Source organism: Paraburkholderia sp. RL17-368-BIF-A (assembly GCF_046054045.1).
Lineage (GTDB): Bacteria > Pseudomonadota > Gammaproteobacteria > Burkholderiales > Burkholderiaceae > Paraburkholderia > Paraburkholderia graminis.
Map to the genome: position 1 here is coordinate 1 of NZ_JARESN010000002.1, position 225,714 is coordinate 225,714.

The following is a 225,714-nucleotide window of genomic DNA, read 5'->3' on the forward strand; positions in this document are numbered from 1 at the left end:
CGGCCGATCACTGAACTTCGGCCGCGCGCATACGGCCGGCTCTTACTTCAGCCCGCCCAGATAGTCGAGCTTGCCGAGCTCCACACCGTTATGGCGCAAGATGTCGTACGCGGTCGTCACGTGGAAGAAAAAGTTCGGCAGCACAAATCCCAGCAGATACGACTGACCGGTGAACTCGATCGGTCCGCTGCGCATTTTCAATGTGATCGCGCGCTCTTCCGAGCCGTCGATCTGCTGAGGGGTGAATTCCTTCAGATAGTCGATCGTCTTTTGAAGGCGAGCGTGCAGTTCGTCGAAAGTCTGTTCGACGTCTTCGTACTTGGGCGCTTCGACATCCGCAAGCCGCGCGGCGCAGCCCTTCGCGGTATCGCTTGCGATGTACACCTGACGCGTGAGCGGCAACATGTCCGGCGCGAGGCGCGCGTTCGTGAACACCGCGGGTTCGATCTGCTTTTGCGCGGCGTGCGCCTGAGCTTTGCCGAGGATGCCTTGCAGATTGGTGAGGCCGCGAATCAGCACGGGCAGTGATGCTTGATACATCGAGATTGACATGAGGTTCCTCTGATTCTTCGATCTTGCGCGCGGACGCGCGAGGCAATGCAATGTAACGGCTAAACGGCCGCTGCAGCATCATAGCCGAGCGCCGCGGACCACGCATCGGACGCCGCGGCGCCTGGCCATTCGGCCGACTGCCGCTCGGACTGGAACTGTGTTCGAATGCATTGGTCCGAAGGTTTGCGAAGTCCCGCATGCCGCGCTTCGCATGCAGCACCTTCCAATAGCTGTCGTCGGGCGTTGAGTGGATGGGCGCGTGCGCCGGTCCGTCTCGCATCCGGCGCCGTCATGCCAAGAGGAGAGTCGCACATGGCCACCAAGCATCCGCTGCCCGGAAGCGAGCGCAACGTAGAACGAGGTTCCAAACTCATCGGCGACTGCGATCCATCGGAGAAGATCGAGGTCTTCGTGATGCTGCGCCGTCAGCAGCAGGCGCAGTTCGACGCGCTGATGAGCCGGATCGAAGCCGGCGACCCCAACGTGAAGCCGCTGTCGCGCGAGGCGATGGCCAAAGACTACGGCGCAGCCCCCGACGACGTCGCCAAAGTCAAGGCATTTGCCGCCGCGCATGGGCTGACGGTGGTGCGCGAGGATCTGGCCGCGCGCTCGGTGCTGCTGTCGGGCACTGTCGCGCAGTTCCAGAGCGCGTTCGAAGTCAAGCTCGAAAAGTATCAGCACCATACGTCCGGCGAATTCCGCGGACGGACCGGCGCGGTCAACGTGCCGGACGATCTGCACGACGTCGTCGAGGCGGTGCTCGGGCTCGACAACCGCCCGCAGGCGCGGCCGCACTTTCGCATTCGTCCGCCGTTCAGGCCGGCTAAAACACATCAGGCTTCGTTCACGCCGCTGCAGTTGGCGTCGCTCTACAAGTTTCCGCAGGGCGACGGCAACGGCCAGTGTGTCGGCATCATCGAGCTGGGCGGCGGTTACGATCCGGCGGATCTGAAGTCGTACTTCGCGAGCCTCGGCGTGCCTTCGCCCACGGTGAAATCGGTCAGCGTCGACCAGGCGCGCAACGAGCCGACCGGCGATCCGAACGGCCCGGACGGCGAGGTCACGCTCGACATCGAGATTGTCGGCGCCATCGTGCCGGGCGCGACGATCGCGGTGTACTTCGCGCCGAACAGCGACGCCGGGTTTATCGATGCAGTGAGCCGCGCGGTGCACGACACGGTCAACAAGCCGTCGGTGATTTCGATCAGTTGGGGCGGCCCGGAGTCGATCTGGACGAGCCAGTCGCTGAAGGCGTTCAACAGCGTGCTGCAAACCGCGGCGGCGCTCGGCGTGACGGTGTGCGCGGCGTCCGGCGACAGCGGCTCGAGCGACGGCGCCAATGGCGGCGATAACGTCGACTTTCCGGCGGCGAGCCCGTATGTGCTCGCGTGCGGCGGCACGAGCCTCACCGCGTCCGGCACGTCGATTACGCACGAGGTGGTGTGGAACGACGGACCGCAAGGCGGCGCGGGCGGCGGTGGCGTGAGCGGCGCGTTTGCGTTGCCGGCGTGGCAGGAGGGGCTTTCGGTGGCGTTGTCGGCGGGCGGCAAGAAGCCGCTTGCGAAGCGCGGCGTGCCCGATGTCGCCGGCGATGCCTCGCCGCTTACCGGCTACACGGTGCTGGTCGGCGGCACGCAAACGGTGGTAGGCGGAACGAGCGCGGTCGCGCCGCTGTGGGCCGCGCTGATTGCGCGCATCAACGCGGCGAAGGGCGCGCCGGCGGGCTTCGTGAATCCGAAGCTGTACAAGGCGGCGGGCGTGTGCAACGACATCACGCAGGGCAATAACGGCAGCTTCGCGGCGTCCAAGGGCTGGGACGCCTGCACGGGACTCGGCAGTCCCAATGGTCAGAAAGTGGCTGCCGCACTATAGTCAGCAGGTTGATCGGCGAGTTGTCTAGCGAGTCGATCGGCACGAGTCCCGCAGCACCTGCACAAGACGTGAACGTACCCATGGAGCGATCATGACAAGCACAGAGCCAGCGTCCGTTAGTCCGCAGTCGCCGCACAATTCCGAAGCGTCAGCCAGGCCGGCAGCGGCGGGCAAGCACAAGGCGGGCGACCAGCCCTTCTTCGATCCGGTCGCCTACGGCAACGGCCCCGACGATTCCGTCACCGCGACCGACGAGAACGCTGCGATCACGCATCACTCGGTCACGATAGACGGCAAAAAGATCGACTACACGGCGACGGTCGGCCATCTGGTGATCGTCGACCCGAGCAGTTCGCAGCCCGCCGCGCGGATGTTCTACGTGGCGTTCACGCAGGACAACCAGAAAGAGGAAACCCGGCCGCTCACGTTCTTCTATAACGGCGGGCCCGGTTCTTCCGCGGTGTTCGTGCTGCTCGGCTCGTTCGGGCCGCGCCGCATCAGGACGTCGATGCCGAACTTCACGCCGCCCGCGCCGTACACGATCGAAGACAACCCCGACAGCCTGCTCGACAAGAGCGACCTGATTTTCGTCAACCCGGTCGGAACCGGCTATTCCGCGGCCGTCGCGCCGAAAAAGAACCGCGACTTCTGGGGCGTCGACCAGGACGCCGATTCGATCGCGCAGTTCATCAAGCGCTTTCTGACGAAGAACAATCGCTGGAATTCGCCGAAGTATCTGTTCGGCGAGTCGTACGGCACCGCGCGCAGTTGCGTGGTCGCTTACCGGTTGCACGAAGGCGGCGTCGATCTGAACGGCATCACGCTGCAATCGTCGATACTCGATTACACGCAGGCCGGCAATCCGGTCGGCGCGCTGCCCACGGCCGCCGCCGACGCGTGGTATCACAAGAAGCTCGGCATCGCGCCGCGGCCGACGGATCTCGGCGCGTTCGCCGAGGAAGTCGCGCAGTTCGCCCGCACCGATTACCTCGCGGCGTTGCGCAAATTCCCGACCACCGACGCAGCGACGGTCGAGAAGCTCGCCGAATACACCGGCATCGACAAGACGACCTTGCTTGCGTGGAGCCTCGACATAGCGTCGTACGACAGCCGCGGCAATTCGCTGTTCCTGACCACGCTGCTCAAGTCCAAGGGTCTCGTGCTGGGCGCCTACGACGGCCGCGTCACCGCCATCGGCACCGGCATTGCGGGCAAGATCGATCCGAACTCGGGCGGCAACGATCCGACCATGACGGCCGTGTCCGGCGTCTATACGACGATGTGGAACGTCTATCTGAACGAGCAGTTGAAGTACACGTCGAACTCGGCCTTCACGGATCTCAACGATCAGGCGTTCCAGTTCTGGGACTTCAGCCACATCGACCCGACCGGCGCGCAGAAGGGCGTGGACGACAAGGGCAACGTGATTCTCTACACGGCCGGCGACCTCGCGGCGGTCATGGCGCTCAATCCCGATCTGAAGGTGCTGTCGGCAAACGGCTTTTATGATTTCGTCACACCGTTCTATCAGACGGTGCTCGATTTGCAGCAAATGCCGCTGCTCAGTCAGCAGGTGCGGCAGAACCTGTCGGCGCGCTTTTATCCGTCGGGCCACATGATTTATCTCGACGGCGGCTCGCGCACCGCGCTGAAGGCGGACCTCGCGCACATGTACGACTCGACGGTGGCCAACACTGAGGCACTTAGCCGCATCCGGGCGTTGCAGGCGCGCACGGCGCAATAGCGAAAGGGCGGGGTTCCACGGCGGCTGTCGCGGTCGCCGTGGAAAGTTTGTAGCGCTCCCGCGCACCGCTCAGAGTCGGCGGTTTTTTCCGTATGCGGATCGAATGTGTTTTAATTGCCTTGCGAATTGAACTACCGCGTGCCTCGACAGGCGCGCCGACGAATGAAGGCAGGCATTGCAGACAGGCGTCGCGGCGAGGCTTCCGGCGACCACATAGGCAGTACTTTTCGACCGCGCGCAGTTGCGTTCGCGCGGCGGCGCGCGTGGCGCGCGCGTTTCACGCTGACGCTGGGCCTTGCCGCGCTGCTCGCAGTGCGCGTCGGCGCAGTGTATGCGCAGGACGCGGCCATGCTCGACGAACGCGTGACGCAGCAATCCATCCGCGAGACGATTTGCCGCCCTGGCTATGCGAGCGCGGTCTCGCCGCCGTTCGATGAACTGATGGCGCACAAGGACCGGATGCTCGCGGAGCGCGGCATCGACGCAGACGACGGCGCCGAGTTCGCGCTCGATCGGCGCGTGCCCGTGGTGCTCGGCGGCTCGCCGGACGCGCCGTCCAATCTCGGCCTTCTGCCTTGGGCGGGACGGCAGGGCGAGCGGCGCAAGGCGCGCGCGGCGGTCATGCTCAAGCGTTGCGTCTGCGAGGGCAAGCTGAGTCTCGCGGAAGCGCAGGCGGCGATCGTCGGTGATTGGTCGGTGGTCTATTCTGGCTTTAGCCAGGAGTCTTGCGACATCAGCCGGCTGGATGTCGCGACGAGCGCCGACAGCGGGCGCGCAGCGGGGCGCGGCACGCAGCCGTAACGGTTGGTGTCGGCGCGGATCGCGCCGCGCTTGCGAAAAAGGTTGAATGCGCCGGAACGCTCGATCCTGTCTCCAGCTTTGCGGGCGTGACCCACAAACGCTTTTTGTCAGCGCGTGCCGCCAGCCCGCATTACTTACTTGTCGTCGCCGCTCGCCGTCTTTCAGCACGCGGCTTTCGCATCGAACTCGCCGAATCAACTCATTCCTGGAGAATTACCATGACTTATTCACGTCTTGCCGCAGCGACGCTTGCCGTGCTGAGCGTTGCATGCGCCGTCGGCGCCGCGCCCGTGTTCGCCGCCGAGCCGGCGCATTGCGGCAAAGCCGACGCGCTGCAAATTCGCGGCGATGTGCCCGCGGCCATCAGCTTCGATGTCTATCGTCAACTGCGTCCGCTGAACGCGCAGCGCATCGCGCTCTTTCAGTCGGCCGGAGAAGTGAAGCATTTGCCCGACGGACTCGCCGTGTGCGAAGTGGCGGACGACGGCGTGGACGATCCGTCCGCGGTGCTGGTCGCATTGCCGCAAGGCAAGAACGCGTGGTGGGTGAGCGCGGCCAACGTGCAGGACGCGGACTGACGCTCGCGCGGCGAGCAGCAGCTTCCGTTCGCCGATCGGCGCAACGAACTCCGGCATGCGTGCCGCGGTCCGCTTCTTGCAACCCGCGTCTGCACGCGCAATGTTCAGCACAATTTCCAGGCGCCGCGGCGCAGTTAGTCAAAACAGTGTTGCTGCCGAACGGAAAGGGCGCGGTTCAGGTACAGTGCACATTGATCGTGCTACCGGTGCGAGCTTGTCATGGTGACGCCGCGTCGCATCGCGTGTCCGATCGTAAGTGGCTATCCTTAAACAGGACCCGGCGGGCTCATCGGAATACCGCGCGGAATATCGGAGATTCAAATGATCGCTTTCTACCTGTCATTGGCCGCGCTCGGCGCGGCGGGCACCGCACTCATCCGCGAACTGGCCGCCGCGCAGGCGAGACAACGCGCGGCATTGCGCCCGGCGCGCGTGCGCGTCGACAGGTCCGGCGGCAGCCGCCAGGAGTAGGCAGCATGAACCTGATCGTGCGCAACATCGCGCCGTCGTGCACCGAGCAGGAAGTGCGCGAATTCCTCAAGCACGAGCTGGGGCATTACGCGCGCAACGTCGAGGTCGTCGACGCGGGCACGCCTGGCGCCTACGCCACGGTCGAACTCGATGCGCAAGTGCCGTATGTCGGCGAAGTCATCGCGCGGCAGATTCATGGCAAGCACCTGGGCGGAATGGCGCTCGAGGCGAGCGCCGATCTTTTCACCGACGACTCGCCGCCCGCCCAGCCGCCCGCGCACTAAGCGCTGAGCGGCGGTTCGCGTTGCGGCTCACGCTTCGCTCGTGGGCGCGGGCCAATCGAACGGCGTGTACGGCAGCGCGCGCTTGTGCTGCGTCACATCGTAGAAACGCAAGATGATGTTGCGTGCTTCGTCGCTGACCGGTTTGCCTTCCAGGAAGTCGTCGATCGTCTCGTACGGTACGCCGTAGGCATCTTCGTCGGGCCGTTGCGGGCGCAACGCTTCGAGGTCCGCGGTCGGCACCTTGTGCGCGAGCGCGTCCGAGGCACCGAGCGCCTTCGCGACCGCACGCACGCGGCGCTTGTTGAGGCCCGCGAGCGGCAGCACATCGGCGCCGCCGTCGCCGAACTTCGTAAAAAATCCCATTAGCGATTCCGCCGCGTGATCCGTGCCGATCACGACGCCCGTGCGCGTGCTCGCCACCGCGTACTGGGCAATCATTCTTTGCCGCGCCTTGATGTTGCCGTGCACGAAGTCTTCCTGCGCTTCGTCCGCGAACGGCAGGCCGCTTTGATGCAGCGACGCGAGCATCGCGTCGGCGGCGGGCTTGATGTCGATGGTCAGCGTCTCGTCCGCACGAATGAAGGCGAGCGCCTGCTGCGCGTCGGCCTCGTCTTTCTGCTCGCCGTGCGGCAGGCGTATCGCGACGAAACGCGCGTCGTAATTTTCCGCGCGCAAGCGCTCGACGGCCAGTTGCGCGAGGCGCCCGGCCGTCGTCGAATCCACGCCGCCGCTGATGCCGAGCACGTACGTCTTCAGGCCGTTGCTGCGCAGATAGTTCGCGAGAAAAGAGATGCGGCGCTCGATTTCCTCGTTGGCGTCGAAGCCGGCGCTAACGTGCATTTCCGCCGCGATGTTGGTCTGAACAGTGGCTGGATCGGTCTGCTTCATGGTTGTCTTGCTCCTTGCTGGTGGCGCAGTGCTTTCTGATGAAGAACGGCTTCCGCGATCGTACGAGCATGTAGCGGACCCGCGAAGTTTTGATCGGCAGAACGCGACGGGCCGCGCAAGCACATCAACACATCAACGCGTCACGCCAACATCACCACATCAACAACACGGTGCCCGCGCCGAGGACGCCGCCGCACAACACACATGCCCACAACAGCGCGCGCGTGCGCCGATATTCGCGGCCGATCTCGGCAAGCAGTCGAGCGTTTTGTCCCGGCGAGCGCGCGCGATCGTGCTCGTGCTGCAGATAGCGCACGGCCAGTTGCGGCACGCGCGGCAGCATGTGCGCGAGATGCGGCAGTTCGCGTGAAATGCGCTTGAACCAGCCGCGGTGATCGATGTCGCGCCGCGCAATATCCGCGAGCACACCGCGCGCGATATTCCATGTATCGACGCCCGGATGCAGCGCCCGCGCCAGCATTTCGGCCTGCTGGAACGAGCGTTGCGCGGTGGCGAGGCGGCTCGATACCGTACCGTCGAACGGATGCACCGCGTGGAGCAGATGATGAAACAGCGAGCCCGCCGAACGGTCCTCTGGCGCCGCCGCGAAATGCGCTTCGGCACGCGTGCGCAACTCCGCTTCGAGCAGCTCGGCGCGCGTGTCGTGCGGCACGTGTCCCGCGTCGCGATGCAGTTCCGCGAGCCGTCCATAGTCCTGCTCGAACAGCGCAGTCGCGCCGTGCACGAAGAACTCGCGCTCGCCGGTCGACAGGCTCGACATGATCGAAAACTCGGCCAGCACGAGACGGCCCAGCGAATCCGGTTCGATGCTCACGCGAACCCGCCGCGCGTCGAGCGTCGCGTGAAAGAAGCCGTGTTCGAAAGCCTGCTCGGTCACGACTTCGACAATATGCGCGGCGAGCGGCGCGAGTTTCACATGATGCGCGTGCAGGCCGCTCAGGTCGCTCGCCGGCAATGTGTCGATGCGCTGCATGGTGAGCGTGAGGGGCGTGCACAGGTCCCAGATCACGTTGGGCACGACGATGCGCGTGTCGCCGTCGAAATGATGGCCGGTCTGACTCAGATTGGCGGCTTCGGCGCGCAGATCGAAGCGGCGCAGGATGTCGTCGGTGAAGGTTTGCGCGAGCGCCCGCAGCCGCAGGCGGCGCGCCGTGCCGGACACTTTTTCCAGCCAGCGCGCGACCCAGCGCAACAGCGCGAGTTCGTCGCCGATCTGCTGCAACTGGCCGGCGCGCAGCAGCTTGATCGCCACCTCGCGATGACCGTTGACCGGCATGATGAGCCGAGCGAAATGCGTCTGTTCGGCAAAACCGCTGCGCACCGGAACCAGGTCCACCGCGCTGAAAAGCGTGGCAAGCGGGCGGCCGAACGCGCGCGCCAGCGCCTCCTCGGATTCGCGCGGCGGCAGCGGCGTTTCCAGATGATCGACGGCGTCGATGGCGTCGTGCAATGTCGCGTTCGCCAGTTCGGGACGCTCGACTAGCGTCTTCGCGAAACGGCCGGCAAGCGGGCCGAGCGCCGGCAGCAGGCCGTGCACGCTGCGCGCGCTGTCCGCCGACGCATGCACGCGGCCGACGAGTTCGATCATCCAGTGGAGCTTGCGATCGGACGGCGCGGCGAGCCAGAGCAGGCGCGCGCCATATCGCAGCGCGTGGTAAAGCAGTAGTAAGCGGCGAAACAGTGGCGGCATCGGAGTTCGATCGACGGCAATGCGGCGCGCGTCCAACTGCCGCGCCGCGGGGCCAGGACGCTCAGATTATCAGGGATGCGCGGTGTGCGGCGTGCGGTCGCATTCAACGACGTGTTGCCGAATGCGCACGACCTTCATCTTCAATTCGATAGCGGCGCCATCAGCAAGCAAACAGGCTTCCGGTTGCCGCCTGAACGGCCCGCGCATGCCGAGGGTAAAATGAGTCCGGTAAGTACATTTTTTTACCGATTTGGAACAACCCTTATGAGTCAGAGTGACGACAGGCAGGATGTGACGCGCGAAACAGAGGAGCAGTTCCGGATTCTCGTTCAGGGCGTCACTGACTACGCGATATTCATGCTTTCGCCTGCCGGAGTTGTCACGAGTTGGAACGTCGGCGCCGAGCGGATCAAGGGGTATCGGCAGTCGGAGATCATCGGCGAGCATTTCTCGCGTTTCTACACGGACGAGGACAAAGCGGCCGGCGCGCCCGCGCAGATACTCGCGATCGCGGCGAGAGAAGGCCGTGCCGAACGCGAAGGATGGCGGGTTCGCAAAGGCGGCAGCCGCTTCTGGGCGCATGTCGTGGTCGACGCGATCCGCGACGAAGCGGGTGCTCTCGTCGGATTTGCAAAGGTGACGCGCGACATCACCGAGCGCAAGGAAGCCGCGGCCGCGCTCGAGAAGGCCAACGCCGCGCTGTTCCAGGCGCAGAAGATGGAAGCGATCGGGCGGCTGACGGGCGGCGTCGCGCACGACTTCAACAATCTGCTGGCCGTGCTTTCGAACGGTCTCGAGGTGCTCGCGCTGCAGGCGCGCACGCCGCTCGACAAGAAAATGATCGACGGGATGCGGCGGGCGATCGACCGCGGCGCGTCGCTGACGCAGCAGTTGCTGTCGTTCGCGCGGCAACAGCCGTTGCAGGCGCAGGTACACGACCTCAACGGATTGATTCGCGAGTTCACGCCCATGCTCTCGCGGGCCGGCAACCGCAACACGCATGTCGAGCTTGGCCTGCATGCCACGCACGCTTTCGCATCCGTCGATGCCGCGCGTTTCGAGGCCGCTCTGCTCAATCTGGTTGTCAACGCGGTCGACGCCATGCCGACCGGCGGCGCGGTCACGATTACCACCGACACGGTCCAGTCGGAGACGGAAGTGACCCCGGCGCTGCCTGCCGGGCACTACGTCCGCATTTCGGTTGCGGATACCGGTAGCGGCATGTCGGAGGACGTGCTCGCGCAGGCGTTCGAACCGTTTTTCACGACCAAGCAGCCAGGCAAGGGCACGGGACTGGGCTTGAGTCAGGTGTACGGGTTTATCGCCCAGTCGGGCGGCGACGTGCATCTATCGAGCGAATTGGGCAAGGGCACGACGGTCGATCTTTATCTGCCCGTCGCGGAGCCGCCGGCAGCCGTCGGTCTGCCGTCGACGGCAAGGCATGAGACCGTTTTGCTGGTCGAGGACGAGCCCGACGTGCTCGGCGTTGCGTCCGAACTGTTGATGAACATCGGCTACGAAGTGGTGCCCGCGAGCAGCGCGTCGGAGGCGGCGCTGATTCTCGAGGAGCGGGCTGACATCGATGTTGTTTTCACCGACATCTCGATGGCCCACGGCATGAGCGGACTCGAACTGGCGCAACTCGTGCGCGCGCACTATCCGGCGATCAGGGTGGTGCTCACGTCGGGCTATTCGCCGGCTCCGCTGCACGACGAGAAGAGTGAACTGCGGGATCTGATATTCGTGCAAAAGCCGTATCGGTTGGCCGATCTTGCGAAGGCGCTGCGGGCGTGAGCGTGAGCGTGAGCGGGAATTGCGGGAGCTCGCTTATGGTCCGCTTTGTCCGCTTTGTCCGCTTTGGCTGATCAACGAGTCGCTTGCGAAGACGCGATACGGCGACTCATCGAGGTTCAGATGATCGGGCATAGGGAACGCATTTACGCAGTAGTCGTGCGCTAACGCAATATGCCGACACCATTGGAGTAAGCGATGACAGGCGCAACCGTGTTTAACGAGCGGACCGATCACTGGCTCGTCGCGCGGCGCGATCCCGAGACGGGCATTGAAGGGCTGCGTGCGCATTTCAGAGGCCACGCCTACGATCCGCACGATCACGACGACATGTTGATCGGCTACACAGAGCAAGGCGTCCAACGTTTTCAGTGCCACCGGTCTTTGCACACGAGCACACCGGGTCGGGCGATCCTGATCGAGCCCGGCGCGCTGCATGACGGTCACGCGCCGGAGGCGAGCGGCTTCACGTATGCCGCGTTGTACCTGCCGCAAGGCTGGGTCGAGCACGCGGCGCGTCAACTGAATCTTCCGGGGTTGCGCGGGGTTGAGGCGGCCTTTAGCCATACGCTGGTGGACGACCAATATCTCGTCGATGCGATTCGGGCGGCTTTTTTCGCCATTTATCACGACGAGGGCAGGCTCGCGCGCGACCAGGCGCTCGACCGCATGCTGACGCAACTCAGCGGTCACGTGCTCGATGCGCCGTCGACGAATGGCTCCGCGATACCGCTCGCCGCGCTTCGCGTGCGCGATCTTTTGCACGAGCAGATGGCCGGCAATATCGGACTCGATGAACTGGCGACGGCTGCGGGCATCGACCGCTTCCGGTTGACGCGCCTCTTCAAGCGCGCGTTCGGCACGTCGCCGCATGCGTATCTGGTGCGTTTGCGTCTGCGCGCCGCGCGTCAAATGCTGGCGAGCGGTCATCAGCCTGCGCAGGTTGCGGCGGCTGTCGGGTTCTCGGATCAGAGTCATCTTGGCCGCTGGTTTCATCGCGCGTACCGGATGACGCCGGCGGCCTATCGGCGCATGTGCACAAACGTTCCAGACTGATCGCCGCGGATCGTGGACCATGAGCGTTCCAAGGAGGGACGTTCATGTTCGAAACAAAAGTGGCGCTGATCGTGCGCGACGATCTGGCTGTGTGGCAAAAACTCAACGTCGTCGCATTTCTCGCGACGGGCGTGGCGGCTGCGATACCCGATGCGCTAGGCGAGCCTTATGAGGACGCTGCGGGACGTCGGTATGGCCGCATGCTCGGGCAACCGATGCTGGTGTTCGCCGCCGATTTGCCGGGTTTGCAGGCTGCGCATCGGCAGGCAGTTAACCGCGAGCTCGAGATTGTGCCGTATGTCCATGCGATGTTTTCGACTGGGCACGATGCGGCGAATCGTGAGGTGTTTCGTGCTCAGGATGCGGGTAATCTGGATTTAGTGGGGCTCGCGGTGCATGGGGCGAGGAAGGCGGTGGATAAGGCGGTGAAGGGGTTGGGGTTGCATGGGTGAGGGGAGAGCGTGAAACGGGACGCGCTGAAATGAGCTCCCGGTGCCACCTAAGGTCGCCGCTGTGGTTGCCTGTCGTGGGCTCGATTCTTCATGCAATCGTCGCCAAGGCTTCCAGTTCTTCCGCCCAAACAGCGCCTTGCAACTGACCCTGATCCCCCTCACCCCACCTCCACCCCCACCGCCGTAGCCTCCCCCCCACCGATACAAAGACTAGCCACCCCACGCTTCCCCCCGCGTTGCCGAAGCGCATCCAGCAGCGTCACGATAACCCGCGCGCCCGTCGCGCCGATCGGATGACCGAGCGCGCAAGCACCGCCATGCACGTTCACGCGCTCATGCGAAAGCGCCAGCTCGCGCATCGCGGCCATGACCACCACGGCGAATGCCTCGTTGATCTCCCAAACGTCGACATCGCTCGCCCGCCATCCCACCTTGGCGAGCAACTTCTGAATCGCACCGACGGGCGCAGTCGTGAACCAGGCCGGTTCCTGCGAATGCGTGGCGTGTCCGCGGATAACGGCGAGCGGCGCCAAGCCATGCTCGCGTGCGGTCGACTGGCGCATCAGAACGAGGGCCGCCGCACCGTCGGCGATGGAACTCGAGTTCGCGGCCGTCACCGTGCCGTCCTTCGCAAACGCGGGTTTGAGCTTCGGGATCTTGTCCAGTTGCGCCTTCGCCGGCGCTTCATCCTCGTCGATGAGTATCTCGCCGTTACGACCCGGCACGGTCATCGGCGCAAGCTCCCAGCGGAACAGGCCGTCGCGCTGCGCCTGCTGCGCCCGCAGCGTGGAGGTCGAAGCGAACGCGTCTTGCGCCTCGCGTGTGAAATCGAAATGGCGCGCGCAGTCCTCGGCGAAGGTGCCCATGAGGCGGCCATCGGAGGCGAGGCCGTAGTGATCCTCCAAGCCGTCGAAGAACATATGGTCGAGTACCTGGCCGTGTCCCAGACGCTGACCCGAGCGTGCCTTGGGCAACAGGTACGGCGCGTTGCTCATGGATTCCATGCCGCCCGCAACGATCACTCGTTGACTGCCGCTGAGCAGCAGATCGTGCGCGAGCATCGCCGCCTTCATCCCCGAGCCGCAGACCTTGTTGATCGTGGTGCAGCCCGCCGATAGCGGCAAACCCGCGCCAAGCGACGCCTGGCGCGCGGGCGCCTGGCCGAGGCCCGCGGGCAGCACGCAGCCCATCAGCACTTCATCGACGGCGTCGGGTTGCAGTCCGGCACGTTGCACCGCGGCCCGGATCGCGTGCGCGCCCAGTACAGGCGCCGTCAGCGAAGCGAAGTTGCCCTGGAAACCACCCAGCGGCGTGCGGGCAGCAGCGACGATCACAACGGGATCATCGGAAGTCGAAGAGGCAGTCATGCGAGTCTCCATTCGCCGCTTCATGGCGGCGTTGCAAAGGGTGAGGAAGGTGTCGTCGTCGATGAATCATTGCCACTCGAACCCGGCGGCGGCGATGACTGAGTTCACTTCGCCGCCATACGAATGGCGCCATCAAGACGAATCACCTCGCCGTTGAGGTAAGTGTTTTCGACGATATGCAGCACAAGTGCCGCGAATTCTTCCGGCCGGCCCAGGCGCGGGGGAAAGGGCACCATCTTCCCAAGCGCGTCCTGTACTTCTGTGGGCATGCCTTTGAGCATCGGCGTCTCCATGATTCCGGGCGCGACGGCGAGCACTCGAATGCCGTGGCGGGCCAATTCGCGCGCGACAGGCAGCGTCATCGCCACGACACCGCCTTTCGATGCAGCGTAGCCCGCTTGCCCGATCTGACCGTCAAAGGCAGCGACCGAAGCGGTATTGACGATGACCCCGCGCTCGCCATCGGCCTCGGGCGTGTTCCCGGCCATGCACGCCGCGGCCAGCCGCACCATGTTGAAGGCGCCGATCAGGTTGATCTGAACGGTGCGCGCAAAACTTTCCAGCCGATGCGGGCCTTCGCGTCCGAGCACTTTCTCGGCGGGCGCAACGCCTGCGCAATTGATCAGGCCATGCAGCGCGCCGAAGGTCTCGCAATACGCGGCCAACGCACGCTCGGCGCTCGCGGAGTCGGATACGTCGGCCCTCGCGAAGTGGGCATTAGCGCCGAGTTCCGCCGGGAGTGAGGCACCGGCGTCCTCGTCGAGATCGATCAGCAGCACGCGGGCGCCGCCCGCTACCAGACGGCGCGCCGTGGCTGCGCCGAGCCCTGAGCCGCCGCCTGTGACGACGAAACCTTCCCCTTGAATCTGCAATGCTGTCTCCTCAAAGTGACCGGCCGGCAAAGCATATTCGCGACGACCAACTGGGTGATCATCGTAAGCGGCACGCGAAACCACGCCCATGTCCATCGACCTCTTCCTGCGTGCGCCTTTCGGACATATCGTGCGGCTCATGCTCAGTGATACCAGGTTTCGCTTACGCCCGGCAGCGATTAACATCAGTGCACTTTCTGTAGGTAGACCCTGACCATGAATGACGCTCAAGACAAGGGCACAACTTCTATCGGCCTCGTGCGCGAAGCAATTCTCGTTGCCACGCAGCGCAATCTCGACGTCTCGGCGGTTCTCCAGCACGCGGGCATCGCGGCGGAATTGCTGAATGCGCCGAGAGCCCGAGTGCCGGCATTAGCCTTTTCGCGTTTGTGGGCGGCTCTCGCCGACTTGATGGACGACGAGTTCTTTGGTCTCGATAGCCACGCATTGCGGCGAGGCAGTTATGCGCTGATGTGTCACGCCGTGCTGCATGCCGACAATCTCGAGCACGCGCTGCGTCGCATGCTGAAGTTCCTGCGCGCGGTTCTCGACGACATTCATGGCGAGTTGCGCTGCGAAGGCGAGCATGCACTGATCGTCCTGCATGACGATGGCCGAACGCGCCGCCTCTTTGCCTACGGGACCTGGTTTATCCTCGTGCACGGTCTCGCGTGCTGGCTCGCACGCAGACGCATTCCGCTGATCGAGATGAGGTTCCGCGCTTCGGCGCCAACGGATGACAGCGACTACCGTATGCGCTTTTGCGAGGATGTGACGTTCTCCGCGGAAGAAACGCTGATCCGGTTCGATCGCAGTTTTCTCGACCTCAAACTGTCCGAGACGGAAGCGAGCCTGCGTGCTTTTCTGCAAAATGCACCCGCCAATATCCTGGTCAAGTATCGCAACGAATCGAGTACTACGGCCCTCGTCAGACGCCGGCTAAGAAACCAGATCCCCGACGACTGGCCTGACCTCGACGAGCTATCGCGATTAATGAATCTATCCGCGGCCACGCTGCAACGCCGCCTGTTGGCTGAAGGCACGAACTATCGGCAACTGAAAGACGAATTGCGGCGTGACATCGCAATCGAGTTGTTTTCGAACAGTACTCTCACGGTCGCAGAAGTCGCTGCACGCACTGGATTTCAGGAAACGAGTGCTTTTCACCGGGCCTTCAGAAAGTGGACGGGGGCGAGTCCGGGAATGTACCGTCAGGGCAAGGCGAGTTCTTAACCGTTAGAACACATAGCATCGTCATCACACCATTCACGCGTTCAGATGTGCTTGCACGTCTGAATGGTCGAAAGATTCAATCCTCTTCTCCCAATCACGCCTCGCGCGAACGCTCATTCGATTAAGCGGAGCGTGTCCGCACGCCTCATGAAAACTGAGGTCGGCGGACATGGATCGGTGCGCCGAGCAGGCTGACACTGCACTCGCGTTCGGCAGATCAAAGGACGCGTCGCGCCCGGTTGCGCAAAGCAACCGAGCCACTCATTGCGGTATAAAAAATAGACGGAGACGAGAATGAGAACCCGGTTGAGAAGCCGCCGAAGCTCGGCAATGGTGAGTGCTTTATTCGCCGCATCGGCGATTGCCGTATCCGGCTGCGGCGGCAGTGATTCCGCGCCGGCCAACGTCGCGGTCGCGACGCCCGCCGCGAAATGTAGTGCGTTGGCGGGTACGACCGTTCCCGCCGGCTCGATCGGATTGCCGACAACGGGTGCCACTATCGTATCCGCGACGCTCGTTGCAGCTACCGATTCCGGCAACGGCAACGGCGAATACTGCAAGGTTCTCGGAGCTATTCATCCGGTGGATTTCAATGCGCCGGATATTCGAGTGGAGGCGGATCTACCGACTAACTTCAACGGCAAAGTCGTTCACTTTGGCGGCGGGGGATTCGACGGCACCATCCCCGATACTGAAGGCTTTCCCGCGGACGGGTTCTTATCCGGAGCAGAGCCCGCAGGCGTCAGTACACCATTGCGCAGAGGTTATGTGACTGTCGGCAGCGACGCTGGGCATGAGGGAAACTTTATGGACGGTTCGTTCGCGGCAAACGATGAGGCACTCGCCAACTACTCAGGCGACCACATCAAGAAGACGCGTGACTTCGCAGCGTACATCGCAAAGGCAAGATACGGCTCGGACTTCACGCACAGTTATTTTATTGGCGGTTCAGGCGGAGGCCGGCAAGGTCTGATTGCGGCACAACGATTCCCGCATGACTACGACGGCATCATTTCCACATATCCCGCTTCAGGAATAACAGGACTGTGGCTTCAGATGGGCAGGATCTCGCGATCGCTGCTGGCGCCCGGAGGATACGTCACGCCTGCCAAAGGCAAGGTTCTTCTCGAAGCAGTCATCAAGCAATGCGATGCTCTGGATGGCGTGGCTGACGGCATTATCAGTAACCCCGCGGCATGCGTATTCGATCCAGCAACGATTCGTTGCCCGAGCGGCGTCGACACTGGCGATAGCTGCTTGTCGGACGCGCAAATCAATACGATGACCACCGCCGGCACGCCGCTTAACCTTAGCTTCAACCTGGTAAACGGAGTCCAGACTTTCCCCGCATTTAACGCGTTCACGGGAGCAGACTTCTGGTCCGTCGCCTTTGCATGGGGCGCGTCAGCCACCGATGCGGTAGTCGAGCCTGGCGTGATCGGCAAAAGCGCGTTCTTCTATACGTTTTCAAATGACATGCTTCGATTCGCGGTTGCTCGCGATCCTGGCTTGAGCACGCTGAACTTTAATCCGGCCAACCCCGGATCATTAACCTCGCGCGTGCAAGCGGTGAGCGCGCTCATGGACAGCACGAGTACCGACCTGAGTCAATTCCAGGCGCGCGGCGGCAAGATCATTCTGCAGCACGGACAATCGGATCAGTTCATTCCGGCGCAATTGTCGATTGATTACTACGACCGGCTGGTATCCCGGTTCGGGCAGGGACCACTGGGTCAATTTCTAAAGTTCTATGTGGTGCCGGGCGCGGCGCACAGTGCCGGCGGGCAATTCAATGGTTCATATGACGGTCTGACGGCATTGGACAACTGGGTGACGAAAGGCGTCGAACCCAAAAATCTGATTATCACCGACCTCGCTCCGCCGGCAGTCGGACGCACGCGGCCAATCTGCGAATACCCGCAGTGGCCCAAATACGTCGGCGGCGATCAGAACCTTGCGGCCAGCTTCGTGTGCTCTAACTAATCGCGTTGGCAGCGCGCGCCATGTCCGGTTCCGGGCGTTAGCGTTACACCGGAACCGCCAGTGTCACAACACCGCAAACGCAGGTGTTCGGCGACCTCACTCATCTTGAAGTTAATGGGCATCGACTGTCCGCAGCCTTCGCCCGACACTGCTTGTAACACAGCGGCCTGCGCGGACTTCGGCCACGACATTAAACCAAAGGAGACAAGCATGAACCAGATCGATGTTCATTCACTCGCGGGCCAGGCCAGGTTCAACGGCTTGCACAGGCTGGTCCTGTTCTGGTGCGTGTTGATGCTGATAGTCGACGGCTACGATCTCGCCATCGTCGGTGCAGCGTTGCCGTCGATCATGAAGGGCATGCACATCGACGCGACCAGTGCCGGCATCATGGCCGCATCGGCACTGTTTGGCGTGATGCTCGGGGCTATTTTCCTCGGCACGCTGGCTGACCGTTTCGGCCGGCCCACGATGATCTGCGTGTGTGTGGCGCTGTTCAGTCTCTTTACCGCCGCCGCCGGACTGACGAACGATCCCGTCAGTTTCAGCGTGACCCGATTCATCGCGGGCCTCGGCATCGGCGGCGTCTTGCCGATCGTCACCGCGCAAATGGCGGAGTTCTCGCCCAATGCGTTGCGCACGCGATTGGTCACACTCGTATTCGCGGGATATTCGGTTGGCGGCATTCTGGTGGCGCTCACTGCAAAGGAGCTTATCGGCAGTTATGGCTGGCAATCCGTCTTCTTTGCCGCGGGCCTGCCTGTTCTGCTAATTCCGTTCATCATTAAAACGATGCCTCATTCGATGACCTTTCTGGTCAAGAACGGCCGACATAAAGAACTGCGCGCGCTCGTGAAGCGCCTCGTGCCCGACTATTCGTTGAGTGACGACGAGCAGTTTTCAGGACCGTCGTCGGACAAAAACAGGGACGTCTCGGTGCGACGACTCTTTCAGGACGGCCGCGGTTTCAGTACTACGATGATGTGGGTCGCATTCATGACCGGCCTTTTCATGGTGTACGCACTGAGTTCGTGGTTGACCAAGCTCATGGCGATGGCGGGATACAGCCTCGGTTCGGCTTTGAACTTCGTGATCGTGTTTAACGTCGGCGCGATTGCGGGTGCGATTCTCGGCGGCTGGCTGGGCGACAGGGTCAATATCAAGCGGGTGCTGATCGCGTTCTACGTCGTGGGAGCCGTCGCACTCTCGCTGATGGGTTACACGAAATCGACAGCGTCATTGTTTGTCGTTGTATTCGTTGTAGGCGCATCGACGCTCGGTACTCAATTGCTCGCCTATGCTTATGCGGGCGGCTTCTATCCCCATGCAATCCGCTCTACGGGTGTCGGTTTTGCTTCTGGCGTGGGCCGCATCGGCGCGATCGTGGCGCCCGTGCTAATCGGCTGGCTGGTGTCGCTGAAGCTGCCGCTGGAACAGAACTTCATGGCAATCGGCGTGGCAGGTTTGATTGGTGCAATGGCCGTGACGCTGATCGATCACGCGCGCGCCGATTCCTATCGCGGACGCAGTGCGGCTATTCCCGCAGTTCAGCACAGTGCAGGGCGCTAAGAGCGCCTATTGCAGGTTATTCACTCGAGAAAAGCCACGTTTACGCGGCAGTACATTTTCAAACATGCAGAAAGAAATGGATCGTCTATCTCCGCCTCCTTTCACCTCGTTTATCGACGTCAGTCGAGCCGTCGACTGGGCGCTCGTCACCCGGCGCAGCGTTCGCGCTTTCTTGCCGACACCGGTTGCGCGCGAGGACATCGAGTCCATCCTGGAGGTCGCGCGCTTCAGTGCTACCGGCGTCAACATTCAGCCGTGGCATGTGCACGTCGTGACAGGCGCGAAGAAGTCGCGGCTGTCTGCCGCCATCAACGAGATCAATGACGATCCCGCCCGCAGCTCGGACCTCGACGAGCCCTACGACTACTACCCACGCGAATGGATCGCGCCGTATGTGGACCGTCGCCGCAAGGTCGGCTGGAACCTGTATGGATTGCTCGGCATCGAGAAGGGCGACAAGGAACGAATGCACGTCCAGCACGGCCGCAACTATCGTTTCTTCGATGCACCCGTCGGCCTGTTTTTTACAGTGGACCGCGTCATGCGCGAAGGCAGTCTGCTGGATACGGGCATGTTCCTGCAAAGCGTGATGCTCGCCGCTCGCGCGCGCGGCCTCGACACTTGCCCGCAAGCGGCTTTCAACAAATTCCACCGCGTGATCGCCGACGAACTGTCGATTCCCGACAACCAGATGCTGGTCTGCGGAATGAGCCTCGGTTATGCCGATCACGACTGTATCGAGAATTCGCTAGTGACGGACCGTGTCCCAGTGAGCGATTTCACTACTTTCTATAATGAATGAACGGAGACAAAGTCATGAGTGCAAAGGCCTACTCGCGAGGGCTCGAGAAGAATCCGGCAAACCACGTTCCATTGACGCCATTAACCTTCCTCGACCGAACCGCCGACGTCTATCCGCAACGCACCGCGATCATTCATGGCGAATTCCGCCAGACGTGGGCGACGACTCGCGAGCGTTGCTATCGCCTCGCGTCGGCGCTCGTTCAATTGGGAATCGAGCCGGGCGATACCGTGTCGATCATCGCACCGAATACGCCGGCGATGCTCGAAGCGCACTTCGGCGTGCCGCTCTCGGGGGCCGTGCTTAATGCCATCAATTGCCGTCTCGATGCTGACGGCATCGCGTTCATTCTGCGCCACGGCGAATGCAAGCTTCTGCTGGTGGATCGCGAGTTTGCCGCGTTGGTCGAAAAAGCGTTGCAGTCGGTTCCGAATCCACCGCGTCTCATCGACATCAACGATCACGAAGCGCCCGACGGCGCCGCCATCGGCGAAACCGATTATGAATCGCTGCTCGCGAGTGGCGACCCGGCATTTGCCGGCCGTGGCCCCGTCGATGAGTGGACGCCGATCGCGTTGAACTACACATCGGGCACGACAGGCGATCCGAAGGGAGTCGTTCCGAGCCATCGCGGCACGTATCTGATGAGCCTGCTGCAGATGACGAATTGGCCGCTTCCACGTGCGCCAATTTATCTGTGGACGCTCCCCATGTTCCATGCGAACGGCTGGTGCTTCACATGGGCGATTACTGCCGCGGCGGGAACGCATGTATGCCTGCGCAAAGTCAACGCGGCGAATATCCTTTCCGCGATCCAGAAACATGGCGTCGATCATTTCTGTGCAGCACCGATTGTTCTCGCAGGCATCGCGAGCATGCCGCAGTCGGAACGGCAGCCGTTGCCGCGTCGGGTGCGCGTTCTCACCGCCGGCTCGCCGGCGCCCGCTGCGGTGCTCGAAGCCGTCGGCGCAATGGGCTTCGACGTCGATCACGTGTTTGGAATCACCGAGATCTCCGGCACGCCGATTAGCTGTGCATGGCACGACGAGTGGGATACGTTGCCGCCGGAGCAGCAAGGCAAATTGAAAGCGCGGCAAGGCGTACGTGCGGCGGCGTTCGAGAAAATGTCGGTCGCCGATCTCGCGACGCTCGAACCGGTGCCGGCCGATAGCCAGTCGTGCGGCGAAGTTCTCGTCCGCGGCAATACGGTGATGATGGGATATCTCAAGAATGCCGACGCAACCGAAAAAGCTTTCGCCGGCGGCTGGTTTCATACCGGAGATCTTGCGGTCGTTCATCCGGACGGCTATATCCAGATCACGGACCGCTCGAAGGACGTCATCATTTCTGGTGGAGAAAACATTTCATCTGTGGAAGTGGAAGAGGTGATCTATCGCATGTCGGGTGTACTCAATGCAGCCGTGGTCGCGCAGCCGGACGACACATGGGGCGAGACGCCTTGCGCTTTTATCGAACTGAAGCCGGATGCTCTCGACATAACCGAGCAGGACGTCATCTCGTTCTGCCGTGAAAGACTGGCTCATTTCAAATGCCCGCGCCGCGTCGTTTTCGGCGAATTGCCGAAAACCGCTACAGGGAAGATCCAGAAGTTTCGTTTGCGCGAGCAGGCGGGCAGTCGGATAGCAATTACCCGCCTGGCCGGATGACGCACGTTGTCTTGCGAAGCCGCCATTCGCTGCGCAGTCAAGCGCGGCTGCAATCACACGCATTAGTAGGTATGCTGATGATTGTGCAAGAGAGACGGAGATAGAGCGTGAAAAGCTTCGTTGGAACAAGCTTCGGCATCGGCTCCTATGCGTTAGTCGATGAACCGATGCCGGATCCCGGTCACGGACAACTGCGCATCCGCATCGAAGCAACGGCTCTGGGTTTCGTCGACGGGCTGATGATGCAAGGCCGCTATCAGATCAAGCCGCGCTTGCCTTACGTGCCCGGCGGAGAGATTGCCGGCGTCGTCGACGCTGTGGGTCCGGGCGTGACGCGGCCGCTTGTCGGTGAACGTGTCGTCACCTGGCAGCTTGGCGGCGGCCTCGCGGAATACGTGGTGGTCGATGCCGCTGACGTTGACATCGTGCCGAGCGGGCTACCCATGCCCATTGCCGCAGCCATGCTGGTGGACTATCAGACGGCACACTATGCGTTGTTCGATCAGGGACGTTTGACAGCCGCCGATACGCTGCTGGTGCTCGGAGCGGGCGGCGCGGTGTCGTCCGCCGCCATTCAGCTTGCGGTGCATGCGGGCGCTCGTGTGATTGCGGCGGCATCGAGCGAGTCCAAGCGCAAAGCCTCATGCGAACTCGGCGCCGTGGCCGCGATCGACTACAGCCTTCCCGACTGGCGCGAGGCGCTCAAACGTGTGGCGCCCGAAGGCGTCGACGTCGTGCTCGACCCCGTCGGCGCAAACATGCTGGAGCCTGCGTTCCGCTCGCTTGCGAAAGGCGGCCGCTATCTCGTGATCGGATTTGCGGGCGGCGCGATTCCGTCGCTGCCGGTCAATCTCGCGCTTCTCAAGAACGCCACGCTGCATGGCGTCGATGTGCGCTATTTCCTCGCAACCCGGCCGGAACAGGCGCGGCGTGTACGCGCCGCGCTGTTTTCGATGGTCGCGCGCGGTCATCTTCGACCGCCTGCGACCATCGCTTTCCCACTCGCCAACGCAAGCGACGCTGTGCTCGCAACCTTCGACCGCGAAAGACGCGGGAAAATCGTCGTGCTTCCCGAAGCGGTCATCGGTTCGAGCGACGCGGGCTAACGCCTGCGCTCCGCTCAGCCGAAGCGGGTCAGGCCGTTGCCCGATAACGCTCCGCAGCTTGCGCTTGCCGGATATCGGAGAGCAAACCCTGGCGCGCGGCGTCGAGTGCATCCCAGCGTTCGGCGACGTGAAGCGGCGGTATGGTCACCAACTCGCGGCGGTCGTAGCCGATCAACGCGGCATCCACCAGTTCACCCACTTCCATCACTTCGGGCAGCGTATCGATATCGATGCCGGCGCGCTCCCAAATTTCGGTGCGCGTGGCCGCCGGCAGCACGGCTTGCACATACACGCCTTTGGGCGTCAGCTCCAGGCTCAAGCCCTGCGACAGGAACAGCACGTACGCCTTCGTTGCACCGTACACGGTCATGCCGAACTCGGGCGCGAGACCGACGACCGAGCCGATGTTGACGATCGACCCTTCGCCGGCTTGCGCGAGGCGCGGCGCGATGGCGGCCGCGAGCCGTGTCAGCGCGGTGATGTTGAGCGTCACCAGACGATTGATGGCGTCGGCGCTTTGCTCGACAAAGCCGCCCGATTGCGCAAGGCCGGCATTGTTGATCAGCACGCGAATGTTCGCGTCTTCGCGCAGGCGCGCTTCGACTGCGGCGAGATCGGCGGGCTCCGTCAGATCGGCCTGCAACACGTCCACATCGATCTTCGTTTCGTCGCGCAAGCGGCCGGCCAGCGCTTCGAGCCGCGCCTTGTCGCGCGCGACCAGAACGAGAGGATGGCCGCGGCGCGCAAAACGCTCCGCATAAACGGCGCCGATGCCCGAAGAGGCGCCGGTAATGAGGACAGTGGGCAGGGCTTTCATCTTGGTGTTCCTTGGCTTGAGTGGGGACCGCTGCCGCCCATCAGCGAGGGCGGCGGTGCAGGCTGGCGTTAATAATGATGGTCGTCATCAAAAAAGTCAACGACTTTGATGATGATCGACATCAATGTATAGTTAAAACTTTAGCGTGGCGTTAGTCGAAGAGAGGCACCGAACATGAAGGTCACTAAAGCGCAAGCGCAGGCGAACCGGGCGCGCATCGTCGAGACGGCAGCGACGCTGTTTCGCGAGCGAGGCTACGACGGTGTGGGCGTCGCGGACCTGATGGCGGCCGCCGGTTTCACGCACGGCGGCTTTTATAAGCACTTTGGCTCGAAGGCCGATCTGATGGCGGAGGCGGCGGCCTGTGGCTTTTCGGAGTCGGCGGCCGGCAGTGAAGGGATCGACATTGCCGCGTTCATCAAGCAGTACTTGTCCCGCGAGCACCGCGATACGCCCGGCACCGGCTGCACGATGGCGGCGTTGTCCGTGGATGCCGGGCGTCAGCCGGAACAGGTCAAGCAAGCCTTTGCCGACGGCATTGAACGGCTGCTGACCAGCATGGTGAGCAAGCACGGCGCGGCTAATGCGACTAATGCGACTAACGCGACAAGCGCAGCGGCCAAGCGTGAAGCGCGAGCCCGCTCGATCGATGCCATCGCGCAACTGGTGGGCGCGGTCGTGCTCTCGCGCGCCTGTCCCGATGACTCGCCGCTCGCGGATGAAATCCTCCAAGCCTGCGAGTCGGGCGCGCTTTCACGCCTGTCTGCACCGAAGAAGAAGCCGTAGCACTCGTCGGCGCCAAGGCGCGAACGCTTCGTCAATTTTCATCGACATTCACGATGCGTATCGGACGCGTCCCGATCTTTGCGCCGGTGACTTCGTCGATCGCAATCGCCTTGATCTCCGTTCCCGTTTCCGCGTCCAGGAAGCGAACCAGCTTGCTATCCCCGCGGTGTTGCCGCCCCCATGCGCCGATGATGAACAGCACCGGCAGGAAGTCCATGCCCGCAGCCGTCAGCACGTATTCGTCGCGCGGCGGGCGCTCCGAATAGCGGCGTTTCTCCAATAGACCTTGTTCCGCCAGCGCGGCCAGACGCCGCGTCAGCATGGTCGGCGCAATGCCCAGACTTTTGCGGAACTGGTCGAAGCGCGTCAGACCCGCGTGGGCGTCGCGCAAGATCAGGATGCTCCACGCGTCGCCCGCGACAGCCAGGCTGCGCGCGATCGGACACGGGTCATCGCATGAATTGATGTCGTCCATACTATTTTGATAGTGACATGGATTTGATTTCCCAGTATAGTCGATTTCAATTTGATAGTGACGCGGGCGTTCCGCACATGGAGCTTGAAATGACTGACAAAAAGCCGTTGGGTGTCGCCCTTGTCACAGGCGCGTCTTCGGGTATCGGACAGGCCGCCGCGCAGCGATTGAGCGAAGCGGGCTACAAGGTTTTCGGCACAAGCCGGCGGCCAGTGCCTGCGGGCGAGCATTCGTTCGACATGCTGACGCTCGACGTCACCAGCGACGAATCCGTCGACGCCGCGGTCGCCCAGGTTATGCGGCGAGCCGGCCGCATCGATCTGCTCGTGAACAACGCGGGCTTCGGCGTCGCGCCCGCCGGCGCCGAGGAAAGCTCGATTGCGCAGGCGCAGTCGATCTTCGACACGAACTTCTTCGGCGTTGTCCGGATGACCCGCGCGGTCGTGCCTTATATGCGGCGGCAGGGCAGCGGCCGCATCGTCAACATCGGCTCAGTCCTAGGTTTTGTGCCGATGCCGTACGGCGCGCTCTACGCGGCAACGAAGCATGCAATCGAGGGCTATTCCGAATCGCTCGATCATGAATTGCGCGGCTGGGGCATTCGCGTGTCGGTCATCGAACCGGCTTATACGAAGACGCCGTTCGACGCGAACTTCCTCGCACCCGATTCCACGCTCGATGCGTATCGCGAAGCGCGTGCTGTCGTCAGCAAGCGAGTCAATGAAGTGATGGCGACCGCGACTGAGCCTTCGGTTGTCGCTGAAGTCGTGTTGAAGGCGGCAATAGCCGCGAAGCCGAAGCTGCGCTACCCAGCCGGCGCGCTTGCGAGCCGTCTGCAAATGCTGCGCAGATTCGCGCCGGCCGCGCTCGTGGATGCCGGGCTTCGTAAAGACCTTCGACTCGACACGATACCGGCGTCGCAGTCGGTAAGCCCTCTCTTGCAAGAATGAAAAACATGCAGCGCCAGATCACACCGGGGGACCCGAAAGCATCATGAGAGCATTCATTCTCGAGCGATACGGACGCAAGCATGGCGCGCATATCGCCGACGTGCCGGAGCCGCAACTACGCGACGACGACGTCCTGATCCAGGTCCACGCCGCCAGCCTTAATGTTCTCGATTCGAAAATACGCGACGGCGAATTCAAGCTGATTTTGCCGTATCGTTTGCCGCTGATTCTCGGCAACGATGTAGCCGGCGTGATCGTGCGCGTCGGATCGCGCGTGCAGCGATTCAAGGTCGGCGACGAAGTTTACGCGCGGCCGGATAAAGACCGGATCGGCACGTTCGCCGAACTGATTGCAGTGAAAGAAGCAGACGTGTCCATCAAGCCCAAAGCACTCAGCATGGAAGAGGCCGCCTCGATTCCGCTCGTGGGTCTCACTGCGTGGCAAGCGTTGATCGAAAACGCGCAGTTGCGGAAAGGACAAAAGGTCCTGATTCATGCAGGTTCCGGCGGCGTCGGAACGTTCGCGATCCAACTGGCGAAGCACCTGGGTGCATTCGTCGCGACGACAACGAGTACGGCGAACGTGGAATGGGTGAAGGGCCTCGGGGCCGATGTCGTCATCGATTACAAGAAGGATCACTTCGAGAAGACGCTCGCCGGCTATGACGTGGTGATAAACAGTCTGGACGCGGCGACGTTGCACAAATCGCTTCGCGTGCTGCGACCCGGCGGTCGGCTCATCTCGATCTCGGGGCCGCCGGACCCCGACTTCGCAAAAGAGCTTGGTTTGCCGGGCTTCCTGACGCTGGCGACGCGTCTACTCAGTTACCGGATCAGGAAGGCGGCCAAACGCCTGAAAATCAGCTATTCCTTCCTGTTCATGCGCGCAAGCGGCGACCAGCTCGCGCAGATCACATCGCTTATCGAAGGCGGCGTGATACGCCCGGTTGTCGATCGCATCTTTGCATTCGATTCAATCGGAGAGGCGATGGCCTATGTCGATAGCGGACGCGCCAAAGGGAAAGTGGTTGTCAAAATGCGGTGATGGGCGCGCGCATCATTGTTCTTCCACGGTCGCTGCCAGGACAGGTGCCTCCTGGCGGCGGCCGTACCACGAAGCCGCAAGACGTTTTCCCAGATTATTGCCTGCATCTTCGACGAACTTGTTGCTGAGCATCGAGAGCGGCAGAGTGATAATCAAAGTCGACACGCCCAGTAATGAAGCCATGAGCAACGGCTGCTGTTGAACGGCGGACGTTCCGAGAGCTTTTACCACGCAGGCACCGAGACCGAACACGATCGGAAAATGCAGCACGTACACGCTGTATGAGATTGTGCCCATGTACTCGAATATCGGCCGATCCAGAAGCGGCATCCTTCTCTTATTGTGAAACAGGCAATAGACGATGCCGAAGGCAATCAGAATCTCCATCGTTTCTATATTCTTCACATCAAAGATACCTTCCAGCAGGATGCGCGAATACATTAAGACCGGGATGAGGCCGAGGCCGATCAGGCGGTAACGGAAATGACTGATTCCGCGCGTGAGCGGAATCAGCGCGCCGAGACCAAAGGCCAATGCATAGTGCAGCGACAGCGTACGCGGAATCGGAGCGAGCGCGACCAGTGCCAGGAAAACGAGAAACGGCTTGCGCGTGCGCGGGTTTTGCACGAGCAGATAGATTGCCGGGAACAGAACCGAATAAAACAGCTCCACGCGAAGTGTCCACATCGGCCAATTCAAATGGACGTATATAGATGCGAGCGAGAGGCCGACCAGCGGAGCCGAGATCTTTGCCGGGAAGGCGCTCGTCGCCCAGGCGCTATAGGCCGGAGAGGACAGTCCCGTCTTGATGAGCGGCCACAGCGCGAGGGCAAGCGCGATCGACAACCACAACGCGGGATAAATGCGGAAAAATCTTTTTACATAAAACGTCTTGACCCACGACGGCTTATTCGCGGCTGAGCCGCTCATCAACGACAAAGCGAGTACACATCCGCTGAGAACAAAGAAGACTTCGACGGCAGCTTGTCCGTTGAAGGTTCTGTCAACGAATATGGCTATCTTGTTCTGAAACGAATCCACGCCGTATCGCGCGGTGATCAGGCGCTGAAGGTCGAATAGGGTCCAGACATGAGTTCCTACGACAGCCAGACAGGCCAAACCACGGAGTGAAGTAAAACTCTTGATATTCATTGGCCACTTCCTCCCCGAAGAAGACAAACGCATCCGAGGTCGGGAGACATCGGACAGGATTTAGTGCTTTCTGAAAACTTTCGATGCCGAGGCGGACCCGGCAAGCGGCATGTAGATAGCGGACTAGCGTGGCACTCTTGAGTGCCGTCACGCAGCGGGGGAGTATAGGTTCAATCGATGCGCGCGATGGCTTGTGAGTCTCCATATCGCGAACTGTTGGCGCATTTCGATTAGTGAATACGGCTTTTTCGGCGGTTGTCGTTTAGCGCGGGCGCGTATCGCGTATAAGTAAAACGCGCCATGTGATTAAGCGCAGTGGCCTTCTGCGCTTAAATCTTGCGACTTCGTTGTTTGCGATAGTTCGCAGTACGCGGATTTTTTTGCTTTGTGACAGCACTGCGTTCCGTTTGACCCGACGGACTTAAATCAGCACTCCACCAGCGCCTTGACGACGGTCTGTCCTGGCTCCATCAGCTTCGGGAACTCGGTGGGTACATCCGACAAGCTCATTCGGTGCGTATTGAGTGCCTTGTCGGGAATGCGGCCCGCGCGCATCGCTTCGAGAACTGTCTCGAAGTCTTCGGCGGTCGCATTGCGGCTGCCGAGCAGCGTCGCTTCACGCTTGTGAAACTCGGGATCGGAGAAGGTGACCTCGCCGGGTACGATCGAGATCAGCACGTATTTGCCACCGTGAGCAATGAACTGGAAGCCGCGATTCATCGCGTTGATGTTTCCGGTTGCATCGAATACGACGTCGAAGAACTCGCCGCCTGTCATCGCCGCGAGTTCGTCGACGTCGTTCGGTCCGATCTGAACCGCTGACACTCCAACATGCTCGCGGCAGAATGCGAGACGATCCTCGCGCGTGTCGAGACAGGTGACCTGTGCGCCACGCAGGTTCGCGAACAGCATGGCCGCCATGCCGATCGGGCCCGCGCCCACGACAAGAACGCGCTGGCCGGCCGACACATCGGCACGGCGAACCGCGTGCGCGCCGATCGCGAGAAATTCGAGCATGGCCGCCTGATCGAGCGTGACGCCTTCGGCCTTATGCACGAACTGCGCGGGCACCGAGAGAAACTCCGTGAGCGCGCCGTCGCGATGCACGCCGAGCACTTTGATATTGACGCAGCAGTTGGTCTTGCCCTGCCTGCACGCGATGCAGCTTCCGCACGACAGATACGGCATCACATAAACGGCGTCGCCGGGCACGACGTGCGCATTTGCATCGGCCTCGGCGACGATGGCCGACAGTTCGTGGCCCATCACACGCGGATATTGCAAGTAAGGCTGGTTGCCGGAATAGATGTGCATATCGGTCCCGCAAATACCCACGCGGCTGACGCGCAAAAGCACTTCGCCTTCGGCACGGTGAGGTGGTTCGCGGTCTTCACGGCGCAGCACGCCAGGCGATTCGCAAATGACGCTAAGCATTTCGGCATCCTCTTGATTGGTCTTGTCGATCACCGGACGGCGGATCGATTCTGTAAAAAAACGGCATACGTTGCCGATAAAACGTTGGCGTGGTCACGAAGGTCGTCCGCATGGTCACATGCCGGCGCGCAGCTATAAAGCGCCGCGCCAGCGAACGCTCATCAATAGAGAACGTTCTTTGCCTCGGACGAATCGAGGTTCTGTTTCTCGACCATCATCACTCCAGTGTCGACCTGCTTCGACACAGGCTTGCGCTCGATCACCTTCACGATCGTCTCGATTCCCTTGTAGCCCATCTGATACGAGCTTTGAACCGCAATGGCCTGGATCGTGCCGTCGCGAACAAAGCCCTGCAAATCCTGATTGCCGTCGAAGCCGATGGCGATCACCTTGCCGCTTTTCCCAGACTGTTGAAGGGCGCGTCCCATTCCCACGGCGGTCGGCTCATTCGCGCCGAACACACCCTTGAGGTCGGGATTGGCCGACAGTACATCGGTGGTCTGATTGAGCGCATTCGCCATCTGCGACTGCGAGTAGAACGGGCCGACCAGTTGCAGCTTCGAATGCGCGGCAATGTACTTGCGGAATCCACCGACGCGGCCCACTTCCGATCCGGCGCCCGGCACATACGACATGACCGCCACTTTGCCGGTCTGTCCGACGCGGTCGATCATCGCCTTTGCGCAGAGTTCGCCGGCCTTCGCGTTATCGGTCGACAGGAACGACTGGTAGTACTGCTTGCCGGCATCGGACACGGACGAGTCGATCAGCACAACGGGAATATGGGCTTCCCACGCTTTCTTCATCGCGGGCACGAGCGCATCCGGGTCCGACGGCGCGAGGACGATGCCCGCCACATGCCGGTTCACAGCGTTCTCGACCATGTTGACTTCGTCCGCGATAGCCGACTCCGTCGCGGGACCCTGGAAGGTCATCGTGTAGCCCTTCGCATCGGCCATTGCAGCGGTCGCGCCTTTCTGGACGTTCTGCCAGTAGTTAGAGTTGGCCGTCTTCACGATTACGGCAATCTCGCCGCCTGCCGCTTGCGCATACGCGCTGAACATTGCACACATCGCCGCGGCCGCAGCCAGTACGGATACCTTTTTCATGTCTCGCTCCTTGATTTGTGGTTTCAACTGCGTCTTCTGATTACGACTTTATGACTTCCGGTTTCGGAGTTGATCGATCCATACGGTGCCGAGAATCACCACACCGATGATGATCTGCTGGATAAAGCTCGATACGCCGTTCATGTTCAGCCCGTTGCGCAGCACGCCGATCACGAATGCGCCGATGGCCGTGCCGGAAATCGTGCCGACGCCGCCCATCAGCGACGTGCCGCCGATCACCGCGCTCGCAATCGCATCGAGCTCGTACATCACGCCCTCGTTCGGCTGCGCGGTGACGAGGCGCGACATCAGCACGCAACCGGTCGCGCCGGCCAATACGCCGGACAGCACATAAGTGAAGAGCTTGACGCCCTGCACGTTGACGCCGGAAAGCCGCGCTGCTTCCGCGTTCGATCCGACCGCATAGATATGACGGCCAAGCGAGGTGCGCGAAAGCAGGACGGACACCGCGACGAACAGCACGACCATGATCACGACCGGATACGGAATGCCCGGAAAAACCGTGTCGGGAAAGCCGTCGGCGCCGATGTGAGAGACTTTGAAAAGCGCGCCATTGCCGAGTTCGCCGAAGGCGTCGCCGAGACCGGAGACAGGTCTTGCGCCCGTGATCTGCAACGCGACGCCGCGGGCGACGAGCATCATGCCGAGCGTTGCGATGAACGGCGGCAAGCCCATGCGCGTGACGCAAATGCCGTTGACCCATCCGCAGGCCGCGCCGACCAGCATGCCGCCCAGCATCGCGACGGGCACCGGTACGCCCGCCTTGACGAGCAGCGCGGCCGCGACACCGGCCAGCGCCAGCACCGATCCCACCGACAGGTCGATGCCGCCCGTGATGATCACGCACGTCGCGGCCACGCCGAGATACGCGATCGACGTGACCTGAAGCGCAACGGTCAGCAGATTGCCCACCGAGAAAAACGCGGCACTGGTCAGCGAAAACGCGACAACCAGAACTGCGAGACTCCCAAGCGCTGCGAATTTCTGGATCAGGTCGCGGCGTCGCTGCCGCGCCTGCTTCTCGATGGCCTGCTCGCGGCCCGATGTGATCTCAAGCATGACTTCTCCCTGATGCATGGTGCAAGATCTCCTCCTGATTCGTTTGTCTTGTCTCGAGGACCGCGGTAATGCGCCCTTCGTGAAATACGGCAATGCGATCGGTCATGCCGAGCAGTTCCGGCAACTCCGAACTGATCAGCACGACGCCGACGCCTTTGGCGGCGAGTTGGTCCATCAGCGTATAGATCGCGTACTTCGCGCCGACGTCGATGCCCCGCGTCGGCTCGTCGAAAAACAGGATGCGCGAGCCGCGGTACAACCATTTGCCGATCACGATCTTCTGCTGATTGCCGCCGGACAGGTTCCGCGTAATCTGCCTGACCGTCGGCGTGCGGATCGCGAGTTCGCGAACGTAGCGTTCCGCGATTGCCGTCTCTTCGGCGAAACGCAAAAAGCCGCGCGACGAGATGGCGCGAACGTTGGTAAGCGTGATGTTTGCCGACACCGGCATCGACAGCGCGAGGCCGTCTTTCTTGCGGTCCTCGGACAGATACGCGATGCCGTGACGAATCGCTTCGCGCGGTGAGCGGATCTCGACCGGCGTATCGCCGAGCAGAATCGAGCCCGAGTCGGGCCGCTCGGCGCCGAAGATCGCGCGGGCGACTTCGGTGCGTCCCGCGCCCATCAAGCCGGCGAAGCCGAGAATTTCGCCCTTGCGCAACTCGAACGAGACCGGGCCGAAGGTGCCCGCTCGCTGCAGATCGCGCACCCTGAGCAGAATGTCGTTCGTCGGAGTGGACTGACGCGCGGGATAGGCGTCGTCGAGCGCGCGGCCCACCATCCGCGCGACGATTTCATTCACGTTGGTCGCCGCGAGATCGGTCGTTGCGATATGACGGCCATCGCGCAACACCGTGACGCGATCGACGATCTCGGCCATTTCGTCGAGCCGATGCGAGATATAAAGAATCGCGACACCGTCGGCGCGCAGTTCCTTGATGATGCGAAACAACTGGACCGTTTCCGATTCAGTCAGCGACGACGTCGGCTCGTCCATGATGAGCACGCGCGCATTCAGCGACAGCGCCTTCGCGATTTCCACCATCTGCTGCTGCGCAATCGACAGCGCGCCGACCAGGGTAGTGGGCGACACGTTCAGCGCGATGCGTTGCAGCAGGCGCTGCGCGTTGGCGTTCATCGTCCGGTAGTCGACGAACGGGCCGCGCTTCGGTTCGCGCGCAAGGAAGATGTTTTCCGCGACGGACAGATGAGGCACCAGGTTCAGTTCCTGGTGGATGATCGCGATGCCGGCCGCCTGCGCCTCCGAGGTGGAAGAGAACTGCACGGGCGCGCCGTCGTAGCACATCACGCCATCGTCCGCGTGATATTGACCGCTGATGATTTTCATCAACGTCGACTTGCCCGCGCCGTTCTCGCCGCAGATCGCGTGCACTTCGCCGGAGCGCAGATCGAGATCGACGCCGTCGAGCGCCACGACGCCGGGGAAACGCTTGCCCACTCCCTTGAGTTGCAAGACCTCCCGGGGAACTGGCGGCTCAGGCGCCTGGCCTGGCCGCGGCTGCGCGGTCGTTTGTGTCAATCCCGTCTCCATTTGTTCAGGAATCTGCGAGTCGGCACACAGGAACGGAATCCCGCCGACTGGTCAGTCCAATTTGAGCAAATTAGAGCGCATAACCGCTTATCTGGTCAAGCCAATTTAGCGTTGCACAACTGGTCATTCCAATAAGGGAAACCCTGAGTTCGCAACTGCACGCGTGGCCGGGCCTCGTGACCGCGTGCTAGACTTTGCCGCGGCCGCGCTTTGCGGCCCTCCGACGGACCCTGCGGACAATGAAGCAAACTGAGCCAAAGCGGCTTTACCAATCTGTGGCGACGCAGATTCTCGCGCTAATCCAACAGGCCGGGCTGCAGCCGGGCGCGCGTCTGCCCGCCGAGCGCGAGCTTGCCAATACGCTCGCCGTATCGCGTCCTTCGTTGCGTGAAGCGTTGATCGCGCTGGAAATAGGCGGGCAGATCGAGATACGGATGGGCTCGGGCGTCTATGTCCGCGATTCGAAGACCGGCGGCGACAATGCGGTGCCGGCCCTCGGCGAGAGTCCTTCCGAACTGATGCAGGCGAGGGCGGCAATAGAGGGGACTGTGATCGTCCTGGCAGCAGGCAAGCTGTCGGCGGCCACGCTCGACAGATTGCGCCGCACGGTGCTGCGAATGAAGCGCCTCGCGGCTGCGGGCAAATCGCCGGTCGATGCCGACCGGCAATTTCATATGCTGATCGCGGAGATTGCCGGCAACTCGGTGCTGAGCCGCTTCGTTGCCGAGATGTTCGATAGCCGCCATGACCCAATTGCGGCGGCGATTCGCGATCACTCCGAAAGCACCGAAACCTGGTCGGCCGCGGTACGGGAGCACGAGGAAATTCTCAAGGCGCTGCAGAGCGGCGATCCGATTGCCGCGCAGACGGCCATGCGGACGCACCTCAAAGCGTCGGAGGAACGCTGGATAGCAGGTGTATTGCGGCAGGGCGACGTTTAAGTTTATCTTGCGTCGCTCGCCTACAAGTGCCGGCCATGTCGGAACATGGCGGCCAATGCGCGACTAATTAGTTAGGATGGCGAACATCGAAGTACGTTGCCGATACGCCGGGCAATTCCATCAGCGTAGGCCGCGCGCGTTGTACCACTCGACAGCGTCTTCTCCTGCGGGAATATTGAACGGGCTCGAAGAATCGGTGGCCGCGAGCCAGACGGCTTCCGCGACATCCGCTGCGTGCGTGACGGTCGTCTCTTTCTCCCAGTTTGCGAATATCTGCTCGACGAGCGCGCCGTATGCCTCGGGAAAGCCGCTTTGCATCCGCGACCGTGCGTTCTCGCCGAAGCGCGTGGAAGGCGCGCGTCCCGGCAGCACGACACGTACGCGCACATTGAACTGCTCGAGTTCGAGAGCCAGCGATTCGCTGAACGCATTGACCGCCGACTTGCTCGCGGTATAGACCGAGAGCAGATGCAACGGCCTGCACGTCACCGTCGACGTGACATTGACGACCACGCCTTCGCGGCGCTCGCGAAACTGCGGCAATACAGCCTGTGTCATTGCGATGGTGCCGAGCGTGTTGGTCTCGAAGATCTCGCGCGCGGTGTCCATCGGCGTACCTTCGACGGCGTTCAGAAAGCCGATGCCGGCGTTGTTGACGAGCACGTCGATCGGACCGGCCGCATCGACGGCGGCGCGAATGCTTTGCGCGTCCGTTACGTCGAGCGGAAGAATCAAAAGACGGTCGGAAGCTGCGAACACATCGTCGCGTGGCGTGCGCATGGTGGCGATCACGCGCCAGTCGCGAGCCAGAAAATAGCGCGCGATTTCCACGCCAAAACCGGACGAGCAGCCGGTAATCAAAACGGTCTTCATGTCGACTCCTGGGGTCGGTGACAGTCCCCAGACGATACGTCGTGAAGGGTCGGACTTGCTACAATCGAACGTCCATGTTTCATTCGAAATCGTCCATCCATGACCGATCCGCTCGCTGAAGTCGTCACCTTGCTTCAGCCGACTCCGACCTTCTCGAAGGTGCTGAGCGGCGCCGGGCGCTGGCGCGCGAGCCGCACGGAAATCGGACAGCCGTTTTATTGCGTGGTGCTCGACGGGTCGCTGCGTCTGTCCGTCAACGGCTGCGAGCCGCTCGTTCTTCAGGCCGATGACTTCGTGCTCGTCCCGGAGGTTTTCGGCTTTTCGGTAACGAGCATGGAGCCGCCCGACGACGACGCGTTGCCTCAGAGCGCGCCTACCGCGCTGCCCGACGGCACCTTTCGTTTCGGCGATCCCTCCGCCGCGCCGGAAGCGCAGTGGCTTGCCGGCCTCTGCGCGTTCGGTTCGCCGGATGCCGCGTTGCTGGTCTCGCTTCTACCCAGGCTCGTGCTGGTGCGCGGCGATCGCCGGCTCGCGACGCTCGTCAAACTCGTGCGGGACGAATCGCGCGCGCAGCGGCCCGCGCGCGAAGTCGTGCTCGCGCGCCTGCTCGAAGTGCTCTTCATTGAAGCATTGCGATCGACGCAAACCGGCGCATCGCCTGGACTCATCCGCGGTCTCGCTGACGCGCGTCTCGCGCCTGCCATTCGCCAGATGCACGAGAGCCCGGAAAAGCTTTGGACCGTCGCAGAACTCGCGAAGGCCGCTGCGCTCTCACGCTCGTCTTTTTTCGACCGATTTAGCCGCGCAGTCGGCGTCGCGCCGATGGAATACCTGTTGTCGTGGCGCATGGCGATCGCGAGAAACCTGCTGCGCCGGGCCGAGGTCGGCGTCGCGACCATCGCGATGCGCGTAGGTTATAGCTCGGCGAGCGCATTCAGCGTCGCGTTCACACGTCACGTCGGCATGCCGCCGACGCAGTACGCCCGCGAGGCTTCAGGCGCCGCGCTTCGAGAGGAATAGGCAATGCAGCGTGCTTGCACGTTGCCTGGCATGCTCAGCCATCCGTCGAGACAGTGACGCTTTCCCACGCGCTGATTTCATCTTCGAGCGACGACAACTTGCCTCGCACCAGCGCGAGTGCATCGCTGCCGAGCAAGAGATGAACGGGCGGATTGGCTGCGTCGATTGCGGCAAGCATCGCGCGCGCGGCTTTTCGCGGGTCGCCCAGTTGCTTGCCGCTTTTTTCCTCGCGAGCCTGGCGCACGGGATCGAACGTCTGGTCGTAGTCCGCGATCGAGCGTGGTGTCCGTTTCATCGAGCGTCCGGCCCAGTCGGTGCGGAACGAGCCGGGCGCCACGGCTGTGACCGCGATACCGAATGGCTTGACCTCTTTCGCAAGCGCTTCGGACATGCCTTCAAGCGCGAACTTGCTGCCGCAATAGTAAGCGATGCCAGGCATGGTGATGTAGCCGCCCATCGACGTGATGTTCAGAATGTGGCCGCGCCGGCGCGTTCGCATGAAGGGCAACACGGCTTTGATCATGGCGACCGCGCCGAACACATTCACATCGAACTGTCGACGCATCTCCGATAAAGGCGATTCCTCGAGAATGCCTTCATGACCGTAGCCGGCATTGTTCACGAGTACATCGATCGGGCCCACGCTGGTTTCGATTTCGGCCACGACGCCGTCGATGGCATCGAAATCGGTCACATCCAGAATGCGTCCAATAGCGCCGCTCGCGCTGAGCGACTCGAAATCGCGCCTGGCTTCCGCGCTTCTTACCGTACCGACGACCAGGTGGCCCATCGCAAGCGCTTCTTGCGCGAGCGCCCGGCCAAAGCCGCTGCTGACGCCCGTGATAAGCAGAGTTTTGCTGGATGACATTGAAGCACGCTCCGTCGTGTTGAGTGAAAAGTGCATGCTAATCTTGCGAGCGGAGCACCGAAAGCCCGGTTCCGCTAATTTTCTTGCCTAAAGCTATGAACGCAAACTATGAACGCAAAACGCGTCTTCGCCGAGCAGCCTGAACTGTTGCGCGCCAACCAGAAGCGCATCGTTGCGCTGCTGCGCAAGCTCGCGCCCGACGAGGGCTACAACCTGACCGCGTTGCCGGGCGTGCGCATCCTGCGCTCGAACCGGGCGCTGTCGCGTACGCCGGTGCTCTACGATCCCGGCATTGTGATCGTTTGCCAGGGCCGCAAGCGTGGTTACTTCGGCGATCAGCTCTATCTGTATGACGAGCGCCATTACCTCGCCGTGTCCGTGCCCGTACCGTTCACGATGGAAACCGACGCGAGCCCGGCGCGTCCGCTGCTTGCGCTGTATCTGCATCTCGATCTCGCGATGGCCGCGGAACTCGCCGCGCAGATCGATCGCGAAGGCGTGACGGAAGCCGCGACGGAAGCCATCGAGGCGCCCCAGAGCATGATGTCGACGCCGATGGATGCGGCCATGCAGTCGTCGGTATTGCGCTTGCTCGAAGCGTTGCATCGGCCGCTCGAAGCCGCTGTCCTGGGGCCGGGGCTGCTGCGCGAACTGTACTTCCGCGTGCTCACCGGCGCGCAGGGACGCTCGATGAGAGAGGCGCTGGCGATGCGCGGACAGTTCGGCCGGATCGGCAGATCGCTGCGCCTCATCCATGCCGCTTTTGCAGAGCCGCTCGACGTGATGCAGCTTGCCGACGAGGCGGGCATGAGCGTGCCGAGCTTCCATAGCCACTTTAAGGCCGTCACGCAGGTGTCGCCGATGCAGTACGTGAAGTCGACGCGTCTGCACCAGGCTCGTCTATTGATGGTTCGCCAGGACCTGACGGCGGAAGCCGCCGGTCACGCCGTGGGCTACACGAGTCCTTCGCAGTTCAGCCGCGAGTTCAAGCGCCTGTTCGGCTTGACGCCGGCGGCGGAGGCGAAGCGCATGCGCGAAAGTTTCGCGCTGCCGGCCTTCGCGGATGCGACGTATGTGTCGTCGCATTGAGCGTTGCCGAGTTGGCCATCTTCGCCGACGTCCGCACTGTGAGCCAGGAACACGGCATGCGCCGCCGTGATCGTTGGATCAAGTTTGGCTAAGTTGGATTAAAGGAGACACCACATGAAGATCGCGACGAAGTTCGAGCCGCTGCTTGCGGCGTTGGTGCTCTCGCTCGCCGGTTGCGCGACGGGCGGCATGCAGCAGACCGCGCAACGGCATCTGAGCGCCGCGCAATGCCGCGATCTCACCGATCTGCGCAACAAGGCGCCCGCCACGCACGAGCGCAGCATGAGCGAGCTGACGGCGCTGCGCAGCGCGGGCTATCACCCGGAATGGCGCTTCGATCCTTATTACCCGGCCGATCTCGAAGCGGCGCAGCGCCAGGTGAACATCTGGTACGAGACCGAATGCACGCAAGCTCAACCGGGCTGATTGCAAGGCGCGCCAGGCATAGCCCATGCTCGGTACGTCGTGCCAGATGGACATGGACCCAGGCATCCGCGTATCGCGAGCGGATGAACGAGGCCGCCATCGCCTTCGACGAGCAACGACCGCTGCCCACGCATCGCAGGCGGTGGCATACGGGAGAGCCGACAATGAATCGCATCGACAGCACTAGCGGCGCGTCAACCCAGGCGCGCAACACCTCGCGCCACGCGCAGCAACGCTGGCTCTTTGCCGCGCTGTGTTGCGCCACGATGCTCGCCGCAGCGGGATGCCGTTTAATGCAGTCGGGCGCCGAAGTCACGCCCAACGATCAGCAATTCATGCTGACGGCGGCGAGCGTCGGAACCGCTGAAATCGACCTCGGCCAATTGGCGGCGACGCGAGGCAGTTCGCCGGAGGTCCGCTCGTTCGGCGAGCACATGGTCGCCGAACATACGCGGATCAACGCCGAGCTCACGCAGCTCGCGGACACGAAACATGTCCGGCTCCTGAAGGCGATGGACCCCGCGAATCACACGCTATATTCGGAACTCTCGCATATGTCCGGAGCGCAATTCGATCGCGAATATGTGATCTCGCAACTGCACATTCATCGAATGGGTAACTCGCTCTATGCCAGCGAGGCCGCGCAGGGCGAAGACCCGGACGTCAAGGCATTCGCGGCGCGAGGTGTACCCGTCGGCAAAGAACATCTGCAACATGCAGCCGAGCTGGCGCAAGCGCTTGGGGTGTCTTCGTCGAAGTGACCTATCGAAGCGCCGCTCGCGAAGCAGCGCTTGTTTTTTGGACCGGCGACGTGTGCGGCTCGCGCGTCGCTGGATCGTTACCGCGCCATGCGCAAATGGAGGATCAATCGTGAAGACCGCTCCCCCCGATAATCGCACCGAGCAGGATGCCAAGGCCGAAGCAAATTCCGGCAAGCCCGCAACGACGCCCAGCGGCAAGCCGGGCAGCGGACAACACGCGGCGAATCACACCAAGGCCGGCAAGGACCACGGCGCCGGCGGCGGCGCAAAGCAACGGCACGGGCCGCGTTAGCGCTTGTTGCCGGTATGCGCCGCGTGGCACGCGGCTAGCTGTATTCAGCAAATGCATACGCGCACGCGCGGTTCGGCGTGCGCCTTCAATGTGGACGATGTGAGAGAGTGAAATGAAGCTATTCGGCCGCTCGTCAAATAACGCTTCGGATGCGACAAAAGGGCTATACGTGTCGCCCTTCGAGCAGTTTCTCAACCAGTACAAGGCGACGCATCCCGAGGTGGACAGACAGCAGATGGAGGGCAGGGCGTTGCTGTGGGACAAGTTTCCAATGCAAGGCAATACGACCGATGAACCGTACGGACAGGTTCGTCTGCGTCAGCCGGGCTACGTGTACTACAGTGGAGACGAATAGGCGCTGTTCCAACATTCGCGTGTAACGGTCGTAAATTCGACATGCAGTACTTTTTCGGAGCGCAACCGGTATGAGCACACGGCAAACATTTCGGCCGGCACGGTGGGCACTGCCGGCAGTGTGGGCATCGTCGGCTTTCGCGCTTCTGCTCTCCGGTTGCGTGGTCGGCGGCGCGCCATACGCGGGACCGCATCTCAGCCCGACGGAATGCCGCGACCTCGCGGCGCTAAAAACCAACGCGCCGCCGACGATGGGCCAGCATCAAAGCGAACTCGCGGCTCTCAGGAAAGCCGGCTACGACCCGTCGCCCTGGTATGACGATCCCTACTATCCCGACGATCTGCAAGCCGCGCAGCGCCTCGTCGACTACTGGTTTCAGACGGAGTGCCCGCAATCGCAGACCGGTTGAGCCGCGCCGCGATTGATAACCACCGTGCATCGATCATTCAGAAAATAGCACTTATCGTTTCCCGCGCGCCGGGCGAAGATTCGACAAACAACAAACCGCCCGCACCCCCGCGAGTTCGAAATTTCTGGAGACACCCTCGATGCATGCTTCCTCAACGCCTGTGGCTCCCGGGCAATCGAAGACATCCGCCGTGCTGCGCGTGACGGCAGGCAACTTCCTCGAGCAGTTCGACTTCTTCCTGTTCGGCTTTTACGCCACGCAGATCGCCGCCGTGTTTTTCCCGGCGGGCAGCGAATTCGCTTCGCTGATGATGACGTTCGCCGTGTTCGGCGCGGGCTTTCTGATGCGGCCGCTCGGCGCGATCATCCTCGGCGCGTATATCGACGATGTCGGCCGGCGTAAAGGCCTCATCGTCACGCTGTCGATCATGGCGAGCGGCACAATCCTGATCGCATTCGTACCCGGCTACGCGACGCTCGGACTTGTTGCGCCGGCGCTCGTGCTGATTGGACGCCTGCTGCAAGGTTTCTCGGCGGGCGCGGAACTGGGCGGCGTCTCGGTCTATCTCGCCGAAATGGCGACGCCGGGCCGCAAGGGTTTCTTTACCAGTTGGCAGTCGGCGAGCCAGCAAGTGGCGATCGTGATCGCGGCGGCGCTCGGCTTCGGGCTCAATCAGTGGCTCGATACGGCGGCGATCGCTGCGTGGGGATGGCGCGTGCCGTTCTTCGTCGGCTGCATGATCGTGCCTTTCATCTTCATCTTGCGACGCAATCTCGAAGAGACGCGGGAATTCAAGCAGCGTCAGCATCGCCCGAGCATGAAAGAAGTCTTCGCGACGCTCGTGCAGAACTGGAATGTCGTGGTCGCGGGCATGCTGCTGGTCTCGATGACCACCACGAGCTTCTATCTGATCACGGTGTATGCGCCGACCTTCGGCAAGACGGTCCTGCATCTGAGCACCGCCGACAGTCTGCTCGTCACACTGTGCGTGGGAATCTCCAACTTCATCTGGTTGCCCATCGGCGGCGCGCTGTCCGATCGCATCGGGCGCCGTCCGCTGCTGCTCGGCATGACGCTGCTGGCGATCGCGACGGCCTATCCCGCGCTGTCGCTGCTGGCTCACGCGCCGAGCTTCGTCAACATGCTGCTGGTGCTGTTGTGGCTCTCGTTCATGTACGGCATGTACAACGGCGCGATGGTCGTCGCGCTCACCGAAGTGATGCCGGTCGAAGTGCGCGTGGCGGGCTTCTCGCTGGCCTACAGTCTCGCGACGGCGGTGTTCGGCGGCTTCACGCCCGTCATCTCGACCGCGCTGATTCACATGACAGGCGACAAGGCCGCGCCCGGTTACTGGATGAGCTTCGCCGCGATGTGCGGCCTCGGCGCGACCATCGCACTGTATCGGCGGCGTGCCGCGCCGCTGCGTGCAGCTTAGTGATGCATCGCTGCGTCGCTCGTTCGGACTTCACACTGACATTCTTCCGACCATGAAATCCTTCTTCCTGAAGTTGTGTACCGTGGCGTTGCTCGGCAGCGCCGCCGCTGTGACGAATGTGCAGGCCGCCGATCTGCGCGTGATGAGCTCGGGCGGCTTCACGGCCGCCTACAAAGTGCTCGGACCGCAATTCGCGGCGTCGACGGGCAATACACTCGATACCGCGTTCGGCCCGTCGATGGGCAAGTCGCCCGAAGCCATTCCGAACCGGCTCGAGCGCGGCGAGCCGGCCGACGTGGTGATCATGGTCGGCTATGCACTCGACGACCTCATCAAGCAGCGCAAGGTGATCCCCGATTCGCGCGTCGAACTCGCGGATTCGCGCATCGGCATGGTGGTGCGCGACGGCGCGCCGAAGCCCGACATCGGCTCCGAGGCGGCGCTTAAGCAAACCTTGCTGCATGCCCGGTCGATCGCTTACTCGGACAGCGCGAGCGGCGTGTATGTCGAGCGCGAACTGTTCAAGCGGCTCGGCATTGAGGAACAGATGAAGGGCAAGGCGAAGATGATCCCGAAGATCCCGGTGGCGTCGGTCGTTGCAAGCGGCGATTACGAATTGGGATTTCAGCAGGTGAGCGAGTTGCTGCCCGTGAAGGGCGCGGCGTACGTCGGCAAGATTCCGGAATCGCTGCAGTCTGTCACGCGCTTCGCGGCCGGCATTCCGGTCGGCGCGCAGCATCCGAAGGAGGCCAAAGCGCTGCTTGAGTATCTTGCGTCGCCCGCCGCGCAGCCGGAAGTGCGATCGACCGGGCTCGATTCCGTCGCCTCGCACTGACGAAGGCAACCATTCAACGCAATCATTGAAGGCAAGCACTCAGCCCGGCAGGTCGGCGGGTTGATCGAATGCTTCTTCCGGCGCGTGCGCGAGGCTCAATGCTTCTCTGAGACGCGTCCGGTCGCAGGCACGCTCCCACATTGATACGAAAATGACCGCGCACGCGTTGCTGATCACACTCGTCAGCGCGCGCGCTTCGGACATGAAGCGATCGATTCCGACCAGCAGCGCGACGCCCGCAAGCGGCAAGTCGGGAATCACGGCGAGCGTCGCGACGAGCGCGACGAGCCCGCTGCCCGATACGCCCGCCGCGCCCTTCGACGTCAGCAGCATGACGGCAAGCATCGTCGCGATCTGGCCGCCGGAGAGCGGGACATCGCAGGCTTGAGCGATGAACATCGAGGCAAGCGTCAGGTAGATCGCCGTGCCGTCCAGGTTGAACGAGTAGCCCGCCGGCAGCACGAGACCCACGATGCCCTTGTCGCAGCCGAGCGCTTCGAGCTTGACGATAAGGCGCGGCAACACCGGTTCCGTCGACGACGTCGCGAGCACGATCACGAGTTCCTCGCGAATGTAGCGCAGCAGCCTCCACAGCGAGAAGCCATGCAGCCGCGCGAGCGGACCGAGCACGCAGATCACGAACAGCAGACACGCCACGTAGAACGACAGCATCAGCATGCCGAGCGAGCCGATCGAACGAATGCCGAAGCGGCCGACCGTGAACGCCATCGCGCCGAACGCGCCGGCGGGCGCAAGCCGCATGATCATCGCGAGGATGCGGAAGAGCACGTCCGCGACACTGTCGATCATTTCCTGCACCCGCCGCCCGGCTGTTGGGCTCGCGTTCAATGCAAAGCCGAACAGAAGGGCGAGCAGCAAAACCGGCAGCACTTCGCCTTTCTCGAACGCGCCGACGAGCGTCTGCGGAATCACATGCAGCGCGAATTCGACGAGTCCGTGCGACTCGGTGCGCGCCGAATAGTGCGCGAGGATGGCCGTATCCAGATGATGCGCGTCGATGTGCATTCCCGCGCCCGGATGCAGCGCGAACGCGGTGCCGAGCCCGAGAACGAGCGCGACGATGGTCAGACAGTAGAAGAGCGCCAGCGCCTTCAGGATGGTCCGGCCGATCTTCGAGCCGCTCGCGAGCGAAGTAATGCCGGTGACGATCGTGCAGAACACGATCGGCGCGATCATCATGCGTACCAGCGCGACGAACGCATCGCTGAGCGGTTTGAGCGATGCGCCGATCTGCGGCCACACATGGCCGACGGTCATGCCGAGCGCCATGCCGAGCAGCACCTGCACGTAAAGCAGCCGCAATGGCCTGGCCAATGTCATTTCGAAGTCTTCTTGGCCGCGCGCGCCGTGCTGCTGCGTCTGGCCTCGAGAATCATCTGATGGAACTGTTGCGCGGCCGGCGCAAGCGGGCGGCCGCGGCGTTTGAGAATGCCGACGCGCCTCGTCACGACCGGATCGACGAGCGGCACGCCGGTCAAGATTGGATGATCGCGCATCGGCATCGCCATCGAAGGCACCGCGGCCACACCGAGTCCCGCTTCGATCAGGCCGAGCAGGGTGGTCACATGGCGCGTCTCGCAGACGCTCGGCACGGGCGGCGCCACGCTGGTCAACGCCTGATCTAGCAGCAGGCGGTTGCCGGATGTCTTGTCGACGGAAACGTATTCGTGTTCGTAAAGCTCGCTCCATGACACGCGCGTCTTGCGGGCCAGTGGATGATCGCGCCGGCATGCCGCGACAAACCTTTCCTGCAGCAGAACCTTGAACTCCACCTCGGGCTCCTGGCTGCCCATGAAGCTGACGCCGAAGTCGGCTTCGCCGCTGATGACCGAGCCGAGCACTTCGTTGGCGCTCGAATCGAGCAGCTTGACGCGGATGCGCGGATAGCGGGCGTGATAGGCGGCAACGACGCTCGGCAGGAAATAGTACGCAACTGACGGCACGCACGCGATGGTCACATGACCGAGGCGGCTGCTGGAAACGTCGCGGATGCCGAGCAAGGCGACGTCGAGATCGTCGAGAAGCTGTTCCGCGCTCGGCGCGAACACGCGGCCGACGGTGGTCAGCGTCACGCTGCGCGTGGTCCGCTCGAACAGCCGCACGCCGAGCGCCGCTTCGAGTTTCTCGATGCGCCGGCTCAGCGCCGGCTGCGAGATATTGACCGCCTCCGCTGCCTTGCGGAAACTGCCCAACTCCACGACGGCTCGAAACGCCTGCAAATCGTTCAGGTCGAAGTTGACGCCCAAGAGCCATCCCCCGTATTTGATTCGACGCTCGCCGTCACCAGCTCGCGCAATCCTCGATAAGCCTGCTTCAACGTCTTGCCGCTGGTGTCGTAAGCAACGTCCGCGCGTGCATAGAGTTCGGAGCGGCCGGCGAGGATGCGGCGCAGGTCGTCCATTGCTTCGCTTCGGCCTGCCATCGGCCGCAGATCGCCCTGATCGATAACACGCTGCATGTGGTCCTCGGGCGTCGCGCGCAACCAGACGGTGAAGCAGCGCGACAGAAGCAGATTGAATGTGCGCGTCTCCGATACCAGTCCACCCGGCGACGCGATGACCGCTTCCGCTTCGCGCTTCAGGACTTCTTCGAGGGCTCTGAACTCATAACGCCGATAGGCGGTCGCGCCATACAGCGCATGAACCTCGGACGGCTTGCAGCCCGCAATCCGCTCGATCTCGCGCGTGAGTTCGATAAACGGCAAACCCATTGCATCCGCGAGCATTTTGCCGAGCGTCGATTTGCCGGCGCCTCGCAAGCCGATCAATGCAATGCGCCGATAGCGGCCAGGGTCCGCGGAACGGGCGGCGAGCGACTGCCTGAGTGTTTCGAGCGCGTGCTGCAACGCAGCCGGTGGCTGATCGCGCAACAACTCCAGGATCTGCTCGCCTTCGGCCGAGCAGCTCAACGGATCGCCGACGAGCGCCGCGACTGAGCAGCCCAGCGTCTGCGCGAGTTGCGCGAGCACGAGCAGGGACACGTTGCCGCTGCCCATCTCCAGATTGGCCAGATGACGTTCGGACACGTTCGACTGATGAGCCAGATCGCGCCGCGTCATGCCTCGCCGCGCGCGCAAAAGACGGACGCGCTCACCCAGTGCGACGAGCACGGGCTCTTTGGGCGCTGCGTCGGCGGCCGCGTCGGTCGGCGATGAATTCATTCGATTCCCACGAAGGCGGACGGCTGAAGTAGCCGAGTATATCGCCGCCCGGCGGCCGTCGACGGAGCGGCCCTCCGCGAGCCCTTGCCGACCCGATGTAACGCGCTGCGCTAGTGTTAACGAGCATTATGGTGCATGTTAAATGTGCTCTATAGTGCATTCACTCGGGGGCGAGCGGGTTTGGCGATGCGGCTAACGCTGCCGCCGCGTGCATCGAACTAACGAACGGCATTACAGCCGCGCCGAAATCCCGCCAAGGGCACTTACACGAGCGGCAATCCCAATCAGGCCGCCAGCTACACCTGTTCCTGGCACGCCGTGCGCGTGCGCCTCGTTCAAGCCGGTTCAAGGAGAACCAACATGCGGCACATCGATATTCACAAGCTTGGCGACGACGCGCGCTTTACGCGTCTACATGCAATCGTGCTCGCCATGTGCACGCTGGTGATCATCTTCGACGGCTACGATCTGGCGGTCGCGGGCATCGCGTTGCCGTCGATCATGAAGGAGATGGGCATCAAGGCGACCAGCGCCGGCTTCATGGTCAGCACCGCGTTGTTCGGGATGATGTTCGGCGCGGTGATCTTCGGCACAATCGCGGATCGTATCGGCCGGCGCTGGACAATCGCTGCTTGCGTCTTGCTGTTCAGCGTCTTTACCGCGGCGGCCGGCTTCGCCAGGGACCCGGTGACGTTCGGCGCGTTTCGCTTCGTCGCCGGATTGGGTATCGGCGGCGTGATGCCCAACGTGGTCGCGCAAATGTCCGAGTACTCGCCGCGCAAAATCCGCAGCACGATGGTGACGTTGATGTTCAGCGGCTATTCGGTCGGCGGCATGCTGGCGGCGCTGCTGGGCAAAGGCTTGATCGAGCGCTTCGGCTGGCAGTCCGTGTTCATCGCCGCGGGTCTGCCGGTTCTACTGATTCCGTTCGTATTGCGAATGATGCCGGAGTCGATGGCGTTCCTGCTTCGCACGGGCCGCACCGACGCGTTGCGCTCCATCGCCGCGCGTCTCGTGCCGGATTACGTTCCGCAGGAAGGCGACCGCTTCGTTTTGTCCGATGGCGGCACGGCGCGCGCGACGCCGATCGGCAAGCTGTTCCAGGATGGACGCGCGTTCGGCACCGTCATGCTGTGGATCGCCTTCTTCATGTGCCTCTTCATGGTCTACGCGCTGAGTTCGTGGCTCGCGAAATTGATGGCGAGCGCCGGCTACACGCTCGGCTCGGCATTGACGTTCGTGCTGGTGCTGAACCTCGGCGCGATGATCGGCGCGATCGGCGGCGGGTGGCTCGCGGATCGCTTCAACATCAAGCATGTGCTGGCTTGCATGTATGCGCTCGCCGCCGTGTCGATCACGTTGCTCGGCTTCAAGATGCCGACGCCGGTACTGTTCTTCGTGGTCGGACTCGCCGGTGCGTCGACGATCGGTACGCAGATTCTCACTTACGCATATGCGGGGCAGTTTTATCCGCTGGCGATCCGATCGACGGGAATCGGCTGGGCGTCGGGGTTTGGCCGAAGCGGGGCAATTCTCGCGCCGATCATCATCGGCATTCTGATGGAAATGGCGTTGCCGCTGAAGCTGAATTTCGTCGCCATTGCCGCGCCCGCGGTGATTGCCACGATAGCCGTTCTGTTCATGGATAAAAACAGACAGAGTGTGGCCGCAGTAGAGCAAGCGACGGCGTGAGTGGCTCAGGGCGCTAGGCACGTGGCAATCATTTGCGCGCGTTTCGTTTATTCCGTTCGCGCGGTTGAACGCCTGTTTCGACCGGCGTGAACGGCGCCTGAAACCGGCTGACCAAAAAGTCGATGAAGGCGCGCGCGCGAACCGTCTGGTTCTTCTGCCGCGGGTAATAGACAAACAGATCGGCCGATGGAAGCACCGTGTTGGGCAACACGAGATTGAGTCGTCCGCTCTGCACGTACTTGGCCAGATCCCATTCGGAGCGGATCAGGATTCCGTGTCCGTCCAATGCCCAGCGAAGCACGATGTCGCCGTCGTTGCTGGACAGCGCGCCTTTTACCTTGATCGCCTCGATGTGGTCGTTGACGATATAGCGCCAGACGCCGTACGCATCGTCGTTTTGCCGATGGATGATGCAGCGGTGTTCGGCGAGATCGTCAACGCGCTCGGGCGTGCCGTACTTCTCCAGGTACTTCGGCGACGCGCAGAGAAAGCGGCGGTTGCTCATGATGCGCCGCGCGCTGAGCCGGCTGTCCGGTAGTTCGCCGAATCGTATTGCCATATCGAACGCGCCTTCGACCAGATCGACGGGACGGTCCGTTACTTCGAACTGAACTTCGACGGCCGGAAAGCGCTTCGCGAACTCCGAGACGAGCGGCGCAATCGTCGTGCGGCCAAAACCGAGCGTCGCGTTGATGCGCAAAAGACCTTGCGGGTCGCGCTTCGCTCCTGAAATCGCCTCTTCCATCTCGCGCACTTGCCCGACGATTTGCGACGCATATCGCAGATACGTTTCGCCTTCGGGCGTGAGACTCACGCTTCGTGTGGTTCGATTCACGAGGCGCACGCCGAGGCGCTGCTCGATCACGCCGAGTCGCTTCGTTGCCGCGGGCGGCGACAGATCGAGCGCTCGCGCCGCACCGGACAAGCTCCGCAGTTTCGCAAGCAGAATGAAAAACTCGAAGTCGGTGGCGGGTTGGGTGGCAGTATTCACCGAATGTGAAAAATGAAATGAATGGAAGTGCAGTTTAGCAGCGTTTCCGGCGATTAAGCTACGTCACATATTGCAATCGACGTATCCCAATCCTCTGCCAAAACTCTGGAGACTGTGCCGTGAGAATCGTTGAAATCCGCGAAAAGACCGTTCCGATCAGTTCCCCGATCCGCAACGCGTATATCGACTTCAGCAAGATGACGCTGAGTCTGGTCGCCGTCATCACCGATGTGATCCGCGACGGCAAGCCGGTGGTGGGCTACGGCTTCAATTCGAACGGCCGCTACGGCCAGGGCAAGCTGATGCGCGAGCGCTTCATTCCGCGCATTCTCGAAGCGGACCCTGCCTCTCTCGTCAACGATGCAGGCGACAACCTCGATCCGCACAAGATCTGGGCGACCATGTTCACCAACGAAAAGCCCGGCGGTCACGGCGAGCGCTCGGTTGCAATCGGCACGATCGACATGGCGATCTGGGATGCAGTGGCGAAGATCGAAGGCAAGCCGCTGTTCCAGTTGCTCGCGGACCGTTATGGCAATGGCCAGCCGGATCGCAAGATCTTCGTGTATGCGGCGGGCGGCTATTACTACCCCGGTCAGGATCACGAGAAGCTGAAAGACGAGATGCGCAGCTATATCGACCGCGGGTATACGGTCGTGAAGAAGAAGATTGGCGGCGCGTCGCTCGATGAAGACCTGCGCCGCATCGACTCGATTCTCAGCGTGCTGCAAGACGGCCAGAAACTCGCCGTCGACGCGAATGGCCGCTTCGATCTCGATACCGCGATTCAGTACGCGAAGGCGCTCTCGCAATACGACCTGTTCTGGTACGAGGAACCGGGCGATCCGCTCGACTTCGAATTGCAAGCCACGCTGCGCAACTATTACGACAACCCGATGGCAACCGGCGAAGACCTGTTCTCGATGCAGGATGCCCGCAACCTGATCCGCTACGGCGGCATGCGTCCCGACCGCGACTGGCTGCAGTTCGACTGCGCGTTGAGCTATGGCCTCGTCGAATACCTGCGCACGCTCGACATGCTGCGTCAGCACGGCTGGTCGCCGAGCCGCTGCATTCCCCACGGCGGCCATCAGATGTCGCTGAACATCGCGGCTGGACTCGGCCTCGGCGGAAACGAGTCGTATCCGGACCTGTTCCAGCCGTATGGCGGCTTCCCCGATGGCGTCAAGGTCGATAACGGCTACATCACGATGCCGGATCTGCCGGGCATTGGCTTCGAAGGTAAGTCCGATCTGATCGTCGAAATGCGCAAGCTGTCCGTATAAAACCTCGCAGTAAAAATGCACCGGCGGCGCCCGTCGGTGCACACATAAAAAATACAACGAAGGCGAAAGCGAGCCGTGGTCGCCAGGGCGGATTGCTCCGCTGTGGCCGCACGTTCTCTTTCCAGAAGACGCCAGTCACAGGAGACAGACATGCTGGTATCGAAAGGCAGGAAAATCGTCTCGAAGCTCTACGTGCAGGTTCTCATCGGCATCGTCGCCGGTATCCTCGTCGGGCACTTCTATCCGGACATTGGCTCGCAACTCAAGCCATTGGGCGATCTCTTTATCAAGCTGATCCGGATGCTGCTTGCACCGATCATCTTTGCCTCTGTCGTGGTCGGCATTGCGCGCATGAACGATCTTCATGAAGCGGGGCGAGTCGGCGTGAAGGCCGTTGTTTACTTTGAAGTTGCATCGACGATTGCGCTCTTGATTGGAATGGTGGTCGTCAATGTCATCAAGCCGGGTAGCGGAATGAACGTCGATCCGTCGCATATCGACGGCGCGGCAATCGCGACTTACACGCACGCGGCGAAGCAACACGGCATGCTCGAATTCTTCATGAGCATTGTTCCGAACAGCATTGTCGGGGCATTCGCAAACGGCGAAATGCTGCCGATCATTTTCTTCTCTGTCCTGCTCGCCATCTCGCTTGCCAAGCTCGGTCCACGGACCGCGCCGTTTGTCGACATGCTCGACATGTTCTTGCAGGGCATGTTCGGGGTGGTGCGGATCGTCATGTACGTTGCACCGATCGGTGCGTTCGGCGGCATGGCGTTCACGATCGCGAAGTACGGTATCGGCACGCTGGCGTCGTTCGGCGAACTGATGCTTTGCCTGTATCTGACGTCGATTTTCTTTGTCGTCGTCGTGCTTGGCTTCGTGATGCGGCTGTGCGGACTTTCGCTCTGGAAGTTCCTTCGCTATATCAAGGACGAAATCCTGATTACGCTTGGCACGGCGTCGACGGAAGCCGTATTGCCGCAAATGCTCATCAAGATGGAGAAGATGGGATGCTCGCGTCCGGTAGTCGGCATGGTGCTGCCGACCGGCTACACGTTCAATGCGGATGGCACTGCGATTTACCTGACGATGGCGGCGTTGTTCATCGCGCAGGCCATGAACATTCATCTGTCGATCTGGGACCAGTTGCTCGTACTCGCCGTGCTTTTGCTGACGTCAAAAGGATCGGCGGGCGTCGCCGGAGCGGGATTCGTTGCGTTGGCGGCTACGCTTGCGTCGATGCACAAGATTCCCGTCGAAGGGCTCGTATTACTGCTCGGTGTCGACCGCTTTCTCAACGAGGCGCGTGCGGTTACGAACCTGATCGGCAATGGCGTTGCTACTGTCGTGGTCGCGCGTTGGGAAGGGCAGCTCGATATGGACAGGGCGCGTGTGGTGCTGAATCGGGAGAACATCGACGAGATCGAAGACTTGCGGCCGGCCGGGCATCCGGCCGCGGAACCAGCGTCTGCGAGCGAAGCGCCGGTTGGTTCGAACGCGCATTGAGTTAGTGGAGGCGAGCGCGGATAGATAGCGAGTATGTCAATATCAGCATGACGGCATCCGGTTGTTCAACACCGGATGCCGTCATTTCTATTTCATCCACGGAAAAGGAAAATTGCTGATGGACCTGAACCTGAAAGGCAAACTCGCGCTGGTTAGCGGAAGCACGGCCGGCATCGGCCTCGCTATCGCCAGCACATTGGCGCAGGAAGGCGCTCGTGTGATCGTCAATGGCCGCTCGCAGTCGTCGGTGGATGAAGTGGTCGCTCAACTGAAAGCGGACACCGGCGGCGACGTGGTCGGATTCGCTGGCGACCTCAGCACGGCCGCCGCAGCCGACGAACTCGCGCGCCGCTATCCCGCTGTCGAAATTCTGGTCAATAACCTGGGCATCTTCGAGCCGAAGCCGTTTGAAGAGATTCCCGACGCGGACTGGCAACGTTTCTTCGACGTCAACGTGCTGAGCGGCGTACGCCTTGCCCGCCTGTATCTGCCCGCGATGAAGCAGGCGAACTGGGGGCGCATTATTTTCATTTCGAGCGAAAGCGGCGTGCAGATTCCCGCCGAAATGATCCACTACGGCGTAACGAAAACCGCGCAGCTCGCGGTCTCGCGCGGGCTGGCCGAAGCCGTCGCGGGCACCGGCATTACGGTCAATAGCGTGCTGCCGGGGCCGACCAAGTCGCGCGGCGTGGGCGAATTCGTGGAGACGCTCGCGAAGGCCGACGGCAAATCGTTCGAAGCATTCGAGAAAGAGTTCTTCGAGAAGGTGCGTCCCACATCGCTCATCAAGCGATTCGGTTCGCCGCAGGAAATCGCGTCCCTCGTCGCGTATATCGCCAGTCCGCTTGCGTCGGCCACGACCGGCGCTTCGTTGCGCGCCGATGGGGGCGTCATCAAGAGCGCGTTCTAGACGACAGATGGCCGGCACTGCGCCGGCCTCTGCGCACTTCGACTTCGCGATTCGCGGCGGAACATGTCACGCGCTGTGGACGGCATCGACCGCATCGAGCACCAGTCCAAAGAACTCGTTGGCGGCGGCCGGATTCAACCAGCGGACCACAACGGTCATGCGTCGCTCGGGTTCGATCCACGTAAAAGAACTGCCCGCGCCGACGCCGAAATAGCTCGATGCCGGCACGCTCGGAAACACGTTCCGGTCCGTATTGAGCCACACGAGATAGCCGTAGAACGGCGCGATCGCGCAAGGCGTGCGCATGCGCGCGATCCATTCTTGCGACAGAACACGGCGGCCGTTCGCCACACCTTCGTCGAGCAGCATCTGCGCGACCTTGAGCTGATCGTTCGCGCTCACCGACATGCCGCCGCCCCAATGCGTGCCGCCCGGCACCGATTGCATGCGCCGTCCGTCTATCTCGACCCATGCGTTGTCATAGCCGACCCATTGCCAGTTTTCGCTTGCGCCGGCAGGGCGCATGATGGCTTCGCGAAAGACCTCGGGCAACGGTCGACGAAACAGATGAAGCAGCGCAAGCGACAACTGGTTGATCCGCACATCGTTGTATTCCCAGTACGTGCCGGGACGCTGCAACGGACGCAAGTCGCCCTTCTTGCCATTCGGCGGCGCGGCGAAGTTAACGGCGCGATAGTGATCGGCCTGGTCGGACAAACCGAAATAGGTGCCTTGCCACTCGCTGGTTTGTTGAAGCAAATGCGCCCATGTGACGGCTGCGTTGTGCTCGTCGTCGAAACCGATGTTGGGCACGCGCAGACGCACGGGCTCGTCCACATCGGGCAGCAAGCCGCGATCGTGCGCGACGCCTGCGAGCAACGCGAGGTACATCTTCGCGACGCTGAAGGTCAGGTCCGCGCGATCGGGTTCGCCCCAGGTGGTCAGCACGCGGCCGTCGACGGCGATCGCGCCCGACACCGGCCCGCGATCGTGCACGGGTCCGAGCAAGCGATTCCACGGCGGCGGATCGTTCACATGCACACCCCACGCACCGTCGACGTGACGATCCCACAGCGACTCATGTTCAACTGCAAACTGCACGGCTCGTTGCAAATCTTCTTGCATTCCAGATTTCCTGCTATTAACGGGTTCAGCGTGATTGGACGATCAGCGCGCGTTCAGCCGCGCACGCGCCCAGACGAGTGTGCCGAGGCTGATGACAGCCGCGAGCATCAGATAAAGACCCGGCGCGAGATTGTTGCCGGTTGCCGCGATCAGCGCCGCCACGGCGAGCGGCGTGAAGCCGCCGAACACGGTAGTGCCGATGTTGTAGCCGAGCGCCATGCCGGTCGTGCGCGTGCGGGTCGGGAACAGCTCCGACATCAGCGCGGGAATCGGCGCGAAGTAAGTCGCCTTGAGCAGCGCGACCCATACGACGGCGGCGAGCAGCGTCACGAGCGACGGATGCGCGTTCATCAGCATGAAGGCCGGATAGACGGTGACGAGGAACAGCACGCCGGCGCCGAGCATGATGCGCGTGCGGCCCACTTTGTCGGACCAGTGACCGACTATCGGCGTGAGCACCATCATGATGAAGCCGGCCAGCAAGGTCGCGACGAAACCCGCCCACGGCGCGAGGCCCAGTTGACGCGACGCATACGTCGGCATGTAAAGCAGCATGTAGTTGGCCGTGGTGGTCAGCACGAGCGCGCCGATCGACACGAGCACGCGCGACTTCTGCGTGGCCAGCAGTTCACGCACGGGCGAGGCGGCTTTTTCGGCGCGCTCGAATTCGGGCGTTTCGTCGATGCGTCGACGGATATAAAGCCCGACCGGACCGATTAGCATCCCGAATAAAAACGGAATGCGCCAACCCCAGCCTTCGAGTTGATCCTGTGTCAGCGTACTTGTCAGCACGGCGCCGAACGCGGACGCGAGCAGCGTGCTTGCGCCCTGGCTTGAGAACTGCCAGCTTGCCATGAAGCCTTTGCGCTGAGGCGCATGCTCGATCAGAAACGCCGTCGAACTGCCGAACTCGCCGCCGGCCGAAAAGCCTTGCAGAAGCCGTGACGCGAAGATGCCGATCGGCGCGAGCACGCCGATCGCCGCATACGGCGGCATCAGCGCGACGAGCCCGGTGCCGAGCGTCATCAACGCGATGGAGAGCGTCAGCGATGCCTTGCGGCCCTTGCGGTCGCTGAACGAGCCGAGCACGAGCGCGCCGACAGGCCGCGCCAGATACGACAGCGCGAAGGTGCCGAGCGTCAGCAGAAGCGACACGGTTTTGTCGTGAGCCGGAAAGAACAGGCGCGATAGAACCGTGGCGAAATAGCCGTACACGACGAGGTCGTAAAACTCGAGCGCGTTGCCGATGGACGTCGCGAGAATCAGACGCGACAGGTGCGCGTTCGATGCAGGCGCCGCGATCGTGCCGGCTGCGGTGGCGGTATCGGTGCTCATGACGGTTGTCCTTGTGCAACGTTTCGTGGAAGTTGCGATGCACCGGCTTTCGCGCGATGAGGCGCGTCGGCATCCCGCGCGCCGAGGTCCCAGAAAAGGCCGGCCATCATGCCGAGTCCTTCGCGCACCACCGGACCGAGCAGATGCTCGTCGGGCGCATGTTGCGAGCAGCCCGGATACGAATGCGGAATCCACAGCGTGGGCATGCCGAGTACGTCGGCGAACGCGTCGTTGGGCAAGGTGCCGCCGAGATTCGGCAGCAGCACGGGCTCGACGCCGGTCGTTTGCCGCAGCGAGCGCAACGCCCACTGCACCCACGGATCGAGAGGATCGACGCGCGTTGCGGGCATGCCGCGTTCGACATCGATATCCACCATGCTGAAGCCGTTCTCGTCGAGATGCCGCCGCAGGATTTGTTCGAGGTTTTCCCAATCGGTGCCGACCACGAAGCGGATCTGCATGTATGCGAACGCGTGCGGCGGAATCGCATTGACCGGCTTCTCGGGATTACCCGTACGGAATGCGAGCACCTCGAGATTGTTCCAGCCGAACACGCGCTCAGTCGGCGTGAGGCCAGGCTCGCCGTAGTCGGCATCGACTTCCGGCTCGCCCGGATTGCCGCCTACAGCGATGTCGGCGAGCGCCTGGCGAACCGCGTCGGGCACGGGCGGCGGGCGCAAGCCTTCAACGAGGATGCGGCCGTTCGCGTCGACCATCGACGCAATCGCGTTCGAGAGCACGACCGCGGGATTGCGCAGCAAGCCGCCCCAGTTGCCCGAATGATGGCCGCCGTCGCGCAGCTTCACGTCGAGGCGGAAGTTCACGAGGCCGCGCGAGCCGAGGAAAATCGTCGGACGTTGTGCGGCGAGGCGAGGGCCGTCCGAGGCGATCAGCACGTCGGCGGCCAGTTCGTCGCGCAACTGCGCGCAAACCGCGTGCAGTCCCGGCGAACCCACTTCCTCGCCGGTTTCGAACAGCACTTTCAGATTGAAGCCGGGCTTGCCGCCGCGCGCGCGGAGCACCGCTTGCAGCGCCGCCAGGTTGATGCTGTGCTGGCCCTTGTTGTCAGCGGTGCCGCGGCCGTACCAGCGTTCGCCTTCGATCGTCACGCGCCACGGTCCCAGGCCCTCGCGCCACTGCGCGTCGTAGCCGCGCACCACGTCGCCGTGGCCGTAGGTCAGCACGGTCGGCAAGCCGTCGCCCTCGTGGCGGTGCCCCACCAGAAACGGCCCGGCGCCCGCAGCGGGATTGTCGACGATGCGGCAGGTGAAGCCCATTTGCGTCAGCGTCGGCGTGATTTCGTCGCGCAGATAAGCGTGCAGGCGCGCGCCGCTGTCGGCTTCCTGGCTTTCCGTGCGAAGCGCGACGCGGCGCTGCAGGTCGTCGAGAAAACGGCCGGAGTCGTACTGATCCGTGGCCTCGTGGATTGCGGTGTCGCGTGTCAACATGGTTCTCCAATGGCGCAATGGCGCGCCGCGGCGCTAACGGTTGATAAGGCGTTATCTGCAATCCTGGCGTGGACGATATTTGTGGACAATTACAATATTTGGCACCGATCGTTGCCGAAACGGCAAAGGGCAGCTCGACCGATATGGACAACACCGCACTGCGTTATTTTCTGGAGGTGGCTCGCAGCGGTTCGCTCAGCCAGGCATCGACGCGGCTGTATGTGGCCGTGTCCGCGCTGAGCCGGCAGATCGCGAAGCTTGAGGAAGAGGTGGGCGCGGCGCTTTTCGAGCGGCGTCCGCGCGGCATGGTATTGAGCGATGCCGGGCGTTTGCTGGCCGAACACGCGCAGCGCAGCCTGCTCGACGCCGAGCGCGTGACCGAAGAAATTCGCGGGCTGACCAACGGCGGACGCGCGACGATTCGCGTCGCCAGTTCCGAAGGCGTCGCGCCGCATTTCTTGCCGCAGGTGTTCGCGCGCTTTCTGAAGACGCATCCCGCGACGCATTTCCAGCTCGACGTGGCGGCGCCGTCGGCCGCGACGCAGCGTGTGCGCGAAGGCACCGCCGACATCGCCGTGTGCTTCAGCATCGCGCCCGAGAAGGACATCAACGTGGTGTACTCGCAGCGCGCGCCGATCTTTGCGCTTCTGCGGCGCGATCATCCTCTTTGCAAGCACGACTCGGTGACGCTCGCGGATCTTCTGCAGTGGCCGTTCGCGATCAACAATACGGGCGTGACGATCCGTCAGCTATTCGACATTGCATGCAGCCTCGAAGGGCTCGTGTTCGATCCCGTGTTCGTGAGCAACTATCACCCGGCGCTGCAAAGCTTCGTGCGCCAAACGGATGCGGTGACGTTGACCGGGCTGCTGACGGTACGCAGCCGGCTCGCCGCGGACGGCCTCGCCGCGCTGCCGATTCGCAACCCTGCATTGCATCAACGCACGCTTCAGATTCAGACGATGGCAGGCCGATCGTTGCCGGTCGCGATGCAGGCGTTTCTTCAGTTGCTGACGGGAGCGATTGACGACCCGCAACTGGTCGACTGACTTGCGCCGTTCGATGCCTCGTCGAGTTGACGTGACGTTCCTTCGGACACTTCAACGCAACACGGCTTCACGCCCGGCCGTCATCTGTGTGCGCGTGCTTCCTGAGTTGAGCTTCGTCGCAAATCAGCCGCGGATGTCGCGGATCACTAAGGTCCATCTGGTCCCACGCAAGCCGATGGCGGCGCGACTGATTCCTGCGATGGACCACTTCACGCAGCCACTGCGGCAATAATCCCACCGCGAGACGCTCAAGCAACGCATCGGGGCCGATGTGGAATTCGCTGATGAATAGCGAGTCTCCGTTGCGTGCGAGATGGATTGCTTCTATATGTCCGAGTCGCTTGCCATCGCGAGAGCGCACTTCGCGACCGAGCACAAGCTCGATGTTGAGTTGTGTCATCGCCGAGCCCCCGGAATGCGCCCGACAATATGTTCGCGCAACCAGTTCTGCCGCCTGCCAAGCGGCGTATCGGCCACGTCGGCGTCCACGCCGATATCGATCTCGATGCGGCGCACGCGATTCCATGGAATGCGGTACGGCTCGCCGTTCTGTGGGCCGCCGATACGGATCATGAGACGCGTGACCCAGGCCGCGGCACTCTTGCCGATGCGTCGCCCTATGGTTATCGGGCCGGTCTCGAGCGCAATCACCTCGGGCGGCCGGCCGTGGCGCAGCTCAACGACGATTCCATCGACGCGGCCCATCTTCGCGCCGTGCCGATCCACCAGTTGTTTGTCGAGTATGTCTCGCACGAGATCCATCATGTGCCTCCGGCTATCTGCAGCGGCAGCGTGACGATTGCCAGCACGAAGCTCAGCGCGACGATCGCCGTGACTACCGCATTGGAGAACGCGCCGTTGCGATGACGTCCGACATAACTCTCGTCGTTCATCAGCACGAGAAACGGAACGACCGTGAGCGGCAGGCTAAACGCGCTCAGCGCCATCGAGAATACCGTCAGTTTCAGCGGATCGGCGCCCGCGGCAATCGGGATCGCGCTGATTGCGAGCGCGCAGGTGTACACGAGGCTAAACCCTGGGTCGTCGCGCGGCTTGCGATTTTTGCCCCAGTTCCAGCCGAAACCTTGCGCGACGAAGTACGCCTGCTCGAGCGCCATTTCCAGCGTCGCGCCGAAGCACGCGAAAGCGAGCGACGCGATGAACAGCACGAAGCCCCAGAAGCCGAACACCGCGACGAGCGTCAGCGGCAACTGCTGATAATCGTCGACGCGCGTGATGCCGTGCGCCGGAAAAACGACGGCGGCCGCAATCAGAACAGCCAGTGAAATCCCGCCGCCGAAGGCCATGCCCAAACCGGCAATCGCCCGATTCGCGCCGAGATAGCCGCGGTCCCAGTGATCCTCGATAGCGCCTGACGAATAGAACAGGTACAGCGAAGGCGTGATCGACGCACCGAGAATGCTGACCACCGTGAACCAGTAGTTCGCGGGATCGTGATGCGGCGCGCTGGGCACGAGACCGCGTGCCACCTGATGCCAGTCGGGCTTGAGCACAATAGCCGCGGCGACAAAGCTTAATGTGACGAGGCCGAGCAGCGAGGTTCCTTTTTCGATCACGCCGAATGTGCTGCGCCACAAGACACACCACGCAAGCAATGCAACGGGAAACGCCCACCACGGATGCTTGATGCCGGTCGCCATCTCGAGCGCGACGCTGACGCCGCCGATTTCCGCCGACATAACCAGCGCGTTGACGAGGACGACCGCGATGAGCGGCAACAGGAAGAACTTCACGCCGAAGCGGTCGCGAATGCCGTCGGCGATCGTATGCCGGCTCACCGCGGAGAAACGGCCCGCCATCTCGGTGAGAAAGACGAGGCACACGGTGCCGACGAGGATGGCCCAGCCGGGCTGAAAGCGAAACGCGGCACCGCCTTGTACGGCTGTCGCCAGCGAGCCCATCTCCAGAAAGCCGCCGACGCCGGTCACGACGCCGAGGCAGATTTCGAGCAGTTTTTTCATCACCCGGCCCGGCAGGAACTCAGCCGTCGTGCAGCATGATTTGTTCCCGGCGTGATGACTTTACGTAGGCGAAAGCATCGGCCGATCAGTTGTTTGCCGACACGGTCGCGACTGCGTCATGCACATCCCAGCCGCCGCCAAGCGACCGATACAACGAGACGGCCGAAAGCGCATGCTCGCGTTTGGCCTGGTTCAACGACTCCGCGTCACGCAGATACGCCTCCTGCGCGGCGAGCACATCCAGGAAGCTCGACGCGCCGCCCTTATAGAGTTCGCTCGATAAACGCAGCGCCTGGTTCGACGCATCCAGCGCACCGCCAAGGCGTTGCACCTGCACTGCGCCGTTGACGAGATCGCTGCGGTTGTCCTCGATCTCCTTCAGCGCTTGCAGCATGGTCTGCTGCAATGCGAGCTGCGATTCGCGCATGCGGCTTTCGCTCGCATCGATATTCGCGGTGATGCGGCCCGCGTTGAAGATCGGACTCGTCGCGTTCAACGCGGCACTGAACAGGTTGTCGGTGAGCGTCGGCAAGCCGAGGTAAGAGGAGGCCAGCAGGCCGTCGGCGAGATTGAGGCGGAACTGCGGATAGCGCTGCGCTTTCGACACGCCGACTTCCGCGGCGCGCTGTTCGACCGTCGCGTAGGCGGTGCGTACGTCCGGCCGCTGCAACAACGCTTCCGAAGGCAAGGTCTGCGGCGCGCTTTGCGTGGGCACCGGAATCTCGCGTGCGCTCGCGAGCACCAGCGTATCGACGCTCTCTGGCGTGCGCCCCGAATACACCGCGATCAAACTCAATTGATGCTGCACCGCCGATTGCACGCGCGGAATCTGCGCCCGCAAATCCTCAAGCTGATTCTGCGCGCGCGCCACGTCGAGTTGCGTCGACAGCCCGTAGCGCAGGCGCTGTTGCGTGAGCTTCAGCGCGCGGGCGCGGATCGTCTCGTTGTCGCTGAGAATCTGCAACTGCGCTTGCGCCCAGCGCAGATCGATATAGGCTGCGGCGGTATTCGCCGCGAGCGCGAGGCGCACTTCGTTCAATGCCGACTGCCGTCCCGAAACTTGCGCCTGAGTGGCCAGCACGGCGAGACGTTCGCCGCCGAACACGTCGGGCGTCCAGCTCGCCGTCAAGCCGACCCCGGCCTCGCGCACATAGCCGAGGGGCGGCGGCGTGTTTTGGCGCGAGTTCGACGCGGTGGCGCTCGCGTTGAGTTCAGGCAGCAGCGCCGCGCGATTCTGCTTCGCCAGGTCTTGCGCCTGCCTGACGCGCTCCACTGCCGCCTGCACATCGAGGTTGCCGGTCAACGCGGATTCGACCAGTTGATGCATGACCGGGTCGCCGAATTGGGCCCACCATGCGTTGGCGCTCACGGCGTCTTGCGGCGCATCGACATTCCACGCGGCAGGTGCGACGGTCTTCACGGTGAGCGGCAAATCCGCATGCTTTTCCGGTTGCACCGCGCACGCCGCGAGCGTCAGCAACGCGGCGCTCGCCAGTACTTTGACAAAGTTCGGTTTCATGTCGAATTCCTTAATGGGCATCGGGCGGCGGCGCTGCATTACCGAACGGCCGCGATAACAGCACGCTCAACAGCCCGACCACGAAACACAGCGACAACGCGAAGAAAGTGTCGGAGAACGTAAGCACAAGCGCTTCGCGCATCAGCAGCGCGTGCAGTTGCGCGAGTCCGGCGTTGGCCGCGTTCAGCGCGTTGCCGCCGACTGCCGCGAAATGCGCGGTCTGCTGCTGCAACACCGATTGGACGACGGGGCGCCCCGCGTTCAGATGTTCATCGAGCCGCTCGTAGTGCAGGTTCAGGCGGTCGTTCAGCATCGTGCTGCTCACCGCAATGCCGATCGCGCCGCCGAGGTTGCGCATCAGATTAAAGAGGCCGCTAGCGGAACGAAGCCTCGACATCGGCAACGAACCGAGCGCCATCGTCACAATCGGCGGAATACAGAACTGCTGGCCGATGCCGCGTAACGCCTGCGGGATCAGCAACTCACGCCAGCCCCATTGACTGGTCAACGGCACATACAGATAACAGCCGAGGCCGAACAGCACGAGACCGATCACCAGCAGAATCCGCATGTCGACGAAGCGCGCGACGACCGAGTACACCGCCATCGCGGCCAACTGAAAACAGCCGACCGATAGCAAGGCCACGCCGATCTGCAGCGAATCGAAACCACGCACACGCGACAGGAACACGGGCGTCAGAAACACCGCGCAGAAAATGCCGATGCCGGTAATGAACGACAGCAGACTGCCGATGCCGAAGTTGCGGATGGCCAACGCGCGCAGATCGACGATCGGCTCTTTGGCGGTGAACGCATGCACGATGAACAGAAAGCCGCAAATCGCCGTGATCCACGTACACGTCACGATTACGTCGTCGCCGAACCAGTTCTTGCGCGGCCCTTCCTCGAGCACGTATTCGAGGCACGCCAGAAAGCCTGACATCAAAAGGATGCCGAAGTAATCTCCCTTCTTCAGCAGCGACAGGTCGGCGTTGTCGAAGTGCACATATTTCGGCACCAGCAGCGCGACGGCGACACCCGGCACCAGGTTCAGATAGAACAGCCAGTGCCACGACCATTGCGACGTAATCCAGCCGCCGATCACTGGGCCGATGGTCGGCGCGAGCGTGGCGAGCGCGCTGATCGTGGTCGATGCAATCAGCCGCTGCTTGCCGGGAAACAGCACGAACGCCGTGGTGAACACGGTCGGAATCATCGCGGCGCCGAGCGCGCCTTGCAGGCCGCGAAACAGGATCATCGAGTTGATGTCCCACGCGAGGCCGCACAACATGCTCGCAATGGTGAAGCCGAGCGCGGAAAACGCGAACACCCAGCGCGTGGAAAACACACGCGTCAGCCAGCCGGACATGGGAATCACCACGATTTCGGCGATCAGATACGACGTCTGCACCCACGAGAGTTCGTCCTGACTCGCGGACAAGCCGCCGCCGATGTCCTTCAGCGACGACGCAACGATCTGGATGTCGAGCGTTGCCATGAAAAAGCCGACGCACATCAGCGTGAAGGCGAGGACTTTGATTCGCGTCGGCAGGTCGGCGGGATTGGCGGGGGCGGCGGGCGTGGCGGGGGTGGCAGGGCCGGCGGAGTTGGCGAGAGCTTGCGTCATGATGGGCTCAGCCGCGCGCCGGCGTCTTGCCGCTATCGACATGCACTTTCACCGTGGCCGACAGGCCCGGACGCAACGCGCCCTCCATGTTCTTCGGCACAGTAAGATGCACCCGCACCGGCACGCGCTGCACGATCTTCGTGAAGTTGCCGGTGGCGTTTTCCGCGGGCAGCACGCTGAAGGTCGCGCCGGTAGCCGGCGCCAGACTTTCCACCACGCCGTGGATGGGCGTGCTGAAGGCGTCGAGATCGACGTCGACGCTGTCGCCCACGCGCATCTTCTTCAACTGGTCTTCCTTGAAGTTCGCGTCGATCCACAATCCGCCCGACGGCACCACGGTCAAGAGCGGCACACCCGCGCTCGCCAGCACGCCGACACGCGCGGTGCGATTGCCGATATAGCCGTCGATCGGCGCACGAATGGTCGTGTACTCCACGTTCAACGCCGCCACGCGCTCGGCGGCTTGCGCTGTCGCGATGCGCGCCTCGGCGTCGCCGATCTGCGCATCGAGCACGGCAATCTGGCGTTGCGCCGCGGTCAACGCGGCCGCGCTGCGATCGACCGCCGCGCGTGCCTTGACGAGATCGGCATCCGCGCGCTCGACGACCTGATTCGACACCGCATCGTCCTTCACGAGTTCGCGGTAGCGCGTTTGATCCGCGGCGCTGCGCGTCAATTCGGCGCCGGACGCGCGCGCTTCGGCGGCCTGCTGGTTGATGGTGGCGAGCTGCAACGATTTCTTCGCCTGCAGTTCGATCACTGCGGCTTGCGCGCTCCGCACTTCCGCTCTGGCTTGCGCGAGCCGCGCGTCGTAATCGCGTGCATCGAGCTGGATCAGCACGTCGTTCGCGTGGACAAACTGATTGTCACGCACGAGCACGTTCGTCACGAAGCCGTTGACCTTCGGCGCCATCACGGTGACGTCGCCACCCACGTAAGCATCGTCCGTTGTCTCGTAGAAGCGGCCGACGAAGAACCAGTACGAGACCGCAAGCGCGAGCACGGCAAGCACGGTGATGATCGCGAGCAGCATCCACGGAATGCGCCGTGCCGGTCTCGCGGTCTGCGCCGCGCTCGGCGGGGCGATAGTCGATGGAGTAGTGGACATGTTGTCGGCCTGTGTGTATGCACTCTTTACGTTGAAAAAAAGCGGCCCGACGATTGCGTGAGCCGCATGTCGCTGTGTCCGCGACTTCAGTTGGAATCGTGGGTGACGGCAAACAGTTCGCCGCGCAATGCGGCCGCGCGCCGTTCGCCGAAACGATGCTCGAATTCGGCTTGCGCGGCCTGCCAATGTTGACCGCCCGCCTTCAGACGTTCTTCTCCCGCTCGCGTGATCGTGATGGTCAGCGCGCGCGCGTCGGCGCCGAGTGCGTCGCTCGACACGAGGCCGTTGCGGCGCAGCGGCTGAACCGTGCGAACGAGGGTAGTGCGTTCCATGCGCATGGCTTCGGCCATTTGCTTCATGGTCATCGCGCCAGTGCGTCTAAGCCTTCCTAGCAGCGAAAACTGCGTAATCGTCAGCCCAACATGAGCGAGGTGCCGGTCGTATATTTGCGAGACATAGCGCGCGGCCTGGCGGATTGCGAAGCAATCGTCGTCGAACAGTTCTTGCATTTCCGCGTTTCCTTATCAGCTAGTGCATATGCACATTTAAAGGCGAACCGATCTCTGTTCGAACGAGCAGGCGAGTCGCAATTAGTCGGTGATGCTAAAGAGTTCGGTACGAAGAATTTTGGCGCGCGCACGGCCGAACTTCTGTTCGAATTCGTCCTGCGCGGCGCGCCATGCAATGGCGGCCTGATCGAACATGGCTTCGCCTTGCTCCGTCAGGCTGAACAGAAACGTACGGCCGTCGTGTTCCGCCGATTCGGCCACCACCAGTCCGTCGCGCTGCAAGGGCTTCATCGCGCGCAGGAGCGTGGTGCGCTCCATCACCATGGCGTCCGCCAGGTCCAATATCGGCAAGTTTGGCGTGCGCGCGAGCTTGGCGAGAATCGTGAACTGGGCAGCCGTCAAGCCCACGCGGCCGAGATGGCGCTCATAGATTTGCGTGACATGACGTGCCGCCTGGCGCAGCGCGAAGCAGTTGCATTCGTCGTAGGAGATAGGGCGGTTCATGGGAAGCACTCTATGTGTGTATAAGCACACTGTCAAGCGGATCAACGGTCGATGCGTTGAAACGCTGCATTGCTGGAACTACAACAGCGGTGCCGATGGCGGCGCTGAAACGCTATTCGCCGCTGGCCGGGTTCGTAGCGCGCGCGGCCGTTTCACGCGTGGCTTCGTCGAAACGCCGGTTGGCTTCCGCCACTTCCGCGCGGAACTGCTGCAATGCATTCACCGCGGGATCGGGCGGCGTCAACGCGGCCCACAGGACTTCGATCAGCTGATCCGCGGTGGCTTCGATGTCGGTATGCCGCTTCGCCAGCGTCGCGTCCCACAACACGTGTTCCATCGGGCCGAACACCATCGAGCGTAATAAACGCAACGGCATGTCCGCGCGAATCTGGCCGCTTTCCTGGCCTTCCGCCAGGACGCGCATCAACGGTGCGGTGTAGCGGCGCTGCAATTCGGTCAGCGCTTCGCTCAATTCATGATGCCGCGCGCGGCCTTCCGATAGCACGAGCGCGCAGAGGTCGGTGCCGTTCACGAGCATCAGCCGCAAATGCGTGCGCACGATGAACGCGAACTGCTGACGCACAGTGCCGTCGCGCGGCAGTCCGGATTCGATTGCGCCGATGATTTCGTCGTACCAGTCGCCGATCACCCGCGCGCACAACTCGCGCTTGCCGCGGAAATAGCTGAACACGGTGGCCTCCGAAACGCCAAGCCGCTGAGCGATCTCCGCGGTTGTCGCGCGTTCATAGCCCTTTTCGGAGAACACGTCGCGGCCCGCCTGAAGAATTTCCTTCACGCGCTGCTGCGACTTGCGCCCGGCCGGCTGGCGGCGCGACGCGGGCAGTTCGGGCTTGATAGCAACCGTCATATGAGTCGAGGTCAAATTTATCGGCGAGCTTCGTATGGAAAACCCGGTCGATTCGATGCTATCACAAGCGGCAAGCCAATGAACCGGGTCAACCTGTTTTCTGAGTGACACTCAAAAATACCTATTGACGCTTACGTAAATCTGGCGTGAAATGCGCGTTGAACGTCGCGCCTTAAAGATCGGAAGATGCGATTCCGCATACGGCCGCAGACGTGGCCACACACGAATTCGCCGGCAAAGCCAGCCGGTCGCCAATGAACTCTGGAGACACAGCAATGAGCAACCTGCCCGGTTTGCAATTCCCACTCGGCGAAGAAATCGAAATGCTGCGCGACAGCATTGCCGGGTTCGCTGCGAAAGAAATCGCGCCGCGTGCCGGCGAGATCGATCGCACGGATCAGTTTCCGATGGACCTGTGGCGCAAATTCGGCGATCTCGGTGTGCTCGGCATGACGGTCTCCGAGGAATACGGCGGCGCGAACATGGGCTACACCGCGCATATGGTCGCGATGGAAGAGATCTCGCGCGCGTCGGCGTCGGTCGGTCTTTCATACGGCGCGCATTCGAATCTGTGCGTGAACCAGATTCATCGCAACGGCACCGACGCGCAAAAGCAGAAGTACTTGCCGAAGCTCGTCTCCGGCGAGCATGTCGGCGCGCTCGCGATGAGCGAGCCGAATGCGGGCTCGGACGTCGTGAGCATGAAGATGCGCGCCGACAAGAAAGGCGACCACTACGTGCTGAACGGCACGAAGATGTGGATCACCAACGGCCCCGATTGCGACACGTTGGTTGTGTATGCAAAGACCGACGTCGAAGCGAATTCGCGCGGCATTACCGCGTTTATCGTCGAAAAAGGCATGAAGGGTTTTTCGGTTGCGCAGAAGCTCGACAAGCTCGGCATGCGCGGCTCGCATACGGGCGAACTCGTGTTTCAGGACGTCGAAGTGCCCGAAGAAAACATTCTGGGTCAACTGAACGGCGGCGTGAAGGTGCTGATGAGCGGCCTCGATTACGAGCGCGCCGTGCTTGCGGGCGGCCCGACCGGCATCATGGTCGCGGTGATGGACGCGGTCGTGCCGTATATCCACGACCGCAAACAGTTCGGCCAGTCGATCGGCGAATTCCAGTTGATTCAGGGCAAGGTCGCCGATCTCTACACCACGTTGCAGGCGTGCCGCGCGTATCTGTACGCGGTCGGCCGTCAACTCGATACGCTCGGCACGGAGCACGTGCGCCAGGTTCGCAAGGACTGCGCGGGCGTGATTCTCTACACGGCCGAAAAAGCCACGTGGATGGCCGGCGAAGCGATCCAGATTCTCGGCGGCAATGGCTATATCAACGAGTATCCGGTTGGACGTCTGTGGCGCGATGCGAAGCTCTATGAAATCGGCGCGGGCACGAGCGAGATCCGTCGCATGCTGATCGGCCGCGAGCTGTTTGCGGAAACGATGTAAGCCGGGCCAACGAGGAGAACGACGCGATGCCGATCATCGAATCCAAGCTGAATCCGCGCTCCGACGACTTTCGCGCCAACGCGGCCGCGCTCGAGGCGCTGGTCGACGATCTTCGCGCGAAGGTCGAGAAACTCGCGCTGGGCGGCGGCCAGGCCGCGCGCGAAAAGCACACGGGCCGCGGCAAACTGCTGCCGCGCGAGCGCATCGAAAAGCTGCTCGATCCGGGCACGCCGTTTCTCGAGTTCTCGCAACTCGCGGCTTACGGCATGTATAACGACGACGCGCCGGGCGCGGGCGTCATCACCGGCATTGGGCGAATTGCGGGCCACGAGTGCGTGATCGTCTGCAACGATGCGACGGTCAAGGGCGGCACCTACTATCCGGTCACCGTGAAGAAGCACGTGCGCGCGCAGGAAATCGCCGCGGAAAACCGCTTGCCGTGCGTGTATCTGGTCGACTCGGGCGGCGCGAATCTGCCGAATCAGGACGACGTGTTTCCCGACCGCGACCACTTTGGCCGCATCTTCTACAACCAGGCGAATCTGTCCGCAGCGGGCATTCCGCAGATCGCCGTGGTGATGGGCTCGTGCACCGCGGGCGGCGCCTATGTGCCGGCCATGAGCGACGAGTCGATCATCGTGAAGAACCAGGGCACGATTTTTCTCGGCGGTCCGCCGCTCGTGAAGGCGGCAACCGGCGAAGTGGTGAGCGCCGAAGACCTCGGCGGCGGCGACGTGCATACGCGTCTTTCCGGCGTGGTCGATCATCTCGCGCAGAACGACGCGCATGCACTCGCGATTGCGCGCAGCATCGTCGGCAATCTGAATCGTACGAAGCATGTGCCGGTCGCGTTGCAGGAACCGAAGCCGCCGCGCTACGACGTGAAGAGCATGTACGGCGTGATTCCCGTCGACACGCGCAAGCCGTTCGACATTCGCGAGGTGATCGCGCGCATCGTCGACGACTCGGCATTCGACGAATTCAAGGCGCGCTACGGCACGACGCTTGTGTGCGGCTTCGCGCATGTCTGGGGGCATCCGGTCGGCATCATTGCAAACAACGGCATTCTGTTTTCGGAGTCCGCGCTCAAGGGCGCGCACTTCATCGAACTATGCTGCCAGCGCAAGATTCCGCTCGTGTTTCTGCAGAACATCACGGGTTTCATGGTGGGCCGCAAGTACGAGAACGAAGGCATCGCGCGTAACGGCGCGAAGATGGTGACGGCCGTTGCCACGGCGAAGGTGCCGAAGTTCACGGTGATCATCGGCGGATCGTTCGGCGCGGGCAATTACGGCATGTGCGGACGCGCGTATTCGCCGCGCTTCCTGTGGATGTGGCCGAACGCGCGCATTTCGGTGATGGGCGGCGAACAGGCCGCGTCGGTGCTTGCCACGGTCAGGCGCGACGGCATCGAAAGCCGCGGCGGTTCATGGAGCGCCGACGAAGAAGAAGCCTTCAAACAGCCGATTCGCGAGCAGTACGAGCATCAGGGGCACCCGTACTATGCCAGCGCGCGCCTGTGGGACGACGGCGTGATCGACCCGGCGCAAACGCGCGACGTGCTCGGCCTCGGTTTGTCGGCGGCGATGAATGCGCCGATCGAAGACACACGCTTCGGCGTGTTCCGGATGTGACAGAGCGCGACGCATGGGAGCCGCCACGATGCACTATGAAACGCTGAATGTCGAGATCGCCGGACACGTCGCGACCGTCACGCTGAATCGTCCTGACGTGCGCAATGCGTTCAACGAAACGATGATCGCCGACATCACGTCGGCCTTCACGGCGCTGAACACACGCGACGATGTGCGCGCAGTCGTGCTCGCCGCGAACGGCAAGGCGTTCTGCGCGGGCGCCGATCTGAACTGGATGAAGAAGATGGCCGGCTACTCGCACGACGAGAACCGCGCCGACGCGATGTTGCTCGCCAACATGCTGTCGTCCATCTATCGCTGCAACAAGCCGGTGATCGCGCGCGTGAACGGCGACGCGTACGCGGGCGGCATGGGCTTGCTGTCCGCGTGCGACATCGTGGTCGCGGTGGAAAGCGCGCGCTTCTGTCTTTCTGAGGCGCGTCTCGGCCTGATTCCGGCGACCATCGCGCCGTACGTGATACGCGCGTTGGGCGAGCAGGCGTCGCGGCGCTACTTCATCACGGCCGAGCAGTTCGACTGCGCGACCGCGTTGCGGCTCGGGCTCGTGAGCGAAGCGGTCAGCGAGGAGCAACTCGACGCCACCGTGCAGCAGATCGCGCAAACGCTCTGCGCCAACGGTCCAGAAGCGGTGCGCGCCTGCAAGCAACTCGTGCAGGACATGGCCGGCCGCGAGCTGAACGATGCATTGATCGAAGACACGGCGGCGCGCATCGCTCGCACGCGAGCCGGTGCGGAAGGCCGCGAAGGCGTCGCGTCGTTCCTCGAAAAGCGTACGCCCGCCTGGCGCGACTGACGTGCGGCTCACCGACATTGCGCGGCGCCTTGAGGCGTTCACCAGAAGAATATCCCGAGACCGAGACAACACATGTTCAACAAGATCCTGATCGCCAACCGGGGCGAGATTGCGTGCCGCGTCGCGGCGACCTGCAAGCGGCTCGGCATCGCCAGCGTGGCCGTCTATTCGGATGCGGACGCCGATGCCAAACACGTGAGCGCGTGCGACGAAGCCGTGCATATCGGCGGCGCGAGCGCGGCGGAAAGCTATCTGCGCATCGAGCGCATTATCGAAGCGGCACGCGCGACGGGCGCCCAGGCGGTGCATCCGGGCTACGGTTTTCTGTCGGAGAACGAAGACTTCGCGCACGCATGCGAAGCGGCGGGCATCGTATTCATCGGACCGCCGGTCGAAGCGATTGCGGCGATGGGTTCGAAAGCCGCCGCCAAGGCGCTGATGCATGCGGCCGCGGTGCCGCTCGTGCCCGGCTATCACGGCGATGATCAGAACCCCGAACTATTGCATCGCGAGGCGGATTCGATCGGCTATCCGGTTCTGCTGAAGGCCAGCGCGGGCGGCGGCGGCAAGGGCATGCGCGTGGTCGAGCGCAGCGAGGATTTCGTGGCGGCGCTCGCTTCGTGCAAGCGGGAGGCTGCGAGCAGCTTCGGCAACGATCGCGTGCTGATCGAAAAGTATCTGACGCGGCCGCGCCACGTCGAAGTGCAGGTTTTCGCGGATCGTCACGGCGGCGCGGTGTATCTGTTCGATCGCGACTGCTCGGTGCAGCGTCGTCATCAGAAGGTGCTGGAAGAGGCGCCCGCGCCGGGATTGTCCGCGGAAATCAAGCGTGAAATGGGCGAGGCCGCGGTCGCTGCCGCGCGCGCGGTGAGCTATGTCGGCGCGGGCACGGTCGAGTTCATCATGACGGCTACCGGCGAGTTCTATTTCATGGAAATGAACACGCGTCTGCAAGTCGAGCATCCGGTCACGGAGATGGTGACGGGCCAGGACCTGGTGGAATGGCAACTGCGCGTGGCCGCAGGCGAGCCGTTGCCGCTGACGCAAGATCAACTCAAGATCGACGGCCATGCGATCGAGGCGCGCATCTATGCCGAGCATCCGGCGCGCGGCTTCTTGCCGTCCACCGGCACGCTCAAGCATTTGCGCATGCCTGAAGGCGTGGAATTCGCGATCGACGCGGCCGGCCTCGGCGAGCCGGGCCGTAAAGCGCCGGTGCGTATCGACAGCGGCGTGCGCGAGGGCGACACGATCACGCCGTTCTATGATCCGATGATCGCAAAGCTGATCGTGCACGGCGCGACGCGAGAAGAAGCACTCGCGCGAATGAGCCGTGCACTGCACGCATGCGAAGTGGTCGGGCCGCATACGAATGTGGAGTTTCTGCAGCGCATTGTCGAAAGCGAGCCGTTTGCGAGCGGCGATCTGGACACCGGTCTGATCGAACGGCATCACGAGGCCCTGTTCGCGCCCGTGAAAAAGCCTTTCAAGGAAGCACTCGCGCTCGCATGCGGCGCGTTGCTCACGCGCGAAGGCGGCACCGCGCATGGCGCGTCGCCCTGGGATGCGCTGTCGCACTGGCGTCTGAATGGCGGCTACGCGCAGACGCTAGGCTGGCGCAGTGTCGAAGACGACAATGCGTTCACGGTCACGTTCGCGCGCGACGGCGGCACGCAAACGCTCGAACACGACGGTCTGCGCGAAGGCTTCACGTGGTCGAGCGGTTCGGGCTTGCATGAGTATCGTGCGACCATCGGCGACGCGCGGGCCACGGGGCGCGTGTTTATCGACGGCGATACGTTTCATGTGTTCTGCCTCGGTCACGCACTGGCGTTCGAGTGGCAGAACCTGCTCGCGCACGCCGCGGATGCTGAACACGGCGAAGGCCGCCTGACCGTGCCGATGCCGGGCAAGGTGATCGCGGTGCTCGTCGAGCCGGGGACGGTGGTGGAGAAGGGCACGCCGCTCATCGTGATGGAAGCGATGAAGATGGAGCACACCATCGGCGCGCCGGCGGCCGGCGTTGTGTCGGAAGTGCTGTATGCGGTGGGCGATCAGGTTGCCGACGGCGCGCAGCTTCTGGTGCTGGACGTGCAGTAACGCGGGAATAGGCGCACGATTAAGCGCGCCGACAGGCTGAGCCAATCGGCGCCGTATCAGCCAAGCCGCGTATACCCCACCGCGCGCGCCTCGCTCTCAAGCTGCGCGATGCGCTCGTAGTCCTCGAGCGGCAACGCGGAAAACCCCTGCAAACGCAGGCGTTTTGCGCGTTCGGGATGCAATGCCAGCGCTTCGTTCAGTGCGTCGCGCAGTGCTTCAACAGTCGCGGCCGGCACGGTGTCGGACGCAATCAACGGCAGACCCGGCGACGCCGCTGTCATGCCGATGCGTCGAACCTGCCGCGCCAGTTCCGGCATTTCATCGCAGACGAAAGCGAAGGTCACGCAATCTATCGCGGCGACGTCCGCGTGATTGTCCGCAACGGCCCGCAACGAGCCGACATGCGAGCCGGTGCGCAGCGCGGCGCGGAAAAACGCGCCTTCCTGCGAGTGCGGCGCCACTGCATGACGCAGCGCGTTCATGCCGCTATTCGAATCGTCCTGATTGTAGGCAACGCGCGCGCCGCGGCACGAGGCGAGCGTATCGAACGGCGCGTCGGCGCGCGTGACGATGACGCTCGAGTAATGCGCGCCTTCGCAACCGGGCGCGTCGAAACGCGGCGTCGCGACGAGTTGCACCTGCTCGCGCAGACCGTGCATCAACGGATAACCGCAGGTTTGTGAAATCAGCAGATTGGGCCGCCGCCAGAAGCCGTGCAATTCTTCATCGGGATCGACGATACGGCACGCCGGCTTGACCATGCGCAGCACGTCCGCAAGCCACCCGCGCCACTCGTTTTCCAGCGAGGGCGTGACGTTGTACATCGGCAGGGCGGCGATCCAGGTCATGGCGCAGTGCTTGCATGGCGAATGGGTGGACTAATGCATGATCATACGGAATTCGTCGACGCCTAGTGGCACTGGCTCTGTCGGCCGGAACGTCCACTTGCGTGCGGCCACTGTGAGGATCTCGCTTTGCGCGCCCTCGAAGGCGAGCAGCAAGTCTTTCTTGCGCGCGCTTGCCGCGCCGCAATAAGCGATGAGCGCGTCCGCGCTGACTTCGAAAACCTGCGCCCGGTCGTCCCAGCAGACCCTGAACGCGACCGTTGCGCGCTCCGTGACACAGGGCCGGAATCCTTCATCCACATAGACCGACATGGCGACCTCCTTTTCGCGCGCGCGCCTGAGTCGTCAGCATGACAAGCTCCGCACCGCCAGTATGTGGGAGAGCCAGCATTCGCGAGAAAAAGCCAGTGCATGCCAACGGACGCGGTGCGCGGACCAGGGTTGTGCAATAGGGTGTCACTGAAACGGGATTCGCTTGATTCGATCGCCCCGCTTTAATAATTAGAAATGGAAAGGCGAGTTAATAAAATGAAATATAAAGCCGAGATAAAGAGAGCGTGAAAAGATGAGGAAAGGAAACTCAATCGACCGCCGCTTGACTTCACGCAATCGCGCTGGCTAAATGCATCCCGTTCGGTTCTTTCTCCACGTCTCCACGCAGGGAAAGTCGTTGCGCCGGGCTCGGGGCTATGTGTTCGCACATAGCCCTTAATTATTTGTAATCAATTGGCGATACTAATCGTGTTGCAATTTCCAAACGCTTTTATTGATTTTTTAATTAATCAAGGTATGCTGCGCGTCCGCAATGTCTTTCTGAAACGTGAATAAAGGAACAAGGATGAAAAAGACAGCATTGACTTCCGCCTCTCTCGCACTGCTGGTCGCGGCGGGGTCCGCCCATGCACAGAACAGCGTGACGTTGTACGGCGTGATCGACGCCGGCATCGGCTATGTGCATAACGCCAGCTCGGGCAGCAATCTCGCGGGCATGCTCAACGGCAATCTGAGCGGCGACCGCTGGGGCCTGAAGGGCCAGGAAGATCTGGGCGGCGGCCTGAAGGCGATCTTCACGTTGGAAAATGGCTTCGACGTCGGCACCGGCAAACTCGGTCAGGGCTCGCGCGAGTTCGGCCGCCAGTCGTTCGTCGGGCTGACGGGCGCGACATGGGGCACGGTGACGGCCGGCCGCCAGTACGATCCGATCACGGACATGGTGCAAGGCGTCACCGCCGACAACTTCTTCGGCTCCGCCTTCGCAACGCCGGGCGACGTCGACAACAACGACAACAGCGCGCGCGTATCGAACGCGGTCAAATACGTGTCGCCGAACTACGCCGGCCTGCAATTCGAAGCGCTGTATGCGTTCAGCGGCGTCGCGGGTCAGGCGGGCCAGGGTTACACCTACAGCGGCGCGGTGTCGTACTCGAACGGTCCGTTCTCGCTCGCCGGCGGCTACCTGCGCGCGACCAACGCATCGTCCACGACCGCGCGGTCGAGCTGGGCGAGCAGCACGACCGACTCGATCTTCGACAGCCATATCAACGACGGCTACGTGACGGCGAAATCGGTCAGCATCGCGCAGATCGGCGGCCAATACGCGCTCGGCCCCGTCACGCTCGGCGCTTCGTATAGCAACACGCAGTTGAAGAGCGACGGCGCGTCCACCTTCACCGGCACCGAGAAGTACAACAGCGGCAAGGCCTTCGTTGCTTATCAGGCGACGCCGGCGCTGGTCGCGGGTCTGGGCTACGCGTACACGGCTGCCTCCGGCGACACGTCGGCGCATTACCACCAGTTCAGCATCGGCGCGGACTACAACATCTCGAAGCGCACGGACTTCTACGCGGTCGCGGCCTACCAGCACGCGAGCGGCACGCAGCGTCTCGCCGATGGCACGACGCAGGACGCGCAGGCTTCGATCGGTTCGTATGGCTACAACGGCACCGATTCGCAGGCGCTGGCGATCGTCGGTATCCGTCATAAGTTCTGATGTTCTGCTGCGGTTGATTCTGCTGTAGCGGCTTGTTCGCGGGCTTGTTGGCGAGCTTGCTTGCAGCAGAGAAACCGACGACCCGGACGCGTAAGTGTCCGGGTCGTTTTCATAGTGGGCGGCGAGAACTACGGCGCGGCATCGGCGTTTAGGCGCTCATCGCGCCGCGCAAGCAGATCGGGCAACTGCGCGAACGAATCGATTAACGCATCGCACTGCAAGGCCGTCGCGCCATCGGGGCCGCCATAGCCGTAGCGCACGATAAACACCGGCATGCCCGCCGCGCGCGCCGCGCTGACATCGACGGGCGAATCGCCCACCAGGACGCTGCATTCCACATCTGCATCCAGCAGCCTGCACGCGTGCCACAGCGGTTGCGGTGCAGGCTTCATGCTGTCGATCGAATCGCCTGCGACCAGTACGTCGATATCTTGCGCGAGTCCTGTCATGCGCAGCAGCGGTGCGGCCAACGCCTCCGGTTTGTTGGTCACGCACGCGAGCCGATAGCCGCGCCGCGCGAGTGCGCGAAGACCGGCGGCGACGTGCGGATAAACATGACCGAAGCGCCCATTCGTCTGCCGATAGTGCCGATCAAACACCGCGAGCGCGGCGTCCATGTCGACTCGTCCATCGAGCGCCGCCGTTTCGAGCGTGCGCTTTACGAGGTTCGGCACACCTTTGCCGATAAAACTGCTGACCGTGTCGAAGGGCAACGGCGGCTGATCGAAATCGGCGAGCATGCGGCTCACCGCTTCGACAATATCCGGCGCTGTGTGGACCATGGTGCCGTCGAGGTCGATCAGCACGGCGCGCGTTCGTGATCGCGGCAACGCTTGCGTTAGCGTTAGCGCTTCAGGCGAAAAAACCGGCGGCGTCGTCATACGGCCGCAGCCTCGCTCAACGCATTGCGATGCCAGCCGCGCAATGTGTCGAGATCCACCCATGCGGGCCGCTCATTCTCGTTCGCAGCCGTCGAAGCGAGCGGCGCATGCGGATCGCCGAGATGAGGCAGCACGGCGAGCGCGCCGTCGAAGGAATGATGCGCCGTGTACGCTGTCGGCGTCACGATAGTCGGAACAAACGCTGCACGCGCCGCGCGCAAGCCGTTCGCGGAATCTTCGAACGCGATGCAGTCCTGGCCTTTGAGGCCGAGTTGACGAAGCACGTCGAGGTACACATCGGGCGCGGGCTTCTTTGACTGCGTCGTGCTTGCATCGCCAATCGCGGCAAAGCGGCTGCGCCATTCGGGGCCGAACGGTCCGTGCAACAGCGCGTCGAGATTCGCGGGCGTGGTGGTGGTCGCGATGGCGACGGGGATAGAGGCCGCGCCCGCTTCATCGATCAGGCGCGCGATGCCCGGCCGCAACGGCAAGCCGCCATCGCGAACATGCGCCGCATAGTGACGCGTCTTGATCGCATGCACCGCGTCGATCACGCGGCTCACGCCGGGGCCTTCCGCCTCCTCGGGATCGACGATGCGCCAGTAGTGCAGCAGACGCTCCTTGCCGCCCGCTACTTCCAGCAGGCGCACATAGAGCGCTTCGTCCCAGTGCCAGTCGAGACCGGCTTGCGCGAACGCCGTATTGAACGCGTGCAGATGCGCGCTTTCGGTATCGGCAAGCGTGCCGTCGACATCGAAGATCAGGGCTTGCATGGGCCGGTCCTCTCGCAGTGATGGAGAGCCGGCGCGATGCGTGACTGCATGAGTGCATGACTGCATACCGCCGGTATGCAAGCCACGATAGCGGAGCGCGCACGCGATTTGAATTCAGAGATTCTTTGACGGGCGATAACGCATCGTTTAACGGTCCATCATCCGTGCGGCAATTGCAGGCCCGTCACGAAGTACGCGTGCAGTCCATGTGCGAAGCGCTTGAGCCGCGTGACGATCGACTTGTTCGCGCGCGTGAGACCGTTATACCCGAGCACGGCCGGTATCGCGACGAAGAGCCCGAACGCGGTCATGATGAGTGACTCGCCGACGGGTCCGGCCACATGATCGATCGACGCCTGACCCGTTTCGCCGATCACGATCAGCGCATGATAAATGCCCCACACCGTGCCGAAAAGCCCGACGAACGGCGCGGTGCTGCCGATCGACGCCAGCACCGCGAGGCCGCTTTGCATATGCGCGACGGCGTCGTCGATGCTGCCTTGCAGGCGGCGCGCGATCCAGTCCGATACGTCGATGCGATCCTGCAAATGCGGCCTGGTGTCGCGATGATGCGCGGCCGCCTCAGATGCGGCCATCGCGAGAGCGAGCAGCGGATTGTCGCGCAGCGCCTCAGCCGATGCCTCACTACTGTGGCCCGCAAGGCCGCCCAGATTTTTGAGCCCGTGTTCGAAGTTGTCGGCCTGCCAGAACTGCGCGTCGGTGCGGCCGGTTACTCGCTTGATGCGCAGCACATGCCACAGCTTGACGACGATAACCGTCCACGACAGGATCGACATGATGAACAATATGCCGAGAATCGCGCGCGTGATGAAATCGCCGCTTTGCCAGACATTCGCGAGACCATAGTGCTGCATGACCGTTTCCTTCGACTCGTCGAGCCGCCGCGTTCATTGTCCGCCGCGGCCCGGTGTTTTAGTACCGTTAGCGGCCTTGCCAGGTCAATTCGGGAAAATCTCCCGCCTTCGTCCGTTGTCAAACGATCCTCTAATGAACTACTTTGCTTGAATGCCGGCCTTGTGCGGCACAGTGCTTTTACAACGGAGCAGAACATATGCTGGAGACACGGTTTCGCAAAACAACACGGGGACGCGCCATCGTTTCAGCCTTGATCGCGGCGGGTATGGTCGCGGCGACGGCGTTCGGCGCCGCTTCGGCGCATGCCGCGGCGCCTCTCGCCTATGTGACGAGCGAGAAGGGCGGCGTCGGTGTGATCGACCTCGACAAGATGACGTTGACCCGAACCTTCCCCGTAGGCGCGGACGGCCCGCGCGGCCTGAGCCTCAATGCGGACGGCTCGCGCCTGCTGGTCGCCAACAAGAACACGGGCGATCTTGCCGTGATCGATACGGCTTCAGGCGAAGTCGTGCAGCGGGTGAAGATCGGTCAGAACCCGGAGTTTGTGCGCGTGCACAACGGCTATGCGTATGTGACGTATGAGCCGGGCGAAGACGGCGGCCCGCCTGCAGCGAGCGGACAGTCTGGGAAGCCAGCCGAGAAGCCAGGCGGCAAGCCAGCCGAGAAGCCAGGCGAAGCGCAAGCCGGCAAACCCCACGCCGACGACGATGACGACGCCAACAAACCGCCCGCCGAGATCGCTATCGTCGATATGAAAAGCTGGCGCGTGGTGCGCTCGGTGACGAGCGGCCACGAAACCGAGGGCATCGAATTTTCACGCGACGGCAAGAACATGCTCGTCACCAACGAAGGCGACGATACGGTCTCCGTCTATCACGCGCGCACGGGCGCGCCCGTGAGGACCGTGAAGCTCGCGGCGGGCGGGCGTCCGCGTGGCATTCGCCTGTCGCCGGACGGCAAGGACTACGTGGTCACGCTGGAGTCGCTGAGCAAACTTGTCGTGATCGACGCGCGCACGTTCAAGGTGAAGAAGACCGTCGATACCAAACTGGGTCCTTACGGCGTCGCCTACGGTCCCGACGGCAGGCGGCTTTTCGTCGCGGCGGCACGCGACAAGACGGTGCAGGTATTCGACGGCAAGAGCTACGAGCATCTTGCCGACGTGCCGGTCGGTCAGCGTTGCTGGCACTTCAGTTTTACGCCCGACGGCACAAAGCTGCTGGTCGCATGCGGGCGCTCCGATGCCGTTTATGTGCTCGACGCGCGCAGTTATCAGCCGGTCACGCAGATTGGTCAACTGCCGCTCGCGTGGGGCATCGTCACCTATCCGCATAGCGACGGCTCCATCGAATCGCACTGAGCACGCGGAGGTCATGCGCGAGCCGACGCATGACCGCCCTCACTTCCACCTACTTCCACGCATAGCGCAGGCCGACCCAAAACCCGCGCGGCGCGCCCGGTCCGACGAACTGCTCGTTGCTCGGATTCGCGCCGTCGAACGTATGGTTCGGGCCGTTGAAGAAGTTTTCTCCGAGCGAACCGAAGCTGGCATAGCGCTTGTCGAGCAGATTCGAGACGCTCGCAAACACCTGCAACTGTTTGGTGACCTGATACGACGTGTCGAGATCGATCAGAAAATAGCCGGCGATCTTGCCATTGACGTCCTGATTGTTTTCGTCGCCCTGTGCATAGATGCCACCGCGCCACGTGAGGTTCGCGCCGACTCTCCACTTCGCGGTCGCCGCGTAGTCGAGTTGCAGCTTGACCGTGTTCGCCGGAATGCCGGGCAGATGATCGCCGGGCTTCACGTTGATGTTGCCGTTCGCATCCGCGCTGGAATTGCTCGCGCTGTTCTCGGTCCACGCGGTGCGATACGTCGCGTCGATGTAGTTGTAGCTCGCAGTCACCGCGAGCGGGCCTAGCTGGCTGCGTCCCGAGAGTTCGAACCCTTGCCGGCGCGTGCGGCCCACGTTCTGAAAGAAGCCGCGATTGCTCGCCGCGCCATTGCTGGCGATGAATTCGATGTCGTTATCGAGCGTGGTTCGATAGACGGCGGCGCTCCAGCTTGTCGTCTGGCCGATTCGTCCGCGTGCGCCGATTTCGAAGGTCTTCGAGATCACCGGTTGCAGCGGCGGGTCGGACACGAAGTCGTTCGGCAGCGAGCAGGGCGCGGCCGGGTCTGCACACGCGAGTTCGATCGCGGTCGGCGAGCGCATGCCTTCGTTGTAGGTTGCGTAGGCGGTGAACGCCGAGGTCGGATTCCAGTTGATGCCGACCGCCGGATTGAAGCGCGAAAACGTATGGTGTCCGTCCAGTTGCGGCTGAAGGCCGCTCGAATCGCCGATGGTCGCTTCGGCCCAGTTGTAGCGTCCCGCGAGCGTCAGCGTCCATTGCTTCGTCAGCGATAAAGTGTCTTGCAGATAGATGCCGTAGTTGCCGTTATGCGTTTTCGCCGCGGTTTCCTGCGTGAAATCGCCGATGCCGACCGTCGCGCGCGAAGCCGTGAAAACCGCATCCTGCGACGATTGCGTGTAGCGCGAATTCGCGATGTCCGCCGACACGCCCGCAACGAACTGGTTCTGCATGCCGCCGAGTTTGCCGAGCAGCGTGAGTTGCAGGCTCGCGCCGTAACTATCGGTAGAGACGACGGATTTCTCGTTGGTCGCCTGCGTGGTGTCGACGTCGCCGTCGTCGTCGATCGAACCGAAGTTCGGATTCGTGTTGCTGCTCACATTGCTATTGCGGAAGTGCCGGTAGTACGCATTGCCGCTCAGCTCGACGTTATCGCTGAAGTAGTGTTCGCCCGACAGCGTCACGTAGCCCGCGCTGTTCAGGTTCTGATCGGGATACGTATAAGGCTGCTTCGGATTGCCAAGGAATGAGCGCGGAATGGTTTGCGTGCCGTGCAGATCGTTGTCCGCGCCGCCTGCGGATAACGACAGCGTGGTGTCGGCATCGGTATAACGCAGCTTGCCGAAAATCTGCCGCACGCGGCTCGCATTCTGCTCGGCCCAGCCGTTGTCGTTCGTGACGTTGCCGGTCACGTAGTAGTCGAGGTTCTGGCCGATCGTGCCGCCCTGTTCGATCTGCGCGGTCTTGCGGCCCCACGAGCCGAGCGCCACTTCGGCCTCGCCGCCGGGGCTCGTCTTGCCGTTCTTCGTCGTGATGGCGAGCGCGCCGCCAAGCGTATTCAGCCCATACGTCGGATTCGAACCGGGAATCAATTGAATGGTGTCGATGGCCTGTTGCGGCAGCACGTCCCAGTTGACCACGTCGCCGAAAGGCTCGTTCACGCGCACGCCGTCGACGAACACCGAAATGCCCTGCGGTGTGCCAAGCAGCGGCGACGCCGTGAAGCCTCGATAGTTGACGTTCATCTGATAGGGGTTGCCTTGCGCATCGGCGATGTCGACGCTCGGCAGATTCTTCGCGAGGTAATCCGTGAGATTGAAGCGATGCTGCGCTTCGATGTCTCGCGCGCGAACGGTCTGCACGTTGGCGGGCACCTGCGCGAGCGGCGTGCCGATGCCGAGCAGCGGCGTCGTGCCGACCACGACCACGGGCGCGAGCGTGGTCGAGGGCGTATCGTCTGGCGCATTGGCTCCGGCAGCCGCCGAAGCCGGAGCCGCAGCCGCAGCCGAAGCCGAAGCCGGTACGCCAGCCGCCGGCTCCGCTTGCGCCCATGCGCCTATCGACATGCTCGCGAGCGCGCTGCCGAATCCAAGCGTGATGCCGGCTCGCCGCCTGAAGCCGAGGCCGGGTTTTCCGCGGCGCACGCGTGATGAGATATTCATTATTCTGTCTCCTGCCGAATCGACGCTTTCTTCGGACGCAGCCGCGTGGCGGCATACGTAGCGCTTTCTTTCAAGGTGTGCAAAGCTTCGCATGCGCGCTCGCGTGAAGGCTCGGGAGCTTTTCCCGAAATCGCGAGGAAGCGTTCCCAAACTGGTTGCGACGAACTTCGTGTCCGATTGGCCTGACTAGAATGCAAACGTGATGTCGAGCGAATCCACCCAACCTCATCAAACTCGCCGCAATATGCCGCGCAATTCGCAGCATTCAGCGGTGCCGCGCGATCTTGCCTGCGTGCTCGCGCTGACCTTGCTCGCGGCCGCGCTCGGCTCGCTGTTCGATGTCAGCGAGCGCGCTTATCGGTGGACGCGCGGCGTCGAGCGCTTTCAACTCGACGAGTTGCCGCTCACGCTGTGCGTGCTGTCGCTGGGGCTTGCGTGGTTCGCGTGGCGCCGCTATCGCGAGACGCGCAGCGAACTCGCGCATCGCCGCGTGCTGGAAGAAGAGGCCGAACGTCTGCTCGCCGACAACCGGCGTCTTGCGAACCAGGCGTTGCAGGCAGAGGAACTCGAACGCCGCCACCTCGCGCGCGAACTGCACGACGAACTCGGCCAGTACCTGAACGCCATTTCACTCGACGCAGCACGTATTCGCGATCTCTCCGCCGCGCGCGAGCCGGAGATTCATCGCATATCGGTGGAATTGATGCGGAGCGCGAGTCATGTGTATCGGCAGATCGGCGGGATGATTCGGCGCTTGCGGCCTATCGGTCTCGACGAATTCGGCTTGCCGAGCGCGCTCGAGCATTGCATCGACGGATGGCGCGAGCGCTTGCCCGACGCGTCGTTTTCGCTGACGATAGAAGGCGATTACACAGGGCTCAGCGACGCGCTCACCATCACGCTTTACCGGCTGGTGCAGGAAGGGCTGACGAACGTGTCGAAGTTCGCGCGGCACTCGCGCGTGGAAGTGTTTATGGTGCGCGCGCCGCGCGAGGCGCAAGCGCCGCAGAAAAGTGCGCAAGACAGTGCCCAAAAACGCGCGCCAATCGATGAAATCGTCGTAACGATGGCCGACGACGGTCCCGGCGTCGACCTCGATGCGCCGCGCGCGGGCCTGGGGCTCATCGGCATGCGCGAGCGGGTCGAAGCGCTAGGCGGCGAGTTTCATGTCGCGAGCAAGCCCGAAGGCGGCTTCCTGTTTTGCGCACGCGTGCCCGCTCAAGCGGGACTGGCGGAGCCGGTGAACTGAAGGCCGAGGCGGCTTGCCATTTGTGCGAGTTGCACACCGTTGTCCGCGCCGAACTTCTGCCGGATCACCGACTGATGATTGGCCACGGTCTTCTGGCTGAGGCCCAATTTTTCGGCGATGCTCGGCAGCGTGTAGCCTTGCACGAGCAAACGCAAGACCTCGAATTCGCGCGCGGACAACTGCCGTCCGGGCGGGCCTTCGCTGAATGCATTGCGCAGCGCGAGTGCCTGCGAAATGTCGGGACTTAGATAACTGGCGCGCCGCGCGATCGTGCGCACCGCTTCGACCAGCACGTCGGGCGCGCTGGCTTTCGTCACATAACCGAGCGCGCCGGCGTCGAGTGCGCGGCGCACGAAAATCGCCTCTTCGTGGACGCTGAAAATCAGCACGCGCGCATCGGCCTCGCGCGCGAGCATGCGCCGCATCGCTTCGATTCCGCTTGCGCCCGGCAACGAGACATCCATCACGACGACATCGGGCCGCAGCGCGCAGAAGCGCTGATAGGCCTGAGCGGCGTCGGCTGCTTCACCGCACACGTGCACGTCGGCATTCACTTCGAGTAGCCGCCGGTAGCCTTCGCGCACCACGGCGTGATCGTCGACGAGCAACACTGAAATGTCCGCCGCTGTCATGGTCAACCCCCGGTGTGGCCGTTTTCGTTTGGCTCGTCGTGCGCCGTTTTTTGCACCTTGTTTTGCGGTGCATGCGCGCCCGTCAGCTTGCGCGAGTTTGCATCGTTGCGGAACATGATGGGCTGCTCTCGCGGTTCATGCGCCGCCGCCGCGAGACGCGTCACGTCGACCACTTTTTCATGCAACGGCGACTTGTCGCACACAGGGTCCGCATTGGCCGCATCGCCGGTGAGCAGATACGCCTGGCAACGGCAGCCGCCGAGATCGTTTTCCTTCTCGTCGCAACTGCGGCACGGCTCTTTCATCCATTGCAGACCGCGGAAACGATTGAATGCGTCGCTCTCGTACCAGATCTCGCGCAGCGGCATGTCTTTCACATTCGGCAGCACGAGGCCGGGCAGCGCGCGCGCCGCGTGACAGGGCAGCGCGGCGCCATCCGGCGCGACGCCGAGAAACACCGCGCCCCAGCCGTTCATGCAGCGCTTCGGGCGTCGCTCGAAATAGTCGGGCACGACGAAGAAAATCTTGCAGCGGTCGCCATGCGTGCGCCGATAGCGTTCGACCACCGCTTCGGCTTCCTCCAGTTGTTCGCGGGTCGGCATGAGCTGCGCCTGATTGTGATGCGCCCAGCCGTAGTACTGCGTGTTCGCGAGTTCGAGGTATTCGGCGCCCATCGCGAGCGCCATGTCGATGATCTTGTCGACGTGCGGCAGGTTATAGCGATGCAGCACGCAGTTCAGCACCATCGGAAACCCATGCTGTTTGATCGATGCCGCGACGCGCTGCTTCAGATCGAACGTGCGTGTGCTGCTCAAGAAGTCATTGAGTTCCTGAGTCGAGTCCTGAAACGACAACTGAATGTGATCGAGCCCGGCCGCTTTGAGGTCGCCGAGGCGCTTGTCCGTGAGACCGACGCCCGAGGTGATCAGATTCGTATAGAAGCCGAGCTTGCGCGCTTCGCCGACCAGCACTTCGAGGTCGTCGCGCATCAGCGGTTCGCCGCCCGAAAAGCCCAATTGCGCGGCGCCGAGCGCGCGCGCCTCGCGCAGCACGCCGAGCCATTGTTCGGTGCTGAGTTCGCGATTGTGATCGGTGTAGTCGACGGGGTTATAGCAGAACGCGCAATGCAGCGGGCAGCGATACGTCAGTTCCGCGAGCAGCCACAGCGGCGGCGCGACGCTCGCGGGCGTCGCTTCGGGCTGTGCTTCAGTGTGAATGTCGGCAGCAGGTTGCGAGAGATCGGTCATTGCGCTACTCCAGCCATCCGCGCGAATGCGCTTCGGTCACGAATGCGCGTACTTCGGGGCCAAGTCCTGTTGCGTTGAACGCCTGCTCCAGATCGGCGATAAGCGTTTCGATGTCGCGCGTGCCGTCGCAACGCTTGAGGATTTCCGCCGCGCTCTGATTGAGCTTCACCATCCCTTCCGGATAGAGCAGCACATGCGCGTTCTGCGCCGGTTCCCATTGCAGCCGGAACAGCTTGTTGAGCGCGGGACGATCGGCGTTGGACGTGTCGTTCATTGCGGAAAGGCCTTTTCGATCGAGTCCAGCATGGTCCACAGAATGTCGAGCTTGAATTGCAGAATCTCGAGCGCGCGTTCCTGTTGTTCGCGCCGCGTGAAGTAATTCAGCGTGACTTCGAGGCCGTGCTCCACGTCGCGCTGTGCGAGCGTGATGCGCGAGCGAAAGTACGCGAGGCCGGACGCTTCGATCCACGGATAGTGTTCGGGCCAGCTCGCGAGCCGGTCGCGATGAACCTGCGGCGCGAACATTTCGGTGAGCGATGAACACACCGATTCCTGCCACGGCGCGCGGCGCGCGAAGTTCACGTACGCGTCGACGGCGAAGCGCACGCCAGGCGTCACGTGTTCGAGCGACCACAGTTCGTCGCGCGAGAGGCCCACTGCATCGCCCAGGCGCGCCCATGTTTCGATGCCGCCTTCCTCGCCGCCGTAGCCGTCGTGATCGAGAACGCGCAGCACCCAGCGGCGGCGCGTTTCGCGATCCGGGCAATTGGACATCACGGCCGCGTCCTTCAGCGGAATGTTGATCTGATAGTAGAAGCGGTTCGCGACCCAGCCGCGAATCTGTTCGGGCGAGCAGCCGCCGCTATTCATCTTCACATTGAACGGATGATGAATGTGGTACGCCGTGCCTTTCGCGCGCAACTGCGCTTCGAATTCCTCACGGGTCCAGGCTTCGTCGCGGGCGCGCTCGCTGCCTGGCGTCGTACCCAACGTGTCTTTCGCGTTCATGCAATCTCCCGTTCCTGCGCGACGCGTGCTGCGTGGCCGCGCTTCATAGTTCGAAGGTCATGCCGTCGTAGGCAACTTCAATGCCGTGCTCCGTGAGAAGGCGGCGTTCCGGGCCATCGTCGACGAGAATCGGGTTGGTGTTGTTGATGTGGATCAGCACCTTGCGCGCGTTGTTTGCGTCGAGCGAATCCAGTACTTCGATCATGCCACCAGGTCCCGATTGCTGCAGATGACCCATATCCGCAGCGGTTTTCTTCGAGAGGCCGAGGCGGATCATTTCATCGGCGGTCCACAACGTGCCGTCGACGAGCAGCAGATCCGCCGCGCGCATCGCCTCGAGTACGTGCGGTTCGATCTCGCCGAGACCGGGCGCGTAAAAGACGCGCTTGCCGGTCTGCCGGTTCGTGAACACGAGCCCGATGTTGTCGCCGCGCTCAGGCGAATTGCGATGCGGCGAGTAGGGCGGCGCCTTGCTGGTGAGCGGCAGCGCGTCGATCTGCACGCCGGGCAATGCGTCGACGCTGAGCGGCGCGCCGTCGAGCGCGATCCGCCGATGCTCGACGCCGCAGTAGTGCGAGAGAATCGGCGCGATTGGAAAACCGCTCGTCAGGTCCTGCCAGACGGCGTCGGTTGCATGGAGCGGCAGCGGCGTGTCGCGCTCGCGCAGCATCAGGAGGCCGGTGACGTGATCGATCTGCGCGTCGATGACGAGCACCGCCGCGATGCCGCTGTCGCGCGCGCGGCGGGCCGGTTGCAGTTCGGGGTTCGCGGCGATCTGCGCGAGCAGATCGGGCGACGCATTCACGAGCAGCCAGTCCTCGCCGTTCGCGCTCACCGCAATCGACGATTGCGTGCGGCGCGTGGCCTTCAGCGTGCCGCGCCGCACGCCGTCGCAATTGCGGCAGTTGCAGTTCCACTGCGGAAAGCCGCCGCCCGCCGATGAGCCGAGTACCTTGATTTTCATGCCGCGCGGCGCAGCGTGCGCCCCTCGTCGGTGAGTGGAAGAAACAGTGTTGTCAGTGCATCGGCCACGCGTGCATGCAAAGCGGGATCGCTTGCAAGATGGCCGGCGCGCACGCATTCAATGTGAGCATTGGGAACCGCTCGCGCGAGGCGTCGCAGGTTATCCGGCGGACACACGGGATCGCGCGAACCGTGCACCGCAAAGAGCGGTACGCCGGCCGCGGCGGCGCGGCGCGCGAACGACAGCAACCGCGCTTCGCCGAGCCAGCAGTGATGCATCAGGTAATGCGCCTGAATGCGGTACTTGCCGACGAGCTTGCGGCTGTCCTTGTGCGAGAGCCTGGCCGGTACGAGCCTGCGCCGCGTGTTCGCACTCGCGAGCACGGCGTTTTCATAGCCGCGCCATGCGAGCGCGAGCTTGCGCTGCTGGGCCTCGCTTGCGCGGCCGCGTTGCAGTCGCGCATGGCATTGCGAAAGCAGCGCAGCGGGCCGCTTGCAATGCGCAGCGGCGCAGAGCTTTTGCCATGCGCGCGGCGCGCGTTTTCGCGACGTGACGAACAGGCCGCGAACCTCGCGCATCGACGTGAGAAAAAGGCCGCGCAACACCACGCCCGTCACCGATTGCGGATGCCGTCCCGCATAGGCGAGCGCGAGCGCCGCGCCCCACGATCCGCCAAGCACGCCCCAGCGTTCGATGCGAAGCCGCGCGCGTACCGCTTCGATGTCTTCGATCAGGCGGTCGGTGCGATTGCGGCGCACGCCGCCGCGCGGCGTCGAGGCTCCAGTGCCGCGCTGATCGATCAGCACGACCCTGAAGCGCGTCAGGTCGAAGAGCCGCGTTGCGTCAGGCTGACTGCCGCTGCCTGGGCCGCCGTGCAGGACGACGACCGGCACGCCGTCGTCGGCGCCGGCAACCGTGAACGACACGCGATGCGCGTCGCGCGTGCGCAGCGTGCCGGTTGTTCGCGCCCGCGTCATGGCAGCATCCTCGCGAGCAGATTGTCGCGGTCGATCCATTGATGCTTGATCGCGCCCGCCACATGCAGCACGATCAGCGCGATCAGCAAATACGCCGTCACTTCATGAATGCCGAAGAACAGTTCGCGCAAGCCGCGATCGTCCCAACCCCACTTCGGCAGCGGAATGCCCCAGAAGCGCGTCCCATAGCGGTTGAACGACGAGCCGAGATAGCCCGACACAGGCATGACGACCATTGCCACGTATAAAAGGCCCTGCGTAGTGCGCGCGGCGGCGCGTTGCCACGGTCGCATCGGCGGCAGGGGCGGCCGATGAAAGGCCGCCCGCGCCGCGATGCGTAGAAGCACCAGCAGGAAAACTGTGAGTCCGATGGATTTATGAAGGTTCAGCAGCGTCGCCTTGAGCGGCAGGCCCTTCGGCAGTCCGACCATATAGAGCCCGAGCGCAAGCAGGCCGATGATGCCGAACGCGATCAGCCAGTGCAGCGCGATCAACGAGCCCGCATAGCGCTGCGTGGACGTGTCGGCGCGGCGTTGTGCGGAAGAAGCATGCGCGGTCGTCATCTCTGCCTCCCTGGTTAGCTCATCACGAGTATTTCGCCGCGCCCGTCGACGGCGGCGTCGCCCGCATAACGGCGCGGCAGCGCGGTCGCGCGCCACTGCGAAAACGGCGCGATTTCGCCCGCGAGACTGCGTACGAGCAAGGACCAGAATACGTCGAAGCCGCGGCCGCCGTCGGCGAAAGTGGGCGGCAGACTAGTGGGACGCTGCGCAAGCAGCAGGGTTCCGCGCCGCATACCGTACGCATAGTGTGCGCCCAACCGGCCTGCAATGCCGATGGTCCCCGCCACGAGCCGCGACGCCGCGAAGTCGCCCGCATCGCCGCCGACCAGCACGAGCCCGCGGCGCATCCGGTCGGCGAGCCGCGCGCCCGCGTTGCCGTGAATCGTCAGCGTGCCGCCCGTCATTCCTTCGACATCGCCGGCAAGCGCGCCCGCCGCGAAATCGCCGCAATCGCCCGCGACGGTCAGCCGTCCGCCGCGCATTTCGCAGGCGGTGAAGTGACCGGCGTCGCCGTCGATACGCAATACGCCGCCCGCCATCTGGAAGCCGCTGTGATCGCCCGCCGAACCGCGCACGATCAGATGGCCTTGCGTCATGCGCGCGCCGAGACGGTCGAGCCACGGGACGGCGTCTTCGATCACGAGCGCGGCTTCGGCGTTCTGTGCGTTGTGTGCGTCGGGCGCTGCGTCGCCGTCGCGCGACACATCGAATACATCGCCGACGACGCAACGATCGTTGCCCGCGGGCAGCACGAGGCGCTCGATGTCCGCGACCGCGAGCGCCGCCAGCGTTGCGGGCAGCAACGCCGAAGCATCGACGCGAAAACCTGGCGCGGTACGCACGCGCAATGTCGTCACGACGCTCATGCGCTGCTCCCGCCGAGGCCGCCGGCCAGTTGATGCAGATGGAAGTGATACGGGCCGAGCTTGCCGCCGTAATTGCCCGCGGAAATGCGCAGCAGGCCGCCTGCGCGCCCGAGCCCCGCAGCGGCGACGATGCCCCCCGTCATCGCCGCGCCGACATCCGCTTCGGTGAGTCCGTCGATCACGATTTCCAGCACGCAGCCCACTTCCGCGCTCAACTCGCTGCGCGCGGAGAGGCCGGCGAGCGTGGGACAGAACGCGTCGTTGGTGGACGCGGTCGCGCCTTTGTACTTCGAGCCGACCTTCGATCCCGACCGTACGACGCCGCCAGGAAACGGCAGGATCACGCTCGGCAGGCGGCGCATCGCGTCGACGGCGGCTTCGGCGGCGGCGAGCGCAGCGTCGATGTCGCGCGCGAGCAGGATCAGATTGCCGCCGCCCACGGCCTTCACCGTGGGCGCGGTTTCTTCGCAGACGAACTCGCCGTCCATCACCGGCACGCGCCAGTAACGCGTGTCGCCGAGCATCTTCGAAATCTGCCAGCCGTCGCCGAAAAAGCGCAGGTTCTCGCCGAGCGGCGCGAGATCCGACAGCGGCGCGCGGCTCGTTTGCGGATCGATGCCGCGATACACGGCCGTGGTCGGACACGTGAGCACGCATTGACCGACGCGCCGCTCGATCTGCTTCGCCAGTTCCTTCGACGACACCGCGAACAGCAGCACCGCGACGCCGGGGCGACCATCCGGCGTGTCGTCGCCTTCAAGCGTGCGTTCGATGCCCGCCTCGCAGCCGCAGCCGATCACCGAGGTCGCGAAGCCCGTCAGCGAGTGCGCCGCGTTCATCGCCCACGCCGGCGTATGCGCGGTGATGACGAGCCGCGTCGCCTTCATCGGAAACGCTTCGGCGAAGGTGGCGTCGATCGTGGTGCCGTTGATCTGCAAGGTCGGCGTGTCGCTCATCGTGTGCGGGTCACGGTTCGGGGTGACGGTCGTCGGGTCAGCGGTTTCAGCCATGTCGTTGACCGTTCGCGAAGCATTCGACCGGCAACAGCTTGCCGCCGCGGCAGCAGTGGCAGATCTCGTCGTCGCCGATTGCGGCATGCGCGAAGTTGCTCGCGAGATTCGCTTCGCTGTACGCGCGGATTCGCTTCTCGATGCCGCGATCGAATTCGGGCGACACGAAATGAATGCCGCCCGTTGGCGTCGAGACCAGCGTGCCGTCGCGCGCGACCAGTTCGCCGTCCTTGAACACATAAGCGGGCGACGTGAACATCCGCTCGCGGTCGGCATCGTCGCGATACACGGCGATGTCCGCCGCCGCGCCCACGCCGAGATGGCCGCGGTCCTTCAGGCCGAGCAGACGCGCCGGCCCCGCGCGCGTGATGGTCGCGATCTCGTACAGCGAGAATTCGCGCGTCAGTTGCGGCAACGCGCTCGCCACTTGCGCGTCGGGATGCAGCTTCGCGAGTTGCTCGTCGCGAAACGATTTGTCCATCAGCAGACGAATCAGATGCGGATAGCTCGTAAACGGTCCGCCGTTCGGATGATCGGTCGTCATCGCGACGCGCCACGGGTCGTCCACCAGCAGAAAGATTTCGAGCCCGATGATCCACTGCAACGCATTCACGTAGCTCTGCTCGCGATAGCGGAACGGCACCACGCCGCAGCCGGCGTCGCATTCGATGTCGCCGACGATCCACTTGTGCGGCCGCGCGAGCGGCGCGTTGCGGAACTGCATCATGGTGTCGCCGGAAGCGGTGACAGTCTGCCCGAAGATGATCTGGCCGACGTCGATGGACACATTCGGCCGCGCATTCACGGCCTCCGCGATGCGCCGCGCGCCCGACGAAAACTTCTGCGGCCCTTCGACGCCATAGCTATGAAACTGGATATGCGTGAGGTGGATGGGCAGGCCGTCGGCGGCGTCCATCGTCGCGATCGTCGAATCGATGTTGCCGGGCACGCCGAGATTGCTCGCGTGCACATGCAGCGGATGCGGCACGCGCAGTTCGGTGAGCGCGCGTGTCAGCGTGTGCAGCACTTCGCGCGGCGTGATGCCGTAATGCACGTGCGGTTCGTCGACATCGAGCGAGCGCTGGTTGAACTTGAACGCCGAGATGCCGCCCGGATTCACGACCTTCACGCCGAGCGCCTTGCTCGCATGAATCGTCCAGCCGACGTAGTCGCGCAGATGCTCGAAATCGTCGCGCGCGGCCAGCATTTGCAGGAACAGTTCGTCGTTGCCGAGCATCACGTACGCGCCGTGATCGATGATCGGCGTGTCGCCCATCTCGAGGTGCGTGTGGCGCGCGTTGGAGGCGATCATCGCCGGTTCGAATGCGGCCGTGTAGCCCATTTCGGCGTAACGGTAGCCGGTTGCGAGCGTGCCGGGCGCGCAGACGCCGCAAGACGGCAGGCGCAGATAGCGGCCGTTTGCGTCCCGCACGGATTCGTACGATGCGTCGCGCACGGGATCGTCGCGATGATCCTCGGGCAGCAGGAGACGCGACAGATTGGTCTTGCCGCCGCCGATATGCGAATGCATGTCGATGCCGCCCGCCATCACGATCATGCCGGTCGCGTCGTATTCGCGGTCGGCTGGAGCGTTCGCGGGGACGTCGACGATGCGGCCGTCGCGGATCGCCAGGTCGCGGCGCTCGCCGTCGACGCCGTTGGCCGGATCGAAGAGGGTGCCGCCCTTGAGGCGGATGAGCGTCATGGCTGGGCCTCTGCGTGAGACGCGGCGAGCGGCGTGGCCAGCAGCGCGCCAAGCTTTGCGGCAATCGTTCCGACCGACGGAAGCCCGGCGCGGCGCGCGGCGGTGAGCGGCATCACGACCGAGCTGTCCACACGGAACAGATGCCCGCCGCTGTCCACAGCCGGTGTCGCCACTGGAATAAACACGGTGTCCTTGCCGCGTGCCGCCGCGCGCTGCGCGAGAGCCGGATGCCCGAGCACGATGAGCGGCACATCGTCGGCAAGCGCTTCGGGCCACGCGGGCGGCGCGAAACTCGCGACCCACAAGAGCGCGTCGACTTCGCGATTCGCGAGCAGTCTTTCGGTGCGATAGCGATACGGATCGTAGTCGAGCGGCGCAGTCCCCGCGATACGCGCCGGTGTCGATACGCGCGTGCGAAGCGGCAGTCCCGAGAGCCAGGTCACCGTCTGGTTGACCGTCAACGCGCCGTCATCGCCGCCGAGCGCGAGGCCGCCCGCGCGCGACTTCAGATTCGATGCCTTCACGATCCGGTTCAACGCTTCGATCAGCAACGCCGCATGAGGGCCGGGCAACGACGCGGGTTCGTACACGAGCACCGTGTAGCGCGCGGCATCGATGCGAGCCTGAAGCGCCTGCAACGCGGCAAGCGTGCGCTGCGCGTCTTGCGCATCGGCGACGTCCTGATGCAGCGAAGTCGGCGGACGCCGGTCGCTGATCGTCGACCACAGCGCGAGCGTATCGAACGGATCGGCGTCGGGCAAAATCGACTCGACCCGCACATGCCCGGAGCCAGGTCCACTCGCCGCCGGGTCCGCTTCGCAGCCGATGAATACGAGTTCGCGCGGCGTCGTCGTTCCCTCGATGGTGCGCGTGAAAAAGCGCGGATAGCGCCGCGATGGCTGGCAGCCGAAAAACAGCAGCAAATCGGCGCGCGACCGCACTTCGGAAAGCGTCGTGAAGAACGAGCCGCGGTCCTGAAGCGCGAGCGTCGCGGCGCTCATTGCATCGCCATGCCGATGATCGAGGATCGCGCCGCAGCCGGCAGCGAGCGTGTACAGCGCACGCGCGCCGGCCACATCGGTCGCCAATGCGCCGAACAGCGGCCGCGGCGCTGACGACAGAATGTGCGCCGCGCGCGTGAGCGCCGCGTCGAGGTCCACCGCGTTTCCGTCGATGCTCGCACTGCATTGCGCATCCGCGGCGCCATAGTGCGTGAGCGCTTCCAGGAGGCGCGGGCAGTCGGTGTTCTGCGCGGCGAGCGTCGCGTCGTCACGCGATTCGATCGCGAGGTCATCGCAAAGCAGCGGACAGAACGGGCAGGTCCAGTCGCGCGTGATCGACGCGGCGGCCGAGGGGGCCGCGCCCGAGGGGCTGGTCGTCGACGGATCGGTGGGCGAGAGGTGCATGGGGCGACTTTTAGCAAGCTCCATGCCGACGCGTTTCATCGCGCGGCAATAGTGCGGTGCAAATGCATGGTGCTTAGGTCGCGTTGTGCTTGAATGTGTATGCCGGGCGAACGGCCGCGAGGGCGCGCCGTGTCCGAACTCAGACCCACAAACGCCTGCCGATTGAACAGCGTGCCCGACTTCGCGAAGGCCGCCCGCTGCGCCGCGCCGCGCTATGCGCCTGCGTTGTCCGCGTACAGGTTGTGTGCCGTTCTGGAGCAGAGTGTCACCCGTGGCCGGCGAAAGCACGATAAAGCCTGGCCGTTGTTTACCACCGCACCGCTTCCGCCGATTGGCATGGAACTTGTTTTGCTCGCCTACGTCGACGCTGCGAGCGGCAGGCCGATGCGGCCATCGTGCAGCGCCGACGCGACGAGCCAAGCGCTTGCGCCGGTACGGGCCGCAGCAGCCAGATCGCCGCGATCGCGAATGCCGCCCGCGCCGATCACCTGAGTATCGGCAGGCGCGCTGGCTCGGATGCGTTCGAAGGTGGCGAGATCGGGACCGTCGTAGCTGCCGACCTGATCGAGCGTCATCGCGATGACTCTGCGCGGCCACCATGAGCGCGCGGGCTCCTGGCATTCGTGAGCGGCAGCGGCGCTAAGCAGTTGGCCGGCGCGATGGTCGAGCGAGAGGATCGGCGAGGTTGGCGAGATTGGCGAGGTTGGCGACGCGGCTGTTTCGGCGGCGCGCAGTGCGTGAATGTCTTGCAACGATTCTGTGCCGAATACCGGCACGAGCGTCGCGAGCGCGTGCTGTGAGTGCTGCGGGTGTTGCGGGTGCTGATTGCTTGCGTCGATGCGCGCGAACAGCGCCTGCATCGACGCGAAGTCGGCATAGCCCGCGTCGAGCCAGATGTCGATGCCGGGCAGCGCGGCGCGCAACGCGGCAAGCGTCTCGATGTGAGCGCGCTGCTGAAGGATCGCGCCGAGGTCGGCGATGTAGAGCGTACGGGCGCCGCTTGCAGCAAGCAGCGCGCGGGCGATGGCAAGCGGCTCGCTGGTGGCGGCAAGCGACGAACGTATCGGCAGATAGGCGCTCCGTTCGCCGCGTACCGCGCGCACGACGTGGCCGTCGAGCAGATCGAGAACCGGTATCACCTGCATAGGGGCGCGTCCTTTGACCAAGATCTTTGTCTTCGAGTATCTCACCGGCGGCGGCATCGACCCGGCATTGGCCGGCGCGGCGAGTCTCGCCGACCTGAGCGCGCTGATCGTCGAAGGCCGCGTGATGCGCGACGCGCTGGTCGCGGACCTGCGTCAACTCGACGATGTCGAGCTGAGCTTCGCAACCTCGCGCTTCGAAAACGTCGACCCCGCGCTCGCTCATTGTATGGCCGCGCCGGGCGAATCGATGACGGCTTTCGTCGCGCGCGCGGCTCGCGAACATGACTACGCATGGATCGTCGCGCCCGAATGCGACGGCTTGCTGCTGCATCTGTACGACGCGGTCGGCGCGGCGCGCTGGCTCGGCTGCGCGAAGGAAGCGATCCGCGTCACGTCGAGCAAGAGCGCGACCGCCGCGTGCCTCGCCGCGAAGGGCATTGCGACCACGCCGGCCATCGAGCCCGGTCATGCGGCGGCCAATGCAATGGCTCACGCGGGGCGCAAGTGGGTCGTGAAGCCGGACGACGGCGCGGGCGGACTCGACACCTTCGTATTCGACGATTTCGCCGAAGCCTGCACCGAATACGATGCGCGCGCGGCAGCGGCGCGTAATCCGGTGTTGCAGGAGTGGGTCGACGGCGAGCCGCTGAGCCTTTCGCTGATCTGCGACGGCAAGCGCGTCGAACTCGTCAGCATCAACCGGCAACGGATCGGGCTCTCGGAGAGCACGGCGCCGGGGCAGCGCGCGAGCATCGTCGAATTCGACGGCGTGACGGTCAATCAGATCGACACGGCCAGCGACCAGGGTCGGACGCTGCGCGAACTCGCTCATCGCGTCGCGGAGGCGATACCGGGGCTGCGCGGGTTTGCCGGAATCGATGTGGTGTGGCATCCGTCGCGCGGTCCTGTGGTCATCGAGGTCAATCCGCGACTGACCGTGGCTTATGCGGGTTTGTCGGCGGCGCTTGGGCGCAACCTTTCCGCGGTGTTGCTGGGCGCGCATGGGGTTCGGGTTGGCGAACCTCGCAAAACCGCGAGCGCCGCGGCGCGCGAGTTCGACACTCACTCCGCTTGCGGAGCGCAGCCATGAACGCGCCGCGCATGGAACCGGTAGGCCGCTCGCCGGTGTTCGGCTGGGACGTCGGCGGCGCGCATGTGAAGGTGTCGATGAGCGATGCCGGCGGCGTGCTGCTCGACGTCGGCCAGTGGGCCTGCCCGTTGTGGCAAGGGCTCCAACATCTCGAGCGCACGATCGACCTTGTATTCGAGCGCTGGCCGGTCGCGAAGACCTACGCGGCGCGTCATGCGGTGACGATGACCGGCGAAATGGTCGACCTCTTCGAGGACCGCTCGCAAGGCGTGCGCGCGATCGCCGCCGCACTGGCGCAGCGGCTCGGGCCGCGCGTCGCTTTCTACGCGGGCGAGGCCGGCTGGTTGACGCGTGAGACGTGCGCGGCCGGCTGGCGCAGCGTCGCGTCGGCGAACTGGCTCGCGACCGCGCACTGGCTCGCGACGCGCGTGCCGAATGCGTTGCTGATCGACATCGGCAGCACGACGACCGACATCATTCCGGTCGCGAACGGGCGTGTGGTTGCGCGCGCATCGACGGATGCCGGGCGGCTCGCGACCGGCGAACTCGTGTATCAGGGCGTGGTGCGCACGCCGCTGTGTGGCATCGCGCGGCGCATCGAATTCGGCGGCGCGGCCGTCAACGTGATGAACGAATGGTTCGCGAGCACCGCCGACGTCTACCGGCTCACGGGCGAACTCGCGCCGCAATACGACCTCTACCCGAGTGCCGACAATGGCCCGAAAACCGAATTGGCGAGCCGAAGGCGAATCGCGCGGATGATCGGCCGCGACGCGCACGAAACGAGTCCCGCCGAATGGCGCGCGTTCGCGTTGCGCTGGCGCGAGTTGCAATTGCGCGAGATCGGCGCGAACCTGACGCGCGTGACGGCCGCGCATCCCGAACTGGCGGCCGCGCCGCTGGTGGGCGCGGGCTGCGGACGTTTTCTCGCGGCGGCGCTCGCACGCGAGGAGGCGCGCGGCTACATCGATTTCGGCACGCTCGCGGGAGGCGCGGCGGATCAGGCGGAGTGGGCGGCGACCTGCGCGCCGAGCGTCGCGGTGGGTTTGCTTGCAGCGGCGCGGTATGGGAACGCGGGCGACGTGACGGCCGGCGAGGGCGCCGCGAGCGTCGATGCGGCTTTTCGCGCCGCGTGAAGGGGACGCGGGCGATGCAGTGATTGTGGCTAGAGGAAAACGCAGGCAAACGGCACAAACCATCCACAGGAGGACCGGCATAGAAGCAAACAGGCAGCGAAGCGGACAAGCAAACGAGGTTAATCGCAAACGAGGACGACGATCATGTGGGTGGTCAAGATCGGGGGCAGCCTGAGTCATGAGCCGGCGCTGCGCCAATGGCTCATGGAGCTATGCGAGGTGGGGGGCGGGCGCATCGTCATCGTTCCCGGCGGCGGCGATTTCGCGGACAAGGTGCGCCAGTACCAGAGCGAGTGGTGTTTCGACGACCTCGCCGCGCACAACATGTGTCTGCTCGCGATGACCCAGTACGCGCTTCTGATGCAGGGCGTGCTGCCCGAACTCGTGCTTGCATCGAGCGAGGCGAAGATTCGCCGCGCGCTGCGCGATGGTCACGTCGCAGTCTGGGTGCCGACCGCGCTGATGCGCGACACGCCCGACGCGATGAGCAACTGGGACACGACCTCCGACAGCCTCGCCGCCTGGCTCTCGACGATGCTCAACGCCGAGCGCCTGATCGTCGTGAAGTCGTGCCCGATAGCGGGAAACGAACGGCTCGACGCGCTCGCGGCGTCGGGCGTGGTGGACCGCCGTTTCGTCGATTACGTGAACGAAGCGAACTATGTGGTCGAGCTTTTCAACAAGGACAACGTCGAATTGATGAGAGACCGGCTGTTGAATACGCCGGTGATTTGAAGGCTGCCGCAGTGGTGCATGCGTTACCTGCACGACATGCGGCTCTTGCAGCGAGCCGTGGTCGCCACACGCGCTCATTAAGCGCCGAGCGTGCCCACCACCACAGAATCCACGTCGCCACCCGCGCCTCGAACGCCGCCCGATCCGCTATGCAGCGCATCCGCCCAATCGGCGACGCGTTGCGGATCGAGCCGCGAGCGCCGGCCATCGACGCACAACGCCGTGCGAAAACCCGCGACATCCGGCGCGAGCGCGCGAATCTGTTCCAGTTGAGCGAGGCCCAGCGAGCCGGCGAGGCCGCACATCGCGCCTTGCTGTCGCACGAGCCGCAGCCAACGCGCGAGCGAATCGCTGTCCACGTGATCGAATAACGTACTGCCGTCTTTCGTCGAGGTGTCGAACATCACGCCGACAAAACCAAGCGACGCGGCATGCGCGACCAGTTCGCCCTCCAGGCCGCCGTCGCACAGCAGCACCGGCACGACCGCCGCCGGCAGATTCGCGAGTTGTTCGAGGCAACGGCGCGCGGCTGGTCCGGGCGTCACGCCGACCTTCACGTAATCGACGCCCGTATCGCTCACATCGATCACGCGCGCGGCGATTTCGTCGAGCGCTTCGGGCGGAAGGTCGCCGATCGTCGCGCTGATCGGCTTGACCGGATAGCGGGCGCGCAGCTCCCGGACGATCCGCGCAATATCGCCAATCGACAAACCGCCCAACGCGCCCGCGTTCGGCTCTTTCAGGTCGATCAGGTCCGCGCCGGCGCGGGCCGCGTCGAATGCTTCGTCGTGCGAGCGGACGCTCGCAAGCAATGCCGTCATCGGTGTTCTCCGAAAAAAGCGGAAAAAGCGGGAGGGATACGAAATAAGCGAACTAGGCGGCCTGGCCGCCGGGCGATGCAAGCCGCTCGCGATGTCGCGCGATCGCCGAAGTGAGCCATCCCCACGCGGTGCGTTCAATCTCGCCGGCGGTTTTGTCGATGGCGATCTGCAGATAGGCCATCTCGCGATCGACCTTGTCGGCCGGCAGCATGAAGAGCCGGCTCACGAGAATCGAGCCTTCGACGACCGCCGCCTGCGCGCGGTTAAAGCCCGTGAAGGGCGCATGCGTTTCGCGGTGCACGCATTTCATCCGCAGCACCGGGCGCTCGTTGTCGTCGCGCAACTCGTGCAGTTCGAGCTCGGCGTGCGCGAGCGATTCGGCGAGTCTCACGCTCGCGACGCGGCTCGCGGCGAGCGTCGGCCAGTCGGTTGCGCAATGCGTGACGCAGCCGGCGAAAACGCGGACGTCGGTGGTGAAGTTGAGAACCGCCGCGCGGGTGGCGACGATATTGTCGAGCGTGACGGACGGACGAAAAGGCGACAGGACGACGAAGTCGCCCTCGTAACGGGCTCCCATCGGCGCGACATGTGGACGGCCATCGCTCGCTGCGGTAGTGACGATCGTTTCGTGGATCATGGATGGGAACGCATGTCGTGGCAGCACGTCAGGCCGCCCGTATGGCTGACGATTAACAATCGGTCCGCAGAGGGGCCGCATTACGCGGCCCATGCGGGCTTAACGCGTAGCGATATACATCGTGATTTCGAAACCAAAACGCATATCGGTGTAGCTCGGAGTCGTCCATTGCATATGTGCTTCCTCCATCGGTTGATACAGCGTCATGCCGTCGGCCCGGCAAGGCGCCGGACTTCATGGGCATCATCGGCTACGCAAGGTTCGTGCCGCAATGGCAATCGCACTCGATGCAGCCGATGCCGCGCCGCGACACGGTTTTCGCCGGATAGCGGCGGCGGGTAGCTTCGCACGCCGCGCGGGTGCCTGACGGCATTTCGTGCGGCGCACTGTTCCGATAATGCAGCAAAGTGTGCCACCGCGCAGCAAAGACCCTGGTGCGGGTGTCACTTAGGGTTCGTCCTGAGCACTAGCGTCTGGTGCTGGTCGGTGAGGACGGCATTTGAGTTCACCTGCCAAAACCCCACACCACCCTGTGCGATGAATAACCGATCGCTTAACTCTGCCAAATAAAATCGTGAATTCCCGTCGATGACGACCTTGCCTACAGTGCACACAAGCGCTTCGTTCTTCCGGCAGCGCGCCTGTCCACCATCGAGGATACGTCATGAACGATTTCAGTCAACCGGCGATCGAGTCCCTCCACAAGCCGCGCAATGCGGGCGATCCTCGCGAGCGTTATGCCGCGGGCGTGATGAAGTATCGCGAGATGGGCTACTGGCAACCGGATTACACGCCGAAAGACACCGACGTCATCGCGCTGTTTCGCATCACGCCGCAGCCGGGCGTCGATCCGGAGGAAGCGGCCGCCGCGGTGGCCGGCGAATCGTCGACGGCAACCTGGACCGTGGTCTGGACCGATCGCCTCACCGCGTGCGACATGTACCGCGCCAAAGCGTATCGCGTCGATCCGGTGCCCGCGTCGAGCGCGAGCGAGCCGCAGTACTTCGCGTACATCGCGTATGAACTCGATCTCTTCGAGGAAGGCTCTGTCGCGAACCTGACCGCGTCGATCATCGGCAACGTGTTCGGCTTCAAGCCGCTCAAAGCGCTGCGCCTCGAAGACATGCGCATACCTGTTGCTTATCTGAAGACTTTCCAGGGACCGCCGACGGGCATCGTCGTCGAACGTGAACGGCTCGACAAATATGGCCGGCCATTGCTGGGCGCAACGGTGAAGCCGAAGCTCGGCCTCTCGGGCAAGAACTATGGCCGCGTCGTCTATGAAGGTTTGCGCGGCGGGCTCGATTTCTTGAAGGACGACGAGAACATCAACTCGCAGGCTTTCATGCACTGGCGCGACCGTTTCCTCTTTTCGATGGAAGCGGTGAACCGCGCGCAGGCCGAAACCGGCGAGGTGAAGGGGCACTACCTGAACGTCACCGCGGGCACGATGGAAGACATGTACGAGCGCGCCGAATTCGCAAAGCAACTGGGCTCGTGCATCGTGATGATCGACCTCGTGATCGGCTGGACCGCGATTCAGTCGATGGCGCGCTGGGCGCGCAGGAACGACATGATTCTGCACCTGCATCGCGCGGGACACAGCACGTACACGCGGCAACGCAATCACGGCATTTCGTTTCGCGTGATCGCGAAGTGGCTGCGCATGGCGGGCGTCGATCACGCGCATGCGGGCACCGCGGTCGGCAAGCTCGAAGGCGATCCGCTCACCGTGCAGGGCTTTTACAACGTGTGCCGCGAGGCGCATAACGAAGTGGACCTGTCGCGCGGCATCTTCTTCGATCAGCCGTGGGCCGGTTTGCGCAAGGTGATGCCGGTGGCCTCGGGCGGCATCCACGCGGGGCAGATGCATCAACTGCTGGACCTCTTCGGCGACGACGCGATCCTGCAGTTCGGCGGCGGCACCATCGGTCATCCGGGCGGCATTCAGGCGGGCGCTGTTGCCAATCGCGTCGCGCTCGAGTGCATGGTGAAGGCGCGCAACGAAGGGCGCGACATCCGTCAGGAAGGGCCGGAGATTCTGGAAGCAGCGGCGCGCTGGTGCGGGCCGCTCAAGCAGGCGCTCGATACGTGGCGCGACGTGACCTTCAACTACGCGTCGACTGACTCGCCGGATTTCGCGGCCACGCCGACGGCGGCATAGGTGGCTCACGTAGCTTAAACCCCGCATCAAAAGATCACGGATGCAAGTTCGCAGCGGTGCCGACCCACCGCGCGTGACACCGCTTGCGCCGTCCGAACGTTGCAGTCAATCAATCGCGAGGTACGTCATGCGTATTACACAGGGCACGTTCTCCTTCCTGCCTGAATTGACCGACGAGGAAATCGGCTTGCAGATCGACTATGCATTGAGCCAGGGCTGGGCCTGTTCCGTCGAATTCACCGACGACCCGCATCCGCGCAATACGTATTGGGAAATGTGGGGTCTGCCGATGTTCGACCTGCACGATGCAGCCGGCGTGCTGCAGGAAGTAAAAGCGTGCCGCGCGGCAAGGCCCGATCATTACATCAAGGTCAATGCGTTCGATTCGGTGCGCGGCTTCGAAACGATGCGCCTGTCGTTCATCGTCAATCGTCCCGATCATGAGCCGGGCTTCCGTCTGACGCGTCAGGACGGGCCAGGACGCTTGCAACACTACGGCCTTGCAGGCTATGCGAGCGACCGGCCTTCGGGCGAACGCTACGGCACGGAGCATTGACACATGAACCTCGCGCTGCCGCCCCATATCGATCTCGCCGCGCTGTATCGCGACTCGGGCATCGGCGATGTGCTCGCGGAACTCGACCGCGATCTCGTCGGGCTCGTGCCGGTCAAGACGCGCATCCGCGAGATTGCCGCGCATCTGCTGGTCGAGCGTGCGCGCGAATCGCTCGGTCTCGCGAGCGGCGCGCCGACGCTGCACATGTGTTTCTCGGGCAATCCGGGCACCGGCAAAACCACGGTCGCGCTGCGCATGGCCGAGGTCTTGCACCGGCTCGGCTACATTCGCCGCAATCATCTCGTGTCGGTCACGCGCGACGATCTGGTCGGCCAGTACATCGGCCACACCGCGCCAAAAACGCGCGATGTGCTGAAGCGCGCGATGGGCGGCGTGCTGTTCATTGACGAAGCGTATTACCTGTACCGTCCCGAGAACGAACGCGACTACGGTCAGGAAGCCATAGAAATCCTGCTGCAAACGATGGAAAACCAGCGCGACGATCTCGTCGTGATCCTCGCCGGTTACGCGTCGCGGATGGAAGTGTTCTTCGAGAGCAATCCGGGTTTTCGCTCGCGCATCGCGCATCACATCACGTTTCCCGATTACGGCGACGCGGAATTGCTCGACATTGCCGAGCGCATGCTCGCGACGATGCATTACCGCTTCGACACGGATTCGCGGCGCGCTTTCGCGGACTACCTCGCATTGCGCACGCGTCAGCCGAATTTTGCCAATGCGCGCTCGGTGCGCAATGCGCTCGACCGCTCGCGGCTGCGCCAGGCCAATCGTCTTTTCGCGAGAGCGATCGACGGCGGCGCGCCAATCGACGCAGCCGCGTTGACGCTGATCGCAGCCGGGGACATTCGCGCGAGCCGCGTGTTCGCCGAAGCGTCCGCCCATGCGTCGAACGCAGATACGCCCGACGCGCCGGATGCGCCCGAAGCGCACCACACCGCCCCCGCGCCGCCAGGCTGAAACAGAACAACCTCAGGAGATCGCCATGCAAGACGGACGCACGACCCTTTCGAAGTTTCTGATCGACACGCTCGACCGCCAGCCTTGCGCGGCCGGAACCGCGCAAAACGCGGGACTTTCCGCGCTGCTGATCGACGTGGCCGCGGCCATCAAGTCGATTTCGGCGATGCTCACCAAGGGCGCGCTCGGCGGGCATTACGGCTCGGCGCACAGCGTCAACACGCATGGCGAGGAGCAGAAGAAACTCGACGTCGCCACCAACGAAGTCTTCGTGCAGCACTGCGAGTGGGACGGTCTCCTCGCGGCCATGGCGTCCGAGGAAATGGAGCGCGTCTACACGATTCCGCAGCACTATCCGCGCGGCGACTATCTGCTCGCATTCGATCCGCTCGACGGCTCGTCGAACATCGACATCAACGGCGTAGTCGGGTCGATCTTCTCGGTGCTGCGTCATGTGGACGATCGTCCCGCCGACGCCAAAGAACCCGTGGGCGAATCCGCTTTTCTGCGGCCGGGCCGCGAGCAGGTCGCGGCGGGCTATGCGATCTACGGCCCCTCGACGATGCTCGTGCTGTCGGTCGGCAACGGCACGCATGGCTTCACGCTGGAACGCGACATCGGCAATTTCGTACTCACGCATTCGAACATCCGCATTCCCGCCGAGACGGCGGAGTTCGCGATCAACGCATCGAACGAACGCTTCTGGGAGCCGCCGGTGCGCCGCTATGTGCAGGAGTGCAAGGACGGACGCACCGGCTGCCGGACCGAGGACTTCAACATGCGCTGGATCGCCTCGATGGTCGCAGAAGTGCATCGCATCCTGATGCGCGGCGGCGTGTTCATGTATCCGCGCGACTCGAAAACGCCCGGCATGCACGGGCGCCTGCGGCTTCTGTACGAAGCGAATCCGATGAGCTTTCTGGTCGAGCAGGCGGGCGGTCTTTCGATTACAGGCCGCGAACGCATTCTCGACGTCGTGCCGCACACATTGCATGGCCGCGTGCCCGTGATTCTCGGCTCGCGCAACGAAGTCGAGCGCATTGGCCGCTATCACGGCGAGTACGACCGTGGCGAGGACCAGCCGTTCACGTCGCCGCTCTTCGGCCGACGCTCGCTGTTTCTGCCGGGCTTCACCGCCTGATTGCGGGCAATGCAGGCTCGCACTGACGCAGAGCGGCCGAACACAACACTACTATCCGGAGACAAGCGCATGTCAATCAAACACCCGATCATCGCGGTGACCGGTTCGAGCGGCGCCGGCACGACAACCGTGATGAAGAGCTTTGCCCATATTTTCAGGCGCGAAAAGATCAACGCGCAGATCGTGGAAGGCGACGCGTTTCACCGCTACGACCGCAACGGCATGCGTGAAGCAATGAAACAGCACGAGCGCGACGGCGTGCCGAACTTCAGCCACTTTGGACCGCAAGCGAATCTGCTGGAAGAACTCGAAGCGCTCTTCGCGAGCTACGGAGAGACCGGCACCGGCAAGTTTCGTCATTACGTGCACGACGAAACGGAGACGCGTCTCTACAAGCAGGATGCCGGCACGTTCACGCCGTGGGAAGACGTGCAGCCCGACACTGACCTGATGTTCTACGAAGGTCTGCACGGCGCGGCGGTGACCGACCACATCGACATCGCGCGGCATGCGGATCTGCTGATTGGCGTGGTGCCGACTATCAACCTCGAATGGATTCAGAAACTGCATCGCGATCAGACCATGCGCGGCTACTCGCATGAAGCGGTCGTCGATACGATCTTGCGGCGCATGCCCGACTACGTGAACTACATCTGCCCGCAGTTTTCCCGCACGCATGTCAATTTCCAGCGCGTGCCGACCGTGGATACGTCGAACCCATTCATTGCGCGCGAGATTCCGCAGCCCGACGAGAGCTTTGTCGTGATCCGCTTCGCGCGGCCCAAAGGCATCGACTTCCAGTATCTGCTGACGATGTTGCACGACTCGTTCATGTCGCGGCCGAATGTGATCGTCGTGCCGGGCGGCAAGATGGGCCTCGCCATGCAACTGATCTTCACGCCGATGATTCTGCAACTGATCGACCGGCGCTCGCGAGCATAAGCCGTAGCCGCGGCCGTAACCGCGGCCCCGCCGCAAAGACCCGACGCGAAACACCGGCTTGCTGTTCCAAGGAGACATTCGATGAGCGCCGTCGCAGAATCGCTTGCATTACCTGAAACCCGCCTGATGGCCGACGCGCTGCGCATGCTCGCCATCGACGCTGTCGAAGCGGCGAAGTCGGGTCACCCCGGCATGCCGCTCGGCATGGCCGAGATCGCCGTTGCGTTGTGGGACCGGCATCTGAAACACAATCCGCGCAATCCGGCATGGCCCGACCGCGACCGCTTCGTGCTGTCAAACGGACATGGTTCGATGCTGTTGTACGGGCTGCTGCATCTCACCGGCTACGATCTGCCGATAGACGAACTGAAACGCTTTCGTCAATTGCACAGCAAAACGCCGGGGCATCCCGAAGTGGGCGTGACGCCTGGTGTCGAGACCACCACTGGTCCACTTGGCCAGGGCCTCGCCAACGCGGTCGGCATGGCGCTCGCCGAGGCGCTGCTCGCGCGCGAGTTCAACCGGCCCGGCCATACGATTGTCGATCATCGTACCTATGTATTCGCCGGCGACGGCTGCCTGATGGAAGGCATCTCGCACGAAGCGGCATCGCTTGCGGGCACGCTGAAGCTCGACAAGCTCACGGTGCTCTATGACGACAACGGCATCTCCATCGATGGCCATGTCGCGCAGTGGTTCAACGACGACACGCCCGCGCGCATTGCCGCTTACGGCTGGCAGGTGGTGCGCGACGTCGACGGTCACGATGCGGACGCGGTCGACCGCGCGCTGCAAGACGCGCATGCAGCCGGCCGGCCCACGCTGATCTGCTGCCGCACGGTGATCGGCAGAGGCTCGCCTGGCAAAGCGGGCACGCACGATGTGCATGGCGCGCCGCTCGGCGCCGACGAAGTCGCGAATACGCGGCGCGCGCTCGGCTGGCCGTATCCGCCGTTCGTCGTGCCCGAGGAGGCTCGCTCGCAGTGGGATGCGCGCGCTCGCGGCGAGGCGGCCGAAGCCGACTGGAGACGCCGCTTCGAAGCGTATCGCAATCACTATCCGCATGAAGCCGCCGAATTCGAGCGCAGGACGCAAGGCAGGCTGCCCGCGCATTGGCACGATGCCGTTCGCGCGATGCTGCGCGACGCCGACAGCGCGGCGCAAACCATCGCGACGCGCAAGGCTTCGCAGCAGACCATTGCCGTGCTGGCTCGCGCGCTGCCGGAATTGCTCGGCGGCTCGGCGGATCTGACAGGCTCGAATCTGACCAACTGGCAGGCGGCGGTGGACATCCACGCGGACGAAGACGGCCTGCGCGGAGGCAACTATCTGCACTACGGCGTGCGCGAGTTCGGCATGAGCGCGGTGATCAACGGTATCGCGCTGCATCGCGGGCAGATTGCGTTCGGCGGCACGTTTCTCACGTTTTCCGACTACTCGCGCAACGCGCTGCGCATGGCCGCGTTGATGAAGACACGCTCGATATTCGTGTTCACGCACGATTCGATCGGGCTCGGCGAAGACGGGCCGACGCATCAGTCGGTCGAGCACGCGGCGAGCTTGCGGCTCATTCCGGGGCTCGACGTCTGGCGACCGTGCGATACGGTCGAAACCGCGCGCGCGTGGGCCAGCGCGATCGAACGCAATGGGCCGACGTGCCTGCTGCTGAGCCGGCAGAACCTTCCGTTCGTCGCGCGCGGCAGCGAACAGATCGACGCAGTCGAGCGGGGCGGTTATGTGTTGCGCGATTGGCCGGAGGGTAATGCGCAAGCGCGCGTCGTGCTAATTGCTACGGGTTCCGAAGTATCGCTCGCGCTCGATTCGCTCGCGCTGCTCGCCGAAGCGGGCATCGCCGCACGCGTCGTCTCCATGCCGTCGACCAGCGTATTCGACCGGCAGCCGGATGCATGGCGCGAAGCGGTGCTGCCGCCGGGCGTGCCGCGCGTCGCCGTCGAAGCCGGCGTGCGCGCATTCTGGCGGCAGTACGTGGGCCTTGAAGGCGGCGTCGTGGGTATCGACAGCTTCGGCGAATCCGCGCCCGCTGCGGCGCTGTTCGAACATTTCGCGCTGACCGCGCAAGCCGTGGCCGACGAAGCGCGCCGCGTCGTGCAGCGCTTCGCTTCGCACGAGCGGCACAACAGAATCCAATGATTCGTTCCCGAGGAGTTTGCAATGGCCTTCATCGCACTGCGTCAACTACTGGATCACGCGGCCGAACACGGCTACGGCGTGCCCGCGTTCAACGTCAACAACATGGAGCAGATTCACGCGATCATGCAGGCCGCGGAGGAAACCGCGAGCCCGGTGATCCTGCAGGCGTCGGCGGGCGCGCGAAAGTATGCGGGCGAGCCGTATCTGCGTCATCTGGTGCTCGCCGCGCTCGAGGCGCATCCCGACATTCCGCTCGTGCTGCATCAGGATCACGGCGCGAGTCCGGCCGTGTGTCAGCAGGCAATCCGCTCGGGCTTTACATCGGTGATGATGGACGGCTCGCTGCTGCCCGATCAGAAAACGCCCGCCGCGTATGACTACAACGTCGACGTGAGCCGCCGGGTGGTCGAGGCGGCGCATGCGGTCGGCGTTTCCGTTGAAGGGGAACTGGGTTGCTTAGGTTCGCTCGAAACGGGCACGGCCGGCGACGAGGATGGCGTCGGCGCGCAAGGCCAGCTCACGCGCGACACTCTGCTGACCGACCCGAGCGAAGCGCAAATTTTCGTCGATGCAACCGGCGTCGATGCGCTCGCCATCGCAATCGGCACATCGCACGGCGCGTATAAATTCAGCCGCCAGCCCACCGGCGATATTCTCGCGATCGACCGCATCGTGCAGATCCATGAGCGCATTCCGAATACGCATCTCGTGATGCATGGGTCGTCGTCGGTGCCGCAGGAATGGCTTGCGGTGATCCGCGAATATGGCGGCGACATTCCGACAACGTATGGCGTGCCCGTCGAGGAAATTCAGCGCGGCATTGCGCACGGTGTGCGCAAGGTGAATATCGACACCGACATCCGGCTCGCGATGAGCGGCGCGATGCGCAAGTCGATGGCGAACGCGCGCGGCGAATTCGATCCGCGGGCCGCGTTGAAGGCGGCGACGGCGGCGGCGCGCGGCATTTGCGTCGAGCGCTTCGAGGCGTTCGGTTGCGCCGGGCAGGCGCCGCGCATCAAGCCGTTGCCGCTCGAGGCAATGGCGCGCCGTTATCACTGAACGCAAGGAGACATCATGCGTGATTTTCTGATTGCTCCTTCGCTGCTGTCCGCGGATTTTGCGCGTCTCGCCGACGAGATTCGCGACGTCACCGTGGCCGGCGCGGACTGGGTTCATCTCGACGTAATGGACAACCATTACGTGCCGAATCTGACGGTCGGGCCGCTCGTGTGCGCGGCGATCCGGCCGCATACGCGCGTGCCGATCGACGTGCATCTGATGACGATGCCGGTCGATCCGCTTGTCATCGCCTTTGCGGAAGCGGGCGCGAACACGATCAGTTTTCATCCGGAAGCGTCGCTGCATGTGCACCGGACGATCGAACTCATCAAGACGCAGGGCGCGCGCGTCGGACTCGCGCTGAATCCGGCCACGCCGCTCGCGGTGCTCGATCATGTGATCGAACGGCTCGACGTGGTGCTCGTGATGTCCGTGAACCCCGGCTTTGGCGGCCAGGCGTTTATACCCGAGACGCTCGCGAAGTTGCGCATGCTGCGCGAGCGCGTGGACGCGACGATGCAGCGCACGGGTCGTCCGTTGCTGATCGAAGTGGATGGCGGAGTGAAGGCGTCGAACATCGCGCAGATTGCGGCGGCGGGCGCCGATGTGTTCGTGGCCGGTTCGGCGGTGTTCGGCGCGGACGACTATGCGCGGGCGATCAGCGACATGCGCGGCGAACTTGCGCAAGTGAGCGAATCGGACGAAAGGGCTTTGGCGGAAGTGCGCTGAAAGACTCGGGCGGCTGTTCGGTTTGGGAGAAATCGAACCGAATGGCGTCAGCGTTTTTTCATCGTCTCGCCAGGCGCGCACCATGCCGACAGATCCTGTTCCGGCCGCTCGACGGCGCAACCCCAATCGAGCGGCTGGTCCTGATCGAAGCGCTTGCCGAGACGCCACGCAATCTCGGCGCGCGCCAACTGTACGCCCATATAGAACGCGTGGCCGCCGTCGGCTTCGAGGTGCAGGTCGGGATAGAGCGCGAACGGATCGCCGGCTTTGAGATGACCGTCGCGGTTATAGACGTGAATACCTTCGTCGCTGACCTGCACACGAAAGTTAGGATCGCGAACATCGCGCGCGAATTCGTCGATTTCCGCCGCGCTATAGGGGAAAGGGCGCTTTGCGTGAACGGTCGCGAGATCGCCGTTGATGCCTTTGGGCAGCATGTGCGCTTCCCGTGCGGCGTGCATCACGCGGCGCGCAACGTCGGCTTCGCGCACCGCACGCCGCGCATGCAGGCTCACGGACGTGGTGAGCACGGCCCTCACGCGAAGCTCCGCGGCCATGCCGAGCAATACCGCGTTGATGCCGCTCGTGTCCGCTTCGGTCAACTCCGTTACGTTGCCGATGCCCATCATGATGGCCACGTCCGGATAGCGCTCGCGCAGCCTGACATAGCGTGCAATCGACGTCGCGAGACCGAACGGAATCGGATCCAGAATCGGATCGGCGAGAAACGCGCGGCCTCGCGCGGTTAAAAGTTCGATGGCTGCGTCGAGCGAAGCGGGGTCGCCCGGATCGCGCGCGACGAGGATCGGCGTGGACGGCACTTCGTCGGCGATCCATAGCGTGTCGAGGTTCAGGCTCATTAGATAGTCCGCGCCCGCCCGGCCGCCGCGCAGCAACTCGTCGGTGCGCATCGAATCGACGCTCACCCGATAGCCTTCGGCTTTCAAACGGCGCACCGCATCCTCGAGATGCGGAAACGGCGTTTCCGGCAGACAGCCGATGTCGATCACATCCGCCCCCTGCGCCGCGTAGTCGCGTGCGCGCGCGGCGATGCCGTCGAGATCGAGGCGCGGCGCATCGACGATCTCCGCGAAAATCTCGGTCTCGTAGCGCGACAGGTCGACGGGTTTCGCCTCGCGGCCGAAGAATTGCGGCAGGTCTTTCACTTCTTCCGGTCCGCGTTCGAACGGCACGCCGTAGTGTTCGCTCAGCGCGGCGAGATCGCCACGGCAGCGCCCCGGCACGATCACGCGTTGCGCGGCGAGCGGCGCGGGCACGCGTCGGCGGATCATGTCGGCCGTCATCAGCGCCGCAACCTGCAAACCGATTTCGCGGATTTCCCAACTGAACGGCGTCGGCGCCATGCTTTCGAGCACGCGCACGAGGCTCTTTTCGGCGAGCCGGCCTGTCAGGAAGAGGATGTGGTCCATGTCAGTACGCGCCGAGCCGCCGGGCAGGTTTTTAGCGTGAGAATGCTTTCATGCAAGATCGAGCATCGCGACCCGTTGATCCAGCGCCGCCTTCAACTCATCGAGCGAGCGCACCACCGTCGTATATTCGAAGCGCGATAGCCGCTCCACATTGTCGAGCTCGATCGCCCGCGGCCGCAGTTCGACCCATTCGTTAGGGCTTTGCGTGACCACGGTCGGCTCGGTATCGCATGCAAAGACGATGCCCGGAATGCACTGCTTACCCGCCTGAGCGTACATGTTGGTCGGCAGCGTATCGGAGATGCCGAACGCGCACTTGGCCACCGTGTTGCTGGTGGCCGGCGCAATGATCACAGTGTGATACATCCCGTGATACAGCATGCCAACCGGCACGCCGCTCGCGCTCTTGTCGCGGAACACGTTGAAGCGCTCACGCAGTCGCGGCAGCGTCCAGCCGTAGAGCGGCAGCACTTCCTCGGCGGCGGCCGAGAGAAAGAGGTCGGTGCGCGGCAAGGCGAGCGCGAGCTCGATCGACTCCTCGAGCAGATGGCCCGAGCCGGTCACGCACCACGCAAAGCGCGCATCGGGCTTGAAGTCCGCGAGATGACGAGCCGGCGCCTGGCTCATGCGTCATGGGCGCGATGCGCGGCATCGCCCGGCGAGCCTTCGGGCGTGGCCGCATCGGAGGTGAGTTCGTCGGCCGCGTCGTCGGTTTCCAGGCCGTCGCTGCCCGAGCCGTCGTGCGACAGACGGATCTGCAGCCGCCGCATCTTCCGGTACAGCGTATTGCGGCTGATGCCGAGCGCCTTGGCGACGTTGCTCACGTTCCAGCGGTTTTCCTCGAGCATTGCAAGAACCGTCTCGCGTTCGTTCAACTGAATCGCGTTCAGCGCGGAAAGGTCCGGGTCGTCGTCTGCATGCGGGGCGGGCTGCGCCGCCGCCTGTGGCGCGGCGGGCGACGCCACCTCCGGTTCGCGCTGCGTGACTTCGACGGGCAGGTCCTCGCAGCGGATCGGTTGTCCGTCGCACAGCGCGATCGCCATTTGCAATACATGCCGCAACTGGCGGATGTTGCCGGGCCATGCATAGCTCAGCAACGCCTGCTCGGCTTCCCGCGTCAGCTCCGGCGGATCGTCGTCGGTCTCGGCCGCGAGCAGATGATGAATCAGCGGCAGCTTGTCGACGCGCTCCGCGAGCGGCGGCAGATTCAGCTCGACGCCTTTGAGCCGGTAATACAGATCCTCGCGGAATTGCCCGCTGTGCACGAGTTCGAGCAGATTGCGGTGACTCGCGCTGATCAACTGGAAATTGACCTTCACGGTGGTCTCGGCGCCGAGCGGCGTGACCTCGTGTTCTTCTATCACGCGCAGAAGCCGCGCCTGCAACGCAAGCGGCATGTCGCCGATCTCGTCGAGAAAGAGTGTGCCGCCATTGGCCTGCACGATCTTGCCGCGCCGTCCTTCGCGCTGAGCGCCGGTGAACGCGCCGGCCCGATAGCCGAACAGTTCGCTTTCGATCAGGTTCTCCGGCAGCGACGCGCAATTCACCGGGACGAACGGCCCCGACGAATGCGGGCTGATGCTGTGCAGCGCCTGCGCGAAGACTTCCTTGCCGGTTCCGGTTTGTCCTCTGAGGATGATCGGGATCTTGCGTTGCACGACGCGCGCGCCGAGCTGAATCTGCGAGGCCATGCGCGGGTCGCCGAATTCCAGGTGCGCGATTTCGTCGAGCCGCGCCGGCGGCGGCCGCTTGTCCGAAGCGCTCGCGCGCGGCGCCGATCCCGACGCCGATGCCGGACCCGCCACCGCGACGCGCGCGCCGCGGCCCGAGGCGTTTTGCGCGGCCTGTGCGATCAGGAAGAAACGATTGGTCGCGTTGGCGCTGTACACGGTGACCGGATGGAACGAGCCGCGAATGCTGCGCGCGATCATGTCCTCGAGCGATGCATTGAACGCCTCTTCGATGCGCCGTCCGCGCAATTCGCCAAGCGAGCGGAAGCCGAGCTGGAAAAGCGCGCTGCGGTTTGCGGCGAGCACGGTGCTGTCGTCCGCGACCGCGAGCTTGCCGCCGTGCAGCGTGCCGACGAATTCCGGCCGGCTATGAAAGTGGATCATGTTCGCGTGCCGGTAGCGCGCGTCGATCAGACGGTTTTCGATCATCTGCCGCGACATGCCGACGAGCACCAGCGAGTGCTGTTGCAACAGTTTGGAGCGGCTCGTCACGTCGAGCACGCCGGCGATCTCGCCGCTGTCGTCGAAGATCGGCGCGGCGGAGCAGGTGAGCGACGTATAGCGCGGATAGAAATGTTCGTGCTGGCACACCGCGATGCAGTCGCGCTCGGCGAGACACGTGCCCATTCCGTTGGTGCCCGCTTCGCGCTCGCTCCACAGCGCGCCGACGCGAAAGCCGTCCGAAGCGACGGCTTCTGCAAACGGCACCGACGAAACCTGATGCACGATCACGCCGCCCGCGTCGACCAGCACCACCGCGAGTTCGGGGTCGGCCAACTGCTGATAGAGCGTGGTCATTTCCAGCTTCGAACACGCGATCAGATCGCCCATCGCCTCGCGGCGCGAGCTTAGTTCGTACTCCGTCAGGATGGGCGGCGTGACGAAACGGGAAGGATCGAGCTGGAATTCATTGACGCAGCGTGCCCACGATTGAGCGACGGGCTCGCTCGTCGGCCGCGTCGCCAACTGATGATTGACGACGTTGAGAATTTCACGGACGTGCATGGAGCTGTCAGCGAGCAACGACATGGGGTTCGTCTCCGTTGCGGCACATTCATGCGCGCCCTGCGTTGCCCTGCGTATTGCTGTTCGCCTGGACTTCGCGTTGCGCGTCTACGTGTACCGCTTTATCGATAATGTCATCCCCTCGCGCCGCGGCTTCTGGGTCCGTATGCGCAGTGAGTAATTCGCCTGTTACGGGTGCTGCTATGGATGCTGCTACTGGTGCTGCCTGCGACCGTTGTCAGGCGTTGGCTTAAAACTCTACGCCCGATGTCGTTCGTGTTCAATACGAAGTCGCATCAATAGTACAGGCTGCGCCCGCTTTTTGCTTTTAATCAATGCACGCCGCACCGTGCTGCGCGCGCGGCTCATCCTGTACTACTTGCGTTTACCCGGGTTGCGTCATTTAACTTGTTGCCGCTAGGCGGCGGAGTACACCATGGACCGTATCGACATCGCTCGCCTCGCGAGCTTCCCAATCGCCGCCTCGGCCGCTTCGACCGCCGACACCGCCGCGCCGCGCGCGAGCGCGCCGTGGGGCGCGCCTTCCGAAGCGCCGCCGGCGGGACGCATGGACGTCGTGTTCATCGAAAACTTTATCGGTCAGACCATTATAGGAATCGACAGCAGCGAGCTGCACGTGCCGCAACCCGTGCGCATGAATCTGGCGATCGGCGTACCCGCGCTGCGCGCGTGCGCCACCGATCGTATCGAGGACACCATCAACTATGCGGCGGTGCGCGCGGCGTTGCATGCGCTGCTGGAATCGCACGGCGTGCGTCTGCTGGAGGCGCTGGCCGAAGCGGTGGCGCGCCTGCTCATCAACGATTTCGGCGCACACTGGGTACGCGTGGCGCTTGCCAAGCCGGCCAAATTCGACGACGTCGCGGCGGTCGGCGTGCAGATCGAACGGCAGCGCAGCGACATGCCGAAGCCGGCGGCTGCGCAAGGCGGTCTCGCGGATTATGCGTCGCTAGGCGCGGGGCTGATTCCGAATTGACGCGCAGCCGAACCGCATGCAATGGCATGGCCGGTTCGGTAGCGCACACTGTGGCGAACGTGGCGCGGGCCGCGTGCCCGCGATTCTTCTACTTCGAAGCCGCCGTCTTGTCGGTGCTGAGCCCGCAGCTACGATAAGCGTCGGCCTGCAGCGCGCGGAATTTCTTCGTCTGCGCCTTCGCATGGTCGACGCGAAACTCCGCGCCGCCTTCGCCGCCCAGCGACGCATATCGGGAAAACGTGGATTGATCGACGAACTCGTCGTAGGGCAGCGCGGTCGCCATTCTGTCGATCACGCACGAGCATTTGTAGACGTTGGCGAAATCGTGTCCGTTGTCGTCCATGCACGCGAGCACGTATTCGACGCGGCCTGTCGTCGGGTAGTTGTAGCCTCCCGCCGGGCCAGCCGCTTTGGGCGCGTCGCCGTCCGCCCAGGCGAGCGGGGCGGCGAGCGCGATGCAGGCACACGCCGCCAGCGCGCGACATCGTAGGGTCATCTCATGCCTCTTCAAAGCAATTGCACCGTGGCGCACTGCGAAGGTCCGCGCGGCAGCGCTGTGCGGCGGCGTGCGCGCGGACCCCGAGCCATCGATCAGTTGGGTGCAAACGGATGGGCGACGCTGCTCTTCTTCTGTACCACTTCGGCAGCAGTCGGTTCGCCTCTCACCGCGCGCTGGATCGCCTCGCGCGTGGCCTTATAGTTGTACTCCTGAATTTTCTTGTCGTCCTCCGCCTGCCAGTGAATGAAGACGCCGACGCACAGGAACAGGTCGTCGGCTTCGTCGGCCGGGATCGTGCCGTCCTCGACGCTGTCCGCGACGGCGAGCGCGACCGCATGCTGCGCCGGACCGAACATCTGCACGGCCTGCTTCGCGCCCTTGATGGTCACCTTGTTGAAGAGAATCGTGTTCGGCTTGGCGAGCAGATTCGGCGCGACTACCGCGAGCAGCGATGTGAAGCCATCCTTATTGTTGGTGAGCGCATTGCAGAATGCGGTTTCCGCAGCGGAACCTCGCGGTCCCATCAGCAAGTCGATGTGTGCGACCTCGTTGCCGTCGCCGACGAGCGACTCTCCTATCAGGACGCGATTGATCTTGGCCATGCTGTTCCTCCGATGAGTGGAATGGGGGACTTGCCGACTGACTGACACGCCGCCCGCGACGTTCCTGGTCCGCGAACGTCGCGGGCGGCGGTTGATGCACGATGGCATTCACTAACAGGTTCCGTGCCAGAGCGTGGCGGGTTGGCGCTTATGGTGCGCTGTGAGTGCTGCTTGTGTTGTTCTCGTCGTCGAGACATAGGGCGACGAACAGCGTCGCCACGGTCAGGTCCGCGCTCGTGCCGGGGTTGATGGCGGCGGCTTTGAGTTCGGCGTCCCATGCGCGAAGTGGGTCGAATGCAGCGGGCGCTTGGTGTGTTTCGAGCGATGCGCCGGTCGCGCCGAGGCGGGCTTGCGCGAGCGCGCTTCGCCATTGCGCATGCCGTTCGCGTGCCGCAAGCGTGACACTCTGCGCCACGGCCGCGCCGTGCTTACGCACTATGTGCGAGTCGGGCCACGTGCTGAGGAAGGTGAGGAATGTGTTTAGGGTGGCGGCGAGCGTGACCTCACGCGCCGCGTTCAGCGCTTGCTCGCCATAAACTTCCCGCAAAGCGCCAAGCCCCGTTTCGAAGATGTCGCGAAAGCCTTCCGCATACTGACGCGCGATGCTGTCGCGCGCGGCGGCGAGCGCCATCGCGTCGCGCAGGCCGACCGTCGGCGCGTCGTGCACCGATTGCTCAGGCGCGTCGCCGAGACCGCCGGGATTTGCCAGCGCGATCGCACGGTACGCGAGGCGCGCGTCGTCAACGTCGAGCCGCGCGAGGACGCGTTCGGTCGCGGCTTGCCATGCGTGCGCCGACAACGGACGCGCAGTCTGTTCGAGCGCCGCCGCGAGCGGCGCGACCAGCAGCAGGATGCCGAGATTCGTATTGCAGCCGACGGCCGCGCGCGTGCGTGTCACCGCGTCGAGCAGGCGCTGGCCGACCGGCGCACCGCGCGCGAGCAGCGCGTCGGCGGCGGCGTCGGCGCTCGCGAGGAACTGCGCGGCGCTCATGCCGTGTCCTTCGCTGTCCACGCTGACGTTGCCGGGCTTCGGCGTGTCGACGTCGAGGCGGCAGGCGGTCAGGAACGCAGCGCGCACGCGCTCATGCGCCGCAGCGTCGGCATCGCGATGAGCGTCCGGATTCAACCAGCGGCCCGTCGAGCCGCCTGGCTCGTCCGCGCGACCGGATTCCGGCTCAACCATGACGCCCATGCAGCGCCACCACGGCCGCGTCGCCGGTTTCGGCAAGCGCGGACGTGCTGCGCTGCGCCGGCAGCTTGCGAAACAGCAGATCGTCGACGAGCGCAGCCGCAATATCGATCGGCGTCACCGATTGCAGGCCGCGCCACGCCGCCACGCCGTTCACTTCGAGTACGAGCGGCCGGGCGGCGTCGTGCGGATCGGGAATCAGGTCGACGCCCGCATAGTCGAGCCCGAGCGCCTCGGCGGCACGCACGGCGGTTTGCGCGAGCGGTGCATCCAGTTCGGCGGGCTCGCACGTCGCGCCCTGCGCGAAGTTATGAATCCATCCCTTTCCGCCGGTGCGGCGCATCGCCGCCACCGCGCGCGCGCCGATCACCAGCACGCGCCAGTCGAAGCCGGCGCGGCCGCCGTCGATATAACGCTGCAGATACGCGACCTGGCTATAAGGTTTCAGCGAAGGCAGCGGCGCGAGCAGCGCAGACGCCGCGCGGCGCGCGCCCAGCCGCTTGAGCCCATGACCCTGCGAGCCGAACAGCGGCTTGAGCACGACCTGGCGGCCCGCCGCGGCCTCGCGCATCAGCACGCGCTGCGCGAACGCCGCCGATTCGCCCGCCCACGTCGCGGGCGTCGGCACGCCGTGGCGATGCAGCAGGAAGCTCGTCATCGACTTGTCGACGCTGCGTTCGATCGCGCGCGCGTCGTTATAGACCGGCACGCCCGATTCGCGCAGCGCGTGCAGGATGCCGAGCCGCAGCGTGACCTGTTCGAACGTGCCGCCGGCGATGCCGCGCACGAACACCGCATCGGGCAGCGCATGGCCGAAGCCGGGCAGCACGAGCCCGTGCGGTTGCCATGTCGTATCGATCCGGCAGTCGGCGAGATCGACACAGCGCGCCTCGGCGCCGCGCGCGCGAAACGCTTTTTTCAGGCGTCCGGTGTGCCAGCCGGTTTCGTCGGTCATGATCGCGATGCGCAGCGGGGCCGGCGCGGCTGACGTGTTCGTGCCGCCGTCGTCCTTTTCGGCCTTTTCGTCCGCTTTGGGGCATGCGAGCGGCAAGGGCAAGCTCATGGCTTGCCGCTCCATTGAGCGTGCAGCAGGTCCGCGTCGACGCTGCCGCCGTGATACGTCGCGCCGCTTTCCAGGCTGCTGACCCACACCTCGGCGGGAGCGAACAGCGCGGGATCGATCTGATAGAAGTCGTAGTTAAACGACGTGAAGATGTCCGCGAACGGGCGGCCGTGATCGCGCGAGTTCGACGCGGGCAACTCGGCGGCGAGCCGTTTTGCCACCGCATCGTGCCTGACCGTGAGATGCACGCGGCCGCCGTAGAGGATTGCGTCGTTGGTGCGGCCCATCGCCTGAACGCCGTCGGGCGCGGGCGGCGGCAACGGCGCGGAGCCGCCGGCTTCGACCACTTCGTCGAGCGCGACGCCGAGCACGTGCGTCTTGTGCAGCGCAACTTCGACGACGCGCGCCACCACCTGCACCGTTCCCGCGACAGAGTGTGTCGGCGTGGTGACAAGCGTGAGCCGCTCGGGCGCGAGACCGCAGTCGGCGAGCACCTTGTCGATGATCACCTGCGGCGGCAGACGGTCCACTTCCAGCACCAGTGCGCCCCGGTCGTGATGGTCGCGATAGCCGAGTTCCGCGAAGAGCGGTTCCTTGACGGCAAGCGCGCGCGCCGGGCCGGAGCCGAGCGAGAAGAACTTCTTGCCGCCGGTCTGCTCCTTGGTGGCGGCGAGGCTCCATCCCGCGTATTGGCTGCCGAGGCAGGCGAGCACGGGCCATGAGGTGCGCACTTCGATCGTGCTCGGCCACAGCGGCCTTGCGTCCAGGCTCTCGCGCACGGTCACGTGGCCGAGGCCGCCCATGCAGATGCGCGCGATCAGCACGCCCGCCGCGACGCTGCCCGGCGCGGCCACGCCCGCGTCGACGAGCACGGTGCCGTTCTCCGTGCGGCTGACGGCGGCGCCGAAGCGCGGCGCATCGTCGACGAGACGCGCGACGAGGCGTTCGCTGAGGGCGTTGACGCTGAGCGCGGCTGCCAGCGCGGCTGCCAGCGGTGGACGGTTATCGTCAGGTGTGGCAGTGGAGGATGGCACGGTCGGGCTCATGGAAGGGCTCATGGCAGGTTTCGATTCGTTCAAGAACCAGCGTGTGCTGCGCGTCGAGCGCGTGCCGAACCGCGTCCACGGACGCTGCGCGCACGAGCAGCGTGCAGACCGGCTGGCCGGCTTCGAGCCGCGTGCCGGGCATCGGCACGTCGCGGCAGCGCGGATCGCGCAGGCAGGCGTCGCTGAATGCCTCGGACGCCGTGAACGGATGCGGCGCGAACAGCACCTGCTGGCCGGCGCAGCAGGCCGCGCGCGCGGGCTCGGCGGGCAGGCGGCCGAGGCGGCACGCGTCGATATGACAGGTGAGCAGCCCGCGCGGCCAGGCTTCGGGCGACGCGGTTTCGTAGAGCGTCATCGTCGACGACGGACGCGTGTTGATCTCGAGCACTTCGAACGACTCGCCGTCGAGCAAAAAGTCGCAACTGTTGATGCCGACGAGTCCGACTCGGGCGCACAGTGCGGCGATCGCCGCGCGCACCCGCATTTCGACGGCCGGCGGCAAGCCGATCGGACCGATGGAGCCGGCATGCACGAAGGGCAGCGTGCCCATCCTGCACGTGAGTTGTTGCGCGAAGCCGATCACGCGAGCGCCGCCGCGCGCGGCGACGAAGAGCGCCGACATCGGGCGGCCGCGGCTTTGGCGTTGGAAGTAAGCTTGCGGCGGAGTGTCGTGGGTGAGCGGGTCGCGCGCCGCAACCGCCGCAAGCGGCTCCACATGCGTCCCGCCGCAGCCATCCGCGCGTTTCATCAACCAGCCGTGCGCCTCCCGAGGTCGCGTGAACGCAACCTGCGGATGCGGAATCTCCAGCTCGTCGAGCAGCGCAAAAAAGCGCCGCGGATCGCGCACCTGAGCGCTGGCGTCGACGGAATTGCCGATGAAGCGCGGCAGACCCGGCGTGCTGCACAACTGCGCGATGAACGGCTCGAGTCCGCTTCCGTCGATCCAGCCGATCAGGCCCGGCAAGCGCGCGCTGCGGGCGAGCGCGTCCGTGAGCCGCGCGACGTCGATCGACAACGGGCCGCCGCCGATGTCGAACCACAGATCCGACGCCTCGCGCGTGTCGCGGTCGCCGAACAGGTCGAGCGCGACGACGCGCAGGCCCGCGCGCGCCGCGGACTGCGCGAGCATGCGCGCAGACAGCCCAGCCACCGCGACAAACGGCGCACGCGCCGAAGACGTACGCGCCGTCATGGCCGCTCCCGCAACGGCGCGACGCCGCGGTTGTGGTTGTGGTCGTTGTCGTGGTCCGTCAGGCGTGACATGCCAAGATCCTGTCGCACGGCGCGCCGCTCAACCGAGTCCGGCCGCGACGGCGCGGGCCTCGTCGAACGCCTGCGGAAAACTCAAATACACGGGCTTGCCGCCCGTGCGCATCCGCGTGAAGAGCCGGTGCTCGACCTGATACTTGACGTTGCCGATCGCGAGCGCGCCGATGCCGATCGCGCCGCCCGCAGTCGGCACGCCGTCGATCGGCTTGCCGTCGTTCATCACGTTCACGCCGGCAATGCCTTCGGGCGGCACGGCGTTGACATCGGCGGCGATCAGCAGGTGGCGCGCGTGGGCGAGGTCGTCGCGGCTCACCACCTGCACGCCGGCGACAGCCGTCGCCAGTACGATCTCGGCCTCGCCGAGCGCGGCGCGCAGTTCGTCGGACGTCGCCGTGCCCACGCCTTTCGTCACGATCTGGAAGCGCTGATTGAGCTCGTCGCTCACCCGCGTGGCGCGCGCCGCGTCGGTGTGGCTGGCGATGCAAACGTCGGCGCCCAGCGACGCCGCCATCGCCGCCGCCACGCGCCCGACCGCGCCGGTGCCGCCGAGAATCAGCACGCGCTTGCCGCCCAGTTCCATGCCGTACGCCTTCGCGAGATGCCGCTCGGCGAGCGCGACGAGCGCGGCGGCGGTCGTGTACGCGCCGCTCGGGTCGGCGAACACCGACACCTCGAACGGCGGCACCATTGCCCGGCGCGCGCTGTCGAGCATGTCGGCGGCGAGCATCACGTCGCGTCCGCCGATGAAGATGCCGGTGCGCGCGACGCCTTTCGGCCCGCGCGAAAAGATCGCGTCCTGCGTAAGGTTCGCCACCATCCCCGCGTCGACGTTGCAGTACGGCACGATGATCTGGTAGCCGGCATCGGCGGCCATGTTCACGTCGAAGGGGCTCATCTGCGGCGTGGCCGTCAGCATGTGCAGGATGTACGGCCGTTCGGCGGGTTTTTCAGTGGTGTCGGACATGGCAGGGGGCTCGTTTCAATGGCGATGTCGTGGATTGCGCAAGGGAAGGGCCGAGAGAAGCCGCGCTCCCGTCGAGGTGACGCAAAAGGCGCGGGCTGGTACGCCATGCTGTTTGCGCGAGTCGCATGTCGTGGCGCGCGTCGCGCTGGTGACGTTGATGGCGTTCATGACGTCCGGGAGTTCGTGACGTGCGTCGCGTCGCGCGCGGTGCTGCGGCATCGCCGGCACGCGCGGACCGTTCGTGAACCGCCCGGTGCACGAATCGCGGCGCGGAGTAAAAGCACTTCATGCTGCGCCGATGCGGTGATGCTGCCGCGCCTCGCTCGAGCGCACGGTGGCGCCGCGATTGCGTCCGCCGACGATCGTGCATTCGATCTGCGGCATGCCGCGCGTCGCTTCGCGCGCGGTGGCGAGCGCGGCTTCGGCGTCGCGCGCGCTGCCGACGATCGCGAAACCCGTCGGACCCCATGAACTCTGGCCGATGCCCGCGGTGCGTTGCGCGGCCACCGCGCGCAGCGCGCGCTCGACGCCGGGGCTCGTGAACACGCCGCCCTGCACGGGCGCGAAATATTCGCCGATGGTCTGCTGCATCTCCGTCAGGCCGTGCGCGAACGGCACGATGTTGCGTTCGGCGGCGCCCGGCAGGATTTTCATCAGCACGAGGTGGCACAGATGCGCGGCGAGTCGCTGCGGAAACGGCGCGAGCGCCGCGAGGCCGCGCCGTTCTTCGGGGCCGTGCAGACCTTCTCGCGCGGTGTCGCTGACGAGCAGCACGCGCCAGTTCTCGGGAAACGGCTGGCGTGCAAGCAGCGGCGGCACGCCCGGCCGCAAATCGCCGGACGGCCCGCCGTCGACCAGCAGGCCGCCGGAATCGAAGCCGAGCACGCCGATTCCCGAACGCGCGCCACGGCCGAGCAGGCTCGCCAGTTCGGATGTCGTCGCCAGATGGCCGAGCAGCCGCACGAACGCCATGCCGACCGCAAGCGCGAGTTGCGTGCCGGAGCCGAGGCCGGTGTGCGCGCGCGGCATCTGCGTGACCTGGATCGCGACCGGCGTGGGGTCGAACGCGGCATGCAGCCGTTCGAGACAGATGGCGATGCGCTCGCGCTCCGCGTCCGATAGCGCGCCGCTAATGCTGTCGCGCTCGGCGAAGCGCGCTTCGATGCGAGTGCCGCCGCCATCGATCATCAGTCCGACGCTGCCGAACGCGCGCCCGAGCGACGCGTTCGGATCGAGAAAGCCCAGATGCAGCCGCGCGGGGGCGTCGACCGTCACGGTGGCGTCAGGCGAAAGGCGGCGAACGTGAAGCTGCATCGCGAGTGTCCTTGTTCATGCGTGACCCGATGGCGCTCGAGCGGGAGGAATCGTCACGCGGCCATTGGTGTGGCCGTGACTGTGACTGTGGCCACGAGCGCGGCCATGAGCGCCACGGCGCGACGCTCGGCGCAGGACGTCAAGCGAAAGGCGTACCAGGCTGCCGCGCGATGCGTCGCGTCAACCGCCTTCCGATGTTTCCGGCGCCTGCGATGGCTTCGGCGCGTCGTACTTGATATAGCGGAAGCGCTGGTCGTCGGTGGGCGTGCCTTCCAGTGGCCCGCCTTCGCTGGCCGGCTGCCACTGGATGAACGACTCGATCTTGCCGGCGAGCGCGAAGTCCTTGTCGGTGATGCCCTTCGCCGAATGCGTCTTGAGCTTCACGATCACGAATGCATAGGAGACCGTCAGATCCGGGTGATGCCAGGCGGCCTCCGCGAGATGACCCACCGCGTTTACCACCATCAGCGTTCCCTTCCAGCCTTCGGTGCGGTATTTGCGCCGCAACCAGCCGTCCTCGACATACCAGTGCTGTAGCGGACCGACGAGACGTTGCTGGATCTCGTCGTCGGAATAGACCTTTTCTGTGCTTGCCATGATCGCTGCTCCGCAAATGTTGGATCGCAATGTTGAATCGATCGCTCGGCCTCATGTTGCGCTGCAATTGATGCGCCATGCGACTGGCGGATGGCCCGACGCATCGCGCGAACCGCTTCGCATGCAGCCTGCCTCGCGACGGACACGCTTCGTATCGGGCCATGACACAGTATGTCCCACATGCCGCGCATCGGTGGTGTCACGGCGTGACACAGTTGCCGTGCGTCGCCCGTCATTGGTGTTTCATCCACGTGTCACATGCCAAGGCCGACGACGCCCGACGCGCCGCGCGCGGCTTGATGCGATGTGACCGCACGGCGTTTGACGCTCGCCTTGTAACAGCGCCTGCACTGTGCGCCGCTGCCGCATCGGCATGGAATATGCGTTGGCCGACATGCGCCGCAAAACCCGACAACGATCGGGAATGGCGTTGATCGTTACCCTGCTCCGTGGTGGCGCGCCCGGTGCTGCGAGGTAGCGTGGGTCATTCGTGAGTTGAACAGCAAGACCATTCTGGAGGAGACATGAACTTACGCACCACGGTTCTTGGGCTCGCGATCCTCGCGTCGGCAGCCTTGAGCTCTATCGTTGCACAGGCCGATTCGCAGCTCGACGGGCTCATGAAAAGTCCGTCTAACTGGGCGGCTCAGGCAGGCGATTATGCCAACCACCGCTACAGCCCACTCAAGCAGATCAACGAAAGCAACGTCGGCAAACTTCAGGTCGCATGGACCATGTCGACCGGCGTGCTGCGCGGCCATGAAGGCGCGCCGCTCGTGATCGGCGACACCATGTATATCCACTCGCCGTTCCCTAACAAGGTGATTGCGATCAACCTCAAGGATCAGACTTTCATCTGGCAGTACCAGCCGAAACAGGACGACTCGGTTGTGTCCGTGATGTGCTGCGACACGGTTAATCGCGGGCTCGCTTATGGCGACGGCAAGATCTTCCTGCAACAGGCCGACACCAAGCTCGTCGCGTTGAACGCGAAAACCGGCGACGTCGTGTGGAGCGCGCAGAACGGCAATCCGAAAGCCGGCGAAACCAACACCAATGCGCCGCACGTATTCGGCGACAAGGTGCTGACGGGCATCTCGGGCGGCGAGTTCGGCGTTCGCGGACGCCTGATCGCCTACGACATCAAGACGGGCAAGCCGGTCTGGACCGCATTTAGCACGGGCCCGGACAAGGACATGCTGATGGACCCCGACAAGACGATGACCTACACCGACGGCAAGATGGTGCCGGTTGGCGCAGACTCGTCGCTGAAGTCATGGAAGGGCGATCAGTGGAAGCTGGGCGGCGGCACCACGTGGGGCTGGTATGCGTGGGACCCGAAGCTCAACCTTGTCTACTACGGCACCGGCAATCCGGGCACATGGAACCCGACGCAGCGTCCCGGCGACAACAAGTGGTCGATGTCGATCATGGCCCGCGATCTGAATACCGGCATGGCGAAGTGGGTCTATCAGATGACGCCTCACGACGAGTGGGACTATGACGGCGTCAATGAAATGATCCTGTCGGATCTGACCATCGACGGCAAGAAGGTGCCCGCCATCGTTCACTTCGACCGCAACGGCTTCGGCTACACGTTGAACCGCGAGAGCGGCCAACTGCTGGTCGCGCAGAAGTACGATCCGGCCGTGAACTGGGCGGACAGCGTGGACCTGAAGAGCGGCAAGCCGATCCGCAATGCGGCGTATTCGACGCAGGCAGCCGGTTCGGATCACAACGTGAAGGGCATCTGTCCGGCGGCGCTCGGCTCGAAGGACCAGCAGCCCGCGGCGTTCGACCCGAACTCGAGCCTCTTCCTCGTGCCGACGAATCACGTTTGCATGGACTATGAACCGTTCGATGTCGATTACGTGTCGGGTCAGCCGTATGTGGGCGCGACGCTGTCGATGTATCCGGGCCCGAACGAGAACAACGCGATGGGCAACTTCATCGCGTGGGATGCGGCGAAGGGCAAGATCGTCTGGTCCAAGCCGGAGAAGTTCTCGGTGTGGTCGGGCGCGCTCGCCACCGCTGGCGGCATCGCGTTCTACGGCACGCTCGAAGGCTACCTGAAGGCAGTCCGCATCAAGGACGGCAAGGAACTGTGGCGCTTCAAGACGCCGTCGGGAATCATCGGCAACGTGTTCACGTATCAGTATCAGGGCAAGCAATACGTGGGCGTGTACTCGGGCATCGGCGGCTGGGCCGGCATCGGCATGGCGGCAGGACTCGAGAAGTCGACGGAAGGTCTGGGCGCAGTGGGCGGCTATCGCGAACTCGCGAAGTACACGGCGCTCGGCGGCACGCTGTTCGTGTTCGCCATCCCTGGCGGTGCCGGCGGTTAATCAACGGCTGGTTCAATAACAGTTGGTTCAATTGAGTCATGGGTCCGCGTCGCTGCACGAAGCAGCCGGCGCGGCCCTTTCCCGAGGATCGAGGAGACATCTGCATATGAAAGGCCGATCAATCTTGTTGGGGGCGGCGTTGCCGGTCCTTTTCGTCGTGCTGCCTGTCGCGTACGCTCAGACCAATCCCGCGATTGCCCAGGTGGCGTACAAGGTGGTCGACGGCAGCAAGGTGGACAGCAACACGTTGCAAGGATGGAAGACCTGGCGCGCGCTTGCCTGTGAACGCTGCCACGGCGCGCAGCAGCAGGGCATGGTGGGGCCGTCGCTCGTCGAGGCGTTCAAGACGCTCGACAAGAACGAGTTTCATCGCACCGTGTTTGGCGGGCGGGTCGAGAAAGGCATGCCCGACTTCAGTTCCAGCCAGATGATGCAAAAGAACTGGGAGAACCTTTACGCCTATCTGAAAGGGCGTTCGGACGGGCAGATCAAGCCCGGCGATCTGCAGGCCATCGACGCAAAATAGCGTGCGGCTTTACTTCAGGAGGTGATCGATGCGTCATCGTCATTCAATGCACGTGCATGCGGCGCTCGTGGCAGGCGCGCTTTGCTATGCGGCGCTCGCAAGCGGCGCAGTGCGCGCCCAGGGCGAGGCGCTGCCCAACAACGACGGCGCCGACGGCGTGCTGCGCGTCTGCGCGGACCCGAACAACATGCCCCTGTCGAACAACAAGGGCGAAGGTTACGAGAACCGCATCGCGAGCCAGATGGCGAGCGACTTCGGCTACAAGCTCGAATACACGTATTTTCCGCAGCGCATGGGCTTCGTGCGTCATACGTTGCGCGAGAAGGTGGCCGATACCGGGGCGTACAAATGCGATCTGATCATCGGCGTGCCGAAAGGCTACGACATGACATCGACCACGCAGCCCTATCTGCGCTCGACCTATGCGATGGTGTTCAAGAAGCGGCCCGAACTGGCCGGCATCAATACGCCCGACGATCTGCTCAAGCTGCCGCCCGATCAACTTCATAAGCTGCGTTTCGGCATCTTCACGCAGACGCCTGCCGTCGACTGGCTGCTCGGTCATAACCTGATCGATCAGGCGGTGTCGTATCAGGTGCAAAGCGGCGATCCGCAGGAATATCCCGGCCAGATGATCGAACGCGATCTGCAGGCGGGCAATGTCGACGTGGTGTTTCTGTGGGGGCCGATTGCCGGTTACTTCGCGAAGCGCTCGGGCGATTCGGTGAAGCTCGTGCCGTTCCCGGCCACGCCGGGCATCCGCTTCGACTATACGATTTCGATGGGCGTGCGCTACGGCGAGAAAGCGTGGAAGGACAAGGTCGATCAATGGATCGGCGCGAACCACGACAAGATCGACAGCATTCTCACGAGCTATGAAGTGCCGCTGCTGAAACCGGTCGACGCACCGGCGGGCAAACCCGCGGACGCGTCGCCATGACGGCGGAGTGTGGTGGGTTTCCCGGCGGTATTCCTGACGACGGCGTGAGCGGCGGTATCGGCAACGGCAGGCGGCGCGTGCTCGCGGCGTGCGCCGCGAGCATCGCTTGCGTGACGGGCGCAATGGGTGCGATGGGCGTCGTTGTAGCCAACGCGCAAGCGGCCACGCCTGCACCCGCATCCGCGCCGGGCGCGAGCGATATTTCGCCCGCCGAGCGCCTCATCTTCACGACCGATCATCTGCACGGCGTCGAGCAGCAAACCGAACTCGATTACGCGTTGCTCAGCTCCGACGCGTCCGCGCACGGCAGCGACACCGTCAAGGTGCTCGTGACGAGCGCGGACAATGCAAAGGGCGACGCCCAGGTGTCCGATAAACGCGGCGCGGTTCCGTTGCCGAACGGCGGCTTGCAGTGCAATCCCGTCATCATCTATTTTCTCGAGCGCGACATCGCCGAGATGGAGCAGTTGACGGGCGGAAAGCGCCGCTATTTCCAGCAGCGCCTGCGGCTCGCGCTCGCCGCCGGGCCGAAGATCGAAACGGTGACGAGCCAGATCGGCGGCAAGGCGGTGAAGGCGCAGCAGATCGTCGTGCAGCCGTATCTCGACGATCCCAACGCCGCGCGTTTTCCGCAATACACCGGCAAGCGCTATACGTTTCTGATCGCGAGTACGGTGCCGGGCCAGGTCGCGATGATTCGCACGGAAGTGCCGGGCGCCAACAACGATTTCGCGCATCCGCTGCAAAGCCGCGCGCTCAGTTTTCAGGCTGTGTTGCGCAAGCTGACGCCGCCGGGGAATGCACCAAATGCGCCTGGCGCGCCGAACAACGCGCCGCGTTCGCCGAACGAGCCCGTCACGCCGTCGAACGCGCCGCGCGCGAGCCGGTAGCGGCGCATGGCATTGAATTTCATCCGCTCGCTCACGCTGCGTCAGTTGCAGATTTTCGTCGTGGCGAGCCGCTATACGAGCTTCGCGCGCGCGGCCGAGGAATTGCATCTGACGCAGCCGGCCGTGTCGATGCAGATTCATCAACTCGAGGAAGCCGTGGGCCTGCGTCTGTTCGAACGGATTGCGCGCAAGCTCGCATTGACCGAGGCCGGCGAGAAGTTCAGCCATCACGCGAGCCGCATTCTCGGCGAGATCAAGGACGCCGAAGATGCGATGACCTCGCTCAAGCAGGCCGACAGCGGCTCGATCGCGGTGGGCATCGTCAGTTCCGCGACGTATTTCGCGCCCAAGCTGCTCGCGATGTATTCGCGCATCTACCCGAAAGTCGACGTTCACTTTTCGGTCGGCAATCGCGACGCGCTATTGCGTCTGTTGCAGGACAACGCGATCGATCTCGCGATCATGGGCCGGCCGCCTCCGGAGTTGGACACGACGACCGAGCCGCTCGCATGGCATCCGCAAGTGGTGATCGCGCCGGTCGATCATCCGCTCGTGGGCGCGCAACGATTCGACTTGCAGGAGCTGCGCGGCGACACGTTTCTGGTGCGCGAGCCTGGTTCGGGCACGCGCATGGCCGCGGAGGAAATGTTCCGCCAGCATCTGTTCACGCCCGCGAAAGTCGTCACGCTGGGCAGTAACGAAACGATCAAGCAGGCGGTGATCGCTGGCATGGGCGTGAGCCTCATTTCGCTGCACACGCTGCTGCTTGAACTGCGTACCGGCGAACTCGCCCTGCTCGATGTGAACGGCACGCCGATCGAGCGGACGTGGCAGATCGTGCATTTGCGCGCCAAGCAGCTTTCGCCGACCTGCATGATCTTCCGGCAGTTCCTGCTCGAGGAGGCCGCAGCTTATCTGGAGCGCGAGTATGCGGGGTTCGTGCCGTCGCCGGGAAGATCGAAGGTTCTGTTAAAGGCAGTCGACGACGCATCCGCGTGAAGCGTTTTTCTTGCCGGCGGCGCGATGTGTGCCCGCCATAGGAGATTGCACCGATGGGTTCCAGCGAACAGCTTCAGGATTGGCGTCTGCATGCGCTGCATATCGAGGAAGAAGTCGCGGGCGCGGTGATCGGCCAGTCACAGGTGATCCGGCTCATCACCGTGGCGCTGTTTGCGCGCGGCCATGTGCTGCTCGAAGGCGGCGTCGGCGTCGGCAAGACGACCGTGTTGCGCGCGTTTGCGCGCGTGGTGGGCGGCGAGTTCGAGCGCGTCGAAGGCACGATCGATCTGATGCCGGGCGATCTCGTCTATCACACCTATGTCGATGCCGAAGGCAGGCCGCGTATCGATCCCGGTCCGCTTCTGCGGCACGGCGAGCGGCTCACCACGTTCTTCTTCAACGAGATCAATCGCGCGCGTCCGCAGGTGCAGTCGCTGCTGTTACGTGCGATGGCCGAGCGTTCGGTGTGGGCGTTCGACCGCGAATATCGTTTTCCGCACATGACGGTGTTCGCGGATCGCAACAAGGTCGAGAAGGAAGAGACGTTCGAACTGGCGTCGGCGGCGCGCGACCGTTTTCTCTTCGAACTCGGCATGCCGACGCCCGACGACACCGAGGTGCGCCGCGCGCTCGTGTTCGATGCCGACTATCACGACGTCGACCGGCTGCTCGCGCGCCTTTCTCCGGCCATCGTGCCGTGGGAGCAGTTGAATCAGATCGGCGCGGCGATCCAGCACAGCGTGCAATCGAGCGAGACGATAGAGCGCTACGTGCTGGACATCTGGCAGGCTACCGAAACGCCGCAGCGCTTCGGCATCGCGCTCGACGGGGTGGACATGGAGCGGCTCATTCTCGCGGGCGCGAGTCCGCGCGGGATGAGCGCGCTGCTGCGCGCGGCGCGTGTAGTCGCGTGGCTCGCGGGCCGCACGCATCTGATTCCCGAGGACATTCACGCGGTGCTGCTGCCCGCGCTCGGCCACCGCGTGTTCTTCACGCCGATCTACGAATTGCGCCGCCAGGAACTCTCGGAGGCGTTGATGACGCAGATCGTCGGCAGACTGGCGGTGCCTTGAGCGATGAACGCGATAGCGGAATTCCACTACCGTTTGCCGATGCGCTCATCGGGCGTTCGGCCCGGCTCGCATCGTGGATCGAGCTTCGGCGCGGGCCAGGAATTCGCGATGCACGGACGCCTCTTCGACTATCCCGATCCGCGCCGTCTCGATCTGCGCGCGAGCGTGCGCGCGGCGCGCTCCGAATGGCTCGTGCGGGTGCATTTGCAGCGCGCGGCGGTGCCGGTGCAGGTGCTTGTCGATGTGTCCGCGTCGATGCGCTTCGGCAGCCGTCAAACGAAACTGGAGGTGGCCGCGGATTTCGTCGAGGCATTGGGTTATAGCGCATTTCGTGTGGGCGATCCGTTGGGCATGCTCGCCTTCGATCATGCTTCACGCGACGATCTTTTCATGCCGGCGCGCTCGGGCCGCGGCATCGGCAATCTGCTCGCGACGATGCTGCGCGGGAGCGAGAGTAATAGTTCAGACGCAAGCGCGGGGTCCGGCAACGTCAGCGAAAGTGCGGACGCACTGCGGCGCGTCGCGTCGACGCTGGCGGGCCGTCAGGCGCTGGTCTTTATCGTCTCCGATTTCCACTGGCCGCTCGCGGCCTTACCCGCCGCGCTCGACTTGCTGGTGCATTCGTACGTCGTGCCAATCGTCATATGGGACGCAGCAGAGACCGTGCCGCCCGCGGGCGGTCCGCTGCTCGCGGTCAGCGATGCCGAGTCCGGCGCGCGGCGCACGCTGTGGCTGAGCGCCGGCGTGCGGGAGCGTTGGCGCGAAGGCGTTGCAACACGCCGCGCCGAACTCTCGCAGATGTTCGGCAAGCGCGCGATCCAGCCGTTTTTTATCGAAAGCGCTTTCGATCCGGAGGCCATGTCGCGCTACTTTCTGGAGGCCGTTGCATGAGATTCGGGGGAACGCTACGCCGCATACGGGCCGCGATGATCGTCGCTATCTTGCTGCTGCCTTCGCTATTGCCGTCCACGAACGCAGCAGCCGCGAGCGGCGCCGCATTCCAGCCGACCGTGCAGGAGCCGCGCGCATTCGGCTATCTGCTCGGCGATGTGCTCACGCAACGCATACTGCTGCAAGACGGCGACCGCGAGATTGGCTCGGTGACGCCGCCTTCGCTCGGCCGCACCGATACGTGGCTCGAGCGCCGGCGCGTTCGCACCGAGACCGACGACGAGGGCCGCCGCTGGATGGCGATCGACTATCAGCTCGTCAACGTGCCGACCGCGCTCACGCAGATTGCGTTGCCCGCGTTGACGCTGCCGTCGTCGTCGGGGGCGACGCTGCGGGTCGCCGAGTGGCCGATCAGCATCGGTCCCGCGACGCCTGCGAATCCGTTCAATGCCGGCGATCTGCAAGCGCTGCGGCCCGACCGCCAGGCTTTGCCGCTGCCCACTGCGCCGCTGCGGCGGCAGGCCGGCATCGCTGCGGGCTTGTCGTTGCTGACCTTGTTGTCGTGGGCGGGCTGGTGGTGGTGGCGCAATGCGCGGGAGTCGGCGCGGCTGCCGTTCGCGCGCGCGTGGCGGCAAATGCGGCGCATGCAACGCACGCAGCGCGACCCCGAGCCGCGCATGGATGCCTCCACGGATGCGTGGCTTTGCCTGCATCGCGCGTTGAACGAAACGGCGGGTCATGTCGTGCATGGCGGTTCGCTGCCGGCGCTGTTCGCACGGGCGCCGTATTTGCAACCGTTGCGCGCGCAACTGGAGCAGTTCTACCGGCAATCGGCGGAGCGCTTTTTCGTGCGCGCGTCGACCGCCGAGGCCTATCCGCTCAAGACGTTGTGCGAGGCGCTGTATCGCGCGGAACAGCGTCATCAGCGATGAACGATATGGCGCTCGACTTCGCTCACCCCTGGCTGCTCGCGCTGCTGCCGCTCGCATTGCTGCCGCTGCTGCGGCGCCGCGCCGACACGCTCGCGTTTTCGTGGATCGCGTGGCTGCCGGAGGATCGCGCGGGACGCTGGATCGGCGCCGTCGCGCAGGGCAGCGCCGTGCTGGCGATGCTCGCGATCGTCGTCGGTCTGGCCGGTCCTGGACGCTCGCATCGCGAGGTATTGCGCACGGGCAGCGGCGCGCAGATTCTGATTCTGATGGACCGCAGCGCCAGCATGGACGAGCCGATCAACAGCAAGGGCGTTGAGGTCAGCGCGGGCGAATCGAAGAACAAGGTGGCGCGCGCTTCGTTGACGGAGTTCGTCGCGCAGCGGCCGAACGACCGCCTCGCGTTCATGATGTTCGGCACGAGCCCGTTGCTGGCGATGCCGTTCACGTACGACCATCGCGCGATCGACGCCGCCATCGCCGGTACGAGCGTCGGCCGCGGCATGCCCGACACGCAACTCGATCTCGGGCTGCTGACTGCGATCGGCGAATTCAATCAGCAGCATTCGTCGAGCCGCCGCGCAATCGTGCTCGTCTCCGACGGCGGCGCGAAGCTGAACGCGCGTGTGCGTCAACTGATTGAAGACGGCCTGCTGCGCAATGATATCGCGCTCTACTTCATCTACTTGCGAAGCAGCATTTACAGTCCCGACCTGAATGCGAAGGTGCCGGCGAGCGAGTCGTCGGCGGAAGCGGAATTGCACCGCTATTTTCTTTCGCTGAAGACGCCTTATCGTTTGTTCCAGACGGGTAATGCAAAAGCAATGAGGGACGCGATGGCCGAAATCAACCGGCAGCAGAATGCGCAGACGACGTTCGTCGAGCGTTTGCCGCGCGAGGATCTGAGTTCGTATTGCTTCGCGGCAGCGCTTGCGAGTTGCGTGCTGCTCATCGCATTGCGGTTCTTTCAGGTTCGGGTGTGGGCATGAAGCGCGCGTCGGTGCATGTCATCTTCGGGGCGGTCGCGCTGTGTTGTGCGGCGGTGGCCGCTTATGACTGGCTGCGGTTGCGTCACGCGGAAGAGGTGAATCAGGTCGTGGCCGCCAGCGCTACCGCTACCGCCGGCAAGGCAGCCGCGAAGCAGGCGCCGCGCAGCGCCGGCAGCATGGACGACGCGCCGCAAGTCAGACTCGCGCGCGCGATCGCGCTGTCGAAAGAGGGCGCTTACGACACGGCGGGTCCTCTCTTCGAGTCGCTGATTCGCCAGCAACCCGAGAGCGACACAGGACGCGCTGCGCTGTTCGATCTCGGCAATCTGTATCTGCGCCAGGGCATCGGACATAGCCCTGCGGGCGCGGTCGAATCGCTTGCAATGGTCGAGGAAGCGAAAGCGCGCTACCGGAGTCTGCTGCGCATCGCACCCGACGATTGGGACGCGCGCTACAACCTCGAACGTGGGTTGTGGCTCGCGCCCGAGACGCGCTCCGCGTCAAGTGCGCCTGACGTCAAGGAGCAGCACGACATCAAGGTGCGCGATCCCGAAAGCAGGGACTTGCCGTGAGCCTGCGCGCATCCATGCGAGGCTTTTTTACTGGACGTCACTGGATGACGGCAGCCGCGCTCGTGCTGCTGATTCTCGCGCTTGCGATGCCGCCGGTCGCGTTGCCGCGGGATACGTCGAGCTACATCGTCACATTCGATATTACGCAGAGCATGAACGTAGAAGATGCGATGCTCGACGGTGCGCCGGTGAGCCGGCTCGTGTTCGCGCGTGCGGCGATGCGCGAGGCGCTCGGGCAATTGCCGTGCGGGTCGAAAATCGGCTGGAGCGCGTTCACCGGGCAGCGCAGTTTTCTGCTGCTGCCGCCCGTCGAAGTGTGCGGCAACTATGATGCGCTGCTGGCGTCGCTCGATCGGATCGACGGGCACATGCGCTGGACGAACTACAGCCGCATCGCCGAGGGCGGTGTTTATTCGGCGGTTCGCGTGGCGCAGGAGATTGGCGACAGCACGGCAGTCGTCTTCGTCACCGATGGCCAGGAAGCGCCGCCGCTGCTGCCCTCCGATGCACTCAAGCAGGACATCAATCCCGCGCACGTGAAGGGCTGGCTGATCGGCGTGGGCGGCGATCAGCCGGCGCCGATTCCGCGCAGTGACGCGCACGGCAATCGCATCGGCTACTGGCAGGCGGACGAGGTCGTGCAGGTTCCGCAGATGCATGCGTCAGCGGCTCATGCGGCCAGTCACGAGGAACGGTCCGCGTTGCAAGGGCATTATTTGAGCGCGGTGGCCGGGCAGGTCGGCTTCGGTTATCGGCGTTTGATGGACGCGGAGTCGTTGCGCGACGCGATGCTCGATACGCGGCTCGCTCACCGGGAAACGGTGCCGACCGATTTGCGCTGGTGTCCCGCGGTGCTCGCGCTGCTGTTGCTCGTCTGGCGCTTCTTGCCGGGGACTGCTGTTTCTTTAGAGACGATGCGGTTTGGTACGACGCCTGTTGCGCGAATCTTTGGCCCGGCGCGGCGCGCTCGCGCGATTAGCTCATCGCCTGCCGACAGCGCTCACTACGCCGCCGCGGCTGCCGCCGCGCACAACCGCGATCTGGTCGAATAGCGCGCTGCATACGCCCACTTACGCGGCTGCTCCGCGCAGATCGCGGATATGTTGATAGACGGTGGCGCGGCCCATTCCCAGCACGCTCGCCACATAGTTCGCCGCGCTCTTGCCTTTGAACGCGCCTTCGGCCCACAACGCTTCCACCAGTTCGCGGCGATGGTCGCGCGTCAGCGAATTCAGCGCGAGTTGACGCTCCTGGAGCCACGCGTGAAGAAACGTGTTGATGCGCTCCTGCCAGTCGTCCTTGAAGAGTTCCTCGGGTTGCTTCACGACGCCCGCGCCTGAAATCACGCGGTCGATCACATGCTTGACGTCCTCGAACACGGCGATGTTGTAGTTCACGCACATCACGCCGACCGCCACGTCCGCGTCGTCGAATAGCACGGTGCTAACACAGCGCATGCGCCTGCCGTCCCAGTTGATCTTTTCATAAGGCCCGATCGTGCCGGACTCGACCGTGTGATCGATTTCCTCCAGCGCGGACTCGTCGCCGATCTCGCGCTTGGACAGATTGTTCGCGATGTACGCGACCGTCTGACTGTGCAGGTCGTGAATGACGATCTCGACGTAGGGGAAAAAAAGCAGCGCGATGCCGTCCGCGACACGGCTGTATCGATCCAGAAGCAGGCGGCGCGTGGCCGTTGTCTTGGTCTTTCGCATAGGGCAGGTGGGTTCCGGTTTCGCAGAGGCTACAACGCGTCGGCTCGCGCGTCATTTTGCCATGAGCGACGCGTGCGGCCGCTTAGGCGGCATCGCTGCATAGACGCTATTGCGCGGTCAGATGCCTAAAGAGTTCGAATGCGATTGCCACGTCTTCGAGTCCAAGCCCAATCGAGCGGAAAAACGCGTGCTTCTGATAGGACGGCCGCGCCGCGATACCGGCGACGAGTTCCGGCAGATCGCCCGCCACGTTGCGTGTATGCCAGCCGTGCTGCTCAGCGGCCAGCTTCATTTCGCCCGCGCTTGCCGGAGTGGTTTGCCTGTAGTCGCAGTACACGTCCATTGCCGGAATCCACGCGGGCGGGACCTCGTGAGCGTTTGCCGCGTTCGTGCTGATCGATGTGACGAGCGCGGGCTTGCCGAGCATCCCGTCCGCCAGCACGGGCGTACCGGACGACGTGCACAGTGCGACGACGTCGGCGTCTGCAACGCAATCTTCAATGCGCGTGCAGATGTGGATGCGCTCATCGAGCGCCGTGATTTTCTTCTGCGTTATTTCGTCATCCTTTAGATCGCGCGAGAAGACGCGGATCGCAGTCCACGGCCTCAGCGCCGCGAGATGGCGAAGATGAGCCTGCGCCACCGCGCCTGCGCCGACGACCGCCAGCGTGCGCGCGTCGAGTGGCGCCATATGCTCGACGGCGAGCGCGGTGGTGCCGGCCGTTCGCTCGATGGTCAGCAGCCCCGCATCGCACCACATGAGCGGCTGGCCGGTTTGCATCGACATCAATGCGGTCCACGCGGTGATCACCGGCTTCGAACCGGTCACGATGTAGGGCGACAGCTTCGCGCCGAACAACTGAGCGTCCGACATCGCGCCGAGGTACGTGATGAAGTCGCCCGCGCCGCGCGGAAAGAGCGTGAGCGTTTGCGGCGGCTGCACGGCCGCGTCGTTCGCGAGCGCACGAAACATCCGCGTCAAGGCTCCGCGCACGTCGAGATGCGGTAGCGCTTTGCGAACGGTTTCTTCGTCGACGATCAGAGGAATCGCTTTGTCCGTATGTGTCGTGCTCATGTGCCTGCTCTCCGCAACGTTTGCCGGTATCCGGCGTCACGGCCATTCTAAAGTCAAAAAGTCCAGACTGGACTTTTATTTTGAAAATCGCTTGCTTTTGCCCGAGTCCAGAATAGACTGTTGTTCCAGAGAGGGCGCGGACGCGGGTTTTCACCGACATTCGCGCGGCCTCTCCAGGCAGACAGGCGACGCCCATTCGTGCCGCTGATTCGCGATCCCCAACAGACAGGGAACCACCATGCTCCGCAAGCTCCAACTCTCTCTTTTTGTCGCCGCTGCTGTTGTGGCCGGTGCTGTCGGTTCCGTCGGCACGGCCAGCGCGGAAACCCAGAACACGTTGCGCTTCGGCGTTGAAGCCGCCTATCCGCCGTTCGAAAGCAAGACCGCCACGGGTCAATTGCAGGGCTTCGACGTGGACGTCGGCAATGCGGTGTGCGCGAAGATGGCCGTGAAATGCGAGTGGGTCGAAAACGCGTTCGACGGCCTGATTCCCGCGTTGCAGGCGCGCAAGTTCGACGTCATCAATTCGGCGATGAACATCACGGCCAAGCGCAAGCAGACCATCGACTTCACGCGTCCCATCTATATCGTGCCGATCGTGATGGTCGCGAAGCGCGGCTCGGGCCTGATGCCGGATGTGAAGAGCATGCAGGGCAAGCGGGTCGGCGTGCTGCAAGGTTCGTCGCAGGAGGATTTTCTGAAGGCGCATTGGGCGAACGCGGGCGTCTCGGTCGTCTCGTACGCGGATCAGGACCAGGTGTACACCGACCTCGTCGCGGGCCGGCTCGACGCCGCGGTGCAGGAAACGCAAACGGTGGAAGACGGCTTCCTGAAGAAGCCGGCCGGCCACGACTATGCGATTGCCGGTCAGCCGCTCAGCGATCCGGCCACGCTCGGCGAAGGAACCGGCTTCGGCTTGCGCAAGGGCGACAAGGCGCTCGCGAAGAAGGTCGACGCGGCGCTCGAGGCGCTGAAGAAAGACGGCACGCTCAGCGCGCTTTCGCAGAAGTACTTCAATCGCGACATCATCGCGAAGTAATGTGTTGCGGAGCCAGCAGAGCGAGCTTATGGATTTCGATGTGATCGTGCTGGGCGCCGGCATCGTCGGCGTGTCGGCTGCGCTGCATTTGCAGAGCCGGGGCCGGCGTGTGGCGCTCGTCGACCGGCGTGCGCCCGGCGAGGAAACCAGTTTCGGCAACGCGGGGCTGATCGAGTCGTCGTCGGTCGTGCCTTACGCGTTTCCGCGCAATCTCGGCACGCTGCTGCGCTATGCGCGCAACCAGTCGACGGATCTTTACTGGGACTATCGCGCGTTGCCGTCGTTCGCGGGCTGGCTCGCGCGCTTCTGGTGGGAGTCGTCGCCCGAGCGGCTGATGAGCGCCGCGCGCGACATGCTGCCGCTGATTCGCCAAAGCGTCGCGGAGCACGATCTGTTGATCGACCGCGCCGGTCTCGCGGATCTCGCGATCAGCAAGGGCTGGATGGAGGCGTTTCGCACGCCCGCGGAATTCGCGCGCAATGCGGCGGCCGCCGAGGCCATCGCGCGAACGCATGGACTGCGCGTGGTCGCGCTCGATGCAACGGTATTGGCGACGCACGAGCCCGGTCTCGCGGATGGATTCTGCGGCGCGCTGCACTGGCAAGACCCGAAAAGCATCGTGAATCCGGGGGCGTTGACGAAGGGTTACGCGCGTCTCTTCGAACAGGACGGCGGCACGTTGTTGACCGGCGATGCGACGACGCTGCAAGCACAAGCGGGCGCGTGGACCGTGCGCACATCGGCGGGCAGCATCAGTGCAAAAGAGGTGGTGGTGGCGCTCGGTCCGTGGTCCGACCAGGTGTTCGAACCGCTCGGCTATCGCATTCCGCTGCGCGCAAAACGCGGCTATCACATGCACTATCGGCCGACGAAGCCGATGCTGTCCATGCCTTACGTCGACTCCGAACAAGGGTACGTGGTCGCGCCGATGCAAGGGCGCCTGCGGCTCACCACAGGCGTCGAGATCGCGCGGCGCGACGCGAAGCCGACCGGCATTCAGCTCGAACGCGCGGAGCGCTCGGCGAAGTCGGTGTTTGGACTCGGCGAGCGGCTCGATGCGAACCCGTGGCTCGGCTTGCGTCCGTGCACGCCGGACATGCGGCCTATCATCGGACCGGCGCCGCGTCATACAGGTCTATGGTTTTGTTTCGGCCACAACCATCATGGATTGACGCTCGGTCCGGTGACGGGGCGGCTTCTCGCCGAAATGATGACGGGCGTAGAGCCTTTTGCGGATGCGCGTCCGTTTCGGGTCGAGCGGTTCGGGTAGACGTTTCGCGTTCAGTTGCGTCCGCTTGCGTACAACCCTCTAGGCTGCAATCGTTCCCGCAACGCGTTGCAGCACATTCATTGGACCGAGCCGCGTGATCGTTTGCATCTGCGCATCGTTCCTCACAAAAAGAGAACCGGCAAACCCCAATGCGTTGACTGCTATGCCCTCAGTGCTTTCGACAGAGCGCGGCACGAGCATCATCCATCGCGTGGTGACGAGCAGGTTGTAGGGCGCCGACTGCCGCGGTTCGCCGTCCACATCCACAGCGTGCAAACCGCTCGCGTCGAGCAAACGCAGATACGTATCGAACGCAATGCGGGCCAGTTCCTGCGGTCTATCCGCGAGCTTCTCATCAAGCGCGGCGAACGCATGCACAAAGCCGAGGCCGGGCACAGTGCAGACCGCGCCGTCGTTGCGCGCGGCCGCGAGCAACGGCTCGATCGGCAGATGAGGCGCGCTTTCGTCGAGTGGCAGCGGCACGATCTGCAAGTGCTTGTGCGGCTGACTCGCGCCGGCAGCCGGGCCGCCATTGTAAAAGCCGAGGCTCTCGAACTGCGTGATGCAATCGAATAACGCGCGGAAATCCGCTGGATTCAGCAGGTTTTCCTGCAACTCCAAGCGGCGCGTCACGATCAGCAGATGGTGGTCGATGACGTTGAACTTGTTGAGCAGGACGATATGCGTGTCCGATAAATCGGCGACGAAGAGATCGGGCTCGCAGGGCAGAAAAGGATTGGCTGCGCGATTGCTGGACGATTCCGTCTTGCGTTGTTGCGCGTGCTGCTCCTTGCGTTCGAGGCTCGACACTTGGCGGATCAGGAACCGCACGCCGCCGTCTTCAATCGTCCCGAGGCGCGTCTGTATGCGACGCAACGCGCCGCAAGCCAGTGCATGCGCGGTTTGGCGCACGATGGCGGACCACAAGGTGCCGGATGATTCGCGAGGAGGCGTGTTCATGGCAATGAGCGGCTTCGGTTTTGCGCGACATGTAGCTCACTTTATACACTCGTCGCGCGAACGGCGACCTAGCGCCTCAACTCCGCAATGATCTTCTCCGCGAGAAAATCGCAGGGCGGGCGCTTCGATGCCGTGCTGCGCGCGAGCACCACTTCGAGCGCCGCGATTTCGGGCAAGCCCTGCGCCTGGCCGAGTAGCGCGAAGTGCGCGGGAACGGCGCATTGCGCGAGCGGAACGACGGCGAGACCGGCTTCGGCCATCGACACGAGTCCCATCAGGCTCGGGCTTTCATACGACGTGCGATAGCTGATTCGCGCCTGTTCGAGGCTGCGGATCGCATTTTCGCGCGCGACGCTGCCAGGCAAGAACACCGCGATCGGCAAGGGCCGTTCGCGCCAGATGTCGTGCGCGCTCGGCGACGCGGCCCACACCATCGGCTCGAGTCGCAGAAACTCGCCTGCCAAACCCTTCACGCGCGTCGCGCAGACGAGATCGACCGAACCGTCCTTCACCATCGGCGCGAGTGCGACGCTCGGCAGGCCGACCACCCGAATCTCAACCTTCGGATAGGTCGCGGAAAATTTCTTGAGGATGGGCGGCAGCAGCGACGACGCGTAGTCGTCCGGCACGCCGATGCTCACGCGGCCGGTCACGTCGGGCCGGACCACGGCGGCCCACGCTTCGTCGCGCAACGCCAGCATGCGGCGCGCGTAGGCGAGCAGCACTTCGCCGTCTTGCGTGGGCACGACGCTTCTCGGCTTGCGCACGAAAAGCGGCTTGCCGAGCGCGGTTTCGAGCGTTTTGATCTGCATGCTTACCGCCGACTGCGAGCGGTGCACGACTTCGGCCGCGCGGCTGATATTGCCGGCGTCCGCCACGGCGACGATCATCGTCATGACGTCGAGATCAAGGGCTTTCAAGGCGTGGTATCAGAAAAGTAGATGGATTCCATCAATATTACGCGATTTTCTTAAATGTTGACGTGCGGCATAGTGCTGGCAAAGGAGCCAGTGTATGAACGCCCGAACCGATTTCTCCCTGTTAGCCGCGCCCGAGCTGTCGTTTGCGACGATTGCGTCGGGCATTTGCGTGCCGTACGTCGAGTGCGGACAGGGTGAGCCGCTCGTCTTCGTGCACGGCTCGCTGTGCGACTACCGCTACTGGAGCGCGCAGACGGCGGCGCTGTCGGAGCATTTTCGCTGCATCTCCGTGAGCCTGAGCCACTATTGGCCGGCGAGCGAGGCGTGCATTCAGGGCGAATTCGGCTGGCAGACGCATGTCGCCGAACTCGCGGAATTCATCGAGGCGCTCGACATCGCGCCCGTGCATCTGGTTGGGCATTCGCGCGGCGGCTGCGTCGCATTTCACATGGCGCGCGAGCATCCACGGCTGGTCAAGACGCTGACGCTCGCCGATCCGGGCGGTCCGTTGCAGATGGACGGCATGGCCGAGGCCGCGCTGCCGGCCGCGACGAATGCGCTGCGCGCGCGCGTGGCGGAGTTGATCGAAGGCGGCGAGATCGAAGCGGGGCTCGAGCTTTTCGTCGACTCCGTGAGTGCGCCGGGCTCGTGGCGCAAGAGTTCGGTTGCGTTTCGCACGATGGCCGCCGACAACGCAGCGACCTTGCCGAAGCAGTTTCGCGATCCGTTGCCCGCGTATTCGCGTGAGGCCGCGCGTAGCATCCAATGCAGAACGCTGTTGATCGAAGGCCAACGGAGCCCGCGTATGTTCCGCAACAACGTCGAGAAGCTCGCGGAATGGATCGATTACGCGGACAAGCAGACAATCGCGGGCGCGTCACACGGCATGAATGTGTCGAACGCGGGCGCCTTTAATCGGCTCGTGCATTCGTTTGCGAGCTTCTGAGCGGCGGCGAAAGTTCTCTCAAAGACTTCTGGCGCCGGCTGCCGGCGCGCGCGGCCGCGTCGTGAGGAATCGGCCGCGAATCCAGTCTCTTAACGGAGCGACGAGCCGCTCCTGAAAGTACACAGCCGCGATGACCGTCCCGATCAGATACAGCGGATACGTCGCCATGCTCGGTATGACTTCTTTCGACGCCGCGACGCATTCGGAGAAATGCGCAGCGCACCATAGCGGCGACTTTCCGATCGAAAGCAGCTTCAATACTTTCATTAGCACCAGAAAGATCGGGACGTGAATCGCAAAGATGGACAGCGCCGAGTTGCCGAGACGAGTCGACAATGCCGCGAATCGCGCGGGAACCGCGAGCCCCGCGAAGACGATGACGAGCACCACTTCCGCCGGCATCAATGCGCCGTTGTGAACGACATAGCGCGTATTGAGCGGGCCGTGCGACTCGAGCCACGCGGCAATCGCGAACGAGCCTGCAAAGAAGAGCAATGCTGCGACGACCTTCGCCCGGCTTTCGTATAGTGCATTGAGTTGCCCCTCGCGGAACAGTCCATACACGAGAATTCCCGCGAGAAATTCAGGCAGCCGCAGCACCGGATTGCGCGTGACGAAGCCGACCGCGGCTGGACCGTACCAGTGCATGAGCGTGGCCGCGACAGGCGGAATCAGATAAAGAACCCACAGCACGACCAGGAGCCGGTACTTGTTCCGGGCCTTGAGAAGGCGCGGCGCAAAGAATGGAAAGGCGAGATAGAAGAAGAACAATGTCGCCAGTGACCACGACGGCGGATTCACCGACCCATATAGCGGATACCACACCTGTAGCAGCAAGAGGTTCAGCACGTAATGGACGACAGTTTCCGCGGGGCTCAGCGTAACGAAATGCTCTGCATCGTCGAGCGACATGATTGCGAACTGCTGAAATCCACGCGTGCCTGCCACTGAGACCAGAAGCACCAGCACAAGCGCGATCAGATGCACCGGGTAAAGATTGGACAGGCGCTTCACGAAGAATTCACGCGTGCCGCCGCGCAGTTCAGTCGTGCGTCCGAAGTAGACGTGGGCCAGAATAAAGCCGGACAGAATGAAGAACGAACTGGTGGCGAATCCGCCGAGATTGGCCAGTTCGATCAACGGCAACGTCACATACTGCGGGTACTGATGTATCGAGTGAAAGACCATCAGATAAACGGCGAGTGCGAAGCGCAGCACGTCGAGGCCAACGAACTTGTTCATCATCAGGTCCATGCGAGATGGGTTGCGATCTCAATCGGAATTTGTTTGGGATGACTAAAGGCGACGCCGGGCAAGAGGGTTGGCAATATAGCGAACGGCAAAATCGGAGAGTGCTGAAAAGGGTAGAAGGCAAAGGCTTGAGAGCGCCAGCGTGCCGATCTTTTTCTTGTAGCTCCAGAAGGGATTGCCGAGGATCGAGCGAAAGTAACTATGCGACTGTCGGCTCACCCATCGCCAGCGCTTCGCAAACGGCGCCTGATAGACGGCGGAACAGAAGTACGACTTTTCGAGCGAGAAGTCATAGAAGCAAAGAGGGAGTTCAATGCCCAAACGCGCGCGCGCCATCTGCCGCAGAATCGCCCAGCGTTTGGTCAACGCCTTGGGCGCCTTGTCGTTGCTTTCCGAGTTCGCGAAATCGATCCCGCAGTTTTCGGTGCGATGCACGCGGTATGCGCCGAGCGATTCGGAAATAGTCGCGACGGCTCCGACCAGCGCGACACCGTAAATCGCATAGAAGTCCGCGCCGTAACGATTCACGTTGGCTTCGGGCACGGGGAAGATCTTCCTCAGTGCGCTTGTCCGGTATGCGTTACCCGATGCCGGCGGCGACGGATACAGCCAGCCCTGGCGCAGCAGGCTGCCGCAATCGCTCGGGGCCGCCGAATGCGGCACATAAGTACCGGAAGGTTTGCCCATCGGATCGATAACGTCGAGCCGGAATTGAACCTTGACGAAGTTGCCCGTTTCAAACACTCGCATTACGTTCGACACCGCGTGCGCATAGAGCAGATCGTCGGAATCGAGCAGCATGACGAATTCTGTGTCGATGATATTGACCGCGTCGTTATAGACGGATACCTGGCCGCCATTCTGCTTGTAGAACACTTTAACGCGCGAGCCGTAGCTTTCAATGATGTCGCGAGAGCCGTCTGTCGATCCGTCGTCGATCACGAGTACCTGCGTCGCGGGATAATCCTGGGCGAGCGCTGAGTCGATTGCCTTGGCGAGAAAGCGGCCATAGTTGTAATTACAGATGACGATCGTCACGTTTTGCATATTTATTCACCACTGTCGTGAACCGCAACCGCACATCGGGTCGCATGGGACATTTGCCGAACTAGCACAAATCAATTTACCTTTCCGTTGGTTGCGCCGCCAACAAACGGTAATGCGATATGTGCGGTCGATAACACAGCGGGCAGCGACTCGATTTGGCTTCGGTAAAGCCGGGAGCAAGCGCCCAGACGCCACGCAGACGAGCGACAAATTTGCCGAAAAAAATCGGCAAGCGTTACGCAGCGCTGACCGAATGCATCGGTAAAGGCGGCCTGGTCGACAGGAATGCGTCCGGCACGAGTTGGCCCCACTCGTAGTCGATCCGGTCGGGCGTGAAGGGCAGCACGCCGGCCCCCGGCGTGAAGGTCAGCTCGCCGAAGTAGATCTGGTTATCCGGTGCGTAAAGATCCACGCGAACATAGTCGAAATCGCCGCATAGCGTGGTCGCGGCGGCGAGAATCGCATCCAGGTTCTCGGGACGAGGCGCGGGCTTCGGGCTCGGCTTATACGCGCCAATGGCCATGTCGAGATGATTCCAGTCGGTGTCGTAGATGTCGCCGCGCGTGTCGGCGCCGAACCTGTCGGAGATCACGAGAATATAGATGAGCGGCTTTCCGCTTCGCCCGCCGAAGCAGTGCAGCTTGTAGTCCGCCGGTATCTGCCCGCTATTGTCGAGCAAAAGTTGTTCGAAAAAGATGCGCGGCTTGATCTCGCGATAGTGTTTTTCGCGCGCGATCTTGTAGAAGTCGAGCGTCAGCCAGTGATTTGCAAGCTGGCTCAGTTGTTCGAAAGAGCGTGTCGATTTGTCTCTCACTACTTCGACATACGTGCTGCCGTGATTCGCCTTCATCACGAACGAGTTCGGCAACGCGTCGAATACTTCTCTCGTGAAGATATCGGGCGCCGCGAGTAGCGGTATCACATGTTCTTCTCCGAGCTTTCTCGCGACATACTCGCGAACCGTGAGCTTGTCGGTCAACTCCGCGAACCACGGGTCGGGCCGCAGGCTTTTTTGCAGGATCTTTTCGTTGAAAGTAGTGGGGCGAAGCAGATTCGGATAACGACCTATTTCCTTGTGATGCAGCAGGCTTAGAAACACCGGCGTCGGCAGTAGCGACTTGGCTGCTTCCTTGAGCTTGCGCAGCGTCGATTGCCGCCGCACTGGAGCCGTGCTTTCCGCTAACCTGGCTGGTTGTTGCGGTACGGAAGTACCGGCTTCACCCGGAAATTGTACTGAGTTGGTCGTCGTCATTTTTCGAATCCCGTAAGTAGTTCGCGCGACAATCAGAGCCCGGCCAGGCTTCCCGATGTATCACGATGCGAGGTTAACGCACGGAACCCTGCGCAATTGAAGGCGTCGCTAAACGAAGGTGTTTTGGCCTAATCCAGTGAAAGCGGCCGTTTTTGTGGGAGGTGGATAGGCCAGCCGCGGCCAACGGCCAATCACCAGGCATAACAGTGTCTGGCAATCGAAAGAAAGTGGCCGAAGCGAACAGCGCAAAGCTGCTAATTGGCGAATGATTTTCAATTCGCCGGCCGTAATGCAGGGAGGCCGTAAGCCTATCGACTTTAGAGCGACGCGTCTGATGCGTTGTCGATTACTTCCAGTAAATCCGCGGGCTTCAGCGGTTTAACGAAGTGATGATCGAAACCCGCCGCATGGCTGCGGTCGCGGTCTGCCTTTTGACCGTAGCCCGTCAACGCGACCAGCACGCACGGTCGGTTGCCCGAACGCAGTCGCAACTGCCGGGCGAGTTCATAGCCGTCCATGACCGGCAATCCGATGTCGAGCACGGATACAGTGGGCCTGAAAGTATTCGCCTCGGCAAGCGCCGCCGTTGGGTCGTAGACAGTCTTTACCGAATGACCATAGCTTCGGAGCAGTTCCGCGAGCGCGTCCGCGGCATCGACGTTATCGTCCACCAGCAAAATGCGCCGTTGCTGCGTGCAACTGTCTGGCTCATCACGAGCCACGACGACTGGCGCAGGCTCCGCGACACGGATGGCTTCGCTCGCATTGCCGGTCGTTGTCTCCGACGACGCGCGCGGCAGCACGATCGTAAACTCGCTGCCGCAACCGGGGCCGCCGCTCGCTGCTTCCACGTGTCCGCCATGCAGCTTGACGAAGTTCTTGACGAGAGCGAGCCCGATACCGAGCCCGCCTTCGGCGCGGTCGATTGTCTGCGTGCCTTGATAGAACGTATCGAAGACGTGAGGCAACACGTCTGGCGCAATGCCCATGCCGTTATCGCACACGCGGATGCGGATATGGTCAGCGTCGGCGGCCATTGCGCTGACCGTGATCTCGCCGCCCGCTTGCGTGTATTTCGCGGCGTTGATGAGCAGATTGGCGATGACCTGCGCGAGCCGCATCGGGTCTGCCACACATTCGAGCGCCTCATCGACTTCGATCTTCAAACGATGAGCGCGTTGCTGCACGAGTACGCTCGTCATCTCCACGGCCTTCGTGATGACTTCGTGCACGTCGACCCGGCGCTTGTCCAGTTCGACATTGCCGCGGATGATGCGCGAAACGTCGAGCAGATCGTCGACGAGACGCACGAGATGATCGACATGACGCTGAATAACCGCCCGCTCGCGTGCGGCCGAATCAGTGCCGCGCCGCTCCATCAATTCGAGCGCGCTGACGATGGGCGCGAGCGGATTGCGCAGTTCGTGTCCGAGCATCGCAAGAAACTCGTCTTTTGCGCCATTCGCCTTGCGTAATTCCGCAAGCAGAAGCTCGCGGTCCGCACGCGATTTTTCGAGCGTTTCGCGGGCACGCACGTAGCCGGTGACTTCCACCGCACTGAGAATGACGCCCTCGATCTTCCCCGACGATGCACGCAACGGTTCGAAATGCAGCGTATAAACGCGTGCCGAAAGCGAATTGCCGATGCTGCCGATATCGCCGATATTGCCGGTTCGATACTCCTCATGCACGATCGGCAAGCCATGTTCGTAAACGTGCTTGAGCGCGGCGGCAATCGGTCCGCCGCGCTCGTCCGGAAACGCGTCGAGATACGCGCGGCCGAGCAGATCCTCGCGCTTCACCATGTCGAGATAGCGCGGGTTAGCGAGCTGGAACGTGTGCTTGTCCCCAAGAAGAAGCGCCGACGCGACCGGAGAGTTCATCAGCACGGCGTCGCGCTGATGCTCGGCGGTCCTTCTGCGGTTCATTTCATCTTCGAGCGATCTTGCGCGCTGCTCGGCTAGTGCGAGTCGCAGATGCAGTTCCTTGCTGCCGGCATCACGCAACGGGCTGCCGGCCAGAACATGATGATGCGCGTGGCAAATGTGGCGAAACAGTTGCGTCTGCTCGGCACCAGGAAAGAGGTGCTCAGGATAGGCGCAAAAAAGCGAAAAGCTGTGATGCGCGGCGAGGCGATTCCAGAGTTCCTCGAGTCGCAACGCGGCATCGCCGAGTCCTTGCTCGCAGAGAACCGCGACCATCTCTCCGAACGCATGCAGTGGCTGTCCGCGCTGCGCGGCCTTGGCGACGACCGCGCCGACCGTCGAGATAAAGCGGGCCTCGTCGGGCCAGCCGTCGACCATGAAGCGATCGAGCGTGGCCTGTGCGTCGAGCAGGATAAGCGCGTCATGCGTGGCGGATTGCGCGGGCGCAGTCAGGCGCGCATCGAGCCACGAAGTGAGCGACGCGACGTGATCGGCCGTGGCGATGACGATCGCGCTGCCGCCTGCGTCGAGTGCTCGCAGCAGAAAGACGCCCACGTCTTCGGTCAAGCTCGCGTCGGATTCGTAGAATTGGACGAAATGGCCGGTGTCGTGCGTGTCCTCGTGAGACGGGTTGGTGCTAGTGAGCATCTTTGACTGCCATGACGAGAGCTTCTCCTTTCGAAGAATTTACCCGCCGGTTGTAATGCGGAACATGCGTTGCAAAGGGCGATGGCGCTTTCCTGAAGAAGCGCGCTCGGCAGATGCAGCGCAAAACGGTCGGCGTCTCTAACGGAACGGCCGCCGACCCAACCTGCATTGGCAGCAAGGCCTGTGCCTGGCGCGGCCGCAAGCGCTTCAGGCTTGTTGGGCGGGGCTTTCGTCGGCTTTTAATGTCGCCAGCTTTCGCTTTGTTATTTTTAAGAACGATTAAGGACCTGGACAAGGACTCCGCAGAGGGCCGCCGATAGACTGCATTGCAGTTCCTCGCAGCAGAAGCAAGTGCGGCGCGCGTTCCCGCTGACAGTCAACCCGTCAGTCGACCTGTCAGCAGACCCCTTTTCGACCTTCAGGATCTACAAAACCATGGCTAATCCGAAACTCCAAGTCCTCACGCCTGCGAACTCGCAGATCATCTTCATCGACCAGCAGCCGCAGATGGCTTTCGGCGTCCAGTCGATCGACCGTCAGGTGCTGAAGAACAACGTAGTGGGCCTCGCGAAGGCCGCGCGCGTGTTCAATATTCCGACCACCATCACGACGGTGGAATCGGAGAGCTTTTCGGGCTATACGTACCCCGAGTTGCTGGATGTATTCCCGGGCCACAAGGTGCTCGAGCGCACGTCGATGAATTCGTGGGACGACCAGAAAGTGCGTGACTCGCTCGCCGCAAATGGCCGCAAGAAAGTCGTGGTCGCGGGCCTGTGGACGGAAGTCTGCAACAACACCTTCTCGCTGTGCGCGATGGACGAAGGCGACTACGAGATCTATATGGTTGCGGACGCATCGGGTGGCACGTCGAAAGAAGCGCACGAGTATTCGATGCAGCGCATGATTCAGGCCGGCGTGGTGCCGGTGACGTGGCAACAGGTGCTGCTCGAATGGCAGCGCGACTGGGCGCACAAGGAGACGTACGACGCGGTCATGGGCATCGTCAAGGAGCACTCGGGCGCGTACGGTATGGGCGTCGACTACGCGTACACGATGGTCCACAAGGCGGCGCAGCGCGCGGCCGGAACGCATGAGGTGCTCGCGCCCGTGCCGGCACGCAAGTAAGTAAGCGAATGGGCCGCGGCTTGCGGCCCTCGCGGTTCTTATGGTCTCGTATTCCGCGCGCCGCGTCGTTTGGCTTTACACCCAAACGTGCGGCGCGTAAATCGCGTCCGGATCGCGCCGAACGGAATCATGCAGCGCCTGCACGAGCTCGGCGCGATGCGTGAGCACTGCGCGCTGGTTGATCGAACCTTTGTCGGTGATTTCGCCGAGATCGAGCGATGGCGCGACGTCGAGCAGACGCAATCGCGCGATCGTGGTTGCGCCGCCCGTCGATTCGCGATTGAGCCGCTCTAGCAGTTCCGTGAAGAACTGCCGCACGGCAGGCGCATTCACGATCTCGGACGCATTCGCCGACTCAGGCAGTTGCGCGAGCCGCCGGCAATCGTCGAGTCGCGGAAAAACCAGCATGCCGACATCGTCGCAATTGAGTCCTGTCACGACCACGTCCTGCACATACGGAGCGCCGGCTGAGATGACGCGCGCCCGCATCGGCCCCACGCTAACGAACGTGCCCGAGCTCAGCTTGAAGTCTTCGGCGATGCGGCCATCGAACATCAGACCCCGTTCCGGCTGCTGGGGGTCCACGAATTTCAGCGCGTCGCCGCTACAGTAAAAGCCTTCTTCGTCGAACGATTTCGCAGTGGCCGCGCTGTCCATGCGCCAATAGCCGCGCATCACATGCGGTCCGCGAAAGCGCGCTTCGAGCTTGCCCGCCACGGGCACGAGTTTCACTTCGCAACCGGGCGCGGGCACGCCGACATAGCCCGCGCACATCGCAGGGAGCGTGGTGAAGAGGCACGACGGCGACGTTTCCGTCATGCCGAGGCCCGCCATGATGCGAATGCGCTCGCCGCAATGGCGCTCCGTGACCTGCTGCAAACGATCCCACGCTGCCTGCGAAAGTCCGGCTCCCGCGAAGAAATACACCTTCACGCGTGAGAAAAACGTCTCGCGCAGTGTTGCGTCGTTTTCGAGCGCGCTCGTCAATTCCTCCCAGCCTTTCGGCACATTGAAGTAGATTGTCGGCGCAATCTCACGAAGATTGCGCAGCGTCTCGTCGAATTTCTTGCCGACGGGTTTGCCGTCGTCGATATAAAGCGTGCCGCCGTTATAGAGCGCGATGCCCGCGTTATGACTGCCGCCGAAGGTGTGATTCCACGGCAGCCAGTCGACCAGCACGGGCGGCTCGTCGGCGAATTGCGGAAATGTTTCGAGCAGCATCTGCTGATTGCTGCACAGCATGCGATGCGTGGTCGGCACCGCCTTCGGCAACATCGTCGAGCCGGACGTGAAGAGAAACTTGGCGATGCTGTCCGCGGCGATGGCTTCATGCGCGGCATCGACCGTTGTGGGCGCAGTGTCGAGCAGCGTGGAGAGATTCGTTATCGCGCGCCCGCACGAACCGGTGGCCGCAACGACTTCGACATCGGCGGGCAAGGTTGTGTCGATCGCGGCGGCGAACGCAGTGGCGTCCGTCGCGAACACGAGGCCGGGCGTGAGCAGTTCGAGCGCGTGGCGCAGCTTGCCGTAGTCGCTGGAAACGAGCGAATAGGCCGGCGAAATAGGGGCGTACGGCACGCCGGCCCACATTGCGCCGAGCGCGAACATCATGTGTTCGAGATCGTTGCCCGAGAGAATCGCGACGGGCCGCTCAGCCGACAGCTTGCGATCGAGCAGCGCCTGGCCGATTGCGCGCGCGTGCTCGAGCATCTGCGCATAGCTGATGCCGTGCCATGCGCCGTCCGCGCCGCGGCGCGCGACGAGCCAGCGATCGGGATGCTGTTGCGCGCCGCTCGCGAGCCGGTCGGTCAGACGCTTCGGGTACGCGCCGGGTTGCGCGGTCGACTCCATGTACCAGACGTCTGCCTCGCGGCGAACGCGTGCGGGCGCCGAGCCGATCCGCACGTCGCGATAACGCACGGACGTTTCATTGTCGACACTGGATTGCGTCGGCTGCAAATTCACTGATTGTCTCCTTCCTGCCGTCTTTCGTCTGTTGCGAAGAACGCGGATTCGAATGATGCCGATACACGGCACGCGTGTCAGATCGGATAGTGGCGCGGGCCTGTCTGAATCGTAATCCAGCGCAGGTCGGTGAACTCCGCAATCGACGCCTTGCTGCCGAAACGTCCATAGCCGCTGCCCTTCACGCCGCCGAACGGCATCTGCGCTTCGTCGTGCACGGTCGGCCCGTTGATGTGGCAAATGCCCGACTCGACGCGTTTGGCGACGCCCATCGCGCGCGCAATATCGCGGCTGAAAACGGCCGCCGACAAACCGAACTCGCTGTCGTTCGCCCGTTGCACGGCTTCGTCGTCGCTGTCCACGCGCAGCACGGTCACGACCGGCGCGAACGATTCCTCGGCGTATAGCTTCATGGCCGGACTCACGCGATCGACGATGGTGGGTTGCATGATCGCGCCGCGCAGTGCGCCGCCGCCGAGTATCGTCGCGCCATGCTCGCGCGCATCGTCGACCAGTGCCGTTGCGCGTTGCGCAGCCTGAGCGCTGACCATCGCGCCGAGCACTGCGCCGTGAGCGGTCGGTGCATCCGCAACGAGTTGGCGGGTCTTTTCGGCAAGCTTGCCGACGAGCGCATCGGCCACGCTGCGATGCGCGATCACGCGTTCGGTCGACATGCAGATTTGCCCCTGATTGAAGAACGCGCCGAATGCGATCGCATCCACGGCCGCGTCGAGATCGGCGTCGTCCAGCACGAGCACCGGCGCCTTGCCGCCGAGTTCGAGCAACGCGGGCTTCAAATGCTTGGCGGCATGCATCGCGATGATGCGGCCCACGTGAGTCGAGCCGGTAAAGTTCACGCGCCGCACGGCAGGATGCGCAATCAATCGTTCGACGATGGCGGCTGCATCTTCCGGCGCGTTCGTCACGACATTGACGACGCCGTCTCCAAGGCCCGCTTCATGCAGCACGCTGCCGATCATTCTGTGCACGGCCGGACAGGCTTCCGACGCCTTCAGCACGACCGTATTGCCGCACGCGAGCGGCATGGCGAGCGCGCGCGTGCCGAGAATCACCGGCGCATTCCACGGCGCGATGCCGAGCACCACGCCGCACGGCTGGCGAACGGCCAACGCGATATTGTCGGGCGTGTCGGTGGGAATCACGCTGCCGTCGATTTGCGTGGTCATGGCGGCCGCTTCGCGCAGCATGTTGGCCGCGAGATGCACATTGAAGCCGTACCAGTTCGCCATCGCGCCCGTTTCCGCCATGCCGCATTCGATGAATGCGCCGGCTCGCGCGTCCATGATGTCAGCGGCTTTTAGCAGACGCGCGCGGCGCTCGGTGGGCCGCAATGCGGACCACGCGGGAAACGCGGCCGCGGCGGCGTCAACTGCGGCGTCCGCATCGGCGAGCGTCGCGGCCGGCGCACGCGAAGCCACCTCGCCGGTGACGGGGTTAATGCGCTCGAACGTCGCGCCGTTCGACGCCGGATAGTCCTTGCCGCCGATCAACATGCTTACTTCGTTCACGATGGCTGTCTCCTTCATGTTGTTCCTGCTTTGCGTGCCGTGCGCGTCGAAAGCGCCGGCACGCAGACTAGCTTCATTCACGCTTCATTCACGTTTCATTCGCCGCGCTTGTATGCCTGAAGCCCCGGCTTGATCGACTTCTGATCGAGGAATTGCCGCAGTCCTTCCTCGCGGCCTTTTTCCGGATCGCGCAATTGCGCCTGGTCGAGCTTCGCGTACAGATAGTCTTCATTCTGCTCCCAGGTCAGTTCGCGCGAACGCTTGAAGCCATGCTTCGCGGCGCGCAGAACGACCGGGTTCTTTTCGAGCAGCTTGCCCGCCAACGCGACCGTCTCCGCGCGCAACTGCTCGCGCGGCACGCTCTTGTTGACGAGGCCCATTGCCGCGGCTTGCGCGCCGTCAAACGTATCGCCGGTCATGATGTAGTAGAGCGCCTGGCGATGTCCGACCGTATCCGCCATCGCCTTGCTCACCAGATTGCCCGGCGGAATGCCCCAGTTGATTTCGGAGAGGCCGAACACCGCTTCATCGGCTGCGATCGCGAGATCGCACGCGACGAGCGGCGAGAAGCCGCCGCCGAAACACCAGCCGTTGACCATCGCGATGGTCGGCTTCGAGTACATGCGCAAGAGCTTCCATTGCCATTGGCAGGCGTCGCGACGAATCTTTTCCTGAAGGATTTCCGGGCCCGCGTCGACTTCGCGGAAGTACTCCTTCAGGTCCATGCCCGCCGTCCATGCATCGCCCGCGCCGGTCAGCACGAGTACTTTTGCGTCGGCGTCCAGTTCCAGCGTTTCCAGAACCTGCACCATTTCGCTGTTGAGCGTGGGGCTCATTGCATTGCGCTTCTCGGGACGATTGAACATCACCCATGCAATGCCTTCCTGGACCTTTACGTCGACCGTTTTCCAGCGACCCTCATAACTTGCCATGTTCGTAGCTCCAGCGCTTTTTGCGCGTATCAATGTGTGTCGTGATGTGCGAGTACCCGGTAGCGTTTCCGCTTGCGTCCGAAGCGGCGTTTCGTATCAGGTAGCCTGATACAAGTCTAGTATCAAGCGGCCTGCGACACAATCGCTATGTGATCGGGGAAAACCCTTGGCGCTGCCATTCCGTTTCGTCATTGCGCTCGATACCTGGGGTATTCACCAAACACGCGGTTCTTGTTTTGTCAGGGTGCCTGATATTTAATATGCTCGATCGCAGCGAACTTCCGCGCGTTCTCCCGAACGCGCTTTTCTTCGCTCTGAATCTCAGGTGGCCTGATACATACGACGTTGAAGCATCGGCGGACATCGACATAACAAGCAGCAATCAACTTGCATGAGACCGCGGTAAGACGCTCGCGCGTCGGCTCCGGTCGAAAGGAGACAGACATGAAATCCACCCGAACAGCCTTGCCGGCAGACGGCATCACGCAGCCTGCCGCGCGAACCGGCGCCGTCGTGACATTGAGCCTTTGTTTTGCGGTTGCCCTGCTCGAAGGACTCGACCTTCAATCGGTGGGCGTCGCGGCGCCGCGCATGGCGCGCGAATTCGGCCTGAGCGTCGCGCAAATGGGGCTCGCGTTCAGTGCCGGCACCTTCGGACTGTTGCCCGGCGCGATGCTCGGCGGACGGCTCGCGGACCGTATCGGCCGCAAACGCATCCTGATTCTATGCGCGTGTCTGTTCGGCTTGTTGTCGATCGCGACGGCGCTCGTCAGCAGCTTCGGCATGCTGGTGTTCGTGCGCGTGCTGACGGGCATCGGTCTTGGCGGCGCGCTGCCGAACCTGATCGCGCTGTCGTCGGAAGCCGTGTCGCCGAAGTCGCGCAACACGGCGGTCAGCGTGATGTATTGCGGCATTCCGTTTGGCGGAGTGATCGCTTCGCTCGTCGGCATCGTCAGTATCGGCGATACGGAGTGGCGCCATATCTTCTATGTCGGCGGCGCGGGGCCATTGATTCTGGTGCCGCTGCTGCTGGCCTGCCTGCCCGAATCGAGCGCATTCCAGCGCGCGTCGCACGGCATGAACGCAAAACCGGCGCCTATCGGCGAAGTGCTTTTTGGCGCGAACCGCGGGCTTTCCACGCTGCAAATCTGGGTTAGCTACTTCTGCACGCTAATTGTCCTGTACTTCCTGCTCAACTGGCTGCCCTCGCTGATGGCGGCGCGCGGACTCGCTCGTGCGGAAGTGGGCTACGTGCAGATCTTTTTCAACATCGGCGGCGGACTCGGCGCGCTCTTCATCGGCATGTTGATGGATCGTCTGCGCGGCGGCGTTGTTGTGTCCGGCATGTACGTCGGCATCATCGCGTCGCTCGCGGCGTTGTCGATCGCGCCCAGCTTTGCGGCGCTCACCATCTCCGCGTTCTGCGCGGGGATGTTCGTGATCGGCGGGCAATCGGTGCTGTATGCGCTTTCCGCCGCGTTCTATCCGACGGCGATGCGCGGCACCGGCGTCGGCGCAGCGGTGGCCGTGGGCCGCGTGGGTTCGGTGGTCGGGCCGCTGGCCGCAGGCCAACTGCTCGCGATGGGCCGCAGTTCGTCGACGGTCATCGGTGCAAGCATTCCCGTCACGTTGATTGCGGCGGCAGCGGCGTTGTTGCTGATTCGCCGGCCGCGTGCGGCGGACTGATAAGCCATCCTGAGTATCGACATTGAAATAACAACACTACGTTTGGAGACAATCGCGATGCAAACAACCACGACCCGGCTTCTGGTATCGAGCGCGCTTTGTGCGCTCAGCACGACGGCGTTCGCGCAGTCGAGCGTCACGTTCTACGGCATCGTCGATACGGGCATCGAATACGTATCGCATGCGAACGCCGCGGGCGGTCACGTGTTTCGCATGCCTGCCGTGACGGGCGAGCTGCCGTCGCGTTGGGGCCTGCGCGGCGTCGAAGACCTGGGCGGCGGCTATAGCGCCGTGTTTACACTCGAAAGCGGCTTCAACGTTCGCGACGGCAGTTCGGGACAGGGCGGCCGGTTGTTCGGACGACAGGCTTTCGTCGGCCTCAAGGCGCCTTATGGAACGCTTGCATTCGGCCGGCAATACACGATGACGTATCTCGCGCTGCAAGGCGCGGACATTATCGGACCGGACATCTACGGCATGGGTTCGCTCGACGCTTATGTGCCGAATGCGCGCGCCGACAATTCGGTCACTTACATGGGCACGTACAAGGGCTTTACGCTCGGCGCGGGCTACTCGTTCGGCCGCGATTCGGCGGGCACCGGCAATTCGCCGGGGCAGGGCACATGCGCGGGCTCGGTCGCCGGGCACCCAACGGAATGTCGCGACTGGTCGGTGATGCTCAAGTACGACGCGCAGTACTTCGGCGTCGCGGCATCGTATGAGGAGCAGCGCGGCGGTGCGAGTGGACAGGCGAATTTCTTCGACGGCGTGCCGCCCACAGTGCTCTCCAACGGCGCGGACAAGGACGCGCGCACGCATGTCAGCGCCTACGCGCAATACGCAGGCGCGAAAGTCGGCGCGGGCTGGCTGGGCCGTCGCGTGGTAACGGATTCGCCGGCGGTGCCGAACGTGCGCTCCGATCTTTTCTTCGTGGGCGCGTCGTACTTCGTGACGCCCGCGTTTGTCGTCGATGGAGAAGTGTTCCGCATCATCAACAGTGCGCACGATTCGCGCGCGACGATGGGCACGTTGCGCACCACGTATCTGCTGAGCAAGCGCTCGTCGGTGTACGCGCAAGCGGCGTATCTCGCGAATAGCGCGAAGGCGCGCTATTCGGTAAGCGGCGGCGGTGGCGGCACCACGCCCGCGGCGGGCATCGGACAAACCGGCGTGATGCTCGGCATCAAGCACGCATTCTAGGAGACATCGAATGAGAAAGTCTGTGATTGCGGTATGTGTTTCCGCCGCGTTGAGTGCATGCGGCGGCTCGACGGACGACACGTCGACGTTGCCGCGTCTGAGCGCGGCGACACCCGCGGCGCTCGTCGGCAATTGCGCGGCGTTGGCCAGCAAGTTGTCGTTCGCGAACACCACCTTCAGTTCCGTGCAGGACGTACCCGCTGGAACACTGAAGGTGGCGGGCAAACCGATTGCCGAACATTGCCTCGTGCAAGGGCAGATGAATCAGCGCGTGAGTGCCGTCGACGGAAAAACGTATGCGATCGGCTTCGAAATGCGTCTGCCCGTTGCATGGAATGGGCGCTTCTTCTATCAGGCCAACGGCGGGCTCGACGGCAACATCGTGACGGCGACGGGCGAGATCGGCGGAGGCGGTCCGCTCAACGACGCGCTGAACATGGGATTCGCCGTGATCAGCTCGGACGCCGGCCACTCGTCGTCGCAGAATCCGCAGTTCGGCCTCGATCCGCAAGCGCGCATCGACTACGGTTATAACGCGGTCGCCACGCTCACGCCGATGGCCAAGCAGGCGATTCGCACCGCGTACGGCAAGGCGCCGGATCGCAGCTATTTCGAAGGCTGCTCGAACGGCGGGCGTCACGCGATGGTGGCGGCGGCGAGGTCGTCGGCGGAATACGACGGCATCATTTCCGGCGATCCGGGCTTTCATTTGCCGAAGGCGGCTATCGGCGAAATGTGGGGCGCGCAGCAACTCGCCAAGGTTGCGACCGCAACGACCGCGAATGGCCTGCCCGACATCAAGACCGGCTTTACCGCTGCGGAACGGCAACTGGTGGCCTCGCGAATCATCGCGAAGTGCGATGCGCTCGATGGCGCCGCGGACGGCATGGTGCAGGATATTAAGGCATGCCAGGCGAACTTCAGCCTCGCTGCGGACGTGCCGACCTGCTCGGGCGACGTGCGCGACGGCACATGCCTGACCACCGCGCAGAAGGATGCAATCGGCAATGTGTTCTCCGGCGCGCGCAACAGCGCGGGCACGGCGCTTTACGCGAGCTTTCCGTACGATGTCGGCGTGAGCGGCGCAGGCTGGGCGCAGTGGAAGCAGACCAATTCGATCACGCTCGATCCCGCCGCGGCTGCGTTCACATTTACGACGCCGCCGCAAAGCGCGTCGTTGCTCGCGCAGTTGTCGGCTTATGCGCTGAACTTCAGCATGGATACCGACGCACCGAAAATCTTCGCGACGAGCGGCGCTTACTCGGAATCGTCGTGGTCGTTCATGACGCCGCCGGATGAAACGAACCTCGGTGCACTCAAGCGACGCGGCGCGAAGCTGATGGTGTATCACGGCACGAGCGACCCCGTGTTCTCATCGAACGATACGACCGACTGGTATCAACGCTTGATGGCGGCCAATGGCGGCGATGCGAGCAGTTTCGCGCGGCTTTATACCGTCGCCGGAATGAACCATTGTTCGGGTGGTCCCGCCGCCGACCAGTTCGACATGCTGACGCCGATGATCGCGTGGGTAGAGCAGGGCAAGGCGCCCGATAGCGTGATCGCGACCGCGCGCGATGCGAGCAACGCGTTGCCGAACAGCGAAGTGCCTGCGAATTGGGGCGCGGGCCGCACGCGGCCGCTGTGTCCTTATCCGAAGGTCGCGCGCTACAAGAGCGGGGATGTGAATTCAGCAGCCAGCTTTTCGTGTAGTTGATGTGTGAACGCGGCGCCGGCGTCGGCGCCGCGTTCACACAGAAATACCGTCACATCACTGCGGCTCGTACCACGAATAAGTCGCGAGTGTGCTTATCGGCGGCGTGCCGATCTGCAGCGTGACGTCGCGCAGCGAAGTCAATTCGATGTTGCGCAGGTCGCCCATATAGCGGCGCGAATCGCCGTTGTCGTTGATATACGCCACCACGTCCCCCGTGATGCCCGCGACATTCGTGCTGGAAAGCGGCTGCCCCCAGATGTCGAAGAACTGACCGAGCGTGAAGGTCTTAAGCGTCGGCGTTTCGATATGGATGATGCCGGTCTGGTCGTGCGTATGCATCTCGTAGTTGCACTGCGAAAGAATGCCCACGTTGGCCGGCAGCGCGAGCCATTGACCGTCCTTGATGATCGCGAGATGCGCGTGCACGTGATACAGCTCGGCCATGCCCGCGGCACAGATCAATCCGTCGACCGCTGCGCCGGTGCCGCCCGTCGACGTATTGCCGTTCGGCCAGAACGTCGTGCCGACCACACCGCCGTAGGCCAACGTGATCGGCTTCGGATCGAACGGCGGCGGATCGGTCCATGTGTAAGTGGGAATCTGCGTCAGCGGCGTGCCGACCATCACGGTGACTTCGCCATGTGGCGGAAGCACGAGGCTCGCAGGATCGCCCGTGTATTTCGACAGCGTGCCGCCGTCGTTCACATAGATCGTAACCGGCGATCCGCTCAGCCCGGCGACGCTCGATGCGCCCAGCGTTTCGCCCCAGATCGCAAAGAACTGACCGAGCGTGTACGACGCGCCGGTCGTCGTATCCATATGGATCTTGCCGCTTGCATCGACGGTATGCAGCGGATACGCGCAACCCGTTTGCGCGGCCATCGTCGGACCGACCGTGCCGATGTTGGCAGGCACCGCGAGCAGGCGGCCATTCTGATAGATGGACAGATGCGTGTACGTGTAAGCCGTGCTGCGCACCGCGCAGTTAAGCCCGCTGACCGGCTGCCCGGTTCCGCCCGAAGACGTGGAGCCTGTCGGCCAGTTCGCGTCGCCAAGCGTGGTGCCGTCGATCACGGGCGTCGCGGCGGCCAGCGTGGGTGTCGTCGCGTTCGTGCCCGATGCAGCGGGCGCGGGTGCCGCGGCGCCCGCACCGTTGGCTCCTGGGTTCGAGGCTCCGCCGCCGCCTCCACCGCCGCAGCCGGCAAGAATCAGTAAGGCGCCAATCAGGGCGGATCGTGAATACAGCCGTTCCAACATTGCGTGCTCCATGCCTTGGTTGAAATTGAATACGTGGAAGCAGACGCCGCGTTAACTGCGCGGCATGCCCCTCGCTGCGCAGACCGGCTGCAACGGAATGGCGAAGCTGGCGCACAGGCGCCCGCTCATACAAATCGGCAATTTGAGGTTAGCAGATGCATTTGCGAAATAAACGGATTGAATAACAACGTTTTGCGACTTTTTATGTCGCATTTTGGTGTGTCGGGAGAAACCGGGCGTCATTTAGCTCACCTGCATCGGGGAATGCGGCGGCACGGTAAAATGCCGCAGCCGCCGCAATCTGCTGGCGTCGAACCCTTCCGTCAGCGATGCATGTCGATCTTCTTACCCTCTATCTCCTGATCATCGGAACGCTTTTCGCCAGTTCCGGAATGACGCTGTGGGAGCACCGCAGTCATCCGAAGCGCAGCACGGAGTTGAGAGTACTGGCAGCCGCCTATGCGACGCTCGCAATCGGTTGCGCGGCGGCAGTGTTTCGTCGCGACGTGCCCGGCCCGTGGGGTTCCGCGCTGAGCAATCTGGTCATTTTGACGGGCTATTTGCTGGTGCTGCACGGTGTCGCGTTGCTGAACGGGCGGCAATATCGAGCCGCGTCTTTCGGGCTGCTCGTCGTGATGGCGCTCATCTGGATGGCGAGCGGCGCGCATTGGGAGAGCACGGTCTGGGCCTACGTTAGCGCAATCCCCATCGCGCTCGCGAGCGGCATGACGTCGCGCGAACTACTCCGAAGCGACGACTTCAAAGCGCTGCAATCGCGCTATATCGCCGTCGCCGTGACGGGCATTCACGCGTTCACTTATGCGATGCGGGCGCTCGCCCTGCCGTGGCTCGTCGCGCGGTACGGCAATGACCTGTTGCTGATCGCGAGCGCGATAACCATGTATGAAGGCGTGCTCTATTCGGTCGTTCTGCCGATGACTCTACTCAAGCTCATCCGCGAGGAAACGCATGGCCGGCTCCTGCAGGAATCGCAGACCGATTTTCTGACGCGTCTTGGCAATCGCAGATGGTTCTTCGAGGAAGGCGAACGCGTTCTCGGCGAGGGCAGCAAGAACCGGCCGTTGTCGCTGCTCGCGCTTGACCTCGATCACTTCAAGAAGCTCAACGACCGCTACGGTCATCATGCCGGCGACGAAGTACTTAGATCGTTTGCGGAAGTGGCGCGCCGCGTGGTGAGCCACGAGGCCGTGTTGGCGCGCATCGGCGGAGAAGAGTTCGCCGCGCTGTTGCCCGGTCATGACGAAGCGCGCGCGAAAGCGGTGGGTGAGGCGATTGTCGAGTGCTTCGCGCAGACGGTCTCGCATCGCGTGAACGGCGCGGAAGTCCGGGCGACGGTCAGCATCGGCCTCGCGCATTCGACGCACGCGGGTCAGCCGCTTGCGGAACTGCTGGCCGCTGCGGACGGGGCGCTTTATCGCGCGAAGTCGCTGGGTGGGAATCGGGTGGAAGAGGCGGGGAAGGTGGTGCATCTTACGGTTGCAAGATGACGTGTTGCGTGTGGTGTTCTGGGCGCCGTCGACCCGCAATCGGCCGCTTTACAACGGCACCTGTTGGCGACATACCGACAACACAAGTTGCCTCAGCCAACGATGAACCGGGTCCACTTCAACACGCGGATGCCACATCTGGGAGACGGTGATCTGCTGCGTCGCGACCGGAAGTTCGAACGCGTGGATGTCGGCGCTTGCAGCGCCTTCGCGGCATGCCGTGTGAGCGCCGACGAATGAAGCCGGCACCAGCGCGACGAGATCGGACGTGCGCGCCACGGCGAGCGCGGCGGGAAAGCCCGGCACCACCGCGACGATGGTGCGTTCGAGGCCGAGGAGCGCCAACGCATCGTCGACAGGACCGCTTGCGTTTGCGCGTCGCGACGCCACGACGTGACCGAACGCGACATACCGTTCAGCGGTAATCTCGCCGTCCCGTTCGAGCGGATGGCCTTTTCTGACGACGCCCATGAAACGATCGCGGAATAGCGCCTGTAAGCGCACTTCCGGGCCCATCTCGCCGAGCACGCCGATTTCGAGGTCAGCGGAACCGTCTCGCAGCGGGTTCGCGTTCTTCTCCGGCTTCGATGCAAAACGCAAGCGGACGTGCGGCGCAATTTTTGTTGCCGCGGCGATGAGCGGCGAGCCGAAGGCTTCGACGAAGCCGTCGTTGGCGCGAATGGTGAAGGTCTGCCGCAACGTCGACAAGTCGGGTTCAGTATGCGACGGACGAAGAACGGCGCGTGCTTCATAAAGAGCACTTCGCGTGCGTTCGCGAATCGCCTCGGCATACGGCGTCAACACCATCTCGCGCCCCGCGCGCACCAACAGTGGATCGCCCGTTGTAGCGCGAAGCCGCGCCAGCGTTCGACTCATTGCCGAGGCACTCAGGCCCAGGCGGCGGGCAGCGCCCGCCACGCTTCCATCGTCGAGCAGCGTTTCAAGCGCAATCAATAGATTGAGGTCGGTTTCGGGCATGTCCGATCGTAACATTCGCGTGCGGGACGAGGCGTTTGCCGCAGGTTATGAATGCATCTGTCGCGCCTTCCGGCAGTCGTCACGAGCGATTATATTTTCCCGATCGAATTGCTTAACGACGGGGAGAAGATTGTGGAAACCATCAATCGGCAAAAGACGGTTCTTCTTATCGGTGCATCGCGTGGTCTCGGGCTCGCGATGACCGCCGAATATCTGAAACGCGGCTGGCGCGTGATTGCCACCGGCCGCGCCCATTCGATGCAGAAGCTTCGCGATCTTCAAGGCGCACTCGAAATCGAAACGCTCGATATAACCGTGCCTGAGCAGATTGCGGATTTGCGCGCGCGCCTTGCAGGCCGTCGACTCGATATGCTCTTCGTGAATGCCGGCGTCAAGAACGACGATCGCGAAACGATCGCGGACGTATCGACCGAGGAATTCGTGCGCGTGATGGTGACCAACTCGCTCAGTCCGATGCGGGTGATCGAGCGCTTGCACGATCTGGTTGAACCGGGCGGCACCATCGGCGTGATGTCTTCGGGCCAGGGCAGCGTAACCAACAACGTGAACGGCAACTACGAGGTTTACCGCGGCAGCAAGGCCGCGCTGAACATGTTCATGCGCAGCTTTGCAGCGCGCCATGCCAATGATCCGCGAACCTTGCTGCTGATGGCGCCGGGTTGGGTACGCACGGACATGGGCGGCCCTGAAGCGCGCCTGAGTATCGAAGAGAGCATTCCGAATCTGCTCGATACGATGGAGGCTTACGAGGGCCGCGGCGGTTTGCATTACCTCGACTATCTCGGGCGAGTCGTGCCGTGGTGAAAGCCGGACGGTCGCGCGTGTCTTCGCATTCACGCTAGAACAGCTTGCGCCATTGCTCCTGCATGTCCTCGCGAGTATTGATCTCGATGAGCACGCCGCCGGGCGCGCGGCAGAAGAACCGCGACCCGCGTGTGTTGTTGAAGACGCCTGTTTCCATCTGAACGCCGCCCTTCAGGAACTCGTCGTGAAGCGTGTGAAGATCGTTCAGGGTGGCGACTTCGAGACCGAAGTGAAAGTTTTTAGGCCAGACAGGTGTCTCTTCGCTGACATGCTCGAGCACGATGTCGAAGCCGTCGCGCTTGAGCAGGCGATGCTCGCCGGCAGCGGCGACCTCGCAACCCAGGTACTTTTCGAAGAAGGCGGCGGTTTCGGCGACGTCGTTAGTGGGAAAGCTGAGGTGGTTCAGCTTGGCTTCTTTGTGAAGATTCATAGTCGAACTCGCAGAAAACGTTAATAGGTGCGGTGGAGCGCGCGAACGTTGCCGCGCTTCACAGAACCTATTTTGCGAGCAAGCGCTCAGTTTTGAAACTCGCATTAGAGAGCGCGTTTTAGCAGCGCTTGATCCGCCGCTGGCAAAGGCTTTCGGGCGAAGAGTAGATAGCAAGCTGAGCGAGTACTCGTATTTTGTCCACGCTCTATTTGCGGCTCCGCGGCTTCGGAAGAGGGCTATCCACGATGCCCAGATAGCCCCACAACGCGCGGCCAACGCGCCTTTCCAGCGCTGCGCGGTCCGTTTCGCCGCGCTCTCCGGCGCCGTCCACGATCGCGCGAACGATGGCGACGAGATCATCTGTGGCGATCTGCATGTCTGGCTGCGGCGGGATGTCGTCGCGCGCCAGAATCTGCTCGATGACCGCGCGAAATGCCGCTTTGGACCTGGCCAGTTCTTTGGCAATGGCAGGGCGGTTTTCCTCGAAATCGAGCACGCGTGCAAGCGCCGGACGACGCAGTTGCTGGCGTACCGAGACGGTGATCAGGTGCTTCAATGCGCTCTGACCAGTGGGCTCGTTCAACGCGCCTTCGGCTTCCGCAAGGAACACGGCCAGCTCGCGTTTGCTCAGCGCGACAATGAGCGCGTCCTTGTTGGGGAAGTACTGATACAGCGTGCCCACGCTGACACCGGCGCGCTGCGCGACCAGATTGGTGTTGAGGCCGTCTGAGCCTTTGGTTTCGAGAACGAGCGCCGCGGCCTCGAGTATCGTGCCCACGGTTTGTTGCGCGCGCGATTGCTTGGGGAGCTTGCGCGGTTTTAACGAGGGACGTCTGGTTGTTTTCATGGTGCGGCATGGCAGGAAGCGAGCGTTAGCTCGGATTCTACCGCGCCACGAAAAGCGGGACTGTTTTCGGTTTTAGCAGCTAACGGTTCTCGGATTCATCGCGCGATGCAACGATGAGCAGCGCCTTCCCTGCATACATCGCAGGTTCCTTGAATGCAGGCGCAAACCCGCGCGGCCGGTCATGCACCGGGTTCTCAGCCGGGACGAAGGCGTTGTGCTTTACCCATTCGCCATAACCCGCGACCAGAAATCCTCCCGACCGCTCGATGTACTGCTCGCGGGACGCCTCATAGACCGCCCTCAGCGCGAACCACGGAACATGCGGCAAGTCATGGTGGACGAGATGGAAATTGTTGTTCAGATAAAGCAGCCGCCAGAACAGGCCTGCTTCATTGATAACCGTGCGATGTGCGCACTCGTGCGCAGCGCGATGCTCGCGGAACGAGCGAAGCGAGCCAAGCGACAGTGCCCCATAGCCGACGCCGAGAATGAACACCCAGGCCGGAATCGAGCAAACGTATTGCAGCCACGCGGTTAGCGCGGCGAGCGCGGCGAAGTGCGCAAGCCAGGCGGGCACGTCGCGCCAATCGCCGCGTTTGATTTTGCGCAGCGCATCAACGCCCGTCGCCGCAATGGCGAAAGCCGGTCCCAACAGCAGGCGACCGGCCAGCGTGTTGCGGCACGTGAGAAGCGCGCGCATCGCCCAGCCGGCGCGTTCCCACACTTCACCGTCGACGAAATAGCTTTCCGGGTCGTGCCCTGGCTTGGTCAACTGTGGATCGTCGTGATGCTGAAGATGCGAGTCGCGATAGACGCGGTACGGAAACCACACCGCCAGCGGCGCGAAGCCAAGCAGTGCATTCAGCCGCGCCGAGCGCGTGGGGTGGCCGTGGAGCAATTCATGTTGCAACGACATATACCACGCGCTCACGAGGGCGAGCAGCGCGGTGGTGAGCGGCAAGCCCAGCACGCGAGCGTGCGTCGCGATGCCGAACCATCCGCCGTAGATCGCGACGATCAGCGCCCATGTCGGCCATTGTGTGCGCCAGGCGCGGCTCACGGAGAGCCTGGCGATTGCGTTGCGCTGGGTGTCGTCGAGGTAAATCGCCATCGGCTGAATCGATCGGATGCAGGTTTAGACCCGATGCTAAAGGCCAATAGACGACGCCGGAACCAATTTGTTCGGGATTGCATTGCGCTACGGCTGCGAAAGAACCGTTCTGCTGACCAACGACTCAGCTCCGCGTCTTTGTACCCGCGACCTCACCCTTAAGGAATCTTAAGAAACGTCGTTCAACGATCGGCTCAACGGTTCAAAAAAGTCGCCGCGCAATCGCGAATTGTGCAATTGCTTCACTATGCATCATGGATTTCCCCTAAGGAAAACGGGTCGCCATGAAAGCGGAGAGAAGGATTTGCCCTCCCATAATCGCGGCGTGATTGCAACGAGGCGGAGCGAAGCAGTACGACGAGGCTACGTTGAGAACCGGCACCACAGGATGCAAGCAGTCGTCCGCTTACAGCATGCTGTCTGCGTGACGCGGGAGCGCGACTTTCTGAAAGAAACTCACGTGGCATGGCGAGCGCCTTCTGGTCGACTAATCAATGGAAGGTCCGATGAAGCTACTACTGGTTGAAGACAACAGCGAGCTTGCACACTGGACCGTCAATCTTCTGCGCCTCGCTAATTTCGCGGTGGATTGCGTTCCTAACGGCGAGTGCGCGGACACCATGCTGACGACGCAACACTACGACGTCGTCGTGCTCGATCTTCGGCTGCCGCGAATGGACGGCAAAGAAGTGCTCGCAAGATTGCGCCGCCGCGGCGACATGGTGCCGGTCATCATGCTGACCGCGCATGGTTCGACCGACGACAAGGTGGATTGCTTCAACGCAGGCGCCGACGACTACGTCGTCAAGCCATTCGATGTGCGCGAGCTCGTCGCGCGTATCAAGGCGTTGATTCGCCGGCAATCGGGCGGCATGTCGTCGTGCCTCACCTGTGGCGACTTGCAATACATCTCCGATACAAGGGAGTTCTTTCATAACGACGAGCGCCTGGCGCTGCGGCGCCGCGAACATACCGTCCTCGAAACATTGATGCTGAGGCAAGGCAAGACAGTGTCGAAGTCAGTGCTGATGGAAAGCGTTTTCAGCCTGGACGATGAGCCAAGCGCGGACGCCATCGACATCTACATTCACCGTTTGCGCAAGCATCTCGCCAGGTCGAGCGCGCAGATCATGACGCTGCGAGGTCTCGGCTACATTCTCCGCGCGAAGCATTTCTAATAGTCGCAAGCGCCGTAACCCGAAGCATCGGCGAATCTGCTTAGTTATCCAAATGACGACCAGAACAATCAGATTTTCAACGCAGCAACTTGAGGAGACGAACTTGAAGAAACGATACCTGACTCTCGCGGTCGCAGCCGGTGCTTGCGGGGCAACCGGCGCTCACGCTCAGTCCAGCGTGCAGCTTTATGGATTGATGGACCTGAGCGTGCCGACCTATCAGTCGCATGCCAATGCGAACGGCGCGCACGTCATCGGCATGGGTATCGATGGCGAGCCGTGGTTCAGCGGCAGCCGTTGGGGCTTGAAGGGCGCGGAAGATATTGGCGGCGGTTCCAAGATCATCTTCCGGCTCGAAAGCGAATACGTGGTAGCTAACGGCGAGATGGAAGATCCGGGTCAGATCTTCGATCGCGACGCGTGGGTCGGTATCGAGAACGACAGCTTCGGCAAGATCACGGCGGGTTTTCAGAACACCATTGCTCGCGATGCAGCCGCCATTTATGGCGACCCGTACGGCAGTGCGCGCCTCACTACCGAGGAGGGCGGCTGGACGAATGCCAACAACTTCAAGCAGATGATCTTTTATGCGGGCAGCGCGACGGGTACGCGCTATAACAACGGCGTTGCGTGGAAAAAGATCTTCAATAACGGCATCTTCGCGAGCGCCGGCTACGCGTTCGGCAATTCGACGAGCTTCGGCTCGAACTCCAATTATCAGGCGGCACTGGGTTACAACGGCGGCCCGTTTAACGTGTCCGCGTTCTATAGCCATGTGAATCGCGCCGGCATCACGAACCAGTCGTATTCTGTTGGTGGTAACTATACATTTGGAATCTTGCGCGCCAACGCCGGCTATTTCCGCTACCTGGGCAACCAGGGCGCGCTCGGTCAGCGTCAGGACAACGCGTGGACCGTATCGCTCAAGCTGGCGCCGAAAGGCCCGTTCGATTACGAACTCGGCTATCAGCAGATGCGCGTGAAGAATGCAGCGTATAACGCCGACGGCAATATTCCGAACGCGAACATTGGCGCGTTCGATCCGACTTCCGGTCTGCACAACGGCTACAAGGAGACGCTCTACTGGTCCGGGTTCTATCACCTGTCCAAGCGTACCGAGGTGTACCTTGCCGGCGACTACATGAAGCTGCATGGCGGCTATACGGTCGGCAGCACGTTCGGTGCGTCGAATCAGCTTGAATTGACGACAGGTGTCCGCACTCGCTTTTGATGCACGAAGCAGGAAGCAGGAAGCACGAAGCGGCGGATAAGTCCGTTCGCCGCTTCCTTTGCCATTCGCATGAATAGATGAAGAACGTCGAGACGCATCGATCACGTAAACAGGCGTGGTCTTTCAGAAAGGTATGATGGCGGTGTGAACAAATAAACAAGTAAAGAAGTCGCAACTCACACTCCGCCGTCCGCACATCTTGCCTAACTAAAAGACAACATGAAACGACTGTTCGTTGCCGCATTAGCGGCCGTCTCTCTCGCCACCGCGGTTCATGCACAGAGCAACGACCCAGGCCCGCTCGATACACCCGCTGGAAAACTGCAATTCGCGCACGACGGCCGCGATTTCACCGTACTGCTTGATAGAGAAGTTCTCGATCGCTTTGCCGCAAATACTCTCGCGCATTTCGACGACGTAAGCAGCGCAAACGACACGCTCACGCGCATGCTTGTGCAAACCGAGTCCGGCCCGGTGCTGTACGACTTCCGGCGTCGTCCGCCGCAAGTGCAGCGCGTCGGTGTACGCATGACGGTCAAGCGCGTGTTCTGGCAAGGCGACGAGGTCGTGATGCAAGGCTCGCAAGGCTGGTTCCGTTTTCAGCGCGGCGTGTTGACGAAACTGCAGTCGTCCACGACGACCTATCATTGATCGCGCGCCAGGCCGCGAAACACGCGGCAATCCCTTAGCACGGAAACTCGCTTGCTTTTCAGTAAACCTTGGTTGGGCGGCAAATGGCCGGTTGCTACCATTTCGGGCTCGGACAACCACGGTCATATAACAATGCAGAGTTCCAGGTCGCAGCGATCCACGTTCCCAACCGTTCCCAGGCTGCGGGCAGTCGGTGCGGCCATTGCCGGTGTCATTGCCAGCGTCATCGCGCTCTCTGCGTGTTCGGACGGTGTGTCTCCCACGCCGCCGGTCTCCGCGCCTGTCGCCGCGAAGCGCCCGAACATCCTGTACATCATGGCGGACGACCTGGGCTACTCGGATATTCACGCGTTCGGCGGCGAAATCAATACGCCGAATCTCGATGCGCTCGTGCAATCCGGACGCATTCTCACGAACCATCATACGGGCACCGTTTGCGCGATCACGCGTGCGATGCTTATTTCAGGCACCGATCACCATCTGGTCGGCGAAGGCACCATGGGCGTGCCGACCGATGAACGCAAAGGTCTGCCAGGCTACGAAGGCTATCTGAACGACCGCGCGTTATCGGTCGCGCAACTGCTGAAGGACGCGGGCTATCACACGTACATGGCCGGCAAGTGGCATATCGGCTCGGGCATTGCCGGCAGTGCAACGGGCAGCGGACAGACGCCCGACCAATGGGGCTTCGAGCATAGCTATGCGCTGCTCGGCGGCGCGGCGACCAATCACTTCGCGCACGAGCCCGCGGGATCGAAGAACTATACGGAAGACGGGCAGTACGTGCAGCCCGGACAGCCGGGTCAGCCCGGCGGCGCGGGCGGCAATCCGGCCGTGTTCTATTCGACGGACTTCTACACGCAAAGGCTTATTTCCTACATCGATTCAAATCGAAAAGACGGCAAGCCGTTCTTTGCTTATGCCGCGTACACGTCTCCGCATTGGCCTTTGCAGGTGCCGGAACCGTACCTGCACAACTATGCCGGTAAGTACGACGCCGGCTACGACGTCATTCGCGCGGCGCGCATCGCTCGGCAAAAAGCACTCGGCATTATTCCCGCCGACTTTAATCCCTACGCGGGCGCCGCAGAAACGCTGACGGCGACGCCGGCCAGCGCGAATAACGGCACCACCAACGCGAAATACGTGAGCGCCGTTCATAGTGCAGCGCAAGGGTATTCCGACTATGGTCCGGGCTTTGTGAACAAGTCATGGGCAAGCCTTTCCGCGGATGAAAAGAAAGCGCAGGCGCGCTACATGGAGATCTATGCCGGCATGGTCGAGAACCTCGACCACAACATCGGTCTGTTGATCCAGCATTTGAAAGACATCGGCGAATACGACAACACGTTCATCATGTTCCAGTCGGACAACGCCGCGGAAGGCTGGCCGATCGATTCCGGCGCGGACCCGCGCGCGACCGATACGGCGAATGCCGCGGAGCCTGTCTATTCGACGCTCGGCACCGACAACGGCCTGCAGAACGCGCGGCGTCTGCAATACGGCTTGCGCTGGGCGGAAGTCAGCGCAACGCCGTTCCGTCTGACGAAGGGCTATTCCGGCGAAGGCGGTGTATCGACGCCGTTGATCGTGCGCCTGCCTGGCCAGACCACGCAGAAGCCGGCATTGCGCGTCTTTACGCACGTCACGGACAATACGGCGACCTTCCTTGCCGTCGCGGGCGTTACGCCGCCGACGCAGCCCGCGCCTGCGCTGATCAACTCGCTGACAGGCGTCGATCAGAACAAGGGCAAGGTGATTTACAACAACCGCTATGTGTATCCCATCACCGGGCAATCGTTGCTGCCTGTCCTGACCGATCAGTCGAATGCGGACGTGCACACGGCATCGTTCGGCGATGAAGCGTACGGCCGCGGCTATCTGCGCAGCGCGGACGGCAAGTGGAAAGCCTTGTGGACGGAGCCGCCGCTCGGTCCCGTGGATGGTCACTGGCAGCTTTACGACATGACCTCGGACCGCGGCGAAACGACGGACGTGGCCGCGCAGAATCCTTCGATCATCGACGGACTCGTGCAGCAGTGGAATGCCTACATGTCCGGCGTGGGCGGTGTCGAACCGTTGCGGCCGCGCGGCTACTACTGAGCGAGCGCGTGAGTGCAATCATGTCGGGCACAGCATCATGAGTAGGACGCGCATCGGAGTAAGAGCACTTGCTGCATTTGGCGGCCTCTTCGTCGCGGTCTTCATTGCGGCCTTCGGCGCGGCTTTCGCGGTGGCGGCAGCGTGGCCTGCAAGAACCAGCGGTTTCGACGAGCTGAACCGCGCGCGTTCGCTCGCGCCGCTCGGCTCCGAAACACAGTGCGAGCGCTACGCCGGCTTACCCGCCGGATGGCGTGACGATCCGAAGGCCGGCATGGTGCATCTGCATGGCGGCACATTCGTGCTCGGCAGCACGCGCGGCTATCAGGACGAACGCCCGGCGGGCGACGGCCGCACGCGCGTCGGCGGCTTCTGGATCGATCAGACGGACGTGACGAACGCGCAGTTCGCCGCTTTCGTCAACGCGACCGGCTACGTCACCGACGCGGAAAAGCAGGGCGGTGCAGCCGTCTTTCATTCGCCGACGCGCGCGGAAATGGACGCACGCGACCTCGCATGGTGGACGTGGGTGAAGGGCGCGTCGTGGCGGCATCCGCAAGGCGAGGGCAGCGGCATCGACCGTCTGATGAACCAGCCGGTGACGCTCGTCACGCAAGCCGATGCATTGGCGTACGCGCGGTGGCTTGGCCGCGATCTGCCGACTGAAGCCGAATGGGAATACGCGGCGAAGGGCGGCAACGAAGGCGTCGATCTCGACACCGCGCCGCGCAATGCACAGGGCAAGCCCGCCGCGAACTACTGGCAAGGCGTATTCCCCGTGCTCAATACGAACGACGACGGGCATGTGGGTCTCGCGCCCGTCGGCTGCTACGCGGCGAACGGCTTCAAGCTGTACGACATGATCGGCAATGCGTGGGAGTGGACCAAGGACGTCTACACCGGCGCGCATCAGCCGCATACGAACGGCGATACCGCGGCCGTCGCGCCGTCCACGCGCAGGCACGACACGCCTATGGTCATCAAGGGCGGCTCGTTCCTCTGCTCGCGCGATTACTGCGTGCGCTATCGCGCCTCGTCGCGTGAACAGCAGGAAGCGGATCTGCCGGCGTCGCATATCGGCTTTAGAACTCTCTTGCGGGATGTCGACGGATGACACTGCGAGGTTATATGCGTGCCACGATCGCTGCCGCATTGCTCGGCGGGGCGGCAATCGCCGCGTATGGCGTGCAGCCTCAAGCAAACAGCGGCGATGTGAAAGCCGCCGTCAAAGTCGGTGTAACGCGCGGCACGCACGCTGAAATCATGGCCGAAGTGCGGCGCGTGGCAACGTCGCGTGGACTCGACATCGACGTCGTGACATTCGACGACGGTGCGCGGATCGATGCCGCGCTCGCCGCCCATCGGATCGACGCCGCGAGCTTCGAGGACGGTCCTGCCTTCTCAGCGTCACGCGAAAAGCATGGCTACGCGCTCTCCGAAGTAGCGACGACCGTCACGTTGCCGATGGCGCTTTATTCACGCAAGCTGACGAGCCTCACGCAGATTGAGCGAGGCGCGTCCATCGTCATTCCCGCCGATCGCGAAGGTATGGCACGCTCGCTGATCCTGCTGCAAAACTACACGCTGCTGACTTTCAACGACCGCGCCGGTCTTCACGCGACGCTGCGCGATGTGACTGCCAACCGCCTCAATTTGAAGCTGCTCGCGCTGCCGCGCGAGCGGCTCGTAACGGCGCTGAACGATGCGGCCGTTGTCGTGATCGACAGTGCGAGCGCGCAGCGGGCGGGACTCTATCCGGCGCGCGACAGCATCGGCATGGAAGACGCGCGCTCGCCCTATGCCGGCGTGCTGACCGTGCGCGACGCCGATCGCGGCCAGCCGTGGGTCGCGCAACTGGTGGCCGCGTATCACTCGGACGACGTCGCGCATTTCATTCTCACGCACTATCAGGACTCGGTGCGCCGGCCCTGGTGATGGCGTGCGTGCTCATATGCCGCAACAGCAGCACTTGGGACGGCTACGACGCGTCCGCCACACGGCACGCATGATCTAGCAAGCCCTCGGCTGAACCGCTGCCGTTGTCCGCATCGAGGCCGCTGTTCACGACGAGCCAGCCGTCTTTCTCCGCGGACGCCCCCGCGCCCGTCACGAGGATGGTTTGCATCGCCATTGCATCGGAGTCCGGGTTGTCGAGCGAGACGAGGCGAAACGGATCGCTCGCGCCGGTCAGCGCGGTCACGCGCATGATCCGGTATCGGTCGCCGTCGAGCGTGTCCCAATGCCATGTGCCGGGCGCGTCTTTCGCGTGCCGCGCGAGTGCGTCGCTGATATCGGCGCGCATGCAGTCGATGTGAATATGCAACTGGTTCTGCGTGCGGCGAAATTGCGAATTGATTTCTAGCCCCAACTGATTATCGGGGAGCGTCCGTTTGACGGCGCCGTTCACGTAGCTCCGCGCGGCCCACGCGTCGGCCCAATAGCTCGGCGCATGCGGCGCGAGCACCTGCGGACTTTCAATACCGCTCACGTGATCCGTCGGAATCAGCAAATACTGCGAGCGTCCGACAATATCCTTTAGGATCGCGTAGCGTTTGTCGAGATTCACCGCCGTGCATTGACCCGGCGTGCCGGTCGCCTGTTCTGCCGGCACGCAGCGAATATCGACGATCTTCCATAACGCGTTGGAATCGATGGCCGCGAGACGCGCGCAGCCCGCGGCGGCAAGCGCTATGCCAAGCAGCGCCGCGGCTCGCCTGACATGGCGCGCGCCGCGATTTGCAGGACTGCGGTGATGAGATTGAACAACGGATTGCGGATTCGCCAGTGTGTCGGTCGGCGCGTGAATCAGAGCTTTTTTTAGCGGCATCTTGTGTCGGGTCTATAACACGGGCGGCGGTATTTCGCCGAGTAGCTGTTCGATTGCAACGCCGATGGCGAGCAGGCGCCGATCGCTGCCGAGCGGCCCGTCGATTTCGAGGCCGACGGGCAAGCCTTGCGCGCTGATTCCCGCAGGCAACGACAAGCCAGGAATGCCGGAGGTGCTCGCAGGGTCGGTGTTGCGCAAGAAGGCTTCCATCGTGTCGATCGGCGGCGCGCCGTCTATCGACACCGTCGACGAACCGTTGATCTCGTCGATCTGCACAGCGGCCAACCGCGTGGTCGGAAACAGCAGCGCGTCGAGACGCTCGTCGGCGAAAGTGGCGGCGATATAAGCCTGCAACAGCGGCCGCCAGTGATTGAGCGCTGCCTCATAGTGCGGGTCGAGCGTGCCGGCGAGCACTTCGTCGTAGATCGCGCGCACGTCCGGACTCGCGATGCGGGCCGCGATCTCCGCAACGGTTTGCACCGGCGCCTGATTGGCCGCGAGCCACGCTTGCAGGTCGACGCGCGCTTCATGAATCGCGATCGGTCCGCCGACCATGCCGTTGAGATCCGCGAGTTCGCGCATCGCGACCGGTACAAAAACGACGCCTGCTGCCTCGAGCTTTTTGAGCGCCGCGCGCGCGACGTCTTCGACCTGTCGTTCAAGTCCTGCCCACAACGGCGCGGGCAAGCCGATACGCAAGCCGTTCAGCGCGACGGCGGGCAGCGGACCGGCGCCGGTAATCACGCCGTCGAGCAATGCGATGTCGGCTGCGCTGCGCGCCATCGGACCGACCGTATCGCGCGTGTGGCTGATCGGCACGACGCCGTACGCGTCGTCATAGCGCCGCTCGGCGCCGCCATTGCCGACCGACGGACGAAAGCCCGCGGTGCCTGTCAACGCAGCGGGAATGCGCGTCGAGCCGCCGGTGTCGGTGCCGAGTCCCGCGGGCACGATGCGCGCGGCAATCGCCGCCGCAGTGCCGCCCGACGAGCCGCCCGGAATCAGCGCAGGGTCGTACGGATTGCGCACAGGGCCCGCATGCGTCGCGAGGTTGCTGCTCGTGATGCCGAACGCGAGCTCGTGCATGTTGGCCTTGCCGAGAATGATTGCGCCCGCATCGAGAAGCCGTTGCACCGAACGCGCATTGGTCTGCGGCACGAAGCCTGCGAGAGCCGGTGTGCCCGCCGAGGTCGGCAACCCTATCGTATTGATGTTGTCCTTCACGACGATCGGCAGGCCGGCAAGCGGCAGTTGCGCTTTTGCTTCGGCGGGCAGCGCGTCGATGCGCCGTGCCGCGGCGAGCGCGCCGTCGAGATCGATCACGGTCAGCGCGTTGAGCGTCTGAAGTGCGGCCGCGCGCGCGAGCAACGTCGCGACATAATCGGTTGCATTGAGCCGGCCCGACTGGATCGCGGCGACGGCTTTGGTTGCGCTCAACGCGAGCTGTTCATCGACGGTCCATGTCATGGCCGTTCTCCTTATGGTTCAGTGTCCGGGCCGCGCGAACGCCGGATAAAAAAGCGCAGCGCGAATCGGGCAAGCGCGGGCACGAGTCGCGGACGCAGCAGCCGCACGTCGTAGCCGCTCATGCGGCGCTCGTTTTCCGCGAGACATAGCTCGATGAGTTCGGGCGTGTCCAGCCCCTTGCCGATCACGCTGCTGTTCGCGGGCAGAAAATTCGAATCGCGTGCCACGCCGTTTGCGTCGATGCCTCTCGCAATCGCCACGCGATCCCAGATCAGCACGACCCAGATCGCGGCCACACGCAATGCGTGCCACGGCCTGCGCCATAGCGGCATGTTACGTCGATGCCATGCAACCCAGTTGACGAAAAACAGAATGTGACGCGCTTCTTCCTGAATCACGGGCTCGAAAGTCTCGACGAGCGCTTCGGGAAAATAGCCGGATTGCTGCGCGGCGCGAAACAGGCCAAACGCAAAGAAACTGTCGATGCACTCGCTGTAGCCCGTGCGCATCCACGCCCATTCCGGATCGCGCGGCGCCGGATAATTCGGCTCGGGCGCGATCTCGATGCCGTAGGCCGCAATCAGCTTCGCGAGCACGCGCTTGTGACGGGCTTCTTCGTCGCCGTCCATCGTGATGGCTTCGCGCAGCAGCGGGTCCTGCAATTGCGCGGCGTAAGTGTGAACGTTGATCGACGCGCGGCCTTCCGTTTGCACGGCGATGTCCCAGATCGGCAGCGAGCAGAGCCGCGCGAGCGCGTCGGGCGGCAGCGCCGGCCAGTCGATCACGGCGGGTTTGTAGGGATCGTGAGTCTCCAGCAGCATGCGGCAGAACATGTGCTTGTGCGCCTCCGATCCGATCTTCACGCGGGCAGTGCCCGTGAATGTCCAGTGGCGCAGGCTGGGGTCTTCGGCTACATCTGTCAATGTGTCGGACATGGCAAGCATACAGAGAGCGAACTCGATGTGTCGCCTATTCTGTCACATTGCCCCGCAACGCGGCGTCTACGGTGCACGATCGCGGGCGCGCGTCAGCGTGGATGCCGCCTCATTGGCGTTGGGGTACTGCCGATGGGTCACTGCGAATAACTCACTGGTGATTATCGACCCACATGCGTCCCCAGCGGAATGCATAGGCGAGCGCGTGTTCTTCGTCGAAGAAATAGTCGAGCGCGTCGAAACAATAGGCCGGGCCGTGGCTTGCGCTGGCTTTTTCGATGGTCAGGTTGGCGGCGAACAGCCCATTGGGCAAACGCTGCGCGGCCGGCGCAACTTCGTAGCCTTTATAGCGGATGTGTGAATTCATGATCGTGGCAGTGGATATGCCCGCGTTTTTACAGGAAGCCGGTACAGATGACGCGTGGCATGCGCGTTTGCATCAGGCGGCGGATGAGTCTGCGGGCTGGCTCAAGCGTAGGCCGCACTGAAGGGCCCGTGAACCAATCATTCTTCGCAAGCAAATCAGGGGAGTTCCGCAACGCTCTTCGGAACACCGGATAACGGCGCGTTTGGTGGGTTCGCAGACACTATGGCGCCAGGCGGCCGATGAGTCTGTTATGTGCCGCACGGTCCACATGATCTGCACCATGCGCACGAATGCAGGCGCCCCTGGTTTCGCGTAGCGAGACGACGCGAAACGAGGGGCGCTGTAAACGATAACTTTCTAACGGGGACTTCGAGCCCGAGCTTTAAACCGCATGCAGCAGACGCGCGGACTGTGCTTGCTGAACCGGAACGCCCGATGCGCTCGGACCTGGCGCACGATGAGCGGTGAACGCAAGCGCGAATTGCGCGGCTTGCTGGCCGACGGTGGCGAGCTGGTCGACGACCTTCGCGTCGGAGCAGGTATCGACACTATCGAAGCGCGTCTCGAGCGTGTTGATGCCCGCGCCGAACGGCGTGGGCCAGCCGCGCAACGCGTGGACGATCGAGCGCAGCGAAGTCAGCACCGAACCCGCCGCTTGCCAGCCATAAGCCGTGACGATGCAGCCAACCGCACGGCCGTCGAGATACGGACGCTCGTCGGCGCGCAGTTCCTCGAGCGTGTCGAGCGCGTTTTTGACGAGACCGGAGACGCCGCCGTGATAGCCCGGCGTCGCGATGATCAGCGCGTCGGCGTGGCGCACGGCTTCGATCAGTTCGAGCTGTTCGTCGGTGCGTTCGCTGTGTTCGGGCGCATAGTGCGGCAGGCTATGCAGAAACGTGCCGCCAAAGAGCCGGGTCCTGGCGCCCGCGGCTTCCGCGCCGCGCAGCGCAAAGCCGAGTGCGCGTTCGGTCGACGAAGCTGCGCGGGTCGTGCCGCCAATGCCGACGACGAGCGGGCGGCGGTGATGATCGAAACTGGTCAACGAAATGCTCCTTCGGTAGCGGCTCACGGCGCTTCGCGCGGGTTGCGCACAAGCGCGCCGGGGCGAACCGGACTATGAAGCACCATCTTAATCAGCGGGGCGCGCAGCACGAAGCGACTTTTTGTTCTAACGATATAACCGCGACGTGCATGCCGCGATGGCCGCGATGCCGCGATCGCCGACCATGCCGCGCCGATAAGCATATGGCGAACAATTGTTTAGGTTGGAGCGGGCAGGCCGCTATGATCGAAGCGTCTCCTCCATGACACTCCTTGACATGGGACTCGGCCTCGCCACATTGCTGGCGAGGCCTTTTTTTTGGCATTTTTCGTGGGCTCTATTGGCGCGTTCTGCAGTCAGGCGCATGCGCGCCGCTTCACGATCGCGCCGTTTATCGCGTGCTACGATGATCCGCGACACGATACCCGGCAAGGTCCAGCACGCAAATGGCAACTCTCTATGACACGCTCGGCGTGCCCATGCAGGCCACCGACGAAGAGATCAAACGCGCGTACCGCAAGGCCGCAATGAAGTGGCACCCGGACCGCAACGCGGGTTCCGAGGAAGTTGCGCGCGCCACCTTTCAGGAGATCAGGGACGCCTACGCGATCCTCTCGGACGCGGCTCAGCGCAAGATTTACGACGCCGTGTACACCGAGCAGATGCGCGAATGGGAAGCGCAGCGCGCGCGCCATCAACAGGCGCAGGCGGAGCGCGAGGCGGCGGCGCGTGCCGCGGACGAGGCCGCGTACGCCGAGATGGTGTCGCTCGCCATGCGTTTTGCCGACGAAGGCCACAACCGCGATGTCGTGTTCGGCGTATTGCTCGGACGCCAATGCGAGCCGGGGCGCGCCGCGCAGATTGCCGACAGTGTGGCCGCCTTGCACGCTTCGCGGCGCGAGGCGGCGGCCAATAATGCTTCTACAGAGGCCGCGGAAGCGGCAGATGCCGCCTCGCACGCGAGCGCCGCTGGCTCGCCGGAATCGGCCACGATGGGCGCCGGCGCCGAAGACCCTGCCGGTCGTCGCGCGCGTGCCGCAAAAGAGACCGCTAAAGAACCTGCTAAAGAAACGGCGAAAGAAGCCGATACAGCCGGTGGCTTGTCCAGTCTCTGGTTCCAGTTCCTCAACGGGCTGCGCTTCTGATCATCCGGTCGGCGGTTTCTTGATCCGCCCGCTCCAGGGGCAAATTCCCGTAGCGCGCGGAATAAAGACATCGTAGTGTCACGGGGGCGCAAGACTCTGCGGGCACAATCGCACATACAAGAGACTAAAAACACGGTACGGGGTAAGCGTGACCAAGAAATATAAAGTGCTGTTTCTCTGCCGAGAGAATTCAGCACGCAGCATCATGGCCGAAGCTTTGTTGCGGGAACTGGCCGGACACCGGTTCGAGGCTTTCAGCGCGGGCCCGGAACCGGCCGCGCGAGTGCATCCGCTTGCGATAACGCAATTGCGGCCGGGCGTTTCCGACCTCGGCGTGCTATGCCCGAAAAGCTGGCTTGAATTCACCGGCGAATGGGCGCCGCGCATGGATTTCGTCGTCGCGCTCGACTCGGGCGTCGCTGCGCCGCATGCGCCGGTCTTTCCCGGCAGTCCCGCGCTTTCTCAATGGAATCTCGCCAATCCGCTCGCGGACGACGTCACCGAACCCGAACGGGCTCGTTTATTCGACAAGGTGTTCTGGCAAATCGTGCGTCAGTTGAGCGCCTTTATCGACGCGCCGCAGTATGCCGTGCCCAGAGCGAGCGACGCCGCGACGCAGTGCAAGCACTCGTGCACCGGCCAGTTTGCCAACCTGTGATGTGCCGCGTTAGCGCGGCGCTTGCCGCTTAGTGTTCGTTCGAGCGCGCGAGCGGACTGCCTGCGAACGGGTCGTTTTTCCAGTCGACGCGTTTTTTCGGCTGCGGCGTGGGCGCGGGCGGCGCCGATAATTCAAAGTGGTCGATAGATTGTCCTGCGCTAATGGCCTGCTTCAACCATTGAGGCATTTCGCCCTGGCCGTCCCAACTGTCTCCCGTCGCGCTGCGGTAGCGTGCGTTCTTTTCCGCGACCGGTTCGGATGCCAGCACGGCGGCAAGGTCTTCCGGCTTGATGCCAAACTCTTCCATGCGATGGCGGAGATACGCAATCATGCTATCTCGCTTCCTTTCGTCCATAAGATATTCGTCCTTCTAAAGCGTCAGCGTTCTGTCAAATGCAGATTGCGAGGAAAACCCGCGAAAGATTGGAGTCCATTTAAATGGCGTCCGTCCGCGGTGAGGTCATTAATCGAAATTGGAAAAAACGATGGGGGCGATGCACTGACATTGGGCGGCCGTCTCATGTGCACGCTCCGTTTCGCAACGGTGCATGTGCGGGGCCAGTCTTGTGGTTATGTCGTCATCATAACGCACTGCGAGCGTAATGCACGCACCGTTTGAACTGATTTTCTCGCATTTAAGCGTCGACTGGGACTGCCGGCTGCGCAACCGGGATCGTTCACCGGTTCCGCGTCGCCGGATTGAATTCCGCGCCGGCCGAACTATAAAAGAAATAGCGGAGAGGACAATCCGTGTTTTTCCGGCTGCGGCGTCCGAGCGCCAATCATCGTAGGCGCAGGCACGCCGGCCGCCAGGTGCGGGCGACTCGCTATCCGTTTCATTCGACGAGTCCATGCAGCAGGCCCGCGTCACAACTGGTTTTTCGTTGGTCCCAGGCTTGGCCACGCTGGCTTTTTACACGGATCGATTCTCGAGGAGGGACGACACTGCTGCGCCGGATTCAAGGAGTCTGGACATGAAACTACGATTATTGATGGTGTTTGTGAGCGCTCTTCTTTTTCTCGCGCCGCGCGCTGCGAGCGCAGGCGACATGACGAGCGAGCCTGGCGTTGGGACATCGACGGCGACGCCCGCCAGCGAAAGGCTGATGAACCATGCGAACGAATCGGCACAGGCCACGACCGACATGTCGTTGAGCGAGCCCACCGGAGGCGCTTCGCAGCCGACGCAAAACGTTTCCTATGGAGGCGTCGCGGCAGGGCACTCAGAAGCCGGCAGCCGGCAAAATATGCGCTGTTCCGGCGGCCCGCAATGCACTATTTACTTTGGCCAGTGAAATAAAGGCGCTCGGCGTTGCTATTCGAAGCAGTGCATGAGGCAGCGGGTTTCGACGCCGCTGCCTCGCGGTTCTTTTATGCCAAAGCGGATTGCGTCGTCGAGTGATCGGTGCTGTCGACGATGCGGCTCACCATTGCCTCCACGCCCGGCCCTTGCATCGCCGCGCGCTCGCCGAAGCGGCGGAACTCGTCCAGCAGCGAGCGCCACGACGCGTGCCAGCGCGTTTCCTTGATGCACGCGCCCGAAGGATCGGCGATTCGCAGTATGCCGCTATCAGGATAGAAAGTCAGAGTAACCGGCATGCCGTCGATAACGCAGGTCGCGGTGCAAGGGCGGTTGTTCACCATGTTCAATGTCCTCTAATCGAGCAATGAGTACGTTGGATGTGGTTTCCCGTCAGCAAGCACCATGCCCACCGCGTTAGCGTGTCTAGTGCGTCTTTCCTCTACGCGTATTTATCGCCGACCGTGCTGCGAATCGGATAGGTGTCGTAGACGATGATCATCCGTTCGATGATTGCGTTCTCATCGAATTCGAATACATCGACGCATTCAAAGCGCACCGCCGAACCGTCTTTCAGTCCCCAGTCGTAGATGAAGTAACCCGTCGCGCGCGGAGCTCCAGTCGCGCTCACGCAAATGTCGATAGGTGTGATCGTGCTTTTGCCCGACGCCGCATTGACCTTTGCAAAGAACGGCGCCGGCTTCATCCAGCCGAGAAACGGCGAGAAGATTTGCGCGTCCGGTGTGAACAATGCGCAAATCGCGCCGACGTCGCCGCGTTCCAGCGCTGCGAGGTAAGTACGAATCTGCTCCGTGTATAGTTCTTTCGACGATGAATTCACGATCGTCCTCCTTATTGGCAATCCGACCCGTCTGAACAAACGGGCATCCGGTATCGACACCATAGCGATGCACCGATGACCGAACCATCGAAAAATTTGCAAGCCGGGTATGCCGCGCTCGCATATCCGCTTGCCGACCTCACGCGCCGCTTGCCGCCACTCGCGGCATTGCAGTCATTCGTGGCGGCCGGGCATTTCGGCAGCATCAGCAAAGCCGCGGATCATCTGTGCCGCACGCAAGGCGCGGTGAGTCGCCAGATTCAGCAACTGGAAGCGCACTATCGCTGCGCGCTTTTCGTGCGCCATGCGTCGGGGCTGACACTGACCGCCGAGGGACAGGCGCTGCAGGCCGTCGCAGTCGATGTACTTGCGCGGCTCGTAGAGCATGCCGATCTACACGCTGCAACGGGCGCGGTTCTCACGCTGCGATTACCGTCCACGTTTGCGATTCGATGGCTGCTGCCGCGGCTTTCGGACATCAATAGCGCGCTTAAGGGAATCGAGTTGCGCATCTCGACTTCATCCGACGACACGCCGGAATTCACTACGCCCGACATCGACGCGATTGTCGTGCGCGGCAGCGGACAGTGGGCGGGACTGAATGCGATACCTTTGTTTGCAGAGACGCTGACTCCAATGTGTACGCCGGAGGTGGCCGCATCGCTGACATGTTTAGCTGACCTCGCGCGTCTCACGTTGCTGCATCCCGGGCCCAGTCATGACGAATGGCGATGCTGGCTAGACAGTGCGCTTGCTAAAGATGTCGATGCCGACAGGGGACTGGTTCTCGACACACTGGAATTGACACTCACCGCCGCCGCGCAAGGGCACGGTGTCGCTATCGGCGATGCAAGGATGGCAAGAGACCGAATCGAAGCGGGAGTGCTCGTCACGCCCTTCGATCACGTCGCGCGCAACGGCCTCGGCTACTTTCTCGTCTATCCGTCGCAACGCGCGCCGCAGCACAAGATTCGCGCGCTTGCCGAATCTCTCGTGACGATGGCGGAAGAAGAACAATCGATACTGTCTTCGTCTTTGACCACGCGCGCAAAGCTTCCGCTTTAATGCATCGCCACGCGTCGCGATGCATTGCACATGCATCGCACATGCACTAAGCGCGCGTGCCAGCGCCCCTCCAGACAAACCCTGATTGCTGCGCCAAAGAGCCCACTGATATTGTTCGCGGGCGCTTGTGTGGAAGCGCTTCCAGTCTCAGGTCTTTCGACGTCCAACGCTGTCGCTTTTCGTCATTGCCGTACCCGGTTCAGTCAGTTCAGCCGAGCAACTCGCTTGCATGGAGAATCCGTGGCACACGACGCACTTTCCTCTCATTCATCCGCCGATCCGTTCACGCCGCCCGCCGACTCTACTTTGTGGCGCGAGAACTTTCTATTAGGCGCGGCCACTGCCTCGTATCAGATCGAAGGCGCTGTCAACGAAGACGGCCGCCTGCCTTCGATATGGGACACCTTCTGCGCGACGCCCGGCAAGGTGCTTGCCGGCGACAGCGGCGAAGTGGCCTGCGATCACTATCATCGTTGGGAAGCGGATGTCGACATGCTCGCGGGGCTCGGGCTCGAAGGCTATAGATTGTCGATCGCGTGGCCGCGCGTGATGCATCTGGACGGCACGCCCAATCGCAAGGGACTCGACTTCTATAAGCGCCTGCTCGCGCGTCTGAAAGAGAAGGGCATCACGACGTTCGTCACGCTTTATCACTGGGATTTGCCGCAGCATCTTGAAGATCGCGGCGGGTGGCTGAATCGAGAAACCGCGTACCGTTTCGCCGATTACGCGGATTTGATGAGCCGGGAATTGGCCGGCAACGTCGATGCATGGGCGACGCTCAACGAGCCCTGGTGTTCCGCGTATCTCGGCTATGGAAATGGCCATCACGCGCCGGGTCTTGCCAACGGGCGCTTTGCCACGCAGGCGATGCATCATCTGCTGCTCGCGCACGGTCTCGCCGTACCTGTATTGAGCGCGAACGATCCGGCTTCGCAAAAGGGCATTGTCGCGAACATCGGGCGCGGCACGCCCGATAGCGATAGTGCCGACGATCGCCGCGCCGCGCATCTGTTCGAGGTTCAGCACAATGCGTGGATTCTCGATCCATTGCTAAAGGGCACGTATCCGCAGGCGCTTTTCGAACTGTGGCCAGGCACCGAGCCATTGATACTCGATGGCGACATGCAGACCATTTCCGCGCCGCTCGATTTTCTCGGCATCAACTATTACTTCCGCACGAATGTCGCGAGCGATGGTGCTCACGGCTTCAAGGACGTGCCGCTGCAAGGCGTCGAGCGCACACAGATGGGCTGGGAAGTGTATCCCGACGGTTTGCGCGATCTGCTGATCAGCTTCAGGCGCGAGTATGCGAATTTGCCGCCGGTCTATATCACCGAAAACGGCATGGCCTCCGACGATAAAGTGATCGACGGCCGCGTGGACGACACACAACGCATTTCGTTTCTGAAGCGCCATCTTGCGGCCGTCGACGAAGCCATCAAGGCGGGCGTCGACATACGCGGTTATTTCTTGTGGTCGCTGATGGACAACTTCGAGTGGGCATTCGGATACGAGCGCCGCTTCGGCATCGTGCATGTCGATTACGCGACGCAGAAGCGCACGATAAAGCGGAGTGCCGAACTGGTGTCGCGCTTCCTGAAAGAGCGCAAGGAACGGAAGCAACACATATAGGCAACGAAAGCTGGTTTGCATGTCGACCTGGAACACGGGCGCGAGCCTTTGGAGGAGACGGAATGAACAGCAGAAAAACGGTCTTGCGGGCGATGGTTGCAGCACTCGCGTTGTACGGCATCGTCGCGCACGCCGAGCCTTTGAAAGCGAATGTGATTCACTGGTGGACCTCGGGCGGCGAGTCAGCCGCGATTCGCCAGTTCGCCGATGCATATAACAAAGCCGGCGGCCAGTGGGTCGATAACGCGGTCGCGGGCGCGGACCAGGCGCGCTCCACGGCGATCAACCGCATTGTCGGCGGCGATCCACCCACGGCCGCGCAGTTCAATACGTCGAAGCAGTTTCATGATCTGATCGATCAGGGACTGCTCAACAATGTCGACGACGTCGCCGCAAAAGAAAACTGGAACAGCGTATTCCCGCAATCGATACTCGACAGCATCAAAGTAAAAGGCCATTACTATGCGGCGCCGGTCGACATTCATATGCCGGCGTGGTTCTTCTACTCGAGGCCCGCATTCCAGAAAGCCGGCATTACCGCCGAGCCGCAAAACTACGACGAGTTCATCGCCGATCTCGGTAAGCTCAAAGCCGCAGGCATCATTCCACTCGCATTCGGCGGCCAGCCCTGGCAGGAAAAGATCACATTCGACGCCGTGCTCGCCGATGTAGGCGGTCCCGACCTCTACCTGAAGGTGTATCGCGATCACGACGCCAATGCGGTGAAGTCCGACGCGTTCAAAAAAGTACTGGTTGCGTTCAAGCGCCTGCACGATTTCGTCGACGCCGGTTCGCCCGGCCGCAACTGGAACGATGCGACGGCACTGGTCATTTCCGGCAAGGCCGGTGTGCAGATCATGGGCGATTGGGCGAAGGGCGAGTTCTCCGCGGCGAAGCAGAGCGCGGGTAAGGAATTCGGCTGTTTCCCCGGCTTCGGTCCGCATTCGCCGTATCTCGTCGCCGGCGACGTATTCGTATTTCCAAAGAGCGATAACGCCGCCACGGTGAAAGCGCAAAATCTTCTCGCCACGGTGATGACCTCGCCGTCCGCGCAAGTCGCATTTAGCGCAAGGAAAGGCTCGATTCCGATTCGCCCCGACGTAGACGCGGGCACGCTTGACATCTGCGCGAAGGAGGGCATTGCGATCATGAAGGACAAGTCGCGCCAGTTGCCGAACCCGGAAATGCTGTTGTCGCCGGATATGCAAGGCGCGCTGATCGACGTCGTCACTAACTTCTGGAATAAAAACCAGTCGGTCGACGACGCGCAAAAGGCGTTCGCAAGCGCGCTGAAGAGTTAGGTTCGACATGCACGCGCTCAAGTTGCATGCGTCGTCGCGCTCGCGTTCGGGATTGCGTAAAAACCCCGCGAAAAAGCCGCTAAAAAGGCGCTTTTCGTTGGCAGCATGGCTTGCATTGCTGCCGATGGCGCTGACCGTCGTGTTCGCCTATCTCGGCACGATGATCTGGACCGCGCGGGTTTCGCTCAGCAACTCGCGCACGTTTCCATCCGGCGACTTCGCGGGCCTCACGCAATACACGAGGCTTTTCAACAACGGCCGCTGGTTGTTGTCGCTGCAAAACATCGTGATTTACGGCGCGTGCTTTATTGTCGCGTGCATGGTGATCGGCTTGCTGCTCGCGATCTTTATCGATCAACGCGTGGTCGCGGAAGGCGCATTGCGCACGGTGTTTTTATATCCTTACGCGATGTCGTTCGTTGCGACAGGTCTCGTCTGGCAATGGATTCTGAATCCGCAACTCGGCGCGCAGGCCGTGCTGCACAAGCTGGGTTTCGTGCATGCGCGCTTCGACTGGATCGTCGATCAGGACTGGGCGATCTATACGATCGTCATTGCCACCGTGTGGCAGGCTTCCGGACTCGTGATGGCTTTGCTGCTCGCGGGCTTGCGCGGCATCGACGACGAGCTGTGGAAGGCCGCGCGTATCGACGGCATTCCGCGCTGGCGGGTCTATGCAAGCATCGTCGTGCCGATGCTCGGGCCGTCGATCTCGACCGCCTTCGTGCTGCTGTTCGTGATGGTCGTGAAGCTCTACGACGCCGTGGTCGCGATGACGCAAGGCGGCCCCGGCACCGCGAGCGAAGTACCGGCGAAGTTCATCATGGACTATCTGTTCGGCCGCGCGAATATCGGCCTCGCGTCGGCGGCGTCGATCGTCTTGCTCGCGACCGTGCTCGCGATTCTCGCGCCGTTCTTCTATGCGCGCAGCCGTGCGGCATTACGCAAGGAGGTGTGATGAACACGCCCGGCTCTGCACTGAAGCGCGGCATGCCGCGACCCATGCTGAAGCACCGGCGCCGCGCGGCGCTCACGCCGGCGCGCGTCGGCGTGTACGCATTTCTGCTCACCGCCGCGCTGTTCTTTCTACTGCCGCTTTATGTGATGCTCGTGACGTCGGTTAAACCGATGAGCGAAATCCGCCTCGGCAATCTGCTCGCTTTTCCCACGCATTTCACGCTGCAAGCATGGAGCGCCGCGTGGCAGTCCGCATGCACCGGACTCGACTGCAACGGTATTCAAGTCGGCTTCTGGAACTCCGTGCGTATCGTCGTGCCGAGCACGGTGTTCTCTATCGCGATCGGCGCGGTGAACGGCTATGCATTGTCTTTCTGGCGGCCGCGCGGTGCCGGCGTGCTGTTCGGCGTATTGCTGATGGGCGCCTTTATCCCGGTTCAGGTGATGGTGTATCCGCTTGTGCGCGTGCTGGCGAGCGTGCATCTGTTCAGTTCGCTGCCGGGCATCGTCGTGATTCATACGATCTTCGGCATGCCGGTCATGACGCTGCTGTTTCGCAACTACTACGCGTCGATTCCGCAAGAACTGTTCAAGGCCGCGCGCATCGACGGCGGCGGTTTCTGGCGTATCTTTATCCAGTTGATGCTGCCTATGTCGACGCCGATCATTGTCGTGGCGATCATCATGCAGGTGACGGGTATCTGGAACGACTTCATTCTCGGCCTCGTGTTTGCCGGCACTAAAAACTTGCCGATGACGGTGCAACTGAACAACATCATCAATACGACGACCGGCGAGCGGCTTTATAACGTCAACATGGCGGCGACCATTCTGACTTCGCTGGTGCCGCTCGCGGTGTACTTCATCTCCGGCCGCTGGTTCGTGCGCGGCATTGCGTCCGGTGCGGTCAAAGGATAGGGCGATGACATACGTGGCGAAAGAGACAAACGCGCTGACCAGTCCGCTGGGCAGCGTGCCGCGCAACAGTGAGGCGCCGGGCGTGGCGAGTGCGGCGGACGTCGCGCACGCCGCAAACGTCGCGGTGCGCGATCTGACTATCCGGCTCGGCGCGAATACCGTGATTGAAAACCTCGATCTCGACGTTCAGGCGGGCGAATTCGTCGTGCTGCTCGGGCCTTCGGGCTGCGGTAAATCGACGCTGCTTCACAGCATCGCGGGGCTGATCGACGTGACCGAGGGCAGCATTGAAATTGCCGGCGAGGACATGACGTGGGCCGATCCGAAAGATCGCCGCATTGCGCTCGTATTCCAGTCGTACGCGTTGTATCCGACGATGAGCGTCGAGCGTAATTTGTCGTTTGCGTTGCGTATCAACGGCACGCCGAAGGCGGAGATCGCGCGGCGCGTGGCACGCGCGTCCGAGATGCTGCAACTCGGACCGCTGCTCAAGCGCAAGCCGGCGCAATTATCGGGCGGACAACGGCAGCGAGTCGCGATTGGCCGCGCGATCGTGCGTGAAGCGGACGTGTTTCTATTCGACGAGCCATTGTCGAATCTCGACGCGAAACTGCGCACCGAATTGCGCCGCGAACTCAAGCAATTGCATCAGCGGCTCGGCGCAACGATGATTTACGTGACGCACGATCAGGTCGAGGCGATGACGCTCGCCACGCGCATGGCCGTGATGCGCGGCGGCGCGATCCAGCAGTTCGGCACGCCCGCCGAAGTCTATGCGCGGCCCGCCAACCTGTTCGTTGCAACGTTTCTCGGCACACCGGCGATGAATCTCGTCGACGGTACGCTCGAGCAGCGCGACGGGGCGCTGCATTTTTGCACTGCGCACTGGCGGCTCGATGTGTCGAAGTATGCGTTCACGAATCCGCGTAGCGATGCACGAGCGCAGCCTCAGTCATGCGTGCTCGGTGTTCGCGCGGAGGACGTGCGCATTCACACAACGCAGAGCGGCGAGCAGGCCGGCGAGCGCGCGAAAGTTTCGCTTGTCGAGCCGATGGGCAACCACCGCGTGGTCTGGCTCGACTATCATGGAGCGCAGATCGCGTCGATCGATCAGAGCAAAGCGCCGTTGATGCCGGGCGACACCGTATCGTTCTCGCTAGACAGCACACACGTCTCGCTCTTCGACGCAGCGGGCGGCGCGCGTTTATAGCGCCGGTCAGAGTAGGGATGAAACCCGCCTGGGTGACGGAGAACCGTGTGGCAACACTGAAAGATGTCGCGGCGCTGGCCGGTGTCGGCATGTCGACCGCATCGCGCGTTATTTCCGGCAAAGGGCCCGTTTCCGGCGACGCGGCCGCGCGCGTGCGGGCCGCAATCGAGCAGCTCAACTTCCGCCCGTCGTCCATTGGCCGCGCAATGGCGACGCAGTCGCTCGGCATGATCGGCATTTTCGTGCCGACGTTCTTCGGCTCGTATTACGGCACGATCCTCAAGCAGACCGACACTGAACTGCGCGCCGTGCGACGTCATGTGGTCGTGGCAACCGGCTGCGGCGAAGTGTCGCCGCGCGAGCAGGCCATCGAGGCCGTGCGTTTTCTGATTGGCCGCGACTGCGACGGCGTCGTGGTAATCAGCCACGATCTGCATGACGAAGACCTCATCATGCTGCATCGGATGCACCCGAAAATGGTTTTTCTGAATCGGGCGTTCGATCAGTTTCCAGAAGCGTCGTTTTGCGCGGATCATCGGCATGGCGGCGAGCTGGCTGCGCGCACACTGCTGGACCACGGGCATCGCGAAATCGCCGTGATTTCAGGGCCTTTTACCGCGTCGGACAACATGACGCGGCTCGAAGGTTTCTTCGCCGAACTCGCGCGCGCGGGCATTGCGCGGGGCGACGTGACCTTGATCGAATCGGACTTCTCGCCGGAAGGCGGCTATGCGGCCGCGCAAAAACTGCTTGATTCGAAGCAGCGTTTTACGGGTCTCTTCTGCGCAAACGACACGATGGCTGTCAGCGCGCTCGCGCGTTTTCATCAGGCGGGCGTTTCAGTGCCGCACGAATTGTCGGTGATCGGTTACGACGATGATTACTCCGCTGCCTATGCCGCGCCCGGCCTCACGTCGGTCCATATTCCGACTGCCGAACTGACGCAGAACGCGGTGCGCTGGCTCATCAACCAGTGCTATCGAACCACGTGGGAGATATTCCGCGAGTTTCCGGTCAGCGTGACGGTGCGCGAGTCGGTGGGGCCGGTGCGAGGGGTGGAGGCTGTTCCTATCGGCGAATCGACGCAGGCTTGACGCGATGCGGCCGAACGCATCATCTGCAATGACGCGCCCGCTACTGCGTCGGGTCGTGGCCGGCGTCGCTCTGGCAAACGCCGCGTATTTTTTCGTCGAGTTCTTTGTTGCCCGGAAAATTGGATCGGTTTCGCTTTTCGCCGACAGCATCGATTTTCTCGAAGACGCCGTGGTCAACTTTTTAATTTTCGCCGCTCTCGGATGGTCCGTGCGCAATAGAGCGCGTGCCGGCATGGTGCTCGCGGCAATTCTATTAGTCCCTGCGTTGGCGCTGCTCTGGACCGCATGGCAGAAGTTCAATGCACCGACACCGCCGGAGCCCTGGCTGCTGTCGGGCACCGGACTTGGAGCGTTAGCGGTCAACCTCGCGTGTGCGGTTGTGCTCGCCAGATTCCGGCACCATTCGGGCAGCCTTACTCGCGCGGCATTCCTGTCGGCTCGCAATGACGCCTTCGCGAATATCGCGATCATTCTCGCGGGACTGGTCACATTGTTATGGCGCTCGGGCTGGCCCGATCTTCTGGTCGGACTCGGAATCGCCATTGTCAATGCAGATGCCGCGAAGGAAGTTTGGCTCGCTGCGAGGGATGAGCATCGGTCTGCGCAGACATGAGCGGGCAGCGCCGCAATTGATCCGTCACACCGCACGCTTTGCGAACACATCCTTGAACATAGGCATTGCCGAGAATACATTCGGCCATCCCGCGTAGAAGGCCAAGTGGGTCAATGCCTCGGACGCTTCGGCTTTTGTGAGCCCATTGTCCATCGCGCGGTTCAGGTGATACGGAATCTGCGCGACCTGGCCGTTCGCAACCAGTGCGCTCACTGTCACGAGGCTCCTGTCTCGCGGCGCGAGTCCCGGACGCAGCCACAAATCGCGGAAGAGCGCATCGGTCGTGTATTGAACGACGCCGGGCGCCACTTCGCCGAAGTTCTCCTCGACCATCCGCGCGCGCTGCTGTTCCGAGCTTTCGTTTAAAGGCAGTAACGTCACGTCGGCGTCAGGAATCTGATCAGGTCCAATGCCTCTTTCGTCGAAGATGCGCGTCGCCACGCTCGATGCAGCGGTTGCATTGCCCCACCCGGAATAGAACGCCAGATGCGCGATCATCTCCGAGATCTCGGCTGGTTTAACGCCATTGTCTAGCGCAAGCCCGAAGTAAAATGGCATGTCGGCGGTCTGCCCGCGCGAGATCATTACCGAAAGCGTGACGATGCTGCGGTCGCGTGGCGAGAGCTGCGGCCGCTTCCATAGACCGTCGAACACAGTGTTCGCGGTGTATCGCGCGAACGCTGGAGATACCGATTTCAAGTCCGCAACGGACGATGCTTGTTCCATACTTCCACTCCCTTTAATAGATGCGCAGGCGCAGACGAAGAGCGACGCGCTCAGTGCCGCGATTAACGCAGGCCGGCGGAGAACGAGGTTATGGCTGGCGGTGTTGCTCATCGCCGACCGATTGGAGGTACTGCTCGTCCGTCACCTTCTCGAGCCAATTGACGTTCTTGCCGTCGAGCGCTTCCTGAATTGCGATGTGAGTCATTGCGGTAGTCGATGTCGCGCCATGCCAGTGCTTGTGGCCGGGCGGGCACCAGATCACATCGCCGGCACGAATCTCCACACGCGGCTCGCCCTCGCATTGCGTCCAGCCGCAACCGGCCGTCACGAGCAGCGTCTGGCCAAGCGGGTGCGTGTGCCACGCGGTCCGCGCGCCCGGCTCGAACGTGACGCTGGCGCACGACACGCGTGCGGGCGGCGGCGGAGCATTCAAAGGATCGATGCGGACAGTGCCGGTGAACCATTCGTCAGGGCCTTTAATAGAGGGCTGGGAGCCCGCGCGCTTCAATTCCATCGTGCTGCTTCTCCGTCGAGGTGGGTCGGTGCATTACATCAATGTAACGTCTCGCCATTCATGCGACTAGGTGGCAAACTTGGCATGGTCTTATGCAATGGTGCATGAATCGAAATGGAAGACTTCAACGAACTGGCCGCGTTCATGCGAGTCGCGCATGAGCGGAACTTCACGCGTGCAGCCGCGCAGCTAGGCATGTCGCAATCGGCTCTGAGTCGCATGGTGCGCGCGCTCGAAGCGCGAATGGGCGTGCCGTTGCTCACTCGCACGACGCGCAGTGTCGCGCCGACAGAGGCGGGCGAGCGGCTGCTTTCGTCAATCGGACCGCGCCTTAGGGACATCGAGGCAGAGCTTGAATCGCTGCGTGCAATGACGGACCGGCCCGCCGGAAGCGTTCGGATCACGACGACGGACTACGCGGCAAACGAATACGTCTGGCCGCGAGTACAAACGCTATTGCACCAATACCCGGAGATCAAAATCGAGCTCGTGTACGACTATGGGCTTTCCGATCTGGTCGCGGACGGGTACGACATTGGCGTGCGCCTCGGCGACCAGGTCGCGAAAGACATGATCGCGATGCGCATTGCGCCCGATATGACGATGTCGATAGTCGGATCGCCGGAATATCTCGCGTCGAGAATCGTGGCGAAAACACCGCAGGATCTGACTCGGCACAACTGCATCAATCTGCGCCTGCCGACCATGAACTCGTTGCTGGCCTGGGAGTTGAGTAAGGGGCGGCGCGAGCTACAGGTTCGCGTAGAGGGACAACTGACTTTCAATAACGTCTATCAGATGGTCGAGGCCGCGCTCGCCGGCTTCGGGCTTGCGTACGTGCCGAAGAAACTGGTGGAGCCGCATGTCGAGGCCGGGCGTCTCGCCTGGGTTCTCGAAGACTGGTTTCCGACATTTGTCGGCCACCATGTTTATTATCCGAGCCGTCATAAGTCGTCGAGGGCGGTTGAACTCGTCGTCGATGCACTGAAGGCCGGCTTTACGGGGCGAACTCGATAAGGACAGTGCTCAATCGCGCGGCGTGTTTGTCATTCGCGACGCTTGCCGCGAGAGCGTTCGTGTCCAAACGAAGTCCGCCAAACTGCTGTATCTTGCTCACTTGCGCTGAAGGATACCGGACAGCGAGGCAATGAAAAAACCCCTTTGTTCGCGAGGTTTCCTTGATTTCAACGAATCACGATGGAGCATGCGTCACCCATGTTGAGAGAAGATAATTTGCCGGCGAGCGAGGTCGCGCCCGACGACGACCGAGCGTCGTCGCCCTTGCGTTCATGGCTCGCCGTTGTGGCCGTTGCAATCGGCGCCTTTGCATTCGTGACGACGGAATTTTTGCCGGTCGGACTCTTGCCGCGCGTCGCCGCCGATCTCGGCGTGTCGCCTGGCACGGCCGGTTTGATGGTCACGGTGCCCGGCGTGATCGCCGCGATTTCTGCGCCTGGCCTGATGCTGGTCGCGGGCCGCATGGATCGGCGGCTCGTCTTCCTGTTACTCACGGCTTTATTGCTGGCATCCAATCTGATTTCGGCGTTCGCGCCGAATTTCGGTGTGATGCTGGCGGGTCGCGCGTTGCTCGGCGCCGCGCTCGGCGGCTTCTGGACGCTCGCCACTGCTGCGTCCGGGCGTCTCGTGCTGCCGAAAGACTCGGCGCGCGCGATGGCGACGATCCTCACCGGCGTCACCTGTGCAACGGTGATCGGCGTGCCGCTCGGCACGTTCATCGCGAGCTTCGCGTCGTGGCGCGCGTCGTTCATGGCAACGGGCGGGCTCGTCGCGAGTGCGCTGATTGCGCAGTTCCTGTTCGTGCCGTCGCTGCCCTCGAACGCCGCATTGCGTTTGCACGATCTCGTTTCGCTGCTGCGCAGGCCGCATCCGCGCCGCAGCATGATGATGGTGGGGCTCGTGTTCGGCGCGCACTTCTCGTCGTACACGTACATCACGCCGTTCCTGCTGCGCAATGCGAACCTGACGATGCCGACCATTACCTGGCTCCTGCTCGGCTTTGGCATCATCGGTTTCTTTTCGAACTTCGCTGTTTCGTCGACGGTTACGCGCAGTCTGAAAATCTCCCTTGGTGCGATGATCTCGCTGCTCCTGTTCGCGCTTGTTCTGCTGCCCGTATTACAGCATTCGCCGCCCGGCGTCATTGCGCTCGTACTCGCGTGGGGCGTGGCGTTCGGCGCGCTGCCGCTATGCTTCAGCATCTGGATTCAGCGCGCGACGCCCGATTCTCCGGAAGCCGGCTCCGCGCTCTTCGTGAGCATCATTCAGGTGGCGATTGCGGTGGGTTCGCTCGTCGGCGGAATCGTGGTCGATCACGTGGGCATTGCGACGGACTTTCTGTTCGGCAGCGGCCTCGCGTTGCTCGGACTGGCGGCGCTCGCGAGCTTCGGTAGAAGCGGCGAGAGCAAGCCTGCGCCAGAAGCGGTGGCGTGCACCGAATGCAACTGCCGCGTGTAGCTTCTGGTCATTAGAAGGCGCGGGTGTTGATTTCGACGCGCGCGCCCTCAATTCACTAAGCTGACTATTTCTACGGCCGGATACGGCCGGCAAGTGCGAGTCGAAGTGCTCACAGTTGAACAGGACAGGTGGAAAAATCACGCGGATGAAAAAAGTCGACTCGACACACACTCCGGCGACGCGTGCGGAGTTGCTGTGCTTTCTCGTGGCGATCGCGGCGGCATCGTATGCGCTTAGCGCCGAGTGGCGCGTGGATCACGTCGTTCAGTGCTGCCGCCAGTGGCTCGCAAAAAATAGAACGACCATGCATTGGCTCGAGCGTGTGCGCATCGGGCAACTCGCCTTGAAAATCGCAAGCCAGGATCTCATCGACGCGGGCGTGGCCGTGCGCCTGTCGAATGTACAGGCGCTCTTTACGAGCGAAATGGAACTGAACGAAGCGAGCACGATGGTTCAGCGCATGATGGCGCTGTGCCAGGAAGCGATCTGACCGGATTCATACTGTCTCTTCCTGCGGACTTCGCCAATCGTCCCGCACGTCCGCACGGCCCGTTCACCGATCCAGTTTTGTTATCGACCTTTCCATTTCTCGGATTGTTGCCGCATCACGGCGCCCGTATATTGCCGTAAAGCCCACTACGAAAACACGGACGCTGGAGACGCGAATGAACCGAATCGATCTGGAAGGACGCGTTGTCGCCATCACGGGCGGCGCGCGCGGCATCGGCTATGCGGTGGCGCAACGCGCGCTGAACTCGGGTGCATCGGTCGCGCTATGGGACATCGACGGCGAGCGGCTCGCGCGCAGTCAGCGCGAACTCAGCGCACTCGGCAAGGTGACCGCGGTCACCGTCGAACTTACCCAGGAAGCGGCCGTCCAGCATGCGGTTGCGCAGACCGTTCTCGATCACGGCGCGATCGACGTGCTGATTAATTCGGCGGGCATTACCGGCGGCAACGGCACGACATGGGAACTGGAGCCGGAGATGTGGCGGCGCGTCATCGACGTCAATCTGATCGGCCCGTATCTCACCTGCCGCGCCGTCGTCCCGCAGATGCTCAAGCAGGGCTATGGGCGGATCGTCAATATCGCGTCGGTCGCGGGCAAGGAGGGCAACCCGAACGCGTCGCACTACAGCGCGTCGAAGGCGGGGCTCATCGGCCTCACAAAATCGCTCGGCAAGGAACTCGCGACGAAGAACATTCTCGTCAACGCGGTCACGCCCGCAGCCGCAAAGACCGAGATCTTCGATTCAATGTCGCAGCAGCACATCGACTATATGCTTTCAAAGATTCCGATGAACCGCTTTCTTCTCCCCGAAGAAGCGGCGTCGCTGATTCTCTGGCTCGCCTCAGAAGACTGCGCATTCAGCACCGGCTCGGTATTCGATCTGTCGGGCGGACGCGCGACTTACTGAGCGTCCAACGCGGCGCCGCTCAAGGCGCACGCGTCACATCACACAAGAACCGCGAGGCCGCGAACGCGAGCTGCGCGAAGGAGATGACATGGACCCGCAAGCGAGCGCTTCGCTGGAGGCGATCACCGGCAAGGTCATGCGCCGGCTGCTGCCATTCCTGCTATTGATGTACGTGCTGGCATTTCTCGACCGCGCGAACATCGGCTTCGCACAGAAGGCGCTGCAGCACGACACCGGGCTTTCGAACGCGGCCTTTGCGTTCGGCGCGGGCGTTTTCTTTGTCGGCTATGCATTGTTCGAGGTGCCAAGCAATTTGCTGCTGCATCGCGTCGGCGCGCGAGCATGGATGTGCCGCATCATGGTGACGTGGGGACTGGTCTCGGCGGCGATGTGCATGGCGCATACCGCGACGATGTTCTACACATTGCGGTTTCTATTAGGTGTCGCCGAAGCAGGCTTCTTTCCCGGCGTCATTTATTACCTCGCACACTGGTTCCCACAGCGTGCGCGCGCCCGCGCCGTCGGCATGTTTTATTTCGGCGCGCCGTTGGCGTTTATCTTCGGTGGTCCGTTGTCGGGCTCGCTGCTCGAACTGCATGGCGCGTTCGGCCTCGCGGGCTGGCAGTGGCTTTTTCTCGTCGAAGGCTTGCTCGCCACGCTCGTCGGTATATGGGCTTTCTGGTATCTCGACAATCGTCCCGACGACGCACGCTGGCTCGATTCGCACGAACGCACGAGCTTGCGCGCGGCGCTCGATGAAGACGCGCGCGCAGCCTCGGCACATGGACCGCATCGCATTCTTGCCGCGCTGGTGGATCGCCGCGTTTTGCTGCTGTCGCTCATCTATCTGCTGATTCAGATGAGCGTCTATGGCGTGATCTTTTATTTGCCGCAACAGGTCGCCGCTTTGCTTGGAACGACCGTGGGTTTTCACGTCGGACTCGTCGCCGCATTGCCGTGGTTGTGTGCGCTCGCCGTCACCTGGTACGTGCCGCGCCGCGCGGATCGGACGGGCGGGCATCGTCGCTGGGCTTCCGCGTTGCTCGTCATGGCGGGCCTTGGCATCGGCCTATCGGGGCTCGCGCATAACCCGGTCATCGGGCTAATTGCGCTGTGCTGCGCGGCAAGCGGTTTCATTGCCGCCCAGCCGCTGTTCTGGACATTCCCGACGCGCCTCCTGACCGGTGCCGCCGCCGCGGGCGGCATCGCGCTGATCAACTCGCTCGGCAGCCTCGGCGGTTTCATTGCGCCGAGCTTGCGCACCGCGGCCGAGCGCGCGTTTTCCTCGACATCGGCGGGACTGGTCGTGCTCGGCGCGTCCAGTCTGCTCGCCGCGCTGCTGATCGGCACGCTGTTGCGCCGCGACGGCGCGCAGCCTGCCGATTCATTTCACGACCTGCTGCATCGCGCCCGCTAGGCGCATTCCCGGCGACACCTTCGACGCCCATCACGGAGCCTCTCTCTCATGGCCATGCCCACAATCCGGCACGTGCGTGCCTTCATCGTCCGCGGCGGCGGAGCGGACTATCACGACCAACCCGGCGGACACTGGATCGACGATCACATCTCGACGCCGATGGCGCGTTATCCGGAGTACCGTCAGAGCCGCCAGTCGTTCGGCATCAATGTACTCGGCACGCTGGTTGTCGAAATAGAAGCGAGCGACGGCACAGTCGGCTTCGCGGTGACGACGGGCGGCGAGATCGGCGCATTCATCGTCGAAAAACATCTGGCGCGTTTTCTCGAAGGCCAGCTCGTCACCGACATCGAGAAGATGTGGGATCAGATGTACTACGCCACGCTTTATTACGGGCGCAAAGGCGTCGTGCTCAATACGATTTCCGGCGTCGATCTCGCGCTGTGGGATCTGCTCGCGAAAGTGCGCAAGGAGCCGGTGTATCAACTATTGGGCGGTCCGGTGCGCGACGAACTGGTGTTCTATGCAACCGGCGCGCGTCCCGATCTCGCGAAAGAAATGGGCTTTATCGGCGGAAAACTGCCGTTGCAGCACGGTCCCGCCGAAGGCGAAGCGGGACTCAAGCTCAACCTCGAGAAACTTGCCGACATGCGCAGCCGCGTCGGCGACGACTTCTGGCTGATGTACGACTGCTGGATGAGTCTGGACGTGCCATATGCGACGCGGCTCGCGCATGCCGCGCACGAGTACGGACTGAAATGGATAGAAGAGTGCCTGTCGCCCGACGACTACTGGGGTTACGCCGAACTGCGGCGCAACGTGCCGCGCGGCATGATGGTGTCGACGGGAGAACACGAAGCGACGCGTTGGGGCTTTCGCATGCTGCTCGAGATGCAATGCTGCGATCTGATTCAACCGGACGTGGGCTGGTGCGGCGGCATTACCGAGCTCATCAAGATCTCGGCGCTTGCGGATGCGCATAACGTGATGGTGGTGCCGCATGGTTCGTCGGTGTATAGCTATCATTTCGTCGTCACGCGTCATAACTCGCCGTTCTCCGAGTTTCTGATGATGGCGCCCAAAGCCGACGAAGTCGTGCCGATGTTCACGCCGCTTCTGCTCGACGAACCGGTGCCCGTCAATGGACGTATGAAAGTGCCCGACACGCCGGGCTTCGGCGTGCGGCTCAATCCGGAATGCGCGCTGGTGCGGCCTTATCCGCGCTAATGCGCTGCACTTCTTTCGATTCAATCAGCGAAGGAGAATGACGTGCTGCTCAAGGACAAGGTCGTGATCGTCACCGGCGGTTCGCGCGGCATCGGGCGCGCGATAGCCGTTGCGTGCGCAACGGAAGGCGCGGACGTCGCGATCAACTACTGGGGCGATAACGACGCGTCGTACGGACGCCGCTCGGCGGTCGCCGAAGTGGTCGAGGAAATCGAGGCGCTCGGGCGGCGCGTGATCGCGATTGAAGGCAATGTCGCCGCGCGCGAGACAGGGCAGCAACTGGTGCGCGAAACCGTGCAGGCATTCGGCAAGGTGGACGTGCTCGCGAGTAACGCCGGCATCTGCCCGTTCCATGCGTTTCTCGACATGCCGGCGGAAGTACTCGAGTCCACCGTCGCGGTGAATCTGAACGGCGCGTTCTACGTCACGCAAGCCGCCGCGCAGCAAATGAAAGCGCAGGGCACGGGCGGCGCGATTGTCGCGACCAGTTCGATCAGCGCGCTCGTCGGCGGCGGTATGCAGACGCATTACACGCCGACCAAGGCGGGCGTTCACTCGCTGATGCAGTCGTGTGCGGTTGCATTGGGACCGTATGGCATCCGCTGCAACTCGGTGATGCCAGGCACGATCGCGACGGACCTCAACGCGGAAGACCTCGCCGACGAAGCGAAGAAAGCCTACTTCGAAAAGCGCATTCCGCTCGGGCGCCTGGGCCGTCCCGACGATGTGGCGGACTGCGTGGTGTTTCTCGCGTCCGACCGTGCGCGCTATGTGACGGGCGCGGCGTTGCTCGTCGACGGCGGGCTGTTCGTCAATCTGCAATGACGCGCGATGCCGATTTCAGCTAACCGGTGCGGAAGCATTCGCGGCCAGCGTGGACGTGGTGCCGCCATCGCGTGTGAGGCGCCGCGAGAAACCGCGCAGCAGTTCGATGAAGCGCAGCGCCGGCTCGGCGAGCGGTTCTTCCTTGCGCGTGAGAATGCCGAAACCCGCAAGGCTCTTGCCGATTTCGAGCGGCAATGCGACCAGCAGTTTGCCGCGCAGGTGATCGCGCACGACCGACTCCGGCAGCATCGCGACCGCATCGTAGTTCTCGAGCAATTGCAGCGTCGCGAAGATCGACGCGCATTCGGTGAGATTGACCGGCGTCGCGAGCCCGGCGCGCGCGAGTTCTTCCTCGAACAGCACGCGCGCCGGGCTGCTGACGGGCTGCGCAACCCACGGCCAGTCGATGAGTTCGCGCAACGTGATGCGCGCGCGGCTCGCGAGCGGATGTACGGAGCGCACCACGAGCATCAAGGTTTCGCGCGCGAGCGGCTCGAAACTGAAATCGTTGTGTTGCAACGGACTCGTCAGCCGTCCAAGCGCGAGATCGACTTCGCGGCGATGCAGCAACTGCACGACCTGGTCGCTGGTTTCGCCGAGTATGCGCACGTTGAGCAAGGGGCTTTCGGTTTTGAGTGCGGCCACCGCCATCGCCATCAGATCGGGCGCGGCGCCCATGATCGCGCCGACCGTCAACTGGCCGTGTCCGCCGCGGCGCTTGACTTCGAGGTCTTCGGCGAAACGCGTGAGTTCGGCGAGCGCGCGCCGCGCGTAGGCCAGCGTGACGACGCCGAGCGGCGTGGGCGTCATGCCGCGCGCGTTGCGTTCGAACAGCAGAAAGCCGAACGCTTCCTCGATGTCGCCGAGCATGCGGCTCGCGCTCGGCTGCGCGACGTTGACGGCTTCGGCGGCCTGATGGAGATTGCGCGCGTCGTCGAGCGCGACGAGCAGCGCGAGGTGCTTGAACTTGAGCCGATTGACGAGTGCGACGGTTGCTGAGAGTTGGCTCATGATCCCGGTGCGATTCGGATTGTGGATCGCCCAATCCCAACAACGGATTGAGATGCTATCGACGCTGGAATTATAGTCTTTGCAGGCGCTTCGCCGCGAAAGCGCATAACGCCGAGACAACGAACGACAACGAACAGACAACGAAGAGACAGCCGCAATGGAGACAATCGCTTTCCGGATGGTGCTCAACCCCGGCATGCGCGAGGAATACGAGCGCCGGCACGCACAGATCTGGCCGGAACTGGTTGACGCATTGCACAACGCCGGCGTGCGCGAGTACCGCATCTTCTTCGATCCCGGCACCGATCATCTTTTCGCGGTGCTCACGCGCACCACGCATCACACGATGGACGCGCTTCCCGAACTCGAAGTCATGCGCAAATGGTGGGATTACATGGCCGACATCATGCATACCGCCGCGGACCACACGCCGCTTCAGCAGCCGCTCGAACAGGTGTTTGGTCTGAGTTCGCTCAGCTAATTGATTGCTTGCCACGCTATAAAGACGGAGGCATCGCATGCAGGTTGTCGACTCGCATATCCACCTGTGGGATCTGAATACGCACCGTTACCCTTGGCTGGAAAATCCGGGCGTGTCCTTCGTCGGCGACGCGCGCGCTCTGAAGCACGACTATCTGCTCGATAACCTGCTTGCAGAAGCGGGCGACATCGACGTGAAAAAGCTCGTGCATGTCGAAGCCAATCATGATCCCGCCGATCCCGTCGAGGAAACGCGCTGGCTGCAAGGCATCGCCGATCGCGCCGAATCGCGCGGCATGCCGAATGCGATCGTCGCCGCCGTCGATCTCGCTTCGCCGAATGCGCCCGCGGTGCTCGAAGCGCATGCGTCGTTTGCGAATACGCGCGGCGTGCGGCAGATTCTCAATGTGCACGAGAACAGATTGTTCGATTACGTCGGCCGCCATTACATGCGCGAGCCGCAGTGGCGCGAGAACTTTGCGTTGCTGCGCCGTCACGGCATGTCGTTCGATTTGCAGTTGTATCCGTCGCAAATGGAAGAGGCCGCCGCTCTGGCGCGCGCGCATTCGGACACGCTGTTCGCCGTCAATCATGCGGGCATGTTCGTGGACCGAAGCAGCGTCGCCGGTTATCGCGCGTGGCGCGACGGCCTGCGCATGCTCGCCGGTTGCAGCAACGTGTACGTGAAGATCAGCGGACTCGCGATGTTCGACCATCAATGGACCGTGGAAAGCCTGCGGCCCTATGTGCTCGAGACAATCGACGCGTTCGGTGCCGAGCGCGCGATGTTCGCGTCGAACTTCCCCGTCGACCGTTTGTTCGGGTCGTATACGGATTTGTGGCATGCGTATGCCGCGATTGTGGAAGGCGCGAGTGTCGCGGAGAAAGAGGCGCTCTTTTGCGGCAACGCGGAGCGCTTCTATCGGATCTGAAAAACCGCGGCAAAAAAACAAAAGCGCCCGATAAACGCAAACGAAGGAGACACGCAGTGCAGCAACCCTCAACCGCTCAGCCGAGGCTCGAATTGCGGCATGCGAGCAAATCGTTCGGGCGCGTGCGCGCACTGTCCGACGGCGATCTCGTGCTGTGGCCCGGCGAAGTGCATGCGCTGCTCGGCGAGAACGGCGCGGGCAAGTCGACGCTCGTGAAGATTCTCGCAGGCGTGCATCAGCCCGATAGCGGCGAGATGCTCGTCGACGGCACGCCGCGCCGCTTTGCGACGCCCGCCGAAGCGCGCGATGCCGGACTCGCCGTGATCTACCAGGAGCCGACGCTGTTCTTCGACCTGTCGATTGCGGAAAACATCTTCATGGGACGGCAGCCCGTGGACCGCATCGGCCGCATTCAGTACGACGCGATGCGCCGCGAAGTGGACGGCCTGCTCGCGTCGCTCGGTGTCGATCTGCGTGCCGATCAACTGGTGCGCGGTTTGTCGATTGCGGATCAGCAGGTGATTGAAATTGCCAAGGCGTTGTCGCTGAACGCGAACGTGCTGATCATGGACGAACCGACCGCCGCGTTGTCGCTGCCCGAAGTCGAACGGCTCTTTGCAATCGTGCGCAAGCTGCGCGAGCGGGACGTGGCGATTCTTTTCATCACGCACCGGCTCGACGAGGTGTTCGCGCTGACGCAGCGTGTCACCATCATGCGCGACGGCGCGAAGGTGTTCGACGGCCTCACCGCCGATCTGAACACCGACGCTATCGTGGCAAAAATGGTCGGCCGCGATCTGGAGACGTTCTATCCGAAAGCGGAGCGGCCGCCCGGCGAAGTGCGTCTGTCGGTTCGCGGTCTAACGCGCGTCGGCGTTTTCAAGGACATTTCGTTCGATGTCCGCGCAGGCGAGATCGTCGCGCTCGCGGGTCTCGTCGGTGCGGGGCGCAGCGAAGTCGCGCGCGCGATCTTCGGTATCGATCCGCTGGATGCCGGCGAAATCCTGGTCGGCGGCAAGCGCCTTGCCGCGGGCAACGCAGCGGCCGCGGTGCGCGCGGGACTCGCGCTCGTGCCCGAAGACAGACGCCAGCAAGGGCTCGCGCTGGAGCTGAGCATCGCGCGCAATGCGTCGATGACGGTGCTCGGCAGGCTCGTCAGACACGGCCTGATCACGACGCGCAGCGAGACGCAGCTTGCGAACAAATGGCGCACGCGGCTGCGTCTGAAAGCGGGCGATCCGCATGCGCCAGTGGGCACGTTATCGGGCGGCAATCAGCAGAAGGTGGTGCTCGGCAAGTGGCTGGCAACGGGCCCGAAAGTGCTGATCATCGACGAACCCACGCGCGGTATCGACGTCGGCGCAAAAGCCGAGGTGTATGGCGCGCTCGCCGAACTCGTGCAGGACGGCATGGCCGTGCTGATGATTTCGAGCGAATTGCCTGAAGTACTCGGCATGGCCGACCGCGTGCTGGTGATGCACGAAGGACGCATCAGCGCTGAGATCGCGCGCGCCGAGGCCGACGAGGAACGCATCATGGCCGCGGCACTCGGACAACCCATTCCACCGCTGGGACGGGCCGCATGATGCGCCACTCATCGACTCATGCCGCGCCGGTGCAGACGCCGCCGCCATCTTCGAAGCGCTCGGCGAGTACGCCAGGCGGCTTCGCTGCGAGCCTCGCGAAGAGCCGCGAGACGACGCTCTTCGTCGTGCTGATTCTGCTGATAGTGGGGACCGCGCTCGCGAGGCCGCAGTTCCTGAACTTGCAGAATCTGCGTGACGTGCTGCTCAACGTGTCGATCATCAGCCTGCTGACCGCGGGTATGACCGTGGTGATCCTGATGCGTCATATCGACCTGTCGGTGGGCTCGACGGTCGGCATCAGCGCGTATGCAGTGGGCAGCCTCTACGTTGCGTTTCCGCAGATGCCGGTAATCGTCGCGCTCGTGGCGGGACTCGCGATTGGCCTCGTCGCGGGCGGCATCAACGCGTTGCTCGTGGCGGTGGGCCGCGTGCCGTCGCTCGTCGCGACGCTTTCGACGCTTTACATTTTTCGCGGCGCCGATTACGCGTGGGTGCATGGCGGGCAGATCAACGCAACGAGCTTGCCCGAAGCGTATTCGCGCCTTGCCACAGGCACTTTCTTTGGCATACCGACGCTCGCGCTGATCGCCGCCGTCGTGCTGCTCGCGCTCGCGATCTACCTCAAGCAGTTTCGCGGCGGACGCGAGCACTATGCGATCGGCTCGAATCCTGAAGCGGCGCGTCTTGCCGGTGTGAATGTCGAGCGGCGCGTGATGGCGGGCTTTCTGCTGTCCGGCGCGATTGCCGGCTTCGCGGGCGCATTGTGGCTCGCGCGCTTCGGCACCGTCGATGCGAGCACCGCGAAGGGCATCGAGCTGCAAGTGGTGGCGGCGGCCGTGGTCGGCAGCGTGGCGATTACAGGCGGCGTCGGCACCATACTCGGTGCAACGCTCGGCGCGCTCGTGCTCGGCGTGATCAGCATTGCGCTTGTCGTGCTGCACGTTTCGCCGTTCTGGGAGCAGGCGATCGAAGGCGCGCTGATCGTCGCCGCGATTACCGCCGATACCTTGCTGGCCCGCTCCGTCGCCAAACGCATGATGAGGAAACGCGATCATGGCTAAACCCGATTCCGCGCTGCTCACGCGCAAACGCGAAACGCCGCTGCAATGGGAAGCGCTGCTGGTGATCGTGCTGATACTGTCGCTTGCACTGGGACGCATGCTGTCGCCCGTGTTCCTGACCGGCGCAAATCTGAGCAACGTGCTGGCCGATCTCACCGAGATCGCGTTGATGGCGCTGCCGATGACGCTGATTATCGTCGCCGCTGAAATCGATCTGTCGGTGGCTTCGGTGCTCGGTGCATCGAGCGCATTGATGGGCGTGCTGTGGCACATGGGCTTGCCGATGCCGGTCGTGATCGCGCTCGTGCTGGTCGCGGGCGCGGTCGCCGGGCTGCTCAATGGCCTCGTGATCGTGAAGCTGAACCTGCCGTCGCTCGCGGTCACGATCGGCACGCTCGCGCTGTTTCGCGGGCTCGCGTATGTGCTGCTCGGCGATCAGGCCGTCGCCGATTTTCCGCCTGCTTACACCGCGTTCGGCATGGACACGCTCGGCGCGAGTTTCATCCCGTTGCCTTTCGCGATCGTGATCGTCGGCGCCGTGCTGTTTACGGTGCTGCTGCAGGCTACCGCGTTTGGCCGCAGCCTCTATGCGATCGGCGCGAATCCGACCGCGGCCGCGTTCTCCGGCATCGAGGTCGCGAAGATCAGGCTGCGTCTTTTCGTGCTGTCGGGTTTGATGAGCGCGCTGGCCGGTGTGGTCTACACGCTGCGCTTCACGAGCGCGCGCGGCGATAACGGCGAAGGCTTCGAGTTGTCGGTGATTGCCGCCGTGCTGTTCGGCGGCGTGAGCATTTTCGGCGGACGCGGCTCGATGATCGGCGTGCTGCTGTCGCTGCTGATTATCGGCGTGCTGAAAAACGCGTTGACGCTCGACGACGTGTCCAGCGAGACGCTCACCATCGTCACCGGCGTGCTGCTGCTTGCGTCGGTGCTGATACCGAATCTGGTTGCACGCTGGCGCGCGGCACGCGACCGGCGGTTCATCGCGAAGTCGGTTTCTTCCCCGTAACGTGACCATTGCTTGACCACCAAACCCGGACATCACCACGTCCAACAACAAGCAGGAGACACTTCATGTTCAAACCTCTTCGTCACACCGGCGCGGCCGCGCTGTGCATCGCGTTGCTCGCGATCAGTTGCGCGGCGCCCGCCGCGGGCCTGAAAAGCGGCCTGAAAATAGCGTTCCTGCCGAAGCAGATCAACAACCCGTATGAAGTGATCGCCGACGACGGCGGCCTCGCCGCGATCAAGGAATTCGGCGGCGTGGGCAAGGTGGTGGGTCCGTCGGATGCGGGCGCGTCGTCGCAGGTGCAATACATCAACACGCTGATCACGCAGCGTCAGGACGCCATTGTGATCGCCGCCAACGACGCCAACGCGGTCGTCCCGTATCTGAAGAAGGCGATGTCGCAAGGCATCAAGGTCGTCACGTTCGATTCGGACACGGCGCCTGAAGGCCGGCAATTGTTCGTCAATCAGGCGAACGCGGAAGGCATCGGCCGAGGCCAGATTCAACTCGTGTCGAAGCTGATAGGCGGTGAGGGCGAATTCGCGGTGCTGTCGGCCACGCCGAATGCGACCAATCAGAATACGTGGATCAAGTGGATGCAGGAGGAACTGAAGAAGCCCGAGTATTCGAAGATCAAGCTGGTCAAGATCGCTTACGGCAACGACGACGACCAGAAGTCGTTCGTCGAAACGCAGGGTTTGTTGCAGGCGTATCCGAACCTGAAGGCGATCGTTGCGCCGACCACGGTGGGCATCGCTGCGGCGGCGCGTTATATCTCGTCGTCGTCGAGCAAGGGCAAGGTGGCGGTGACCGGTCTTGGCACGCCGAACCAGATGCGCGCGTTCGTGAAGAACGGCACCGTGAAGGCATTCCAGTTGTGGGACCCGAACCAGTTGGGTTATCTCGCGGGCTATGCAGCCGCGGCGCTCGCGTCGGGCACGATCAGCGGCAAGGAGGGCGAGTCGTTCGATGCGGGCAAACTCGGCAAGCGCACCATCGGCCCGCAAGGCGAGATCATTCTCGGACCGCCGACTACATTCGATGCCGGCAATATCGACAACTTCAATTTCTAGAGCGGTCGAGCACGACGCGATAGATTCGTGAATCAGAGCAGAGAACGCCCCGCTGGGCGCTCTCTGAAGGTCATTCCGAGCGCCCGTGATGGTGCTGATGGCCGTAATGGTCCGCATGATGGTGCTCACCGCCCTCCATCATGCGCATCATCTCTGGCCCGCCGGTTTTAAAAAAGATCACCGTCAAAATGACAGCCACAATCCCAAAGACGATATTCAGTACCGTCGTATAGTTGAAGGTAATCGCTGCATCCACGACAGCCGTATGCCGCTCGTGCGGAACCCAGCCTAGCGCCTGGAACAGTCCTTCCACAACGAGTGCCGCCGACACCATCGCAAGGTAGAACGTCACGGCGAGAAAAGCGGTCATTCGCCCGCCATAGTACTTTCTGTAGATATTCAGAATGGGCAGGATGATGAGATCGCCAAAAATAAACGAGGCGACGCCGCCGAAACTGATGCCGCCATTCCACAGCACTGCTGCAAGCGGCACGTTGCCTACGGAACACGTGAACGACGCGACGGCAATGAGCGGTCCGACAAACGCGCCCCAAATCATCGCGGCCGTTGGATGGCTGACGAGAAAGAACTTCTGCCAGAAGCTATCGGGCACCCATGCGCCCAAAGCTCCCGCGACGAGTAAGCCAACGCCGATGTCGCGCCACAACATCGCCCAGTTCATCGCATAGCTGTGACTGATCGCTATCCATCCCTCTCTGGACGACAGGCGTTCTTTCCAGGTGCCTTGCTGTTCGCTCATCGACATCGCCGCATGGCCTTCCATACTGCCGGCAATACCTTTGTCCGCCTGCTCGATCGCGTCGCGCTTGAGCGAGTCTTTGAGAAAGAAACGGAAGAAGAGCACCATAACGACGATCATGATCGGGCCGCCGATAAACTCAGCCGCGGCGAACTGCCACGAAATGAGCACCCACATCAAAACGCCGAGTTCAAGCACCAGATTCGTTGCGGCGAACTGGAACGCCATTGCGGCGGTAAAGTCGCCGCCCTTGCGCACAATAGAGCGGGCCATCGCGACTGCCGCATAAGAACACGAGGACGACGCGGCGCCTAACAGCGCGGAGACGGTCAGCGTTTTGGCCGATGAATCGGGCAGAAGCTTCGACATCTCCGACTTCGAGACGATGACTTCAATCACGGCAGAGAAGAGAAAGCCGAGACTGAGGCCCCAGAAGATTTGCCATAGCATGGTGAAAGCCATCCATAGCGCGTGACCGAGAGCAGTAACTATCTGCATCGCAACCTCCTGCTTGGAAAACTTCTGAACTGGCTATACGTCGACCGGACGCGGAAAGTACAACGTGAAAGTGGTGCGCTCGTCATTGCTCGCGACCTCGACTTTGCCACGATGCAATTCCATGATCGATTTGACGATAGCAAGGCCGAGACCCGCGTTTCGCGCCGAACGGTGCCGCGACGCGTCGACGCGATAGAAACGTTCGAAAATCCGCTCGACGTGTTCGGGCGCAATCGCATGCCCCCGGTTGGTTACTTCGACGACGGAGTACTTCGGCGATTCGAACGAGCGCAACTCGACGCAAGAGCCCGCAAAAGCATGGTCGAGTGCGTTGGACATCAGGTTGCTGACAGCGCGTCGGAACAGCGTCGCATCTGCGGATAATTGTGCATTTCCATTCACGGCGAGATTCACGCCGGCTTCTTCCGCGAGGCCCTGAAAATACGATGCGAGCCTACTCAATTCGCTCGTTGCGTCCAGTTTGACCACATGAATAAGCTGCTGCGCGTTTTCATTGCGCGCGAGAAACAGCATGTTCTCGATCATCCGCTGAAGCCGCTCGCACTCTTCGATATTCGAGTCGATCAGTGCTTCGTATTCGTCGATGGTTCTCGTGCGAGACAGCGTGACCTGCGACGAGCTGATGACATTGGCGAGCGGTGTTCGCATGTCGTGTGCGAGGTCGGATGAGAACTGCGACAGACGCACGAATGCGCGTTCCAGCCGGTCGAGCATCCGGTTGACCGATAGCGCAATAGCCTGAAGCTCGACGGGTCCGCCGTGTATATCGAGCCGCTCGCTCAGATTGTGCGCCTCGATGCGTGAAGTCTGACGGCCGATGCTTTTAACCGGCGACAGTCCTCGCCGCGTAACGGCATAGCCAACGGTGCTGACGAGCGCGGCGCCGAGCGCGACGGCAATCAGCACGTCGACGCGATAGCTGTTGAGAAGCGATTGCCGGTCGGAGGCGGCGCGCACCAGCACCACACGCACGGTTTCATGCGACGGCAGCGTTGCCCCGGAGAAGATGCAGCGCGATGAACCTATTGACGCGATCTCGCAGGTGAACGGACTGCCGCCAGCGTGCTTGCCGGAAAACGCAGCCGCAAGATCAAGATGTTCCTGGCCAACGTGCTCTACCAGCACGCGATTCTGCGCGTCGAAAATGCCGAGATAGACGCCGGGATGCGACAGCAGCACTTCATGGAAAATTGCGGGCGCCGCTTTAACTGCGTGAATCGATCCGGCATCGCGCACGAGCTGCTGAAACTGCGCGAGCTTGCCGATGATCTCAATGTCGTCGCGCCGCTGCAATTCCTGCGACAGCGAGCGATAAAGGAATGCACCCATGAGCGCAAATACGATAAGGGCCGCTACCGCGAATGCAGCGGTCAATCGCTTGAGAAGCGAATAGGGAACCTTCCTCGCGGTCACGAACGATCCTCGAGTACGTAGCCCATTCCACGGACCGTGTGCAACAGCTTCGTCTCGAACGAGTTGTCGATTTTTGCACGCAGGCGTTTGACGGCGGCATCGACCACGTTGGTATCGCTGTCGAAATTCATGTCCCAGATCTGCGACGTGATGAAGGTGCGCGTCAGTACTTCGCCCTGCCTTTCGGCTAACAATTGCAATAGCGAAAACTCCTGCGCCGTGAGGTCAATGCGCAGATCGCCGCGCTTCACCCGGCGCTTGATGAAGTCGACTTCCATATCGGCGATGCGCAGCACGTCCTTGACCGCGCGTGGCGCCCGCCGCAGCAGCGAACGGATTCGGGCGAGGAACTCGGCGTAGGCGAAAGGCTTCGACAGATAGTCGTCCGCGCCCAACTCGAGACCTTCGACTTTGTCCGCGACCGTGTCGCGCGCGGTCAGCAGAAGAACCGGCGTCTGCTTCTCCTTACGCAGCCGTCGAAGCAACTCGAAGCCGTCTATTCCGGGAAGCATCACGTCGAGTACGATCAGATCGAATTCCTCGTGCAACGCGAGGAACAGACCGTTGACGCCGTTGTCGGCAGTGTCCACCGTAAAGCTCGCCTCGACCAGTCCCTTCCTGAGATAGGCGGTCATCTTCGGCTCGTCTTCGATAATGAGTATGCGCATCGGTCAACGGTTCATCTTTTCGCGGAAGGAGGGGAGTGTGGTCAGCTTAGACATGGCTCGGCAGTCGTGAGATGACGGGAGCATGACATTTTTTTCATCTTCGCGAGCATGAAAAATCAGTCATCTCGTGGCCATCGCGGCGTCAGAAGGCCCGCAGTAAGCTTTGGTCCTGAGCGTCGCCGTGCCGTTACGCGTTGACACGTTTCAGCTTACAACCGCCCAAAATCGCGTGCTAGACTCCGGCCCCATGTACTACTGGCGCAAACTCTTCATCGTCGTTCTGCTTGCACTGAGCCTTCCGGCTCAGTCGTTCGCGGCCGTCGCAATGAAGTGTGGCGTCGGCCAGGCGCATCATCATAGTGCGCATGTTGCGCCGGAAGGCGGCGAGCATCATGCAGCCATGTCCGGTGCAGAGCATCTTCACGCAAGCGGCGATCATCACCACGATGGTCATCAAGCGCACGCGTGCGCAACCTGCGCATCGTGCTGTTCCGGTGCAGTCATGCTGTTCGTGCCGATCCTGCCGCCCACGGCTGAAACCGCTCACTTCTTCTTGTCCCCGTCTTCTTCCGCGCCCGTCGTGTCGTTCCTCACGGGCGGCATTGAACGACCTCCCCGCTCGATTCTCGTCTAGTCCGCGCCCTCGCAGCCGTTCGCTGCAGAGGCATGTTCCTGGAGACCGGCAACCGGCCTCCGGATGATTCACGACGAGAACAACTCATGCGAAAAATTTCTGTGGCGCTGCTTGGCGCGGCCGCGGCGTTGCCGCTGCTCGCGCACGCCGCGACGACCTTGCCGGACCCGGCCGATGCGGGAGCGTCGGTGCCGCCGCCTGCAACGTCGTCGGCATTCGACGGTTACAAGCCCTGGCACGATGGAGAAGCACCGAGCTGGCAACAGCTCAATCGCGACGTCGCACCGAGCCGGGCAGCGACTGGTGCGAAACACGCGAAACACGGGCAGCACGCGAATGCGGCATCCGAGCATGGAGGCGACTCCAAATGATGCGTCACCTCGCGCAGACCCGCGTCGCGTGCATCGCCGTCGCGGCGATTCTGCTCACCGGCTGCACAACGTTTTCAAACGACGGCGGCTTCGGCGCCGTATCGACGACTGCATCGCAGCGGCTCGGCAAGGATGCGGTCTATGTGAAGACCGACGAGGACCGCGAAGCCGTTTTCAAGCGTACGCGGGAACTGCTGTCAAAGCCGCTCGGCATGGACGACGCGGTGCAACTCGCGTTGCTGAACAACCGCGGACTTCAGGCGGCATACGGAGAGCTGGGCGTCTCGGAGGCCGACCTCGTGCAGGCGGGCCGTCTGCCGAATCCGGGCTTCACGTTCAGCAGAACGCACTGGAGCGATGGATTCGGCATTAGCCGTACTTTCTCGATGGGCGTGCTCGGTCTGCTTACGCTGCCTTTGGCGACACGCGTCGAAGGCCGGCGGTTCGAGCAGACGAAGCTCGAGACGGCCAATGCGATGCTTGCCGTGGCCGCCGACGCCCGCAAGGCTTATGTGAACGCGGTGGCTGCGCAACAGGCTGCGCTCTACGCGGAGCAGGTCAAGGACTCGGCCGAAGCCGGCGCGGAACTCGCGCTGCGCATGCGCCAGGCGGGCAACTTCAGCAGACTCGACTACGCGCGCGAGCAGGCGTTTTATGCCGAGTCCGTCGCGCAACTCGCAAAGGCCCGGCAGCAATCAGTCATGGCGCGCGAGAAGCTCACGCGCGCGATCGGCTTATGGGGTTCGGGAACGCAATTCGAACTGCCCGACCGTCTGCCGGAACTGCCAAAGGAAAAGCCGCAACTCGACGATCTCGAGAGCTTTGCGATGCGAAATCGGCTGGACATTCAGGCCGCGAAGCTGAGAACGGAAAGCGTTGCCAGTTCTCTGGGACTGACGAAAGCAACGCGCTTCGTCAATGCACTCGACGTCGGCTATCTCAACAACTTCGAGACCGACAAGGGACATGAGCGCGGCTACGAAATCAGCGTCGAGATCCCGCTCTTCGACTGGGGCAGTGCAAAGACCGCACGCGCCGAAGCCATCTATATGCAATCGGCTAACCGGCTTGCACAGACGGCAATCGATGCACGCTCCGAAGTACGCGAGTCGTATTCCGCTTACGTCACGAGCTATGACGTCGCGAAGCATTACCGCGATGAAGTCGTGCCCGTGCGCAAGACCATCTCGGACGAAATGCTGCTGCGCTACAACGGCATGCTCGCGAGCGTGTTCGAACTGCTCGCCGATTCGCGCGATCAGGTCGCGGCCGTCAACGGATATATCGATGCGCTCAAAGATTACTGGGTTGCCGAGACGGACCTGCAGCAGTCGCTTGGTGGCCGTCTGCCGCCGCTTGCCGCGATGTCCGCAACTCAACCGGCGTCGCCGACGAATTCAGAAGGTAAATGAACATGGTGTCACGTCGAAATTTTCTTGGCGGCTCAGGCGCCGCGCTGCTCGGTGCAGCGCTGGTCAGCAAGGCGGGCGCGGCTTCGCTTCCGGAAGCGCCAACGATGCAAAAAACCGCCACGCAGCCGCCGCTCGTCCCGCCCAATGGCCGGCCTTATACGCCCGTTGCCACACTCAATGGCTGGACGCTGCCGTGGCGCATGAAGAACGGATGGAAGGAGTTTCATCTGATCGCCGAGCCGGTCGTGCGCGAAATGGCGCCGGGCATGAAGGCAAATCTGTGGGGCTACAACGGCCAGGCGCCTGGCCCGACCATCGAGGCCGTGGAAGGCGACAAGGTCCGCATCTTCGTGACCAACAAGCTGCCGGAACACACGACCGTTCACTGGCACGGGATGCTGCTGCCGTGCGGAATGGACGGCGTCGGCGGTCTGACGCAACCGCATATTCCGCCTGGCAAGACATTCGTCTACGAGTTTCAGCTCGAGAAACACGGCACATTCATGTATCACCCGCATGCCGACGAGATGGTGCAGATGGCGATGGGCATGATGGGCACGTTCATCGTTCATCCGAAGGATCGCCGCGTCATGCCGGTCGACCGCGACTTCGTGTTCCTGATGTCGGCCTACGACATCGACCCGGGGAGCTTCACGCCACGCGTGAACGAAATGACGGACTTCAACATGTGGACGTGGAATGCGCGTGTGTTTCCGGGCATCGATCCATTGCCCGTTCGCACCGGCGACCGGGTGCGCATTCGCTTCGGCAATCTGACGATGACCAATCATCCGATCCATCTTCACGGATACAGCTTCGAGGTGGCAGGAACCGATGGCGGATGGATTCCTCCGTCCGCGCGTTGGCCCGAAGTCACCGCCGACGTCGCGGTCGGTCAGATGCGCGCGATCGAGTTCACCGCTAACCGGCCCGGCGATTGGGCGTTTCATTGCCACAAGTCGCATCACACGATGAATGCAATGGGGCATCAGGTTCCCAACCTGATCGGCGTGCCGCAAAAAGATCTCGCGAAGCGCATCAACAAGCTGGTGCCGGACTACATGGCGATGGGCGCGACCGGCGGCGCGATGGGCAATATGGAAATGCCATTACCGGACAACACGCTGCCGATGATGACGGGTACAGGCCCATTTGGCCCGCTGGAAATGGGCGGCATGTTCAGCGTCGTGAAAGTGCGCGACGGTCTCGGCCGCAACGATTATCGCGACCCCGGCTGGTTCAAACACCCGAAGGGAACCGTGGCGTACGAGTACACCGGCGAAATGCCGGAAAGCTGAATTAGCCCGAAGCCGGATGATTGGACTCGGCCGGATTCTTTATCACTTTGACTGTTGAGGGAACGTATGAAGAACGTAGTGGCTTTCATTGCAATGTGTTGTGCTGTTTCGGTTTCCGCGACCGCTTATGCAGCCGCCGATATGGGAAGCATGAACATGGCGAGTGGCGCACAGCAAAGCGCGGACGTGAACGCGGACGCGAACAAAAGCATGTCGCATGGCGAAGTTAAAAAGGTGGATACCGCCGCGGGCAAACTCACCATCAAGCACGGTCCCCTGGAGAACCTTGGCATGGAAGCCATGACGATGGTTTTCAAGGTTAAAGACCCGGCGATGTTGTCTCAGGTGAAGGTCGGCGACAAGATCGATTTCGTCGCCGAAGAAGTCGATGGCTCACTGACCGTGACGAGCCTGCAAAAGCAGTGACATGCAATGGGCGCCGCCCATGACGCACGCACGGCGCCCTGGTTAAATTCCGGGAGGCAACATCATGAATACCAACATGCGAAAAACGTTCTTTGGTGCGGTCGCAACCACTGCACTCATGCTTTCACCCGCGCTCGCGCTTGCGCACGGCAAGCTGGAAACGGCGACGCCGGCGGCGGGCAGCACAGTCGATGTATCGCCCGACTTACTCAGGCTGACGTTCAACGAGGACCTCGAATCATCATTCAGCACGATCAAGGTCGCCGATGCGAGCGGCGCGCCCGTTACTAAAGAAAAAGCAACCGTCGACGCCGCCAATCCGCGCGTACTGGCCGTCGCGATCCCGAAGCTCGCTTCGGGTGCGTACACCGTGCAATGGGCTGTGATGACGCATGACGCGCACAAGACCAAAGGCATCTACACATTCGCGGTGAAGTGATGAACGAAGGCTTCCTCGGCGTTGTCCGGCTGATATCGGTAGCGCTGCAAAACGTGAGCTTTGCCGTGCTTATCGGAGCGATGCTGAGTGACATGTGGTTGTCGCGACGCGCGTCGCGATGGCAGTCGGGCGTCAGTCGGCGACTCCTGACGACCATGAGGATTTCGGCATTAGTTGCGTTGCTTTCGAGCTTTTCGGCTTTCTGGGCTCACTGCGCGCTAATGAGTGAATCCTCTTTGACTGAAGCGGGGCCGGCAGTCGTATCGATGCTGAAGGAGACCGGGTTCGGTCATGCCTGGCTCGTGAACTGTGTTCTGTTGCTGATCGTTTTTCTGCTTCTGCTGGCGAACGTGCATAAGCGTGGACCATACGCAGTCGTCATTGCACTCGCCACTGCGGGCGCGGCCCTCGCGAGAAGCAATACGGGACATCCGGTCGATGCCGGTACCTTTTCGCGGCCGGTATGGGCAGACTGGGTACACGTGCTTGCTATCAGCGTATGGGTCGGCCTCGTGCTTGTCGCGGCCAGTATCGTCGTGCCGCGAATAGGCAAGGCCCCGGAAGACGACGCGCCCAATAGCGCGGCATTCGTGCAATCGCTTTCAAACGCGGCCACTGTTGCGCTCGCGATGCTGGCTATCACGGGCACGTACAACGGTTGGCGCGGCGTGAACAGTCCCGTCAATCTCTGGACGTCGACTTACGGGCAGGTTCTTGTGCTGAAGCTCGCGCTTGTGCTGATTGCAGCGGCGCTTGGAGGACATAACCGGATCGTTGAAATGCCGAAAGTACTCATGTCATTGAAGGGCTCGCATGCGATGCAGTCGCGCGTTGCATTGAGGCGCTTTGCGCGAGTACTTCAGATTGAGTCGGTCGTGCTGGCCGGTGTGCTTATTGTCGCCGCGGTTCTCGTTTCGAGTCCTTTACCGGGGACTTCTTCCTGACGGAAAACTTTTTACCAGTCCACGCAGATGGTGGTGTCTGTGCAGCGGCTTCATGTCTTGTCGAATGATCGCCGTGCACTGGCGCTACCATCTTTTACAGGCTCGGCCGCGCGTCGGGCCTTTTTTTGCTCCGCCACGATGCGCTGATCGCGGCGGAGCGCCATGTATTCGCGTCGCAAGTCACACGCGAACTAAACTCGGCCGCTCAAAACCGATGTTGAATACCCGCCGTCACACCCGCTTGCGTATCCGCCGCGCCGGTCAGATCGCGCGACAGGCTGACGGCGTTGCCATGCTTCGCCATCGCATACCCACCCGCGAGATACAGCACCGTGCGCTTGGACAACGCGTACTGGCCGCGCAGCGAAAAGAGCGTCGGGTCGGCGTCGCTCGCGTTCTTGATGTCCTGATGATAAACAGCGCCGAACAGCGAGAAGAACGGCGTCACCTCGTATTGACCGCCGATCCAGTACATGTCGCTGCGCAGCGTCGGCGTGGCCGTGTGGAAGGTGCGCCGATAGTTGCGATAGCCGGCCATTGCCTTGACCGGGCCGAAGTCGTAACTCAAGCCCGCATGTATGCCCTGAATATAGTTGGTGGTGTCCGCGGGCGTGACGCTGTCGTTCGCGCCGTTCTGACGGTCGAAGGTGACCACGGCGGCGAACGGGCCGTTCTCGTAGCCGAGGCCGAAGTCGTATTTCGAGCTCGACTTCATGCTGCCGGGCACATTGCCGAAGCCGTACATCGCGCCGAATTTAAAGCCGGCGAAATTGCCGTCGTAGCGCACGGCGTTGGCCGAGCGCGAGAACAGCCCGTCCTTGCGGCCGCCCGTTGCCGTCGATGAGGTCGCCCACGAGTAGTTCGGCGCATAACCCATCGGGTCGAACTGCAGCATGTAGTCGTACGTGGTCGTGAAATTGCGGCCGAGCGTGATTTGGCCGAAGCGGTTCTTCAGGCCGATGGTCGCGCGCCGGTCGAAGATCGCGCCGGGGCCGTCGTCGAACTGGCCATTCGCGATGTTGATGCCGCTTTCCAACTGGAACACGGCCTTCAATCCGCCGCCGAGATCCTCGACGCCGCGCAGACCCCAGCGCGACGTGTTCTTGCCGCCCGACACGAGACGCGTTGCGCCGCCGTCCGCGCTCGCATGATTCACGTATTCGACGCCCGCATCGACGATGCCGTACAACGTCACGCTCGATTGCGCGTGCGCGCCTGTCGCGAATGCGGCGAGTCCCGCAAAGCCCGCGAAATACGCGAGGCCTGCGCGGCTCGCGCCGAAGGTCGTTCTTTTGATGCTCAACTTCATCGACAGTCTCCTGTAGCTGGTTTTTTTACTTCGGTGGGTGAGTGCGTCAGCTCGCGTGGGCGAACGCCCAGCAATCGTTCGCGGGGAATTCGATCCAGTGGCGCCCGGCCGCGCGCGGCACGTTGCCGAATGCGCGCAGACGCAGCTCGCCGCAATGAAACAGGTACTCCCAGCGGTCGCCGAGATACATCGACGTGATCAGGTCCGCTTCGAGGCGATTCGCGCCCGGACCGTCGGCGACCTGCACGCGCTCGAGGCGAATCACCGCCTGCACCTGCTGGCCGGCCGTCAGCGCTTCGCGCGCTTGCGCCTGCAATTGCCAGCCGTCGCCGGCCAATGTCACGCGCTCGCCGTCGATCGCGGCCACGCGCGCGTCGATACGGTTGTTGCTGCCCATGAATTCCGCGGTGTAAAGCGAACGCGGCTCGCCGTACAGTTCCGCGGGCGTGCCTTCCTGTTCGATACGGCCATTGCGCAGCAGCAGGATGCGGTCGGACATCGCCATCGCTTCGGTCTGATCGTGCGTCACGCAAAGCGCCGAGAGACCGAGCGACACGATCAGTTCGCGCAGCCAGGCGCGCGCTTCCTCGCGCAATTTGGCGTCGAGGTTCGACAGCGGTTCGTCGAGCAGAATGACGGGCGGGTTGTAGACGAGCGCGCGCGCAATCGCGACGCGTTGCTGCTGGCCGCCGGAAAGTTGATACGGATAGCGCGCGGCCAGATGACCGAGACCGAGTTGATCGAGCGCGCCTTGCACGCGCTTTTTCTGCTCGGCCGCCGACACGCGCCGCAGCTTCAATCCATAGCCGACGTTTTCCGCGACGGTGCGATGCGGCCACAGCGCATACGACTGAAACACGAGACCGAGCGAGCGCTGCTCGACCGGCAGATCGGCGTGCGTGGCGCCGTCGAAGAACACTTTGCCGTCGAGTTCGATGCGCCCCGACGAAGGCTGCTCCAGACCGGCGACCGCGCGCAGCAGCGTCGTCTTGCCGCTGCCCGACGCGCCGAGCAGGCACACCACTTCGCCCGGATTCAGTTCGAACGACACGCCCTTGAGAATCGGGTTGTCGCCATAGCTCAGAAAGAGGTTGTCGACCGAGAGCTTATCCATGAAGTTTCACTCCGAAGCGCAGGGCCACGCCGAGCCCGGCGCCGACCATCGCGATGTTGATGACAGAAAGCGCCGCGACCTGATCGACCGCGCCGGTCGCCCACAGCGACACGAGCAGCGCGCCGATCACTTCGGTGCCGGGCGACAGCAGATAAACGGCGGTCGAATATTCGCGCTCGAAGATCATGAAGATCAGTAGCCATGCGGCGAGCAGGCCGAAGCGCACGAGCGGCAGCGTGACGTCGAGACTGACGCGCGCTCGCGTGCCGCCGACGCTGCGTCCCGCTTCCTCGAGTTCGGGGCCGACTTGCAGCAACGCGCTTTGAATCAGGCGCATGCCGTACGCGAGCCAGACGACCGTGTACGCGATCCAGATGCTCCACATCGAGTTCTTCAGCTCTTTCACGCCCGGCACGAAGAGAAAGATCCACAGGAACGCGAGGCCGGCGAGCAGACCGGGCACCGCGCGCGGCAGCAGCACGAGGTAATCGAGCAGGCGCGTCGCCCAGTCGTTGCGGCGATGGCCGGCGAACGCCACGAGCGAATAGAAGCCCACCGCGAGCGCGCCGCCGAATATGCCGATGCCGAGCGTGTTGAGGATCGCGCGAACCAGGTTGTCCTGTTCGAACAGTTCGGTGAAGTTGGCGAGCGTGAGCACGTCGGCGAGATTCACGCCTTCGCCCCAATTGGTGACGAACGCGCGCAGCGTGATGCCCGAGATCGGCACGAACACGGTCAACAAGAGCCACAGCGCGACGATCGCGAGCGCGACCCAACGCCATGCGCCGAGCGGCAGCACGGTCTGCCGTCCGGCCTTGCCTTTCACGGTGACGAAGCGGTTCGCGCGCTTGAGGAGGCTGCGTTGCAGCAGCACGAGCGGAAACGTAATCGCGACAATGCACACGGCGACCGCGGCCATCAGGTGATACGACGGCACGCCGAGCTTGTTGGTGAGCTTGTACAGATAAGTGGCGAGCACGAGGTGGCCTTCGGGATCGCCGAGCACGAGCGGCAGGCCGAACACTTCGAAGCCGAGGAAGAACACCAGCACGCCGGCGAAGAGCAGGGCGGGCAAGGTCATCGGCAGGCTCACGTCGAGCGCGACGCGAAACGGGCGCGCGCCCGCGACGCGCGCGGCTTCTTCGACGTCCGAGCCGAGATTGCGCAGCGCCGCCGACGAATACAGGTACACGTGCGGCACATGCGTGAGGCCGACGATCACCGTGATCGCAAGAATCGAGTACACGGTCCACGGCGCTTCGGCGCTGCCGAACAGCGTTTTCCACCAGACCGAATAGAAGCCGACCGGACCGGCCGCGACGACATAGCCGAACGCGAGCACCATCGGCGAAACGAAGACAGGCGTGAGCAGCAACGGCTCGAGCCAACGGCGGCCGGGCAGGTCGGTGCGAACCATCAGGAACGCGAGAATGCCGCCGAGCGGAATCGAAATGAACAGCATGCCGCTCGCGATCACGAACGAGTTCTTCAGCGCGGACCAGAAATCAGGATCACTGAAGATAAACTCGAAGCCGGTGAGGCCGAGCGTGCGGTTAGCGTCGAAGAAAGGCGCATTGAGCACGCTCTGAAACAGGATGAAGCCGAGCGGCAGCGCCACGGCGACCGTCAGCACGGCGACGACGAGCCAGCGCAGCATCCCCGCCAACGGTTGCAGACGGCCGCGCGGCAATGCGCCGATGGGGCCGTCGTCAGCCGCGAGCGGCGCGGCGTCGCGAGGCCCGGTTGCGCTAGTAAAAAGCATGAGTGTCCCCCTGCGGCGCAAAAGCCGCATATCGGCAGGTGTTCAACGAAAAAGCAGAGACGTTCGCGCGTGGCGGCGCGAACGTGTGCGCCTCTATGTCAGGCGCGACGGTTTAGCGCTTGATCGACTGTTGCCATTGCTTGAGGAATTCAAGGCGCTTGGACTGATCGAGATAAACCAGCAGGCCCGCGCCGATAGGAATCGGCTTTAACGAATCGCCGAGTTGCTTCGTGAGGCCGGCCATCGACGTTTCGCCTTCCACGTCGGAGCGAATCGAGAACAAACTCGCCTGATTCGCGAGCAGGGTCTGGCCGCGCTGCGACAGCAGATAGTCGACCCACAGCTTCGCGGCGTTCGGGCTTTTCGCCTTCTTCGAAATGGTGACGAGGCGGCTCACCACCAGCGTGTAGTCCTTCGGATAGACATAGCCGATGGAGGGATCTTTCTTGGCCTTGGTGAGCGCATACGAGCCGAGAATGTTGTAGCCGATCAGGTTTTCGCCCGACGAAATGCGCTCCATCATCGCGCCGGTGCTCGATTGCAGTTTCGGGCCGGTCGCGCCCATTGCCTTGACGAGATCCCACGTGACCTGCGGGTTCACGCGCGCGTCCTGCGTCAGATAGTTAAAGCCGACGCCGGACTTCTCGATGTCGTAAGTCGTGACCTTGCCTTTGAACTGATCGGGCTTCGATTGCAGCAGCTTGATGAGGTCGGCGCGCGTCTGCGGCACTTCGCCCGCGGACAAAAGGCGCTTGTTGTAGACGATCGCGAGCGGTTCATAGGTCGTGCCGTACGCCTGCTTCTGGTACTGCGCCCATTGCGGCAACTGCTTCGCCTCGGGCGATTCGTAAGTCGCCATCAGGCCGTCGTTGACGAGCTTCACCTGCAGGTCCATGGCCGAGCTCCACAGCACGTCGGCGCTCGTGCTGCTCGCCGCGTTTTCGCTGATGTAGCGGTTGTACAGCTCGGTGCTGTTCATGTCGTTGTACTCGACTTTCACGCCGTACAGGCTTTCGAAGTCTTTGATCAGCGGACGCACGAGCGCGGTGTCCGTGACCGAGTAGACGATCAGTTTTCCTTCTTTTTTCGCTGCGTCGACAGTGGCCTGATAATCGCCGGGATAGCCGGCTGGGAACGCTGCCCATGTCGAATGTGCGGCGAATGCGGCAGCGGCGGCGAGAAGCTTTAAAGAGATATGCACGTCTTCCTCCAGAAAACATCATGTTGATTTTGTGAAGGCGAATGGTAAGAGACGCGCGCTTTCTGAACGCTTTCAATTTGCGAGGGAAATGCGTCACAATGGACGAATTCGCCTCATGGATTTCCCTGGGATTCTGTTCATGCGTGTGCTGCTCGTCGAAGACAATCCGATTCTTTCCCGCTCGTTAACCGACGCGCTGACCAATGCCAAACTCACTGTCGACTGCATGCATGACGGCGAATCTGCCGATCACGTATTGCGCACGCAAGACTACGCGCTCGTGATCCTCGACATCGGCTTGCCGAAGCTCGACGGCCTCGAAGTGCTGCGCCGTTTGCGCGCGCGGCGCAATGCCGTGCCGGTGCTCATCTTGACCGCGCATGGTTCGGTGGAAGAGCGCGTGCGCGGCCTCGATCTCGGCGCCGACGACTATCTCGCGAAGCCTTTCGCGCTCACCGAACTCGAAGCGCGCGCGCGTGCGCTGCTGCGCCGCGGTCATGGTCAGGAGGCATCGGTCGCGCAATGCGGCACGCTGGTTTACGACAGCGTCGATCGCGGCTTCACGCTCGACGGCGAGCCGCTCGCGCTCACGCCGCGCGAACGTTCGGTACTCGAAGTATTGATCCTGCGCAACGGCCGCGCGATCAACAAGGAAACGCTGTCGGAGAAAATTTTCGGGCTCGACGAATCGGTGAATGCCGATGCGATCGAAATCTACGTGTACCGTTTGCGCAAGAAGCTCGAGCGCAGTTCGGTCGGCATCGTCACGCTGCGCGGGCTCGGCTATCTGCTGGAAGCCAGGACGCCATGACGCGGCCGAATCTGCGCGTGCGGGTCGCGCTATGGCTGCTGGTGCCGCTGTTATTGCTGCTCGCGCTGGATGCCTGGCTCACCTATCAACGCGCAATGAACGCGGCACATGCGGCATTCGATCGCACGCTCGAATTTTCGTTGCGCTCGATCCGCGACGGCGTGCGTCTGCGCGAAGGACGCATCGAAGTCGACTTGCCTTATCTCGCGCTCGAGATGTTCGAATCGAATGGCGGCGGCAACATCTACTATCAGATTCGCGAGGAACATGGCCGTGTGGTGACCGGTTATCCCGATCTGCCGGAGACGAAGAAGGTGCCGGCCGAGCCGTACAGCGTGCAGTTTTATGACGATGTATTTCGCGGCCGGCCGCTGCGCATCGCGATGCTGCGGCTGCCGGTGCACGACGTGCCGAGTGCGCAAACGCGCGTGGTGCTGGTGAGAGTCGGCGAAACGATCGAGGCGCGCCAGGCGCTGGCGCGCGAGATCCTCACCGGCTCGCTGCAACAGGAAGGCTTGCTGGTGATGCTCGCGCTCGGCATCGTGTGGCTCGGTGTCGCGCGCGGCTTGCGGCCGCTCAATCGTCTGTCGGCGAAAGTCGCGGCGCGCGCCGACGACGATCCCACGCCGCTCGATACCGTCGGCTTGCCGAGCGAGGTCGCGCCGCTCGTCGATTCGATCAACCAGTACATTGGCCGCACGCAGAAGATGCAGCTATCGCGGCGGCGCTTTTTCAACGACGCCGCGCATCAGTTGAAAACGCCGCTCGCGGTGATTCAGGCGGAGTCCGAACTGGCGCAGCGCGGGCTCGATGGCGTCGATGCGAACAATGCGGGCCCGAGGCGTCACGGCGTCCATTTGCGGCGGCTGAACCGCGCGGTGCAGCAGGCGGTGCGTATCGTGCAGCAGTTGCTGTCGCTGTCGCGGCTCGATGCGGACAGCGGCTACACGGTCAGGCATGCCGCGGTGCCGCTGCACAAGGTCGCGCGCAGCGTGACGCTCGACTGGTCGCCGGTGGCGCGCTCGCGCGGCATCGACCTCGGCTTCGAGCAGGAGACGCGCTTCGACGTGACGGGGCAATCCGATCTGCTCGCGGAACTCGTGGGCAATCTGATCGACAACGCGATCCGTTATTCGGGCGATGGCTCGGTCATTACCGTGCGGGTCGCGTGCGAGCACGGCGAGCCCTTGCTTCAGGTGATCGACAACGGGCCGGGCATTGCCGCGAGCGAACGCGACGCGGTATTCGAGCGCTTTTACCGCAGCGAGGCGACGCAGGCGGTGGAGGGCAGCGGGTTGGGGTTGTCGATTGTGCGCGAGATCGCGCGGGTTCATGGCGCGCGCGTCGAGTTGGGCGATGCGCGCGGCGGCGGGCTGGTGGTGAGCGTGTGGTTTCCGGCGCTTGTGCAAGGGGCGGGGTGAGGCGGGCTCGTGCGTTATCGCTGCGTTGCCCGTGGGTTATCGATGCGTTATCTGTGAATCGGAAAACTGCGTGCGAAACCCGCTGCCGGCGTCGTGCTGTTCCATGTGGCGCCGTCCATGAACCGTTGCATGGTTTCTTGCGCCGGCACCGCGACTTTCACCTGCGCGGCCGCCTCGCGATACAACTGCGTCTGATTGATGCGCTCGGCGATTTGCGCGTAATCGGCACGCGCGTCGATCATTCCCCAACGCTCGAATTGCGTCAGAAACCAGGCGCCCTCGAATGGCTGCGGATAGTTCACCGCGCCATCGTCGAAGAAACGCACCGGCAAACCGTGCGGCACTGACTCAGGAATCGCGTCGCCGAAACGTGCGGCGATCAATGCTTCGTCGATGCCGATAAATTCCGGCCGCGCGAGCCAGCGCGCGATCTCGTGGCGATGTCCTGGGCCGTCGAGCCAGCGGCACGCTTCGAGCATGGTCCGCACGAGCGCGCGCGCCGTGTTCGGATTTTCGTCGACGAAATCGCGCCGGCAAGCGAGCACTTTCTCGGGATGATCGGGCCACACTTCGCTCGTATAAGCGACCGTTCTGCCGACGCCTTGCGCTTCGGCCATCGCATTCCACGGCTCGCCCACGCACAGGCCGTCGAGCCCGTCTTCGGCGAGCGCGGCGACCATCTGCGGCGGCGGAATCACCACGCTTTCCACGTCGCGCAGCGGATGCACGCCTTGCGCGGCGAGCCAGTAATGCAGCCACATCGCGTGCGTGCCGGTCGGGAAGGTCTGCGCGAACACCGGCTTGCGGCCGAGCGCGGCGAGCGCCTTCGGCAACGTGCCGTGCGCGGCGAGCGCATCGGCGAGACGGTTCGACAAGGTGACCGCCTGGCCGTTGCGGTTGAGCACCATCAGCACGGCCATGTCCGTTTGCGGACCCCCGAGCCCGAGTTGCACGCCGTAGACGAGGCCGTAGAGCGTATGCGCCGCGTCGAGATCGCCGGACAGCAGCTTGTCGCGCACGGCGGCCCATGACGGCTGGCGCGACAGTTCGAGCGTGAGTCCGTGCGCGTGGCCAAATTCGAGCAGCTTCGCGGCGACGAGCGGGGCGGCGTCGGACAGCGCGACGAAGCCGAGGCGAAGGTGCGTTTTCTCGAGCTGGCCGGATGTGGGCGACGAAGCCGACGACGAAGCGAGCGACGAAGCAGGCGAAGCAGACGACGAAGCGAGCGACGATGCCGACGACGAAGCAGGCGATGCCGACGACGAAGCCGACGAAGATACGAGTGAGCTAACGGAGTTCATGGGCATGCTTCACTTGTGCGATTCAGCCGCGGCGACGACCGCGCGCGCGACCTCGGCGAGCTTCACGCCCTGGTTCATCGCGCGTTTGCGCAGCGTGGCGTAGGCGGCGTGCTCGGTGATTTTCTGCTGATCCATCAGCAGGCGTTTGGCGCGGTCGATCAGCTTGCGCTCCGCGAGTTCGTTCTCGACCTGGGCGAGGCGTTCGCGCAGTTGCGATTCCTGTGCGAAGCGCGCGAGCGCGACTTCGAGAATCGGCGCGAGCCGTTCCGTTTCCAGCCCTTCGACGAGATACGCGGTCACACCCGCGCCGACGGCATCGCGGATCAACTGCTGGTTCGAGTCGTGGCTGAACATCAGCACCGGACGCGGCGCGGTGGCGTTCATCACGGCGAGCTGTTCGAGCGTGTCGCGCGACGGCGAATCGGTATCGATGATGATGACGTCCGGCCGCTCGCTCTGAACCGCGCTGTGCAGCGCGTGCGGCGTCGCGGTGCTGGCCAGCATCTCGTAACCGAGCCTGGCGAGCGCGTCACGTAGGTCGCCTATCGGCTTATCGGTATCGGTGACGAGGAGGACACGCAGCATGGGGTAGTGGCAATCGACGGCTGAACATCGTTAAAGCAACTTGGATGCCAGTGGCCGCGGAGCCTTGTGTACGAAGGGATTACGCACTGAGGCCGAGCTTTTTCGTGACGAGTGGCGCACCGGGAAAGGGCATGCGTCGCGAATGCACCGAAGCGGCGCACAGCGGGCGATTCTTGAGAATTCTTAAGAAGGCGAGACGAACAGAACCCGCGACAAGAATCGCAAGGCAACAGGCAACGGCTCGGAAGACATCGCGACGAGCGTCGCGACAAAAAATCGGCTGAAAAACGCGGCGAAAAACGCGCCGTTAAAAAACGCCTAAAAAGCGCCGCCGCTGCGCGCCGCTCAGGTTCGAACCGGGCCGAACTCGAGAAGGCGCGCCAATGGCTTCGCGTACAACGTTACTCCAGGGCCGCAAGGCAGAGGCCCACGCAGGCACGCGCAAAAAACCGCCGGCGCGTGCCGCTCGCCTTAACGGCGACGGAATTGCGAATTGCTGCGCGCGGCGCCGCCGCCTGCACGCTCGTCTTTGTGACGGAAGTTGATCCGGCCTTTGGTCAGGTCGTAGACCGACAGTTCCAGCGTCACGCGGTCACCCGCGAGAATACGAATGTGGTTCTTGCGCATGCGTCCGGACGCGTAAGCGCCAACCACGACGCCGTTGTCGAGCGTCACGCGGTAACGGCTGTCCGGAAGTACTTCGTCGACGATACCGTCAAGTTCAAGCAGTTCTTCTTTCGCCATGCATAACTCCTGGTCGATGGGATAAGGGTTTGCGCGACGCCTTGCGGGCGGCGCTGCATCAGATACGGTTGCAAGCGGGCGGCAGGCCCGCCGTGCGGCAACGGCTTATGCGCCGCCGTGACCGCTCAAAGATCGGCGACCGACTGGCCGTCCACGCGGCCGTCGATCAGTTGCTCGGCGTGAGCCATGCACGCGATGCGCGCCTTGCCGGTGCCGTCGAACGGAAACAGATACTGGAGGCGGAACACGCGGCCCTCGGCGGCCGGATTCGCGCCCACGCGGCAAATGCGCACCGACGCGTCGTAGCCCGCGTCCGGATTGCGGCTCGTCTGGCCGTCGGTGGGGCGGCGCGGATAGACGAGCGGGTGAATCTCATAACCTTTGTACGTCTTGACTGCCGAGTTCATTAGCATAGATGTCCTGTAATACGTGGCCGGCATGTCACGCGTGTTACGCGCGGCACCGCAGGCCGGGCAGCGCAGCACCGGAAAGGCGCGCCGCCATTGAAAAAGTTAGCGCAGGCCCGATAGCGAGGGCTTGAGCGCGCCGCGTAAATTCGCGGATTCGATGGAGAAGAAACACGCTGATGTCGCGCGGACACCAGGCGGGTGAAAGCTGAAACTCAGCTGAACAACTCAGCTACACAACTCGCGACGGCTAATGCTGGCGGCGCATTGCCGGAGTGACGGGATCGCCGACGGGCGGCGGTCGAACAGTCGGGGGTGTTGCGCAGATGCGGTATGAGACAGCCAAGCTGCGAATGCGGAATACAACTATTCCAATATGATGCACTAAATACGTCTGATTGGATAGTAAAAAGTTCCATCCACGAACAGAGGGGCCGGCCGGTCGCTACAATGGCGAGTTGCCGCGCGAGGCAGCACGCGCCCCCGAACACCGTCACATCGTCATCCAATGCGCCAGACAACCGCGACCCCCGTGAAAGACCTGCTGCTCGAGCGCTACGCTCCCATCGCCGACGGCATCGCGGCGCTCTTCTATCCGTGCGCCGAAGTCGTGATCCACGATCTGCGCGACCAGACCATCGCGTACTTGGTGAACAATCTGTCGAAGCTCGAAGTGGGCGGTCCCTCGGTGCTCGACGAAGTGCACTACGCGGCGCGCGGGCGCACCATCGGACCGTACGAGAAGCTGAACTGGGACGGCCGGCGCATGCGCTGCGTGAGCAACATTCTGTTCGACGACAACGGCAAGCCGGCCGGCATGCTGTGCATCAACTTCAATATCGCGGTGTTCGAAGACGTGCGTTCCACGCTCGACCTGTTCATCCGCGGCGGCAATTTGACCGACGCACCCGCCGAAGACCTGTTCCGCGACGACTGGCAGGACCGCATCAACACGTATCTGCATACGTGGCTGCGCGAGCGGCAGATCGGCATCAACGCGCTCACGCGCGAACACAAGCGCGAAATCGTCGAGGCGCTGCATGCGCAAGGCGCGTTTCGCGGCCGCAGTTCGGCGAACTATGTGGCCGCCGTGCTGACGATGGGCCGCGCAACCGTCTACAAAATCCTCAAGCAGATGAAGGAAGGCGGTTGAATCGCCGCACTGTCCAACCCAGGGAGAATTCGATGGCTGAAACCACGCGCTACCGCCATTACAAAGGCGGCCTCTACGAACTGATATGCGAGGCGACGCTCGAGTCCGATCCGACTGTCACGATGATCGTCTACAAGGCGAGCAACGGCACGATCTGGACACGTCCGGCGTCGGTGTTTTTCGAGCAGATCGAGCATGAAGGCGCGACGATGCCGCGCTTCGCCAGGATCGATTGAGGGGATAAGCCTCGCTTCTCAACGCGACGACGACGACTGCAGTTCCACAGCGTCCGGCGCTTCTATCACCACATCGGTTTCGGCAATCGCGACGCACGGCAGGATATAACCTTCCTGCTTTTCCTCGCGGCTAAGACCTGGCCATTCGATCGTGTAGCGAACGCGTCCCGCCGTCATTTTGCAGATGCACGTACGACACGTGCCGTTGCGGCATGAACGCGGCAAGCGCAGATCGGCGAAGCCGGCGGCTTCCAGAATGGTGAGCGAATCGGGCGCTTCGAAGCTGCGGCCAAGCGGCTCGACGCGCACGACAGGTGGGCGGTGTGAATCGGACATCGTGTGAATGTGTGACTGTGCTCGTCACACTTTACACGGTCGCGCGGTCTTTCCTGGCGGCCGTCGCTGTATCGACGCTTCAATGAGTCGTGCCGGCCCGCCGCAAATAGCGGTACACCGTATTGCGCGCGAGTCCCAGTTCGCGTGCCGCCGCCGACACATTGCCGTCCAACCGCGCAAGCGTCTGCGCGATCAACGTGGCCTGCCAGTCTTCCATGCGCGACGGCGCGGGCGTCTGACTGCTACCTGGATTGCTGTCCATCGCGTCGTCGCAGGTTCGCAGAGACGAGCGCGAGTCGTCGTTCGCCGCGGCATCGGCGCAATCATGCAGGAAGTCTTCCGGCAGATCGTCGAGTTCGATTTGATCCGCGCCTTCGGCCATGATGCTCGCGGTGCGCAGCACGTTCGCCAGTTGCCGCAGATTGCCGGGCCAGCGGCATTGCATGAAGCGCTCGAGCACTTGCGGCGAAACGCGGCGCGGCACGCCGTCGCCCTCGCACTGAAGTTCCAGCACACGCGCGATGAGCGCTTCCAGATCCGTGCGCTCGCGCAGCGCCGGCAACGTCACAACGAGTCCGTTGATGCGGTAGTACAGGTCCTCGCGGAAGATGCCTTCCTCGATCATCGCGCGCAGATTGCGGTGCGTCGCGCAGACGATCCGCAGGTCGACCGGAATGGCGCGCGTGCCGCCGAGCGGCACCACGCTGCGCTCCTGCAGCACGCGCATGAGCCGCACTTGCTGCGCGAGCGGCATATCGCCGATTTCATCGAGGAACAGCGTGCCGCCGTCGGCCTGCACGATCTTGCCGACGCTGCCGCGTTTTTTTGCGCCGGTGAACGCGCCGTCTTCATAGCCGAACAGTTCGGCCTCGATCAAACTGTCGGGCAGCGACGCGCAGTTCAACGCGACGAACGGCGCCGTGCGCCGCGGCGAATCGTGATGGATCGCGCGCGCGAGCCATTCCTTGCCGGTGCCTGTTTTGCCGAGGATCAGGATCGGAATGTCGCGACCGCGCACCTTGCCGACGCGCCGCAGAATCGCGGACATTTGCGCGTCGCCGGTGTCGAGTGTTTCAAGTGTGGCTGGCGTGACATTGGACGGCGATTCCACAATCCGCGCCGCGTGACGCGCGCCATGCGTTGTCAAGCCACGCGCCGTGCCGGCAACATCCGCTGCCGGCGCGACATAACGCTGCGCCGAATACTCGCCGCGCGCGACGACGCGCACGCCGCTCGGCAACGTCAGCACGATATTGTCGCCCGGCGCGCGCGCGATCCGCTGCAACACGTCGGCGAACGCGGCGCCGAACAGCGCCTCGAACGGCTGCACCTGCAACGCGGGGAGCGCTTGTCCGAACTGGAACAGCGCGCTGCGGTTGGCCGACAGGAATGTGCCGTCGGCGGCGAACGCGGCGAGCCCTTCGAACAGCGTGCCGATGAATTCGGCGCGCGCGTGAAAGTGCACGCGCAACGCATCGGCGAATTGATTGGAGAACAGATGATTTTCGATCATCTGCGCCGACATTCTAACGAGCGCCAGTGTGTGCTTATGAAAGCCGCGCGTGTCGCCGCTCACGTCGAGCGCGCCGATGGTGCGCCCGAACGGATCCGCAATCGGCGCGCACGAGCAGGTGAGAATGCGGTTCGCGTGCAGGAAGTGTTCGTCGGCGTGAACCACGGTCGGCTGTCCGTCGACGAGCGCCGTGCCGATTGCATTCGTGCCGCGGTCGGCCTCGGCCCACGACACGCCCGGACACAGCGCGACGCGATTCGCCTTCGCGACGAAGTCGCTGTCGCCGAGACTATGGAGGATCACGCCCTGGCTGTCGGTGAGCAGCACCATGCTTTGCGTGTCGACGATCTGCGCATGCAGCGTCTCCATGACCGGAAGCGCATGCGTATACAGCGACTGATTGCACTCGA

General features: G+C 63.0%; 216 protein-coding genes (1 of these 216 only partly in view). 112 read left to right on the forward strand and 104 right to left on the reverse strand.

From position 1 onward, the window contains the following. Nucleotides 1-42 precede the first annotated feature (42 nt). On the reverse strand, nt 43-552 hold the full coding sequence (locus P0D87_RS03070; protein WP_006052073.1) for a DUF1993 domain-containing protein: 510 nt from the start codon (nt 550-552) through the stop codon (nt 43-45). 312 nt (nt 553-864) lie between these two features. On the opposite strand from P0D87_RS03070, the gene P0D87_RS03075 reads away from it, so the two are divergent. From P0D87_RS03075 to P0D87_RS03100, 6 genes are all read left to right on the forward strand, one after another. After that, nucleotides 865-2,424 (forward strand): S53 family peptidase, encoded by a 1,560-nt coding sequence (locus P0D87_RS03075; RefSeq protein WP_408636722.1) that lies wholly within the window; start codon nt 865-867, stop codon nt 2,422-2,424. Between the two features lie 91 nt (nt 2,425-2,515). Next, the gene (locus tag P0D87_RS03080) at nt 2,516-4,168 is read left to right on the forward strand and encodes a S10 family peptidase (RefSeq protein WP_006052075.1); all 1,653 of its coding nucleotides are present in this window, start codon (nt 2,516-2,518) and stop codon (nt 4,166-4,168) included. 162 nt (nt 4,169-4,330) lie between these two features. Beyond that, nucleotides 4,331-4,969, forward strand: a complete 639-nt coding sequence (locus P0D87_RS03085) for a hypothetical protein (protein ID WP_029966092.1) — start codon at nt 4,331-4,333, stop codon at nt 4,967-4,969. A gap of 218 nt (nt 4,970-5,187) precedes the next feature. Further along, nucleotides 5,188-5,547 (forward strand): hypothetical protein, encoded by a 360-nt coding sequence (locus P0D87_RS03090; protein WP_006052077.1) that lies wholly within the window; start codon nt 5,188-5,190, stop codon nt 5,545-5,547. Between the two features lie 321 nt (nt 5,548-5,868). Continuing rightward, a complete protein-coding gene (locus tag P0D87_RS03095) occupies nt 5,869-6,018 on the forward strand; it encodes a hypothetical protein (protein ID WP_171799985.1) in 150 nt (49 codons plus the stop codon). A gap of 5 nt (nt 6,019-6,023) precedes the next feature. Then, on the forward strand, nt 6,024-6,302 hold the full coding sequence (locus tag P0D87_RS03100; protein ID WP_006052079.1) for an RNA-binding protein: 279 nt from the start codon (nt 6,024-6,026) through the stop codon (nt 6,300-6,302). 27 nt (nt 6,303-6,329) lie between these two features. Here the strand turns inward: P0D87_RS03100 and nadE are convergent, their stop codons facing one another. Continuing rightward, nucleotides 6,330-7,190 (reverse strand): NAD(+) synthase, encoded by an 861-nt coding sequence (gene nadE, locus P0D87_RS03105; RefSeq protein ID WP_053859391.1) that lies wholly within the window; start codon nt 7,188-7,190, stop codon nt 6,330-6,332. Between the two features lie 151 nt (nt 7,191-7,341). Next, nucleotides 7,342-8,901: an ABC1 kinase family protein gene (locus tag P0D87_RS03110; protein ID WP_053859390.1), complete on the reverse strand. Its 1,560-nt coding sequence runs from the start codon at nt 8,899-8,901 to the stop codon at nt 7,342-7,344. 264 nt (nt 8,902-9,165) lie between these two features. Between P0D87_RS03110 and P0D87_RS03115 the strand changes: the two genes are divergently transcribed. From P0D87_RS03115 to P0D87_RS03125, 3 genes are all read left to right on the forward strand, one after another. Next, a complete protein-coding gene (locus P0D87_RS03115) occupies nt 9,166-10,695 on the forward strand; it encodes a PAS domain-containing hybrid sensor histidine kinase/response regulator family protein (protein WP_408636723.1) in 1,530 nt (509 codons plus the stop codon). Nucleotides 10,696-10,890: 195 nt separating this feature from the next. Further along, nucleotides 10,891-11,748: an AraC family transcriptional regulator gene (locus P0D87_RS03120; protein WP_053859389.1), complete on the forward strand. Its 858-nt coding sequence runs from the start codon at nt 10,891-10,893 to the stop codon at nt 11,746-11,748. 44 nt (nt 11,749-11,792) lie between these two features. Then, entirely contained in the window at nt 11,793-12,200 is a 408-nt protein-coding gene (locus tag P0D87_RS03125) for a DUF2000 domain-containing protein (RefSeq protein ID WP_053859388.1), read from the forward strand. A 158-nt stretch (nt 12,201-12,358) separates the two neighbouring features. Here the strand turns inward: P0D87_RS03125 and P0D87_RS03130 are convergent, their stop codons facing one another. Both P0D87_RS03130 and P0D87_RS03135 read right to left on the reverse strand, forming a co-directional pair. Then, nucleotides 12,359-13,567, reverse strand: a complete 1,209-nt coding sequence (locus P0D87_RS03130; protein WP_408636724.1) for an acetyl-CoA C-acetyltransferase — start codon at nt 13,565-13,567, stop codon at nt 12,359-12,361. 104 nt (nt 13,568-13,671) lie between these two features. Then, nucleotides 13,672-14,439: a 3-hydroxyacyl-CoA dehydrogenase gene (locus P0D87_RS03135; RefSeq protein WP_053860739.1), complete on the reverse strand. Its 768-nt coding sequence runs from the start codon at nt 14,437-14,439 to the stop codon at nt 13,672-13,674. A gap of 216 nt (nt 14,440-14,655) precedes the next feature. On the opposite strand from P0D87_RS03135, the gene P0D87_RS03140 reads away from it, so the two are divergent. From P0D87_RS03140 to P0D87_RS03165, 6 genes are all read left to right on the forward strand, one after another. Beyond that, nucleotides 14,656-15,672: an AraC family transcriptional regulator gene (locus tag P0D87_RS03140; RefSeq protein WP_053859386.1), complete on the forward strand. Its 1,017-nt coding sequence runs from the start codon at nt 14,656-14,658 to the stop codon at nt 15,670-15,672. Between the two features lie 294 nt (nt 15,673-15,966). Next, nucleotides 15,967-17,655 (forward strand): tannase/feruloyl esterase family alpha/beta hydrolase, encoded by a 1,689-nt coding sequence (locus tag P0D87_RS03145; protein ID WP_171799984.1) that lies wholly within the window; start codon nt 15,967-15,969, stop codon nt 17,653-17,655. 210 nt (nt 17,656-17,865) lie between these two features. Beyond that, nucleotides 17,866-19,224, forward strand: a complete 1,359-nt coding sequence (locus tag P0D87_RS03150) for an MFS transporter (RefSeq protein ID WP_053859384.1) — start codon at nt 17,866-17,868, stop codon at nt 19,222-19,224. 76 nt (nt 19,225-19,300) lie between these two features. Continuing rightward, entirely contained in the window at nt 19,301-20,026 is a 726-nt protein-coding gene (locus tag P0D87_RS03155) for a nitroreductase (protein WP_051153874.1), read from the forward strand. 14 nt (nt 20,027-20,040) lie between these two features. Next, nucleotides 20,041-21,693, forward strand: coding sequence for an AMP-binding protein (locus P0D87_RS03160; protein ID WP_053859383.1), 1,653 nt, complete (start codon nt 20,041-20,043; stop codon nt 21,691-21,693). A 107-nt stretch (nt 21,694-21,800) separates the two neighbouring features. Then, nucleotides 21,801-22,799, forward strand: a complete 999-nt coding sequence (locus P0D87_RS03165) for an NADPH:quinone oxidoreductase family protein (RefSeq protein ID WP_053859382.1) — start codon at nt 21,801-21,803, stop codon at nt 22,797-22,799. A 28-nt stretch (nt 22,800-22,827) separates the two neighbouring features. Here the strand turns inward: P0D87_RS03165 and P0D87_RS03170 are convergent, their stop codons facing one another. Then, nucleotides 22,828-23,616, reverse strand: a complete 789-nt coding sequence (locus P0D87_RS03170; protein WP_053859381.1) for an SDR family NAD(P)-dependent oxidoreductase — start codon at nt 23,614-23,616, stop codon at nt 22,828-22,830. 174 nt (nt 23,617-23,790) lie between these two features. Between P0D87_RS03170 and P0D87_RS03175 the strand changes: the two genes are divergently transcribed. Beyond that, the gene (locus P0D87_RS03175; RefSeq protein WP_053859380.1) at nt 23,791-24,402 is read left to right on the forward strand and encodes a TetR/AcrR family transcriptional regulator; all 612 of its coding nucleotides are present in this window, start codon (nt 23,791-23,793) and stop codon (nt 24,400-24,402) included. A 31-nt stretch (nt 24,403-24,433) separates the two neighbouring features. Here the strand turns inward: P0D87_RS03175 and P0D87_RS03180 are convergent, their stop codons facing one another. Then, nucleotides 24,434-24,877, reverse strand: coding sequence for a winged helix-turn-helix transcriptional regulator (locus tag P0D87_RS03180; protein WP_053859379.1), 444 nt, complete (start codon nt 24,875-24,877; stop codon nt 24,434-24,436). Nucleotides 24,878-24,966: 89 nt separating this feature from the next. On the opposite strand from P0D87_RS03180, the gene P0D87_RS03185 reads away from it, so the two are divergent. Beyond that, a complete protein-coding gene (locus tag P0D87_RS03185) occupies nt 24,967-25,827 on the forward strand; it encodes an oxidoreductase (RefSeq protein WP_053859378.1) in 861 nt (286 codons plus the stop codon). A 43-nt stretch (nt 25,828-25,870) separates the two neighbouring features. After that, nucleotides 25,871-26,872: an NADP-dependent oxidoreductase gene (locus P0D87_RS03190; RefSeq protein ID WP_053859377.1), complete on the forward strand. Its 1,002-nt coding sequence runs from the start codon at nt 25,871-25,873 to the stop codon at nt 26,870-26,872. Nucleotides 26,873-26,884: 12 nt separating this feature from the next. On the opposite strand, the gene P0D87_RS03195 is transcribed toward P0D87_RS03190, so the two are convergent. The 5 genes from P0D87_RS03195 to P0D87_RS03215 all read right to left on the reverse strand — a co-directional run bounded on the left by P0D87_RS03195 (nt 26,885) and on the right by P0D87_RS03215 (nt 33,199). Next, nucleotides 26,885-28,024, reverse strand: coding sequence for an acyltransferase family protein (locus tag P0D87_RS03195; RefSeq protein ID WP_053859376.1), 1,140 nt, complete (start codon nt 28,022-28,024; stop codon nt 26,885-26,887). A 426-nt stretch (nt 28,025-28,450) separates the two neighbouring features. After that, on the reverse strand, nt 28,451-29,458 hold the full coding sequence (locus P0D87_RS03200) for a zinc-binding alcohol dehydrogenase family protein (RefSeq protein ID WP_006052099.1): 1,008 nt from the start codon (nt 29,456-29,458) through the stop codon (nt 28,451-28,453). Between the two features lie 161 nt (nt 29,459-29,619). Further along, the gene (locus P0D87_RS03205; RefSeq protein WP_006052100.1) at nt 29,620-30,567 is read right to left on the reverse strand and encodes an ABC transporter substrate-binding protein; all 948 of its coding nucleotides are present in this window, start codon (nt 30,565-30,567) and stop codon (nt 29,620-29,622) included. A gap of 48 nt (nt 30,568-30,615) precedes the next feature. After that, on the reverse strand, nt 30,616-31,647 hold the full coding sequence (locus P0D87_RS03210; RefSeq protein ID WP_053859375.1) for an ABC transporter permease: 1,032 nt from the start codon (nt 31,645-31,647) through the stop codon (nt 30,616-30,618). After that, nucleotides 31,640-33,199 (reverse strand): sugar ABC transporter ATP-binding protein, encoded by a 1,560-nt coding sequence (locus P0D87_RS03215; protein WP_244231067.1) that lies wholly within the window; start codon nt 33,197-33,199, stop codon nt 31,640-31,642. The genes P0D87_RS03210 and P0D87_RS03215 overlap by 8 nt, the downstream gene beginning before the upstream one ends. A 239-nt stretch (nt 33,200-33,438) precedes the next feature. On the opposite strand from P0D87_RS03215, the gene P0D87_RS03220 reads away from it, so the two are divergent. Next, nucleotides 33,439-34,140, forward strand: coding sequence for a FadR/GntR family transcriptional regulator (locus P0D87_RS03220; RefSeq protein ID WP_006052103.1), 702 nt, complete (start codon nt 33,439-33,441; stop codon nt 34,138-34,140). 120 nt (nt 34,141-34,260) lie between these two features. On the opposite strand, the gene P0D87_RS03225 is transcribed toward P0D87_RS03220, so the two are convergent. Continuing rightward, nucleotides 34,261-35,013, reverse strand: coding sequence for an SDR family oxidoreductase (locus P0D87_RS03225; protein WP_053859373.1), 753 nt, complete (start codon nt 35,011-35,013; stop codon nt 34,261-34,263). Nucleotides 35,014-35,112: 99 nt separating this feature from the next. On the opposite strand from P0D87_RS03225, the gene P0D87_RS03230 reads away from it, so the two are divergent. Next, nucleotides 35,113-36,033 (forward strand): AraC family transcriptional regulator, encoded by a 921-nt coding sequence (locus tag P0D87_RS03230; protein ID WP_053859372.1) that lies wholly within the window; start codon nt 35,113-35,115, stop codon nt 36,031-36,033. A 34-nt stretch (nt 36,034-36,067) separates the two neighbouring features. Here P0D87_RS03230 and P0D87_RS03235 read toward each other — a convergent pair whose 3' ends face one another. Next, nucleotides 36,068-36,901, reverse strand: coding sequence for an oxidoreductase (locus P0D87_RS03235; RefSeq protein WP_053859371.1), 834 nt, complete (start codon nt 36,899-36,901; stop codon nt 36,068-36,070). Nucleotides 36,902-37,009: 108 nt separating this feature from the next. Between P0D87_RS03235 and P0D87_RS03240 the strand changes: the two genes are divergently transcribed. From P0D87_RS03240 to P0D87_RS03275, 8 genes are all read left to right on the forward strand, one after another. Beyond that, entirely contained in the window at nt 37,010-37,990 is a 981-nt protein-coding gene (locus P0D87_RS03240; RefSeq protein WP_053859370.1) for an AraC family transcriptional regulator, read from the forward strand. Nucleotides 37,991-38,104: 114 nt separating this feature from the next. After that, nucleotides 38,105-38,416 carry a hypothetical protein gene (locus tag P0D87_RS03245; protein WP_006052108.1) on the forward strand — a complete coding sequence of 104 codons (312 nt, stop codon included), beginning with the start codon at nt 38,105-38,107 and terminating at the stop codon, nt 38,414-38,416. 164 nt (nt 38,417-38,580) lie between these two features. Further along, nucleotides 38,581-39,177, forward strand: coding sequence for a DUF4142 domain-containing protein (locus P0D87_RS03250; RefSeq protein WP_171799983.1), 597 nt, complete (start codon nt 38,581-38,583; stop codon nt 39,175-39,177). Nucleotides 39,178-39,286: 109 nt separating this feature from the next. Then, on the forward strand, nt 39,287-39,469 hold the full coding sequence (locus tag P0D87_RS03255) for a hypothetical protein (protein WP_006052110.1): 183 nt from the start codon (nt 39,287-39,289) through the stop codon (nt 39,467-39,469). 112 nt (nt 39,470-39,581) lie between these two features. Next, complete coding sequence (locus P0D87_RS03260) at nt 39,582-39,824, forward strand: DUF3460 family protein (RefSeq protein WP_006052111.1); 243 nt, start codon at nt 39,582-39,584, stop codon at nt 39,822-39,824. A 70-nt stretch (nt 39,825-39,894) separates the two neighbouring features. Further along, the gene (locus P0D87_RS03265) at nt 39,895-40,233 is read left to right on the forward strand and encodes a DUF4148 domain-containing protein (RefSeq protein ID WP_171799982.1); all 339 of its coding nucleotides are present in this window, start codon (nt 39,895-39,897) and stop codon (nt 40,231-40,233) included. A gap of 139 nt (nt 40,234-40,372) precedes the next feature. Next, nucleotides 40,373-41,668 (forward strand): MFS transporter, encoded by a 1,296-nt coding sequence (locus P0D87_RS03270; RefSeq protein ID WP_006052113.1) that lies wholly within the window; start codon nt 40,373-40,375, stop codon nt 41,666-41,668. A 52-nt stretch (nt 41,669-41,720) separates the two neighbouring features. After that, nucleotides 41,721-42,503, forward strand: a complete 783-nt coding sequence (locus P0D87_RS03275) for a substrate-binding domain-containing protein (RefSeq protein ID WP_053860738.1) — start codon at nt 41,721-41,723, stop codon at nt 42,501-42,503. A gap of 39 nt (nt 42,504-42,542) precedes the next feature. Here the strand turns inward: P0D87_RS03275 and dctA (P0D87_RS03280) are convergent, their stop codons facing one another. Genes dctA (P0D87_RS03280) through P0D87_RS03290 form a run of 3 tightly spaced genes read right to left on the reverse strand, consistent with a single transcriptional unit; the run spans nt 42,543 to nt 45,684 of the window. Further along, nucleotides 42,543-43,844: a C4-dicarboxylate transporter DctA gene (gene dctA / locus P0D87_RS03280; RefSeq protein ID WP_053859367.1), complete on the reverse strand. Its 1,302-nt coding sequence runs from the start codon at nt 43,842-43,844 to the stop codon at nt 42,543-42,545. Next, on the reverse strand, nt 43,841-44,770 hold the full coding sequence (locus P0D87_RS03285; protein WP_006052116.1) for a LysR family transcriptional regulator: 930 nt from the start codon (nt 44,768-44,770) through the stop codon (nt 43,841-43,843). The genes dctA (P0D87_RS03280) and P0D87_RS03285 overlap by 4 nt, the downstream gene beginning before the upstream one ends. Beyond that, nucleotides 44,749-45,684 (reverse strand): helix-turn-helix transcriptional regulator, encoded by a 936-nt coding sequence (locus P0D87_RS03290; protein ID WP_053859366.1) that lies wholly within the window; start codon nt 45,682-45,684, stop codon nt 44,749-44,751. The genes P0D87_RS03285 and P0D87_RS03290 overlap by 22 nt, the downstream gene beginning before the upstream one ends. A gap of 360 nt (nt 45,685-46,044) precedes the next feature. Between P0D87_RS03290 and P0D87_RS03295 the strand changes: the two genes are divergently transcribed. Next, nucleotides 46,045-47,376, forward strand: coding sequence for an MFS transporter (locus P0D87_RS03295; protein ID WP_053859365.1), 1,332 nt, complete (start codon nt 46,045-46,047; stop codon nt 47,374-47,376). Nucleotides 47,377-47,404: 28 nt separating this feature from the next. Here the strand turns inward: P0D87_RS03295 and P0D87_RS03300 are convergent, their stop codons facing one another. Further along, nucleotides 47,405-48,367, reverse strand: a complete 963-nt coding sequence (locus P0D87_RS03300; protein WP_006052120.1) for a LysR family transcriptional regulator — start codon at nt 48,365-48,367, stop codon at nt 47,405-47,407. Nucleotides 48,368-48,486: 119 nt separating this feature from the next. On the opposite strand from P0D87_RS03300, the gene P0D87_RS03305 reads away from it, so the two are divergent. The 3 genes from P0D87_RS03305 to P0D87_RS03315 all read left to right on the forward strand — a co-directional run bounded on the left by P0D87_RS03305 (nt 48,487) and on the right by P0D87_RS03315 (nt 52,072). Beyond that, nucleotides 48,487-49,653: a mandelate racemase/muconate lactonizing enzyme family protein gene (locus tag P0D87_RS03305; protein WP_053859364.1), complete on the forward strand. Its 1,167-nt coding sequence runs from the start codon at nt 48,487-48,489 to the stop codon at nt 49,651-49,653. Between the two features lie 150 nt (nt 49,654-49,803). Beyond that, nucleotides 49,804-51,162: a C4-dicarboxylate transporter DctA gene (dctA, locus tag P0D87_RS03310; RefSeq protein ID WP_029966029.1), complete on the forward strand. Its 1,359-nt coding sequence runs from the start codon at nt 49,804-49,806 to the stop codon at nt 51,160-51,162. Between the two features lie 118 nt (nt 51,163-51,280). Further along, nucleotides 51,281-52,072, forward strand: coding sequence for an SDR family NAD(P)-dependent oxidoreductase (locus P0D87_RS03315; protein WP_053859363.1), 792 nt, complete (start codon nt 51,281-51,283; stop codon nt 52,070-52,072). Nucleotides 52,073-52,138: 66 nt separating this feature from the next. On the opposite strand, the gene P0D87_RS03320 is transcribed toward P0D87_RS03315, so the two are convergent. Genes P0D87_RS03320 through P0D87_RS03330 form a run of 3 tightly spaced genes read right to left on the reverse strand, consistent with a single transcriptional unit; the run spans nt 52,139 to nt 55,977 of the window. Next, a complete protein-coding gene (locus P0D87_RS03320) occupies nt 52,139-53,197 on the reverse strand; it encodes a serine hydrolase domain-containing protein (RefSeq protein WP_053859362.1) in 1,059 nt (352 codons plus the stop codon). Between the two features lie 42 nt (nt 53,198-53,239). After that, entirely contained in the window at nt 53,240-54,532 is a 1,293-nt protein-coding gene (locus P0D87_RS03325) for an MFS transporter (protein ID WP_053859361.1), read from the reverse strand. Beyond that, nucleotides 54,529-55,977 carry a M20 family metallopeptidase gene (locus P0D87_RS03330; protein WP_053860737.1) on the reverse strand — a complete coding sequence of 483 codons (1,449 nt, stop codon included), beginning with the start codon at nt 55,975-55,977 and terminating at the stop codon, nt 54,529-54,531. Before P0D87_RS03330 ends, P0D87_RS03325 begins: the two co-directional genes overlap by 4 nt. 146 nt (nt 55,978-56,123) lie before the next feature. On the opposite strand from P0D87_RS03330, the gene P0D87_RS03335 reads away from it, so the two are divergent. Further along, entirely contained in the window at nt 56,124-57,029 is a 906-nt protein-coding gene (locus P0D87_RS03335) for a LysR family transcriptional regulator (protein ID WP_053860736.1), read from the forward strand. A 67-nt stretch (nt 57,030-57,096) separates the two neighbouring features. Here P0D87_RS03335 and P0D87_RS03340 read toward each other — a convergent pair whose 3' ends face one another. From P0D87_RS03340 to P0D87_RS03380, 9 genes are all read right to left on the reverse strand, one after another. After that, entirely contained in the window at nt 57,097-57,429 is a 333-nt protein-coding gene (locus tag P0D87_RS03340) for a hypothetical protein (RefSeq protein WP_053859360.1), read from the reverse strand. Further along, nucleotides 57,426-57,794: a hypothetical protein gene (locus P0D87_RS03345; protein ID WP_244231068.1), complete on the reverse strand. Its 369-nt coding sequence runs from the start codon at nt 57,792-57,794 to the stop codon at nt 57,426-57,428. The genes P0D87_RS03340 and P0D87_RS03345 overlap by 4 nt, the downstream gene beginning before the upstream one ends. Then, nucleotides 57,791-59,011, reverse strand: a complete 1,221-nt coding sequence (locus P0D87_RS03350; RefSeq protein WP_053859358.1) for an NRAMP family divalent metal transporter — start codon at nt 59,009-59,011, stop codon at nt 57,791-57,793. The genes P0D87_RS03345 and P0D87_RS03350 overlap by 4 nt, the downstream gene beginning before the upstream one ends. An 85-nt stretch (nt 59,012-59,096) precedes the next feature. Next, nucleotides 59,097-60,530: an efflux transporter outer membrane subunit gene (locus P0D87_RS03355; RefSeq protein ID WP_053860735.1), complete on the reverse strand. Its 1,434-nt coding sequence runs from the start codon at nt 60,528-60,530 to the stop codon at nt 59,097-59,099. A gap of 10 nt (nt 60,531-60,540) precedes the next feature. Then, nucleotides 60,541-62,157: a DHA2 family efflux MFS transporter permease subunit gene (locus tag P0D87_RS03360; protein WP_321175865.1), complete on the reverse strand. Its 1,617-nt coding sequence runs from the start codon at nt 62,155-62,157 to the stop codon at nt 60,541-60,543. Nucleotides 62,158-62,164: 7 nt separating this feature from the next. Further along, the gene (locus P0D87_RS03365; RefSeq protein ID WP_006046552.1) at nt 62,165-63,265 is read right to left on the reverse strand and encodes an HlyD family secretion protein; all 1,101 of its coding nucleotides are present in this window, start codon (nt 63,263-63,265) and stop codon (nt 62,165-62,167) included. Between the two features lie 86 nt (nt 63,266-63,351). Beyond that, nucleotides 63,352-63,774, reverse strand: a complete 423-nt coding sequence (locus P0D87_RS03370) for a MarR family winged helix-turn-helix transcriptional regulator (RefSeq protein ID WP_053859357.1) — start codon at nt 63,772-63,774, stop codon at nt 63,352-63,354. An 81-nt stretch (nt 63,775-63,855) separates the two neighbouring features. Then, complete coding sequence (locus P0D87_RS03375; protein WP_006046554.1) at nt 63,856-64,278, reverse strand: MarR family winged helix-turn-helix transcriptional regulator; 423 nt, start codon at nt 64,276-64,278, stop codon at nt 63,856-63,858. Nucleotides 64,279-64,390: 112 nt separating this feature from the next. Next, nucleotides 64,391-65,146, reverse strand: coding sequence for a TetR/AcrR family transcriptional regulator (locus tag P0D87_RS03380; RefSeq protein WP_053859356.1), 756 nt, complete (start codon nt 65,144-65,146; stop codon nt 64,391-64,393). Nucleotides 65,147-65,421: 275 nt separating this feature from the next. Here P0D87_RS03380 and P0D87_RS03385 point away from each other — a divergent pair, with 275 nt between their 5' ends. The 4 genes from P0D87_RS03385 to P0D87_RS03400 all read left to right on the forward strand — a co-directional run bounded on the left by P0D87_RS03385 (nt 65,422) and on the right by P0D87_RS03400 (nt 71,151). Beyond that, nucleotides 65,422-66,603: an isovaleryl-CoA dehydrogenase gene (locus P0D87_RS03385; protein WP_006046556.1), complete on the forward strand. Its 1,182-nt coding sequence runs from the start codon at nt 65,422-65,424 to the stop codon at nt 66,601-66,603. A 26-nt stretch (nt 66,604-66,629) separates the two neighbouring features. Continuing rightward, nucleotides 66,630-68,237 (forward strand): carboxyl transferase domain-containing protein, encoded by a 1,608-nt coding sequence (locus P0D87_RS03390; RefSeq protein WP_053859355.1) that lies wholly within the window; start codon nt 66,630-66,632, stop codon nt 68,235-68,237. Nucleotides 68,238-68,265: 28 nt separating this feature from the next. Beyond that, complete coding sequence (locus P0D87_RS03395) at nt 68,266-69,051, forward strand: enoyl-CoA hydratase/isomerase family protein (protein WP_053860733.1); 786 nt, start codon at nt 68,266-68,268, stop codon at nt 69,049-69,051. Between the two features lie 72 nt (nt 69,052-69,123). Beyond that, nucleotides 69,124-71,151, forward strand: a complete 2,028-nt coding sequence (locus P0D87_RS03400; RefSeq protein WP_408636726.1) for an acetyl/propionyl/methylcrotonyl-CoA carboxylase subunit alpha — start codon at nt 69,124-69,126, stop codon at nt 71,149-71,151. A gap of 56 nt (nt 71,152-71,207) precedes the next feature. Here P0D87_RS03400 and P0D87_RS03405 read toward each other — a convergent pair whose 3' ends face one another. Continuing rightward, nucleotides 71,208-71,999, reverse strand: coding sequence for a phosphate/phosphite/phosphonate ABC transporter substrate-binding protein (locus P0D87_RS03405; protein WP_006046560.1), 792 nt, complete (start codon nt 71,997-71,999; stop codon nt 71,208-71,210). A 30-nt stretch (nt 72,000-72,029) separates the two neighbouring features. Beyond that, the gene (locus P0D87_RS03410) at nt 72,030-72,308 is read right to left on the reverse strand and encodes a DUF1488 family protein (RefSeq protein ID WP_006046561.1); all 279 of its coding nucleotides are present in this window, start codon (nt 72,306-72,308) and stop codon (nt 72,030-72,032) included. 526 nt (nt 72,309-72,834) lie between these two features. Here P0D87_RS03410 and P0D87_RS03415 point away from each other — a divergent pair. Further along, the gene (locus P0D87_RS03415) at nt 72,835-73,986 is read left to right on the forward strand and encodes a porin (protein WP_029966004.1); all 1,152 of its coding nucleotides are present in this window, start codon (nt 72,835-72,837) and stop codon (nt 73,984-73,986) included. A 128-nt stretch (nt 73,987-74,114) separates the two neighbouring features. Here the strand turns inward: P0D87_RS03415 and gph are convergent, their stop codons facing one another. The 3 genes from gph to P0D87_RS03430 form a co-directional block, all read right to left on the reverse strand. Next, a complete protein-coding gene (gene gph / locus P0D87_RS03420; RefSeq protein ID WP_053859353.1) occupies nt 74,115-74,867 on the reverse strand; it encodes a phosphoglycolate phosphatase in 753 nt (250 codons plus the stop codon). Next, entirely contained in the window at nt 74,864-75,640 is a 777-nt protein-coding gene (locus P0D87_RS03425) for an HAD family hydrolase (RefSeq protein WP_053859352.1), read from the reverse strand. Before P0D87_RS03425 ends, gph begins: the two co-directional genes overlap by 4 nt. Before the next feature lie 158 nt (nt 75,641-75,798). Next, nucleotides 75,799-76,515 (reverse strand): MotA/TolQ/ExbB proton channel family protein, encoded by a 717-nt coding sequence (locus tag P0D87_RS03430; RefSeq protein ID WP_053859351.1) that lies wholly within the window; start codon nt 76,513-76,515, stop codon nt 75,799-75,801. Between the two features lie 197 nt (nt 76,516-76,712). On the opposite strand from P0D87_RS03430, the gene P0D87_RS03435 reads away from it, so the two are divergent. Then, entirely contained in the window at nt 76,713-77,876 is a 1,164-nt protein-coding gene (locus P0D87_RS03435; protein WP_053859350.1) for a YVTN family beta-propeller repeat protein, read from the forward strand. A gap of 49 nt (nt 77,877-77,925) precedes the next feature. Here the strand turns inward: P0D87_RS03435 and P0D87_RS03440 are convergent, their stop codons facing one another. Further along, complete coding sequence (locus P0D87_RS03440) at nt 77,926-80,310, reverse strand: TonB-dependent receptor (RefSeq protein WP_053859349.1); 2,385 nt, start codon at nt 80,308-80,310, stop codon at nt 77,926-77,928. 202 nt (nt 80,311-80,512) lie between these two features. Between P0D87_RS03440 and P0D87_RS03445 the strand changes: the two genes are divergently transcribed. After that, nucleotides 80,513-81,559, forward strand: a complete 1,047-nt coding sequence (locus P0D87_RS03445; protein WP_171799980.1) for a histidine kinase — start codon at nt 80,513-80,515, stop codon at nt 81,557-81,559. On the opposite strand, the gene P0D87_RS03450 is transcribed toward P0D87_RS03445, so the two are convergent. The 12 genes from P0D87_RS03450 to P0D87_RS03505 form a co-directional block, all read right to left on the reverse strand. Further along, nucleotides 81,529-82,191 carry a response regulator gene (locus P0D87_RS03450; protein ID WP_006046571.1) on the reverse strand — a complete coding sequence of 221 codons (663 nt, stop codon included), beginning with the start codon at nt 82,189-82,191 and terminating at the stop codon, nt 81,529-81,531. The two genes, P0D87_RS03445 and P0D87_RS03450, sit on opposite strands and share 31 nt — an antisense overlap. A 2-nt stretch (nt 82,192-82,193) precedes the next feature. Then, nucleotides 82,194-83,438, reverse strand: coding sequence for a pyrroloquinoline quinone biosynthesis protein PqqE (gene pqqE / locus P0D87_RS03455; RefSeq protein WP_053859347.1), 1,245 nt, complete (start codon nt 83,436-83,438; stop codon nt 82,194-82,196). Between the two features lie 4 nt (nt 83,439-83,442). Then, complete coding sequence (gene pqqD / locus P0D87_RS03460; RefSeq protein WP_029965995.1) at nt 83,443-83,712, reverse strand: pyrroloquinoline quinone biosynthesis peptide chaperone PqqD; 270 nt, start codon at nt 83,710-83,712, stop codon at nt 83,443-83,445. Next, nucleotides 83,709-84,446, reverse strand: a complete 738-nt coding sequence (gene pqqC, locus P0D87_RS03465) for a pyrroloquinoline-quinone synthase PqqC (protein ID WP_053859346.1) — start codon at nt 84,444-84,446, stop codon at nt 83,709-83,711. The genes pqqD and pqqC overlap by 4 nt, the downstream gene beginning before the upstream one ends. Nucleotides 84,447-84,489: 43 nt before the next feature. Further along, the gene (pqqB, locus tag P0D87_RS03470; protein WP_053859345.1) at nt 84,490-85,410 is read right to left on the reverse strand and encodes a pyrroloquinoline quinone biosynthesis protein PqqB; all 921 of its coding nucleotides are present in this window, start codon (nt 85,408-85,410) and stop codon (nt 84,490-84,492) included. Continuing rightward, a complete protein-coding gene (locus tag P0D87_RS03475) occupies nt 85,407-86,387 on the reverse strand; it encodes an alpha/beta fold hydrolase (RefSeq protein ID WP_053859344.1) in 981 nt (326 codons plus the stop codon). Before P0D87_RS03475 ends, pqqB begins: the two co-directional genes overlap by 4 nt. Further along, on the reverse strand, nt 86,384-86,950 hold the full coding sequence (locus P0D87_RS03480) for a cytochrome b (RefSeq protein WP_029965989.1): 567 nt from the start codon (nt 86,948-86,950) through the stop codon (nt 86,384-86,386). Before P0D87_RS03480 ends, P0D87_RS03475 begins: the two co-directional genes overlap by 4 nt. Before the next feature lie 14 nt (nt 86,951-86,964). Continuing rightward, nucleotides 86,965-87,816, reverse strand: coding sequence for a formylmethanofuran dehydrogenase subunit C (locus P0D87_RS03485; RefSeq protein ID WP_053859343.1), 852 nt, complete (start codon nt 87,814-87,816; stop codon nt 86,965-86,967). Next, on the reverse strand, nt 87,813-88,772 hold the full coding sequence (fhcD, locus tag P0D87_RS03490; RefSeq protein ID WP_053860732.1) for a formylmethanofuran--tetrahydromethanopterin N-formyltransferase: 960 nt from the start codon (nt 88,770-88,772) through the stop codon (nt 87,813-87,815). The genes P0D87_RS03485 and fhcD overlap by 4 nt, the downstream gene beginning before the upstream one ends. Before the next feature lie 46 nt (nt 88,773-88,818). Next, nucleotides 88,819-90,531, reverse strand: a complete 1,713-nt coding sequence (locus P0D87_RS03495) for a formylmethanofuran dehydrogenase subunit A (RefSeq protein WP_053859342.1) — start codon at nt 90,529-90,531, stop codon at nt 88,819-88,821. Continuing rightward, nucleotides 90,528-91,937 carry a molybdopterin-binding domain-containing protein gene (locus tag P0D87_RS03500; RefSeq protein ID WP_053859341.1) on the reverse strand — a complete coding sequence of 470 codons (1,410 nt, stop codon included), beginning with the start codon at nt 91,935-91,937 and terminating at the stop codon, nt 90,528-90,530. The genes P0D87_RS03495 and P0D87_RS03500 overlap by 4 nt, the downstream gene beginning before the upstream one ends. A 356-nt stretch (nt 91,938-92,293) precedes the next feature. Further along, entirely contained in the window at nt 92,294-93,082 is a 789-nt protein-coding gene (locus tag P0D87_RS03505; RefSeq protein ID WP_053859340.1) for a HisA/HisF-related TIM barrel protein, read from the reverse strand. A gap of 13 nt (nt 93,083-93,095) precedes the next feature. Between P0D87_RS03505 and P0D87_RS03510 the strand changes: the two genes are divergently transcribed. The 3 genes from P0D87_RS03510 to P0D87_RS03520 all read left to right on the forward strand — a co-directional run bounded on the left by P0D87_RS03510 (nt 93,096) and on the right by P0D87_RS03520 (nt 96,043). Next, nucleotides 93,096-94,172, forward strand: a complete 1,077-nt coding sequence (locus P0D87_RS03510; RefSeq protein ID WP_053859339.1) for an ATP-grasp domain-containing protein — start codon at nt 93,096-93,098, stop codon at nt 94,170-94,172. Beyond that, complete coding sequence (locus P0D87_RS03515) at nt 94,169-95,308, forward strand: hydantoinase/oxoprolinase family protein (RefSeq protein ID WP_053859338.1); 1,140 nt, start codon at nt 94,169-94,171, stop codon at nt 95,306-95,308. Before P0D87_RS03510 ends, P0D87_RS03515 begins: the two co-directional genes overlap by 4 nt. Nucleotides 95,309-95,452: 144 nt before the next feature. Beyond that, nucleotides 95,453-96,043, forward strand: coding sequence for an amino acid kinase family protein (locus P0D87_RS03520; RefSeq protein ID WP_006046586.1), 591 nt, complete (start codon nt 95,453-95,455; stop codon nt 96,041-96,043). Nucleotides 96,044-96,120: 77 nt separating this feature from the next. Here P0D87_RS03520 and P0D87_RS03525 read toward each other — a convergent pair whose 3' ends face one another. The 3 genes from P0D87_RS03525 to pqqA all read right to left on the reverse strand — a co-directional run bounded on the left by P0D87_RS03525 (nt 96,121) and on the right by pqqA (nt 97,675). Next, complete coding sequence (locus tag P0D87_RS03525) at nt 96,121-96,864, reverse strand: (5-formylfuran-3-yl)methyl phosphate synthase (protein WP_053859337.1); 744 nt, start codon at nt 96,862-96,864, stop codon at nt 96,121-96,123. A gap of 52 nt (nt 96,865-96,916) precedes the next feature. Continuing rightward, complete coding sequence (locus tag P0D87_RS03530) at nt 96,917-97,501, reverse strand: DUF447 domain-containing protein (protein ID WP_053859336.1); 585 nt, start codon at nt 97,499-97,501, stop codon at nt 96,917-96,919. A 99-nt stretch (nt 97,502-97,600) separates the two neighbouring features. After that, nucleotides 97,601-97,675, reverse strand: coding sequence for a pyrroloquinoline quinone precursor peptide PqqA (gene pqqA / locus P0D87_RS03535; RefSeq protein WP_013342881.1), 75 nt, complete (start codon nt 97,673-97,675; stop codon nt 97,601-97,603). Nucleotides 97,676-98,165: 490 nt separating this feature from the next. On the opposite strand from pqqA, the gene P0D87_RS03540 reads away from it, so the two are divergent. The 8 genes from P0D87_RS03540 (at nt 98,166) to rpe (ending at nt 107,221) form a co-directional block, all read left to right on the forward strand. Next, nucleotides 98,166-99,665: a form I ribulose bisphosphate carboxylase large subunit gene (locus tag P0D87_RS03540; protein ID WP_053859335.1), complete on the forward strand. Its 1,500-nt coding sequence runs from the start codon at nt 98,166-98,168 to the stop codon at nt 99,663-99,665. Between the two features lie 127 nt (nt 99,666-99,792). Then, on the forward strand, nt 99,793-100,221 hold the full coding sequence (locus P0D87_RS03545; protein ID WP_006046591.1) for a ribulose bisphosphate carboxylase small subunit: 429 nt from the start codon (nt 99,793-99,795) through the stop codon (nt 100,219-100,221). Between the two features lie 3 nt (nt 100,222-100,224). Next, nucleotides 100,225-101,199, forward strand: a complete 975-nt coding sequence (gene cbbX, locus P0D87_RS03550) for a CbbX protein (protein WP_053859334.1) — start codon at nt 100,225-100,227, stop codon at nt 101,197-101,199. A 25-nt stretch (nt 101,200-101,224) separates the two neighbouring features. Continuing rightward, a complete protein-coding gene (locus P0D87_RS03555; protein WP_053859333.1) occupies nt 101,225-102,340 on the forward strand; it encodes a class 1 fructose-bisphosphatase in 1,116 nt (371 codons plus the stop codon). A gap of 69 nt (nt 102,341-102,409) precedes the next feature. Further along, a complete protein-coding gene (locus P0D87_RS03560; RefSeq protein ID WP_006046594.1) occupies nt 102,410-103,282 on the forward strand; it encodes a phosphoribulokinase in 873 nt (290 codons plus the stop codon). 81 nt (nt 103,283-103,363) lie between these two features. Then, nucleotides 103,364-105,433 carry a transketolase gene (tkt, locus tag P0D87_RS03565; protein WP_053859332.1) on the forward strand — a complete coding sequence of 690 codons (2,070 nt, stop codon included), beginning with the start codon at nt 103,364-103,366 and terminating at the stop codon, nt 105,431-105,433. Nucleotides 105,434-105,454: 21 nt separating this feature from the next. Then, nucleotides 105,455-106,492, forward strand: a complete 1,038-nt coding sequence (fba, locus tag P0D87_RS03570) for a class II fructose-bisphosphate aldolase (RefSeq protein WP_171799978.1) — start codon at nt 105,455-105,457, stop codon at nt 106,490-106,492. Between the two features lie 15 nt (nt 106,493-106,507). After that, nucleotides 106,508-107,221 (forward strand): ribulose-phosphate 3-epimerase, encoded by a 714-nt coding sequence (rpe, locus tag P0D87_RS03575; RefSeq protein WP_053859330.1) that lies wholly within the window; start codon nt 106,508-106,510, stop codon nt 107,219-107,221. A gap of 47 nt (nt 107,222-107,268) precedes the next feature. On the opposite strand, the gene P0D87_RS03580 is transcribed toward rpe, so the two are convergent. From P0D87_RS03580 to P0D87_RS03590, 3 genes are read right to left on the reverse strand one after another with little or no spacing between them, the layout of a single operon-like run. Then, the gene (locus P0D87_RS03580) at nt 107,269-108,651 is read right to left on the reverse strand and encodes a DUF6513 domain-containing protein (RefSeq protein ID WP_053859329.1); all 1,383 of its coding nucleotides are present in this window, start codon (nt 108,649-108,651) and stop codon (nt 107,269-107,271) included. Between the two features lie 48 nt (nt 108,652-108,699). Continuing rightward, nucleotides 108,700-109,278, reverse strand: coding sequence for a flavoprotein (locus P0D87_RS03585; RefSeq protein ID WP_053859328.1), 579 nt, complete (start codon nt 109,276-109,278; stop codon nt 108,700-108,702). Then, nucleotides 109,275-111,410, reverse strand: coding sequence for a sigma-54-dependent Fis family transcriptional regulator (locus P0D87_RS03590; RefSeq protein ID WP_053859327.1), 2,136 nt, complete (start codon nt 111,408-111,410; stop codon nt 109,275-109,277). The genes P0D87_RS03585 and P0D87_RS03590 overlap by 4 nt, the downstream gene beginning before the upstream one ends. 412 nt (nt 111,411-111,822) lie before the next feature. Here P0D87_RS03590 and P0D87_RS03595 point away from each other — a divergent pair, with 412 nt between their 5' ends. Then, the gene (locus P0D87_RS03595) at nt 111,823-112,383 is read left to right on the forward strand and encodes a dihydroneopterin aldolase (protein WP_053859326.1); all 561 of its coding nucleotides are present in this window, start codon (nt 111,823-111,825) and stop codon (nt 112,381-112,383) included. Nucleotides 112,384-112,471: 88 nt separating this feature from the next. Here the strand turns inward: P0D87_RS03595 and P0D87_RS03600 are convergent, their stop codons facing one another. The 9 genes from P0D87_RS03600 to P0D87_RS03640 all read right to left on the reverse strand — a co-directional run bounded on the left by P0D87_RS03600 (nt 112,472) and on the right by P0D87_RS03640 (nt 120,926). Beyond that, complete coding sequence (locus P0D87_RS03600; RefSeq protein ID WP_053859325.1) at nt 112,472-112,879, reverse strand: hypothetical protein; 408 nt, start codon at nt 112,877-112,879, stop codon at nt 112,472-112,474. Between the two features lie 95 nt (nt 112,880-112,974). Next, nucleotides 112,975-113,484: a formaldehyde-activating enzyme gene (gene fae, locus P0D87_RS03605; RefSeq protein WP_006046604.1), complete on the reverse strand. Its 510-nt coding sequence runs from the start codon at nt 113,482-113,484 to the stop codon at nt 112,975-112,977. 148 nt (nt 113,485-113,632) lie between these two features. Continuing rightward, nucleotides 113,633-114,676, reverse strand: coding sequence for a triphosphoribosyl-dephospho-CoA synthase (locus tag P0D87_RS03610; RefSeq protein ID WP_321175864.1), 1,044 nt, complete (start codon nt 114,674-114,676; stop codon nt 113,633-113,635). Then, nucleotides 114,660-115,736, reverse strand: coding sequence for an ATP-grasp domain-containing protein (locus P0D87_RS03615; protein ID WP_053859324.1), 1,077 nt, complete (start codon nt 115,734-115,736; stop codon nt 114,660-114,662). The genes P0D87_RS03610 and P0D87_RS03615 overlap by 17 nt, the downstream gene beginning before the upstream one ends. Then, nucleotides 115,733-116,782 (reverse strand): methenyltetrahydromethanopterin cyclohydrolase, encoded by a 1,050-nt coding sequence (gene mch / locus P0D87_RS03620; protein ID WP_006046607.1) that lies wholly within the window; start codon nt 116,780-116,782, stop codon nt 115,733-115,735. The genes P0D87_RS03615 and mch overlap by 4 nt, the downstream gene beginning before the upstream one ends. Beyond that, the gene (locus P0D87_RS03625) at nt 116,745-117,974 is read right to left on the reverse strand and encodes an ATP-grasp domain-containing protein (RefSeq protein ID WP_053859323.1); all 1,230 of its coding nucleotides are present in this window, start codon (nt 117,972-117,974) and stop codon (nt 116,745-116,747) included. Before P0D87_RS03625 ends, mch begins: the two co-directional genes overlap by 38 nt. 99 nt (nt 117,975-118,073) lie before the next feature. Next, on the reverse strand, nt 118,074-119,015 hold the full coding sequence (locus P0D87_RS03630; RefSeq protein WP_006046609.1) for an NAD(P)-dependent methylenetetrahydromethanopterin dehydrogenase: 942 nt from the start codon (nt 119,013-119,015) through the stop codon (nt 118,074-118,076). Between the two features lie 285 nt (nt 119,016-119,300). Further along, nucleotides 119,301-120,329 (reverse strand): beta-ribofuranosylaminobenzene 5'-phosphate synthase family protein, encoded by a 1,029-nt coding sequence (locus tag P0D87_RS03635; RefSeq protein WP_053859322.1) that lies wholly within the window; start codon nt 120,327-120,329, stop codon nt 119,301-119,303. Nucleotides 120,330-120,509: 180 nt separating this feature from the next. Beyond that, nucleotides 120,510-120,926 (reverse strand): 4a-hydroxytetrahydrobiopterin dehydratase, encoded by a 417-nt coding sequence (locus P0D87_RS03640; protein WP_053859321.1) that lies wholly within the window; start codon nt 120,924-120,926, stop codon nt 120,510-120,512. Between the two features lie 524 nt (nt 120,927-121,450). On the opposite strand from P0D87_RS03640, the gene P0D87_RS03645 reads away from it, so the two are divergent. The 11 genes from P0D87_RS03645 (at nt 121,451) to P0D87_RS03695 (ending at nt 132,132) form a co-directional block, all read left to right on the forward strand. Beyond that, nucleotides 121,451-123,271, forward strand: a complete 1,821-nt coding sequence (locus P0D87_RS03645; RefSeq protein ID WP_006046612.1) for a methanol/ethanol family PQQ-dependent dehydrogenase — start codon at nt 121,451-121,453, stop codon at nt 123,269-123,271. 106 nt (nt 123,272-123,377) lie between these two features. Continuing rightward, nucleotides 123,378-123,797, forward strand: a complete 420-nt coding sequence (locus P0D87_RS03650) for a c-type cytochrome (RefSeq protein WP_006046613.1) — start codon at nt 123,378-123,380, stop codon at nt 123,795-123,797. 28 nt (nt 123,798-123,825) lie between these two features. Beyond that, nucleotides 123,826-124,737, forward strand: a complete 912-nt coding sequence (locus P0D87_RS03655) for a substrate-binding domain-containing protein (protein WP_006046614.1) — start codon at nt 123,826-123,828, stop codon at nt 124,735-124,737. A gap of 122 nt (nt 124,738-124,859) precedes the next feature. Next, nucleotides 124,860-125,627, forward strand: a complete 768-nt coding sequence (locus P0D87_RS03660) for a hypothetical protein (RefSeq protein ID WP_051153870.1) — start codon at nt 124,860-124,862, stop codon at nt 125,625-125,627. A gap of 12 nt (nt 125,628-125,639) precedes the next feature. After that, nucleotides 125,640-126,626 (forward strand): LysR family transcriptional regulator, encoded by a 987-nt coding sequence (locus tag P0D87_RS03665; protein ID WP_029965957.1) that lies wholly within the window; start codon nt 125,640-125,642, stop codon nt 126,624-126,626. Between the two features lie 53 nt (nt 126,627-126,679). Next, entirely contained in the window at nt 126,680-127,699 is a 1,020-nt protein-coding gene (locus P0D87_RS03670; RefSeq protein ID WP_006046617.1) for an AAA family ATPase, read from the forward strand. A gap of 3 nt (nt 127,700-127,702) precedes the next feature. Beyond that, on the forward strand, nt 127,703-128,590 hold the full coding sequence (locus P0D87_RS03675) for a DUF58 domain-containing protein (protein ID WP_171799976.1): 888 nt from the start codon (nt 127,703-127,705) through the stop codon (nt 128,588-128,590). Continuing rightward, nucleotides 128,587-129,522 carry a calcium incorporation protein MxaA gene (locus P0D87_RS03680; RefSeq protein ID WP_053859319.1) on the forward strand — a complete coding sequence of 312 codons (936 nt, stop codon included), beginning with the start codon at nt 128,587-128,589 and terminating at the stop codon, nt 129,520-129,522. The genes P0D87_RS03675 and P0D87_RS03680 overlap by 4 nt, the downstream gene beginning before the upstream one ends. Next, nucleotides 129,519-130,508 (forward strand): vWA domain-containing protein, encoded by a 990-nt coding sequence (locus P0D87_RS03685; protein ID WP_053859318.1) that lies wholly within the window; start codon nt 129,519-129,521, stop codon nt 130,506-130,508. Before P0D87_RS03680 ends, P0D87_RS03685 begins: the two co-directional genes overlap by 4 nt. Continuing rightward, nucleotides 130,505-131,080 (forward strand): MxaK protein, encoded by a 576-nt coding sequence (locus tag P0D87_RS03690; protein WP_053859317.1) that lies wholly within the window; start codon nt 130,505-130,507, stop codon nt 131,078-131,080. The genes P0D87_RS03685 and P0D87_RS03690 overlap by 4 nt, the downstream gene beginning before the upstream one ends. A 44-nt stretch (nt 131,081-131,124) precedes the next feature. Further along, a complete protein-coding gene (locus P0D87_RS03695; RefSeq protein ID WP_053859316.1) occupies nt 131,125-132,132 on the forward strand; it encodes a vWA domain-containing protein in 1,008 nt (335 codons plus the stop codon). Between the two features lie 18 nt (nt 132,133-132,150). On the opposite strand, the gene P0D87_RS03700 is transcribed toward P0D87_RS03695, so the two are convergent. Both P0D87_RS03700 and P0D87_RS03705 read right to left on the reverse strand, forming a co-directional pair. Beyond that, complete coding sequence (locus P0D87_RS03700; protein WP_006046623.1) at nt 132,151-132,795, reverse strand: helix-turn-helix transcriptional regulator; 645 nt, start codon at nt 132,793-132,795, stop codon at nt 132,151-132,153. 106 nt (nt 132,796-132,901) lie between these two features. Further along, the gene (locus P0D87_RS03705) at nt 132,902-133,870 is read right to left on the reverse strand and encodes an ornithine cyclodeaminase family protein (protein ID WP_053859315.1); all 969 of its coding nucleotides are present in this window, start codon (nt 133,868-133,870) and stop codon (nt 132,902-132,904) included. Between the two features lie 238 nt (nt 133,871-134,108). Here P0D87_RS03705 and P0D87_RS03710 point away from each other — a divergent pair, with 238 nt between their 5' ends. After that, nucleotides 134,109-134,909 carry an ABC transporter substrate-binding protein gene (locus P0D87_RS03710; protein ID WP_053859314.1) on the forward strand — a complete coding sequence of 267 codons (801 nt, stop codon included), beginning with the start codon at nt 134,109-134,111 and terminating at the stop codon, nt 134,907-134,909. A gap of 28 nt (nt 134,910-134,937) precedes the next feature. Next, nucleotides 134,938-136,179: an NAD(P)/FAD-dependent oxidoreductase gene (locus P0D87_RS03715; protein ID WP_053859313.1), complete on the forward strand. Its 1,242-nt coding sequence runs from the start codon at nt 134,938-134,940 to the stop codon at nt 136,177-136,179. A 39-nt stretch (nt 136,180-136,218) separates the two neighbouring features. Here the strand turns inward: P0D87_RS03715 and P0D87_RS03720 are convergent, their stop codons facing one another. Then, entirely contained in the window at nt 136,219-137,139 is a 921-nt protein-coding gene (locus P0D87_RS03720) for an ATP adenylyltransferase family protein (RefSeq protein ID WP_053859312.1), read from the reverse strand. Nucleotides 137,140-137,207: 68 nt separating this feature from the next. After that, nucleotides 137,208-138,029: a LysR substrate-binding domain-containing protein gene (locus tag P0D87_RS03725; RefSeq protein WP_171800019.1), complete on the reverse strand. Its 822-nt coding sequence runs from the start codon at nt 138,027-138,029 to the stop codon at nt 137,208-137,210. Nucleotides 138,030-138,153: 124 nt separating this feature from the next. Between P0D87_RS03725 and P0D87_RS03730 the strand changes: the two genes are divergently transcribed. Continuing rightward, a complete protein-coding gene (locus P0D87_RS03730; protein WP_053859311.1) occupies nt 138,154-139,005 on the forward strand; it encodes an alpha/beta fold hydrolase in 852 nt (283 codons plus the stop codon). An 18-nt stretch (nt 139,006-139,023) separates the two neighbouring features. Here P0D87_RS03730 and P0D87_RS03735 read toward each other — a convergent pair whose 3' ends face one another. The 4 genes from P0D87_RS03735 to P0D87_RS03750 all read right to left on the reverse strand — a co-directional run bounded on the left by P0D87_RS03735 (nt 139,024) and on the right by P0D87_RS03750 (nt 145,128). After that, nucleotides 139,024-140,247 carry an acyltransferase family protein gene (locus tag P0D87_RS03735; RefSeq protein WP_053860729.1) on the reverse strand — a complete coding sequence of 408 codons (1,224 nt, stop codon included), beginning with the start codon at nt 140,245-140,247 and terminating at the stop codon, nt 139,024-139,026. A gap of 54 nt (nt 140,248-140,301) precedes the next feature. Further along, nucleotides 140,302-141,303, reverse strand: a complete 1,002-nt coding sequence (locus P0D87_RS03740) for a glycosyltransferase family A protein (protein ID WP_053859310.1) — start codon at nt 141,301-141,303, stop codon at nt 140,302-140,304. Nucleotides 141,304-141,538: 235 nt separating this feature from the next. Further along, complete coding sequence (locus P0D87_RS03745; protein ID WP_053859309.1) at nt 141,539-142,555, reverse strand: ATP-grasp fold amidoligase family protein; 1,017 nt, start codon at nt 142,553-142,555, stop codon at nt 141,539-141,541. A gap of 317 nt (nt 142,556-142,872) precedes the next feature. Next, the gene (locus P0D87_RS03750; RefSeq protein ID WP_053859308.1) at nt 142,873-145,128 is read right to left on the reverse strand and encodes a hybrid sensor histidine kinase/response regulator; all 2,256 of its coding nucleotides are present in this window, start codon (nt 145,126-145,128) and stop codon (nt 142,873-142,875) included. Between the two features lie 435 nt (nt 145,129-145,563). Between P0D87_RS03750 and P0D87_RS03755 the strand changes: the two genes are divergently transcribed. Further along, the gene (locus tag P0D87_RS03755) at nt 145,564-146,253 is read left to right on the forward strand and encodes a hydrolase (RefSeq protein WP_006046634.1); all 690 of its coding nucleotides are present in this window, start codon (nt 145,564-145,566) and stop codon (nt 146,251-146,253) included. A gap of 75 nt (nt 146,254-146,328) precedes the next feature. On the opposite strand, the gene P0D87_RS03760 is transcribed toward P0D87_RS03755, so the two are convergent. The 3 genes from P0D87_RS03760 to P0D87_RS03770 all read right to left on the reverse strand — a co-directional run bounded on the left by P0D87_RS03760 (nt 146,329) and on the right by P0D87_RS03770 (nt 150,679). Further along, nucleotides 146,329-148,218, reverse strand: coding sequence for a feruloyl-CoA synthase (locus P0D87_RS03760; RefSeq protein WP_053859307.1), 1,890 nt, complete (start codon nt 148,216-148,218; stop codon nt 146,329-146,331). A 77-nt stretch (nt 148,219-148,295) separates the two neighbouring features. After that, the gene (locus P0D87_RS03765) at nt 148,296-149,747 is read right to left on the reverse strand and encodes an aldehyde dehydrogenase (protein WP_053860728.1); all 1,452 of its coding nucleotides are present in this window, start codon (nt 149,745-149,747) and stop codon (nt 148,296-148,298) included. A gap of 95 nt (nt 149,748-149,842) precedes the next feature. Next, complete coding sequence (locus tag P0D87_RS03770; RefSeq protein WP_029965929.1) at nt 149,843-150,679, reverse strand: p-hydroxycinnamoyl CoA hydratase/lyase; 837 nt, start codon at nt 150,677-150,679, stop codon at nt 149,843-149,845. A gap of 444 nt (nt 150,680-151,123) precedes the next feature. Here P0D87_RS03770 and mhpT point away from each other — a divergent pair, with 444 nt between their 5' ends. The 3 genes from mhpT to P0D87_RS03785 are packed head-to-tail and all read left to right on the forward strand — an operon-like array spanning nt 151,124 to nt 155,282. Then, nucleotides 151,124-152,365: a 3-(3-hydroxy-phenyl)propionate transporter MhpT gene (gene mhpT, locus P0D87_RS03775; protein WP_082367096.1), complete on the forward strand. Its 1,242-nt coding sequence runs from the start codon at nt 151,124-151,126 to the stop codon at nt 152,363-152,365. 57 nt (nt 152,366-152,422) lie between these two features. Continuing rightward, entirely contained in the window at nt 152,423-153,565 is a 1,143-nt protein-coding gene (locus tag P0D87_RS03780; protein WP_029965926.1) for a porin, read from the forward strand. 10 nt (nt 153,566-153,575) lie between these two features. After that, nucleotides 153,576-155,282 (forward strand): tannase/feruloyl esterase family alpha/beta hydrolase, encoded by a 1,707-nt coding sequence (locus P0D87_RS03785; RefSeq protein WP_053859306.1) that lies wholly within the window; start codon nt 153,576-153,578, stop codon nt 155,280-155,282. Between the two features lie 54 nt (nt 155,283-155,336). Here the strand turns inward: P0D87_RS03785 and P0D87_RS03790 are convergent, their stop codons facing one another. Beyond that, nucleotides 155,337-156,539: a hypothetical protein gene (locus tag P0D87_RS03790; RefSeq protein WP_006046641.1), complete on the reverse strand. Its 1,203-nt coding sequence runs from the start codon at nt 156,537-156,539 to the stop codon at nt 155,337-155,339. 329 nt (nt 156,540-156,868) lie between these two features. Here P0D87_RS03790 and P0D87_RS03795 point away from each other — a divergent pair, with 329 nt between their 5' ends. Further along, on the forward strand, nt 156,869-158,047 hold the full coding sequence (locus P0D87_RS03795; protein WP_053859305.1) for a GGDEF domain-containing protein: 1,179 nt from the start codon (nt 156,869-156,871) through the stop codon (nt 158,045-158,047). 48 nt (nt 158,048-158,095) lie between these two features. On the opposite strand, the gene P0D87_RS03800 is transcribed toward P0D87_RS03795, so the two are convergent. Then, the gene (locus tag P0D87_RS03800) at nt 158,096-159,025 is read right to left on the reverse strand and encodes a LysR family transcriptional regulator (protein ID WP_053859304.1); all 930 of its coding nucleotides are present in this window, start codon (nt 159,023-159,025) and stop codon (nt 158,096-158,098) included. Between the two features lie 132 nt (nt 159,026-159,157). Between P0D87_RS03800 and P0D87_RS03805 the strand changes: the two genes are divergently transcribed. Continuing rightward, complete coding sequence (locus P0D87_RS03805) at nt 159,158-159,850, forward strand: SDR family NAD(P)-dependent oxidoreductase (RefSeq protein ID WP_053860726.1); 693 nt, start codon at nt 159,158-159,160, stop codon at nt 159,848-159,850. Between the two features lie 34 nt (nt 159,851-159,884). Here the strand turns inward: P0D87_RS03805 and P0D87_RS03810 are convergent, their stop codons facing one another. From P0D87_RS03810 to P0D87_RS03820, 3 genes are all read right to left on the reverse strand, one after another. Beyond that, nucleotides 159,885-160,280, reverse strand: a complete 396-nt coding sequence (locus P0D87_RS03810; RefSeq protein ID WP_053859303.1) for a VOC family protein — start codon at nt 160,278-160,280, stop codon at nt 159,885-159,887. 205 nt (nt 160,281-160,485) lie between these two features. Further along, on the reverse strand, nt 160,486-161,127 hold the full coding sequence (locus tag P0D87_RS03815; protein WP_053859302.1) for a TetR/AcrR family transcriptional regulator: 642 nt from the start codon (nt 161,125-161,127) through the stop codon (nt 160,486-160,488). Between the two features lie 79 nt (nt 161,128-161,206). After that, nucleotides 161,207-162,238 carry a fatty acid desaturase gene (locus tag P0D87_RS03820; protein WP_053859301.1) on the reverse strand — a complete coding sequence of 344 codons (1,032 nt, stop codon included), beginning with the start codon at nt 162,236-162,238 and terminating at the stop codon, nt 161,207-161,209. 506 nt (nt 162,239-162,744) lie between these two features. On the opposite strand from P0D87_RS03820, the gene P0D87_RS03825 reads away from it, so the two are divergent. The 6 genes from P0D87_RS03825 (at nt 162,745) to P0D87_RS03850 (ending at nt 169,333) form a co-directional block, all read left to right on the forward strand. Next, a complete protein-coding gene (locus P0D87_RS03825) occupies nt 162,745-163,416 on the forward strand; it encodes a response regulator (protein ID WP_006046649.1) in 672 nt (223 codons plus the stop codon). Between the two features lie 52 nt (nt 163,417-163,468). Continuing rightward, nucleotides 163,469-164,647, forward strand: coding sequence for a porin (locus P0D87_RS03830; protein ID WP_171799973.1), 1,179 nt, complete (start codon nt 163,469-163,471; stop codon nt 164,645-164,647). Between the two features lie 219 nt (nt 164,648-164,866). Beyond that, complete coding sequence (locus P0D87_RS03835; protein ID WP_053859299.1) at nt 164,867-165,298, forward strand: hypothetical protein; 432 nt, start codon at nt 164,867-164,869, stop codon at nt 165,296-165,298. A gap of 132 nt (nt 165,299-165,430) precedes the next feature. After that, nucleotides 165,431-167,401 carry an arylsulfatase gene (locus P0D87_RS03840; protein ID WP_053860725.1) on the forward strand — a complete coding sequence of 657 codons (1,971 nt, stop codon included), beginning with the start codon at nt 165,431-165,433 and terminating at the stop codon, nt 167,399-167,401. 37 nt (nt 167,402-167,438) lie between these two features. Then, nucleotides 167,439-168,512, forward strand: a complete 1,074-nt coding sequence (locus tag P0D87_RS03845; protein WP_053859298.1) for a formylglycine-generating enzyme family protein — start codon at nt 167,439-167,441, stop codon at nt 168,510-168,512. A gap of 14 nt (nt 168,513-168,526) precedes the next feature. Continuing rightward, on the forward strand, nt 168,527-169,333 hold the full coding sequence (locus P0D87_RS03850; RefSeq protein WP_408636728.1) for a MetQ/NlpA family lipoprotein: 807 nt from the start codon (nt 168,527-168,529) through the stop codon (nt 169,331-169,333). Nucleotides 169,334-169,376: 43 nt separating this feature from the next. On the opposite strand, the gene P0D87_RS03855 is transcribed toward P0D87_RS03850, so the two are convergent. From P0D87_RS03855 to P0D87_RS03875, 5 genes are all read right to left on the reverse strand, one after another. Beyond that, nucleotides 169,377-170,225: a CDP-diacylglycerol diphosphatase gene (locus P0D87_RS03855; protein ID WP_171799972.1), complete on the reverse strand. Its 849-nt coding sequence runs from the start codon at nt 170,223-170,225 to the stop codon at nt 169,377-169,379. A gap of 12 nt (nt 170,226-170,237) precedes the next feature. Next, nucleotides 170,238-171,692 carry an indoleacetamide hydrolase gene (iaaH, locus tag P0D87_RS03860; RefSeq protein ID WP_053859296.1) on the reverse strand — a complete coding sequence of 485 codons (1,455 nt, stop codon included), beginning with the start codon at nt 171,690-171,692 and terminating at the stop codon, nt 170,238-170,240. Between the two features lie 11 nt (nt 171,693-171,703). Continuing rightward, nucleotides 171,704-172,627 carry a hypothetical protein gene (locus P0D87_RS03865; RefSeq protein WP_029965902.1) on the reverse strand — a complete coding sequence of 308 codons (924 nt, stop codon included), beginning with the start codon at nt 172,625-172,627 and terminating at the stop codon, nt 171,704-171,706. Nucleotides 172,628-172,778: 151 nt separating this feature from the next. Further along, nucleotides 172,779-172,994 (reverse strand): hypothetical protein, encoded by a 216-nt coding sequence (locus P0D87_RS03870; protein ID WP_029965901.1) that lies wholly within the window; start codon nt 172,992-172,994, stop codon nt 172,779-172,781. A 382-nt stretch (nt 172,995-173,376) separates the two neighbouring features. Continuing rightward, on the reverse strand, nt 173,377-174,036 hold the full coding sequence (locus P0D87_RS03875) for an NADPH-dependent FMN reductase (RefSeq protein WP_006046662.1): 660 nt from the start codon (nt 174,034-174,036) through the stop codon (nt 173,377-173,379). A 446-nt stretch (nt 174,037-174,482) separates the two neighbouring features. Between P0D87_RS03875 and P0D87_RS03880 the strand changes: the two genes are divergently transcribed. Together P0D87_RS03880 and P0D87_RS03885 are read left to right on the forward strand one after the other, a co-directional pair. After that, nucleotides 174,483-175,181: a J domain-containing protein gene (locus P0D87_RS03880; RefSeq protein WP_053859294.1), complete on the forward strand. Its 699-nt coding sequence runs from the start codon at nt 174,483-174,485 to the stop codon at nt 175,179-175,181. 205 nt (nt 175,182-175,386) lie between these two features. Beyond that, a complete protein-coding gene (locus P0D87_RS03885) occupies nt 175,387-175,839 on the forward strand; it encodes a low molecular weight phosphatase family protein (RefSeq protein WP_244231069.1) in 453 nt (150 codons plus the stop codon). A gap of 28 nt (nt 175,840-175,867) precedes the next feature. Here the strand turns inward: P0D87_RS03885 and P0D87_RS03890 are convergent, their stop codons facing one another. Next, nucleotides 175,868-176,194 (reverse strand): H-NS histone family protein, encoded by a 327-nt coding sequence (locus P0D87_RS03890; RefSeq protein ID WP_006046665.1) that lies wholly within the window; start codon nt 176,192-176,194, stop codon nt 175,868-175,870. 496 nt (nt 176,195-176,690) lie between these two features. Between P0D87_RS03890 and P0D87_RS03895 the strand changes: the two genes are divergently transcribed. Then, complete coding sequence (locus P0D87_RS03895) at nt 176,691-177,134, forward strand: hypothetical protein (protein WP_307259002.1); 444 nt, start codon at nt 176,691-176,693, stop codon at nt 177,132-177,134. A 76-nt stretch (nt 177,135-177,210) separates the two neighbouring features. Here the strand turns inward: P0D87_RS03895 and P0D87_RS03900 are convergent, their stop codons facing one another. Further along, complete coding sequence (locus tag P0D87_RS03900; RefSeq protein ID WP_006046667.1) at nt 177,211-177,483, reverse strand: hypothetical protein; 273 nt, start codon at nt 177,481-177,483, stop codon at nt 177,211-177,213. Between the two features lie 98 nt (nt 177,484-177,581). After that, complete coding sequence (locus P0D87_RS03905; RefSeq protein WP_006046668.1) at nt 177,582-177,980, reverse strand: nuclear transport factor 2 family protein; 399 nt, start codon at nt 177,978-177,980, stop codon at nt 177,582-177,584. A 75-nt stretch (nt 177,981-178,055) separates the two neighbouring features. Between P0D87_RS03905 and P0D87_RS03910 the strand changes: the two genes are divergently transcribed. The 8 genes from P0D87_RS03910 (at nt 178,056) to P0D87_RS03945 (ending at nt 186,773) form a co-directional block, all read left to right on the forward strand. Next, entirely contained in the window at nt 178,056-179,045 is a 990-nt protein-coding gene (locus P0D87_RS03910) for a LysR substrate-binding domain-containing protein (protein WP_053859292.1), read from the forward strand. 240 nt (nt 179,046-179,285) lie between these two features. After that, on the forward strand, nt 179,286-180,680 hold the full coding sequence (locus P0D87_RS03915; protein ID WP_053859291.1) for a GH1 family beta-glucosidase: 1,395 nt from the start codon (nt 179,286-179,288) through the stop codon (nt 180,678-180,680). 62 nt (nt 180,681-180,742) lie between these two features. After that, nucleotides 180,743-181,981, forward strand: a complete 1,239-nt coding sequence (locus P0D87_RS03920; RefSeq protein ID WP_053859290.1) for an ABC transporter substrate-binding protein — start codon at nt 180,743-180,745, stop codon at nt 181,979-181,981. A gap of 7 nt (nt 181,982-181,988) precedes the next feature. Further along, a complete protein-coding gene (locus tag P0D87_RS03925) occupies nt 181,989-182,939 on the forward strand; it encodes a carbohydrate ABC transporter permease (protein ID WP_053859289.1) in 951 nt (316 codons plus the stop codon). Next, a complete protein-coding gene (locus P0D87_RS03930; protein WP_053859288.1) occupies nt 182,939-183,856 on the forward strand; it encodes a carbohydrate ABC transporter permease in 918 nt (305 codons plus the stop codon). The genes P0D87_RS03925 and P0D87_RS03930 overlap by 1 nt, the downstream gene beginning before the upstream one ends. A gap of 4 nt (nt 183,857-183,860) precedes the next feature. Continuing rightward, nucleotides 183,861-185,066, forward strand: coding sequence for an ABC transporter ATP-binding protein (locus P0D87_RS03935; RefSeq protein ID WP_053859287.1), 1,206 nt, complete (start codon nt 183,861-183,863; stop codon nt 185,064-185,066). A gap of 47 nt (nt 185,067-185,113) precedes the next feature. Beyond that, nucleotides 185,114-186,160, forward strand: a complete 1,047-nt coding sequence (locus P0D87_RS03940; protein ID WP_408636729.1) for a LacI family DNA-binding transcriptional regulator — start codon at nt 185,114-185,116, stop codon at nt 186,158-186,160. Nucleotides 186,161-186,188: 28 nt separating this feature from the next. Beyond that, a complete protein-coding gene (locus P0D87_RS03945; protein ID WP_408636730.1) occupies nt 186,189-186,773 on the forward strand; it encodes a cation efflux transmembrane domain-containing protein in 585 nt (194 codons plus the stop codon). A 24-nt stretch (nt 186,774-186,797) separates the two neighbouring features. On the opposite strand, the gene P0D87_RS03950 is transcribed toward P0D87_RS03945, so the two are convergent. Further along, on the reverse strand, nt 186,798-187,610 hold the full coding sequence (locus tag P0D87_RS03950) for a carboxymuconolactone decarboxylase family protein (protein WP_053859284.1): 813 nt from the start codon (nt 187,608-187,610) through the stop codon (nt 186,798-186,800). Then, complete coding sequence (locus P0D87_RS03955) at nt 187,588-188,013, reverse strand: (R)-mandelonitrile lyase (protein ID WP_053859283.1); 426 nt, start codon at nt 188,011-188,013, stop codon at nt 187,588-187,590. Before P0D87_RS03955 ends, P0D87_RS03950 begins: the two co-directional genes overlap by 23 nt. A gap of 114 nt (nt 188,014-188,127) precedes the next feature. On the opposite strand from P0D87_RS03955, the gene P0D87_RS03960 reads away from it, so the two are divergent. The 7 genes from P0D87_RS03960 (at nt 188,128) to lra1 (ending at nt 195,375) form a co-directional block, all read left to right on the forward strand. Continuing rightward, nucleotides 188,128-189,030 (forward strand): LysR family transcriptional regulator, encoded by a 903-nt coding sequence (locus P0D87_RS03960; RefSeq protein WP_053859282.1) that lies wholly within the window; start codon nt 188,128-188,130, stop codon nt 189,028-189,030. A gap of 198 nt (nt 189,031-189,228) precedes the next feature. Further along, nucleotides 189,229-190,488: an MFS transporter gene (locus P0D87_RS03965; protein ID WP_053859281.1), complete on the forward strand. Its 1,260-nt coding sequence runs from the start codon at nt 189,229-189,231 to the stop codon at nt 190,486-190,488. A gap of 145 nt (nt 190,489-190,633) precedes the next feature. Further along, the gene (locus P0D87_RS03970) at nt 190,634-190,978 is read left to right on the forward strand and encodes a hypothetical protein (protein ID WP_006046681.1); all 345 of its coding nucleotides are present in this window, start codon (nt 190,634-190,636) and stop codon (nt 190,976-190,978) included. A gap of 175 nt (nt 190,979-191,153) precedes the next feature. Continuing rightward, on the forward strand, nt 191,154-191,906 hold the full coding sequence (locus tag P0D87_RS03975) for an SDR family NAD(P)-dependent oxidoreductase (protein WP_006046682.1): 753 nt from the start codon (nt 191,154-191,156) through the stop codon (nt 191,904-191,906). An 88-nt stretch (nt 191,907-191,994) separates the two neighbouring features. After that, nucleotides 191,995-193,323 carry an MFS transporter gene (locus P0D87_RS03980; RefSeq protein ID WP_053859280.1) on the forward strand — a complete coding sequence of 443 codons (1,329 nt, stop codon included), beginning with the start codon at nt 191,995-191,997 and terminating at the stop codon, nt 193,321-193,323. A 48-nt stretch (nt 193,324-193,371) separates the two neighbouring features. After that, nucleotides 193,372-194,550 carry an L-rhamnonate dehydratase gene (gene rhmD / locus P0D87_RS03985; protein ID WP_006046684.1) on the forward strand — a complete coding sequence of 393 codons (1,179 nt, stop codon included), beginning with the start codon at nt 193,372-193,374 and terminating at the stop codon, nt 194,548-194,550. Between the two features lie 42 nt (nt 194,551-194,592). Further along, nucleotides 194,593-195,375: an L-rhamnose 1-dehydrogenase Lra1 gene (gene lra1 / locus P0D87_RS03990; RefSeq protein ID WP_053859279.1), complete on the forward strand. Its 783-nt coding sequence runs from the start codon at nt 194,593-194,595 to the stop codon at nt 195,373-195,375. A 15-nt stretch (nt 195,376-195,390) separates the two neighbouring features. On the opposite strand, the gene P0D87_RS03995 is transcribed toward lra1, so the two are convergent. Further along, nucleotides 195,391-196,386 carry a LysR family transcriptional regulator gene (locus P0D87_RS03995; RefSeq protein ID WP_006046686.1) on the reverse strand — a complete coding sequence of 332 codons (996 nt, stop codon included), beginning with the start codon at nt 196,384-196,386 and terminating at the stop codon, nt 195,391-195,393. Between the two features lie 157 nt (nt 196,387-196,543). Between P0D87_RS03995 and P0D87_RS04000 the strand changes: the two genes are divergently transcribed. From P0D87_RS04000 to rhaS, 6 genes are all read left to right on the forward strand, one after another. Then, complete coding sequence (locus P0D87_RS04000) at nt 196,544-196,867, forward strand: L-rhamnose mutarotase (protein WP_053859278.1); 324 nt, start codon at nt 196,544-196,546, stop codon at nt 196,865-196,867. A 37-nt stretch (nt 196,868-196,904) separates the two neighbouring features. Then, nucleotides 196,905-197,798, forward strand: coding sequence for an amidohydrolase family protein (locus P0D87_RS04005; protein ID WP_053859277.1), 894 nt, complete (start codon nt 196,905-196,907; stop codon nt 197,796-197,798). A gap of 56 nt (nt 197,799-197,854) precedes the next feature. Next, nucleotides 197,855-199,384, forward strand: a complete 1,530-nt coding sequence (locus P0D87_RS04010; protein ID WP_053859276.1) for a sugar ABC transporter ATP-binding protein — start codon at nt 197,855-197,857, stop codon at nt 199,382-199,384. Beyond that, nucleotides 199,381-200,445 (forward strand): ABC transporter permease, encoded by a 1,065-nt coding sequence (locus tag P0D87_RS04015; RefSeq protein ID WP_053859275.1) that lies wholly within the window; start codon nt 199,381-199,383, stop codon nt 200,443-200,445. The genes P0D87_RS04010 and P0D87_RS04015 overlap by 4 nt, the downstream gene beginning before the upstream one ends. Then, nucleotides 200,438-201,454, forward strand: a complete 1,017-nt coding sequence (locus P0D87_RS04020) for an ABC transporter permease (RefSeq protein ID WP_053859274.1) — start codon at nt 200,438-200,440, stop codon at nt 201,452-201,454. Before P0D87_RS04015 ends, P0D87_RS04020 begins: the two co-directional genes overlap by 8 nt. Nucleotides 201,455-201,519: 65 nt before the next feature. Further along, nucleotides 201,520-202,527, forward strand: coding sequence for a rhamnose ABC transporter substrate-binding protein (gene rhaS / locus P0D87_RS04025; RefSeq protein ID WP_053859273.1), 1,008 nt, complete (start codon nt 201,520-201,522; stop codon nt 202,525-202,527). A gap of 70 nt (nt 202,528-202,597) precedes the next feature. Here rhaS and P0D87_RS04030 read toward each other — a convergent pair whose 3' ends face one another. From P0D87_RS04030 to P0D87_RS04045, 4 genes are all read right to left on the reverse strand, one after another. Then, a complete protein-coding gene (locus tag P0D87_RS04030) occupies nt 202,598-203,785 on the reverse strand; it encodes a permease (protein ID WP_029965862.1) in 1,188 nt (395 codons plus the stop codon). A 33-nt stretch (nt 203,786-203,818) separates the two neighbouring features. Continuing rightward, a complete protein-coding gene (locus P0D87_RS04035; protein WP_053859272.1) occupies nt 203,819-205,219 on the reverse strand; it encodes a heavy metal sensor histidine kinase in 1,401 nt (466 codons plus the stop codon). Further along, entirely contained in the window at nt 205,216-205,887 is a 672-nt protein-coding gene (locus tag P0D87_RS04040) for a heavy metal response regulator transcription factor (RefSeq protein ID WP_053859271.1), read from the reverse strand. The genes P0D87_RS04035 and P0D87_RS04040 overlap by 4 nt, the downstream gene beginning before the upstream one ends. Before the next feature lie 232 nt (nt 205,888-206,119). Then, nucleotides 206,120-206,341: a hypothetical protein gene (locus P0D87_RS04045; protein ID WP_171799970.1), complete on the reverse strand. Its 222-nt coding sequence runs from the start codon at nt 206,339-206,341 to the stop codon at nt 206,120-206,122. A 266-nt stretch (nt 206,342-206,607) separates the two neighbouring features. Here P0D87_RS04045 and P0D87_RS04050 point away from each other — a divergent pair, with 266 nt between their 5' ends. The 6 genes from P0D87_RS04050 to P0D87_RS04075 all read left to right on the forward strand — a co-directional run bounded on the left by P0D87_RS04050 (nt 206,608) and on the right by P0D87_RS04075 (nt 211,411). Next, nucleotides 206,608-206,892, forward strand: coding sequence for a hypothetical protein (locus P0D87_RS04050; RefSeq protein WP_053859270.1), 285 nt, complete (start codon nt 206,608-206,610; stop codon nt 206,890-206,892). Next, nucleotides 206,889-208,304 carry a TolC family protein gene (locus P0D87_RS04055; RefSeq protein WP_053859269.1) on the forward strand — a complete coding sequence of 472 codons (1,416 nt, stop codon included), beginning with the start codon at nt 206,889-206,891 and terminating at the stop codon, nt 208,302-208,304. The genes P0D87_RS04050 and P0D87_RS04055 overlap by 4 nt, the downstream gene beginning before the upstream one ends. Nucleotides 208,305-208,306: 2 nt before the next feature. Continuing rightward, the gene (locus tag P0D87_RS04060) at nt 208,307-209,602 is read left to right on the forward strand and encodes a multicopper oxidase domain-containing protein (RefSeq protein ID WP_053859268.1); all 1,296 of its coding nucleotides are present in this window, start codon (nt 208,307-208,309) and stop codon (nt 209,600-209,602) included. A 66-nt stretch (nt 209,603-209,668) separates the two neighbouring features. Next, the gene (locus P0D87_RS04065; RefSeq protein ID WP_053859267.1) at nt 209,669-210,028 is read left to right on the forward strand and encodes a copper-binding protein; all 360 of its coding nucleotides are present in this window, start codon (nt 209,669-209,671) and stop codon (nt 210,026-210,028) included. A 64-nt stretch (nt 210,029-210,092) separates the two neighbouring features. After that, entirely contained in the window at nt 210,093-210,467 is a 375-nt protein-coding gene (copC, locus tag P0D87_RS04070; RefSeq protein ID WP_006046702.1) for a copper homeostasis periplasmic binding protein CopC, read from the forward strand. Next, a complete protein-coding gene (locus tag P0D87_RS04075; RefSeq protein ID WP_053859266.1) occupies nt 210,467-211,411 on the forward strand; it encodes a CopD family protein in 945 nt (314 codons plus the stop codon). Before copC ends, P0D87_RS04075 begins: the two co-directional genes overlap by 1 nt. A gap of 205 nt (nt 211,412-211,616) precedes the next feature. Here the strand turns inward: P0D87_RS04075 and P0D87_RS04080 are convergent, their stop codons facing one another. From P0D87_RS04080 to P0D87_RS04095, 4 genes are all read right to left on the reverse strand, one after another. Then, a complete protein-coding gene (locus P0D87_RS04080; protein WP_006046704.1) occupies nt 211,617-212,720 on the reverse strand; it encodes a porin in 1,104 nt (367 codons plus the stop codon). Between the two features lie 46 nt (nt 212,721-212,766). After that, nucleotides 212,767-213,834: an ABC transporter ATP-binding protein gene (locus P0D87_RS04085; RefSeq protein ID WP_006046705.1), complete on the reverse strand. Its 1,068-nt coding sequence runs from the start codon at nt 213,832-213,834 to the stop codon at nt 212,767-212,769. Then, on the reverse strand, nt 213,827-215,596 hold the full coding sequence (locus tag P0D87_RS04090) for an ABC transporter permease (protein WP_053859265.1): 1,770 nt from the start codon (nt 215,594-215,596) through the stop codon (nt 213,827-213,829). The genes P0D87_RS04085 and P0D87_RS04090 overlap by 8 nt, the downstream gene beginning before the upstream one ends. Nucleotides 215,597-215,708: 112 nt before the next feature. Next, nucleotides 215,709-216,797 (reverse strand): ABC transporter substrate-binding protein, encoded by a 1,089-nt coding sequence (locus tag P0D87_RS04095; RefSeq protein ID WP_006046707.1) that lies wholly within the window; start codon nt 216,795-216,797, stop codon nt 215,709-215,711. Between the two features lie 115 nt (nt 216,798-216,912). Between P0D87_RS04095 and P0D87_RS04100 the strand changes: the two genes are divergently transcribed. After that, entirely contained in the window at nt 216,913-217,608 is a 696-nt protein-coding gene (locus P0D87_RS04100) for a response regulator (protein ID WP_006046708.1), read from the forward strand. Next, nucleotides 217,605-219,029: a sensor histidine kinase gene (locus tag P0D87_RS04105; RefSeq protein WP_053859264.1), complete on the forward strand. Its 1,425-nt coding sequence runs from the start codon at nt 217,605-217,607 to the stop codon at nt 219,027-219,029. The genes P0D87_RS04100 and P0D87_RS04105 overlap by 4 nt, the downstream gene beginning before the upstream one ends. A gap of 47 nt (nt 219,030-219,076) precedes the next feature. On the opposite strand, the gene P0D87_RS04110 is transcribed toward P0D87_RS04105, so the two are convergent. From P0D87_RS04110 to P0D87_RS04125, 4 genes are all read right to left on the reverse strand, one after another. After that, nucleotides 219,077-220,336 (reverse strand): CmpA/NrtA family ABC transporter substrate-binding protein, encoded by a 1,260-nt coding sequence (locus P0D87_RS04110; RefSeq protein ID WP_053859263.1) that lies wholly within the window; start codon nt 220,334-220,336, stop codon nt 219,077-219,079. 3 nt (nt 220,337-220,339) lie between these two features. After that, nucleotides 220,340-220,915 (reverse strand): ANTAR domain-containing response regulator, encoded by a 576-nt coding sequence (locus P0D87_RS04115; RefSeq protein WP_006046711.1) that lies wholly within the window; start codon nt 220,913-220,915, stop codon nt 220,340-220,342. Between the two features lie 471 nt (nt 220,916-221,386). Then, the gene (infA, locus tag P0D87_RS04120) at nt 221,387-221,659 is read right to left on the reverse strand and encodes a translation initiation factor IF-1 (protein ID WP_006046712.1); all 273 of its coding nucleotides are present in this window, start codon (nt 221,657-221,659) and stop codon (nt 221,387-221,389) included. A gap of 125 nt (nt 221,660-221,784) precedes the next feature. Beyond that, nucleotides 221,785-222,066, reverse strand: coding sequence for a hypothetical protein (locus P0D87_RS04125; RefSeq protein ID WP_029965846.1), 282 nt, complete (start codon nt 222,064-222,066; stop codon nt 221,785-221,787). A gap of 508 nt (nt 222,067-222,574) precedes the next feature. Here P0D87_RS04125 and P0D87_RS04130 point away from each other — a divergent pair. Both P0D87_RS04130 and P0D87_RS04135 read left to right on the forward strand, forming a co-directional pair. Next, nucleotides 222,575-223,219, forward strand: coding sequence for a helix-turn-helix transcriptional regulator (locus tag P0D87_RS04130; RefSeq protein ID WP_006046714.1), 645 nt, complete (start codon nt 222,575-222,577; stop codon nt 223,217-223,219). Between the two features lie 32 nt (nt 223,220-223,251). Beyond that, nucleotides 223,252-223,455, forward strand: a complete 204-nt coding sequence (locus tag P0D87_RS04135; protein WP_006046715.1) for a DUF1653 domain-containing protein — start codon at nt 223,252-223,254, stop codon at nt 223,453-223,455. Nucleotides 223,456-223,473: 18 nt separating this feature from the next. Here P0D87_RS04135 and P0D87_RS04140 read toward each other — a convergent pair whose 3' ends face one another. After that, nucleotides 223,474-223,791, reverse strand: coding sequence for a 2Fe-2S iron-sulfur cluster-binding protein (locus P0D87_RS04140; RefSeq protein ID WP_006046716.1), 318 nt, complete (start codon nt 223,789-223,791; stop codon nt 223,474-223,476). Between the two features lie 79 nt (nt 223,792-223,870). Next, nucleotides 223,871-225,714 carry the 3' portion of a sigma-54-dependent Fis family transcriptional regulator gene (locus P0D87_RS04145; RefSeq protein ID WP_053859262.1) on the reverse strand. 145 nt of this gene lie beyond the right edge of the window, so 1,844 of the gene's 1,989 nt are visible here — the last part of the coding sequence; its start codon lies off the right edge, out of view; the stop codon is at nt 223,871-223,873.

Excerpts from the sequence above, each read along its gene's own strand:
- P0D87_RS03125 (WP_053859388.1), top strand. The coding sequence starts at position 11,793 with ATGTTCGAAACAAAAGTGGCGCTGATCGTGCGCGACGATCTGGCTGTG.
- P0D87_RS03100 (WP_006052079.1), top strand. The coding sequence starts at position 6,024 with ATGAACCTGATCGTGCGCAACATCGCGCCGTCGTGCACCGAGCAGGAA.
- infA (WP_006046712.1), bottom strand. The coding sequence starts at position 221,659 with ATGGCGAAAGAAGAACTGCTTGAACTTGACGGTATCGTCGACGAAGTA.
- P0D87_RS03500 (WP_053859341.1), bottom strand. The coding sequence starts at position 91,937 with ATGCACCTCTCGCCCACCGATCCGTCGACGACCAGCCCCTCGGGCGCG.
- P0D87_RS04125 (WP_029965846.1), bottom strand. The coding sequence starts at position 222,066 with ATGAACTCGGCAGTCAAGACGTACAAAGGTTATGAGATTCACCCGCTC.
- P0D87_RS04100 (WP_006046708.1), top strand. The coding sequence starts at position 216,913 with ATGGATTTCCCTGGGATTCTGTTCATGCGTGTGCTGCTCGTCGAAGAC.
- P0D87_RS04110 (WP_053859263.1), bottom strand. The coding sequence starts at position 220,336 with ATGCCCATGAACTCCGTTAGCTCACTCGTATCTTCGTCGGCTTCGTCG.
- P0D87_RS03250 (WP_171799983.1), top strand. The coding sequence starts at position 38,581 with ATGAATCGCATCGACAGCACTAGCGGCGCGTCAACCCAGGCGCGCAAC.
- P0D87_RS03410 (WP_006046561.1), bottom strand. The coding sequence starts at position 72,308 with ATGTCGGTCTATGTGGATGAAGGATTCCGGCCCTGTGTCACGGAGCGC.
- pqqD (WP_029965995.1), bottom strand. The coding sequence starts at position 83,712 with ATGAACGACACGTCCAACGCCGATCGTCCCGCGCTCAACAAGCTGTTC.
- P0D87_RS03960 (WP_053859282.1), top strand. The coding sequence starts at position 188,128 with ATGGAAGACTTCAACGAACTGGCCGCGTTCATGCGAGTCGCGCATGAG.
- P0D87_RS03580 (WP_053859329.1), bottom strand. The coding sequence starts at position 108,651 with ATGGACCACATCCTCTTCCTGACAGGCCGGCTCGCCGAAAAGAGCCTC.
- P0D87_RS03555 (WP_053859333.1), top strand. The coding sequence starts at position 101,225 with ATGCAAGACGGACGCACGACCCTTTCGAAGTTTCTGATCGACACGCTC.
- P0D87_RS03585 (WP_053859328.1), bottom strand. The coding sequence starts at position 109,278 with ATGAGCCAGGCGCCGGCTCGTCATCTCGCGGACTTCAAGCCCGATGCG.
- P0D87_RS03920 (WP_053859290.1), top strand. The coding sequence starts at position 180,743 with ATGAACAGCAGAAAAACGGTCTTGCGGGCGATGGTTGCAGCACTCGCG.
- P0D87_RS03145 (WP_171799984.1), top strand. The coding sequence starts at position 15,967 with ATGAGAACCCGGTTGAGAAGCCGCCGAAGCTCGGCAATGGTGAGTGCT.
- P0D87_RS03850 (WP_408636728.1), top strand. The coding sequence starts at position 168,527 with ATGCGTGCCACGATCGCTGCCGCATTGCTCGGCGGGGCGGCAATCGCC.
- dctA (WP_029966029.1), top strand. The coding sequence starts at position 49,804 with ATGCTGGTATCGAAAGGCAGGAAAATCGTCTCGAAGCTCTACGTGCAG.
- P0D87_RS03865 (WP_029965902.1), bottom strand. The coding sequence starts at position 172,627 with ATGTCCGACACATTGACAGATGTAGCCGAAGACCCCAGCCTGCGCCAC.
- P0D87_RS03070 (WP_006052073.1), bottom strand. The coding sequence starts at position 552 with ATGTCAATCTCGATGTATCAAGCATCACTGCCCGTGCTGATTCGCGGC.
- P0D87_RS04015 (WP_053859275.1), top strand. The coding sequence starts at position 199,381 with ATGATGCGCCACTCATCGACTCATGCCGCGCCGGTGCAGACGCCGCCG.
- P0D87_RS03265 (WP_171799982.1), top strand. The coding sequence starts at position 39,895 with ATGAGCACACGGCAAACATTTCGGCCGGCACGGTGGGCACTGCCGGCA.
- P0D87_RS03930 (WP_053859288.1), top strand. The coding sequence starts at position 182,939 with ATGAACACGCCCGGCTCTGCACTGAAGCGCGGCATGCCGCGACCCATG.
- P0D87_RS04075 (WP_053859266.1), top strand. The coding sequence starts at position 210,467 with ATGAACGAAGGCTTCCTCGGCGTTGTCCGGCTGATATCGGTAGCGCTG.
- P0D87_RS03155 (WP_051153874.1), top strand. The coding sequence starts at position 19,301 with ATGGATCGTCTATCTCCGCCTCCTTTCACCTCGTTTATCGACGTCAGT.
- P0D87_RS03955 (WP_053859283.1), bottom strand. The coding sequence starts at position 188,013 with ATGGAATTGAAGCGCGCGGGCTCCCAGCCCTCTATTAAAGGCCCTGAC.
- P0D87_RS03790 (WP_006046641.1), bottom strand. The coding sequence starts at position 156,539 with ATGTTGGAACGGCTGTATTCACGATCCGCCCTGATTGGCGCCTTACTG.
- P0D87_RS03655 (WP_006046614.1), top strand. The coding sequence starts at position 123,826 with ATGCGTCATCGTCATTCAATGCACGTGCATGCGGCGCTCGTGGCAGGC.
- P0D87_RS03660 (WP_051153870.1), top strand. The coding sequence starts at position 124,860 with ATGGGTGCGATGGGCGTCGTTGTAGCCAACGCGCAAGCGGCCACGCCT.
- P0D87_RS03720 (WP_053859312.1), bottom strand. The coding sequence starts at position 137,139 with ATGAACACGCCTCCTCGCGAATCATCCGGCACCTTGTGGTCCGCCATC.
- P0D87_RS03845 (WP_053859298.1), top strand. The coding sequence starts at position 167,439 with ATGAGTAGGACGCGCATCGGAGTAAGAGCACTTGCTGCATTTGGCGGC.
- rhmD (WP_006046684.1), top strand. The coding sequence starts at position 193,372 with ATGGCCATGCCCACAATCCGGCACGTGCGTGCCTTCATCGTCCGCGGC.
- dctA (WP_053859367.1), bottom strand. The coding sequence starts at position 43,844 with ATGACATTGGCCAGGCCATTGCGGCTGCTTTACGTGCAGGTGCTGCTC.
- P0D87_RS03965 (WP_053859281.1), top strand. The coding sequence starts at position 189,229 with ATGTTGAGAGAAGATAATTTGCCGGCGAGCGAGGTCGCGCCCGACGAC.
- P0D87_RS03780 (WP_029965926.1), top strand. The coding sequence starts at position 152,423 with ATGCAAACAACCACGACCCGGCTTCTGGTATCGAGCGCGCTTTGTGCG.
- P0D87_RS03180 (WP_053859379.1), bottom strand. The coding sequence starts at position 24,877 with ATGGACGACATCAATTCATGCGATGACCCGTGTCCGATCGCGCGCAGC.
- P0D87_RS03540 (WP_053859335.1), top strand. The coding sequence starts at position 98,166 with ATGAACGATTTCAGTCAACCGGCGATCGAGTCCCTCCACAAGCCGCGC.
- fae (WP_006046604.1), bottom strand. The coding sequence starts at position 113,484 with ATGGCCAAGATCAATCGCGTCCTGATAGGAGAGTCGCTCGTCGGCGAC.
- P0D87_RS04030 (WP_029965862.1), bottom strand. The coding sequence starts at position 203,785 with ATGCAGATAGTTACTGCTCTCGGTCACGCGCTATGGATGGCTTTCACC.
- P0D87_RS03345 (WP_244231068.1), bottom strand. The coding sequence starts at position 57,794 with ATGATGGATCTCGTGCGAGACATACTCGACAAACAACTGGTGGATCGG.
- P0D87_RS03430 (WP_053859351.1), bottom strand. The coding sequence starts at position 76,515 with ATGCAGCACTATGGTCTCGCGAATGTCTGGCAAAGCGGCGATTTCATC.
- P0D87_RS03590 (WP_053859327.1), bottom strand. The coding sequence starts at position 111,410 with ATGTCGTTGCTCGCTGACAGCTCCATGCACGTCCGTGAAATTCTCAAC.
- P0D87_RS03080 (WP_006052075.1), top strand. The coding sequence starts at position 2,516 with ATGACAAGCACAGAGCCAGCGTCCGTTAGTCCGCAGTCGCCGCACAAT.
- P0D87_RS04140 (WP_006046716.1), bottom strand. The coding sequence starts at position 223,791 with ATGTCCGATTCACACCGCCCACCTGTCGTGCGCGTCGAGCCGCTTGGC.
- P0D87_RS03225 (WP_053859373.1), bottom strand. The coding sequence starts at position 35,013 with ATGAAGACCGTTTTGATTACCGGCTGCTCGTCCGGTTTTGGCGTGGAA.
- P0D87_RS03690 (WP_053859317.1), top strand. The coding sequence starts at position 130,505 with ATGAAGCGCGCGTCGGTGCATGTCATCTTCGGGGCGGTCGCGCTGTGT.
- P0D87_RS03175 (WP_053859380.1), top strand. The coding sequence starts at position 23,791 with ATGAAGGTCACTAAAGCGCAAGCGCAGGCGAACCGGGCGCGCATCGTC.
- P0D87_RS03825 (WP_006046649.1), top strand. The coding sequence starts at position 162,745 with ATGAAGCTACTACTGGTTGAAGACAACAGCGAGCTTGCACACTGGACC.
- P0D87_RS04060 (WP_053859268.1), top strand. The coding sequence starts at position 208,307 with ATGGTGTCACGTCGAAATTTTCTTGGCGGCTCAGGCGCCGCGCTGCTC.
- P0D87_RS03785 (WP_053859306.1), top strand. The coding sequence starts at position 153,576 with ATGAGAAAGTCTGTGATTGCGGTATGTGTTTCCGCCGCGTTGAGTGCA.
- P0D87_RS03170 (WP_053859381.1), bottom strand. The coding sequence starts at position 23,616 with ATGAAAGCCCTGCCCACTGTCCTCATTACCGGCGCCTCTTCGGGCATC.
- P0D87_RS03900 (WP_006046667.1), bottom strand. The coding sequence starts at position 177,483 with ATGGTGAACAACCGCCCTTGCACCGCGACCTGCGTTATCGACGGCATG.
- P0D87_RS03215 (WP_244231067.1), bottom strand. The coding sequence starts at position 33,199 with ATGGAGACGGGATTGACACAAACGACCGCGCAGCCGCGGCCAGGCCAG.
- P0D87_RS03745 (WP_053859309.1), bottom strand. The coding sequence starts at position 142,555 with ATGACGACGACCAACTCAGTACAATTTCCGGGTGAAGCCGGTACTTCC.
- P0D87_RS03725 (WP_171800019.1), bottom strand. The coding sequence starts at position 138,029 with ATGATCGTCGCCGTGGCGGACGCCGGCAATATCAGCCGCGCGGCCGAA.
- P0D87_RS03210 (WP_053859375.1), bottom strand. The coding sequence starts at position 31,647 with ATGCTTGAGATCACATCGGGCCGCGAGCAGGCCATCGAGAAGCAGGCG.
- fba (WP_171799978.1), top strand. The coding sequence starts at position 105,455 with ATGGCCTTCATCGCACTGCGTCAACTACTGGATCACGCGGCCGAACAC.
- P0D87_RS03625 (WP_053859323.1), bottom strand. The coding sequence starts at position 117,974 with ATGACGGCGCGTACGTCTTCGGCGCGTGCGCCGTTTGTCGCGGTGGCT.
- P0D87_RS04105 (WP_053859264.1), top strand. The coding sequence starts at position 217,605 with ATGACGCGGCCGAATCTGCGCGTGCGGGTCGCGCTATGGCTGCTGGTG.
- P0D87_RS03995 (WP_006046686.1), bottom strand. The coding sequence starts at position 196,386 with ATGAGCCAACTCTCAGCAACCGTCGCACTCGTCAATCGGCTCAAGTTC.
- P0D87_RS03615 (WP_053859324.1), bottom strand. The coding sequence starts at position 115,736 with ATGAGCTTGCCCTTGCCGCTCGCATGCCCCAAAGCGGACGAAAAGGCC.
- P0D87_RS03445 (WP_171799980.1), top strand. The coding sequence starts at position 80,513 with ATGTCGAGCGAATCCACCCAACCTCATCAAACTCGCCGCAATATGCCG.
- nadE (WP_053859391.1), bottom strand. The coding sequence starts at position 7,190 with ATGAAGCAGACCGATCCAGCCACTGTTCAGACCAACATCGCGGCGGAA.
- P0D87_RS04065 (WP_053859267.1), top strand. The coding sequence starts at position 209,669 with ATGAAGAACGTAGTGGCTTTCATTGCAATGTGTTGTGCTGTTTCGGTT.
- P0D87_RS03945 (WP_408636730.1), top strand. The coding sequence starts at position 186,189 with ATGACGCGCCCGCTACTGCGTCGGGTCGTGGCCGGCGTCGCTCTGGCA.
- P0D87_RS03160 (WP_053859383.1), top strand. The coding sequence starts at position 20,041 with ATGAGTGCAAAGGCCTACTCGCGAGGGCTCGAGAAGAATCCGGCAAAC.
- pqqE (WP_053859347.1), bottom strand. The coding sequence starts at position 83,438 with ATGACCGATCTCTCGCAACCTGCTGCCGACATTCACACTGAAGCACAG.
- P0D87_RS03970 (WP_006046681.1), top strand. The coding sequence starts at position 190,634 with ATGAAAAAAGTCGACTCGACACACACTCCGGCGACGCGTGCGGAGTTG.
- P0D87_RS03075 (WP_408636722.1), top strand. The coding sequence starts at position 865 with ATGGCCACCAAGCATCCGCTGCCCGGAAGCGAGCGCAACGTAGAACGA.
- P0D87_RS03270 (WP_006052113.1), top strand. The coding sequence starts at position 40,373 with ATGCATGCTTCCTCAACGCCTGTGGCTCCCGGGCAATCGAAGACATCC.
- pqqB (WP_053859345.1), bottom strand. The coding sequence starts at position 85,410 with ATGAAAATCAAGGTACTCGGCTCATCGGCGGGCGGCGGCTTTCCGCAG.
- P0D87_RS03610 (WP_321175864.1), bottom strand. The coding sequence starts at position 114,676 with ATGGGCGTCATGGTTGAGCCGGAATCCGGTCGCGCGGACGAGCCAGGC.
- P0D87_RS03140 (WP_053859386.1), top strand. The coding sequence starts at position 14,656 with ATGAATGACGCTCAAGACAAGGGCACAACTTCTATCGGCCTCGTGCGC.
- P0D87_RS03235 (WP_053859371.1), bottom strand. The coding sequence starts at position 36,901 with ATGTCATCCAGCAAAACTCTGCTTATCACGGGCGTCAGCAGCGGCTTT.
- P0D87_RS04045 (WP_171799970.1), bottom strand. The coding sequence starts at position 206,341 with ATGACCATCGTGGTGATGATCGCCGCTTGCGTGAAGATGCTCTGCACC.
- P0D87_RS03245 (WP_006052108.1), top strand. The coding sequence starts at position 38,105 with ATGAAGATCGCGACGAAGTTCGAGCCGCTGCTTGCGGCGTTGGTGCTC.
- P0D87_RS03645 (WP_006046612.1), top strand. The coding sequence starts at position 121,451 with ATGAACTTACGCACCACGGTTCTTGGGCTCGCGATCCTCGCGTCGGCA.
- P0D87_RS03095 (WP_171799985.1), top strand. The coding sequence starts at position 5,869 with ATGATCGCTTTCTACCTGTCATTGGCCGCGCTCGGCGCGGCGGGCACC.
- P0D87_RS03485 (WP_053859343.1), bottom strand. The coding sequence starts at position 87,816 with ATGAGCGTCGTGACGACATTGCGCGTGCGTACCGCGCCAGGTTTTCGC.
- P0D87_RS03710 (WP_053859314.1), top strand. The coding sequence starts at position 134,109 with ATGCTCCGCAAGCTCCAACTCTCTCTTTTTGTCGCCGCTGCTGTTGTG.
- P0D87_RS04085 (WP_006046705.1), bottom strand. The coding sequence starts at position 213,834 with ATGGATAAGCTCTCGGTCGACAACCTCTTTCTGAGCTATGGCGACAAC.
- P0D87_RS03855 (WP_171799972.1), bottom strand. The coding sequence starts at position 170,225 with ATGCCGCTAAAAAAAGCTCTGATTCACGCGCCGACCGACACACTGGCG.
- P0D87_RS03705 (WP_053859315.1), bottom strand. The coding sequence starts at position 133,870 with ATGAGCACGACACATACGGACAAAGCGATTCCTCTGATCGTCGACGAA.
- P0D87_RS03340 (WP_053859360.1), bottom strand. The coding sequence starts at position 57,429 with ATGACACAACTCAACATCGAGCTTGTGCTCGGTCGCGAAGTGCGCTCT.
- P0D87_RS03130 (WP_408636724.1), bottom strand. The coding sequence starts at position 13,567 with ATGACTGCCTCTTCGACTTCCGATGATCCCGTTGTGATCGTCGCTGCT.
- P0D87_RS03885 (WP_244231069.1), top strand. The coding sequence starts at position 175,387 with ATGGCCGAAGCTTTGTTGCGGGAACTGGCCGGACACCGGTTCGAGGCT.
- P0D87_RS04130 (WP_006046714.1), top strand. The coding sequence starts at position 222,575 with ATGCGCCAGACAACCGCGACCCCCGTGAAAGACCTGCTGCTCGAGCGC.
- P0D87_RS03425 (WP_053859352.1), bottom strand. The coding sequence starts at position 75,640 with ATGCAAGCCCTGATCTTCGATGTCGACGGCACGCTTGCCGATACCGAA.
- tkt (WP_053859332.1), top strand. The coding sequence starts at position 103,364 with ATGAGCGCCGTCGCAGAATCGCTTGCATTACCTGAAACCCGCCTGATG.
- P0D87_RS03870 (WP_029965901.1), bottom strand. The coding sequence starts at position 172,994 with ATGAATTCACACATCCGCTATAAAGGCTACGAAGTTGCGCCGGCCGCG.
- P0D87_RS03735 (WP_053860729.1), bottom strand. The coding sequence starts at position 140,247 with ATGAACAAGTTCGTTGGCCTCGACGTGCTGCGCTTCGCACTCGCCGTT.
- P0D87_RS03675 (WP_171799976.1), top strand. The coding sequence starts at position 127,703 with ATGAACGCGATAGCGGAATTCCACTACCGTTTGCCGATGCGCTCATCG.
- P0D87_RS04090 (WP_053859265.1), bottom strand. The coding sequence starts at position 215,596 with ATGCTTTTTACTAGCGCAACCGGGCCTCGCGACGCCGCGCCGCTCGCG.
- iaaH (WP_053859296.1), bottom strand. The coding sequence starts at position 171,692 with ATGACATGGACCGTCGATGAACAGCTCGCGTTGAGCGCAACCAAAGCC.
- P0D87_RS03315 (WP_053859363.1), top strand. The coding sequence starts at position 51,281 with ATGGACCTGAACCTGAAAGGCAAACTCGCGCTGGTTAGCGGAAGCACG.
- P0D87_RS03440 (WP_053859349.1), bottom strand. The coding sequence starts at position 80,310 with ATGAATATCTCATCACGCGTGCGCCGCGGAAAACCCGGCCTCGGCTTC.
- cbbX (WP_053859334.1), top strand. The coding sequence starts at position 100,225 with ATGAACCTCGCGCTGCCGCCCCATATCGATCTCGCCGCGCTGTATCGC.
- P0D87_RS03435 (WP_053859350.1), top strand. The coding sequence starts at position 76,713 with ATGCTGGAGACACGGTTTCGCAAAACAACACGGGGACGCGCCATCGTT.
- rhaS (WP_053859273.1), top strand. The coding sequence starts at position 201,520 with ATGTTCAAACCTCTTCGTCACACCGGCGCGGCCGCGCTGTGCATCGCG.
- P0D87_RS03840 (WP_053860725.1), top strand. The coding sequence starts at position 165,431 with ATGCAGAGTTCCAGGTCGCAGCGATCCACGTTCCCAACCGTTCCCAGG.
- rpe (WP_053859330.1), top strand. The coding sequence starts at position 106,508 with ATGCGTGATTTTCTGATTGCTCCTTCGCTGCTGTCCGCGGATTTTGCG.
- P0D87_RS03680 (WP_053859319.1), top strand. The coding sequence starts at position 128,587 with ATGAGATTCGGGGGAACGCTACGCCGCATACGGGCCGCGATGATCGTC.
- P0D87_RS04005 (WP_053859277.1), top strand. The coding sequence starts at position 196,905 with ATGCAGGTTGTCGACTCGCATATCCACCTGTGGGATCTGAATACGCAC.
- P0D87_RS03220 (WP_006052103.1), top strand. The coding sequence starts at position 33,439 with ATGAAGCAAACTGAGCCAAAGCGGCTTTACCAATCTGTGGCGACGCAG.
- P0D87_RS03925 (WP_053859289.1), top strand. The coding sequence starts at position 181,989 with ATGCACGCGCTCAAGTTGCATGCGTCGTCGCGCTCGCGTTCGGGATTG.
- P0D87_RS03085 (WP_029966092.1), top strand. The coding sequence starts at position 4,331 with ATGAAGGCAGGCATTGCAGACAGGCGTCGCGGCGAGGCTTCCGGCGAC.
- P0D87_RS03695 (WP_053859316.1), top strand. The coding sequence starts at position 131,125 with ATGACGGCAGCCGCGCTCGTGCTGCTGATTCTCGCGCTTGCGATGCCG.
- P0D87_RS04055 (WP_053859269.1), top strand. The coding sequence starts at position 206,889 with ATGATGCGTCACCTCGCGCAGACCCGCGTCGCGTGCATCGCCGTCGCG.
- P0D87_RS03335 (WP_053860736.1), top strand. The coding sequence starts at position 56,124 with ATGGACAACACCGCACTGCGTTATTTTCTGGAGGTGGCTCGCAGCGGT.
- pqqC (WP_053859346.1), bottom strand. The coding sequence starts at position 84,446 with ATGAACGCGAAAGACACGTTGGGTACGACGCCAGGCAGCGAGCGCGCC.
- P0D87_RS03715 (WP_053859313.1), top strand. The coding sequence starts at position 134,938 with ATGGATTTCGATGTGATCGTGCTGGGCGCCGGCATCGTCGGCGTGTCG.
- P0D87_RS03650 (WP_006046613.1), top strand. The coding sequence starts at position 123,378 with ATGAAAGGCCGATCAATCTTGTTGGGGGCGGCGTTGCCGGTCCTTTTC.
- P0D87_RS04050 (WP_053859270.1), top strand. The coding sequence starts at position 206,608 with ATGCGAAAAATTTCTGTGGCGCTGCTTGGCGCGGCCGCGGCGTTGCCG.
- P0D87_RS03365 (WP_006046552.1), bottom strand. The coding sequence starts at position 63,265 with ATGTCCACTACTCCATCGACTATCGCCCCGCCGAGCGCGGCGCAGACC.
- P0D87_RS03740 (WP_053859310.1), bottom strand. The coding sequence starts at position 141,303 with ATGCAAAACGTGACGATCGTCATCTGTAATTACAACTATGGCCGCTTT.
- P0D87_RS03750 (WP_053859308.1), bottom strand. The coding sequence starts at position 145,128 with ATGCTCACTAGCACCAACCCGTCTCACGAGGACACGCACGACACCGGC.
- P0D87_RS03325 (WP_053859361.1), bottom strand. The coding sequence starts at position 54,532 with ATGAGCACCGATACCGCCACCGCAGCCGGCACGATCGCGGCGCCTGCA.
- P0D87_RS03150 (WP_053859384.1), top strand. The coding sequence starts at position 17,866 with ATGAACCAGATCGATGTTCATTCACTCGCGGGCCAGGCCAGGTTCAAC.
- P0D87_RS03595 (WP_053859326.1), top strand. The coding sequence starts at position 111,823 with ATGGACCGTATCGACATCGCTCGCCTCGCGAGCTTCCCAATCGCCGCC.
- P0D87_RS03375 (WP_006046554.1), bottom strand. The coding sequence starts at position 64,278 with ATGAACCGCCCTATCTCCTACGACGAATGCAACTGCTTCGCGCTGCGC.
- P0D87_RS03200 (WP_006052099.1), bottom strand. The coding sequence starts at position 29,458 with ATGCTTAGCGTCATTTGCGAATCGCCTGGCGTGCTGCGCCGTGAAGAC.
- P0D87_RS03320 (WP_053859362.1), bottom strand. The coding sequence starts at position 53,197 with ATGCAAGAAGATTTGCAACGAGCCGTGCAGTTTGCAGTTGAACATGAG.
- P0D87_RS03385 (WP_006046556.1), top strand. The coding sequence starts at position 65,422 with ATGAGCAACCTGCCCGGTTTGCAATTCCCACTCGGCGAAGAAATCGAA.
- P0D87_RS04020 (WP_053859274.1), top strand. The coding sequence starts at position 200,438 with ATGGCTAAACCCGATTCCGCGCTGCTCACGCGCAAACGCGAAACGCCG.
- P0D87_RS03520 (WP_006046586.1), top strand. The coding sequence starts at position 95,453 with ATGTGGGTGGTCAAGATCGGGGGCAGCCTGAGTCATGAGCCGGCGCTG.
- P0D87_RS03525 (WP_053859337.1), bottom strand. The coding sequence starts at position 96,864 with ATGACGGCATTGCTTGCGAGCGTCCGCTCGCACGACGAAGCATTCGAC.
- P0D87_RS03730 (WP_053859311.1), top strand. The coding sequence starts at position 138,154 with ATGAACGCCCGAACCGATTTCTCCCTGTTAGCCGCGCCCGAGCTGTCG.
- P0D87_RS03395 (WP_053860733.1), top strand. The coding sequence starts at position 68,266 with ATGCACTATGAAACGCTGAATGTCGAGATCGCCGGACACGTCGCGACC.
- P0D87_RS03975 (WP_006046682.1), top strand. The coding sequence starts at position 191,154 with ATGAACCGAATCGATCTGGAAGGACGCGTTGTCGCCATCACGGGCGGC.
- P0D87_RS03190 (WP_053859377.1), top strand. The coding sequence starts at position 25,871 with ATGAGAGCATTCATTCTCGAGCGATACGGACGCAAGCATGGCGCGCAT.
- P0D87_RS03890 (WP_006046665.1), bottom strand. The coding sequence starts at position 176,194 with ATGGACGAAAGGAAGCGAGATAGCATGATTGCGTATCTCCGCCATCGC.
- P0D87_RS03115 (WP_408636723.1), top strand. The coding sequence starts at position 9,166 with ATGAGTCAGAGTGACGACAGGCAGGATGTGACGCGCGAAACAGAGGAG.
- P0D87_RS03795 (WP_053859305.1), top strand. The coding sequence starts at position 156,869 with ATGCATGTCGATCTTCTTACCCTCTATCTCCTGATCATCGGAACGCTT.
- P0D87_RS03950 (WP_053859284.1), bottom strand. The coding sequence starts at position 187,610 with ATGAGCAACACCGCCAGCCATAACCTCGTTCTCCGCCGGCCTGCGTTA.
- P0D87_RS03090 (WP_006052077.1), top strand. The coding sequence starts at position 5,188 with ATGACTTATTCACGTCTTGCCGCAGCGACGCTTGCCGTGCTGAGCGTT.
- P0D87_RS03240 (WP_053859370.1), top strand. The coding sequence starts at position 37,010 with ATGAACGCAAAACGCGTCTTCGCCGAGCAGCCTGAACTGTTGCGCGCC.
- P0D87_RS03755 (WP_006046634.1), top strand. The coding sequence starts at position 145,564 with ATGGCTAATCCGAAACTCCAAGTCCTCACGCCTGCGAACTCGCAGATC.
- P0D87_RS03205 (WP_006052100.1), bottom strand. The coding sequence starts at position 30,567 with ATGAAAAAGGTATCCGTACTGGCTGCGGCCGCGGCGATGTGTGCAATG.
- P0D87_RS03560 (WP_006046594.1), top strand. The coding sequence starts at position 102,410 with ATGTCAATCAAACACCCGATCATCGCGGTGACCGGTTCGAGCGGCGCC.
- mhpT (WP_082367096.1), top strand. The coding sequence starts at position 151,124 with ATGAAATCCACCCGAACAGCCTTGCCGGCAGACGGCATCACGCAGCCT.
- P0D87_RS03405 (WP_006046560.1), bottom strand. The coding sequence starts at position 71,999 with ATGACCTGGATCGCCGCCCTGCCGATGTACAACGTCACGCCCTCGCTG.
- P0D87_RS03515 (WP_053859338.1), top strand. The coding sequence starts at position 94,169 with ATGAACGCGCCGCGCATGGAACCGGTAGGCCGCTCGCCGGTGTTCGGC.
- P0D87_RS03275 (WP_053860738.1), top strand. The coding sequence starts at position 41,721 with ATGAAATCCTTCTTCCTGAAGTTGTGTACCGTGGCGTTGCTCGGCAGC.
- P0D87_RS03815 (WP_053859302.1), bottom strand. The coding sequence starts at position 161,127 with ATGAAAACAACCAGACGTCCCTCGTTAAAACCGCGCAAGCTCCCCAAG.
- P0D87_RS04000 (WP_053859278.1), top strand. The coding sequence starts at position 196,544 with ATGGAGACAATCGCTTTCCGGATGGTGCTCAACCCCGGCATGCGCGAG.
- P0D87_RS03380 (WP_053859356.1), bottom strand. The coding sequence starts at position 65,146 with ATGACGGTTGCTATCAAGCCCGAACTGCCCGCGTCGCGCCGCCAGCCG.
- fhcD (WP_053860732.1), bottom strand. The coding sequence starts at position 88,772 with ATGAGCGACACGCCGACCTTGCAGATCAACGGCACCACGATCGACGCC.
- P0D87_RS03185 (WP_053859378.1), top strand. The coding sequence starts at position 24,967 with ATGACTGACAAAAAGCCGTTGGGTGTCGCCCTTGTCACAGGCGCGTCT.
- P0D87_RS04080 (WP_006046704.1), bottom strand. The coding sequence starts at position 212,720 with ATGAAGTTGAGCATCAAAAGAACGACCTTCGGCGCGAGCCGCGCAGGC.
- P0D87_RS03830 (WP_171799973.1), top strand. The coding sequence starts at position 163,469 with ATGACGACCAGAACAATCAGATTTTCAACGCAGCAACTTGAGGAGACG.
- P0D87_RS03195 (WP_053859376.1), bottom strand. The coding sequence starts at position 28,024 with ATGAATATCAAGAGTTTTACTTCACTCCGTGGTTTGGCCTGTCTGGCT.
- copC (WP_006046702.1), top strand. The coding sequence starts at position 210,093 with ATGAATACCAACATGCGAAAAACGTTCTTTGGTGCGGTCGCAACCACT.
- P0D87_RS03120 (WP_053859389.1), top strand. The coding sequence starts at position 10,891 with ATGACAGGCGCAACCGTGTTTAACGAGCGGACCGATCACTGGCTCGTC.
- P0D87_RS03630 (WP_006046609.1), bottom strand. The coding sequence starts at position 119,015 with ATGTCCGACACCACTGAAAAACCCGCCGAACGGCCGTACATCCTGCAC.
- P0D87_RS03935 (WP_053859287.1), top strand. The coding sequence starts at position 183,861 with ATGACATACGTGGCGAAAGAGACAAACGCGCTGACCAGTCCGCTGGGC.
- P0D87_RS03895 (WP_307259002.1), top strand. The coding sequence starts at position 176,691 with ATGCAGCAGGCCCGCGTCACAACTGGTTTTTCGTTGGTCCCAGGCTTG.
- P0D87_RS03600 (WP_053859325.1), bottom strand. The coding sequence starts at position 112,879 with ATGACCCTACGATGTCGCGCGCTGGCGGCGTGTGCCTGCATCGCGCTC.
- P0D87_RS03355 (WP_053860735.1), bottom strand. The coding sequence starts at position 60,530 with ATGAAACCGAACTTTGTCAAAGTACTGGCGAGCGCCGCGTTGCTGACG.
- P0D87_RS03360 (WP_321175865.1), bottom strand. The coding sequence starts at position 62,157 with ATGACGCAAGCTCTCGCCAACTCCGCCGGCCCTGCCACCCCCGCCACG.
- P0D87_RS03670 (WP_006046617.1), top strand. The coding sequence starts at position 126,680 with ATGGGTTCCAGCGAACAGCTTCAGGATTGGCGTCTGCATGCGCTGCAT.
- P0D87_RS03230 (WP_053859372.1), top strand. The coding sequence starts at position 35,113 with ATGACCGATCCGCTCGCTGAAGTCGTCACCTTGCTTCAGCCGACTCCG.
- P0D87_RS03640 (WP_053859321.1), bottom strand. The coding sequence starts at position 120,926 with ATGGCAAGCACAGAAAAGGTCTATTCCGACGACGAGATCCAGCAACGT.
- P0D87_RS03110 (WP_053859390.1), bottom strand. The coding sequence starts at position 8,901 with ATGCCGCCACTGTTTCGCCGCTTACTACTGCTTTACCACGCGCTGCGA.
- P0D87_RS03415 (WP_029966004.1), top strand. The coding sequence starts at position 72,835 with ATGAAAAAGACAGCATTGACTTCCGCCTCTCTCGCACTGCTGGTCGCG.
- P0D87_RS03260 (WP_006052111.1), top strand. The coding sequence starts at position 39,582 with ATGAAGCTATTCGGCCGCTCGTCAAATAACGCTTCGGATGCGACAAAA.
- P0D87_RS03800 (WP_053859304.1), bottom strand. The coding sequence starts at position 159,025 with ATGCCCGAAACCGACCTCAATCTATTGATTGCGCTTGAAACGCTGCTC.
- P0D87_RS03390 (WP_053859355.1), top strand. The coding sequence starts at position 66,630 with ATGCCGATCATCGAATCCAAGCTGAATCCGCGCTCCGACGACTTTCGC.
- P0D87_RS03505 (WP_053859340.1), bottom strand. The coding sequence starts at position 93,082 with ATGCAGGTGATACCGGTTCTCGATCTGCTCGACGGCCACGTCGTGCGC.
- P0D87_RS03880 (WP_053859294.1), top strand. The coding sequence starts at position 174,483 with ATGGCAACTCTCTATGACACGCTCGGCGTGCCCATGCAGGCCACCGAC.
- P0D87_RS03450 (WP_006046571.1), bottom strand. The coding sequence starts at position 82,191 with ATGACAGCGGCGGACATTTCAGTGTTGCTCGTCGACGATCACGCCGTG.
- P0D87_RS03530 (WP_053859336.1), bottom strand. The coding sequence starts at position 97,501 with ATGATCCACGAAACGATCGTCACTACCGCAGCGAGCGATGGCCGTCCA.
- P0D87_RS04040 (WP_053859271.1), bottom strand. The coding sequence starts at position 205,887 with ATGCGCATACTCATTATCGAAGACGAGCCGAAGATGACCGCCTATCTC.
- P0D87_RS03980 (WP_053859280.1), top strand. The coding sequence starts at position 191,995 with ATGGACCCGCAAGCGAGCGCTTCGCTGGAGGCGATCACCGGCAAGGTC.
- P0D87_RS03480 (WP_029965989.1), bottom strand. The coding sequence starts at position 86,950 with ATGACGACCGCGCATGCTTCTTCCGCACAACGCCGCGCCGACACGTCC.
- P0D87_RS03685 (WP_053859318.1), top strand. The coding sequence starts at position 129,519 with ATGAACGATATGGCGCTCGACTTCGCTCACCCCTGGCTGCTCGCGCTG.
- P0D87_RS03700 (WP_006046623.1), bottom strand. The coding sequence starts at position 132,795 with ATGCGAAAGACCAAGACAACGGCCACGCGCCGCCTGCTTCTGGATCGA.
- P0D87_RS03545 (WP_006046591.1), top strand. The coding sequence starts at position 99,793 with ATGCGTATTACACAGGGCACGTTCTCCTTCCTGCCTGAATTGACCGAC.
- P0D87_RS03370 (WP_053859357.1), bottom strand. The coding sequence starts at position 63,774 with ATGCAAGAACTGTTCGACGACGATTGCTTCGCAATCCGCCAGGCCGCG.
- P0D87_RS03350 (WP_053859358.1), bottom strand. The coding sequence starts at position 59,011 with ATGAAAAAACTGCTCGAAATCTGCCTCGGCGTCGTGACCGGCGTCGGC.
- P0D87_RS03835 (WP_053859299.1), top strand. The coding sequence starts at position 164,867 with ATGAAACGACTGTTCGTTGCCGCATTAGCGGCCGTCTCTCTCGCCACC.
- mch (WP_006046607.1), bottom strand. The coding sequence starts at position 116,782 with ATGAGCCCGACCGTGCCATCCTCCACTGCCACACCTGACGATAACCGT.
- P0D87_RS03635 (WP_053859322.1), bottom strand. The coding sequence starts at position 120,329 with ATGCAGCTTCACGTTCGCCGCCTTTCGCCTGACGCCACCGTGACGGTC.
- P0D87_RS03290 (WP_053859366.1), bottom strand. The coding sequence starts at position 45,684 with ATGAATTCATCGCCGACCGACGCGGCCGCCGACGCAGCGCCCAAAGAG.
- P0D87_RS04135 (WP_006046715.1), top strand. The coding sequence starts at position 223,252 with ATGGCTGAAACCACGCGCTACCGCCATTACAAAGGCGGCCTCTACGAA.
- P0D87_RS04115 (WP_006046711.1), bottom strand. The coding sequence starts at position 220,915 with ATGCTGCGTGTCCTCCTCGTCACCGATACCGATAAGCCGATAGGCGAC.
- P0D87_RS03770 (WP_029965929.1), bottom strand. The coding sequence starts at position 150,679 with ATGGCAAGTTATGAGGGTCGCTGGAAAACGGTCGACGTAAAGGTCCAG.
- P0D87_RS03400 (WP_408636726.1), top strand. The coding sequence starts at position 69,124 with ATGTTCAACAAGATCCTGATCGCCAACCGGGGCGAGATTGCGTGCCGC.
- P0D87_RS03495 (WP_053859342.1), bottom strand. The coding sequence starts at position 90,531 with ATGACGCTCATCCGCCTCAAGGGCGGCACCCTCTTCGATCCGGCCAAC.
- P0D87_RS03475 (WP_053859344.1), bottom strand. The coding sequence starts at position 86,387 with ATGACGCGGGCGCGAACAACCGGCACGCTGCGCACGCGCGACGCGCAT.
- P0D87_RS03820 (WP_053859301.1), bottom strand. The coding sequence starts at position 162,238 with ATGGCGATTTACCTCGACGACACCCAGCGCAACGCAATCGCCAGGCTC.
- P0D87_RS03295 (WP_053859365.1), top strand. The coding sequence starts at position 46,045 with ATGCGGCACATCGATATTCACAAGCTTGGCGACGACGCGCGCTTTACG.
- P0D87_RS03810 (WP_053859303.1), bottom strand. The coding sequence starts at position 160,280 with ATGAATCTTCACAAAGAAGCCAAGCTGAACCACCTCAGCTTTCCCACT.
- P0D87_RS03910 (WP_053859292.1), top strand. The coding sequence starts at position 178,056 with ATGACCGAACCATCGAAAAATTTGCAAGCCGGGTATGCCGCGCTCGCA.
- gph (WP_053859353.1), bottom strand. The coding sequence starts at position 74,867 with ATGACGACGCCGCCGGTTTTTTCGCCTGAAGCGCTAACGCTAACGCAA.